The sequence below is a fragment of the Ruegeria sp. AO1 genome (assembly GCF_056535985.1).
Genome location: NZ_JBQFJC010000001.1, coordinates 1,013,121 through 1,243,806, shown reverse-complemented (window position 1 = coordinate 1,243,806; position 230,686 = coordinate 1,013,121). Strand labels below are relative to the sequence as shown.

The 230,686-nt window shown below is 57.2% G+C and carries 214 protein-coding genes, 1 tRNA gene and 9 pseudogenes (1 of these 224 running past the window's edge); 91 read left to right on the top strand and 133 right to left on the bottom strand.

Annotated elements, in window-relative coordinates; translation table 11 throughout:
- The 12 genes from ACR3FB_RS06115 to ACR3FB_RS06060 form a co-directional block, all read right to left on the bottom strand.
- Positions 1-1,030: the 5' portion of a GMC oxidoreductase gene (locus ACR3FB_RS06115; protein ID WP_480565067.1), read on the bottom strand. Its footprint begins 461 nt before the window's first position; the window shows 1,030 of its 1,491 coding nt (coding positions 1-1,030); the start codon lies at positions 1,028-1,030; its stop codon lies beyond the left edge, outside the window.
- Entirely contained in the window at positions 1,027-2,139 is a 1,113-nt protein-coding gene (locus tag ACR3FB_RS06110; protein ID WP_425083414.1) for an ABC transporter ATP-binding protein, read from the bottom strand. The genes ACR3FB_RS06115 and ACR3FB_RS06110 overlap by 4 nt, the downstream gene beginning before the upstream one ends.
- Positions 2,140-2,145: 6 nt before the next feature.
- Positions 2,146-3,027, bottom strand: coding sequence for a carbohydrate ABC transporter permease (locus tag ACR3FB_RS06105; RefSeq protein ID WP_068340098.1), 882 nt, complete (start codon positions 3,025-3,027; stop codon positions 2,146-2,148).
- A complete protein-coding gene (locus tag ACR3FB_RS06100; protein ID WP_170376146.1) occupies positions 3,027-3,920 on the bottom strand; it encodes a carbohydrate ABC transporter permease in 894 nt (297 codons plus the stop codon). Before ACR3FB_RS06100 ends, ACR3FB_RS06105 begins: the two co-directional genes overlap by 1 nt.
- Positions 3,921-4,021: 101 nt before the next feature.
- Positions 4,022-5,260 (bottom strand): ABC transporter substrate-binding protein, encoded by a 1,239-nt coding sequence (locus ACR3FB_RS06095; RefSeq protein ID WP_480565938.1) that lies wholly within the window; start codon positions 5,258-5,260, stop codon positions 4,022-4,024.
- Positions 5,261-5,328: 68 nt separating this feature from the next.
- Positions 5,329-6,852: an aldehyde dehydrogenase family protein gene (locus ACR3FB_RS06090; RefSeq protein ID WP_480565064.1), complete on the bottom strand. Its 1,524-nt coding sequence runs from the start codon at positions 6,850-6,852 to the stop codon at positions 5,329-5,331.
- 4 nt (positions 6,853-6,856) lie between these two features.
- Positions 6,857-7,624 (bottom strand): enoyl-CoA hydratase/isomerase family protein, encoded by a 768-nt coding sequence (locus tag ACR3FB_RS06085; protein ID WP_480565061.1) that lies wholly within the window; start codon positions 7,622-7,624, stop codon positions 6,857-6,859.
- A complete protein-coding gene (locus ACR3FB_RS06080; RefSeq protein ID WP_480565058.1) occupies positions 7,621-9,192 on the bottom strand; it encodes an acyl CoA:acetate/3-ketoacid CoA transferase in 1,572 nt (523 codons plus the stop codon). Before ACR3FB_RS06080 ends, ACR3FB_RS06085 begins: the two co-directional genes overlap by 4 nt.
- Positions 9,192-10,193, bottom strand: coding sequence for a Gfo/Idh/MocA family protein (locus ACR3FB_RS06075; protein WP_480565056.1), 1,002 nt, complete (start codon positions 10,191-10,193; stop codon positions 9,192-9,194). Before ACR3FB_RS06075 ends, ACR3FB_RS06080 begins: the two co-directional genes overlap by 1 nt.
- Positions 10,194-10,405: 212 nt before the next feature.
- A complete protein-coding gene (locus ACR3FB_RS06070) occupies positions 10,406-11,230 on the bottom strand; it encodes a TauD/TfdA dioxygenase family protein (protein ID WP_480565053.1) in 825 nt (274 codons plus the stop codon).
- A 43-nt stretch (positions 11,231-11,273) separates the two neighbouring features.
- Positions 11,274-11,681 (bottom strand): SMU1112c/YaeR family gloxylase I-like metalloprotein, encoded by a 408-nt coding sequence (gene gloA2, locus ACR3FB_RS06065; RefSeq protein WP_480565050.1) that lies wholly within the window; start codon positions 11,679-11,681, stop codon positions 11,274-11,276.
- Positions 11,682-12,295: 614 nt separating this feature from the next.
- The gene (locus ACR3FB_RS06060; RefSeq protein ID WP_480566479.1) at positions 12,296-13,273 is read right to left on the bottom strand and encodes a serine hydrolase domain-containing protein; all 978 of its coding nucleotides are present in this window, start codon (positions 13,271-13,273) and stop codon (positions 12,296-12,298) included.
- A 205-nt stretch (positions 13,274-13,478) separates the two neighbouring features.
- On the opposite strand from ACR3FB_RS06060, the gene ACR3FB_RS06055 reads away from it, so the two are divergent.
- The gene (locus ACR3FB_RS06055; RefSeq protein WP_480565047.1) at positions 13,479-14,459 is read left to right on the top strand and encodes a hypothetical protein; all 981 of its coding nucleotides are present in this window, start codon (positions 13,479-13,481) and stop codon (positions 14,457-14,459) included.
- 207 nt (positions 14,460-14,666) lie between these two features.
- Here the strand turns inward: ACR3FB_RS06055 and ACR3FB_RS06050 are convergent, their stop codons facing one another.
- Positions 14,667-15,371: a helix-turn-helix transcriptional regulator gene (locus tag ACR3FB_RS06050; RefSeq protein ID WP_480565044.1), complete on the bottom strand. Its 705-nt coding sequence runs from the start codon at positions 15,369-15,371 to the stop codon at positions 14,667-14,669.
- 106 nt (positions 15,372-15,477) lie between these two features.
- Between ACR3FB_RS06050 and ACR3FB_RS06045 the strand changes: the two genes are divergently transcribed.
- On the top strand, positions 15,478-15,915 hold the full coding sequence (locus tag ACR3FB_RS06045; RefSeq protein WP_170689768.1) for a VOC family protein: 438 nt from the start codon (positions 15,478-15,480) through the stop codon (positions 15,913-15,915).
- 41 nt (positions 15,916-15,956) lie between these two features.
- Complete coding sequence (locus tag ACR3FB_RS06040; protein WP_170376129.1) at positions 15,957-16,313, top strand: VOC family protein; 357 nt, start codon at positions 15,957-15,959, stop codon at positions 16,311-16,313.
- A gap of 878 nt (positions 16,314-17,191) precedes the next feature.
- Here ACR3FB_RS06040 and ACR3FB_RS06035 read toward each other — a convergent pair.
- From ACR3FB_RS06035 to ACR3FB_RS06025, 3 genes are read right to left on the bottom strand one after another with little or no spacing between them, the layout of a single operon-like run.
- Entirely contained in the window at positions 17,192-17,356 is a 165-nt protein-coding gene (locus ACR3FB_RS06035; protein WP_425083423.1) for a hypothetical protein, read from the bottom strand.
- 47 nt (positions 17,357-17,403) lie between these two features.
- Positions 17,404-17,754: a hypothetical protein gene (locus tag ACR3FB_RS06030; RefSeq protein WP_425083424.1), complete on the bottom strand. Its 351-nt coding sequence runs from the start codon at positions 17,752-17,754 to the stop codon at positions 17,404-17,406.
- A gap of 1 nt (position 17,755) precedes the next feature.
- Complete coding sequence (locus ACR3FB_RS06025) at positions 17,756-18,376, bottom strand: hypothetical protein (RefSeq protein WP_480565041.1); 621 nt, start codon at positions 18,374-18,376, stop codon at positions 17,756-17,758.
- Between the two features lie 612 nt (positions 18,377-18,988).
- On the opposite strand from ACR3FB_RS06025, the gene ACR3FB_RS06020 reads away from it, so the two are divergent.
- Together ACR3FB_RS06020 and ACR3FB_RS06015 are read left to right on the top strand one after the other, a co-directional pair.
- Complete coding sequence (locus ACR3FB_RS06020) at positions 18,989-22,588, top strand: adenylate/guanylate cyclase domain-containing protein (RefSeq protein WP_480565038.1); 3,600 nt, start codon at positions 18,989-18,991, stop codon at positions 22,586-22,588.
- Between the two features lie 27 nt (positions 22,589-22,615).
- Entirely contained in the window at positions 22,616-22,873 is a 258-nt protein-coding gene (locus ACR3FB_RS06015) for a DUF4242 domain-containing protein (RefSeq protein WP_170376838.1), read from the top strand.
- Between the two features lie 162 nt (positions 22,874-23,035).
- Here ACR3FB_RS06015 and ACR3FB_RS06010 read toward each other — a convergent pair.
- Positions 23,036-23,210: pseudogene (locus tag ACR3FB_RS06010) on the bottom strand (IS6 family transposase); the annotation flags it as partial.
- Positions 23,211-23,421: 211 nt separating this feature from the next.
- Between ACR3FB_RS06010 and ACR3FB_RS06005 the strand changes: the two are divergent.
- The gene (locus ACR3FB_RS06005) at positions 23,422-26,802 is read left to right on the top strand and encodes a S8 family serine peptidase (protein ID WP_480565035.1); all 3,381 of its coding nucleotides are present in this window, start codon (positions 23,422-23,424) and stop codon (positions 26,800-26,802) included.
- A gap of 20 nt (positions 26,803-26,822) precedes the next feature.
- Here the strand turns inward: ACR3FB_RS06005 and ACR3FB_RS06000 are convergent, their stop codons facing one another.
- The 3 genes and pseudogenes from ACR3FB_RS06000 to ACR3FB_RS05990 all read right to left on the bottom strand — a co-directional run bounded on the left by ACR3FB_RS06000 (position 26,823) and on the right by ACR3FB_RS05990 (position 28,407).
- On the bottom strand, positions 26,823-27,185 hold the full coding sequence (locus ACR3FB_RS06000; protein WP_480565032.1) for a hypothetical protein: 363 nt from the start codon (positions 27,183-27,185) through the stop codon (positions 26,823-26,825).
- A gap of 79 nt (positions 27,186-27,264) precedes the next feature.
- The gene (locus ACR3FB_RS05995; RefSeq protein ID WP_425083516.1) at positions 27,265-27,702 is read right to left on the bottom strand and encodes a hypothetical protein; all 438 of its coding nucleotides are present in this window, start codon (positions 27,700-27,702) and stop codon (positions 27,265-27,267) included.
- A 63-nt stretch (positions 27,703-27,765) separates the two neighbouring features.
- Positions 27,766-28,407, bottom strand: a pseudogene (locus ACR3FB_RS05990) (IS6 family transposase).
- Between the two features lie 185 nt (positions 28,408-28,592).
- Here ACR3FB_RS05990 and ACR3FB_RS05985 point away from each other — a divergent pair.
- Positions 28,593-29,291 (top strand): GntR family transcriptional regulator, encoded by a 699-nt coding sequence (locus ACR3FB_RS05985; protein WP_480565029.1) that lies wholly within the window; start codon positions 28,593-28,595, stop codon positions 29,289-29,291.
- A 194-nt stretch (positions 29,292-29,485) separates the two neighbouring features.
- On the opposite strand, the gene ACR3FB_RS05980 is transcribed toward ACR3FB_RS05985, so the two are convergent.
- Both ACR3FB_RS05980 and ACR3FB_RS05975 read right to left on the bottom strand, forming a co-directional pair.
- Positions 29,486-30,307 carry a phytanoyl-CoA dioxygenase family protein gene (locus ACR3FB_RS05980; RefSeq protein ID WP_480565027.1) on the bottom strand — a complete coding sequence of 274 codons (822 nt, stop codon included), beginning with the start codon at positions 30,305-30,307 and terminating at the stop codon, positions 29,486-29,488.
- A complete protein-coding gene (locus ACR3FB_RS05975; RefSeq protein ID WP_480565025.1) occupies positions 30,300-31,358 on the bottom strand; it encodes an L-idonate 5-dehydrogenase in 1,059 nt (352 codons plus the stop codon). The genes ACR3FB_RS05980 and ACR3FB_RS05975 overlap by 8 nt, the downstream gene beginning before the upstream one ends.
- Positions 31,359-31,427: 69 nt before the next feature.
- Here ACR3FB_RS05975 and ACR3FB_RS05970 point away from each other — a divergent pair, with 69 nt between their 5' ends.
- Complete coding sequence (locus ACR3FB_RS05970) at positions 31,428-32,195, top strand: SDR family oxidoreductase (protein WP_480565023.1); 768 nt, start codon at positions 31,428-31,430, stop codon at positions 32,193-32,195.
- Positions 32,196-32,242: 47 nt separating this feature from the next.
- Here ACR3FB_RS05970 and ACR3FB_RS05965 read toward each other — a convergent pair whose 3' ends face one another.
- From ACR3FB_RS05965 to ACR3FB_RS05945, 5 genes are read right to left on the bottom strand one after another with little or no spacing between them, the layout of a single operon-like run.
- Positions 32,243-32,833 (bottom strand): LysE family translocator, encoded by a 591-nt coding sequence (locus ACR3FB_RS05965; RefSeq protein ID WP_480565021.1) that lies wholly within the window; start codon positions 32,831-32,833, stop codon positions 32,243-32,245.
- A gap of 16 nt (positions 32,834-32,849) precedes the next feature.
- The gene (locus ACR3FB_RS05960; RefSeq protein WP_480565019.1) at positions 32,850-33,773 is read right to left on the bottom strand and encodes a 2-hydroxyacid dehydrogenase; all 924 of its coding nucleotides are present in this window, start codon (positions 33,771-33,773) and stop codon (positions 32,850-32,852) included.
- Positions 33,766-34,614 (bottom strand): fumarylacetoacetate hydrolase family protein, encoded by an 849-nt coding sequence (locus ACR3FB_RS05955; RefSeq protein ID WP_480565017.1) that lies wholly within the window; start codon positions 34,612-34,614, stop codon positions 33,766-33,768. Before ACR3FB_RS05955 ends, ACR3FB_RS05960 begins: the two co-directional genes overlap by 8 nt.
- An 11-nt stretch (positions 34,615-34,625) precedes the next feature.
- Positions 34,626-36,422 carry an IlvD/Edd family dehydratase gene (locus ACR3FB_RS05950; RefSeq protein WP_480565015.1) on the bottom strand — a complete coding sequence of 599 codons (1,797 nt, stop codon included), beginning with the start codon at positions 36,420-36,422 and terminating at the stop codon, positions 34,626-34,628.
- Positions 36,419-37,102 (bottom strand): SDR family oxidoreductase, encoded by a 684-nt coding sequence (locus ACR3FB_RS05945; RefSeq protein WP_480565012.1) that lies wholly within the window; start codon positions 37,100-37,102, stop codon positions 36,419-36,421. Before ACR3FB_RS05945 ends, ACR3FB_RS05950 begins: the two co-directional genes overlap by 4 nt.
- A 153-nt stretch (positions 37,103-37,255) precedes the next feature.
- Here ACR3FB_RS05945 and ACR3FB_RS05940 point away from each other — a divergent pair, with 153 nt between their 5' ends.
- Both ACR3FB_RS05940 and denD read left to right on the top strand, forming a co-directional pair.
- Entirely contained in the window at positions 37,256-38,140 is an 885-nt protein-coding gene (locus ACR3FB_RS05940) for an NAD(P)-dependent oxidoreductase (protein WP_480565009.1), read from the top strand.
- Complete coding sequence (gene denD / locus ACR3FB_RS05935) at positions 38,137-39,105, top strand: D-erythronate dehydrogenase (RefSeq protein WP_480565006.1); 969 nt, start codon at positions 38,137-38,139, stop codon at positions 39,103-39,105. Before ACR3FB_RS05940 ends, denD begins: the two co-directional genes overlap by 4 nt.
- Here denD and ACR3FB_RS05930 read toward each other — a convergent pair.
- Positions 39,102-39,752: a GntR family transcriptional regulator gene (locus tag ACR3FB_RS05930; protein ID WP_480565003.1), complete on the bottom strand. Its 651-nt coding sequence runs from the start codon at positions 39,750-39,752 to the stop codon at positions 39,102-39,104. The genes denD and ACR3FB_RS05930 overlap by 4 nt on opposite strands.
- A 198-nt stretch (positions 39,753-39,950) precedes the next feature.
- On the opposite strand from ACR3FB_RS05930, the gene ACR3FB_RS05925 reads away from it, so the two are divergent.
- The 10 genes and pseudogenes from ACR3FB_RS05925 (at position 39,951) to ACR3FB_RS05880 (ending at position 50,956) form a co-directional block, all read left to right on the top strand.
- On the top strand, positions 39,951-40,964 hold the full coding sequence (locus ACR3FB_RS05925; RefSeq protein ID WP_170376099.1) for a TRAP transporter substrate-binding protein: 1,014 nt from the start codon (positions 39,951-39,953) through the stop codon (positions 40,962-40,964).
- A 79-nt stretch (positions 40,965-41,043) separates the two neighbouring features.
- The gene (locus tag ACR3FB_RS05920) at positions 41,044-42,213 is read left to right on the top strand and encodes a mandelate racemase/muconate lactonizing enzyme family protein (RefSeq protein ID WP_480565000.1); all 1,170 of its coding nucleotides are present in this window, start codon (positions 41,044-41,046) and stop codon (positions 42,211-42,213) included.
- A 16-nt stretch (positions 42,214-42,229) separates the two neighbouring features.
- Entirely contained in the window at positions 42,230-43,072 is an 843-nt protein-coding gene (locus ACR3FB_RS05915) for a TRAP transporter small permease subunit (RefSeq protein WP_425083442.1), read from the top strand.
- A complete protein-coding gene (locus ACR3FB_RS05910; protein WP_170383340.1) occupies positions 43,072-44,694 on the top strand; it encodes a TRAP transporter large permease in 1,623 nt (540 codons plus the stop codon). Before ACR3FB_RS05915 ends, ACR3FB_RS05910 begins: the two co-directional genes overlap by 1 nt.
- A gap of 10 nt (positions 44,695-44,704) precedes the next feature.
- Positions 44,705-45,655 (top strand): phytanoyl-CoA dioxygenase family protein, encoded by a 951-nt coding sequence (locus ACR3FB_RS05905; RefSeq protein ID WP_425083443.1) that lies wholly within the window; start codon positions 44,705-44,707, stop codon positions 45,653-45,655.
- A 24-nt stretch (positions 45,656-45,679) separates the two neighbouring features.
- Positions 45,680-47,182: a UxaA family hydrolase gene (locus ACR3FB_RS05900; RefSeq protein WP_480564996.1), complete on the top strand. Its 1,503-nt coding sequence runs from the start codon at positions 45,680-45,682 to the stop codon at positions 47,180-47,182.
- On the top strand, positions 47,179-48,183 hold the full coding sequence (locus ACR3FB_RS05895) for a Gfo/Idh/MocA family protein (RefSeq protein ID WP_480564993.1): 1,005 nt from the start codon (positions 47,179-47,181) through the stop codon (positions 48,181-48,183). The genes ACR3FB_RS05900 and ACR3FB_RS05895 overlap by 4 nt, the downstream gene beginning before the upstream one ends.
- A 107-nt stretch (positions 48,184-48,290) precedes the next feature.
- A pseudogene (locus tag ACR3FB_RS05890) lies at positions 48,291-49,211 on the top strand (NAD(P)-dependent oxidoreductase); the annotation flags it as partial.
- A 3-nt stretch (positions 49,212-49,214) separates the two neighbouring features.
- Positions 49,215-50,096: a DMT family transporter gene (locus tag ACR3FB_RS05885; protein ID WP_480564990.1), complete on the top strand. Its 882-nt coding sequence runs from the start codon at positions 49,215-49,217 to the stop codon at positions 50,094-50,096.
- Positions 50,093-50,956 carry a sugar kinase gene (locus tag ACR3FB_RS05880; RefSeq protein ID WP_480564987.1) on the top strand — a complete coding sequence of 288 codons (864 nt, stop codon included), beginning with the start codon at positions 50,093-50,095 and terminating at the stop codon, positions 50,954-50,956. Before ACR3FB_RS05885 ends, ACR3FB_RS05880 begins: the two co-directional genes overlap by 4 nt.
- On the opposite strand, the gene ACR3FB_RS05875 is transcribed toward ACR3FB_RS05880, so the two are convergent.
- Together ACR3FB_RS05875 and uxaC are read right to left on the bottom strand one after the other, a co-directional pair.
- Complete coding sequence (locus ACR3FB_RS05875) at positions 50,943-52,139, bottom strand: mannitol dehydrogenase family protein (protein ID WP_480564984.1); 1,197 nt, start codon at positions 52,137-52,139, stop codon at positions 50,943-50,945. The genes ACR3FB_RS05880 and ACR3FB_RS05875 overlap by 14 nt on opposite strands.
- The gene (uxaC, locus tag ACR3FB_RS05870) at positions 52,140-53,483 is read right to left on the bottom strand and encodes a glucuronate isomerase (protein WP_480565940.1); all 1,344 of its coding nucleotides are present in this window, start codon (positions 53,481-53,483) and stop codon (positions 52,140-52,142) included.
- A gap of 123 nt (positions 53,484-53,606) precedes the next feature.
- On the opposite strand from uxaC, the gene ACR3FB_RS05865 reads away from it, so the two are divergent.
- From ACR3FB_RS05865 to ACR3FB_RS05835, 7 genes are all read left to right on the top strand, one after another.
- Positions 53,607-54,623 (top strand): Gfo/Idh/MocA family protein, encoded by a 1,017-nt coding sequence (locus ACR3FB_RS05865; protein ID WP_170677386.1) that lies wholly within the window; start codon positions 53,607-53,609, stop codon positions 54,621-54,623.
- Entirely contained in the window at positions 54,620-55,621 is a 1,002-nt protein-coding gene (locus ACR3FB_RS05860) for a Gfo/Idh/MocA family protein (protein ID WP_170677384.1), read from the top strand. Before ACR3FB_RS05865 ends, ACR3FB_RS05860 begins: the two co-directional genes overlap by 4 nt.
- Positions 55,618-56,670 (top strand): Gfo/Idh/MocA family protein, encoded by a 1,053-nt coding sequence (locus ACR3FB_RS05855; protein WP_480564981.1) that lies wholly within the window; start codon positions 55,618-55,620, stop codon positions 56,668-56,670. The genes ACR3FB_RS05860 and ACR3FB_RS05855 overlap by 4 nt, the downstream gene beginning before the upstream one ends.
- On the top strand, positions 56,667-57,848 hold the full coding sequence (gene uxuA / locus ACR3FB_RS05850) for a mannonate dehydratase (RefSeq protein WP_480564978.1): 1,182 nt from the start codon (positions 56,667-56,669) through the stop codon (positions 57,846-57,848). The genes ACR3FB_RS05855 and uxuA overlap by 4 nt, the downstream gene beginning before the upstream one ends.
- A 224-nt stretch (positions 57,849-58,072) precedes the next feature.
- Positions 58,073-58,963 (top strand): NAD(P)-dependent oxidoreductase, encoded by an 891-nt coding sequence (locus tag ACR3FB_RS05845; RefSeq protein ID WP_480564975.1) that lies wholly within the window; start codon positions 58,073-58,075, stop codon positions 58,961-58,963.
- 11 nt (positions 58,964-58,974) lie between these two features.
- Positions 58,975-59,838: a sugar phosphate isomerase/epimerase family protein gene (locus ACR3FB_RS05840; RefSeq protein ID WP_425083453.1), complete on the top strand. Its 864-nt coding sequence runs from the start codon at positions 58,975-58,977 to the stop codon at positions 59,836-59,838.
- A 112-nt stretch (positions 59,839-59,950) separates the two neighbouring features.
- A complete protein-coding gene (locus ACR3FB_RS05835; protein ID WP_170677376.1) occupies positions 59,951-60,370 on the top strand; it encodes a secondary thiamine-phosphate synthase enzyme YjbQ in 420 nt (139 codons plus the stop codon).
- 30 nt (positions 60,371-60,400) lie between these two features.
- Here ACR3FB_RS05835 and ACR3FB_RS05830 read toward each other — a convergent pair whose 3' ends face one another.
- Genes ACR3FB_RS05830 through ACR3FB_RS05800 form a run of 7 tightly spaced genes read right to left on the bottom strand, consistent with a single transcriptional unit; the run spans position 60,401 to position 65,599 of the window.
- Positions 60,401-61,171, bottom strand: a complete 771-nt coding sequence (locus tag ACR3FB_RS05830) for an SDR family oxidoreductase (RefSeq protein ID WP_480564972.1) — start codon at positions 61,169-61,171, stop codon at positions 60,401-60,403.
- Positions 61,168-62,208 (bottom strand): zinc-dependent alcohol dehydrogenase, encoded by a 1,041-nt coding sequence (locus tag ACR3FB_RS05825; protein WP_480564969.1) that lies wholly within the window; start codon positions 62,206-62,208, stop codon positions 61,168-61,170. The genes ACR3FB_RS05830 and ACR3FB_RS05825 overlap by 4 nt, the downstream gene beginning before the upstream one ends.
- Positions 62,205-62,567 (bottom strand): enolase C-terminal domain-like protein, encoded by a 363-nt coding sequence (locus ACR3FB_RS05820; protein ID WP_480564967.1) that lies wholly within the window; start codon positions 62,565-62,567, stop codon positions 62,205-62,207. Before ACR3FB_RS05820 ends, ACR3FB_RS05825 begins: the two co-directional genes overlap by 4 nt.
- Positions 62,560-63,303: a mandelate racemase/muconate lactonizing enzyme family protein gene (locus ACR3FB_RS05815; RefSeq protein ID WP_480564964.1), complete on the bottom strand. Its 744-nt coding sequence runs from the start codon at positions 63,301-63,303 to the stop codon at positions 62,560-62,562. Before ACR3FB_RS05815 ends, ACR3FB_RS05820 begins: the two co-directional genes overlap by 8 nt.
- On the bottom strand, positions 63,300-64,298 hold the full coding sequence (locus ACR3FB_RS05810; RefSeq protein WP_480564961.1) for an ABC transporter permease: 999 nt from the start codon (positions 64,296-64,298) through the stop codon (positions 63,300-63,302). Before ACR3FB_RS05810 ends, ACR3FB_RS05815 begins: the two co-directional genes overlap by 4 nt.
- A gap of 3 nt (positions 64,299-64,301) precedes the next feature.
- Complete coding sequence (locus ACR3FB_RS05805; RefSeq protein ID WP_480564958.1) at positions 64,302-65,279, bottom strand: ABC transporter permease; 978 nt, start codon at positions 65,277-65,279, stop codon at positions 64,302-64,304.
- Complete coding sequence (locus tag ACR3FB_RS05800) at positions 65,264-65,599, bottom strand: ATP-binding cassette domain-containing protein (protein WP_480566477.1); 336 nt, start codon at positions 65,597-65,599, stop codon at positions 65,264-65,266. The genes ACR3FB_RS05805 and ACR3FB_RS05800 overlap by 16 nt, the downstream gene beginning before the upstream one ends.
- Positions 65,600-65,612: 13 nt before the next feature.
- Here ACR3FB_RS05800 and ACR3FB_RS05795 point away from each other — a divergent pair.
- Positions 65,613-65,795 (top strand): annotated as a pseudogene (locus tag ACR3FB_RS05795) (integrase core domain-containing protein); the annotation flags it as partial.
- Between the two features lie 678 nt (positions 65,796-66,473).
- On the opposite strand, the pseudogene ACR3FB_RS05790 reads toward ACR3FB_RS05795, so the two are convergent.
- Positions 66,474-67,160: pseudogene (locus tag ACR3FB_RS05790) on the bottom strand (IS6 family transposase).
- 99 nt (positions 67,161-67,259) lie between these two features.
- Complete coding sequence (locus ACR3FB_RS05785; protein ID WP_480564955.1) at positions 67,260-68,630, bottom strand: FAD-binding oxidoreductase; 1,371 nt, start codon at positions 68,628-68,630, stop codon at positions 67,260-67,262.
- Positions 68,631-68,995: 365 nt separating this feature from the next.
- Here ACR3FB_RS05785 and ACR3FB_RS05780 point away from each other — a divergent pair, with 365 nt between their 5' ends.
- A complete protein-coding gene (locus tag ACR3FB_RS05780; RefSeq protein WP_480564951.1) occupies positions 68,996-69,889 on the top strand; it encodes a YegS/Rv2252/BmrU family lipid kinase in 894 nt (297 codons plus the stop codon).
- 121 nt (positions 69,890-70,010) lie between these two features.
- Here ACR3FB_RS05780 and ACR3FB_RS05775 read toward each other — a convergent pair whose 3' ends face one another.
- Both ACR3FB_RS05775 and ACR3FB_RS05770 read right to left on the bottom strand, forming a co-directional pair.
- Positions 70,011-71,105: an AI-2E family transporter gene (locus tag ACR3FB_RS05775; protein ID WP_170641642.1), complete on the bottom strand. Its 1,095-nt coding sequence runs from the start codon at positions 71,103-71,105 to the stop codon at positions 70,011-70,013.
- Between the two features lie 257 nt (positions 71,106-71,362).
- Positions 71,363-72,010 (bottom strand): annotated as a pseudogene (locus ACR3FB_RS05770) (IS6 family transposase).
- Here ACR3FB_RS05770 and ACR3FB_RS05765 point away from each other — a divergent pair.
- The gene (locus ACR3FB_RS05765; RefSeq protein ID WP_480566505.1) at positions 71,930-72,187 is read left to right on the top strand and encodes a hypothetical protein; all 258 of its coding nucleotides are present in this window, start codon (positions 71,930-71,932) and stop codon (positions 72,185-72,187) included. The pseudogene ACR3FB_RS05770 and the gene ACR3FB_RS05765 overlap by 81 nt on opposite strands.
- On the opposite strand, the gene ACR3FB_RS05760 is transcribed toward ACR3FB_RS05765, so the two are convergent.
- The 9 genes from ACR3FB_RS05760 to ACR3FB_RS05720 all read right to left on the bottom strand — a co-directional run bounded on the left by ACR3FB_RS05760 (position 72,171) and on the right by ACR3FB_RS05720 (position 81,456).
- Positions 72,171-72,911, bottom strand: a complete 741-nt coding sequence (locus ACR3FB_RS05760) for a metallophosphoesterase family protein (RefSeq protein WP_480564948.1) — start codon at positions 72,909-72,911, stop codon at positions 72,171-72,173. The genes ACR3FB_RS05765 and ACR3FB_RS05760 overlap by 17 nt on opposite strands.
- Positions 72,912-72,922: 11 nt before the next feature.
- Complete coding sequence (locus ACR3FB_RS05755) at positions 72,923-73,978, bottom strand: aldolase/citrate lyase family protein (protein ID WP_480564945.1); 1,056 nt, start codon at positions 73,976-73,978, stop codon at positions 72,923-72,925.
- Between the two features lie 14 nt (positions 73,979-73,992).
- Complete coding sequence (gene hpaH, locus ACR3FB_RS05750) at positions 73,993-74,793, bottom strand: 2-oxo-hept-4-ene-1,7-dioate hydratase (protein ID WP_425083466.1); 801 nt, start codon at positions 74,791-74,793, stop codon at positions 73,993-73,995.
- On the bottom strand, positions 74,790-75,644 hold the full coding sequence (locus ACR3FB_RS05745) for a fumarylacetoacetate hydrolase family protein (RefSeq protein WP_480564942.1): 855 nt from the start codon (positions 75,642-75,644) through the stop codon (positions 74,790-74,792). The genes hpaH and ACR3FB_RS05745 overlap by 4 nt, the downstream gene beginning before the upstream one ends.
- Positions 75,641-77,038, bottom strand: coding sequence for a pyridoxal phosphate-dependent decarboxylase family protein (locus ACR3FB_RS05740; protein WP_480564939.1), 1,398 nt, complete (start codon positions 77,036-77,038; stop codon positions 75,641-75,643). The genes ACR3FB_RS05745 and ACR3FB_RS05740 overlap by 4 nt, the downstream gene beginning before the upstream one ends.
- Positions 77,039-77,041: 3 nt before the next feature.
- The gene (locus ACR3FB_RS05735) at positions 77,042-78,523 is read right to left on the bottom strand and encodes an NAD-dependent succinate-semialdehyde dehydrogenase (protein WP_480564936.1); all 1,482 of its coding nucleotides are present in this window, start codon (positions 78,521-78,523) and stop codon (positions 77,042-77,044) included.
- 24 nt (positions 78,524-78,547) lie between these two features.
- On the bottom strand, positions 78,548-79,390 hold the full coding sequence (hpaD, locus tag ACR3FB_RS05730; protein WP_170380896.1) for a 3,4-dihydroxyphenylacetate 2,3-dioxygenase: 843 nt from the start codon (positions 79,388-79,390) through the stop codon (positions 78,548-78,550).
- A gap of 155 nt (positions 79,391-79,545) precedes the next feature.
- Positions 79,546-81,054, bottom strand: a complete 1,509-nt coding sequence (hpaE, locus tag ACR3FB_RS05725) for a 5-carboxymethyl-2-hydroxymuconate semialdehyde dehydrogenase (protein WP_480564933.1) — start codon at positions 81,052-81,054, stop codon at positions 79,546-79,548.
- A 3-nt stretch (positions 81,055-81,057) separates the two neighbouring features.
- On the bottom strand, positions 81,058-81,456 hold the full coding sequence (locus ACR3FB_RS05720; RefSeq protein ID WP_480564931.1) for a 5-carboxymethyl-2-hydroxymuconate Delta-isomerase: 399 nt from the start codon (positions 81,454-81,456) through the stop codon (positions 81,058-81,060).
- A 105-nt stretch (positions 81,457-81,561) separates the two neighbouring features.
- On the opposite strand from ACR3FB_RS05720, the gene hpaR reads away from it, so the two are divergent.
- A complete protein-coding gene (gene hpaR, locus ACR3FB_RS05715) occupies positions 81,562-82,002 on the top strand; it encodes a homoprotocatechuate degradation operon regulator HpaR (RefSeq protein WP_170689690.1) in 441 nt (146 codons plus the stop codon).
- A 36-nt stretch (positions 82,003-82,038) separates the two neighbouring features.
- Here the strand turns inward: hpaR and ACR3FB_RS05710 are convergent, their stop codons facing one another.
- Both ACR3FB_RS05710 and ACR3FB_RS05705 read right to left on the bottom strand, forming a co-directional pair.
- Complete coding sequence (locus ACR3FB_RS05710) at positions 82,039-83,391, bottom strand: aminotransferase class III-fold pyridoxal phosphate-dependent enzyme (RefSeq protein WP_480564929.1); 1,353 nt, start codon at positions 83,389-83,391, stop codon at positions 82,039-82,041.
- Between the two features lie 32 nt (positions 83,392-83,423).
- Positions 83,424-84,203 (bottom strand): IclR family transcriptional regulator, encoded by a 780-nt coding sequence (locus ACR3FB_RS05705; RefSeq protein ID WP_475220783.1) that lies wholly within the window; start codon positions 84,201-84,203, stop codon positions 83,424-83,426.
- Positions 84,204-84,311: 108 nt separating this feature from the next.
- Between ACR3FB_RS05705 and ACR3FB_RS05700 the strand changes: the two genes are divergently transcribed.
- From ACR3FB_RS05700 to ACR3FB_RS05670, 7 genes are all read left to right on the top strand, one after another.
- On the top strand, positions 84,312-85,241 hold the full coding sequence (locus ACR3FB_RS05700) for a tripartite tricarboxylate transporter substrate binding protein (RefSeq protein WP_475220784.1): 930 nt from the start codon (positions 84,312-84,314) through the stop codon (positions 85,239-85,241).
- 63 nt (positions 85,242-85,304) lie between these two features.
- A complete protein-coding gene (locus ACR3FB_RS05695) occupies positions 85,305-85,841 on the top strand; it encodes a tripartite tricarboxylate transporter TctB family protein (RefSeq protein WP_480564926.1) in 537 nt (178 codons plus the stop codon).
- A gap of 9 nt (positions 85,842-85,850) precedes the next feature.
- Entirely contained in the window at positions 85,851-87,383 is a 1,533-nt protein-coding gene (locus ACR3FB_RS05690) for a tripartite tricarboxylate transporter permease (protein ID WP_480564923.1), read from the top strand.
- A 7-nt stretch (positions 87,384-87,390) separates the two neighbouring features.
- The gene (locus tag ACR3FB_RS05685; RefSeq protein ID WP_480564920.1) at positions 87,391-88,875 is read left to right on the top strand and encodes an aldehyde dehydrogenase; all 1,485 of its coding nucleotides are present in this window, start codon (positions 87,391-87,393) and stop codon (positions 88,873-88,875) included.
- A 15-nt stretch (positions 88,876-88,890) separates the two neighbouring features.
- A complete protein-coding gene (locus ACR3FB_RS05680) occupies positions 88,891-90,186 on the top strand; it encodes an aspartate aminotransferase family protein (protein WP_480564917.1) in 1,296 nt (431 codons plus the stop codon).
- Entirely contained in the window at positions 90,183-91,115 is a 933-nt protein-coding gene (locus ACR3FB_RS05675) for a phosphotransferase enzyme family protein (protein ID WP_480564914.1), read from the top strand. Before ACR3FB_RS05680 ends, ACR3FB_RS05675 begins: the two co-directional genes overlap by 4 nt.
- 22 nt (positions 91,116-91,137) lie before the next feature.
- Complete coding sequence (locus tag ACR3FB_RS05670) at positions 91,138-92,373, top strand: Tm-1-like ATP-binding domain-containing protein (RefSeq protein ID WP_480564911.1); 1,236 nt, start codon at positions 91,138-91,140, stop codon at positions 92,371-92,373.
- Positions 92,374-92,505: 132 nt separating this feature from the next.
- On the opposite strand, the pseudogene ACR3FB_RS05665 reads toward ACR3FB_RS05670, so the two are convergent.
- Positions 92,506-93,213 (bottom strand): annotated as a pseudogene (locus ACR3FB_RS05665) (IS6 family transposase).
- Between the two features lie 254 nt (positions 93,214-93,467).
- Here ACR3FB_RS05665 and ACR3FB_RS05660 point away from each other — a divergent pair.
- From ACR3FB_RS05660 to ACR3FB_RS05650, 3 genes are read left to right on the top strand one after another with little or no spacing between them, the layout of a single operon-like run.
- Positions 93,468-95,045 (top strand): sensor histidine kinase, encoded by a 1,578-nt coding sequence (locus tag ACR3FB_RS05660; RefSeq protein WP_480564908.1) that lies wholly within the window; start codon positions 93,468-93,470, stop codon positions 95,043-95,045.
- A gap of 2 nt (positions 95,046-95,047) precedes the next feature.
- Complete coding sequence (locus tag ACR3FB_RS05655) at positions 95,048-95,419, top strand: response regulator (protein ID WP_480564905.1); 372 nt, start codon at positions 95,048-95,050, stop codon at positions 95,417-95,419.
- Between the two features lie 8 nt (positions 95,420-95,427).
- Positions 95,428-96,516, top strand: a complete 1,089-nt coding sequence (locus ACR3FB_RS05650) for an adenylate/guanylate cyclase domain-containing protein (protein ID WP_480564902.1) — start codon at positions 95,428-95,430, stop codon at positions 96,514-96,516.
- Positions 96,517-97,093: 577 nt separating this feature from the next.
- On the opposite strand, the gene ACR3FB_RS05645 is transcribed toward ACR3FB_RS05650, so the two are convergent.
- The 3 genes and pseudogenes from ACR3FB_RS05645 to ACR3FB_RS05635 all read right to left on the bottom strand — a co-directional run bounded on the left by ACR3FB_RS05645 (position 97,094) and on the right by ACR3FB_RS05635 (position 100,318).
- A complete protein-coding gene (locus ACR3FB_RS05645; RefSeq protein WP_480564899.1) occupies positions 97,094-97,987 on the bottom strand; it encodes an NAD(P)-dependent oxidoreductase in 894 nt (297 codons plus the stop codon).
- Positions 97,988-98,186: 199 nt separating this feature from the next.
- Positions 98,187-98,894, bottom strand: a pseudogene (locus ACR3FB_RS05640) (IS6 family transposase).
- Between the two features lie 536 nt (positions 98,895-99,430).
- A complete protein-coding gene (locus ACR3FB_RS05635; RefSeq protein WP_480564896.1) occupies positions 99,431-100,318 on the bottom strand; it encodes a LysR family transcriptional regulator in 888 nt (295 codons plus the stop codon).
- A 144-nt stretch (positions 100,319-100,462) separates the two neighbouring features.
- Between ACR3FB_RS05635 and ACR3FB_RS05630 the strand changes: the two genes are divergently transcribed.
- The 6 genes from ACR3FB_RS05630 to ACR3FB_RS05605 all read left to right on the top strand — a co-directional run bounded on the left by ACR3FB_RS05630 (position 100,463) and on the right by ACR3FB_RS05605 (position 104,864).
- Complete coding sequence (locus ACR3FB_RS05630) at positions 100,463-101,311, top strand: TauD/TfdA dioxygenase family protein (RefSeq protein WP_480564893.1); 849 nt, start codon at positions 100,463-100,465, stop codon at positions 101,309-101,311.
- Positions 101,312-101,365: 54 nt separating this feature from the next.
- Positions 101,366-101,785 (top strand): alcohol dehydrogenase catalytic domain-containing protein, encoded by a 420-nt coding sequence (locus tag ACR3FB_RS05625; protein WP_480564890.1) that lies wholly within the window; start codon positions 101,366-101,368, stop codon positions 101,783-101,785.
- A 108-nt stretch (positions 101,786-101,893) separates the two neighbouring features.
- Positions 101,894-102,250, top strand: a complete 357-nt coding sequence (locus ACR3FB_RS05620; protein WP_425083485.1) for a zinc-binding dehydrogenase — start codon at positions 101,894-101,896, stop codon at positions 102,248-102,250.
- A 444-nt stretch (positions 102,251-102,694) separates the two neighbouring features.
- Positions 102,695-103,366 carry a cupin domain-containing protein gene (locus ACR3FB_RS05615; RefSeq protein WP_480564887.1) on the top strand — a complete coding sequence of 224 codons (672 nt, stop codon included), beginning with the start codon at positions 102,695-102,697 and terminating at the stop codon, positions 103,364-103,366.
- A complete protein-coding gene (locus tag ACR3FB_RS05610) occupies positions 103,363-104,358 on the top strand; it encodes a flavin monoamine oxidase family protein (RefSeq protein WP_480564883.1) in 996 nt (331 codons plus the stop codon). Before ACR3FB_RS05615 ends, ACR3FB_RS05610 begins: the two co-directional genes overlap by 4 nt.
- Positions 104,355-104,864 carry a TetR/AcrR family transcriptional regulator gene (locus tag ACR3FB_RS05605; protein ID WP_425083488.1) on the top strand — a complete coding sequence of 170 codons (510 nt, stop codon included), beginning with the start codon at positions 104,355-104,357 and terminating at the stop codon, positions 104,862-104,864. Before ACR3FB_RS05610 ends, ACR3FB_RS05605 begins: the two co-directional genes overlap by 4 nt.
- 136 nt (positions 104,865-105,000) lie before the next feature.
- Here ACR3FB_RS05605 and ACR3FB_RS05600 read toward each other — a convergent pair.
- The 4 genes and pseudogenes from ACR3FB_RS05600 to ACR3FB_RS05585 all read right to left on the bottom strand — a co-directional run.
- Positions 105,001-105,293: pseudogene (locus ACR3FB_RS05600) on the bottom strand (DDE-type integrase/transposase/recombinase); the annotation flags it as partial.
- A gap of 52 nt (positions 105,294-105,345) precedes the next feature.
- Positions 105,346-106,053, bottom strand: coding sequence for an IS6 family transposase (locus tag ACR3FB_RS05595; RefSeq protein ID WP_480564880.1), 708 nt, complete (start codon positions 106,051-106,053; stop codon positions 105,346-105,348).
- Between the two features lie 163 nt (positions 106,054-106,216).
- Positions 106,217-106,507 carry a hypothetical protein gene (locus ACR3FB_RS05590; RefSeq protein WP_480564877.1) on the bottom strand — a complete coding sequence of 97 codons (291 nt, stop codon included), beginning with the start codon at positions 106,505-106,507 and terminating at the stop codon, positions 106,217-106,219.
- A gap of 14 nt (positions 106,508-106,521) precedes the next feature.
- Positions 106,522-107,244 carry a hypothetical protein gene (locus tag ACR3FB_RS05585; protein ID WP_480564874.1) on the bottom strand — a complete coding sequence of 241 codons (723 nt, stop codon included), beginning with the start codon at positions 107,242-107,244 and terminating at the stop codon, positions 106,522-106,524.
- Positions 107,245-107,442: 198 nt separating this feature from the next.
- On the opposite strand from ACR3FB_RS05585, the gene ACR3FB_RS05580 reads away from it, so the two are divergent.
- Positions 107,443-107,901: a toxin-activating lysine-acyltransferase gene (locus ACR3FB_RS05580; protein WP_480564871.1), complete on the top strand. Its 459-nt coding sequence runs from the start codon at positions 107,443-107,445 to the stop codon at positions 107,899-107,901.
- A gap of 41 nt (positions 107,902-107,942) precedes the next feature.
- Entirely contained in the window at positions 107,943-111,137 is a 3,195-nt protein-coding gene (locus ACR3FB_RS05575; RefSeq protein WP_480564868.1) for a calcium-binding protein, read from the top strand.
- A 500-nt stretch (positions 111,138-111,637) separates the two neighbouring features.
- Here the strand turns inward: ACR3FB_RS05575 and ACR3FB_RS05570 are convergent, their stop codons facing one another.
- On the bottom strand, positions 111,638-112,570 hold the full coding sequence (locus ACR3FB_RS05570; protein WP_480564865.1) for a LysR family transcriptional regulator: 933 nt from the start codon (positions 112,568-112,570) through the stop codon (positions 111,638-111,640).
- A gap of 332 nt (positions 112,571-112,902) precedes the next feature.
- On the opposite strand from ACR3FB_RS05570, the gene ACR3FB_RS05565 reads away from it, so the two are divergent.
- Complete coding sequence (locus ACR3FB_RS05565) at positions 112,903-114,582, top strand: BCCT family transporter (RefSeq protein ID WP_170666318.1); 1,680 nt, start codon at positions 112,903-112,905, stop codon at positions 114,580-114,582.
- A 602-nt stretch (positions 114,583-115,184) separates the two neighbouring features.
- Positions 115,185-116,393, top strand: coding sequence for a hypothetical protein (locus ACR3FB_RS05560; RefSeq protein WP_480564862.1), 1,209 nt, complete (start codon positions 115,185-115,187; stop codon positions 116,391-116,393).
- 61 nt (positions 116,394-116,454) lie between these two features.
- On the opposite strand, the gene ACR3FB_RS05555 is transcribed toward ACR3FB_RS05560, so the two are convergent.
- Positions 116,455-117,162 carry an IS6 family transposase gene (locus tag ACR3FB_RS05555; protein WP_170442133.1) on the bottom strand — a complete coding sequence of 236 codons (708 nt, stop codon included), beginning with the start codon at positions 117,160-117,162 and terminating at the stop codon, positions 116,455-116,457.
- Here ACR3FB_RS05555 and ACR3FB_RS05550 point away from each other — a divergent pair.
- Positions 117,155-117,406 (top strand): hypothetical protein, encoded by a 252-nt coding sequence (locus tag ACR3FB_RS05550; RefSeq protein ID WP_480564859.1) that lies wholly within the window; start codon positions 117,155-117,157, stop codon positions 117,404-117,406. The genes ACR3FB_RS05555 and ACR3FB_RS05550 overlap by 8 nt on opposite strands.
- Positions 117,407-117,781: 375 nt before the next feature.
- On the opposite strand, the gene ACR3FB_RS05545 is transcribed toward ACR3FB_RS05550, so the two are convergent.
- Positions 117,782-117,871 (bottom strand) — tRNA-Ser (locus tag ACR3FB_RS05545).
- A gap of 202 nt (positions 117,872-118,073) precedes the next feature.
- On the opposite strand from ACR3FB_RS05545, the gene ACR3FB_RS05540 reads away from it, so the two are divergent.
- From ACR3FB_RS05540 to ACR3FB_RS05505, 8 genes are read left to right on the top strand one after another with little or no spacing between them, the layout of a single operon-like run.
- Positions 118,074-119,390, top strand: coding sequence for an SPOR domain-containing protein (locus tag ACR3FB_RS05540; RefSeq protein WP_480564856.1), 1,317 nt, complete (start codon positions 118,074-118,076; stop codon positions 119,388-119,390).
- Between the two features lie 16 nt (positions 119,391-119,406).
- A complete protein-coding gene (locus ACR3FB_RS05535) occupies positions 119,407-120,573 on the top strand; it encodes a D-alanyl-D-alanine carboxypeptidase family protein (RefSeq protein WP_480564853.1) in 1,167 nt (388 codons plus the stop codon).
- Positions 120,570-121,196: a dTMP kinase gene (tmk, locus tag ACR3FB_RS05530; RefSeq protein WP_480564850.1), complete on the top strand. Its 627-nt coding sequence runs from the start codon at positions 120,570-120,572 to the stop codon at positions 121,194-121,196. The genes ACR3FB_RS05535 and tmk overlap by 4 nt, the downstream gene beginning before the upstream one ends.
- A gap of 3 nt (positions 121,197-121,199) precedes the next feature.
- Entirely contained in the window at positions 121,200-122,321 is a 1,122-nt protein-coding gene (locus ACR3FB_RS05525) for a DNA polymerase III subunit delta' (protein ID WP_480564847.1), read from the top strand.
- Entirely contained in the window at positions 122,318-123,124 is an 807-nt protein-coding gene (locus ACR3FB_RS05520; protein WP_480564844.1) for a TatD family hydrolase, read from the top strand. The genes ACR3FB_RS05525 and ACR3FB_RS05520 overlap by 4 nt, the downstream gene beginning before the upstream one ends.
- Entirely contained in the window at positions 123,121-123,918 is a 798-nt protein-coding gene (locus ACR3FB_RS05515; protein ID WP_480564841.1) for an MBL fold metallo-hydrolase, read from the top strand. Before ACR3FB_RS05520 ends, ACR3FB_RS05515 begins: the two co-directional genes overlap by 4 nt.
- Positions 123,919-123,963: 45 nt before the next feature.
- Positions 123,964-124,896, top strand: coding sequence for an AEC family transporter (locus tag ACR3FB_RS05510; protein WP_480564839.1), 933 nt, complete (start codon positions 123,964-123,966; stop codon positions 124,894-124,896).
- Between the two features lie 59 nt (positions 124,897-124,955).
- Positions 124,956-125,654 (top strand): CbiX/SirB N-terminal domain-containing protein, encoded by a 699-nt coding sequence (locus ACR3FB_RS05505; RefSeq protein WP_480564836.1) that lies wholly within the window; start codon positions 124,956-124,958, stop codon positions 125,652-125,654.
- 2 nt (positions 125,655-125,656) lie between these two features.
- Here the strand turns inward: ACR3FB_RS05505 and ACR3FB_RS05500 are convergent, their stop codons facing one another.
- The 5 genes from ACR3FB_RS05500 to ACR3FB_RS05480 form a co-directional block, all read right to left on the bottom strand.
- Positions 125,657-126,649: a diguanylate cyclase domain-containing protein gene (locus ACR3FB_RS05500; protein WP_480564833.1), complete on the bottom strand. Its 993-nt coding sequence runs from the start codon at positions 126,647-126,649 to the stop codon at positions 125,657-125,659.
- Positions 126,646-127,233, bottom strand: a complete 588-nt coding sequence (locus ACR3FB_RS05495) for a heme NO-binding domain-containing protein (protein WP_480564830.1) — start codon at positions 127,231-127,233, stop codon at positions 126,646-126,648. Before ACR3FB_RS05495 ends, ACR3FB_RS05500 begins: the two co-directional genes overlap by 4 nt.
- Before the next feature lie 106 nt (positions 127,234-127,339).
- Entirely contained in the window at positions 127,340-128,899 is a 1,560-nt protein-coding gene (locus tag ACR3FB_RS05490) for a trimethylamine methyltransferase family protein (protein WP_480564827.1), read from the bottom strand.
- A 122-nt stretch (positions 128,900-129,021) separates the two neighbouring features.
- Positions 129,022-129,714 carry an HAD family hydrolase gene (locus ACR3FB_RS05485; RefSeq protein WP_480564824.1) on the bottom strand — a complete coding sequence of 231 codons (693 nt, stop codon included), beginning with the start codon at positions 129,712-129,714 and terminating at the stop codon, positions 129,022-129,024.
- A gap of 17 nt (positions 129,715-129,731) precedes the next feature.
- Positions 129,732-130,016, bottom strand: coding sequence for a DUF3572 domain-containing protein (locus ACR3FB_RS05480; protein WP_480564821.1), 285 nt, complete (start codon positions 130,014-130,016; stop codon positions 129,732-129,734).
- Between the two features lie 89 nt (positions 130,017-130,105).
- On the opposite strand from ACR3FB_RS05480, the gene ACR3FB_RS05475 reads away from it, so the two are divergent.
- A complete protein-coding gene (locus tag ACR3FB_RS05475) occupies positions 130,106-131,503 on the top strand; it encodes a diguanylate cyclase (RefSeq protein ID WP_480564818.1) in 1,398 nt (465 codons plus the stop codon).
- 5 nt (positions 131,504-131,508) lie between these two features.
- Here the strand turns inward: ACR3FB_RS05475 and ACR3FB_RS05470 are convergent, their stop codons facing one another.
- The 4 genes from ACR3FB_RS05470 to ACR3FB_RS05455 are packed head-to-tail and all read right to left on the bottom strand — an operon-like array spanning position 131,509 to position 133,413.
- Positions 131,509-131,982, bottom strand: a complete 474-nt coding sequence (locus ACR3FB_RS05470; protein ID WP_480564815.1) for a periplasmic heavy metal sensor — start codon at positions 131,980-131,982, stop codon at positions 131,509-131,511.
- A complete protein-coding gene (locus ACR3FB_RS05465; protein ID WP_425085030.1) occupies positions 131,979-132,332 on the bottom strand; it encodes a hypothetical protein in 354 nt (117 codons plus the stop codon). The genes ACR3FB_RS05470 and ACR3FB_RS05465 overlap by 4 nt, the downstream gene beginning before the upstream one ends.
- Positions 132,322-132,939 (bottom strand): RNA polymerase sigma factor, encoded by a 618-nt coding sequence (locus tag ACR3FB_RS05460; protein WP_480564812.1) that lies wholly within the window; start codon positions 132,937-132,939, stop codon positions 132,322-132,324. Before ACR3FB_RS05460 ends, ACR3FB_RS05465 begins: the two co-directional genes overlap by 11 nt.
- A 6-nt stretch (positions 132,940-132,945) precedes the next feature.
- Positions 132,946-133,413: an EF-hand domain-containing protein gene (locus tag ACR3FB_RS05455; RefSeq protein WP_170467857.1), complete on the bottom strand. Its 468-nt coding sequence runs from the start codon at positions 133,411-133,413 to the stop codon at positions 132,946-132,948.
- A gap of 213 nt (positions 133,414-133,626) precedes the next feature.
- On the opposite strand from ACR3FB_RS05455, the gene ACR3FB_RS05450 reads away from it, so the two are divergent.
- Together ACR3FB_RS05450 and ACR3FB_RS05445 are read left to right on the top strand one after the other, a co-directional pair.
- Entirely contained in the window at positions 133,627-134,022 is a 396-nt protein-coding gene (locus tag ACR3FB_RS05450; RefSeq protein WP_170642986.1) for a DUF983 domain-containing protein, read from the top strand.
- On the top strand, positions 134,019-134,720 hold the full coding sequence (locus ACR3FB_RS05445) for an NUDIX hydrolase (RefSeq protein WP_480564808.1): 702 nt from the start codon (positions 134,019-134,021) through the stop codon (positions 134,718-134,720). Before ACR3FB_RS05450 ends, ACR3FB_RS05445 begins: the two co-directional genes overlap by 4 nt.
- Positions 134,721-134,728: 8 nt before the next feature.
- Here ACR3FB_RS05445 and ACR3FB_RS05440 read toward each other — a convergent pair whose 3' ends face one another.
- The 27 genes from ACR3FB_RS05440 to ACR3FB_RS05310 form a co-directional block, all read right to left on the bottom strand.
- A complete protein-coding gene (locus tag ACR3FB_RS05440; RefSeq protein WP_480564805.1) occupies positions 134,729-136,396 on the bottom strand; it encodes a ribonuclease J in 1,668 nt (555 codons plus the stop codon).
- On the bottom strand, positions 136,393-137,172 hold the full coding sequence (locus ACR3FB_RS05435) for a type III pantothenate kinase (protein ID WP_170691965.1): 780 nt from the start codon (positions 137,170-137,172) through the stop codon (positions 136,393-136,395). The genes ACR3FB_RS05440 and ACR3FB_RS05435 overlap by 4 nt, the downstream gene beginning before the upstream one ends.
- An 11-nt stretch (positions 137,173-137,183) precedes the next feature.
- Entirely contained in the window at positions 137,184-137,933 is a 750-nt protein-coding gene (locus tag ACR3FB_RS05430) for a biotin--[acetyl-CoA-carboxylase] ligase (RefSeq protein WP_170691963.1), read from the bottom strand.
- Between the two features lie 54 nt (positions 137,934-137,987).
- Positions 137,988-139,430, bottom strand: a complete 1,443-nt coding sequence (gene nuoN / locus ACR3FB_RS05425) for an NADH-quinone oxidoreductase subunit NuoN (RefSeq protein WP_480564802.1) — start codon at positions 139,428-139,430, stop codon at positions 137,988-137,990.
- A gap of 15 nt (positions 139,431-139,445) precedes the next feature.
- Positions 139,446-140,990, bottom strand: a complete 1,545-nt coding sequence (locus ACR3FB_RS05420) for an NADH-quinone oxidoreductase subunit M (RefSeq protein ID WP_170375153.1) — start codon at positions 140,988-140,990, stop codon at positions 139,446-139,448.
- On the bottom strand, positions 140,990-143,170 hold the full coding sequence (gene nuoL, locus ACR3FB_RS05415; RefSeq protein ID WP_480564799.1) for an NADH-quinone oxidoreductase subunit L: 2,181 nt from the start codon (positions 143,168-143,170) through the stop codon (positions 140,990-140,992). Before nuoL ends, ACR3FB_RS05420 begins: the two co-directional genes overlap by 1 nt.
- A 7-nt stretch (positions 143,171-143,177) precedes the next feature.
- Positions 143,178-143,483, bottom strand: coding sequence for an NADH-quinone oxidoreductase subunit NuoK (gene nuoK, locus ACR3FB_RS05410; RefSeq protein ID WP_005984024.1), 306 nt, complete (start codon positions 143,481-143,483; stop codon positions 143,178-143,180).
- A 4-nt stretch (positions 143,484-143,487) separates the two neighbouring features.
- A complete protein-coding gene (locus ACR3FB_RS05405; RefSeq protein ID WP_170768089.1) occupies positions 143,488-144,090 on the bottom strand; it encodes an NADH-quinone oxidoreductase subunit J in 603 nt (200 codons plus the stop codon).
- The gene (locus ACR3FB_RS05400; protein WP_170375147.1) at positions 144,087-144,497 is read right to left on the bottom strand and encodes a carboxymuconolactone decarboxylase family protein; all 411 of its coding nucleotides are present in this window, start codon (positions 144,495-144,497) and stop codon (positions 144,087-144,089) included. The genes ACR3FB_RS05405 and ACR3FB_RS05400 overlap by 4 nt, the downstream gene beginning before the upstream one ends.
- Positions 144,494-144,988, bottom strand: a complete 495-nt coding sequence (gene nuoI / locus ACR3FB_RS05395; protein ID WP_039524264.1) for an NADH-quinone oxidoreductase subunit NuoI — start codon at positions 144,986-144,988, stop codon at positions 144,494-144,496. The genes ACR3FB_RS05400 and nuoI overlap by 4 nt, the downstream gene beginning before the upstream one ends.
- Position 144,989: 1 nt before the next feature.
- Positions 144,990-146,027, bottom strand: a complete 1,038-nt coding sequence (gene nuoH / locus ACR3FB_RS05390; protein ID WP_480564796.1) for an NADH-quinone oxidoreductase subunit NuoH — start codon at positions 146,025-146,027, stop codon at positions 144,990-144,992.
- A gap of 45 nt (positions 146,028-146,072) precedes the next feature.
- On the bottom strand, positions 146,073-148,088 hold the full coding sequence (gene nuoG / locus ACR3FB_RS05385) for an NADH-quinone oxidoreductase subunit NuoG (RefSeq protein ID WP_480564793.1): 2,016 nt from the start codon (positions 148,086-148,088) through the stop codon (positions 146,073-146,075).
- Positions 148,089-148,090: 2 nt separating this feature from the next.
- Complete coding sequence (locus ACR3FB_RS05380; RefSeq protein WP_480564790.1) at positions 148,091-148,495, bottom strand: DUF5333 domain-containing protein; 405 nt, start codon at positions 148,493-148,495, stop codon at positions 148,091-148,093.
- Between the two features lie 98 nt (positions 148,496-148,593).
- The gene (locus ACR3FB_RS05375) at positions 148,594-148,938 is read right to left on the bottom strand and encodes a hypothetical protein (RefSeq protein WP_425085019.1); all 345 of its coding nucleotides are present in this window, start codon (positions 148,936-148,938) and stop codon (positions 148,594-148,596) included.
- 80 nt (positions 148,939-149,018) lie between these two features.
- Complete coding sequence (locus ACR3FB_RS05370) at positions 149,019-149,525, bottom strand: DUF3291 domain-containing protein (RefSeq protein ID WP_480564787.1); 507 nt, start codon at positions 149,523-149,525, stop codon at positions 149,019-149,021.
- Entirely contained in the window at positions 149,522-150,820 is a 1,299-nt protein-coding gene (gene nuoF, locus ACR3FB_RS05365) for an NADH-quinone oxidoreductase subunit NuoF (RefSeq protein ID WP_170461087.1), read from the bottom strand. The genes ACR3FB_RS05370 and nuoF overlap by 4 nt, the downstream gene beginning before the upstream one ends.
- A gap of 12 nt (positions 150,821-150,832) precedes the next feature.
- A complete protein-coding gene (locus tag ACR3FB_RS05360) occupies positions 150,833-151,054 on the bottom strand; it encodes a DUF5337 domain-containing protein (RefSeq protein WP_170467891.1) in 222 nt (73 codons plus the stop codon).
- A gap of 27 nt (positions 151,055-151,081) precedes the next feature.
- A complete protein-coding gene (gene nuoE, locus ACR3FB_RS05355; protein WP_425085016.1) occupies positions 151,082-152,188 on the bottom strand; it encodes an NADH-quinone oxidoreductase subunit NuoE in 1,107 nt (368 codons plus the stop codon).
- A complete protein-coding gene (locus tag ACR3FB_RS05350) occupies positions 152,188-153,411 on the bottom strand; it encodes an NADH-quinone oxidoreductase subunit D (RefSeq protein ID WP_480564784.1) in 1,224 nt (407 codons plus the stop codon). The genes nuoE and ACR3FB_RS05350 overlap by 1 nt, the downstream gene beginning before the upstream one ends.
- Complete coding sequence (locus ACR3FB_RS05345) at positions 153,411-153,533, bottom strand: hypothetical protein (protein WP_419738290.1); 123 nt, start codon at positions 153,531-153,533, stop codon at positions 153,411-153,413. Before ACR3FB_RS05345 ends, ACR3FB_RS05350 begins: the two co-directional genes overlap by 1 nt.
- A gap of 1 nt (position 153,534) precedes the next feature.
- Entirely contained in the window at positions 153,535-153,708 is a 174-nt protein-coding gene (locus tag ACR3FB_RS05340) for a hypothetical protein (RefSeq protein ID WP_170461080.1), read from the bottom strand.
- A gap of 3 nt (positions 153,709-153,711) precedes the next feature.
- Positions 153,712-154,314: an NADH-quinone oxidoreductase subunit C gene (locus tag ACR3FB_RS05335; RefSeq protein ID WP_170375126.1), complete on the bottom strand. Its 603-nt coding sequence runs from the start codon at positions 154,312-154,314 to the stop codon at positions 153,712-153,714.
- 12 nt (positions 154,315-154,326) lie between these two features.
- Positions 154,327-154,860: a NuoB/complex I 20 kDa subunit family protein gene (locus ACR3FB_RS05330; RefSeq protein ID WP_037307875.1), complete on the bottom strand. Its 534-nt coding sequence runs from the start codon at positions 154,858-154,860 to the stop codon at positions 154,327-154,329.
- A complete protein-coding gene (locus ACR3FB_RS05325; protein WP_170375125.1) occupies positions 154,851-155,216 on the bottom strand; it encodes an NADH-quinone oxidoreductase subunit A in 366 nt (121 codons plus the stop codon). Before ACR3FB_RS05325 ends, ACR3FB_RS05330 begins: the two co-directional genes overlap by 10 nt.
- A gap of 186 nt (positions 155,217-155,402) precedes the next feature.
- Positions 155,403-156,191: a crotonase/enoyl-CoA hydratase family protein gene (locus ACR3FB_RS05320; RefSeq protein WP_480564781.1), complete on the bottom strand. Its 789-nt coding sequence runs from the start codon at positions 156,189-156,191 to the stop codon at positions 155,403-155,405.
- Between the two features lies 1 nt (position 156,192).
- Positions 156,193-157,044 carry a hydroxymethylglutaryl-CoA lyase gene (locus ACR3FB_RS05315; protein WP_480564778.1) on the bottom strand — a complete coding sequence of 284 codons (852 nt, stop codon included), beginning with the start codon at positions 157,042-157,044 and terminating at the stop codon, positions 156,193-156,195.
- A gap of 79 nt (positions 157,045-157,123) precedes the next feature.
- On the bottom strand, positions 157,124-159,052 hold the full coding sequence (locus ACR3FB_RS05310; RefSeq protein WP_480564775.1) for an acetyl/propionyl/methylcrotonyl-CoA carboxylase subunit alpha: 1,929 nt from the start codon (positions 159,050-159,052) through the stop codon (positions 157,124-157,126).
- A 154-nt stretch (positions 159,053-159,206) separates the two neighbouring features.
- Between ACR3FB_RS05310 and ACR3FB_RS05305 the strand changes: the two genes are divergently transcribed.
- Positions 159,207-159,518 carry a hypothetical protein gene (locus ACR3FB_RS05305; RefSeq protein WP_425085011.1) on the top strand — a complete coding sequence of 104 codons (312 nt, stop codon included), beginning with the start codon at positions 159,207-159,209 and terminating at the stop codon, positions 159,516-159,518.
- Here ACR3FB_RS05305 and ACR3FB_RS05300 read toward each other — a convergent pair.
- From ACR3FB_RS05300 to ACR3FB_RS05290, 3 genes are read right to left on the bottom strand one after another with little or no spacing between them, the layout of a single operon-like run.
- Entirely contained in the window at positions 159,508-161,112 is a 1,605-nt protein-coding gene (locus tag ACR3FB_RS05300; protein ID WP_480564772.1) for a carboxyl transferase domain-containing protein, read from the bottom strand. The genes ACR3FB_RS05305 and ACR3FB_RS05300 overlap by 11 nt on opposite strands.
- Positions 161,109-161,585, bottom strand: a complete 477-nt coding sequence (locus ACR3FB_RS05295) for a hypothetical protein (RefSeq protein ID WP_480564769.1) — start codon at positions 161,583-161,585, stop codon at positions 161,109-161,111. The genes ACR3FB_RS05300 and ACR3FB_RS05295 overlap by 4 nt, the downstream gene beginning before the upstream one ends.
- The gene (locus ACR3FB_RS05290; RefSeq protein ID WP_480564766.1) at positions 161,582-163,108 is read right to left on the bottom strand and encodes an AMP-binding protein; all 1,527 of its coding nucleotides are present in this window, start codon (positions 163,106-163,108) and stop codon (positions 161,582-161,584) included. Before ACR3FB_RS05290 ends, ACR3FB_RS05295 begins: the two co-directional genes overlap by 4 nt.
- A 137-nt stretch (positions 163,109-163,245) precedes the next feature.
- On the opposite strand from ACR3FB_RS05290, the gene ACR3FB_RS05285 reads away from it, so the two are divergent.
- Positions 163,246-163,842 (top strand): OmpW/AlkL family protein, encoded by a 597-nt coding sequence (locus ACR3FB_RS05285; RefSeq protein ID WP_425085007.1) that lies wholly within the window; start codon positions 163,246-163,248, stop codon positions 163,840-163,842.
- A gap of 48 nt (positions 163,843-163,890) precedes the next feature.
- Here the strand turns inward: ACR3FB_RS05285 and ACR3FB_RS05280 are convergent, their stop codons facing one another.
- From ACR3FB_RS05280 to ACR3FB_RS05270, 3 genes are all read right to left on the bottom strand, one after another.
- Positions 163,891-165,057: an isovaleryl-CoA dehydrogenase gene (locus tag ACR3FB_RS05280; protein WP_170375107.1), complete on the bottom strand. Its 1,167-nt coding sequence runs from the start codon at positions 165,055-165,057 to the stop codon at positions 163,891-163,893.
- A gap of 169 nt (positions 165,058-165,226) precedes the next feature.
- A complete protein-coding gene (locus tag ACR3FB_RS05275; RefSeq protein ID WP_480564763.1) occupies positions 165,227-166,417 on the bottom strand; it encodes a DegT/DnrJ/EryC1/StrS family aminotransferase in 1,191 nt (396 codons plus the stop codon).
- 39 nt (positions 166,418-166,456) lie between these two features.
- Positions 166,457-167,128: an HAD-IA family hydrolase gene (locus ACR3FB_RS05270; protein WP_170637100.1), complete on the bottom strand. Its 672-nt coding sequence runs from the start codon at positions 167,126-167,128 to the stop codon at positions 166,457-166,459.
- Positions 167,129-167,262: 134 nt separating this feature from the next.
- Here ACR3FB_RS05270 and glmU point away from each other — a divergent pair, with 134 nt between their 5' ends.
- From glmU to ACR3FB_RS05250, 4 genes are read left to right on the top strand one after another with little or no spacing between them, the layout of a single operon-like run.
- Positions 167,263-168,615, top strand: a complete 1,353-nt coding sequence (gene glmU / locus ACR3FB_RS05265; RefSeq protein ID WP_480564760.1) for a bifunctional UDP-N-acetylglucosamine diphosphorylase/glucosamine-1-phosphate N-acetyltransferase GlmU — start codon at positions 167,263-167,265, stop codon at positions 168,613-168,615.
- 4 nt (positions 168,616-168,619) lie between these two features.
- Positions 168,620-170,443 carry a glutamine--fructose-6-phosphate transaminase (isomerizing) gene (gene glmS, locus ACR3FB_RS05260; protein WP_480564757.1) on the top strand — a complete coding sequence of 608 codons (1,824 nt, stop codon included), beginning with the start codon at positions 168,620-168,622 and terminating at the stop codon, positions 170,441-170,443.
- A gap of 3 nt (positions 170,444-170,446) precedes the next feature.
- Positions 170,447-170,989 carry a pyridoxamine 5'-phosphate oxidase family protein gene (locus ACR3FB_RS05255; protein ID WP_480564754.1) on the top strand — a complete coding sequence of 181 codons (543 nt, stop codon included), beginning with the start codon at positions 170,447-170,449 and terminating at the stop codon, positions 170,987-170,989.
- 3 nt (positions 170,990-170,992) lie between these two features.
- Positions 170,993-171,670 carry a DNA alkylation repair protein gene (locus tag ACR3FB_RS05250; RefSeq protein ID WP_480564751.1) on the top strand — a complete coding sequence of 226 codons (678 nt, stop codon included), beginning with the start codon at positions 170,993-170,995 and terminating at the stop codon, positions 171,668-171,670.
- On the opposite strand, the gene ACR3FB_RS05245 is transcribed toward ACR3FB_RS05250, so the two are convergent.
- Positions 171,667-172,101, bottom strand: a complete 435-nt coding sequence (locus ACR3FB_RS05245) for a hypothetical protein (protein ID WP_480564748.1) — start codon at positions 172,099-172,101, stop codon at positions 171,667-171,669. The two genes, ACR3FB_RS05250 and ACR3FB_RS05245, sit on opposite strands and share 4 nt — an antisense overlap.
- A gap of 90 nt (positions 172,102-172,191) precedes the next feature.
- Between ACR3FB_RS05245 and moaA the strand changes: the two genes are divergently transcribed.
- Both moaA and ACR3FB_RS05235 read left to right on the top strand, forming a co-directional pair.
- Positions 172,192-173,199: a GTP 3',8-cyclase MoaA gene (gene moaA / locus ACR3FB_RS05240; RefSeq protein ID WP_480565860.1), complete on the top strand. Its 1,008-nt coding sequence runs from the start codon at positions 172,192-172,194 to the stop codon at positions 173,197-173,199.
- A gap of 1 nt (position 173,200) precedes the next feature.
- Entirely contained in the window at positions 173,201-174,523 is a 1,323-nt protein-coding gene (locus tag ACR3FB_RS05235; RefSeq protein ID WP_480564745.1) for a 3-deoxy-D-manno-octulosonic acid transferase, read from the top strand.
- 42 nt (positions 174,524-174,565) lie between these two features.
- Here the strand turns inward: ACR3FB_RS05235 and ACR3FB_RS05230 are convergent, their stop codons facing one another.
- From ACR3FB_RS05230 to ACR3FB_RS05215, 4 genes are read right to left on the bottom strand one after another with little or no spacing between them, the layout of a single operon-like run.
- Complete coding sequence (locus ACR3FB_RS05230; RefSeq protein WP_480564742.1) at positions 174,566-175,729, bottom strand: M20 aminoacylase family protein; 1,164 nt, start codon at positions 175,727-175,729, stop codon at positions 174,566-174,568.
- Between the two features lie 17 nt (positions 175,730-175,746).
- Positions 175,747-176,913, bottom strand: coding sequence for a M20 aminoacylase family protein (locus ACR3FB_RS05225; protein ID WP_480564739.1), 1,167 nt, complete (start codon positions 176,911-176,913; stop codon positions 175,747-175,749).
- A 17-nt stretch (positions 176,914-176,930) separates the two neighbouring features.
- On the bottom strand, positions 176,931-178,097 hold the full coding sequence (gene argE, locus ACR3FB_RS05220; protein ID WP_480564736.1) for an acetylornithine deacetylase: 1,167 nt from the start codon (positions 178,095-178,097) through the stop codon (positions 176,931-176,933).
- Positions 178,098-178,102: 5 nt separating this feature from the next.
- Entirely contained in the window at positions 178,103-179,923 is a 1,821-nt protein-coding gene (locus ACR3FB_RS05215) for an ABC transporter ATP-binding protein (RefSeq protein ID WP_480564733.1), read from the bottom strand.
- A gap of 286 nt (positions 179,924-180,209) precedes the next feature.
- Between ACR3FB_RS05215 and ACR3FB_RS05210 the strand changes: the two genes are divergently transcribed.
- The 3 genes from ACR3FB_RS05210 (at position 180,210) to ACR3FB_RS05200 (ending at position 183,993) form a co-directional block, all read left to right on the top strand.
- Positions 180,210-181,916 carry a peptide ABC transporter substrate-binding protein gene (locus ACR3FB_RS05210; RefSeq protein ID WP_480564730.1) on the top strand — a complete coding sequence of 569 codons (1,707 nt, stop codon included), beginning with the start codon at positions 180,210-180,212 and terminating at the stop codon, positions 181,914-181,916.
- Positions 181,917-182,012: 96 nt separating this feature from the next.
- Positions 182,013-183,020 (top strand): ABC transporter permease, encoded by a 1,008-nt coding sequence (locus ACR3FB_RS05205; RefSeq protein WP_170375080.1) that lies wholly within the window; start codon positions 182,013-182,015, stop codon positions 183,018-183,020.
- A complete protein-coding gene (locus tag ACR3FB_RS05200; RefSeq protein WP_170375078.1) occupies positions 183,013-183,993 on the top strand; it encodes an ABC transporter permease in 981 nt (326 codons plus the stop codon). Before ACR3FB_RS05205 ends, ACR3FB_RS05200 begins: the two co-directional genes overlap by 8 nt.
- 6 nt (positions 183,994-183,999) lie before the next feature.
- Here the strand turns inward: ACR3FB_RS05200 and ACR3FB_RS05195 are convergent, their stop codons facing one another.
- From ACR3FB_RS05195 to ACR3FB_RS05170, 6 genes are all read right to left on the bottom strand, one after another.
- Positions 184,000-185,136, bottom strand: a complete 1,137-nt coding sequence (locus ACR3FB_RS05195) for an MFS transporter (RefSeq protein WP_480564728.1) — start codon at positions 185,134-185,136, stop codon at positions 184,000-184,002.
- A 72-nt stretch (positions 185,137-185,208) separates the two neighbouring features.
- On the bottom strand, positions 185,209-186,486 hold the full coding sequence (locus tag ACR3FB_RS05190) for a DUF3422 family protein (protein ID WP_480526603.1): 1,278 nt from the start codon (positions 186,484-186,486) through the stop codon (positions 185,209-185,211).
- Between the two features lie 107 nt (positions 186,487-186,593).
- Complete coding sequence (locus ACR3FB_RS05185) at positions 186,594-186,950, bottom strand: VOC family protein (protein ID WP_480538034.1); 357 nt, start codon at positions 186,948-186,950, stop codon at positions 186,594-186,596.
- A 159-nt stretch (positions 186,951-187,109) separates the two neighbouring features.
- The gene (locus tag ACR3FB_RS05180; RefSeq protein WP_170554271.1) at positions 187,110-188,561 is read right to left on the bottom strand and encodes an NAD(P)(+) transhydrogenase (Re/Si-specific) subunit beta; all 1,452 of its coding nucleotides are present in this window, start codon (positions 188,559-188,561) and stop codon (positions 187,110-187,112) included.
- Positions 188,562-188,574: 13 nt separating this feature from the next.
- Positions 188,575-190,146 carry a Re/Si-specific NAD(P)(+) transhydrogenase subunit alpha gene (locus ACR3FB_RS05175; RefSeq protein WP_480564725.1) on the bottom strand — a complete coding sequence of 524 codons (1,572 nt, stop codon included), beginning with the start codon at positions 190,144-190,146 and terminating at the stop codon, positions 188,575-188,577.
- Positions 190,147-190,276: 130 nt separating this feature from the next.
- Positions 190,277-190,726 carry a methyltransferase family protein gene (locus tag ACR3FB_RS05170; protein WP_480564722.1) on the bottom strand — a complete coding sequence of 150 codons (450 nt, stop codon included), beginning with the start codon at positions 190,724-190,726 and terminating at the stop codon, positions 190,277-190,279.
- Positions 190,727-190,920: 194 nt separating this feature from the next.
- Here ACR3FB_RS05170 and kynU point away from each other — a divergent pair, with 194 nt between their 5' ends.
- Positions 190,921-192,114, top strand: coding sequence for a kynureninase (gene kynU, locus ACR3FB_RS05165; protein WP_480564719.1), 1,194 nt, complete (start codon positions 190,921-190,923; stop codon positions 192,112-192,114).
- Here kynU and ACR3FB_RS05160 read toward each other — a convergent pair.
- Positions 192,107-192,685: a TetR/AcrR family transcriptional regulator gene (locus ACR3FB_RS05160; protein ID WP_170467950.1), complete on the bottom strand. Its 579-nt coding sequence runs from the start codon at positions 192,683-192,685 to the stop codon at positions 192,107-192,109. The genes kynU and ACR3FB_RS05160 overlap by 8 nt on opposite strands.
- Before the next feature lie 97 nt (positions 192,686-192,782).
- Between ACR3FB_RS05160 and ACR3FB_RS05155 the strand changes: the two genes are divergently transcribed.
- Positions 192,783-193,247 carry a (2Fe-2S)-binding protein gene (locus ACR3FB_RS05155; RefSeq protein ID WP_170461012.1) on the top strand — a complete coding sequence of 155 codons (465 nt, stop codon included), beginning with the start codon at positions 192,783-192,785 and terminating at the stop codon, positions 193,245-193,247.
- A gap of 3 nt (positions 193,248-193,250) precedes the next feature.
- Positions 193,251-195,491, top strand: coding sequence for a xanthine dehydrogenase family protein molybdopterin-binding subunit (locus ACR3FB_RS05150; protein WP_480564716.1), 2,241 nt, complete (start codon positions 193,251-193,253; stop codon positions 195,489-195,491).
- A gap of 50 nt (positions 195,492-195,541) precedes the next feature.
- Here the strand turns inward: ACR3FB_RS05150 and ACR3FB_RS05145 are convergent, their stop codons facing one another.
- From ACR3FB_RS05145 to ACR3FB_RS05135, 3 genes are all read right to left on the bottom strand, one after another.
- The gene (locus tag ACR3FB_RS05145) at positions 195,542-196,321 is read right to left on the bottom strand and encodes a gamma-glutamyl-gamma-aminobutyrate hydrolase family protein (protein WP_480564713.1); all 780 of its coding nucleotides are present in this window, start codon (positions 196,319-196,321) and stop codon (positions 195,542-195,544) included.
- Positions 196,322-196,551: 230 nt separating this feature from the next.
- The gene (locus ACR3FB_RS05140; protein WP_480564710.1) at positions 196,552-196,977 is read right to left on the bottom strand and encodes a GlcG/HbpS family heme-binding protein; all 426 of its coding nucleotides are present in this window, start codon (positions 196,975-196,977) and stop codon (positions 196,552-196,554) included.
- Between the two features lie 81 nt (positions 196,978-197,058).
- Positions 197,059-199,194: a malate synthase G gene (locus tag ACR3FB_RS05135; RefSeq protein ID WP_480564707.1), complete on the bottom strand. Its 2,136-nt coding sequence runs from the start codon at positions 199,192-199,194 to the stop codon at positions 197,059-197,061.
- A 207-nt stretch (positions 199,195-199,401) separates the two neighbouring features.
- Here ACR3FB_RS05135 and pepN point away from each other — a divergent pair, with 207 nt between their 5' ends.
- The 7 genes from pepN to ACR3FB_RS05100 all read left to right on the top strand — a co-directional run bounded on the left by pepN (position 199,402) and on the right by ACR3FB_RS05100 (position 208,205).
- A complete protein-coding gene (gene pepN, locus ACR3FB_RS05130; protein WP_480564704.1) occupies positions 199,402-201,954 on the top strand; it encodes an aminopeptidase N in 2,553 nt (850 codons plus the stop codon).
- Positions 201,951-202,379: a hypothetical protein gene (locus ACR3FB_RS05125; RefSeq protein ID WP_170664866.1), complete on the top strand. Its 429-nt coding sequence runs from the start codon at positions 201,951-201,953 to the stop codon at positions 202,377-202,379. Before pepN ends, ACR3FB_RS05125 begins: the two co-directional genes overlap by 4 nt.
- Before the next feature lie 125 nt (positions 202,380-202,504).
- Positions 202,505-203,758 carry a hypothetical protein gene (locus ACR3FB_RS05120; protein WP_480564701.1) on the top strand — a complete coding sequence of 418 codons (1,254 nt, stop codon included), beginning with the start codon at positions 202,505-202,507 and terminating at the stop codon, positions 203,756-203,758.
- 69 nt (positions 203,759-203,827) lie between these two features.
- Complete coding sequence (gene gatB, locus ACR3FB_RS05115; RefSeq protein WP_480564699.1) at positions 203,828-205,339, top strand: Asp-tRNA(Asn)/Glu-tRNA(Gln) amidotransferase subunit GatB; 1,512 nt, start codon at positions 203,828-203,830, stop codon at positions 205,337-205,339.
- An 88-nt stretch (positions 205,340-205,427) separates the two neighbouring features.
- On the top strand, positions 205,428-206,672 hold the full coding sequence (gene pepT / locus ACR3FB_RS05110) for a peptidase T (protein WP_480564696.1): 1,245 nt from the start codon (positions 205,428-205,430) through the stop codon (positions 206,670-206,672).
- Positions 206,673-206,752: 80 nt separating this feature from the next.
- On the top strand, positions 206,753-207,163 hold the full coding sequence (locus ACR3FB_RS05105; protein WP_480564693.1) for a DUF4177 domain-containing protein: 411 nt from the start codon (positions 206,753-206,755) through the stop codon (positions 207,161-207,163).
- A 142-nt stretch (positions 207,164-207,305) separates the two neighbouring features.
- Positions 207,306-208,205 (top strand): hypothetical protein, encoded by a 900-nt coding sequence (locus ACR3FB_RS05100; RefSeq protein WP_480564690.1) that lies wholly within the window; start codon positions 207,306-207,308, stop codon positions 208,203-208,205.
- A gap of 6 nt (positions 208,206-208,211) precedes the next feature.
- Here ACR3FB_RS05100 and ACR3FB_RS05095 read toward each other — a convergent pair whose 3' ends face one another.
- Positions 208,212-208,466 carry a BolA family protein gene (locus ACR3FB_RS05095; protein ID WP_170467973.1) on the bottom strand — a complete coding sequence of 85 codons (255 nt, stop codon included), beginning with the start codon at positions 208,464-208,466 and terminating at the stop codon, positions 208,212-208,214.
- A gap of 107 nt (positions 208,467-208,573) precedes the next feature.
- Between ACR3FB_RS05095 and ACR3FB_RS05090 the strand changes: the two genes are divergently transcribed.
- A complete protein-coding gene (locus ACR3FB_RS05090; protein WP_170375034.1) occupies positions 208,574-209,200 on the top strand; it encodes a J domain-containing protein in 627 nt (208 codons plus the stop codon).
- 7 nt (positions 209,201-209,207) lie between these two features.
- Here the strand turns inward: ACR3FB_RS05090 and ACR3FB_RS05085 are convergent, their stop codons facing one another.
- Positions 209,208-210,104, bottom strand: coding sequence for a Hint domain-containing protein (locus ACR3FB_RS05085; protein WP_480564687.1), 897 nt, complete (start codon positions 210,102-210,104; stop codon positions 209,208-209,210).
- Positions 210,105-210,633: 529 nt separating this feature from the next.
- Between ACR3FB_RS05085 and cobS the strand changes: the two genes are divergently transcribed.
- The 4 genes from cobS (at position 210,634) to ACR3FB_RS05065 (ending at position 215,895) form a co-directional block, all read left to right on the top strand.
- On the top strand, positions 210,634-211,620 hold the full coding sequence (gene cobS, locus ACR3FB_RS05080) for a cobaltochelatase subunit CobS (RefSeq protein WP_480564684.1): 987 nt from the start codon (positions 210,634-210,636) through the stop codon (positions 211,618-211,620).
- Positions 211,621-211,740: 120 nt separating this feature from the next.
- Positions 211,741-213,618: a cobaltochelatase subunit CobT gene (gene cobT, locus ACR3FB_RS05075; RefSeq protein WP_480564681.1), complete on the top strand. Its 1,878-nt coding sequence runs from the start codon at positions 211,741-211,743 to the stop codon at positions 213,616-213,618.
- 84 nt (positions 213,619-213,702) lie between these two features.
- Positions 213,703-215,493 carry an aminopeptidase P family protein gene (locus ACR3FB_RS05070; RefSeq protein WP_480564678.1) on the top strand — a complete coding sequence of 597 codons (1,791 nt, stop codon included), beginning with the start codon at positions 213,703-213,705 and terminating at the stop codon, positions 215,491-215,493.
- A gap of 60 nt (positions 215,494-215,553) precedes the next feature.
- A complete protein-coding gene (locus tag ACR3FB_RS05065; RefSeq protein ID WP_170375024.1) occupies positions 215,554-215,895 on the top strand; it encodes a DUF427 domain-containing protein in 342 nt (113 codons plus the stop codon).
- A gap of 26 nt (positions 215,896-215,921) precedes the next feature.
- Here ACR3FB_RS05065 and ACR3FB_RS05060 read toward each other — a convergent pair whose 3' ends face one another.
- Positions 215,922-216,587, bottom strand: coding sequence for an outer membrane protein (locus tag ACR3FB_RS05060; protein ID WP_480564675.1), 666 nt, complete (start codon positions 216,585-216,587; stop codon positions 215,922-215,924).
- A 219-nt stretch (positions 216,588-216,806) separates the two neighbouring features.
- Between ACR3FB_RS05060 and ACR3FB_RS05055 the strand changes: the two genes are divergently transcribed.
- Both ACR3FB_RS05055 and ACR3FB_RS05050 read left to right on the top strand, forming a co-directional pair.
- Positions 216,807-216,962, top strand: coding sequence for a hypothetical protein (locus ACR3FB_RS05055; protein WP_480564672.1), 156 nt, complete (start codon positions 216,807-216,809; stop codon positions 216,960-216,962).
- Between the two features lie 108 nt (positions 216,963-217,070).
- Positions 217,071-218,438, top strand: a complete 1,368-nt coding sequence (locus tag ACR3FB_RS05050) for a DUF3179 domain-containing protein (RefSeq protein WP_480564669.1) — start codon at positions 217,071-217,073, stop codon at positions 218,436-218,438.
- On the opposite strand, the gene ACR3FB_RS05045 is transcribed toward ACR3FB_RS05050, so the two are convergent.
- The 10 genes from ACR3FB_RS05045 to murB form a co-directional block, all read right to left on the bottom strand.
- On the bottom strand, positions 218,435-220,120 hold the full coding sequence (locus tag ACR3FB_RS05045; protein WP_480564666.1) for a chloride channel protein: 1,686 nt from the start codon (positions 220,118-220,120) through the stop codon (positions 218,435-218,437). The genes ACR3FB_RS05050 and ACR3FB_RS05045 overlap by 4 nt on opposite strands.
- Before the next feature lie 100 nt (positions 220,121-220,220).
- On the bottom strand, positions 220,221-221,870 hold the full coding sequence (gene recN / locus ACR3FB_RS05040; protein ID WP_480564663.1) for a DNA repair protein RecN: 1,650 nt from the start codon (positions 221,868-221,870) through the stop codon (positions 220,221-220,223).
- 36 nt (positions 221,871-221,906) lie between these two features.
- Positions 221,907-222,770 (bottom strand): outer membrane protein assembly factor BamD, encoded by an 864-nt coding sequence (locus ACR3FB_RS05035; RefSeq protein ID WP_425084972.1) that lies wholly within the window; start codon positions 222,768-222,770, stop codon positions 221,907-221,909.
- 126 nt (positions 222,771-222,896) lie between these two features.
- Positions 222,897-223,817, bottom strand: coding sequence for a UDP-3-O-acyl-N-acetylglucosamine deacetylase (gene lpxC, locus ACR3FB_RS05030; RefSeq protein WP_425084971.1), 921 nt, complete (start codon positions 223,815-223,817; stop codon positions 222,897-222,899).
- Between the two features lie 213 nt (positions 223,818-224,030).
- Positions 224,031-225,632, bottom strand: a complete 1,602-nt coding sequence (ftsZ, locus tag ACR3FB_RS05025; protein WP_425084970.1) for a cell division protein FtsZ — start codon at positions 225,630-225,632, stop codon at positions 224,031-224,033.
- 349 nt (positions 225,633-225,981) lie between these two features.
- On the bottom strand, positions 225,982-226,398 hold the full coding sequence (locus ACR3FB_RS05020) for a hypothetical protein (protein WP_480564660.1): 417 nt from the start codon (positions 226,396-226,398) through the stop codon (positions 225,982-225,984).
- Positions 226,385-227,719, bottom strand: a complete 1,335-nt coding sequence (ftsA, locus tag ACR3FB_RS05015; RefSeq protein ID WP_480565827.1) for a cell division protein FtsA — start codon at positions 227,717-227,719, stop codon at positions 226,385-226,387. The genes ACR3FB_RS05020 and ftsA overlap by 14 nt, the downstream gene beginning before the upstream one ends.
- Positions 227,720-227,727: 8 nt before the next feature.
- Positions 227,728-228,735 carry a cell division protein FtsQ/DivIB gene (locus ACR3FB_RS05010; RefSeq protein WP_480564656.1) on the bottom strand — a complete coding sequence of 336 codons (1,008 nt, stop codon included), beginning with the start codon at positions 228,733-228,735 and terminating at the stop codon, positions 227,728-227,730.
- Positions 228,723-229,640 carry a D-alanine--D-alanine ligase gene (locus tag ACR3FB_RS05005; protein WP_480564653.1) on the bottom strand — a complete coding sequence of 306 codons (918 nt, stop codon included), beginning with the start codon at positions 229,638-229,640 and terminating at the stop codon, positions 228,723-228,725. The genes ACR3FB_RS05010 and ACR3FB_RS05005 overlap by 13 nt, the downstream gene beginning before the upstream one ends.
- Positions 229,641-229,748: 108 nt before the next feature.
- On the bottom strand, positions 229,749-230,675 hold the full coding sequence (murB, locus tag ACR3FB_RS05000) for a UDP-N-acetylmuramate dehydrogenase (protein WP_480564650.1): 927 nt from the start codon (positions 230,673-230,675) through the stop codon (positions 229,749-229,751).
- Positions 230,676-230,686: the final 11 nt, after the last annotated feature.

Below are 230,686 nucleotides of genomic sequence, written 5' to 3'. Positions count from 1 at the left end.
TCGGTCCAGTGATCTTTCCCAACATCTGAATGTTACCCAAAGGCAAGCCACCCTGTCCGTCGCTGTTGTAATAGTCGTTGAACATCAATGTCTTTTGATAGACCGCCCTGTTTCGACGCAGAGGATGAAGGGCCAGAACCGCCGAGCAATTGTGGTTCATGAAGTTACGCCCGACCTGATCGGACCGATTGGCAAGACCGGTTGGACAATTGTCGTTCGCGGACTGCAGCAACAGGACTGAGGACTGTACCGCACCTGCCGCGAGCACGATGACCGGCGCACTAAGGGCACCGTGGCCATCAACCTCGACGCTTGTGACGCGACCAAAGGCATCAGCCTTCAGTTTTCGGACACGCGCGTTAGTTAAAAGTTCGACATTCTCGTGCTTCAATGCTTCGGTAAGCGCACAGGTTTCGGCATCCATTTTGCCGCCGCATGTATTGGGAAACGCATCCCAAGTTGTTTGCCCAGCCTCTAGCCAGGTCTCAATTTCCACGCCCAAAGGCACTGAGGATGGCGTCAGGCCTACTTGGCTTAGCCGCGTCCTCAGGTCTGCAATATCAACCTCATCCGGCACAGGTGGGTGCGGGTAATCCCCACTGTGCGGTGGCTCGGTGGGATCTTCTTTGGTGGTCCCATGCGCGTCGTAAAGCTGTTCCGCGGCGGTATAATCCGGCTCCAGCACTTCGTAGGGCATGGGCCAGCCGTGAGAGTAGCCACCCATATGCTGACGCGGCTCAAAATCCTCTTTCCGATAACGTATCAAAGCTGCGCCGTAGAACTTGGAATTGCCACCAACGCAGTAGTAGTTTCCGGGATTGAAAGGCTCGCCTGCTCCATCCAGCCATGTTTCGTCGGGGCGGAAGTGCCCATTGGCAAAGATCGCCCTTGGGTCTCGATCCTGAGATGAGGGCTGCAACCACTCTCCTCGTTCAAGGATCAGAATGCGACGACCGGACGGAGCCAACGCGGCAGCCAGCGTTGCCCCCCCTATACCCGACCCAATGATTATGACGTCAGCCCGATTCATGGGAGGATCCGCATCTCGCTTTCGGGATCAAAAGCCACGGCCTTTTCCATGTTAACTGCAAAGTTGAAATCCTGACCCGGTGCCACTTCGGCATCCGAACGCATACGCGCGATCACATCTCGTCCGCCCAATTGCATCGAGACGAAGGTGTCCGATCCAGCGGGCTCCGTCACCACGATACGGTTGGTCATCTGCGCGACGTTCGACGACTTTCGATCCGCGCCATCCATATCGGTGATAGTCTCAGGGCGAATTCCCAACAAAATCTCGCGCCCATCCCATGCGGCCAAGTTGTCTTGGCTGAACGGAAGTTGCGCCATAGATCCGTCGTGAACGGCGACCTCTGCATGGGGGCGGCCATTCAAAACCGTAACCTTGGCCGGTACCACGTTCATCGCGGGCGAGCCCATAAACGTTGCAACGAAGATATTCGCAGGCGTGTCATAGATTTCCTGCGGCGTGCCCAGTTGCTGAACATAGCCGCCGTTCATCACGGCGATGCGGCTTGAAAGCGTCATCGCCTCGATCTGGTCATGCGTCACGTAGACGATGGTGGTGCCGAGGTTCTGATGTAGCTTCTTGATCTCGGTTCGCATGTCGACGCGAAGCTTGGCATCGAGGTTCGAGAGCGGTTCATCGAACAGGAAAACGTCCGGGTTCCGCACCAACGCGCGACCCATTGCAACCCGCTGACGTTGACCGCCGGACAACTGACCGGGCTTGCGATCCAGCAACTGCTCAATCTGCAAGAGCTTGGCAACTTCTTGCATCGCTTTGTCGCGTTCAGGCTTGGGCACACCATGCATCTCAAGACCGAAAGTGATGTTCTGCCCGACCGTCATATTGGGATACAAAGCATAGCTTTGGAACACCATGGCGATGTTGCGGTTGGACGGGTGCACCCCGTTCATCACCTGGTCCTTGATGCGGATTTCACCGCTGGTGATCTCCTCCAGCCCCGCGATCATGTTCAGCAGAGTGGATTTGCCACAGCCCGAGGGACCGACCAGCACCAGGAACTCACCCTCCTGCACCGAGATATCGACCTTGTGCAGAACCTCGACCGCCCCGTAGGATTTGGTCGCGTTGTCTATGTCTAGAAAACCCATGAGGTCTTATCCTTTCACCGAACCCGCCATCAGGCCGCGGACGAAGTATCGACCGGCCACGATGTAGACGAGCAGAGTTGGCATGGCCGCCAGAATGGCGCCTGCGAAATGAACGTTGTATTCCTTCACACCGGTTGACGACTGCACCAGATTGTTCAGTGCCACCGTCATTGGCTGGCTGTTGGCATCGGCAAAGGACGCGCCGAACAGGAAGTCATTCCAGATGTTGGTGAACTGCCAGATGATCGAAACCACGGCGATCGGCCCGGAACTGGGCAGAAGAATACGCCAGAAGATCTGGAAGAACCCGGCACCATCGATCTGCGCTGCCCGGATCAGCTCGGTCGGGAACACCGCGTAATAGTTGCGGAAGTACAGCGTGGTGAAGCCAATCCCGTAGACAACGTGGACAAGCGCAAGACCCCAAGTGGTGCCAGCCAGCCCGATTATGCCCAACATCCGCGCCATTGGGATCAGAACAATCTGGAACGGGATGAAGCAGGCAAACAGCATCAGCCCAAACAGGATGGTGTCGTATTTGAAGCGCCATTTCGTCAGTACGTAGCCGTTCAACGCCCCAAGAATGGTCGAGACGATCACCGCCGGAACCACCATCTTGATCGAGTTCCAAAAGTAAGGCTTCAGCCCTGTCGGATCGACACCGATCTGCGCCGAAGACCACGCCTTGAGCCACGGCTCAATCGTGAACACCTGCGGCAGGTTCATCATGCCGCCGCCGGTGATCTCTTCCAAAGGCTTCACCGAGTTCACCAGCATGACGTAGAGCGGCAGCAGGTAGAACAGACCGAACAGAAGCAGCACCAGATAGATCAGCGTGCGTGTAACGCGGCCCGTTCGAATTGCGGTATCCTGAGTAGCTTGAGACATCAGCGTTTCTCCCGCAATTCGGCGTAGAGATAGGGGATCATGATCGCCGCGATGGTCATCAGCATGATCGTGGCCGACGCCGCACCGATCCCCATCTGGTTCCGTGTGAAGGTGTAGGAATACATGAAGGTCGCAGGCAGTTCGGTTGCGCGACCGGGTCCACCCCCGGTCAGGGCGATGACAAGGTCAAAGGTCTTGATCGCAAGATGGCTGAGGATCACAAAGGCCGACAGGAAGGCTGGTCGCAGTTGCGGGATAATGATCCGGCGATAGAGGTTCCAGTTCGAGGCTCCATCCATTTGCGCAGCCCGCAGGATCTCGTTGTCGATCCCACGCAGGCCAGCCAGAAACATTGCCATTACGAAGCCGCTTGTCTGCCAGACGGCCGCTAGAACCACCGTGTAGATGGCGTAATCACGGTTTTTTATCCAGTCGAACTCGAAGCTGGTCCAACCCCATGTATGCATGACGTTTTCCAGCCCGATGCCAGGGTCAAGGAACCACTTCCAGGCTGTACCGGTGACGATGAAGCTCAGAGCCATCGGATAGAGGTAAATCGGACGCAGCAGCCCTTCCCCCCGGATTTTCTGATCAAGGAAGATCGCCAGACCCAGGCCGATACAGGTGCAGATCACGATATAGAGGCTCGCGAAAATCCCCATATTGATCAACGAGGTTTCCCAATGGCTCAGCCGCCACAGTTTGTCGTAGTTTTCCCATCCGACCCATCCAAAGGACGGCAGGATGCGACTGTCGGTGAATGACAGGTAGACCGAAAACAGAATGAACCCGTAGACAAAAACCAACATCATCGCCAGCGACGGCGAAAGGACCAGCTTGGGTATCCAGTTCTGAAGGCGTGTCTTAAAATCCGCGTCGGCTGAAGCAGCCATGGCGCGCCCTCCTCGTTCGAGTCGTGTTAGATCAGAGCTTTTGCGCCCACTTGGTGACAGGGCGGCCAGACTGCCGCCCCATCGGGAGGATCACTTATGGATCACTTGGCGATCGAAACGGCGTCAACCAGTTCGGTCACAGCATCTTCGCTGCCGTACTCGCCGTTAAAGTGAGCGGTCACAACGTCATAGACGGCGTTCTTGACTGACGCAGGCGCGGCATGTCCGTGCGCCATCGAGCCGAACAGGTTGCCTGACGAAGCCGCAGCAGCCAAGTCTTTCATGCCTTGCTGACCACACGCATCCAGATCGCTGCCGTCCACGTCTGTCCGCGCAGGCACCGAGCCCTTCACCTTGTTAAAGGCAATCTGGAACGATGGTGACAGGATCGCGCTGGCCAGCGCGGCTTGCTCGGCCGATACCGTACCGCCCTGGTCAAACATCATGAATTGGTCAGCGTTGAAGGTGACCTGATCCTGAGTGCCCGGGAAGCGGAAGCACAGGAAGTCCTCACCCGGCACTTTGCCCGCATTCAGGAATTCGCCTTTGGCCCAGTCACCCATCATCTGGAAACCGGCTTCACCGTTTATGACCATTGCTGTCGCCAGGTTCCAGTCACGACCCGAGAAGTTCTCATCCACGTTGTCGCGGATAAAGGCCATACGGTCGAACGCCTCTTTCATCGCGTCGCCACCCAGCGTTTCCTCGTCCAGGTCGATGAAGGCCGCTTTGTAACCGTCAGGCCCCAGCGTCGACATCGCGATAGCATCGAACACGGTCGCGTCCTGCCATGCCTGACCACCATGCGCGATCGGAGTGACGCCAGCAGCTTTCAACGCCTCAACTGCTGCGACGAATTCGTCCCAGTTGGTGGGCTGAGCAATACCGTTAGCGTCCAGCACCGCCTTGTTCGCCCAGACCCAGTTGGTCGAGTGCACGTTTACAGGGGCCGAGACCCATTTGCCGTCATGCTTGGCGAAGGCTTTCAGCGCATCTGGGACGACGTCATTCCAACCTTCCTGGGCTGCCACTTCGTTCAGATCGGCCAGCGCGCCCTGATCGGCCCAGTCCAGAATGTCAAAGCCCAGCGCCTGAACGGCTGTCGGAGCGTTGCCTGCGGTGACGCGTGCGCGCAGAACGGTCATGGCCTGCTCACCACCGCCACCGGCTACAGGCATGTCGGTCCATCCAATGCCCTGTCCGGACAGATCGTCCTTGAGAACGTTCAATGCTGCGGCCTCACCGCCAGACGTCCACCAGTGCAGAACTTCCACGTCTTCAGCGTGCGCAAGGCTGGTCGTGCACAATAGACCTGCTACAAACAGCGATTTTGTCTTCATAAATTTACGCATTCTTGTTTCCTCCCTTAATGCGTTATTCTCACTCGGGACCAATCTGGCGCCCGGTCTTAGTCTTGCGGAACCCATGGCGCCCGGCTGTTGCCGATGCGCATGACCACTGATTTCACTTCGAAGAATTCCTCGAACCCATATCTTCCGATTTCCCGCCCCTGCCCGGATTGTTTGACCCCACCGAAAGCGACCTCGGGGAACCCGTCCATCCAGGTATTGGTCCAGACCGTTCCCGCTTCTGCTCGGCGGGCAAACTCTAGGCAGGTGTGAACGTTTTCGCTCCAGACCCCTGCCGACAGACCGTAAGCGCTATCATTGGTGAGCGCGATGGCTTCGTCCAGTGTTTTGAAAGTCAAAACAGACAGAACGGGCCCGAATACTTCATCGCGGGCAATGGGCATGTCGGGCGAGACGTCGGAAATCACCGTCGGCTGATAGAACTGAGCGCCGAGGCCTTCGACCTCCAGCGGCTCACCACCCAGATCAATAGTCGCACCCGAAGCCTGCGCCTGTTTGACATACGCGTCGATTTTTGAGTTGTGCTCGGACGTTACGATAGCCCCAACCTGCGTCGTCGGGTCCAGAGGATCGCCGAATTTGACTTTGCGCGACAGGGCGACGACACGTTCGCGGAAGTCGTCAGATATATCCTCATGCACGATGATGCGACTGCTTGAATTGCAGCACTGGCCAACATTGAAATAGACACCGAACACAACCGCATCCGCCGCGGCATTCAGATCGGCGTCGGGAAAAATGACCTGAGGGTTCTTGCCCCCAAGCTCAAGCGCAACTTTCTTAAGTGTATCCGATGCTACCGCGCTGATCGTCTTGCCCACAGCCGTCGAGCCCGTAAAGCTGATCATGTCCACGCCGTCGTGGCTGGACATCACGCTTCCGACAGGAACACCGTAACCCAGAACGATATTGCATACACCGGCGGGCAATCCGGCTTCGATCAACAATTCGCCCAGCATCAAGGTTGTCGACGGTGTCATCTCAGACGGCTTCACAACAACGGTGCAACCTGCCGCCAACGCGAAGGGTAGTTTCTGACTGAGTATCCAGAACGGGAAATTCCATGGTGTAATGATGGACACGACACCGATGGGTTCCTTCAACACGACACCCATCATATCTGCGCCAAGAGTATTATGGCTGTCGCCGTGCGTGCTGCGTGCCAATGAGGCCGCATAGCGCCAAAGGTCCGCTGCACCGCCGACCTCACCCTTGGATTGACTAATCGGCTTACCGCTTTCCAGCGTTTCGATCAGCGCGATCCGGTCGACATTCTGCTCAATCAGGTCGGCAACCTTCAGCAATACGGTGGCCCGTTCTTTGCCCGATGCCCGGCTCCAAACACCGCTGTCAAACGCCTTACGCGCCGCCTGGATCGCAGCCTCGGCTTCAGCCTCGCCACCCAAGGCCGAACGGCTGACGATATGCCCGTGCGACGGCGAGCGCCGTTCGAACGTCTCACCCGACGCGCTATCCTGCCACCTGCCATCGATAAGATGCCGACCTTCAAACACCGGCGGCAGCTCGAACGGGATAGCAGGATTGATGGTGATGTCTTTCATATTGTCATAGGCCCGAAAATGTGGGGTTACGTTTTTCCATGAACGCAGCAACGCCTTCTTCGCGGTCAGCCGAGGCCGCAATTGCTGCACTACCAAGGGCTTCGACCACGGCATGAGTGTCTTCACCGACCGCTGCATGGATCATGTTTTTTGAGATTTCGGTGGCGCGAGGCGAAAGGTCGCTCAGTTCTGCGGTGATCTCAAGCGCGCGCGCCAGAACGTCGCTAGCCAGCTCGGTCGCATAGCCCAAGGCCACGGCACGATCAGCACCAATACGGCGCCCGAAGAGTGCCATTTCTTTCACCGCAGCTTCGGGGATCAGACGGGTCAACCGCTGTGTCCCGGACCAACCGGGCACGATCCCAACCCGAGCTTCGGGCAAAGCCAGCGTGGACCGCGGGGTCATCAGGCGCAGATCGCAACAACTGGCCAGCTCTAGCCCGCCGCCGAAGGCGTGACCGTTGATCGCTGCAATTGTCGGCCTGCCGATCCGCGCCAAGCGATCAAAGATACGATGCCCGTCACGGACCCAATGGCGCGCGAATTCAGCGGGGCTCAGACCGCCCCAAGCGCCAATATCGGCCCCACAACAGAAGGCTTTTTCGCCTGCGCCAGTCAGAACAAGCGCACGAATTGACGTGTCACGCTCGACCTCTTTCAGGCCAGCCTCCAGCGCGTGCAGCATATCCACAGTTAGCGCATTGAGCTTGGCCTCGTTGTCCAAAGTCAGGACGGCGGTTGCACCCTCGATGTGAATGCGAAGCTTGCTCACAGTGTCATCCCCATCGGGCCAACTGCGAATAGCGACTTGGGCATCTGAACCGCGTTTTCCGCGACTTTGACGCGACCGCCCGAAGCTTCGATAATATCACGCTGCGCCTCAATGCCAGGCATGATTTCCGTCGCGACCAGTCCCTGATCTGTTAGGCGAATGACGCACCGCTCAGTCACATAGAGAACATCCTGACCGGTTTCACGGGCACGGCGGCCCGAGAATGTGACATGCTCGACCTGATCCACCATCTTAGTGAATTTTCCTGGGGCATTCACTCGGATACCGTCATCCGTCAGATCAATCTTGGCGCCGGCTTCAAACCAGCCCGAGAACACGATCTTTTTGGCCCGCGCGGTAATATCGACAAAGCCGCCGCATCCTGCAGTCAAATAAGGCTTCTTACCGAGTTTGGAGACGTTCACATTGCCTTCTACATCGACCTCGAGGAACGAGAGGAACGACATGTCGAACCCGCCGCCCTGGAAGTAGATAAATTGCTGCGGTGACGGAACAAAGGCATGTGCGTTGGATGCGCATCCAAAGGCAAAGCCGGTCAATGGGACGCCGCCAACGGCCCCCTGCTCAATCGCCCATGTCACCGCCTGAGGATGCCCCTCCTCCAACAAAACACGCGGGACCATTGCGCTGATGCCAAAGCCCAAGTTGGCGCTCATGCCGCTGCGCAGTTCTTGGGCGGCGCGGCGCGCGATGACCTTCTCGACACCATGCCCGGCCAGCGAAAAACTGTCCCAAGGGCGCATAATCTGGCCAGAGATCGCAGGGTCATAGGGCGTCTCTGTCGTTTGCATCTGCTCTGGGTCTTCAACGATCAGGTCGACCAAGTGACCTGGCACGCGCACGTCATGGGGGCGCAAGCTACCCGCGGCAGTCACACGTTGAACCTGTGCGATCACGAGTCCACCGTGGTTGCGTGTGCAAATCGCTTGCTCCAATCCGCCCAGATAGGCACCTTCATGTTCATAGGTCAGGTTGCCAAACTCATCCGCCGTGGTTGCGCGCAAAACGCACACGTTCGGATTGATGTTTGGGAAGTGCAACCAAGTCTGACCGTCGAATTCCTTTCGGTTAACAATTGGAGCCGCCGCACCACGCGCGTTCATCGCGCATCCTTCTCGAACAGGATCCACGAAAGTCTCAAGCCCGACCTGCGTCAGTACACCGGGTCGATGCGCTGCGGCTTCGCGGTGCATATCGAACAGAATTCCCGATGGTACGTTGTATGCGGCCACTCGATCTTCGACGATCATTTTCCAGATTTCCGGCATCTCAAGGCTGGAAGGACCCGACGGGTATGAACCGGCGAGAACGCGGCTTAGCAGTCCATCCTGCGCCAGATAATCCATTCCCCTCACGCCATACATATCCCCGGCAGCGATAGGGTGCAGCGTTGTAATATTGCGCGGATGCCCTTCAGTGCGAAACCGCTCTCCAAGTTCCTTCAGCACGAGGTCTGGGCACCCCAACGCAGAGGACGACGATACGGTGACAACCGCATTGTCTGGGATACGAGAAACGGCCTCGGAAACGGAAACAAGCTTGGTCATCAAAAACCGCCATAATCTATGTTGATACGATCACCCGACGCTGCGGCCTCACGAACGCTCAGCGCGATTGACAGCGATTTCACTCCATCAGGTCCGTCGGCAGCAGGACGGCCTTGTCCCGCCGCTGCGGCGACAAATTCCGAAACGCCTTGAACATAGAGAGAGTGGTCCGAAAACGGGATCTCTTCACTTCCGGCTTCAGTCACCAGCTGTATTGCCCCAACCGGGCGCTGCGTCATGACGCCATCCGCAAAAATCGAACCCTCGGTTCCATGCACCTGCAGGCCAGACCCGGCAAAGGGGTGCGTAAAGCTTTCATGCGTCATGACCATCGCGCCTGAGGGCATCTTCCAGACGGACATGCACGAGTCTTCGACACCCTGCCCCATCCCAGAGCTGGTCATTTGGGCGACAACAGACACCGGGTCTTCATTTAGCAGGAAGCGGGTGACATCCGCGTCATGAACGACGATGTCTGGGATCACGCCACCACCAGCATCGGCCGAATTGATACGCCACCCCTGCAAGTTTTCGGGCAAATGCACTGCGTGATTGATGCGCAGCGAAAGAACCTCGCCGACGCGCCCATCTGCGATCTGGTCGCGAATGGCACGATGACTGCCAGAGCATCTCAGGTGGTGGTTAGTACCAAAAGTCACGCCAGCCGCGTCGGCTGCACGCACCATTTCGACAGCTTCCGCTTGCGTCATCCCGAGCGGCTTTTCACAAAGAACATGCTTACCAGCCGCGATGGCAGCCATCGCCTGACCATGGTGCTTCTCATTTGTGGAAGAAATGTAGACGGCTTTCACGCCATCGTCAGACAGCGCCGCGTTCAGGTCTGTGGTTGCATTGGGAATACCGTGCTCCTTAGCCCAGGTTTGCACCCGGTCAGGCGAATTACTGACGACCCAGGTCACGTCGTTACCTGCCTGCTGACGCACCGCGTCCAACATATATTGCGAAGCTATAGTGCTCGCTCCGACAAATGCCCAGTTCATCTGATTTCCCTGCTATTGGAACGTTCCAAGACTTGTATTGGAACGTTCCAAATTTGACAAGAAAAAACTCTGTGCGCACCATAAATGCAAGAAAACATGGCTAAAAACGCGACGCTTGCAGCCTCATCCAAAATAATCACAGGGGATCGATGAGATTCACGGCGTGCCTACACTCTGACTGAGTCGCAGAAATTCGCCGCGCGCTACCAACATCAACGCGTCAGAGCGACCCCTTCCACGGTCACCCTGTGCATAAGACGTCGAAACCCATGGTAGTCGTTGATCGCTTTGTGCCACGTCGCTCTGTTATCCCAAATGGCAATGTCCCCTTCCTGCCAACGCAGGCGACATTGGAATTCAGGCTGCTTGCAATGATCATAAATCATACCCAGCACTGCGGCAGACTCCTCCGCGCTCAAGCCTTTGATTTCGGTCGTGAACACAGGATTGACGAACAACCCTCGCCTACCGCTAAGAGGATGCGTGATGACAACGGGGTGCAAAGCATCTTGCGTGGCAGCGTCAGCGTTCCCCAAACGGCCGCTTTTCGCGGCTTCTGTGTCCACGATGCTGGCCCCGAAGACATGGCGAGAGGAATGCACCGCCCACAAATCATCTAAGAAACCACGCATTGTGGGCGACAAAGCTTCGTAGGCGGCAGCCATCGACACAAACAACGTGTCGCCACCATGGGGCGGAACCTCAAGGGCGTGCAGGATCGAGCCCATAGCAGGCTCCTGATCATAGGAGTGGTCAGTATGCCACCCCTCTCCCACAGCTTCTTTCTGATCCTTCTCTTTCAACACCGTGGCAATCTCAGGATGGCCGTCCACCGGTTTGAAAAATCGGTTCACATTGATTGGGCCGAACCTTCTCGCAAAGGTCAGATGCTCTTGCGGGCTAACACTTTGACCCCTCAGTGCGATAACGGAATACTCTACGAAGGCTGACTTAATTGCGTCGAATTGATCTTCACGCCGGATGTCCGCCCCGACGATTTCCGCACCCAATCCACCGGTGAGAGGTTTTACTTCCATGCGCCTTCCTCCCTGCTTCGCTCAGCCTAAAAGACGAGAAATATCACTTCATAGCAATCGGCTTCGCTTCATACAGCTCCAATGGAAGATCGTCCGGGTCGGTGAAGAAAGTGAACCGATGGCCGGTATATTCATCGACACGGATATCTTCGACGAGGACACCTTTCTGTTCCAGGCTGTTTTTCTGCGCCTCGATATCATCCACAACAAACGCAAGATGCCGCAGACCTCGTGCTTCTGGACGAGACATGCGTTTGGGCGGGTTGGCAAAGGAAAACAGTTCAATCTGAGAGCCGTCCGGCAACGCCAAATCCAGCTTCCAAGATAGCCGCTCAGCCCTGAAATTCTCCGCAACAATTCTTAAACCTAGCGTCTCTGAGTAAAACGCCTTGGACCGTTCATAGTCCGAACAAATGACTGCAGCATGGTGGATTGATTTCAGACTAGTCACGGGCAGTTATCCCAATTATATCAATAGCTTAAACCAAATTCTTAAGGTAATTTTTCACTACACCTTCGATGCTGATCGAGAAAACCAAGAGCTGTTTGGCCAAACTTGGCAACCGAACCATACAGGAAAACAGAGCAGTATTCATCAAGCGTCTGTGAACTCGCAGCCGACGTTGTAGGCAACTCGTGCCAGCGGCGGCTCGCGGCTCGAAAACAACCTTCAAAAAACATGTTTCGTGATTTCCGATTTGAGAGCCAATGCCGCCACTCTCGGCCGCCTACAAAATCTTTTGAAAGAACTGAGCATTGCTCTCAGACAAATTCGAACCAATCTCAATTGCGCCAGTTGGAACAGTCCTCAATGCCGCGCAAAGATCGCGCCACTCAAGCAAATTCAATCTGAGCAAGTTTTTTTGATGGAACTGTCTCGACCCGCAAAGCGAGACTGTCGGAACATAGTCAAGTAGGCCACTTCCTCTTTCACCTTTCAGAAGAGTAACTTGATCAGCTGTCCAGATGCTCCGTCGCTCCACCGAAGAAGAAAGCTGTTTGATAATCCAACTCAGTTGAGGCCAAACGTGACCAACCCTTAACAGTGTTTTTGAAAAGGTCCCCCTAGGTCGCGTTTAAAATCGGACCATCCAGCAAACTGACCAAATCTCCAAAGTATCCTCCAGAACGGGCTGGACGCGTAGGATCAGAGGTGATTGCGACAGCAAGGTTTCGCTCAGGATGGGCCGCTATGATTTGGCCTCCATACCCACGCGCCAATGCATAGCCCGAAGGGGAAAGAAACCAGCCATAGCCGTAGTCTAGTCCAGAGAAAGGTGAACGGCCGTGCGGCTTGGTCGATTCCAAAACCCAACGCTCAGGAATGATTTGCGTGTTGGCAAAAGCCCCGCGGTCCCGAAGCAACACCGCGATCTTCAACATCGAACTCGGCGTAATCGCCATTTCGTTCCCACCCAAGTAGTAACCCTGTGGATCCTTCGTCCAAGCGGGAATCTCGATACCAAGTGGTGCACCCAGCCTCTCTCGCGTCAGTCTCAATAGGCTTTGTCCGGTCGCCACGGTCAACGCTGCGCCAAGCACATGGGTCGATCCTGTAGAATAGAGCATCTGCTCTCCGGGTTCAGCAACCATCGGTCGTGTCAACGCGTCCGCGATCCAGTTGGGAGAGTTGATCCATTCTCCGTAGTTGCTGCCCGAGGTTCTTTCGAGTCCTGCCCGCAGCGTCACCAGATCCTCCATCGTAATGCTTTCGGAACCGGGTGTCGCATTAGCGGGCAAAAGTCGCGGCGCGACCTCCTGCAAGGTGGCATCTACAGATGGGATTTCCCGCCGGTCGATCGCCGTCCCAAGCAACAAAGCCACAATGCTTTTCGAACACGACTTTATGTTGGCCGGTCTATCTAGGCCTGCACCCTGTTGGGCCTGCGCGAAAATGACCTCGTTTCCGCGTTGAATTTGAAGTGAATGCAACTGGGGAAGACCGCTGATTGCATCATTCAGTGCCACCGCTTGTCCCCGCGCAATATACGGAGCACAAATTGCGGCTGCGGTTACCAACAGGAACTTGCGACGTGTAATCATGGCATTCATTTGGAAGCAAATCTCGGAATGTCCAGACACCTGCGCAACATCCTAGGATTTATTGTCCTAGATGTAAGAAAGCCTCTGCAAACGAAAAGTGGGATTTGAGGCAACAGGAGACTTCGCTTGTAAACTTGGCCAGCATCCTAGCGCGCAAGAACTGTGGTAGACTGAACCCGAGGACATTCTAGCAGGAGATTTCCCGTTGCTACCGAATTCACTCCGTCTCGCACTCTCGGTCATAACAATCGCCATGTCGGTGGGCGCCCTACCGGACCGCGCCAATGCGATAACGCAAGATGTTCCAGCGTGGCTACAAAAGCACGTGGGTACAGGTGAGGGGCAAATCGCGCCGATCGTTCTGGAAAGGGCACGAGCGCTTTACATCAAGAAACTACGCCGAGGCGAAGTCAGGAACCCTTGCTACCTGGCCAAGGACGCAACCCGCCCCAGCACTGCAAGAAACGGCAATCCGGGCAAGCGTTTTTACGTCATCTGCGAGTCACAAAAGTCGTTCCGAGCGGTTTCGTCCGGCTATGGCAATGGCCGAAAACTCCAGCGCGCCAATTTTTCGAATGGCCGACAATGCGCGAAGAACTTCAGCAATGCAGAGGGCTCTAAACTAACCGCCGGAGGCGCCTATGTGACGGCTGAAACCCGCACGTCCTTCAAAGGCTACCACAGTCATTCCGGCAAAACGCAGCCGTTCTACCGCACGTTTCTTTTGTTTGATGGTGAAGGAGAAACGAGCAATGCCCGCGAGCGCGCCATCGGAGGCCATCCGGCTGTCTTCCTGAAGTGGCAATGCAGGTTCAAAAACCCTCAAAGCACGCATGCAGACAACGATGGCTATGTCCCTTACGGAAGGCTTGTGAACTACACTGGTGGTCGTAGCAATGGTTGCACAACCTGGTCACAATCCGCCTCAAAAGAGATTTTGGCGCTTGTAGAAGGGAACCCAACAACCCTGTATATCTACCCAGAATCCAAAGACATAAACGCTGTCGCCAAGGCGGTAAAAAAGGGAAAATCACTTTCTCGAGCTGGAGTTTACTGGAACGCAGCTTGCCTAAAAGCGATTGGTGAACCAAAGTTTTGGCCCAAAAGCAGCCTACAGCCGATCATAAATAGTTGGAGAGCATCTTTGCCCAAACAGCCGCCGTTGGAATTGCCGATCTGCAAGTAAATTGCAAAGCAGAACCTAGGCGCGCTGCCCTTCAAGCCTTTGTGCTGTGGGCTCGATGCTGGCGTTCAGCGAATTTCGCTCAATACCTGCTTTGCGGACGAAGCCAACCTTCGGTCCACTCCAAGAAACTGGCGGTTACGGCCCAAACGAGCCGTTGCTAAAGCAGCGCTGCAGATTTCGCAAAGCGGTCCTGCGGCAAGCCCCGCCCTATGCCCCTTCTTCATAGCGCTTTCGTTCTGCATCACCTGCATCGCGCCATTCGGCGAGGAGTAGGTCCATTCGCCGAGGAATACTGTCTTCGAGGACCTCCGCGTCAATGATCCGCTCTGTCCGAAAGTAACGAAAACCTTCTCGCATCTCGCACCATGCGGCGATGATGCGGCTGGTGTCTCGATAACCCAGCAGTATGGGCCATATCACGCGACGGGTCTTTGGGCCTGAGTTATCTGAATACTTCAAGGCTATCTTTTTGCGACACCGAATGGCCAGACGAATTGCCGCCGCGCCGAGTACTTCATCCGGCTGAGTGACGGGCGCGACGCTGACCGCCGGCTGAAGAAACGACGTCCGGTACTTGTCAGGTGCGACAGCTTCCAGCTTGGTGATCAGCTTCTCAGCCGCTAGCGCAAGCTCGGGTTCGCCTCGGGTCTGGACCCACAGCACACCAAGCGTAACGGCCTCGATCTCATCCGGGGTGAGCATCAGCGGTGGCATATGAAAGCCGGGCTCCAACGCATAGCCGACCCCCGCCTCGCCATTTATTGGCACGCCCTGCCCCATCAGCGCAGCAATATCGCGATACACCGTGCGTTTGGTCACGCCCAGTTCCTCACCAATGGACTGGGCTGAGATCGGGCCTTTGGCGCGCCTCAGAATCTCGATGACTTCAAATAGCCTGTCGCCGCGCCTCATGTGATCTCCTTTCTAAGAAACAGATCATACTGACACCATGCTGACAACACGCTGTCAGCATAGGCGAGGTAAAAGCAGGAAAGGCTTCAACCAAGGAGATTAGAATATGAGACGTTTCATTGCCTTAACCCTCGCCGCTGTTCTGCCAACAACACTCGCAGCGGAGTCTTCCGAGCGGCGGGGAACTGCGACGATCATGGCCATGGGCGCCTATGTGCCGACCGACAACATGGAGGAATCGGAGGCTTTCTACCGCGCCCTGTTCGACAGTGAACCGACAATCGGGCTACCAGAATTCGTGGCGTTCGACGTGGCTGGTGGCTGGTTCGCGATCGTGTCACGGGATAAGTACGCACCGGGGGCCGAGGCAGGTTCGGGCGCGGTTCCCTACCTGCAATCCGCCGATCTGGAAGTCTTGCACGCCCGTGCCATTGCCGCCGGCGTGGCCGCTCCAAAGATCATCGAAGAGCCGGGCATCCACCTGCTCAAGATCACCGATCCGAACGGTCAACTGATCGAGTTCTTCAGACTGACCCATCAGTGACGCTCTCAACACTCCGCGCTATCTTCAAAGGACATCGCACCATGCAAATGAACTACTTCGTCGTCGGTACCAACGACATGGCCGCCGCAACGCACTTTTATGATCAGCTTTTTGGTCAAACGGGTATGGAGCGTGTCTCGCCCACCGACAGAATGACGTACTGGCTCGGACCTGGCATTGCCTTTGCAGTAGCCATCCCGTTCGACGAAAACCCTGCCACCAATGGAAACGGAACCATGGTCGGCTTCAGCGTCGGGTCGGCTGAAGAGGTCGAAAGGCTGTATGCGTTGGCCATCGAGCTAGGTGGCACGAGCGAAGGCGAGCCGAACCAACGGGGACCGCGTTTCTCGGCCTACGTCAGGGATCCGGACAGCAACAAGATTTGCCTCTCCGCCTGAGGGCAGGTCGCAAGTGCAGTTCCTGATCGAAAGGAGAAGGTTTTTTAGCCCGTTCTTTTGGGCGTGAATGGGTGGAGAGGTAAGCTTGTCCTCGATGCTGCGCTCGCAAAGGATTTAGTCGTCACAGCGATCAATCGTTCTGCAGACAAGGCACCCGATCTCAAAAAAGACTGCACGTGGATGTCGGTGAACCCTGTGACTCTATGTTCCTCGCATCAGTGTTTCGCAACCATTACGCCGTCACTTCGAACTTGGACGGTCGGCTGCCTTCGAAAGGCGCGACGTCGGTGTACTACCGATCTGCAGCTACGATCCTCAAAGCTGCGTCTCTGGTTAGCCCTTCGACCCGTAAGGCCAGATTAGGTTCAGAATTAAGATTGCAACGAATAGGGTGACAAACTTAAGCACTGTTGCTTTTCGTTTCGGCATGTTCGCAAAAAGTGTCGTCTGGTCGAGGCCCCAGAGGACAGCAAAGCTGATTGCTACGGTGACAATCATATGTGGAATATCAAGGCTCACAGCGTCCCTTTCAAATAACTGAAATGATGTCTAGTGGCGTCGTTTTATGCGACGGCAAAGCAACGTTAGGATTACAAGATTGAGCGCCGGAGCCAGACTTGCAAGCCACGGACGCCAAGCCTCTGGAAAACAATCTGTCAAAGGAACCCATGGCAATCCTATGGGCAGCAGGAATATACCGGACAAAGGGTCTCGCTGCTGACCAAAAAGCCCGAAGGTGCCGACCAGAAGCAGCGCAAGTGCCATGAGGTAAAAGACCCCTACGGTTCGAACAACCCAACGACAGGTATTTGCGGATCCTGACACTGCTTAATCTCTTCGGTATGTTAAAGTGAAACTCTCCGGATGCCGATGTCAGGTTAGTTGCACGCAAGATAGTTGGCGCGATCCGCTTCCGATACATCAACGGGGCATTCGGTGTTCCGGTTTGCTTCGGAAATATCCGCTTCCGTGGTGAAGGATTGCTCTTCTGCACATCCTGCCAAAACGACGAACAGTGTTGCGGCTGCAAGCGTGTATTTCATGGAGCTTCCTTTCAATCAGACAAAGTGTTCAGCCACGACCTAGAGCATTAGCAATCTGCGGCGGGCAGCATAGTGACATCCGAATAACGGCCATCGGCAGTCGCGATGCGTGCGCAGGCACCCGTGCTGCGGTTAAACCAGAAGGCAGTTAGACCGTCTGTCCGGATCAACTCATAGCCGAGGTTTTGTATGCCCATCTCGGCCTGACCGGCCCGCGCACCTTCAAATGCGGAAAGATCGGTGGAGCTTCCCACGGACGGTTGGTCAGTTGAAGGTGCCGTGGGGCTTGAAGTCTCCACGCAACCCGCCACTGCGCAGAGTGTCGCAAATGCACAAACCAGCATAAACGATTTCTTATTGGATTCTCCAATTTGATGCGGAAACTCTTCCGTATTCATGTCATTCGATGCCAAAGATCACGTTGTAGGACTGTGCACCGTTCGAAGTGTTGTAGACTTCGATCACGTGATCTCCCGACTGCCAGAGCTGCCCACGATACTCTTGCGCCGCGCCCGTTTCATCGAGCAGCACAGACCCGTCCGGATTATAGATCACATAAGTCATTCCGGGTCCGTTCGCGGCGAGACGGAAATAAAGGAACTGACCGTCGCGCGCACCCAGGATATACCGCCGGCTCTCTTGTGGCAGGAGAGAGCCGGTCAGCTCCGCACCGGAAGTGCCACTTGCGAACTGCACGCGCTCCGTGCTTGGCGCGCCTGTGCCAGAAGAGCCCGCCATCGCACCACCGCCGTCATCTGCGGCTTGTGCAACGCTCAATTCGGCAACCTGACCATCGTTTGAGACAAGGCATCGCCAGATTGTTTCGCCTCTATCTTGCAACATAACAAGCGAGTTTGCTTCGGAAAACTCGGTGGAGAGCACCGTGCCACCTTGTCCATCTGGCCCACCGACTTCGCGCAATTGGTCGATACAGCCGTCAATTGCTTCCTGCCCAACATATGCGGCGACCGCGAGCGTTGGCAAAGCACAAATACATACAGTCAAAAACGTCAATCGCATTAGATAAATCTCCCAATGGAACCGCGGAAAAATTATAAATACTAAAGCAATGCAAACTTTCGCACGCAATAATGCAATAATAATGTGAACACCGCTCCTGACTCAAAGCAGACAAACAACTCACAAGTCACTCAGCGAATTTTGCGATTGTTCGTTGGTGTTGTGGGCGTCAAAAAAGATCGTTTTTGGCGCGCTTCCCGAGTGCAAACGTTCTTGCGCAGTGCAGCACCCGGCAAAGTGGGCTCACAACCGACTTCAGAGGCGGCGCAGCATCTGTAGTAGTGTGCCGGGTTGGTTCATCTTGGGCGGTGCAAAGCTGCCCTAAGTAGCTGAGTCTGTATGCCGCGTCTCGGCCAATCAAAGGAGATGTTCACCGCGCCATATGGCCTAGCGCAGTGCGTACTCGCCCATCGCGGACAAAGCTCTCTTCAAAGACAAATCATCAAATACGTGCAGCTAATTGGCAAGTTGCGCAATTCTAGAATGCTGAGGCAAGAACCGACCTAATCGGTTGATCTGAAGGTAAAGGTATTCTGCAGCTGTTCATCAAAGGTCATCCCGTTTTGAATGCGTATTCTTGATTAGTGATGCGTATCCCAGCATGATCCAAAGATGTCGGTCGAAATTGTAAAGTGGTTGAAAGATCTCGAACTGAGTCAGTACGCAGATGTTTTTGCGGCAAATGATATCGATGCGCGTGTTTTGCCACTTCTGTCAGACGACGACTTAAAAGAGCTCGGGGTGAGCCTTGGCCACCGCAAGATCATCCTCGCCGCAGTGCAAGAGCTAAGTGGCCAGCAACGCGCAACTTCATCGCCACAAGCATCCCGTGAACACCCCCCGGAAAACGTAAACGCGCCCATCTCAAACCATTCACAAAGTGACGATCCACTCAAAAGTAAGCATGGTGAGCCGGCCACTGCAGAGAAGCGCCACGTAACTGTTTTGTTTGCCGATCTGGTCGGCTCGACGGAACTCACCAATCGTTTCGACCCCGAAGATATGCGGGACTTGCTACAGAACTACCAAGACGCCGTTGCGGGCGCCGTAAGTCGATATGGTGGCTATGTTGCAAAATACTTGGGCGACGGTCTTCTCGTGTTTTTTGGCTGGCCGAGGGCCTACGAAGATCACGCAATTCGGGCCATCAAAGCCGGTCTTGAGGCCGTTCATCGCGTCAGCGAACTCAAAACCCCGGACGGAGAGCGCTTGTCAGTAAGGCTGGGCATTGCGAGTGGTGATGTCGTTGTCGGCGATAATATCGGTGAAAACACATATGAAGAAGGGGCCATGACGGGCCCAGTTGTCAATCTTGCGGCACGGATTCAAGAATTTGCGGAACCAAACTCGGTCGTGTTGTCGGCAGAAGAAACCGAGACCGCCTTGCATCGGATTTTTGAATACAAATCTCTTGGTAAGAAAGAACTAAAGGGTTTTGCAGAACCTCGTACTCTGCTGAAAGTGGTGTCAGAACGCAGTGCGGAAAGCCGGTTTCGGGCCGCACATCGCGATGATGTCGACAGTGTTATGATCGGCCGGGACTACGAAAAGGGTATTCTGCTGCAATCATGGCAACGTGCCCAGAATGGTCATGGAGAGGTTGTGTTGCTGTCTGGTGAAGCCGGGATTGGGAAATCGCGACTTACAGAGGAATTCCTCGCAGATATCACCGCGAACGACCAGGCAGATATCATAAGGCTGAATTGTTCTCCTTATCTCAGCAGTAGCCCCTTTCATCCGGTTGCCCAACGGATATCCCAGGACGCAGGTGTCGAACCGGACTTCGATGACAATCTGATCCTTGAACATGTAAGGAAGATGCTGGAAGGACGGCGCGGACTGGACTGGGAACAAGTTCTACCTGTCTTCGCAGCTTTGGTTGCACCTCGTAGTGCGCTGGCCCAAAAGGTGCTCGAGATGTCGCCGCAGGAGCAGCGCGACATGACAATCCAAACTTTGATTCACACAGTGCAGGTGCGATCAGACGTGTGCCCGGTTGTTCTGTGTGTAGAAGATGCGCATTGGATCGATCCTTCCACACAAGCCTTGTTGGAGCGCTTTAAGTCGATTTCCAGCGACCTTCCTCTGATGATCCTGATTACCCACAGGCCTGGGTGGGAATTGGCCCGCGACGATGGGGACACGCACGTTCAGTCACTAGTACTGCGCCGGTTCGATTCTGCGCATGTTTCACACCTCGTGGCAAACATCACAGGCAAGAAACCGGACGATACCTTGATTGCTAAAATCATTGAAAAGACTGACGGTGTACCTTTGTTCGTGGAGGAATTGACGCGAACGATTGTGGAGGCTGGTGAGCAAGGGCAAATCCACATACCCTCGTCTTTGAAAGGCGCGTTGATGGCGCGTCTTGATGCGGTTTCGCCTAAGGCAAAACAGGTTGCGCTTACAGGGTCTGTTGTTGGCAGAGAGTTTGAGCCGAGCATATTGAATGCGGCGATGCGTCTTGCAGATTCTGATATCGACAAATGCCTCGAAGAACTTTCGCGAACTGGCATAGTCTTCGAAAGCGGTCACAATCGCGGGCACTTTGTGTTCCGTCATGCCCTTATTCGCGATACCGCCTATCAGTCCATGCTAAGCTCAACTCGAAAACAACAACACGCAGATGTGGCGCGTGCGTTGATACAGACAAGGTCCGCCGAGATCGCGCGTCGTCCCGAACTGGTCGCCCGACACCTTTCAGAAGCTGAGGATTGGAGGGCTGCGTTCGAAAAATGGCGAATTGCGACAGAAATGGCGTTGGCGCGATCTGCCAGCCAGGAGGCGATGACGAACGCCAGAGAAACGTTGCAAGCTGCTGAAAAACTTGGCTCAGACTCCAAAACAGAATTGATCAAAGGCAAGATTCTTGTTGGCCGCAGCCACGACAGCCTGGGTCAATTGCCTGAAGGTATTGCAGTTCTGAAAGACGCCTCCAACGCGGCCCGGGCGGTGCACGATGTGGAATTGGCCGCTGACGCGGCCAACCATTTCGCTGACTCATGCATGATGTCTAGCGAAAGGCACAATGAAGCAATCGATCTCTGCGACAATGCATTAAAAGACTTGCCCGATGCCGATGAAGTCCGTCGGTGCAGATTGATGAGCCAACTCGCGCGCGCGCACATGTTCGTCGGTCAGTTCTCCGAAGGTGCGCGTTTCGGCCAGAAGTCCATGGAACTGGCCGCAAAACTGGGAGACTATAAATCCCAGTTCTCGGTAATGATGATGCATTTTGGGGCCCCATTCGTTGCGCGGAAGGGGAGAGAGGCCCGCCATTGGCGCGAAAATCTGGAGGCCATGCACGGGGTGGCCGAGCATCTTGGAAGTATCGATCAAGGGCGGGACCGAACTCTGAGCTTGTTTGTAGGCGCCGAGATGGCCGACCGTGAATTGATGGACCACTCTCTGGGTTTGCTTACCGAAATTTCGGAAAAGGGCAATCATCTGCAACTCTATTGGGTTCAGAAACACGCACGCGCCATGGTTGCAATTATGGACGGCGATCTTGAGCAAGCCGAGAAACACGCCACAGAGGCGGTGAAGATTGGTCGAAAGACCCACGGCGAACATGTTGAGGGCGTCTTTGGAGTTCAGATGTTCACGATCCGCCGCGAGCAAAATCGACTGCACGAAGTTGCGCCTGTGATCAAGAAATTGATGACAGACAGCCCCGAAGACATTTCGTGGAAGCCCGGCTTTGGGCTTATCGCTGCCGAGCTTGGATACAAGGAACCTGCCGAACGAATACTGAATGAAATGGCTGCCAATGGCTTCGATCTTCCCCCCGACGCCATGTATTCAACGACATTGTCCTATCTGGCTGACATATGTGTCGCCATTGAGCATCAGGAACACGCCAAGACACTCTATGGAATGCTTGCTCCTTATGAAGACCTGACGATCACCGCTGGGGCCACTACAGTATGCACTGGCGCGGCCGCGCGACGCCTCGGTTGTCTGGGCACGGTTCTGAAGGACTGGGATGCCGCTGAGAAGATGTTCGAGAAGGCCATAGAACTTGACACGCGCATGAAATGCCCACCTTGGGTCGCGCACAGCAAGGCGGCATATGCAACTGCATTAAGGCGGCGCGGGCGCCAGAATGATGTGGAACAGGCGTTTCAACTGGAAGGGGAAGCGTTGGCAATTTCACAGAAATTGAGTATGGTTTCCCTCAGATCAAAGCTCGAAGGAGTAGCGAGTTAAGGTTATTAATCAGGTTTGGGGGACTTTATGCCAAGGTACATAATTGAAAGAAATTTCGCCGAGCAGCTTAACGTCACAGACGATGACAAGATTCACATCAAAGAAATCAATGACGAAGTCGGCGTCGAGTGGATTTTTTCGTTTCTCAGTGCAGACAAGCGCAAAACGTATTGCTTGTACGAAGCCCCGGATGAAGAAAGCCTGAGAAAGGCGGCCGAACGCCTGAACATTCCCGCCGATGTCATAACGCCTGTGGATCGGATTGATCCGGCAATTTTCGCCTGATCAGCATCGTATTTTACTTAAATCAGTAAAGCTCATTCGCGAGGCAACGCGACGGAATCATCAACTACCTGAGGCGACACTGCAAGAAGCCTGACCTGACAATAGGGATAGTGCTTTTGGACGCATTCGAACTAGTTTCAGTTTGCCGCAGAAAACGTGAAACTAACCGGAACAAAGCTGACGCCACTCGGCGAGAGTGGCGGTTCGTGTCTAGATTGAAGGTATCTCTGCTGGCCGGCGCTCTTTCCTAGTTGAAGTGGTTGTATACGGAGGAATGGACGGAGGCGAATTTACACAGAATTAGCATGTGCCTGAAACGCTGTATCGCGCGCCCGCGACAAAGGCGTTTTTTGCTCGGGCGCTGAAGCGGCGCCGAACCGGCCCATGACCGCGACGGGTGGCAGGCGACAAGATTGAGAATCGTCGTGACTTGTGATAATCTATTGGAACAGATCGGCGTATTTTAGTCGATCTAATGAACATAATTTTAGGTATATTTTTTAGATATTTATGGCCAAAATGGCCAATTCTTGCAAGGAGTTTTCCCGATGTCAGAAGACAAGCGTGTTCCGGCCTATTTGCGTATTCTAGTTGTAAACGCCAAAGACGAGGTTCAGCCGAATTCCAAGGTTGTGGTGCGCACCGGTGGTCAGGATGGTGAAGAGGTTAGTGTCCCTTTTGACAAGCCCACAGGTCACTATATCGCCCGCAAGCTGAAACCGGGGCCGGTGACGCTGACCGTTACGCAATCAGGGATGGAAAAACAGGTACGTGGCGCCCTTGTCGGCGACGGCGAAAACAACGAGATCTTTATTCTGGGGGAGGAAGGTGCGCGGACTTATTTTCGTGGCAAAGTCCGGGTACCGATCACCGCAGATCCGGACCTGATCGGTGTGGTACTTGATCGCAAGTTTCGCGATCAGGGTGGCGAAGCCGACGATATCGCCGCTGACCTTGGAATGGCCGCGGAGAAGATCCCTGACCTGGCCCGTCGGGCAGGGATGCGGCTGTTTCGGGTCGGGTCAGCAAACCGCGGTGAGGCCCTTGCCCAACTGACCCGCGCCGAGACCATCGAGCATGTCGGTATCGTGGTGCAAACCCGGGAAGGCGGGTTCAGTTTTCTGACCCGTGAAGTTGTGGTCAAGTTCACCGGTCCACGGATCGAAGAGGTTCGCAAGATCGCCCGCGAGTTTGGCTTTCGCGTCCAGCGCGGGCTTGTTTATGCCGATGGTGCCTTTGTATTTGAGTGGGACGGCAGCCCCGATGAGCTGCTGGATGTGATCGAAAAGCTTGCCGCGCGCGAGGATGTGGAATGGGCCGAGCCCAGCGTCGTGGTCTCGCCCGAGCTTGATGCGATCACCCCCGGGGACACCCTTTGGCCAGGGCTTTGGGACCGCCAGCTGATCGGGTTGGAGGATGCATGGCAGAACCTTCAGGACGCAGGGTTGGATACCTTTGGTGACCCAGATATTCTGTTGGCTGTGTGGGATTCCGGCACACAGACGGCAGGAGGAGTGCCCACCAACTCGGACTATGACGGGACCTTGTCGAACGGCCAGCCCAAAGTCCTGACCAGTTTCGATTTTGAACTGATGGTGGCCAACAATGATGCGCCCTGGGACGATCACGGATCCGGTGTTGCGGGCGTGTCGGTCGCGATGGCCAACAATCCGACCCCCTTCGGGGCCAGGGGCGTGGTTGGGTCAGCTCCGAATGTGCAGACCATGCTGGTTGCGGGTCGGTTGCCTTATGTCGATATCGAGGTGGCTGACCAGTATATCTGGATGGCCGGTTTCGATCCGCAAAGTCCGCTGGCAGGGTTTCCGGCCGCACCTCCGGCGAAGGGCGCGGATGTCATCACCTGCAGCCTGACACCAGGGGCCGGGTCAGTGCTTTCGGGCACCGCGCAGGCCGCGCTGGATTTTGTTACAACCTTTGGGCGCGGAGGAAAGGGAACGCTTTGTTTCTTCTCGACCGGCAACCAAAACATGAACATCACCACCTGGCGGCCGTATGGGGCGTATGAAAAGTGCATCGCGATTGCGGCGTCGTCGCTCGATGATGACGGCACTACCGAGATCCGGGGGCCCTATTCCGGCTGGGGTCCAATTGATTTTTGTACCCCCTCGCAGGATGCGCTGGGAACGATTCACAACCCCAATACCGGGTTCATGCCTTGGTCCTCGGCGCATCTGGGCGCGGGGAACCTGCCAAGCCGGATTACGGCAACCACCACGCTGACGGCAGCGGCTAGTGCTGGCGCCACGACAATTTCCGTGGCCAGTACCGCAGGTTTTGCCGTCAATGCGGTTATTCACCTTGGACCGTTTGGTGCGGTGGGAAGCGAACCGGCCCAGGTCACGGCGGTCAACGCAGGCACCAACACCCTGACTATTCAGGGCTGGGTCGGTGGTTTCTCTGGGTGGGGAGGCGGCCTGATGAATGATCACGCCTCAGGTGATGTCGTTGTGACCGGCCCGGCCAATCACAAGAACAACTTTGGCGGCACCTCTTCGGCGACGCCGCTGGCCGCCGGGATCGGCGCCCTTGTTTTGTCTGCAGATCCTAGACTGACCCATATCGAAGCGCGAGAGATCATGCGTGACACCGCGATCAAGCTTGATCCCACAAATACCGACCCTACCGGGCAATGGCTTGATATCAATGGCGACCCGTCGGTGACCTCTGGTCTGGCGCCGGTCAGAAGCGGCTGGTACGGCTATGGACGGCTTGATGCTGCGGCGGCTGTGCAGGGCGCTATCGACAACATGGCCAACCGAGACCTTGTCATCCGCGACAACCTGTCCGACAGCGGATCGGTCGCAACGATCGGCCAGTTCTGGAACAGTCCCGATATCTGGTGCCGGACCTCTGACCCGGACACTGATCCGGCGGCCTTCCCGGCCAGCTATGCCATCGCCGGACCGCATCAGGCGCCGATCCGCGGACAACAGAACTGGATCTGTCTGCGCGTCGCCAACAATGGCACCACAGCCTCGCTTGATGCATGGGTCCGCATTTCAATCGCGCATTTCCCGGGGTTGGAGTTCACCTATCCGACCAGTTGGCAACCTACTAACGGGCCAGGTGATCCCCTGCCCTCGCCAATGGTGCCCGGCACCTATTTCATTGGAGAGGCCAAGGTGACGGGCGTCGCCCCCGGGGCGGACCAAACCGTCGTTGTGCCCTGGCCTGCTGGGCTTGTTCCGCCGGCCACGGTTCCGACGGCGGGCGGCGACGTCAACTGGCACCCATGCCTTCTGGCGGAAATTACACCGCATGATGGGCCGACACCCACTGGCAATCACGTCTGGGACGACAACAACCTGGCGCAGAAAAACATCTCGATCGTCGATGCAGATACCGCACCGGGCGCTGATTTCCGGGCGATTGCCGTTGTCGGCAATATCGAGAACCGGGCCAAGTGCGTCCATGTCGAGATCAACCGGGGCCGTCTGCCCCGACAGGTCCAGCTGTTCCTTGATCTGATGGATCCGGCGCTGACTCGCCAGGTTTTGTGGGGCGAGGATCAGGGCCCCGACACACCGTTCCGGATCGAAAATGACCGGCTGGGCCGTCTCCTGAGGATGTCTGATCTGTTTGAAAACAAAGTGCTGCGCGATCGCATCACCGGTCGTCTTCCGTCAACGATCAACGACACTTTGACCGCCTTTCACCCGTCTGTGCGTCCGCCGTGGCGACGCGGTGTGCATGAGGGGCGCGAGGTCATCCTGTTGTCGCCGCTGCATCGCATCAGGGTACCGATCTGCGCGGGCCCGGGGCGACTGGTGCCGATGATCATCGGGGGCATTCAGACCGGAGAAGCAGAGCCTGGCGAATATGAGATTGTCATGATCCAGCGTCAGGAGGATGGTTCGGTCAGTGGATCAGCAGCAACGCTCCTAAGGATCGATAAGCCAAAGGGCTGACAAGAGCGGGCAAGCGGCGGTCAGGTCGATCGGCGCTTGCGGCGAAGTTGATCAAAGCGAAGGCCACTTGATTTTTCGCCGCGCCCTGTTTGCTTGCGCGCACCAAACCTTGTGAAAACCGCACCACCATACAAGCGGGTCCGCTGGAAGCTTTGACTGACCTCGATCCCAGCGCGCGGGACTTCCTCTTCGTGGATATCGTAGGGATCGCCACTGCCAAGAATGTGACGCAGCAGGTCGCTGCGCGACCTGATGGGCTCCGGCGGGATCGGGTCACCGTCGATCAGGCGGGGCATCGCAGCGCGGCGCAGCTGGATTTCGCGGATGCTGCCCGGCACATGCACCGGGATAAACGGGATCCAGTTCTCGGGCACGCGAGGCATGACGTGGTAGCGCCAAGCGGCGTCGTTTTCCAAAGGATCGGTTGGCTTAGGAAACGGCACACGCTCGTCGAACAGACGTTTAAAGTAACGCCGGGTCTCGCGCCCGCCACAAGGCCAAATCGGCGTTCGCTGTGGGCAAAGGCACACAGGGCTCGATCCCCCAAACCATGTTTGTCATCTCGTCGCCGATCAGCTCCGCCGCCTCCAGCAGGCGCCCTTCGTGGATTTTCGGGGCAGAGGGGATCAACAGGAGGATGGTATCGGCGGTAATGTCGTCGGACCCGTGTGTGGCGAGGTTATACATGGACCAGCGTTGCCAGTCCTGATCATCGCCCTTGCTTGCTGCCTCGATCCAGAGCCGTTCGCCAAAGTCGTTTGTTACGTTTAGTCCACGCAACCTTGCAACAGATCCCGCAAGCATGGTCAGAGGCAACATGAACCAATCGTTGGCGTAGACCAGCGCAAACTCCATCACCAGAAGACTGTTGATCTCGGTCGTGTCGGGAGTTGCTATCAAACAAACTCGAAGCAGACTCAGCTAGGCCAGTATAGCTGCCTTTTTTGCCACACCAAGTTCACGTCACTCGGCGAGAGCGGCGGTGCGCGTCAGCTTGAAAATACCTCTGCTGGCGAGCGATCTTCCCTGATTGAAGTGGTTGTAGACGAAGGATTGGACGGAGGCGAATTTCTGTAGACTTCGCAAACTCCTGAAACGTTGCATGGCTCGTTCTCTTCATCGGAACGGCAAGTGAGAGTTCTCAGCACGGTTGTTGAGCCACCTACCCGTCTGTTGTTTTTCCATTGCACCCATTTCTCTGAACGCAGACTTGTAGGAAGCGAAGCGATCTTTGACGATCTCTTTCTTCGGCGCAACCGTGCCGCTTCATCAACCTCCTAAGGAATTTCAGTTCTGAAGTATTTTTCGACGTTTGGTGACAATAGCTTTTAGCACCTCTCCTTCGTGATCAACGGCCCGCCAAAGTCAATGTCGCTCGCCATTCACCTTCACGAAAACCTAACCCATGTGCCGCTTCCATTTGGCGAACGCGCGCAGTTGCCAAACTGGCCTGCTTCTGATCAAAGCAGCAAACATCGGGCCGAACTTGTTCCACCAATAGCGGATAGTTTCACGGCTCATGTCAATGCCTCGCTCCTGCAGTAGATCTTCGACATTCTGAAACGAGAGCGGGAAACGGATATACAGCACAACAGCTAGGTGGATGAACTGGGGACTAGTTTTGAATTATTTGAAAGAGGTGGGTCTGGTCATAGGGAAAAAGCTCAGCAACCACCCTGTCCCAATCTGACAGAGTTAATCTGACAAGACCGCTCGATAGTCATTGGGCACTGACCCTAACACATTGAATGCCAGTGTTTCGGTTGATACAGTCCTGATAGGGGAAACAAATGGCTCTATTCAACCGCCCAAAATCATTAACCGAGTTAGTGGCTGAAAACCTGAAAGACCGCATTGTAAGCGGCGAGTTCGATCTAGGTGAACAGCTTTCGGAAGCTAAAATTGCCAAAGAACTGAAAGTTAGTCGAACGCCGGTACGTGAAGCGATCAATAGACTTGAAATGGAAGGGCTATTGGTCGTCGAACCTCAACGTGGATCATTCGTATTTGATCTTGAACCTGACGAACTCGACAAACTAATCGATGCGCGCGTTTGCCTTGAAACCGCGGCGTTAAAATTCGCTATGCAAACCAAAAGCAAAAGGCTCCATGTCGAACTGGATAAATCCGTTCAAGAAATGAATCTGGCAAGAGATTCCGGAAATGATGCGGAATATCTTCGTCAGGACACTATCTTCCACCAGTGTATTTTCGATTGCGCGAACAATAGGTTCCTCAATGACGCCTATCAGACAATAGCTTTGAAAGTCTCAGCCGTGGGCAACAGGCTCGGCCGCCACCCTCGGCATATGTCGAGATCTCACAAGCAGCACATTGAACTCGTCAAGGCAGTGAACCAGGGTGATTTCCAAAATGCTTTCAAAGTATTGGAAAATCACATTGACAAAAAGAGTGGTTCATATTGGAGCGAAGTAACTGAAAAGGTCAAAACAAAGGAAGAGGCGCTGAGCGCAACGAGCGCAAATTAAGAATTAAGCAGAATACTTTAAGAGCTTCCAGTGACTATTTTGATTTCGAGCTTGCCGTAGACTTCCTCTACAACTTTTCGCCCAATGGAGGAAAGGCTGAGCTGCGACGAGAACTTTTGAATATCCACTAGTTTTCGCGATTTAGGTCGGCTTCCGGGCCGATGGAACAATGGTTCTGAGCTTGCCAAGGGGCGTCACTTTACTCCTGCGAAGAGTATTTGTTTTTTGCGGTCTGCATCCCTTTGACACACAACGAAATCCTCCTCATGCAAAAAGCCCTGAGGGGAGGACGCAACTGAGAAATGCCCAAAATCATCTCGCCCTGCGACTAGCGCAACCAAGGTTTTCACACCGTTTTTCTGTTTCATTGAGGGTTTTATGAAACGCAACGCCGCACCAATGCGTCTATCGTCTGTGTTATTGGGTCCTGATGCGTGGAAAAGATGCCCGTGATGCATGGACGCCTGCCCCGCACGCAATTCGGCAGCGACTGCATCTCCTTCGTTCACATCGACTGCGATTTCCTGCCCACGTGACAAAAGGTTGTTTTCGCTGAAGGTGTCCACGTGAGGCACGATACGGCTTTTGTGGCTGCCAGGAACAAACTTCATACACCCGCTTTGCTCGGACGCTTCTGAAATCGCAACCCAACAGGTAACCTCTTCAGCATCATCCAGTCCCCAATAGGTCAAGTCCTGGTGCCACGAGACTATTTTCGATGATCGCGCTTCTTTTACGAAAAGTGCACCGCTCCAAACCATGAGGTCCGGCCCTAACACCGTTGAAGCAGCCTCAATCAGCTTCGGATGGCGAAGAAGTGCATCGAATGATTGTATCAGCCTGTCCGGATACGAATATAGAAGCTTGAGTTTCTCTGGGTCGTCTCTGAGAATGCGCTCTGCTTTCTCAAAATCATCGCGCAGCGTTTGGACCTCAGAAGCTGTCAGGATATCCAGCGGAGCTACGAAACCATCTCGTTCATAAGTCTTTGCAATATCACGCGTTCGTCTATCCATTGCCAGTATCCGGAAAAGTTAACTGCACCTTCATTGATTGGCTTCGATCAGACGCGACCTCGAAAGCCGTGACGGCCTCGCCTACCTCGAAGGAATGCGTCACCAACAGGTCGACATTTATTAGTCCGCTTCGCATCATCTCGACCGCGACTGAGAATTCGGAATGGAAACGGAAAGACCCGCGAAGCACTATCTCTTTCGCAGTCAACGCCTGCATCGGCACTGTCATATCTCCGCCCAGACCAAGCTGAACCAATGTTCCACCCGGTCGCAAGCAAGCGACACCAGAAGCCAGAGCCGATTGAGCCCCGGAACACTCCAGTTGGACATCAACTTGGCCCTTGTCCTTTTCAAACTGCTCCAGTTTTTGCGGATCGGCGTAGGTGTTGATGACATCGTCTGCCCCGCATTCACGCGCCAGAGCGAGGGTCTGGTCCGAGATATCCGTCGCCACTATTCTGGCCGCTCCAGAACGACGTGCCGCCAAGATCGTGAGGCAGCCGATCGGACCGCATCCCGTGATGAGTACCGTTTTACCCAGGAGGCTCCCGGCTTGTTTAATCGCGTGCAAACAGACCGCCAGAGGTTCGGCCATGGCGGCCTGCGCAGGGCTCAACCCATCTGCCGGAACGCATTGACTGGCCTTCGCCACGAGCTTGCTTTGAAAAGCGCCTTGGATATGTGGGAACGGCATCGCGCTGCCATAGAACTTCATATCAAGACAGTGGTTTTGCTGCCCGTTCAGACAATAAGTGCAGGCTTGGCAAGGGCGGGATGGAGAAACTGCAACCAGTTGACCTAGGTGTAGCCCCTGCACGCTTGACCCAGCTTTCACGATTTCCCCGGCGACTTCATGTCCTAGCACCATAGGTTGACGCAACTTGATCGCACCGAAACCACCGTGGTTATAATAATGCAGGTCAGAGCCGCAAATCCCACCCGCGCGCATGGCAATCAAGACTTCGTCCGGCCCCACGTCGTGAACGTCCCGGTTTTCCAACCTCAGATCTTTTGCGGCATGGATAACAACAGCAACACTGGCCGAAGACATTGCACGGACTCCCTATACAGATTGCCAAAAGATACGGATAGTCGGTGCTGACAACCAAGGGATTTTTGCATGACGCTTGAAATGTTCAACCTAAAGGGAACACGCGCACTCGTAACAGGCTCTAGCCAAGGCATTGGATTTGCGTTGGCTCGTGGCTTGGCTGCCGCCGGTGCGCAGGTCGTTTTGAACGGGCGCGACACCGCGAAACTAGCGGCAGCCGCATCCGAGTTGAGCGAAACAGGCGCCTCGGTAAATGAACTTTCATTCGATGCGACCGATCATGAAGGTGTCCGATCTGCAGTGGACAACTTTGAAGAGAACGTCGGCCCCATCGACATCTTGATCAACAACGCCGGTATGCAACACAGGACGGAGTTACAGGATTTCCCCGCTGATGCCTTCGAGCGCCTATTGCAGACAAATGTCGCGTCCGTCTTTCACGTCGGTCAGGCTGTGGCACGGCACATGATTGAAAGAAAGTCAGGTAAGGTCATCAACATTGCGTCGGTTCAATCCGCATTGGCACGACCAGGTATTGCGCCCTACACGGCAACAAAAGGTGCCGTAACCAACCTGACAAAAGGAATGGCAACTGATTGGGCTAAGTATGGTCTAAACTGCAATGCCATTGCGCCTGGATATTTCGATACTCCTTTGAACGCTGCATTGGTTGCCGACCCAGAGTTCAGTGCGTGGCTGGAGAAACGTACCCCGGCCGGTCGCTGGGGCAATGTAGAAGAACTTGTCGGTGCCGCCATTTTCCTTGCGTCCCCTGCATCCAGTTTCGTCAATGGACATACGCTCTATGTCGATGGTGGAATAACGGCGTCACTTTGATTTGTGGCGTTCAATCGACTGTTAGGTACGACTGACGTACGCGTCGTCTAAAGCGCCGACGCCAATGCAATCACCACAACAACCATCAACGAAGCTGCCATCGCAAAGTTGATCCTTTGATGCGATCTCTCGCTTAAATCAAGGCTGCCCAGCTTTGCGCCAGCACCCAGCCAAATCATGTGCACTGGCACCCAAATCATATTGAAAACTATGAGTTTTATGACGACCTCCCAAACGGGCGCATCGGGCAAAAAGGCAAACCCTGAAAACAATGCTGTGCCGACCACGTAAGCCTTGGGATTAATGAACTGAAGTGTCAGCCCGTTCGCAAAACCAAGTGGCGAGACCGCAGGGGAAAACCCGACCTTTGAGCCAGCGCTAGCAATACGCCAGGCGAGAAATCCCAAATACCCGACAGAGGCAAATAGCAGGAAAGTTCTAAGCACCGGAATGGCCAAAGCTACCGCAGCGACACCAGAGACAACCAACATCATGTTGATGAACCCGCCGAGCATCAAACCAGCGACGAAGGCGAGTCCGGCTCGAAAACCAAATGCTGATCCAATACCCGCAGTTGTTAAAACACCTGGGCCCGGCGTAATCAGCAGAAAGAAAACCGCAACAGCAAACTCAAACACTTTTCGGATCAGCCTGTTACAGATTTCTGCATTCTGGCACAGCTGTGATCACCGATCCGTCCTTAAGGTGTTGCAGGAGGTTGTCGACGGTTAGGTCACCCATTGCTGCTCGTGTCTCAATAGTCGCGCTACCAGCGTGAGGGAGCAGAGTGACATTGGACAGCTCGCGCAATGCTTTTGGAACACGCGGTTCGTCCTCAAAAACATCAAGCGCCGCCCACCCAAGCTCACCGTTTTGCAATGCATTGATGAGGGCAGTTTCGTCGACGACCGAACCTCGACTAACGTTTATTAAAGTGCCGCCTGCCCCCAACGCGCGCAGCACCTCAGCGTTGACCAGCTTATTGGTCGACGGGCCGCCGGGCGTTATACATATGAGGACGTCCACATGTTCCGCCATTTCAACCAAATTGTCGAAATACCGGTAAGCGACATCCTTTTGACTGCGGGTGTGATAAGAAATTTCGGGGGCCCACGGCTCCAACTTATCAACGATCGCCTGACCAATGCGACCAAGACCAAGAATGCCTATTTTTTGATTGTCCGCAGACCGCGTCAAAGGGGCATTGCCTTCAACTTCCCACCGTCCGGACCGAACGTAGTCATCGTCACGTATGAGTTCTCGGTAACATGACAGCAATAGCAGAACGGCGGTGGTTGCGACTTCTTTGTTCAACACATTGGGTGTGTGCGTCACAACAATCCCACGCTCAGCCGCGGCGTTCGCGTCGACGGCGTCGTAGCCGACCCCATAGACACTGATCATCTTCAGATTACTGAGTGATGTCATCAGGTCATGCGGAACACCATCGTGCCCGTTCGTAACGATATGCGTAACATTTTCCGCGTCGAAATCGTCCAATTGATGGATGTCGAACGCTGCGGACAGGCGCTCTCGCATCCGTTCAGTGATCCCTCCGATTTGCAATAAGTCAGTCATCTTGGCCGACCTCTTGCCGCTGAACACCAAGTCCATCGATGCGAAGCTCCATGACGTCGCCTTTTTTCAGGTAAATGGGTTCCGGTTTGATCCCCATTCCAACACCGGGCGGTGTTCCAGTTGAAATGACGTCACCTGGGTACAGTGTGAAAAGTTGACTTAGATGCTCAATGATCTCGGCAACGGAAAAGATCATCGTAGCAGTATTCCCGGTTTGCATGCGCTGGCCATTTACATCCAGTGACATCCCAAGGCTTTGAGGATCCGGCACCTCATCCCGGGTCACTAGCCACGGACCAGTAGGGCCGAATGTGTCGCAAGACTTGCCTTTGGTCCATTGACCGGTCAGTTGAGTTTGAAAATGTCTTTCTGACACATCGTTTACGATGCAATAGCCCGCAACATGTTCGAGCGCGTCGGCCTTGGAAACGTATTTGGCCGTCTTACCGATGACGACACCCAGTTCACATTCCCAGTCGGTGTGTGTAGATCCTCGCGGCATGACGACATCGTCATATGCCCCAATGACCGCTGAGTTAGCCTTGAAAAAAAGTATTGGATGCTCGGGAATATCTGCGCCGGTTTCTGCAGCATGGTCCGAGTAGTTCAAACCGATGCAGAGAAACTTACCAATGTCACCGACACATGGTGCGATACGAGGATCACCCTCCACAATTGGCAGGTTGTTCGGATCCAATGAACGCAAATTGTCAAGCGTTCCATCATCCAGCACGTCACCCGTGATATCGTTGATATGGGCGGACAGATCCCGCAATTGACCCTCAGAGTCGACCAGGGCCGGCTTTTCCGAGCCCTCGGCTCCGTAACGAACAAGTTTCATTTCTGTTCCTTTTAGTGATTGTCACGGGGCATGAAGCCTCGCGCGATATCGCGGTAGTTTTCTGCCCCCTTGAGCGTCATACCGCGATCCAAACGATCTACTTTTTCGCGGAAAATTTCCTGCCACGGGGATTGGTTGGGCGGCATTGCATACCCACCACTTGCCTCCAGGTCGCGGGCGCGTTCATGCAGCTCTTCGAGCGAAACCAACATATCTGCTGTGCCTTTGCCAAGATCGATGCGCAGTCGGTCGCCATTTCGTACCAAGGCTAACCCACCACCCTCTGCAGCTTCGGGTGAGGCGTTCAGGATAGACGGACTTCCTGATGTACCGGATTGCCGTCCATCACCGATGCAAGGAAGGGCTTCGATGCCTTGCTTTATCAAATATGCGGGCGGACGCATGTTCACGACCTCTGCGGCACCCGGGTATCCTTTTGGCCCTGCTCCGCGCATAATCAGAATACAGTTTGCGTCGATGTTTTCTGCGGGATCATCGATCCGATGGTGAAAGTCCTCAGGCCCATCAAACACAACTGCCCTACCCTCAAATGCACTAGGATCATCCGGGTTCGACAGGTAGGTCTCTCGAAATGCCTTGGAGATCACAGATGTCTTCATAATCGCGCTTTCGAACAGGTTACCCGAGAGATTGATGAACCCCGCCTGTTGCTTAACCGGGCTACCGACAGGCTTGATTACTTCGCTATTCTGAGATCGGCGCGCCGAGCAATTGTTGCCCATCGTCTTGCCGTTCACCGTCATCGCATCGGGATGCGGCAACAATCCAGCATCAAGAAGCTCTCCGACAACGGCGGGTACACCTCCGGCCTGTTGGTAATCTTCGCCCAGATACTCACCCGCAGGCTGCATGTTTACCAACAGAGGAACGTCGTGGCCAAGTTTCTGCCAATCATCGTTGGTCAATGGAACACCAAGATGCCGGGCGATTGCATTCAGGTGGATCGGCGCGTTCGTCGATCCGCCAATCGCAGAGTTGATAACAATCGCATTCTCAAAAGCCTGACGTGTCATCACATCGCTGGGGCGTAGATCCTCCCAGACCATGTCCACAATACGTTTTCCGGTTTCATAGCTTATTTGACCGCGCTCTCTATACGGGGCTGGTATGGCTGCTGATCCTGGCAATTGCATACCCAAGGCTTCAGCAAGCGAATTCATGGTAGTTGCTGTTCCCATCGTATTGCAATAACCCACCGAAGGTGCCGCGGCGGCTGCAATTTCCATGAACTCATCGGTGTCGATTTCGTCAGCCGCAAGGTCTTCGCGCGCTTTCCAGATAACCGTGCCTGATCCGGCGCGCTCGCCTTTCCACCAACCGTTGAGCATTGGACCAACTGACAAGGCAATCGCCGGGATGTTGACAGTCGCAGCGGCCATAAGAAGCGCAGGTGTGGTCTTGTCACAACCAATGTTTAGAACAACGCCATCAATCGGATACCCGAATAGACTCTCAACCAAGGACAGATAAGCCAGATTGCGGTCAAGTGAGGCCGTTGGCCGTTTACCGGTTTCTTGTATCGGGTGGACCGGTATTTCGATGCACGTTCCCCCGGCGGCGATGATTCCGTCGCGAACGCGTTTGGACAACTCGATATGATGCCGATTACAGGGGCTCAAATCACTGCCAGTCTGAGCAATGCCAATGATCGGTTTGCCTGATTGCAGCTCCGCACGGGTCAACCCGTAATTCAGGTATCTTTCCAGATACAATGCAGTCATCTCAAGGTTCTCGGAATTCATAAACCACTTACGAGATCGCAGATCGTCCTTTGATACTTTTGTCATTGGGCTGACCAACCTCCGTCAATTTTACGTGTGTGTCCTGTGGTGAATGCACTCTCATCGCATGCCGGATAGACGACATATGCAGCAATCTCTTCTGCTTTCGCTACACGCCCCGTAGGCCGGCACGCCAAAAATCGAGCAAGGGCTCCGTTTCTCGTGCCCAGTTGCTCGCCCAACGCATCTACGCGATCACGCCTGCTGGGACTGTCGACCATTGCTCGGCGAACGCAATTGCACCGAATTTCTTTCGCGATGAAATCCACGGCCACCGATTTCGTCACCCCAACAACGGCAGCCTTTGTTGCGCGAACTATTGAGCCTAGGTCGAAGTCCATGGCGAAATCCCATTCACTATCAGTTGCAACCAGAATAGTTCCGTGATGCACGAACCCGTCGCCGTTGAACAAAACATCAGGCTTCAATCGCGTGACCCCATGACGAATACTGTAATCGTTCGCCACATACATCTCGAAAATTTCGTGATTTTCGAGATTCTGACTGCGAATCGAATTTAGCTTTTCGGAGTTTATATCCGTCGCATAGACTTTCGCACCCCTTCTTGCCGATGAAATCGTACTTGCAATTCCCATCCCTTGTGAGGTGGCTATGGCTAGGTCGCGCTTCCCCTTAAGCTTTTCTAACATATAAATATTCCAACTCATAAGGTGGCGGTTGAACAAGTGTTGTTTCGTTCGACAGGTCAACCGAGAAGCAAAGAAACCTTGGCGGTTTCGCAACGACTTCTGGAATGTGGGCCCAGAGCCGTTAGCGTATGACAGAGATTTTGGTTTGGCCATAACCGTGCGTGGCGCACCTTGGGAAGGACGTAGATGATGAGCAAACAGTTCAAAGTGGCTCTGTTGGGAACCGGCCTGATGGGAGCTCCCATGGCGAGGAATATTTTGCGCGCCGCATTTCCGCTCACTGTATGGAACCGCAGCTTGGAAAAGGCGAAACCGTTAGCAGCAGAAGGCGCGACATTGGCGGAAACTGCCCCGCTGGCGATTTCGGGTGCAGACGTAATAATAACGATGCTCTCGGACGGATACGCGACCCGCGCGCTACTTTCTGACGAGGCTTTCCTCGAACAACTCAAACCGGGGATGATCTGGATTGATATGTCCAGCGCCAAACCCGAACACACCAGAGAGCAATCCGCACAATTGTCCTCAATGGGGGTGCAGCATCTGGATGCCCCGGTTTCCGGCGGCACCAAGGGTGCCGAAGCTGGCACCCTCGCGATCATGGTCGGTGGCGATCAGGACGTTATGGAGCGCGTGCGACCGGTTCTGACAGCAATGGGGCGCCCTGTGCATGTTGGCCCAAGTGGTTCCGGTCAACTATGCAAATTGGCCAATCAAACAATTGTCGCTGTGACAATATCGGCTGTCGCCGAAGCGACATTGCTGGCTCAACAAGGCGGTGCAGACCCGACCGCGTTGAGGGCCGCACTGAAAGGGGGTTTTGCGGATAGCATTATCTTACAACAACATGGCGAACGCATGTCTGATGGGAATTTTGTCCCCGGAGGATTGTCTAAGTTTCAAATAAAGGATTTGGACAACACGCTAGAAGAAGCGCGCAGCCTTGGCGTCGAACTACCCAGCACCCAATCCGTGCGCGACCGTTTCGAATATCTGATAGACGAAATGGATGGGGCCGAACTGGATCATTCGGCTTTGTATCTGGAACTCAAAAAACGGAACGGAATGCTGTGACGCGAATCCTTGTTTTAGGCGGTGGAGGAATGCTTGGCCAGAAACTGGCCCATCGCATTTCGACCCAAGAAATTTTTGGAGCAGATGCTCAACTCTCACTGTTCGATCTCTCATTCCCGCTCGACAGTGCGCCAGGTAAGCAAATTGAGGGGAACTTGACCACGTCAGGCATCGCCAAGTCTGTTGCAGCTCAGCGCCCGGACGTCATATTCCACCTTGCAGCTATCGTTTCAGGCCAAGCTGAGACGGACTTTGCGTTGGGCTGGGATGTCAATCTTATGGCAACCTGGACACTGCTGAACGCACTCAAGGATGAACACGAGGCATCAGGAGGCGAGTACACACCTCGTCTGGTTTTTGCCTCGTCCATAGCAGTTTTCGGGGCACCGTTCCCCGACAAGATAAGCGATGAGTTCCTCTCGGCACCTTTGACAAGTTACGGAGCGCAGAAAGCGGCCTCTGAATTGATGATCACGGATTTCAGCAGGAAAGGATATATCGACGGTATTTCCTTGCGCTTACCCACTTTGTGTGTGCGCCCTGGCAAAGCCAACGCTGCCGCTTCGTCCTTCTTTTCAGGTATAATCCGAGAGCCATTGAATGGGGTTGAGGCTGTCTTGCCAGTTACCGAAACTGTTCGCCACTGGCACGCCAGCCCCCGCGCCGCTGCGACTTTTTTGACCCATGCTGCAACAATGGACACGCAGCTTTTGAACGACAGACGCGCCTTGAACATGCCGGGCGTAAGTTGCACCGTCGCCGAACAAATCGAGGCGTTGCGCGCCGTGGCCGGTCAAGATGCAGTTGGCCTAATCAAGCGAGAACCCGACGAGGCAATCGAACGAATCGTCAAGAATTGGCCGCGCGACTTTCAAACAGATCGCGCTCTGGAGTTGGGGTTCGAGGCGGAATCAAGCTTCGACGAAATCATTCAGGTGTATTTGGAAGACGATTTTCGGCGCTAGTCGCCCATCGTCTTTCCAGTTAGGTGGCGTTTCAGATGATCGTGAATTTTCTCTCGTGTTAACTGCTCATCCCCTGACAATGCTGCCTCAAGTATATCGGCATGGTGTCTTATGTTCTGAGAAATGAACTCAAAGTTCCGGTCTGCCACCATCAACTGCTGTCTGAATTGCGCGTAAACTCGGCCATGCATTTGTTTTAAGGTTTCCGAGCCACAGGCAGAAATGAGCGTTTGGTGAAACTCCTTCTCCGATGCAAACCATATCTCGATAAGGCCGCTCGGGTCGTCTGTGGCGTGAATGCGTTTTTCGATATGGCTGAGTTTGTGATGCGCGGCCGTCAGTCTTGCTTCCCAATCCACCCCGCCACTACGGATCGACATCGCGGTACCTTCGGCCTCCAACAAAACACGGACATGTGTCAATTCGATAAGCTTCTGCGGCGAACGCATTGGCACGCGGAAACCTTTTTGTTCCTGAAAGTCCACCAACCCTACAGCGGACAATCGAAAAAGGACTTCGCGAACTGCACTCGCAGAACAGCCATACTCTTTACGTAATTCTTCGGCCCGCACCTTGGCTCCATGCTCGAATCCATTCGAGATAAGGCGCAACTTAAGGTCTTGATAAATATCGACTTCTTCTTTCATCCCGGTATGTGCCTTCAAATTTTGTCCAAGTAGGGTCCTAAGCCTATTTTCGAGTTTACGCAAGAATCTCGAAATTTTTAGAAATTTCAAATTCTTCTTGTTGCATTCGATTCGTCGGCTTAACGTTTATCTGCGTGACGGCAAAGGAGGCGGCAAGATCTCCCTCTCCGCGCAACGCTCAACGTCTGGGAGGACAACATGAAAATAGTCAAGACAGCGGCCGTGGCGGCCGTAGCCACGACAATGGCAGCCGGTTTCGCGATGGCTGAAACCACGAAGCTTAGAATTCAAACCCATTTTTCGCCCGAAACTCTGTCTGGCCAGATGGCTGCAAAATTCGTTGAAGACATTCAGGAAATGTCGAACGGCGAAATCGAAGTTGAAATGTTCTATTCCTCTTCGGTGGTCAAATCAGTTGAAACCTTCGACGCCGCAGCTACGGGAATTCTGGATTGCGACATGACGGGCGGCGGCTACCAGACCGGTAAAAATCCGGCCTTCCAGTTTGCGGGCGACCTGCTCGGCGGGTATCAGAACCCCTATCAGCAAATGGCCTGGCTTCTTCATGGCGGCGGAAGAGAAGCTGTAAATGATCTGTACAACGGTTACGACATGGAATTCATCGGATGGTGGATCCCCGGGCCAGAGTCGCTGTCTTCGACCAAGCCGATTGCAAAAGTGGAAGACTTCAAAGATTGGAAGTTCCGCTCGCCTCCAGGCCTTGCAACCAAGGTGTTCGCGGAACTTGGTGCTTCTCCGATCGTGATGGACTTCAACGAAATCTTCACGGCGTTGGAAACCGGCATCATTGATGGTGCGGATGCTGCGAACCTGACGAACAACGTGGGTCTGGGTCTGTACGAGATCGCAGGTCACACAAACTATCCCGGTTTCCACTCCATGCCCGCAGATCACCTGGCATGTCGCAAAGACGTTTGGGAAGCGATGCCTGCGCACCATAAGAAGATCATGGAAGTCGCAATGGATAGCCTGGCATTGCACAATGCGACCATCAACGAAGTGCAGAACGCTCAGACAGCAAAAGACCTGAAAGCAAAAGGTGTTCAGTTGTACGAATGGACGCCTGAAGATCTGGCAGCCTATCGCGCGGCCGTTCAGGTCGGTTGGACTGAGTTCGCAACGACCCCTGAAGCACAGGCGCTGCTGGAAAGCCACATCAACTTCCTGCGTGACCTGGGCGCAATGCAGTAATCAGGCTGCGACCGACTTACGACACACGGAAAGGCCGCGCTTGCGGCCTCTCCGGTTCGGCGCCGGGATCCAGAACTTCATGAAAATCAACAGAATAATAAGTCACGTACTGCAGTACGACATGCCGGAAGTTCTGGGCTACTCGCAACAGTATTACGACAAGCGAACAACCCATCTGGTCGAGATTCAGACAGATGAGGGGGTGACCGGTTGGGGGGAGTGCTTTGGTCCCGGAAACGTAGCCATTGCCAACAAATCCATCGTGGAAAAGGTCATCCAGCCAATGGTCCTTGGCATGGACCCTTTGGACAAAGACGTGATCTGGCACAAGGTGTACAACCTTTTGCGAGACCATGGCCAAAGCGGAATGCCAATGCAGGCTTTGTCCGGGGTGGACATCGCACTTTGGGACATCACCGGAAAAATCTCTGGCCTCCCCCTCCATAAGCTTGTCGGCGGCGCGCATCGCACAAGCGTTCCTTGCTACGGCTACGGCATGATGCTCCGTGATGAACCGATTTCTAATCTGGCCTGCCGTTTTGAGGATGAAGCCGCAAAGATCAAGGAAATGGGTTTTACCGCCACTAAAATGAAAACCGGCCTTGGTCCGAAGCCTGATGTGCAGCTATGCGAAGCAGTTCGACGCGGAGTAGGAGACGACTTTCCTTTTATGGTCGATGCAAACCATGCCTACACGACTTCGGACGCATTTTATGTCGGTCGGGCGCTGGAAGAACTAGACGCATACTGGTTCGAAGAACCCGTCGCGCCAGAAGACATGGACGGATACCGAGAATTGCGCGCTTCGCTTAAAGTCAACATCTCGGGCGGAGAGGTGGTATTCAATCGCTGGGCCTGGCGCAGTCTTCTTGAAAATCGCGGAATAGATATAGCGCAGCCAGAAGTATGCGCTTTGGGCGGTGTTTCAGAGTATCTCAGGGTACTAGCCCTATGCCACGCACATTTCACTCCGGTCGTAAATCACGTCTGGGGTAGCGCCATCGCTGTCGCAACCAATCTGCATTTGCTGGCGGCCATGCCAGCAATTCCAGGCGGCTTGCATCCATGGGAGCCGATGCTGGAGTTCGACACAACGGACAACAAGTTTCGGGACGATCTGCTGACCGTTCCGCTGGAAATTCAAAATCAGGTCAAGGCCAATAACGGCCGTGTCACGATCCCGGCTGACCCTGGACTGGGTGTCGAACCGGATCGAGACTTTATCGATCACTACAGGATCGAAGGATAGGGACGAGGGTTACGCGATGCACAAGAATTCAGGCGGACCAATTGAATGGCTCATACCGTTGGCCTTCGTCGCGACGGCCAGTTGGCTTGTTTGGCATCTCCCTGCATTCCTATTGGATTGGCTGCCTTACACTTCTGAATCCCTCAAAAGTCAGGTAACGGAAATATATCTGCGCAGCGACATCACGCCCGAATTTTCTGGCGTGTTCGGGGGGTATGTCGACATCATCGACGTGGCCGCGCTTGTCCTTCTACCGTTTCTTGCAGTGATTGGTACCAAGACCGTGCGCCCAGCTACGATGGAGTTCGAAGGCACGACGGTTATGGATCGTTTCGCCCTGTTCATAGGCCGAGTGACGATGATGATGATCGCAATCATGACTGTCGTCATGCTCTACGAAGTCTTCATGCGCTACATCTTGGAAAAGCCGACCGAGTGGGCCAATGAAATGACACTCTGGTTCGCCAGCTTTGTGTTTTTGATGTCTGGCTACTACGCCATGCAGCAACGCAGTCACATTCGAATATTCCTGCTATACGACGCGGTTCCACGTTGGCTTCAGCGCGTTTTTGATACGGTCTCGACGATACTGATCGTGCTGTTTGCATTCTTTTTGGTCTACGGCAGCTACAAACAGGTGTTCGTCAACAAGCTCTATAAATGGGAGCTTTATGGCTCTGCCTTCAATCCTCCGATCCCAGCGACGTTGCAGCCGATGGTGCTGATCGTGATTACGCTCGTCGCAATGCAAGCAATTTTGAACCTAATCGCGGATTGGAACAAAGAACCGGAAATCCACACAGATGAACCGGACGAGGACGAAATTGAAATGATCAAACGAGCGGTGGGACAAGACTGATGGATATTGGAACAATCTCACTCATCCTGATGGTCGCCCTGATCGTGCTTCTGGCGATCGGGATGCCCTTGGGTCTGGCCTCGGCTTCCCTTGCGGTTCTGGTTCTTGTCCTGAAGTTCGAACCGACACTGCTTTTGAACCCGTTTTCATTTGGCGACGGGGTTCTGACCGGTCGGCCAGGTACTGGACCGCTCTATATTCTGGCGCAGAAGATATACGGGCTCTTAACGGACTACGTGCTCATATCAGTGCCATTGTTTATCTTTATGGCGTCGCTGTTAGAGCGATCCGGGATCGCGCGTGACATGTATTCGTCGTTGAATGTCTGGCTGTCCAGAACACGCGGCGGCATCGCAATCGTGACCTCGATCATGGCGGTGATCATGGCGGCCATGTCCGGCATCATCGGTGGTGAAGTTGTCCTGCTGGGCCTTATCGCCCTGCCCCAGATGCTGCGCCTCGGCTACGATCAGAACCTCGCGATCGGCGTCATCTGCGCCTCAGGGTCGCTAGGCACTATGATCCCGCCCTCGATCGTTTTGATCATCTATGGGCTGATCACCGAAACCTCGATCAAGTCGCTGTTCACCGCGTCTTTCATTCCCGGCTTCATGCTGGCCTCAATGATCATCCTGTACATCATTATCCGCACGCAGTTGAATCCTCATCACGCTCCGCTGCCGGAGCCGGACCCGAACGACCCCGAACCGGCTGAAAAACGCAAACTGTTTGGGGCCTTCATGAGCATCGTCGTCGCCGGGTTTTCCACAGTTCTGTTTATCCGGGCCGCGTTCTTCGAGCTTTCCGGATCAAACGCTGCCAGCCAGGGCGAGCCCGCGAGGCTGGGAACAGCTGACTACCTGCCCTGGTTTGCCGGCATTACAATCGTTGCCCTTCTGCTGATCTTCTTCGTCTTTGGCAGAGAGCGCGCCAAAATCGGGTGGGAAATGGGCAAAGGCCTCGTTGCGCCGCTGGTCGTCATCGGCGTCGTTCTCGGCTCAATCTACGGCGGGATCACAGGCATCACCGAGGCTGCTGGTATGGGCGCCTTCGCCGTCCTGATCATCGCCATCCTGCGGGGTGAAGGATCGTTCGAGCTGGTTTGGGATAGCTTGATGCGAACCCTAAAATCCACAGGCACCATCATTTGGGTTACGATCGGGGCCGCCGCGCTGGCGGGTGCCTACACAATTGCTGGCGGGCCCCAATACGTGGCAGACCTAATCGTCGGCCAGGAGCTGCCCACCATGCTGGTCATTCTGGTGATGATGCTGATCTTGCTGTTCATGGGCGCATTCATGGATTGGGTCGGCATCGTGCTGCTGATCATTCCGGTCTTTCTGCCGATCGTCCTGCGACTTCCCATCGAAGAAATCGGAATCTTTGGCCAGTTGGAGCCGAGTCATGTCGCTATCTGGTTCGGCGTCGTGTTCTGTATGAACATGCAGGTCAGCTTCCTGTCGCCCCCTTTTGGCCCGGCGGCGTTCTACCTGAAGTCGGTGGCCCCGCCGCATATCAGTCTGACGGATATCTTCCGCGGCTTCCTGCCATTCATCGGGATCCAATTGCTGGCGCTTTCCGTTCTTCTGATCTGGCCGGGCATCATCGCGCTGCTGTTGTGAGGTCGCAACCATGCTGACACAAGATCAGATTGGCAATTTCCAGACGGACGGATACCTCGTGGTCGAGGATGTAATTCCCAGCGATTTGCTGGATCGGGTACAGGCCGAATACTCGGACGTCCTGAACCGGCTCTATGACGGTTGGTACGAAAAAGGGCTGGTCAAGGACGAACCGTCAGGAATGACCTTCTGGGACAAACTTCTGTCCGCCTATCAGGCCGGTTGCGACTATTTTCAACCGCTGGACATCTCGTTACCCGGCGATCGGATCATGGCGGACACACCGTTCCATATTGGACCCGCAGTGTTCGACTTACTGACGGCCCAGCCCATGCTCGACATTGTCGAGCAGTTGATTGGGCCAGAGCTGGTTAGCAATCCGATCCAGCACGTTCGGTTGAAGCCCCCTGCCCTCAAGCTGTCCAAGGACGAGGTTCGCGCGCATATCACCGCGACAGACTGGCATCAGGACCGGGCGGTTGCTTTGGAGGATGCGGACCAGACCGACATGGTCACAGTGTGGATTGCCGTCAACGATGCAACGGTCAAAAACGGCTGCCTGCAAGTGTTGCCAAAGGCACAGGACCAATCCATCCTGCCGCATTGCGCGCGGACGCAGACTGGTATTGCCGACGGGTTCATCGACGAAGGCCGAGCCGTGCCCCTTCCTGTCAAGGCGGGCGGGATCATCCTGTTTCACCCTCTGACGCCGCACGCTTCGCTGGTCAATGAAACGGACCGGTTCCGCTGGTCGTTCGACATCCGCTTCAGTGCGGCGGGCCAACCCACCGGTCGAGACCATTTCCCCAGCTTCATCGCAAGGTCCAGATCGCGCCCAGAAACCGAGCTGCGAGATTGGCGCGTCTGCAAGTCCAATTGGGAAGCGGCGCGAGCAAGGCTGTCTGGACAACCGCATATAGATATTCACCGGTGGACATCGGACTCGCCGTTCTGCGCCTAGCTGCTGCCCCCAGGAAAGCTGACTATGACTTTTGTACGTTTAGATCGAACGGATAGCGTGGTGGTTGCAACTCGGCCCCTGGAGGTCGGCAATATGGTCGAGGATGTCACGACCAATGCGCGCATCCCCTCGGGACACAAGGTTGCCACGCGAAATCTTGCACCCGGCGATCCTATCAGAAAATACGCCCAGATTATCGGTTACGCCACCCAAATGATCGAACCTGGCGACCATGTGCACACCCACAATATCGAGTTCCGCAACACCAGCGTGGACTACGAGTTTGCGACGGATCACAGGCCTACGAAACCCGCCACCTCGGTCGATACGTTCATGGGCTACCACCGGGACAGCGGTCGCGTCGGCACGCGCAACTACATCGCCGTTTTGACCACCGTGAACTGTTCGGCGACTGCGGCCCGCATGATCGCGAACCACTTCACGCCGGACAAGCTGGCCGAGTTTCCGAACGTCGACGGCGTAGTGGCCTTTGTCCACGGAACGGGCTGCGGAATGGCCGATTCCGGCGACGGTTTCGAAGCTCTTCAACGGGTCATGTGGGGGTTTGCGAAACATCCCAATCACGCTGCTGTTCTGATGGTAGGTCTGGGCTGCGAGATGAACCAGATCGACTGGCTACTGGACGCGTATGGGTTGAAGCAGAGTGCAACCTTCCAGACGATGAACATCCAGAACGTCGCGGGATTGCGCCGGACCGTGGAAATGGGCATCAGCAAGATCAACCAGATGCTACCCATTGCCAATGAGGCGCGGCGCAGCGAAACCCCTGCGTCCGAACTGATGGTTGCGCTGCAATGCGGTGGATCGGACGCTTGGTCCGGTGTGACCGCGAACCCTGCGCTCGGACATGCCTGCGACCTGTTGGTTGCCCAAGGCGGCACCGGTGTCCTTGCGGAAACGCCCGAAATCTACGGTGCCGAACACCTTTTGACCCGCCGCGCCCTTGGTCGCGCAACTGGGGAAAAACTGATCGGACTGATCGATTGGTGGCAGGACTATACCGCCCGCAATCACGGTTCGATGGACAACAACCCAAGCCCCGGCAACAAGCAAGGCGGTCTGACGACCATCCTTGAGAAATCGCTGGGGGCAGCGGCGAAGGGCGGAACCACCCCCTTGACCGGTGTATTCAAATACGCCGAACCCATCACCGTCAAAGGCTTCACCTTCATGGACAGCCCCGGATATGACCCGGCCTCGGTGACCGGGCAGATCGCGGCCGGGTGCAACCTTGTGTGCTTTACCACGGGGCGCGGCTCTGCCTTTGGGTCGAAACCGGCGCCTACGCTGAAAATCGCCACCAACTCTGAATTGGCGGCGCGCATGCCCGAAGACATGGACGTGGATGCGGGGGACATTCTGACCAAAGGCGCCAGCGTCGAAGAGAAAGGACAGGAAATATACCGACGGTTGCTCCAAGTCGCCTCGGGCACACGGACCAAGTCCGAGGCGCAGGGCCTGGGTGACTACGAATTCGTTCCCTGGCAAATCGGAGCAGTGATGTGAAACGGATCCTTGTAGCCGGCGGTGGATTGATCGGTATCCGCCACATGCGCGCCGTGATCGAGCACCCCGGCTGCGTGTTGGTCGGGTTGGCCGATCCAGATGGCTCGATCCATATCGACGCGCCGCGTTTTGCCAGTATGGACGAGGTAGAGGGCCCGGTGGATGGCGTCATCATCGCGACGCCGACCCGCCTGCATGCCGAACATGGCATTCTGGCCGCATCCCGCGGTTGGCACATGCTGATCGAAAAGCCGGTTGCTGCATCGGTCGACGATGCCCAGCGCTTGAGGGCGGCCGTTCGCAAGGCCGATGTCCGCAGCCTTGTAGGCCACCATCGGCGGTATCACATAACCTTGCAGCACCTGAAAGAGGTGATCGCGCAAGGTACGATCGGACAAGTCATCAACGTCTCGTTGCTGTGGGCCATGCGTAAACCCGAGAGCTATTTTGAACAGAACTGGCGGACATCTGATGGCAGTCCAGTCATGATCAATCTGGTGCATGATATCGATGTCTTGCGCTTTGTGATCGGAGAAATCTCGGATGTCGTCGCCCTGCCCGGAGCATCAATCCGCGGATCGGATAGGATAGAAAGCGGGGCTGTTGCGATCGCGTTCGAAAACGGCGCGACGGGCACCATTAGTTTTGCCGACACCGCACCTAGCCCTTGGGGGTTTGAGGCCGGAACCGGCGAGAACCCGAACATCGGCACGACCCGTCAGGACATGATGTGGATCACGGGAACCAGCGGCGCTGTCAGTTTTCCCTCCATGACCCTGTGGCGTGGAAAGGATTGGGGCACTCCGGCCCAGAAAGACCAACTTACACGACCGGAACAACAACGCGCACCACTTGAGGCGCAACTGGATCACTTCCTTGACGTAATCGACGGCGCCCCTCCACTGATCGATGTCGAGGATGCAGCCCGGACGCTCGAGGTCACATCATGGATCGAACAGGGGCTGAAGGCACGAACAGCTCGAGCGCGAGCGCCGGCCTGATGGACATGCGGCCCGGCAAGAATACCGGAACACCCAAAGACCAATGATTATCCGTCGGGCAATATGAGCATTCAAACTGCAACGCCGTACGCGCCAGACACAAGAATGAAAACCAGACACATTCACGGAAAGGGAAACCAATGAGCAAACCATCAATCGGGTTTATCGGCTTGGGACTAATGGGCGGAGCCATGGTGAGCCGACTGTTGGACCAAGGATACTCGGTCGCTGTATTGGGAAACCGCGACCGCACATACCTGGACGCCGCGGTTGACCGTGGCGCCAGCGAGATGCAAAACGCCCAAGAGCTGGCTCAGGCCAGCGACATCGTGATGTTGTGCATGGGCACCTCGGAACAGGTCGAAAGCCGTATGCGCGGCGCAGATGGAGTGATCGCGGGATTGAAACCCGAGGCAATCGTCATCGACTTTGGCACCTCGCTTCCAGGCAGCACACGCGCCTTGGCCGAGGAGGTTGCCGCAGCCGGCGGAAGCTATCTGGATGCGCCGCTCGGTCGGACGCCGTCGCACGCGCTAGAAGGCAAACTCAACATCATGACGTCCGGTAACAAAGCTGCCTTTGACAAGGCTGAACCGACACTGAAGGATTTGGGCGAAAACGTTTTCTACCTTGGCCCCGTCGGCTCCGGACACACGATCAAGCTGATCAACAACTTCTTCGGAATGACCGTCGCAAACGCGATGGCCGAAGCCTTCGCCATGGCAGATATCACCGGAGTTGACCGCAAGCAGGTGTATGACGTTATGGCCGCTGGGCCGCTGCATTCCGGAATGATGGATTTCGTCAAAGCCTACGGCGTCGAGAATGATCCAAACCAGCTGGCCTTTGCCATCAAGAACGCGGCAAAAGACCTCGGGTATTATGACCGTATGGCACGCGATGCAGGCGTCACCAGCGTGATGTCGCAGTGCGCGCTTTCGGCGCTGAATGACGCGCGCGACCACGGTCAGGCGGATGACATGGTCAGCCAGATGGTTGACTACTACGTCAAGCGTTTCAACACCTGATCGATGGCCGTCACCGCCAACCCGAATGCGGACCTGCCGCGCCTTGGCATCGTGCTGATGCTGACGGCGTGGCTGTTCTTTTCGCTGGTTGACCTTGGGGCCAAATGGTTGGCGTTGGCGGGCGTGCCGGCATTTCAGTTGGCGTTTATGCGCTATGCGGGGCACTTCGTGATCTCAGTGGGGGTGATCGCCAAGGGCGGGATTGAGGCCAACCGGTTCAAGACCGACCATCCATGGCAGGTCATTAGCCGGGCATTACTGTTGATCTCGGCGACCGTTTTCAATTTTTATGCCCTGCGGTTTTTGCCTCTAACCGTCGTGTCGGCAATCATGTTCTCAAGCCCGGTCATCGTGTGCTTCCTGTCCGTCTTCGTGTTGAAAGAGAGCGTGGGTCCATGGCGTTGGGCGGCTATCATACTGGGCTTTCTGGGGGTGTTGGTTGTCGTGCGGCCGTTTGGTTCGGCCTTTCATCCGACCATGCTGCTGATCGTCTACAATGCCACCGCTTTGGCTTTGTACTCGATCATGACGCGCAGGCTGTCCGGGGTTGTTGCCGTGGACACCATGCAATTCTACCTGGGGCTTACCGGGACGGTGGTCCTGCTGCCCTTCGCCATCTGGTTTTGGGTCCAGCCGGAAAACACGTGGAGTCTGATTGTCCTGATCAGCCTTGGCGTCTTTGGCTGGTGCGGGCATCAACTGCTGACGAACGCGCATCGGTTCGGAACTGCGAACCAGTTGATGCCATTCACCTATTCATTCCTGATCTACGTAGCGATCTGGGGCTATCTGTTCTTTGACACGGTACCGGACGCATTCACGTTGGCAGGGGCTGCGCTGATCATGGTCGCCGGGCTCATCATCTGGAAAAGAGAAAAGAAATGACGCGAATTGCCTGCATCGGTGAAGCAATGATCGAGTTGTCCATGCTAGAGACCGGCGCAAAGGTGGGCGTCGCGGGCGATACGCTGAACACGGCCATCTACATGCACCGCACCGCTCCGGATCTGCAGGTGGAGTATGTGACATGTTTGGGCGACGATCCATTCTCGGAGCGCATCGCCGGCTTTATCGCCAGTCATGGCATCGGGACATCTGGCATCCGCATCATTCCGAACGCCTCGCCGGGATTATACGCGATCACGACATCTGCGGACGGTGAACGCAGCTTTACCTATTGGCGCAGCGAGGCGGCCGCCCGCCAGCTTTTTGCTGATCACGACTTCAGCCTTCTGAACGGTTACGATGTGCTGTACTTGTCAGGGATTTCGGTGGCCATTCTTCCGCAATCTGTGAGGCTTGCGCTTCTGGATTGGCTCGAAGGCTCTTCAGTCAGGTTGGTCTATGACAGCAACTTTCGTCCGCGTCTTTGGGACAGCGTCGAACACGCCCGGCAGATTAACCAAAGGCTTTGGCAGCGTGCGGATATTGCCCTACCGTCCATTGACGACGAGATGGCGCTGTTCGGGGAAAGCGCGGATCAGGTGGCGGCACGATTTACCGATCATCACGGTGTCGGTGCCTTGAAACGCGGAGAGAATGGCCCTCTGTCCATCGGTCAGAACATTGACCAAACCTATGAACCTGCCAAAAATGTGCTGGACACCACAGCGGCGGGCGACAGTTTCAACGGTGGGTACCTCGCGGCCTTACTGACGGGAAAATCGCAGGCCGAGGCCCTGATGGCCGGACACAATCTGGCGTCCACCGTCGTTCAGTTCCGCGGCGCGATCATTCCCGGATAAGTGGCGCGAGATCTTCGGCACCGACAAGACGCAACAGCGGCACTACCGGATCTGGCTGCTTGACAGCCGAGGCGATTTCCAACACGCAAGGATCGCTCAGCGCCCTGCCCTTGGCGGTCTCGGACATGCAATAGGAGATCCAGGCCCGCATCCCCGCAATCACCGCCTGAGAGCCGGTCCCACGGAGTGTGGGAACAAACCGATACGGCAGCTTCTGGCTGCCATCCATTGCGATTTGGTCCAGACGGTGCGCCAGCTCGGGGTTTTCAAAACGGCGCAACAGAGCCTCGGCATAATCCGGAGCTTGTGCTTGTAGTGCTGCTGGTAGCGTTGCGACCGCATCCTTCATCAACTCGGAAACCAGCGGGCGCAAAACCGGGTCTCGAACCGCTTCGTGAACGTAGGTCAGGCCTCGCTCCAACCCGACATAAGCCAACAGGGAATGGGCACCGTTCAGCATGCGCAGCTTTCGCATCTCGTGCGGGGCTACGTCATCGACCAATTGCACGCCCGGCCAATCCGGGTGAGGACCGGCGAAATTGTCTTCGATCACCCACTCCGAGAACGCCTCGGTCGGAACAGCCATAGGATCGCCGCTGATTGCGCGAACGGCGTCCGTGGTGGCCGGGGTGATCCGGTCGACCATCGCGTTGGGGAAGCGAACGGCACCCCAATCCACGTCCAACCCGGCTGCTTCCACAAAATCGGCAACTGCCGTTTCTAACGTTTTGCCGTTTTCCATTCGGTTGTCGCAGCTTAGCACCGTCACAGGCTTGCGCCGTCCCGCAAGGCCGAAAGCTAGAAACCCGATCAGCGTCGAAGGCCCCTGCCCAGCCAGATCGGCGGCAATCGCCGGGTCCTGATGGTTCAGATTGCCCGCGGCGTCCAAATGGTAGCCTTTCTCGGTGACGGTCGCCGAAATGATCTCGGCATTCGCCATCACATCGAAAATCGCTGCGCGATCCTTGGGCGCGACCAGAACGTCCCGCAGAGCTTTGATGCGCCGGACGCCCTGCCCCTGCACGCACAAATCGTACTCGAAACCTTGTCGCGCCAATCCATCCCTAACCGAGGATGAACGCAGGCTGACGCCGACAACGTCCCATCCGCCAGCTTGATCGGTGTAGTCCAGCAAATGCGCCCGGGCGAAGTTTCCAAGGCCGAAGTGAAGAATAGTACCCATCTAGCTTTGCAATCCGTAAACCTGTTTCGCCAGATCGACCGACAGCAGCCGCGCCAAATGCTCGGCACTGTCCCGACCGAAGTAACCGCGCGCAACCTGCTCGGCCAGATGAATCGCAACACCCCGTCGCCACAGGTCGTGCCGTGCTGGAATGGACAGAAAAGCCCGCGTGTCGTCATTGAATCCGGCCAGATTGTAGTATCCGGCCGTTTCAACGACCTGATCGAAATACCGCGCAATCCCGGCTGGGCTGTCGTGGAACCACCAAGGCGGCCCGATCCGAAGGCACGGCCAATGTCCCGCCATAGGGGCCAGTTCACGGGCGTAGGTGCCTTCGTCCAATGTAAAGAGTATAATGCGCAGTTCGGGCGAGTTTCCGACCCGGTTCAGCAGCGCCTCAAGGCCCGTGACCCAATCCATCGCGATTGGAATGTCGGCCCCCTTGTCACGTCCGAAGTCCCGCATTACCGCGTCGTTCGTGTTGCGCTTGCTGCCAGAATGTATCTGCATGGTCAGGCCATCATCGACAGACATCTGCGCCATTTCGATCAGCATATGACCGTAGAACCGGCGAGCATCCTGTTCAGTCCCGTCCTGCCGTCTCAGCCGTTGGTACAGCGCATCCGGGTCGTCCAGCCACTCAGTCTGCACGCGTTCGATACCGTGGTCGGTAGCCGTACAGCCCAGCTGGATGAAATAAGCCCGCCGCATTCGGAGCGCATTGAGGTAGCCATCATAGCTGCCCAGATCGCAGCCTGTCAGCTCGGCCAACTTGTTCAGGTTTTGCACGAACTCCGGGTCCGCCCCATCCAAAACCCCGTCTGGGCGGAACGTCGGAATAACCCGCCCGCCCCAACCGCTTTCACGGACATCCCGATGCTCCGCGAGGCCGTCGAGAGCGGAATCCGTGGTGGCCAGAACCTCAATTCCAAACTTGTCGAACAAAGCCCTCGGACGAAATTCGGGTCGCGCCAGCTTTTCTGAGATTCCATCGTAAATCAGGTCTGCCGTGCGCGAAGAAAACTCCTCAGACACACCCAACGTTTCATGCAACACATAGTTCATCCAGATCCGTGATGGCGTTCCCAGAAACAGATGCCAGTGCTCGGCAAAGGTGCGAAAAACGGCGCGAGGATCCTTCTTTCGCCCCTCTTCCCCAACGCCAAGTTCGGACAAGGGTACGCCCTGCGAATAGAGCATACGGAACACGTAATGGTCGGGAACCACAAGCAGCTCTGCCGGGTTGGGAAACGGCGCATCGGTTGCAAACCACCCCGGATCGCAGTGACCATGCGGAGACACGATCGGGAGGTCCTTGATGCCCAGGTATAGGTCTTCTGCCATCCCATTCAAATTACCAGTCAATTCTGCCTCCGATACTTCTGCCCGCAATTGTTAGCACAGTTTTTAATGGTTGCATCTTTCCCGTTCGAACCCGCAGACTGACCGGGTGATCCGGGGGAACGAATGAATATTGCGCTGATTGGTTTGGGGATGGTTTCGGGCACGCATGTCGCTGCCATTCAGGCATCGGAGCAAGGCCTCAATCTTGCTGGCGTCCTCGGGCGCAATCCTGAAAAAGCAGCTGAGTTCGCGCAGCGAAACGACACTCGCGCGTTCAGCTCGGTCGAGGAAATCGCAAACGACTCAAACGTCGACTTTGCGATCATCGCAACCCCGCCTGATCAGCGTACAGAGTTGGTTCGGGTTCTTTCGACTGCTTCGAAACCGATCCTGATGGAAAAGCCTATCGAAAGAACGCTGGACGCCGCGACAGCCATTGTCGAGCAGTGCGAGGTGTTAGGTGCGCCGCTGGGCATCGTCTTTCAGCACCGCGCCCGCGCCGCCTCGCAGGCACTGAAATCAGCCATTGAACAGGGTGAGTTGGGCACGATCGCCACAGTGGAGATCCGTGTCCCCTGGTGGCGCGATCAGAGCTACTATAACGAGCCGGGTCGAGGCACTTATGCACGCGACGGAGGCGGTGTCATGATCTCGCAGGCGATCCACACGCTTGACCTCACGATGTGGCTGCTGGGGCCGATCTCGGACATTCAGGCTGTAATGAGAAAAACTCCACTACACGATCTCGAGGCCGAGGATTGGGCAGGTGCAGTCTTTGAAATGGATAGCGGCGCGGTGGGAACTTTGATGGCGACTACTGCCGAATACCCTGGGGCCGCTGAAGCTATCACGATCCAGGGCACCCGCGCCAAAGCGCATCTGGAGTCAGGTGTCCTGACCTTGACCGCTTTCAATGGTCAGAAGTCCACGGTTGGCGAAATGTCCGCCACAGGCGGAGGGGCCGATCCCATGGCGTTCACCCATGATTGGCATCAGGCGGTTATCGAGGATTTCGCCGAGGCCATCGCCGGTGGAACGCGGCCCATGGCCACCGGACGCAGTGCCCTTTTGACCCACGCCGTCATCGACGCGATGCAGATCGCCAATCGAACCGGCCAGAAAACACGAGTCATCTCATGAGCCTGACCTGCGTCGCCCTTGGCCTGGACCACCGACATATCTATGGCATGACGGAAAACATGCGTAAAATCGGCGTGGACTGCGTTGGCTACTGGACACAAGGCGATCCGGAAACGCTGCCGGGCTACGTCAAAAGGTTTCCCGATATTCCGCGGCTGGCCCGACTGGAAGACGCCCTAACCAGTGGGGCGGATCTAGCGCTGATTTCCGCAATCCCGGCAGACAGAGCTGCCTTGACGATCCGGGCCATGCAAAACGGCATGGATGTCATGACCGACAAGCCAGGCTGCACGACGTTCGAACAACTCGACCAGATCAAGCGAACAGTCACGGACACCGGCCGCATCTGGTCGGTGAATTTTTCCGAACGGTTTGAAACGCCCGTCAGCACCCGAGCGGCCGAGTTGGTCGAGGCCGGTGCCATCGGGCGCGTGATCCAGACGGTCGGACTTGGCCCCCACCGATTGAACCGGGCAACCCGGCCCGAATGGTTTTTTCAGCGTGAACGCTATGGCGGCATTCTGACCGACATCGCCTCGCATCAGATCGATCAGTTCTTGCACTACACAGGTTCGGAAACCGCTGAAATCACAAACGCTTATGTGGCGAACTACGCAAACCCCAACGATCCCGGATTGCAGGATTTTGGCGAGGTCAATCTACGAAGCGAGAATGGCACCGGTTACATCCGGGTTGACTGGTTTACGCCGGATGCCCTTCCGAACTGGGGGGATGGTCGTCTGACGATCCTAGGAACCGAAGGCTATATCGAGTTGCGAAAATATGTTGATGTGGGTGGGGCCTCAGGGACGGACCATCTGATCCTCGTCAATGGTGAAACCTGCCAAAAGATCGACGCATCTAACGCCGGCCTTCCCTACTTTTCGCGCCTCGCCGATGACATCCGCAACCGGACGGAAACCGCGATGACGCAGACCCACTGCTTTACGGTCATGGAACTGGCACTGCACGCGCAGGAAATGGCGGAACGCGGATGATCAACGTTGCGATCCTTGGCGCAGGTATCGGTGCGCAACATCTGAGCGCACTGGAACGGCTTGACCGCACTTTCCGCGTAACCGCCGTTGTCGACCAGAATACGGACCGGATCGAACAGATTCGACAGAACGCGAATTTTCGAGCACTTACCAACATTCAAGACGCGCTGGATGATCCGGCGATTGATGTCATCGACATCTGCCTGCCGCCCCATCTGCATGTACCGACCACCCTTGCCGCACTGGCCGCAGGAAAACACGTTGTCTGCGAAAAGCCTCTTGCGACCTCGATGCAGGATGTGGATCGGATCACGGCGGCCGCAAGCAGCGCGGGCAAGCATGTGTTTCCAGTTTTTCAATACCGGTGGGGTCCGTCACTGGCCCAATTGCGCCACCTGCAACGCGCAGGCCTGACCGGAGCGGTTCAAACTGCCGCGCTTGAAACCCATTGGTCCCGAGGGGCAGACTATTACGCGGTTCCGTGGCGGGGAACATGGGCCGGTGAACGCGGCGGCGCAGTGCTGGGCCATGCCATCCACAACCATGATCTACTGACTCATATCGCGGGTGATATCGCTTGGGTGTCCGCAATGGCTACAACGCGGGTCAACCCGATCGAGACCGAAGATTGCGTAGCGATCTGCTTTGGCATGACTTCCGGAGCATTGTGCACAAGCAATATCACACTAGGCGCCGCCACGGACGAAACCCGCCTGCGGTTCGTCTTTGAAAAGGTGACCGCCACCTCCGGCTCCGAACCCTATGCCCCGGGTCAAACGCCCTGGACATTCGTCGCGCGGGACCCAGTTGATCAAGCCGCTATCGACGAGGCTCTTGCGGCCGCCGCCGCCGAGCCAATTGGTTTCGAAGGCTTCTTTGCCGAAGTCGGCAAGGCACTGCGGTCCGAGGCAAATTCGGCCGTTACGCTGCAGGACGGCACTGCCTCCATCGGCCTTGTGACAGCGATTTACCACGCGGCGCGCACCGGGCAGCGTGTTGCCCTTCCCATCAGGCCCGATCACCCGCTGCATGAAGGATGGCTGCCATGAAACAATGCTGGCGTTGGTTCGGACCCGATGATCCGATCGCCCTGGCCGATCTCCATCAAGTCGGGGTTCAGGGCATCGTCACCGCACTGCATCACATCCCCCCTGGACAGCCCTGGGACGAACCGAGCATCGCCGATCGGCAGGCCGTTCTGGCCGCTGCCGGGTACAGTTGGGACGTTGTCGAAAGCCTGCCCGTCTCCGAAGCGATCAAGACGCAATCCGTAGACATGGCCGAACATCTGCAGGCGTATAAGTCCAGCCTCAGGGCCCTGTCCGCCCGTGGCATCAAAGTCGTTTGCTACAACTTCATGCCAATCCTTGATTGGACGCGCACCGCCCTTCGCGCCCCGCAGCCGCATGGCGGAACGGCCATGCTGTTCGATCTGACCGATTTTGCTGCTTTCGACATATATATTCTCGAACGTCCGGGCGCGTCTGAAGACTATTCCAGCGATGTCCAGCAAACGGCCAGGGATCGCTTCTTGCGCATGTCGGATGAATCCAAGGCCCAGTTGCAACACAATGTCACTGCGGGGCTGCCCGGCGCCAACGATCAGTGGAGCGTGCAGGACGTGCGCGCTTTGTTGCAAACATATGCGCATATAGACCGTGACCGGCTTCGCGCAAACCTCATAGACTTCTTATCTGAGGTCGCCCCAGTGGCCCAAGAACTGGATCTGCGCTTGTGCTGTCATCCGGATGATCCGCCGTTCTCGTTGCTCGGTCTGCCGCGGATCATGTCCAGCACCGATGACTACGGCACCGTTCTAGATGCGGTTGATTTGCAGGCGAACGGCGCAACCTTGTGTACCGGATCGCTGGGAGTGTCCCCCGAATTCGATGGGCCGGACTTCGTGCGCAGGCATGGCGACCGGATTCACTTTGTTCACTTGCGGAATACCCAACGCATCGCAGGATCAGACAGTCAGAAGCCGGACTTTTTTGAGGCCCCGCATTTGGAGGGCGACACCGACATGGTCGGCACCATTCGCGAGTTGATGAACGAACAGCGCCGCCGCAAATCCCAAGGGCGTGGCGACTGGAAAATTCCAATGCGGCCCGACCACGGACAAGAACTCCTGAGCGATCTGGGCGGACACAGCACTCCCGGCTATCCACTGATCGGACGAATGCGCGGGCTGGCGGAACTACGCGGCATCATGGCGGCGTTCTCGTAACGCGTCTGATCAGACAGTTTCTTTCCGCCCGCAACACTTCTTTGCTTGCCTGAGCGCCGCATTCTTCGTTTACTTACGGTACGTAAACGGGCAGCGGGGTGTCTTCCGGACTCGCCCGACGTCTGTTCAAGACGCGTGAAACTCCCGCGAAAACCGATGCGATTTGGCATCATTTTTCGAAACGTCTGCCATACGGAAATGGCGGAAAAACGGGAGGATTCTAAATGAAAACAGCAGGCGTAATCGGTCTTGGCGACATGGGCAGCGGCCTTGCAAAGAACCTGATCAAGAGTGGCTTTGAAACATCCGGTTTCGACCTGAGCGAGACACGCATGACGGCGTTTACCGACATGGGCGGCCTGACCAAGGACAGCGTGGGACACGTCGGCCGTCATGCAGCCGCTGTGTTTGTCATGGTGATGAACGGAGATCAGGCCCGCGATGTCATTCTGGGTGAAGATGGCCTGATTGCGAACATGGCCAAAGGCGGAACGGTCATCCTGTCGGCCACCATTACTCCGGCTGAAGCAAGCGCTATCGGGCAAGACATGGAGGGTTCGGGCATCCACCTGATCGACACCCCGGTCTCGGGTGGTTTTCCCGGCGCGCAGAACGGCACATTGACGATGATGGCTGCCGGTACTGCGGATGTGCTGGACCGAAATGCCGAAATCATGCAGGCAGTGTCGGCAACCATTCATCGGGTCGGAGAAAACGCAGGCGACGGGCAAACCGTGAAAGCCTGCCTCCAATCCCTTATCGGATCGATCTTTTCCGCCACGTTCGAGGCTGCGGCCCTGGCGGCCAAAGCCGGTGTCAACGGTCAGGCCTTGCTTGATGTGTTCTCGTCCTCCAGCGCTGGGTGCGGAGTCGTGAACACCGCCCTTGAAAACATCATTGATCGCAAGTTCGAGGCCACCGGCAGCCATATCGCAACGATGCACAAGGACCTGACGATCTCTCTGGCACTGGCCGGTGCGTTGGGCGTTCCCATGCACACAGCGTCATCCGCAATGCAGATCTTTCATGCAGGAAAAACCAAATATCCGAATGGCGACAACTGGGTGTGTACTCGCGTCATCGAAGAGATTGTTGGCGCTGAATTGCATCGCTGAGGGGGTCGAACATGAAATTAGGTGTAATTTGCGACGGCATTTCCCGCGATCTGCGGCATGCCGTGGACGTAATGGACGAATTCGGTCTGGACTATGCAGAGCTTCAGTTCGTTGGCGATACGGAGGTCGGAGACCATTCCCCGCAGGAAATTGCCGAGATCGACGCGCTCTTGCGCGACCGGGGCAAGCCTGTGTCGTGTCTATCACGCCATATCTTTGCAGGGATGACAGCTGCCAACAGACCCGGCGACGACCTGCACACTCGGCACATGGACGCTTTGAAACGCGTGATCGACATGGCGCATGTTGTTGGGTCTCCGCTCGTTCGGATCATGACGCAACGAAAGGAGCAGATACTCTGGGGAAAAAACGGCGCTGAAAAGTGGAATGTAGCGCATGGGGTATGGGACTCGATGCCGCCGCTGATCGCACCAGCGGTTGAACTGGCAAGAGCAGAGGGCGTGACGCTTGTGGTGGAAACCGGAAACGGTACGCTGGTCAATTCCAACTATACAGCCCGCAAACTGATCGACGAGTTGGACGCAAAAGACAGTTTGAAAGTGCTGTGGGACCCCGGAAACAACTGCTGGTGCCATGAACTGGCATACCCGGACGGTTACGAAGAACTGCGCGGCGGCTACTTGGGTCACATTCACATCAAGGACGTAAAGGTCGACACGCCGAGGGCGACGCTGGAAGTGCGCCGTATGGGGGAAGGTCAGCTTGCGCCTCTGTTCCAACCCATCGCGGACGCGCTCAGATCGGACGGCTATGATGGCGTGATTTCCTTCGAGAGTGTTTATCACCCCGGCAACGGAAACTTCGAAGATGGTTTTCGTCTGTGTGTGGACAGTTTCAAAAGCCTGTTTGCATGAACGTGCAGTCAATACGCGTTCAAAATCAGAAGCTTGATCCCCAATGCTGAATGCCAAATGGGGTGTAGAAAGCTGAGCGCCTTCGCGTAAAATTAATGAAAGGGCCTGCTGGATGAAGCAAGATTTTTTTGATCTGTCCATTGAAACGCCCGGCAAATCCCTCACCGACATCAGCGGGATCGTTCAGCGAGCGGTGTCCGAACATGAATTTGTGTCGGGCCTGCTGACCCTTTGGTGCGTCCACACGGGGGCTGCGTTGTTGGTGCAGGCCAATGCCGATCCCGAAGTGCTCAGGGATATCGAGACGTTCTTCGAGAAACTCGTACCAAAGTCACCAGGCAAGTATCACCACCGCCCGACCGAGGACGACAACGCTCCATCGCATCTGCGGGCGCTGTTGACGCAAACTCAGATATCCATTCCGGTCGAACAGGGGCAGCTTCCGCTGGGTCGCGTACAAAGCCTGTACCTGTTCGAACATCGAGAGGCGCCAAAAACTCGCCGATTGAAGGCGCACTATATCGGGACTTGATGCTTTGGGTCACATAGAGCGTTGACGTTGCTACCGCCCCATCCAGCCCCCGTCGACGACAAGGATTTCACCGTTGACGAAGTCCGACGCGGCAGAGGCCAGAAAGACCACCGGTCCGGCAAAGTCATCAGGCGTACCCCAACGGCCCTGGGGTGTTCGTTCAAGGATCGACTTAGATCGGACCGGATCATCCCGCAGGGCTTGGGTGTTGTCGGTCGCGATGTAGCCAGGCGCGATCGCATTCACATTCACGCCCTGCCCGGCCCATTCGTTGGCCAAAGCCTTGGTCAGTTGTCCAATCCCACCTTTCGAAGCTGCATATCCCGGCACGGTAATACCGCCCTGAAATGTCAGCAGCGATGCAGTGAAGATGATCTTCCCAGAGCCGCGCGCCAGCATGTCCTTGCCGATCTCGCGAGACAGAACGAATTGCGAGGACAGGTTGACCTCAATCACTTCGTCCCACCAGTCGTCCGGGTGTTCGGCGGCTGGCTTGCGTTTGATCGTGCCGGCATTGTTGACAAGGATATCAGGGGTTTGTCCGTCGGCCCTCAACTGATCAATGAACCCATGCAGCGCGGAGCGGTCCGAGAAGTCGCATTGGTAAGCCCGGAAACTGCGCCCCATCGCCGTGACGGCTTTTTCGACCTCCGAGCCGGACAGCTCGAGCGAGGCGGACACTCCGATGATATCGGCTCCGGCCGATGCCAATGCCTCGGCCATGCCGCGCCCGATGCCGCGTTTGCACCCAGTAACAAGGGCCGTCTTTCCCGTCAGGTCGAAACTTTGCAAAACACTCATGAACGCGGTCCTACTTCGATCAGGCTTTTCATTGCGGTTGGACTGCGATCCAGTGCTTCAAACGCGGCCTGAATGTCTGCCAGAGGGCTGACGCCAGTAATCACAACATCCGCGTCCACTCCGCCCGAGGCGACAACTGCGATGGCTTTCTCGTAATCCTCTGGCTCATAGACCCTAGCACCTATCAGTTGCAGCTCTCGCCAGAAGAACTGGAACAGGTCGATCTGGGGCTTTTGAGCATGGATCGCGACCATCACGATCCGGGCCCGCGTCGCGGCAACGGCGGTCATCGCATCAACACCGGGCTGCGTTCCCGATACCTCGAAAACCACATCCGCCCCTTTGTCGCCCGTGCGCGCGTTGATCGTGGCCACCAGATCGGTTTCGATTGGGTTGATCGTGTCAAAACCAAGCTTTTCGGCAATGGCCAAGCGGTTCGGATTCACTTCGGAAATCACGACGTTTCCGCCTGCGTCCCGCGCAACCATGGCAACCAGGATGCCGATCGGGCCGCCACCGATGACGACAACGTCCTCTCCAGATTGCAGGCTAGATAGCCGCACATCGTGGCAAGCAACGGCGACCGGCTCGATCAGCGCCGCGTGATCCATGCGCAAGTCATCCGGAAGAACGTGCAACGTGTGGGCCGGAACGGTCCAGATCTCTTGCATGGCGCCATCGGTGTCGAGGCCGAGAAACCTGAGGTTCTGGCAGATATGCTGATGCCCCCGTTTACAGGCCGGGCATTCGCCGCAGTGATCAAGCGGTCGGACGACGACCTTTTGGCCGGGTTTTACCGTATCGACGCCCTCGCCCACCGCTTCTACGACACCTGACATCTCGTGCCCAATCACCCGGTTCAGGCCGACACGGGCATCCATGTTGCCGTGGTAGACGTGCATGTCCGTCCCGCAAATTCCACAATAGGCAACGCGAACTGCAACCTCGCTTGGGCTCGGAGCAGTCGCCCGGGCCTGTTCCACGGCAAAGCTTTTGTTGCCCCTGTAGTACGCCGCAGAGATCGTCTGGGTCGTCATGTATGCATCTCCCTGTGTTCCGCATTCAGTTTGTCCCAGTCGAATTCCACTCCGGTTCCCGGAGTATCCGGGGCTACGGCCAGACAGTCTTCCACAACCAGCGGACGGGTCGTGTACTGGTCTATCGGAAATGAGTGTACTTCCAGCCACCCCGCGTTGGGTTGCGCAGAAACAAGGCTGACGTGCAGTTCCTGCATCCCATGACTGCAAACCGGAATGCCGTGTTGTGCGCTTAGCGCGGCCACGCGCAGCCAGCCGGTTACCCCACCGCAGTTTGAGGCATCGGGCTGGATGAAACTCAGCTTCGCGTCATCAAAGGCGTATTCGAATTCGTGTATGGTGTGCAGGTTCTCACCCATAGCGGGGAACGCCCGTCGCTTCGACTATTCGGCCATAACCTTTGTAGTCGTCTGGAACAATCGGTTCCTCGAACCACAAAATATCGCAGTCGGCAAACCCTCTGGCAGCCACGATGGCCTCTTCGGCGCTCATAGAGTAATTCGCATCGACCATGAAGAAACGGTCCGGGCCCAGCATCTCGCGCACTGCCCGGGCACGTGAAAGATCGTCGGCCAGGTCTGGTTGACCGACCTTGATCTTGACTGCGTTGAACCCTCGCGCAAGGTACCCTTCGGTCTGGCGCAGCAGTTTCTCTAACGAGAAATTCAGGTCGATCCCACCGGCGTAGGCCTTGCACCGTTTGGACGCTCCGCCGGCCATCTGCCACAATGGCGCATTTTGTGTTCTGCCCCGAATGTCCCACAATGCAATATCCACGGCCGAGATGGCAAACGAGGCGATCCCGCCCCGCGCGACGTAGTGCACATGCCACTGCATGGCATCGTATAGGCTTTCGATCTGTTCAGCGTCTTGTCCTACAAGGAACGGTGCCAGATCATGCTGGATCATCGCCAGGATGGCATGACCACCCTTGCCCCCCGTATAAGTATATCCGACCCCCTCGACCCCATCCGAGGTTTGAATAGTAACTGTGATCAGTTGAAAAAACGTGTGATCCCCATGTTTGGCATCGACTAGGACTTCGGCGAGCGGAACGTTGAACAGCCGCGCTGATACACTTTCTATGCGATTCATTGACCCAAGACCTTCTGCTGCCTGGCAATAACCCGAGACTGTAAAAGGATGACCGCAAATAGAAAGCCTCCACGAATTACCATCTGCCAATAGGCACTGAAACTGATGGTGCCCTGACCGTTTTCAAAGTTTAGAACGTTGAAGACCAGCCCCAGCAACAGCGCACCGGCCACCGTCGCAGGGATCGAACCCATCCCACCCGTCAACAAAGTGCCGCCCACCACGACGGACGCGATGGCCGATAATTCCCATCCGATGCCCTCAAGGGGTTGTCCGGCTCCAAAACCCGAGGCCAGAAAGACTCCGGCGAGCCCCGCACAGCCGCCCGACAGCAGGTAAACGAAAGCCTTAGCGCGATTGACCTTCAGACCCATGAGGTTTGAGGCATCCTCGCTGCCACCAATCGCCAACACCGTTCGCCCGATGGTTGTTCTTTCCAACACCAGCCAAAGTACCAGCGTCAGTCCGGCCACGATGACGATTGCCCATGGAAACAGGCCGAACGCCTGCCCCATGCCAAGCTTGGTGAAGTTCGACCCCCAATCGACCGAAATTGTTTGGGCGTCCGAAATCACCAATGCCCCGCCTTTGGCGGCCAACATGGTCGCCAGTGTGGCGATGAAGGGCGGGATTCGAAGGATGATTATGCAAAAGGCGTTGATCGCCCCGAAACCAACCCCGGCAAGAACGGCCCCCGGCAACGCAACCTGAATCCCGTATGGGCTGAGATAGGCCGCAACAACCGACGTAAAGGCCGCAACGGATCCTACCGACAGATCAATCCCGCCGGTCATGATCACGAAACACATGCCCAGTGCAATCGCGATGAACATCGCGTTGTAGTTCAAGAAAGACGAGAAATTGTAGGCGCTGCCAAAGTTTTCATAGCGCATCAACCCGAACAGGATCAAAGCCAGCAGTGCGAGCCACACCGTCACCGAAGCCGAATTGCGCCGAAGGTACTTTCGCAGGTCAAAAGCCGTTTCATCCAACATCAATCAAGCCCTCCGGAACTGTTGGACCCAAACGGCCAGGATAATGATGGCGGCTTTGGCGATTAGTGCGACTTCGTCTTCTACCCCGTTAGCCAATAGTGTATATTTGACCAATTGGATGATGACAGCACCCAGTATGGCACCAAAGATCGGCGCCCGCCCGCCTTGCAAAAGAGCTCCGCCAACAACCGCGGCTGCGATGGCATCAAGCTCCATCAGATTGCCGTTGCGCGCGGCGTCCGAGGCCGAGTTGATCGCAACCACAATCAGACCGGCCAGCCCCGCAAGCACCGCGCAGACGACATAGGCCCCGATCTTGACCCTTCGTACGGGACCACCCGACAGATAGGCAGCGCGTTCATTGCCACCAATCGCCAGCAGGTAGCGGCCCCATGTGGTTCTAGTGATCACCCAGTACAGAACACAGGCAATGGCCAGCGCCAGCCAACCCTGGAACGGCAAGCCAAGCACCTTGCCGGTTCCAAGATAACTGAATGACGGGTTTGAAAATGTCTGCAGGTTCCCATTCGTCAAAACCTGGGCAATACCGCGACCAGAGATGAAGAGAATGAGCGTTGCCACAATGGGCTGCACGTTCAATATGGCAACCATTACGCCGTTGAACACTCCGCATAACCCCGCGACGAACAGCGGCAGGACAATGGCCAAAGTGACGCCCAGCATCGGATTAGCGGCACCCAGATCCGACAGAAAGATCAGCGGGGCCAGCGCCCCCGCCAGTGCCATGACCGCACCAACCGACAGATCGATGCCACCCGTGGCGATTACCAGCGTCATGCCCATGGCCACGATGGCGATCGTGGCAACCTGGCTGATATTCACAAACAGGGTCTGCAGTTGCAGGAAATTGGGAGTGAAAAACGCGTTGAACACCAGCAGGGCGACCAACGCGGCGATACCGCCATGAAAGCGGAAGGGCATCGACGCGACCCGTTGCGGCAACTTCATTGCGCGGTCCATGAACCAATTCCTTCTTCATGATGCGCAAGCGCGCCCACCAGTATGTTCTCGGTAATCCCGGGGTTGGTCAGTTCCTTGACCGAGCGCCCCTCGTGCATGACCACGATGCGGTCGGCGCCTTCCACCAATTCTTCGAATTCCGAACTGATGAGGACAACGCCAAACCCCTTCTCGACATAAGACCGAATGAACGATTGGATCTCTCGTTTGGCGCCGACATCCACGCCTCGGGTCGGCTCGTCGAGTATCAGGATGTCGGGCTGTGTCGCCAGCCAACGGGCAAGAAGCACCTTTTGCTGGTTGCCGCCGGAAGATCGGATACAGTTAAAGCTTCATGGCCAGTTCAGGGATGAGTTTATCAACGTTCAAGTATTCTACAGCCTACGCGAAGCGCAATTTCTGATCGAACAATGGAGGCGACACTACAATTCAAAGCGGCCCCATAATGCACTGGGCTATTGGCCGCCAGCACCTGAAAACAAAATCCCAGTGAATTACAGGCCGATGCTGCACTAGCAATCAATTTGTACCAGTCAGATCAGCCTACTTACCAAGTTTGTGTTCAAGTTTCTCTCTTCGTGAAAGTAGGACGCTGACATTTTGCAAAAACCGAAGTTGAATGCTCCTGTCGGGCACATCAGTGTTTCTGATGTCTTCGGTGGCGAAATAGAGATTGGTCGACCTAAAGATCGATGTACGATGTTCTTCGTCTATCGCGGGCGTCATTGTCCCAGATGCAAACGATTTCTCAACAAATTGAACGCTATACTAGCTGATTGGAGCAGCCTCTTGGACGTGGTTGTCGTTTCGGCCGACTCTAAAGAAAAGGCTTTAGCCGACAACGAAGCGTTCGGTTGGACCTATAGCTTGGGCTTTGGATTGACCGAAACGTAGATGCGATCACCTAGTCTGTACATGTCGGATCCTCTTTCAGAGGCTGAGACAACGACATTGTTTGCAGAGCCCGGTGCATTCGGCATTCAGCCAAACGGCAGTTTGATTTTGGTCGATATTTCGAACGGCCCCGCTGCACGCCCGGATCTTGAAGAATTGCTAGACGGAATGAAGTTCAATCTCGAAAACAACAGCCCTACTCGGGGAATAGTTTAATTACTGCAACGATGTTTTCAGACAAATACGAACCAGTCTCAGCTAAGCCAGTATGGCTGCCTTTTGTGCCGCACCAAGTTCACGTCACTCGGCTAGAGCGGCGATGCGCGTCAACTTGAAGGTGTCTCGGCTGTCGAGCAATCTCTCTTGATTGAAGTTGTTGTAGTCAGAGGAATGTACGGAGGCGAATTTCTGCAAACTCTGCATAAGGCTGAAACGCCGCATGGCTCGCTCTCTTCGTCGGAACGACAGGTGAGAGTACTCAACGCGGTTGTTGTGCCAGCTGCCTGTCCTTTGTTTTTCGAGAGTACCCAATTGTCTGAGCGCCGCCCTGTAGGATGCGGAGCGGTCTGTGACTATTTCCTCTGCACAACCGTGGCGCTTCATCAATTTATTGTTTAATTTCAGTGTTTTAGCTTTGTTTCGGCGTTTGGTGACAACGTCTTCCAACACTTCGCCCTCATGATCAAAAGCCCTCCAAGGCTAACGCAGTTTGCCATTAGCCTTCACAAAGACCTCGTCCACGTGCTACTTCCATTTGCTGAACACGCGCAGTTGCTGAACACGCTTCCATCTTATCTCAGCAGCAAACATAGAGCCAACCCTGCTCCACCAATATCGAACAGTTTCGTGGCTCACGTCGATGCCTCGCCCATGCACCTGATCCTCGACACTCCAAAGCGAGAGCGGAATTCGGATGTACAGCATCACCTCAAGGCGGATGATCTCAGGGCTGGTCTTAAAGCACTTGAAAGAGGCCGGTTCGGTCATTGCTAAACGCTGCGCAACCGCGCTGCCCTGCTTAAGCACAGTTAATCTGACGAGACTCCACTTGGCGTTTTAGGCGCGTCGAATCCTACTAAATGCCAGCTACGGCACGATGTTCTGGTTCACGCTAAACAGGTTGCCAGAATCATATTGCCGCTTGATCGAGAGGAGCCGGTCGTAGTTCGTACCATAGTTAGCCTTCACCCGATCTCCGTCATCATCGTCCATGAAGTTGATGTAGCCGCCCTGTTCGGAATGCGGCGCCAAGGCATCAGAATAATCACGTACCCATTTGATGTTCTTTTCGTCATCCGCGGGATCATTCGAAGCAGCCAACATCACCATCGAGAAGTTTGCATCGCGGTGCCCGAAAGCAGTCGCATCGGGTGCAACTCGCTTGCACGCGCCATCAATCGGATAAAGGTGCATCGAGGCGCTGACACCCGGGGCGTTCGGTCCGTGCCTTACATGCTCAGCAATAGCCGCGTCGGTCAATTCTTTGACGTAGTTGCCCTTCCAATATTGGCGAATTCCCTTTGGGAAGAGACCGTCAAATGCCGCGTTAATTGCCGGGAACGGTACCGGGCCAACATGTTCTGCCTTGACTTCTGCAACGTCGTGGAAGGGCTTGAACATCTTCTCACCCTCTGCAGGGTCACCCGCCCAACAGGCTACAAGTGCGACAAACATATCTCCGTGTCGGTCCTCAGGAATAAACGGGAGCGGGGGAGCAACTTGGAACGCCGGAAATCCACCCATCTGTTCCGGCGCGTCTTTGATGTACTCGCGGAAGAACTTCAGGATGTTTTCGGTCTCGGACACTTCATAAAACATTGGTCCCCAATAGACCGTGTCGACCGGGTGCAGCCGATATTCAAACGAGGTGCATACGCCGAAATTGCCGCCGCCGCCTCGGATCGCCCAGAACAGATCGGCATTTTCGTCGTCGCTCGCGATCACCAATTTGCCGTCGGCCGTCACGACATCCACCGAAATCAGATTGTCGGCCGAAAGGCCGAAGCCGCGGGTTAGATAGCCCACACCGCCACCAAGGGTCAGACCGGCTATACCCGTTGTCGAGATAATCCCACCGGGAGTGGCAAGTCCAAACGCGTGTGTAGCGGCATTGATGTCGCCCCAGGTCACGCCCGCCTCAGCCCGTGCCGTGCGTTTCACAGGGTCCACCCTTACTCCACGCATCCAAGAGAAATCGATGACCACACCATCATCTACGGTACCGAAACCCGGCCCGCTATGCCCGCCACCTCTGATGGCTAGCTTTAGATCGTTGTCGCTCGCATATCTTACCGCCATCATAACGTCGCCAGCATTCGCCACACGAACAATCACTGCAGGACGCTTGTCGATCATGCCATTGTGAACGCTGCGGGCGTCTTCATAGCCATCGTCTTCCGGCGTGAAGACGGCGCCATGGACAAGGTCGCGAAGCTCACTTGGTGATTTAGCAGTCATGTCTTCCCCCCCCGTTTATGATACCAGAAGAATACCACAAATGGGCCAAACCAGCTAATTTCCTTTGATGAGGGACATTCGATTGCTGCCCGAGGCATAGCCTTCGCGGTGGGAAAAGTCGCCGTCCAAACCAAGTGTGCATTCTATGCTCGATGCGGCCAGTCTTTGCAGTCTTCATGATTGGCTGCTCGCAGCGCGAAGCAGACCTTCACTACTAAGCTTTGTATACTCTGAGAAGCGGAGAAAGCTGACTATCGTCACTTAGGGGTAGGCTAGTACAAATAAGGTTTCAATTGCTTGAGCGCCTCTGCCATTAGAACTTTTAAAGCAGTTGCTCCAACGTGCGAGAGCTCTATGCTGGAACCATGGCCAAACATACCCTGCTAATTCTCAATAGGAAGTCCGCAGCAAGACCCGATCTGCGTTCTGCTGTCCGCCCATTGGAAAAAGAGCTTGGCATTAGGGTATGTATTCCTTGGTCAGGAAAAGACTTGAGGAAGACCCTTCGAGAAGCCGTAGGCGATGGGGTAACCCGAATAATCGCTGGCGGTGGTGACGGCACTTTGAACTCGGTCGCGAATGCTGTTTTGAAGTTGAAGACAAAGTCGCCTGTCTCGCTAGGTCTTGTTCCCTTGGGAACAGCGAACGATTTCGCTCGGTCGTATGGTGATAAGGGGTTGGACTTGGCAACATCGGTTCGAGTTGCTGCATCGGGAAACGCGCGGCCTATCGATGTAGGATACATAAACGGCAGTCCGTTTGTGAATGTTGCAAGCGGCGGATTTGGAGCGATGATCACTGCAACGACACCCAAGGAAATGAAGAAAAGACTGGGGGGACTCGCGTACACTCTGTTTGGGCTTGCTCGTTTATCTGATGCAAAATCTGTTCCCGCAACAATCTCAATTGATGATGAAGACCCGTACGACGTTTCCATTTCCGCTATCGCGATTGCGAACAGCCGCTATGCAGGTGGCGGTTTTGACGTGGCGCCTGAAGCGGAAGTGTCCGACGGGTTGCTCGATTTAAGCGTGCTTTCCGCAGAGCGTTTAATGCCAGAAAATCTGCCCTTTGGCAGACTGCCGGATATCTCGGATCCCAAGGATGGCTTTGTACAGCGCTCTCGTCTGAGATCTATGGTTTTGAAAACCTCCCAACCGTTTCATATGAATTTGGACGGCGAGCCGTTGATCGATCAACGCTTTGAGGTTTCAATTAAACCAAATGCGCTGAACTTCGTTTTCCCAAGCGGTAAGTAGCTCGGGTTTCTCTTTAAACTCAAACTTCGCACGCTGTTTCGAAATATGTGCGGGGCTGCTTCATACATTCGGTGATATAGTTAGTTAAAAAGCCGCCATCCAGTCGGCGAACGTCTCTCGCTTAGCTGTTTACGGCGTCAGTGTTGTTTATTTTCCCATCACCGGACATCAGTATCGCGATTGGCTGGGTAGATGGGATATTCGATAGTACAATCATTATGCACACGGTGATCGGGACGCTCATCAACGCTCCGGCAATCCCCCAGATCGCAGTCCAAAACGTGAGCGCCAAAATGACCATGAATGGCGACAAATTCAGGCTTTTCCCAAGTAGCATTGGCTCCAGGATATTTCCGACAGAGAATTGAACAGCGCCACAACCAATTAGAACAACAAGAAAGGGCACGACTTCTTCAAACTGTACCAGTGCGACAATTGAAGGAAGCGCGACGCCGACGATAGAGCCGACTGTTGGGATAAAATTCAACAAAAACGCAAGAACCGCCCAGGTTTCAGAGAAGTCTAAGCCGACGGATGCCATCACTGCATAACTGCCCAAGCCAGTCAGTGCACTCACCAGCGTTTTGATACCAACATATCTTTGAATGCTGTCCGACGTGCTCTCAAGAACGCGACGAACTTTTTCAGCGGCTTCCCTGTCTTTGATTGCGAGCTTGATTTTGGCGCGCATTGGAACACGTTCAACCAACATGAATGGCACATAAAGCAGCACCAAGAAAAAAGCGCTTAGGAATGCCCCAGCAGAGCCGATCACTCCTGTCGCGAGCCCAGCCAGGTTGATCTGCTCCAAGGCTTTGATCGCGGCTGCATAGTTGTCTTGCCCAACCAGTGACACCAGCTTTGCGACTATGCTGGAAAACCGTTCCTCATAGCGCGGAAACGCTTCCGAAACCTCGCCGGCTTGACTGGATAGTATCGACAACACAAGCGAGAGGCCGATTAACACAATTGAAATTGCGGCCAAATGCGCAAGCCACTTCGGGACGGTGCTGCCAAATATCTTGACTCTGCCAATTCGATCCGCAGTCGCGGTAAGAAGAACAAACAGGAGAGCCGCAAAAGACAGGGGAACCAGCACAGAGGAGGCGAGGACTAGGGACGCTACGGTCAAGAACACAAGGACGACCAACTGATACCAGAACGTGAGTCCCAAGAAACCTGATGAAGGATCTTGATGATGCATACCCTTTTTCATTTGTAGGCTCCCTACAGGACTGAGCGTTGTCCGACCGCTTTCTGCATTGATAGTGTATTAGCTCGCCTTGATCGTAACTTGGCAAGTGGCTTGGGTACTTCTCTCCAGCGCGAATAGCTGAGGTTTTCAGATGATGGTCCTCACTTCTTTGCCTTGAACTGGCCGTTGATCAGAAACCTTAGGCTGCAAGACTATCAGAAATAGGGTGCTGTCGGACGAATTCGAACCAGTTTCAGTGTGCTACGGAAACCGCGAACTTATCCTAAACAAAGTTTACGCCACTCGCCAAGAGCAGCAGGGCTTGACAGCTTGAAGGAGTCTCGGCTGGTTAGCGATCTTTTCTGATTGAAGTGTTTGTTTACGGAGGAATGGACGGAAGCGAATTTCTGCAAAATTCGTCTACGCCTGAACAGTTGCATAGCGCGTTAGCATCGTCGAAATGGCAAGTACGAATTCTCGACGCGGTTGTTGAGCCACCTGCCTGTCTGTTGTTTTTCGAGCGCGCCCAGCTCTCAGAGCGCAGCTCTGTATGAAGCGAAGCGATCCGTGACGACGTTTTCCGCTGTGCCGTATCGCTTCATCAATTTCTTGAGGAATTTCAGTGCTGCAGATGTGTTTCGGCGTTTGGTGACGACGGCTTCCAGTACCTCGCCTTAGTGATCGACGGCCCGCCAAAGACAATGCCGCTTGCCATTCACCTTCACGAAAACCCCGTCCACGTGCCACTTCCATTTGGAGAACGCGCGCAACTGCTGAACACGCTTCCGTCTGATCTCAGCTGCAAACATCGGGACAAACCGGTTCCACCAATATCGGACAGTTTCTTGACTCACGTCGATGCGTCTCTCGTGCAGCAGATCTTCGACATTCCGAAGCGAGAGCGGGAAACGGGTGTACAGTATCACTGCAAGGCGGATGAACTCGAGACTCGTTTTGAAGTACTTGAAGTACTCGGGTTTGAACATGGGCAAAAGTTACGCAACCGCCCTGCACCGCTCAATCAAAGTTCTTCTGACAAGACCGTTTGGAAGTTTCAGCAACGAAGGATTTCTGGTTTATCAAAACCTATGTGGAGCCCATGACAGTCAGGAGCTTGCGCCCCTCGTCGTGCAACAGCCAACACTTCCATCCTTCGAAAACCGCAGCCGTCAGAGGTTTGCCATATCCCGCGCCGGTATCGATGTTCACACGGTTTCCATTGTGTTCAGGGTTGGCAACGTGGGTATGGCCGTGAACAACCAGCCATGGGTAAGGTTCCGGACAGTCCAGAAACTCTTCTCGGATCCAGATCAGGTCATCGGGATCCTGACGATGCAAGGGGATGCCGGGCCGTATTCCTGCATGGACGAACAGCACGTTGTTGCGCAGGTAGTAGGGCAACAGACCTGCCAGAAAATCGATATGGGCCTGCGGCACGGCGGCTTTGGCTTGGGCATGGACCTGATATATCCGATCCCCTTCGCTGACCTTAACGCCGTAGGAGTTCAACGTTTCAACACCTCCTATCTGGGGATGCAGCCAATGATACCCGACCAGTAGACGCGCGTCGTTTCGCGGGTAGTCCTCAAGGAACATTGCGCACATCTGATCGTGGTTGCCGCGCAGGAATGTCCAGTTTCTGTCTTCGGACTGCCCTTTCACTAATAGATCGAGAACCTGTCGACTGTGGGCGCCGCGATCCGTGTAATCACCGATAAAGACGATTTGCGCATCAGGCCCACCGTCCTTTTCGATGCGGGCCAGCGCGTCCTCTAGCATGTGCAACTGACCATGGATGTCACCAATGGCATAGATAGGTTCTGGCATTTTTAGCGCTCTTATTCAGACCAGTGGATACGGAGCTCTTCCCGAAAGGCAAAACGCACCAAGTGGGCTTCTATCACGCCTTTCCACTGCTCCAAGTCCCCGCGCGGCCCGGTCGCAGCGTTAATCGTCAGCCTGTCGTCATTCGCTTCAAGGGTCACGCTGTCGCCATCCGCAAAGGCCACGTTTCCCTTCTTTTCGTCAAAAAACACCTCGGCCTTGTGCGACCAGTGTTTACACAGCTGCTGCAGATATTTGCTGGCCGCAGCGGTTTCCGCAACGCCTGAGGCGGTCTGATCCGGCAGCAGGCCCAGCCCGACTTCGGCTGCGTTACGCATCGCAGTTGCAAACAGGGTCACGTCGATATTGGTGGCCATGAATGTGGCCCCCAGATCCAGGCATTTGCGCTGCATCGCCGGATCAAGGGTCAGGATACCCGCCGCCTTGCCCGCCGCCACGATGCGGGCCAGCGCGTCCAAAACGGCCGCAACCACAACGGGGTGACCGGCATTTCCGATATGTCCCATATCGGCGGCCAGATCGGATGGGCCGATGAACACCCCATCCACATCGGTTGTCAGAATATCGTCCAGCGCCACCAGACCCTTTTTGTTTTCCACCTGCACCAGCAAGCAAATCTGTTCGTCCGCCGTTTTCAGGTAGTCCGGGATGGCTGAAAACCACGAGGCCCGCGCCAGTGCCGATCCAACGCCCCGCACGCCATGCGGTGGGTATTGTACTGCCCGAACCAGCTCACGCGCGTGATCCCCGCTTTCGACCATGGGCACCAGAAGGTTCTGCACGCCCGCGTCCAAATACTGCTTGATCATCCAGGTTTCGCCTATCGGCAGGCGCGCGACCGGAGTGCTACCTGATCCTTCGATCACCTGCACCTGTTCGAGGATCGAGCGCAGATCATTCGGCGCGTGTTCACCGTCAACCAGCAGCCAGTCGAATTGCGCGGTCGCCGCGATCTCGGCCGTGTAGGCGTTGGCCATCCCGATCCAGCAGCCGATCTGCGGCTGCCCCGCCTTGAGAGCGGCTTTGAACGTATTCTTTGGCGCAGGCATATGCGGCTTTCCTTTCAGGCGAAATTGATATCGACCGAGCCAAATGGCCCGAAATCGGCATGGATTTCAGTCCCAGTCGGGCACTCGACCGGGCGGATAAAGCTTCCGGACAGGATGATTTGACCGGGTTCGATGTATTGTCCGTATTGCGCCATGCGGCGGGCCAGCCAGACAACGCTTTCGACCGGATCGTTCAGAACGCCCGCGCCTAGGCCGGTTTCTTCGATTTCACCATTGCGAAAGGTCAGCGCACCAACCCAGCGGAGATCAAAAGCATCCACGGCGTGCCGGTCCGCGCCCAGCACGATTCCTGCATTGGCGGCATTGTCGCTGATCGTGTCGAATACTGTGCGAGCTTTGCCGGACTCGGGATCCACGCGTTGAATACGCGTGTCGAGAATTTCAATGGAAGGCGCTACATAGTCCGTGGCAGCGATGATGTCCTCGCGGGTGACGTTCTCGCCTCCAACGGCAGACTTCATCACAAAGGCGATCTCGGCTTCGATCCGTGGCTGGATGAAACGGCCCGTCGGAACAGTCCCGCCATTTTCGAACGCCATGTCGTCAAACAGGATGCCACTGTCAGGGATGTCGATGTTCAGCGCATATTGCATCGCTTTCGAGGTCAAACCGATCTTCCAGCCAATCACCTTGCGCCCCTCGGCTAGTTTCTGGCGATAGATGGCGTTCTGCACCTCGTAGGCATCGTCCATGCCCATCTCGGGGTGGCGCAGGGTCAGCAGGCCGATCTGATCTCCATTCCGTTCAGCCATCAGCAGATCAGCAGCTGCGCGGGAATGATCTTCGGGCGTCATCGCATTTCGTCCTCTACAGTGTTGCGCAGCGTACCTATGCCCTCGACGGACACCTCAACCATATCACCCGGTGCCAGATATTTCGGAGGATCAAACCGCGCCCCTGCCCCGGTCGGCGTGCCGGTGACGATGATGTCGCCCGGCTGCAGGGTCATGAAGGTCGAGATGTATTCGATTTCGCGCCGGATCGGGAACATCATGCGGTTCAGGGTATCATCCTGGCGCAGCTCGCCGTTCACGTGGGTCTGAATACGCGCATCGTCCAGTTGCGCGGCGTCGGTGAACGGCACCAGCCACGGGCCGATGGCCCCCGTGTTATCCCAGTTCTTGCCTTGCGTGACGTTGAACTTGGCGTGGCGCACCCAGTCACGGATCGTACCCTCGTTACACAGCGTCAGGGCTGCGATGTGGTCGTAGGCGTCCTCCTGCGAAATCCGACGTCCAGTCTTGCCGATGACAATCGCAACTTCGCCTTCGTAGTCCAATGTGTGGTTTTCCGGCGGACGGATCAGAGGGCGGTCATGGCCGGTGAAGCCGCTTGCGAAACGTGGGAACAGCGACATGTATTTAGGCTGCGCGCTGCCGTCTTTGTACTCAGCGTTGCGGTCCGGGAAGTTAACGCCGACGCACAGGATGCGGCGGACATCGGGCATCACCATCTCGTAGGTGAAATCCGTGTGGGTCACGTCCTTTCCTTCGGCGACTGATGCCAGTTGATCAAACGCACCAGCAGCGACTACCTCATAAAGGCTCGCGTGATCTGGGAAAGCATCGTTCAACGCGATTGCGCCGACATCCGTGATCGCACCAAAGTAAATCTGCCCATCGGCAGAGAAGGTTGCGAATTTCATTTAAGTATCTCCCAAACCTCACGAATAACGTCTGCCGCCATCAGTACATCGTCGCGTGTTGTATCGAATTGTCCGACCTGAAAACGAATGATCTTGCGGCCATCAAACATGCCTTGGGTCAGATAAATCCGGCCGTCGTCATTCAGCGCATCAACCAGACGCTGTTGCATTGCATCATCACCCGGGCAACGGAAAGAGAACAGGCTGAGTATCGGCCCGGTCGTGATCTCGAACCCCTCCATCGCACCAATCTTCTCGGCCACCTCATTGGCCCAAACGACGTGATTTCGGATTCGTTTACGCAGACCGTCCAACCCGTATGAGCGCAACAGGAACCAAATCTTCAGCGCGCGGAACCGACGCCCCAACGGGATCGTCCATTCCGAATAGTTCGTTACCTCGGCACCGGTGGTCTTGAGGTATTCAGGTTCGATCTTCAGCGTGTTGAGCTGCGGTGTGGCGTCATGCAGAAACTGGATGGCACAATCGAACTGTGCGCCCATCCATTTGTGTGGATTGAACACAATGCTGTCATAGCGATCAGCCCCGCCCCACAGGGCCTCTCGGAATTCGGGGCAGATCATTGCAGACCCGGCCCAAGCCGCGTCGAGATGGGTATAAAGGGAGTATTCCCGCGCGATGTCAGCCACAATTTCCAGATCATCACAGGCCCCAACGCCTGTACCGCCTGTGATCGCAATGATCCCGGCTGGCACATGACCGATTTCGATGTCATCTCGGATAGCGGCCTCAAGCGCGACGGCGTCAATCGCGTAGGTCGGTCCCCGTGTCGGCAGCTTGACCAAATTATCTTGGCCGATGCCAGCAACCCAACAAGCACGGTCAATCGAGGAATGTACCTGGTCTGAGCAATAAATCCGCAGCGCCCCTTTGCTGTTCAGCCCCTGGCGATTACCTGTGTACCCAGTAGCGCGTTCGCGCATCGTCAGTACCGCAGACAAAGTCGCCGAAGACGCGCTGTCCTGAATGACACCGGTCATACCATTTGGCAGACCGAGGGCTTGTCGCAACCAGTCCACCATAACGCCTTCGACCTCAGTCGCTGCGGGTGCGGTTTGCCAGAGCATGCATTGCGCAGCGATAGTGGTCACCAGCATCTCAGCCAGCATCGAAGGCGGGGCGGCATTCGCCGGGAAATATGCAAAGAACCGAGGGTGCTGCCAGTGAGTGATCCCGGGCATCACGATACGTTCGAAATCGGCCATGATGGCCTCCATCGGCTCACCAGATTCCGGAGGTGAGACCTCAAGCTGTGCGGCAATTTCCCCCGGCGCGGTCTGCGCCCGAACAGGCCGGTCCGCCAACGTCTTGTGGTAGTCAGAAGCCCAGTTGGAGATTTGCTGCCCCCAGTGAGAAAATTCGTCCCAATTCATACACTAAGCCTCCTCAGAAGGGGAAATTCCGCCCATGCAGATGTACTTCAACTCCATAAAATCATCGAGGCCATATCGAGATCCCTCGCGTCCAAGACCCGACATTTTGACACCGCCGAATGGAGCCTCTGCCGTTGAAATCAGACCGGTATTCACACCGACCATACCGTATTCCAACGCCTCGGATACGCGCCAGACACGCGCCATGTCGCGAGAGTAGAAATACGAGGCCAAGCCGAATTCGGTATCATTGGAAGCGGCGACAACGTCGCTTTCGCTTTCGAATTTGAACAAGGGAGCGACGGGGCCAAAGGTTTCTTCGGTCGCCACCGCCATATCCGAGGTCACATCGGTCAGAATGGTGGGTTCAAAGAAGGTGCCGCCAAGTGTGTGGGGTTTACCCCCAAGTGCGATCTTAGCCCCCTTCGAAGTCGCGTCACCGATATGTTCGACGACCTTTTCCACGGCAGCTTTGTCGATCAGAGGGCCGAAAACGATACCTTCATCAAACCCATTGCCGGTTGGCAGGGCCGCAACTTTTGCAGCTAGCATTTCAGCGAAGGCGTCGTAAACCCTGGCCTGCACATAGATGCGGTTTGCACATACGCAGGTCTGCCCATTGTTGCGAAATTTCGCGATCACGGCGCCTTCGACTGCGGCGTCCAGATCGGCATCGTCGAACACAATGAACGGCGCATTGCCGCCCAATTCCAACCCCAGCTTCTTGATAGTCGGGGCGCATTGCGCATAAAGCATCGCTCCAATCTCAGTCGAACCGGTGAAGGTCAGCTTTTGCACGATCGGGCTCGAGGTCATCTCACCACCAATCTCCCGCGCCGAACCGGTTAAGACCGAGAACAAACCTGCGGGCAGTCCCGCTCGTTCGGCGAGAACGGCTAGTGCGATGGCCGAGAACGGCGTCTGGCTGGCGGGTTTCAACACCATCGAACAGCCCGCCGCAAAGGCCGGTCCAGTCTTCCGGGTGATCATGGCGTTGGGAAAGTTCCACGGCGTTATCGCGGCCACAACGCCGATGGGTTGCTTGACAGTAATGATCCGCTTGTCCGGCGCATGGCCGGGTGTGACATCGCCGTAGGTCCGTCGGGCCTCTTCGGCGAACCACTCGATGAAGCTGGCGCCATAGGCGATCTCGCCCTTCGCTTCGGCCAAAGGCTTACCCTGTTCGGCGGTTAGAATGGCACCCAGATCATCCTGGTTTTCCATCATCAGATCATACCAGCGACGTAAGATTTGGCTGCGCTCTTTCGCGGTACTTTTGGCCCAGTGTTTCTGCGCGCGCTGCGCATCGGCAATCGCCTCGACCGTCTCGGCAGCACCCAGATTGGGCACACGCCCGATCACCTCACCCGTCGCCGGATTTATCACGTCAATCGCGCGCTCACCGTCTGAAGCATCAACCCATCTGGACCCGACTCGCGCCCTTTCGGCAAGCAGGCTTGGATCGTTAAGACGCAGTGCAGTCATTCGAATTTCCCTGTGTTTCCGGCTTTAGACCGAGAAGCTGACATTTGCCTGCCCGGTCCCGGAGCTACCGAAATACGGGGTGTAGATGTCGATCTTGCCCTTGTAGCTGCCCCAACCGAGGGCGCCGAACAGCAAGGCAGTATCGTTCATGGCACACTCACCCGCGCATTTCTTGGCGTAATCGGGCAGAAGTTCGAGGAACTCTTCAAAGCGGCCCTGTTCCCAAAGATCCAGCACGCGCATATCCATCTGGCGATTGAACTCGCCGTTCACCGAGTTCAGTCCATCGACCGAGCGTTCATTGGGTGTAAAATCGTGGCTCAACGACCCCGAGGCCAGGATCGAGACGTTCCGGTCCGAGCGTCGGATGCCTTCGGCAATGGCTTCACCCCAGACCCGATTTTCAGCGATCGACGAGAATTGGTTGACCGCCACGGGCAAAACCCGCGCATTCACGCCTTCGTTGATGAAGTGCATCGGAAGCAGGGTGCCGTACTCCATACCCATATCGGGGTGCGAATGCCCAAGGGCCCGTTCGCCACGTTCGCGCAGAACATCAAGGATGGTTTCCCCAAGCTCGTGATCGCCGCGATAGTCGAACTCCATATCCGCCAGCATGTGCGGCAGTTCATGACTAATGAACCGGCCCTTGTGGTGCTCTTTCGTGTTCAGGTGGAACCCCTGATTGGTGATCCAGTGGGTGTCAAAAATGACAAACGTATCGACCTTGCGGTCGATCGCATCCTGACGAAGGCGCGCATAGCCATCGATGGCAGGTTGGCGGATGCCTTTGTATTTCGGCATCGTGTGGGACATCCAGATGCTTGGCACATGCGTTATCTTCGCGGCCTGTACAATCTTTCCCATGGCAGTTCCTCCTCGCATTTGTAATGCCTGGCAACCAAAGTTGAAGCTACCTGACATCCTTCGGTCCTGCAGTAAGCGGAAAATGCCGGACCAGTTTGTGCGCGTTTACTTCTATCCTAGCTTTGCCCCCGCCCAATGGGGACAGTGCCGCTAATTTACTTCCCCAATTGCATGATCTTGTGTTGACCGGTTGCAAAGCCAATGAGCTTTTGCTCCATATAAAACTCGAACGACCAGTCACCGCCGTCGCGCCCGATGCCGGACGCTTTGACGCCACCAAACGGCGTCGGCAGGTGACGTACGTTTTCCGAGTTCACCCAGATCATTCCGGCCTCAAGCTTGTCGGAAAAGCGCAGCGCCCGCATCAGGTCGTTGGTCCAGACATAGCCGGTCAGACCATAAGGCGTGTCATTGGCCATCTGCAGCGCTTCTTCCTCAGTTGAGAACGGGATTGAGGTCAGGACAGGGCCAAAAATTTCTTCGCGCGCGATGCGCATTTGGTTGGTGGCATTGGTGAAAAGGGTCGGACGGATGAAGTACCCTTCGTCGCCCAGCTTCACACCACCGGCTGCGACGGTCGCGCCGTCCTCTTTAGCGATGTCGAAGTAGCTGGTGACCTTGTTGTAGTGCTCCTTTGTGACCAGCGGACCGATTTCGGTTGCCGGATCCAGAGGGTGGCCAACTTTGATTTTGTTGACGCGCTCGATCAGCTTGGCCTCGAACTCTTCCTTGATGCTGTCCTGCACCAGCAGGCGCGAGGATGAAGTGCAGCGCTCGCCATTGATCGAGTAGATCATGAAGATCACCGCATCCAGCGCACGGTCCAGATCGGCGTCGTCGAACACGATGACCGGGTTCTTGCCGCCCAGCTCCAGATGCATCCGCTTCAGCGTGTCCGCACCCTGTTTGGTGATGATGCTACCTGTGCGGCTTTCACCGACAAAGGCGATGGCCTTAATAAGAGGGTGCTCGGTCAACGCCTTACCCGCGTCGGGGCCAAAGCCGTTCACAGTGTTCAGCACACCTTTGGGCAGACCGGCCCCTTCGGCGATTTCGACCAGCAAGCGGGCTGACAGAGGCGAATCCTCGGCGGGTTTGTGAACCACCGTGCAGCCTGCAGCCAGAGCGGGCGCGATCTTCCAGGTCGACAGCATGAACGGCGTGTTCCAAGGGGTGATCACGCCAACCGGACCAATCGGCACGCGGGTGGTGACATTCATCAGGGTCGGTGATTTCAGATGCTGACCGTCCCGCGCTTGCACTACCTGATCTGCAAAATAACGAAAATTCTCGGCTCCGCGCAGAGCCGCCTTGGACATAAAACGCAGGGTCTGACCCGTGTCCCAGCATTCGCACAGCGCGATTTCCTCGGCACGTGCTTCGATGGCATCCGCCACGTTCAGCAGAATGCGGCGGCGTTCGCTGGCAGGCATATCGCGCCAGTCGGCAAAGGCGGCATGGGCTGCTTTGGCCGCGGCGTCGATGTCATCTGCTGTACCGTGTGCAACATCGCAGATCACAGACTTGTCGACTGGCGAGGTAGACTGAAATACGCCAGCGGAACCAGCAACATCCTCGCCAGCGATACGATTTTTGATACCCGTCTGTTTGAACCGCGCTAGAAAGCCCGCCAGTTTCTCGATGTTTGTGTCCAGTACACTCATGGGTCAGGTCTCCTGCGTGGTGGCGCCAAGGTGATCGCGGATCGTACCAGTCTTGGGCGAAAGCTTCGGGTCGATGTCGCGCATCTCAAGCGAGAGCGCGATCGAATGATGTTCGAAGGCAGGTGCCAGATACGCTTTGACCGCCTCGAAAATGCGCTGCGTGGCATCCTGCTTTACGTCATCGGACCGACCGGCGCGCAGGCGGATCGAGATATCGATAAAGCCATGCGCCGGATCACCGTCTGCAATTGCAAAGTGATTGACCCGCACAGCGCGGACACGAATTCCCGGCATCGGAAAGGTGTCAATCTCAGCAGCCGTTGCTCGGATGCACTCACACAAGCCATCCATGTCGACCTTGTCCTCTAGGTTCCCGGAATACTCGACGTGAAAATGTGGCATGCGCCCTCCTTTATTGGTTAACATGTTTACTTTTTCACGATCTCGCTGTCAAGAACTTGCCTTGTTAATCTTTGCAATTCCGGAAATGGCGATTTAGAAGGCCGCATGACCACGCAAAGCCACACAAAAAGTACCGCCCGATCCCTTCCGATTGCGCTGTTGCGCGCACGGGAAACCGTCATGGCACCGATCCGGGATATGCTTCATGACATTCAGCTCACCGAACAGAAGTGGCGCATCCTGAGGGTTTTGGACGAGCTGGGCGAAGTTGAGCAAAGCGCAATTGCCCACGAGGCCTGCCTGCTGCTGCCCAGCCTCACACGCATTCTGCGCACGATGGAGACCGATGGCCAGATCACCCGTCGCCAGGACAAACAAGACAAGCGCCGCACCATGGTTCGGATCACCGATGCCGGCCGCGCGGTATTGGAAGACAACCTTGCCACATCGCTGGCGATCTCAAACAATATCGAAGCGCAGATGGGCCGCGAGAAGCTGAACCAACTGCTGGACCTGCTTGAAGAGTTGCAGGCGGTTAAAGTCTGACCCCGCACGGGACGGGCGAGGTCAGGTGAGCGGTGATTAAAGAGTCGCCAGACCGGCATCCAGCGCCGATAGGATCTTGGCCACGTCCTCTGATTTTATGATCAGCGGCGGAGACAGGATGATATTGTTGCCGGACACACGCACCATCACACCGTCTTCATAAGCCGCTTTCTGAACCTGCAGCGGCAGGTGTTTCGCGATGGGTGCCTTGGTCGAGCGATCCGAGACCAGTTCCAGCGCACACATCAGCCCCTCGCCGCCGCGCACATCTCCGATCACGTCATATTTCTCGGCCAGTTTTTGCAACCCAGCAAACAGCTCATCCCCGCGCGAGGCGGCGTTTTCCCAGACGCGTAGGCGTTTGATCTCGGACAGCGCGGCCAGCGCTGCTGCTGCCCCAACCGGGTGACCTGAATAAGTATAGCCCTGATCCACCGACGCCATGCCCGTGGTGTCATTTTCAAACACCTCGGCAACAGCACCCGAAATCATCGCCGCCCCAAACGGGAAGTAACCATTGGTAATGGCTTTGGCCGTCGTCATGATGTCGGGCTGCACCCCCCAATGCCGTGCACCGCTTTCACTGCCGGTACGCCCAAAAGCGGTGATGATCTCGTCCGAGATCAGCAGAATGCCATGTTTCGAGCAGACCTCCCGCACCATCGGCATGAAACTCTTATGCGGAGGGATTACGCCCCCTGCCCCAAGGACCGGTTCCATGATGAAAGCCGCAACCGTGTTCGCGCCCTGGAATGCAATCTCGGCCTCAAGCGCTTTGACGCAAAGCTGCGCCAGACGTTCAGGGTCGGTCTCGTCGAACTGGTTGCGATAGGTCCACGGCGCGGGCACATGGAAACAGCCCGGCATCATCGGCTCATAGGCCGCACGGAACTTCTGATTGCCGTTGACCGAAGCGGCGGCGAAATGGGTGCCGTGATAGCCCTGTTTCAGGCTGATGAACTTTGTGCGCGCGCCCTCGCCGCGCACCTTGTGGTACTGCCGCGCCATTTTCAGCGCGATCTCAACCGAATCCGAGCCACCCGAGGTGAAGAAAGCGCGGGTCAGGCCGTCGGGCTCAAAAAACTGCGCCAGTTCATAAGACAGCTCGATTGCCTTGTCGTTGCTGGTGCCACGGAAGGTCGAATAGTAGGGCAGCGCATTCAGCTGATCGGCGATGGCCTGCTTTACCGGCTCGCAGGAATAGCCCAGATTGACGTTCCAAAGCCCCCCGACCGCATCCAGCGCCTTGTGACCATCGACATCGATAATACTGACACCCTCACCGCCATTCAGAATCGTGGGCGGGTTCTTCTGACTGTCGGCGGGATGCGCCATCGGGTGCCAGAAGTAACGCGCGTTGTTTTCTTTGAGAAAGTTCGAGTCTTTCATTTCTCTGGTCTCCGGGTTTTGCGTCCACCCGCTCACGGATGGAATTCGGTTGGAAAAGTGTCGGGAAGCTGACCGCCAAAACTTGCGGTCAGGTCAGTTGAGAGGGCGTGCAGGGCGGTCAGGATTTCCGGCAGCCGGTCGTCTCCTGCGCGACCTTCAGGAACGGCAATCGCAATGGTTCCCAGCGCCACTTGATCAATGCCGAATATGGGAGCCGCATAGCCAAAGACGCCATCTTCATAGCTTCCACTGCTATTCGCCCAACCGGCCTGGCTGATTGCCGCGACCCGCTCTTTGATCTTGGCCGGGTCGGTCAGCGTGGCGTCCGTGTATCGTACTTGTTCTTTCTGACCGATACGGTCCAGCAAGAAGGATGGCCCAAAGCTGAGCATACAAAGACCGGATGCTGTCGCATTGATCGGAAGAAGCTCGCTGGGGTCGAGGCTGACGCGCACGCTGTGGCGGTTCGTTTCGACCACCAGCGCGGTTTGAAGCCACTCCTTTTCAAGCAGGGAAAGATGCAGGCTTTCACCAACGTCCTGCATCGCAATCTGCATTCGCTGGCGGGCACTCTCGATGCCGGGGCGGGCGATCTGGCGCAACGCGGCCAGGCGCAAAGCGGCAGGTCCGACCGCATAGGATTTGGTCATGGGGTTCTGCTCGATCAACCCGTATTCCTCAAGCGCCCGCAGGTGGCGCAGCGCCGTGGCTTTGTTCAATCCAGACAGACGCGCAAACTGACTCAACCCAATTTCTGGTCGAGCGTTTGAAAAATAGTTGAGCATTTTCAGGGCGTTCAGGGCAGTACCCATGCGATTCACATCCTCCTGTTAAGGTAATACTTGACAGAACAAGCTTAACAAAGCAACATTATTATTGTTAACGCGGATCAAATAATGAACCACTGACGGGAGGTGTCAATGAAGAAAGTTCTAACAGCCGCCGCTTTTGTTGCTTCTGCAACCGCCGCACTGGCCGAGTATCCAGAGAAACCGGTTTCCTTTGTCGTTCCATGGCCTCCGGGTGACTTGGAAGACGTTCTCACACGGATGATCGCCGACGAATTTCAGGCCATGTATGGTGTTCCTGCCGCCGTCGTGAACAAGCCCGGTGGCGGCGGTGGTCCGTTCCCCGGAGCGGTGGAAGTTGCGACCGCTCCGGCAGATGGCTACACCGTTGGCTCGTTCGTCATAGGCGTACCGGTCATCGGCCCGGACATTGGCATTCCCGAGCTAAACCCCAACCCGTTCGAACCGATTGGCATTTTTCTGACCTATCCCTTCGTCATTGCCTCCAGCAAGGATGCCCCGTTCGCGACATGGGAAGAACTGGTGGAACACGGCAAAGAAAACGATGTCGCGCTTGGTCACTTCGGCTCGGTTCTGCCGCCCACACAAGTCACCTTTGCGGCCGCAGTCAGCAGTGGGTTTGACTTCGCCAGCGAAGCCGCCTTCGACGCGCTCGACTGCAACACTCTGGCTTCGGGCGACGTGGACGTGATCAACACGACGCTTCAACTTGTTCTTCCCTGTCTGGACCAAGTGAATGTCCTGGCCAGCATCGGTGGCGAACGGATCTCATTGGTCCCGGATACACCCACAGTTACCGAGCTGCACCCCGAACTGCCTTTGGCCCTGTGGAACGGTCTGTTCGTCCACAAGGACACTCCGGCCGAAGCACGCGAAAAGATCACTGCGGCTGCACAGAAAGCGCTGGAATCTGACAAGGCCAAGCAACTTGCTGAAGAAACCGGAGCACTGATCTACTGGCAGGATCCGGATGCCTCGAATGCACAGATAGAACAGGACAAAGCCTCGTTCTCTAAAATCGAAGAGATTCTAGGCGAATAACGCGAAACTGGCCCGGCGTATTGCAATACTGTCGGGCCTTTTTCTATCCAGCAGGAGGCCAAAATGATCGCAAAGACATTGCAAGACATGTTCAAACGATACCGCCGCCCCGGCGATGTTGTTTTTGCTTTGGCCTTCCTGATATTTTCGGTTTTTCTGCTGAGCCAACTGGGAACGCAGACCGAGGTCGTCAAACGCACCAAGTGGTTTGCGCAACCAAGCTTCTGGCCAATGGTCTCGCTCTGGGCAATGGCCGCCTTTGCCTTTCTGCACTGGCTCAGCTCCGCCATGTCAGACCGCATTCCGGGTCGCTGGCCCGAAGTCGCGTTCTGGCTGCGATCCCTAGAATATGTCGCCTATTTTCTAGTTTACGTCGCCGTTGTGCCGCTTCTTGGATACCTGCCTTCGACCGTTCTGTTCGCAGTGTTCCTTGCAATCCGTACCGGGTTTCGAAGCGCTGGGGCAATTGGCCTTGCAGCAGCTTTCGGTGTGGCGGTTACCATTATTTTCCGAGCCTTCCTGCAAGTGAAAATCCCGGCCGGTGCCGCCTATGAATACCTACCCGATTCCGTGCGCGCCTTTGCGCTGACTTATCTCTGAGGTTCGCCAATGGAAACGCTTCTGTCCGGTCTTTCGATCCTGACACAATGGCAGGTGATCGTCGCCCTTCTGATTGGCTCGATCGGTGGGGTCATCATTGGCGCGCTGCCCGGTGTTGGCGCTGCGGTTGCCATCGCCATCCTTCTGCCTGCCACTTTCGCGTTTGAACCCATTGTCGGCCTGACCCTGTTACTGGGTATCTATGGCTCGTCCATGTACGGAGGCGCCATCCCCGCTATTCTGATCAACACGCCTGGTACGGCGGTGAACGCGTTGACTACCTATGACGGCTATCCCATGACCAAACGCGGTCAAGGGCATCGCGCTCTGTCACTGGCCTATTCCGCTTCGTTCTTCGGTGGTGTCTTTGCCATCATATGCCTGATGATCCTGTCGCCTGTTCTGGCGTTGATCGCACCGCATTTCGGCAGCCGAGAGATATTTTTGGCCGCTCTTCTGGGGATCATTCTGGTGATCCTCGCCCACCGTGGCCAGATTTTTGCTGCCGGTATGTTGGCCTCTTTCGGGATTTTCCTGAACACGGTCGGGCTTGAGCCAGTGAAATACACCCGCCGCTTTACCTTTGAACAAAGCTGGCTGGCGTCGGGCGTAGATCTGATCGTGGTTGTTCTGGGCCTGTTTGCCATCAGTCAGGCCCTGCTTTTGCTGCTTGAAAAGAACCACGCACCGGGCGAAACGCATGTCAGCGGCAACATCTTCGCCGGCCTCAAGGAACTGCTGGGCATCAAGCGCGTCGCAACTGTGTCCTCGAGCATCGGGGTCTTCATGGGTATGGTGCCGGGCACGGGTGAGTTCACATCGCAATTCCTGTCTTACACATATGCGCAGAAGACATCGAAGGACCCCGACAAATTTGGCGATGGCTCGCCAGAAGGGTTGGTGGCGTCTGAAGCCGCCAACAATGCAGTGCCCGGCGCGGCCATGATCCCACTTTTGGCGCTGGGTATCCCGGGCGAAGCGCTGACCGCAATGATGCTGTCGGTGTTCTACGTGCACAATGTCATCCCCGGCCCACAGCTGTTTGAGAACCAGATGGATTTTGTGATGGCGCTCTATATGGCGCTGATACTGCTGAACGTCATCGTTCTGGTTTTCCTGCTCTTCTCGACCAACCTGCTGCTGAAGATCATCCAGATCCCAACGCGGTTTCTGGGCATTATGATCCTGATCCTAGCCTTCGTCGGCGTCTACAGTTTGCGTAACTCGATTACCGACTGCGCCATTGCCGCTGGTTTTGGTGTGTTCGGCCTGATCCTCAAACGGCTGGACCTGCCGATTGTGCCGATCATTCTGGGCATGGTTCTGGGCGGGATCATGGAGGTCAAGCTGCGCAGTGCCATGGCGCGGGTCAAATCACCGCTCGATTTCGTCGACCGCCCGATTGCGGCGATCCTGACGGCGCTGATCGTACTGATCCTGCTGCTGCATTTCCGCACGCTATACTACGAGTTCCGCAACAAGCTGAAACCCGAGCCGACCGCGCAACCGGTCGACTCCGATCACCCCAATCAGCAAGGGTAACTCTGCCATGAACCAGTCCGATATTGATGCCCTTCGCTCTAAGATTCTGTCCCCTCGACCTCACTTCATCGACGGGCGTTGGGTCGCCGCTTCGGAAGGTGGGCAACGGGAGGTGCTATCGCCCATCGATGGCGCTTTACTGACCCAGATTGCCGAAGGCACCCCGGCGGATATGGAGGCCGCGACTAGCGCTGCGCGGGCTGCGTTCGAGGATGGCCGCTGGTCGCGCCGCTCCCCTGCCGAGCGCAAGAAGGTCCTGCTGAAGCTGGCCGACCTGATCGAAAAACACGCTCTTGAGTTGGCTGTTCTGGGGGTGCGCGACAATGGCACCGAAATCACCATGGCCATGAAGGCCGAGCCGATGTCGGCAGCTGGCACATTCCGCTACTACGCCGAGGCGATTGACAAGGTCTACGGTCAGATCGCCCCCACGGCAGAAAACGTACTGGGCTTGATCCATCACGCACCGGTTGGCGTCGTCGGAGCGATTGTGCCGTGGAACATGCCGCTGATGATCGGCAGCTGGAAACTGGCCCCTGCGCTGGCTACCGGCAACTCGGTCGTGTTGAAACCGGCTGAAAGCGCATCCTTGTCGCTGCTGAAACTGGCCGAACTGGCCGCCGAGGCCGGAGTGCCCGACGGCGTGCTGAACGTCGTCACCGGGTCAGGCCGGGTTGTGGGCGAAACGCTGGCGCTGTCGATGGATGTGGACATCATGGTGTTCACAGGCTCGGGGGCTACAGGCCGACGACTGTTGGAGTATTCGGCGCGTTCGAACATGAAACGCTGTTATCTGGAACTGGGCGGCAAATCTCCCAACATTGTCTTCAACGACGCCCCGGACCTGAGCGAGGCCGCCAAAGTGTCCGCAGGTGGTATCTTCCGCAACGCAGGCCAGATCTGCATTGCAGGATCACGCTTGTTGGTCCAAGAGGACATCCACGACGATTTTGTCGCCGAACTGGTCAAACATGCCGAAGCGATGCGGGTCGGCAATCCGCTCGATCTGGACACACAAATCGGCGCAGTTCATTCGCTACCCGAGCTGGAATCCAATCTGGACTTCGTTAACAAAGCCGAGGCTGAAGGCGCCGAGCGTCGCACTGGTGGCAAGCGCATCCTTGAGGAAACCGGTGGCTACTATATGGCCCCGACCGTAATGACCGGGGTCAAATCCACGGACAATCTGTTCCAGAACGAGGTTTTCGGCCCGGTTCTGGCCGTGACCCCCTTTAAGGACGAAGACGACGCGATCAGGCTGGCCAATGACTCGGTCTATGGTCTATCCGCGGGCGTGTGGACATCGAACCTAAGCCGCGCGCATCGCATGATCGCTGGCATCCGCGCTGGCGTCATGCATGTAAACACCTATGGTGGCTCTGACTTGACCGTACCACTGGGTGGTGTGCGCCAGTCGGGCAACGGGCACGACAAATCCCTGCATGCGTTCGAGAAATATCTCGACCTGAAAACCGCCTGGATAAAACTCTGACCAAAGGTCTGCTGAATGACACTTCCTGCGAAATCCGCCGAGCTTGTTGAACGCCGGACCAAGCTGCTGGGCCCGAATGTCTCGACCTTTTATGACGAGCCGCTTCATATCGTGAAGGGCGAAGGGGTCTGGCTTTGGGATGCGGATGGGCGCAAATACTTGGATTGCTACAACAACGTCCCCCATGTCGGCCATTGCAACCCCCGCGTGGTCGAGGCGATCTGTCTGCAGGCGTCAACGCTCAACACCCATACTCGTTATTTGCATGACGGCATTCTCGACTATGTCGAGAAGCTGACGGGCACGATGGATGCCTCGCTAGACACCGCCATTCTGACCTGCACCGGGTCCGAGGCGAACGACATCGCCCTTCGAATGGCCGAAGGCATGACTGGCAATCGCGGTATCATTGCTACGGATGCAACCTATCACGGCAACACTTCTCTGGTCAGTCAGTTGAGCAAATCGAACGTGCCGACCGTTGGCTTTGGTCTGGATCGGTATTTCCGGTTTGTGGAGGCACCCGACAGCTATCGCAACCCGGACCCGGACGGCAGCAAGTTTGCTGATGCTGTTTCCGAACAGATTGCCGAGCATGAAAAGTCCGGCATCGGCTTCACCGCCTTGGTCCTCTGCCCCTATTTCCTGAACGAAGGCTTCCCCGACCATCCCGACGGCTGGCTGAAACCCGTGGCCGAAGTGGTGCGCAAGGCCGGTGGCCTACTGATATGTGATGAGGTGCAATCGGGCTTTGGCCGCACCGGCACCCATATGTGGGCGCATCAGAAGATGGGCGTGGTACCGGACATCATGACCATGGGCAAACCCATGGCCAACGGTCATCCGGTGGGCGGTGTCGTAACGCGCAACGAAATCCTTGCCACGTTCCGCAAGGGCTATCGGTACTTCAACACGTTCGGTGGCAACCCGGTGTCCTGCGCCGCGGCCATGGCGGTATTGGAAGAGATTGAGGACAAAAACCTTGTCACCAACGCCAAATCCGTGGGCGATCACGCCCGCGTGCGCATGACATCTTTGCAGCAGAAATACGAGTTCATCGGCGATGTGCGCGGCTCGGGCCTGATTTTCGGGGCCGAGATGGTGCTGGATCGTCAAACCAAGGAACCGGCCAGCGAATTCACCGATCGGGTCATCAACGCGATGCGACACCGGGGCATCATCCATTCGAAACTCGGCCGTCACAAGAACACGCTCAAGATCCGGCCACCGATGCCGTTCTCAAAAAAGAATGCCGATCTGCTGTTTGACACATTGGACGAGGTTTTGGCCGAAACCACGCTGACCCTATGACCCCGATTGTCGAGCAAGCTCTAGCCCTTTGGGGCATGGACGGTGCTGAATGGTCGCTGGTCGCGGCCCGCGAAAATCATGTCTACCGGGTTCAGATCGGCGCGAAAAGCTTCGCCCTGCGCCTGCACCGCAAAGGCTTGCATTCGGATGCTGCCTTGAGGTCCGAGCTGCAGTGGATCGCCGAGCTGGGCGCAAAGAGCGTCGGTGTACCCACACCGGTACCGGCCACGGATGGCCGCTATCTGCAACTGCTGGACGGGATCCAGGTCGATATGCTTGACTGGTTGCCCGGCCGCCCGCTGGGATCGACAGAAACCGGGATCGACCATAGTGATCGTACCGGGCTGTTTCGGGCCCTCGGGCATGAGATGGCAAAGCTGCACGAAGTCAGCGATGCCTGGACGCGTCCCGATGACTTTGAGCGCTGGTCCTGGGATCGTGCTGGACTGTTGGGCGATGCCCCATTGTGGGATCGGTTCTGGGAAAACCCCACGCCTTCTGGCGAGGATCGTGCCCTGTTCACTGCGTTCCGTGAGAAAGCTAACAATCACTTACTGCAGATCGAAAACCAACTGGACTACGGCCTGATCCACGCCGATCTGGTACGTGAAAACGTGATGGTCCGAGGCGACAAGCTCTGGCTGATTGATTTCGACGATGCCGGGTTCGGGTTCCGTCTGTTCGATATCGCCACGACACTGCTGAAAAACCTATGCGAGCCGGACTACGACGCCCTGCAAGCGGCCCTGCTTGAAGGATACCGGTCGGAACGTGCGCTAGACACCGAGCATCTTGATCTGTTTATGGCCCTACGCGCGGTGACTTATGTCGGCTGGATTTCGTCCCGCTTGGGCGAAGATGGATCAGAGGCACGAAATATGCGGTTTAAAGATACCGCCCGAGAGTTACTGACGCACTACCTCGGATAAACCGCACGCACGGGAGGAAACCATGACCAATAAAACGATCCTGCTGATCGGGACATACGACACTAAAGACCCCGAGATGCGGTTCATCGAAGAAACCGTAAAGGCGCAGGGAGCAGATGTGCTGACAATGGACGTCTCCGTTCTTGGCGACCCTGAAACACCGACCGACATCTCAAAACATGACGTCGCAGCTGCCGAAGGCAGAACCATCGACGAGGTGATTGCGTTGGGGGATGAGAATAAGGCCTTCCGCGTCATGTCCGCTGGGGCTGCCAAGGTCGTGGCAAAAGCCTATGCCGAAGGCCGGTTTGATGGGATGCTGGCCACTGGTGGAACCATGGGTACCGACCTTGCGCTGGATTGTGCACAGGCCCTGCCCATGGGGGTTCCGAAATACATCGTTTCAACCGTCAGTTTCTCACCGCTAATCCCCCCACATCGGTTGGCCCCGGACATACAGATGATCCTGTGGGCCGGTGGGTTGTACGGTATGAACTCGATCTGCAGGTCTTCGTTGGCACAGGCTGCAGGGGCCGTGGTCGGTGCTGCCAAAGCCGCCATCGCGCCGGATCGTGGCAAACCCCTGATTGGCATGACCAGCCTTGGGTCCTCCTGCCTGCGTTACATGAAAACTCTGAAACCTGCGCTGGAAGAGCGCGGCTTTGAGGTTGCTGTATTCCACTCGACAGGCATGGGTGGCATGGCCTTTGAAAAACTGGCCGCCGAAAAGGCCTTTGTCTGCGTGATGGATTTCTGCATGCAGGAATTTGGCAATCTGCTGGCCGGTTCCGTTGTTTCAAGCGGAGAGGATCGCGTTACCAATGCTGGGCGCGTTGGCACGCCGCAGATGGTTGCACCGGGCGCTCTAGACCTGCTGGATTTCGCGGGCTGGCAAGAGATCCCGGACCAATATGCAGATCGCCCGTTTCACGAACATAACCGCCTGATCAAAAGCTCGGTCTTCAATGGCGACGAACGCCGCGCCTGGATTCGGGAACTGGCAACCCGGCTAGAGGCTGCTACTGGACCCGTTCAGTTGTTCTTACCGGTTCAAGGTGTTGAAGCGTGGGACAAAGAAGGTGAAGAGGCCCATGATCCAACAGCCCTTTCGGACATGGTCGACGAAGCCCGCAAGGTCATGCCTGGTCGGGTGTCGATGACCGAACTAGACGCCCACATCAATGACGCCGCATTTTGCCATGCCGTTCTGGCCAAATTTGACGAGTGGGTCGAAAATGGGGTCGTCAGCCGTGGTTAGCTGGCTTCCTATTGCGTGCCTGAGTTTTCGTGAAGCTAGTCGCACGTAGCTACGAGGGTAGTCAAGTTGCACCACAGCGGGTGCTGTCAGACGAATTCGAACCAGTCTCAGTTTGCTGCGGAAACCACGAACCTATCCGGAACAAAGTTGACGCCACTCGGCGAGAGCGGCGGCGCGTGTCAGCTTGAAGGTGTCCCGGCTGGTGAGCGATCTTTCCTGGTTGAAGTGGTTGTGGACCGAGGAATGGACGGAGGCGAATTTCTGCAAACTTCGCATGCGCCTGAATCGTTGCATCGCGCGTTCGCGTCGTCGAAACGGCAGGTGCGAATTCTCGACGCGGTTGTTGAGCCACCTGCCCGTCCTTTGTTTTTCAAGCGCGCCCATTTCTCTGAGCGCAGCCTTGTAGGAAGCGAAGCGATCTGTGACGATCTCTTCGGCGCAACCGTGTCGCTTCATCAATTTCTTAAGGAATTTCAGTGCTGCAGCTTTGTTTCGGCGTTTGGTGACAACGGCTTCCAGCACCTCACCTTCGTGATCAACAGCCCGCCAAAGATAATGCCGCTTGCCATTCACCTTCACGAAAACCTCATCCACGTGCCACTTCCATTTGGAGAACGCGCGCAGGTGCTGGACACGCTTTCTTCGGATCTCAGCAGCAAACATAGGGCCAAACCTGTTCCACCAATATCGGACAGTTTCGTGGCTCACATCGATGCCTCGCTCGTGAATCAGATCTTCGACATTCCGAAGCGAAGGCGGGAAACGGATTTACTACATCACTGCAAGGTGGATGATCTTGGGACTGGTTTTGAAGTACTTGAAAGAGGCAGGTTTGATCAACCTTAAACGCCACGCAACCGCCCTACCCGCCTAATGACAAGTTCTTCTGACAAGACCGTATCTGCCAACAGCGGGATTTCAAAATGGTAGAAGCAAGTGCCGGCAACGAGCCGGAAGGTCCATTCAAAAGACGCAATTCCCCAAAAGCATAACTATTCAAATTCCCTGAGTTTCTTCAATGATTTTGTGATCTGGCATTTCTGATGCATAATTAGTCAAGTGCATATCCGATCAATACTGTCGGGAGCGATTGCATGACTGCCGAAGCTTCTGATTTCGTGAAAGCCGAAGATAGCCCAAAAATAACCTCTACCAATTCGCACAGCGGGTTTCACATCAAGATAAGAACCAAGTTGCTGGTCGCGCTACTTGGTATTGTTGGGTTAATGCTAATACTAGCGTTCACCGGGCTTTCTGAGTTGCGCAAAGCGAACCTCCGAACTGCTGAGTTGCTTCAAGATCAGGTACGGCTATCAAATCTAAAGGTGTTTGAAAGCAGTCTGCAAGAAATCTGGTTGAATGGAACAGCAATTTTTGCCGAGACTGGAGGTAACACCATGCTTGGCGACAGTGCAGGGTTCTTTGAAGCTAAGCTGCATGTTATTCAGTCGCTTGGTCATCTCATTGAGACAAGAGATCAACCGGATCTCAGCCTTTTTTCCAACGATGAAATCGCGGATGTGTCGCGAAAGACTCAAGAAATAAAACGAATAGGACTTGATATCGTTGAGCGATATGAAGCTGGGCAGATTGTAGCTGCCAAATCAATGTTTGAGTTACAGCTGGTCCCAATAATTAAGTCTTTGGATAATCTGATTGAGAAACGATACCTGCTTTTGCGCGATGGTATGCGTTCGAAAGCTTTGATTAACCAAAACGCGTTTGATCAATCGTTGCGAATGGTGCTTGCTTCAGCTGGGATTGCAGTCGTTATTGCGATTTTGCTTGGCTTCCTGCTCAGCAAATCTTTGATCCGTACGATTGAGCAAATCCGGGTAACACTAAGAAAAGTTGCTCAAGGCGACTTTACAGCTCGAGCCAATATCAAGAGCACCGACGAGCTCGGAGATCTCGCCCGCAGCGCCAATCGTATGACAGAGCGTTTGGGCACGTTGTACGATGAGCTTGAGACTGCAAACCTGCACAAGTCGCAATTTCTCGCCAATATGAGCCATGAATTGCGAACTCCGATGAATTCGATCCTCGGATACACCGAAATGATCCGGGATGGAATTTATGGTCCGGTGCCCCAAAAAATCGACGATCCGCTGCATCGGGTTCAAGTGAATGGTAAAATACTACTGTCATTGATCAATGATGTTCTGGATCTTTCAAAGATTGAAGCCGGAGCACTCGAACTGGCACTGGACACATATTCGATGTCTGAGATCCTCACAGACGTTGTTTCCACGATTGAGCCTATAGCAGCGAGCAAGGGACTGGAAATCCGCACCAAAGTAGAAGGCGGACTCCCCACTGGGCATGGCGACGCGGGTCGAATTAGACAGGTCTTACTTAACATCGTCGGAAATGCGGTAAAGTTCACCGACAAGGGCTACGTCGAAATAAACTTGGCGCGTCGTGATCAACGGTTTGTAGTAACCGTAACTGATACAGGAGTTGGAATCTCCGCAGAGCAAATTGATGAGGTTTTCCTGGAATTCAAACAGGCTGACGCCTCGTCTACGCGTGCCGCCGGGGGTACTGGCCTCGGTCTGTCTATCTCTCAAAAGATCGTAGAAATGCACGGTGGGCGAATTGAAGTCGCCAGCAGCCTTGGCAACGGTTCGACTTTCACTGTTGTACTCCCCGTCCAGGCCACGAGGAGCTGAGCATGTCGAAAAGAATACTTGTCATAGAAGACCAGGCTGACAACAGACGCATACTCCGAGACCTTCTAGGCAGTCACGGCTTCGAAGTGCTGGAGGCCGAAAACGGAGCGCAAGGAGTAGACCGAGCGATTGCTGAAAAGCCCGATCTAATCTTGATGGATATCCAGATGCCAGAATTAGACGGTTACGATGCCACCCGCCAGATAAAGCAGCATCCAATATGCGCGAACCTTCCAATCATCGCGGTAACATCCTTTGCTTTGTCTGGCGACGAAACAAAAGCACGGGAAGCCGGATGTGATGACTATGTTACCAAGCCATACAGTCCGCGTGCTCTGTTGGCCAAAGTCATCACGTTTGTTGGACAGGTCTGAATGAAAATATGAAAGACCCACCACTCATTTTGATTGTCGATGACCAGCAGGACAATCGCAACCTGCTGACAATGCGACTTAGCGCGCATGGTTATAGTACTGCCGAGGCCGTGGATGGCCAAGACGCTATAGAAAAAGCTACAGATTTGTCGCCCGACTTGATCTTGCTAGACGTAATGATGCCTAAGCTGGACGGTTTCGAAGTCTGTCGAAGATTGAGAATGGATCCCATACTCCCCTTTATTCCGGTGGTTCTGGTAACAGCTCGTTCGAACACTGAAGATATGGTGCAAGGGCTTGAGGCTGGTGCAAATGACTATCTCACCAAACCGGTTGACACAGTCGCACTCCTTGCTCGTGTACGTTCAATGCTCCGAACAAAAGCTTTGCATGACGAAGTGCAGAGCTGGAACAAGGAACTCGAAAAACGAGTAAATCAACAGATTGGTCAGATTGAGCGGTTCAATCGTTTGCGCCGTTTTCTACCAAGGCAAGTGGCAGAAGAAATTATTTCGGTTGGTGATGACAGCGCTATTCTTAAGAACCGAAGAGCGGACATCGTCGTTTTGTTTGCGGATCTAAGGGGATTCTCGGCCTTTACGGAAGCTTCTGATCCTCAAGTAGTGCTGGAAGCCCTCAACGTATTTCACAATTGCGCTGGACCACTGATTGAACGACACCAGGGCACACTTGAACGTTTCTTGGGCGACGGCATCGTTGTTCTGTTTAATGCACCGCTGCGGGCACGCGATCCTACAGGCCAGGCTGTCACCTTTGCGAGCGAGCTGCATGTTGCGGTCGCAAACGCGCTTGGACCCTTTCAAAAGGAGGGATCGAGCTTGGGTCTCGGGATCGGTATCGCCAAGGGTGAAACCACTATTGGCTGTATCGGATTTGAAGGCCGGATTGACTATGCGGCCATTGGAGAAGTGCCAAATCTTGCAGCTCGCCTATGTGAACACGCGCGAGCTGCCGAAACACTAGTCGATGCGTCGGTTGTCGAAGCGTTAGGAACATCCAAGAAAACACGATTTTTACGGGATCAAGAATTTAAAGGACTGACCGGAAAGGTTCCTGTGTTTCAGCTTCTGAGTTAAGGTGCTGTCGATCAATTCGAACCAGTCTTAGCGAGGCTGGCAATGCTGCCCTCTATTCCAAACGTCGAGAAACACCCGACGGTGCTTGAGGACAGCTATTCTGTGTCCAAGTGGAGAATTGGGCTACTGCAAAAAGTTTCCAACGAAGAAGCGGGTTCGACATCCGTGGCTTGCGGATCAACAACGAGATTGAGCCGCATGAACGCTAACTGAACTTGCCAGCCTGTATACATGATGCCTCTCTACGCCGCAGGATTATTTTTGCATGTATTGACGCGCGCTATCTTGGCCAAATGGTTGACAGCTGCCAGACGGTCGATGGGTTGGGTTATCAGGTTTTCAACGTATCAAACGACAACCACTCTGTGAGTTTAACAACATCAGAGTTGGTCGTGCCGATTTATTAAATAATTGAATTTAATAAGAAAATTAAGCTGGATCAAACCTTCCATTCAAAACGCCAAGGCAAAGAAACTTCTCGGTTTTAATCCTCAGCATGATTGCGGGAACTACCTGAAATCCAAGTTCCTGCATCTTAAAGATTTCGCTCTTACCTGCGCGCATAACGCGACCAAAATTACGCCTTGGATACGCCGTTTCTCGCAGCCACGAAATCGACAAGGTGAGGAACATAGTCGTTCGGCCCGTCACCTCCAGCGGCAAGCGCCATGGCAAAACTGTTTTTTGCGGCGTTTCCGATTGGATTGGACAGTCCCACTTCATCTGCCATAGATTCGAGGTAGCGCAAGTCTTTTAGAGCATTGGATAGAGTGAATTTGTGGGACTCTCGATTGCCTTCAACCGCGTACCCCATGAAGGTTTGATAAAACCCGCAATCCATCCTGCTGCCACGAATGACCGAGTCGAATTCCTTGGTGGAAATTCCGACTTTTTCGGACAGTGCCAACGCTTCCGAATAGAGCGCCGCATATCCCAGTGAAAGGAAGTTATTCAGTAGCTTCATTTTGTGCCCTGCAGCACATGGACCAATGTGAACGATGGTCTTTGCCCAAGCTGCGATAACAGGCTCCAAGCGCTCAAAAACAACAGGGTCCGCGCCGACCATGGTCGCCAGCTCTCCATTCTGTGCTTGCACGGGCGTCCCGCCCAACGGCGCGTCCGCCATATGGTGCCCGGCCTGCGCCAACTTGTTGGCGAGTGCCATGGTGGAATTCGGGTCTGACGTGGAGCAGTCTACAATAACGCTACCGGCCTGCATGGACGGCGTCATGGCTGCCACGATTGCCTCGACTTGAGGAGAACCGGGCGCACAAATATGGATAACTGATGACACTGCTGCAAGCTCCGCGAGGTTTTCCGCCTCCGTCGCACCCTGAGCGACCAACTCATCGACAGGTCCACGGTTTCGATGAGCAATCACATTAACTGTGAAGCCGGCTTTTAGCAGATTTGAGGCCATACCTTGACCCATCAAGCCAACACCTACAAATCCGATCGTTTCTTTGCTCATCGGGGTCTCCTTTTACCATTCACGGAGAGTCAGTGTGGACTAACACAGAATGAAAAAGCAATGGCGGCTTAACTTTGCTTTGTGAACCATGGCGCAGGACGCAGCGAATGAACGTTTCTAGTCCTTTTCGACAGATGCTGCGCTTGGGTGCTGTCAGACGAATTCGAACCAGTGTCAGTGTGCTGCGGAAACCGCGAACCTATCCTAAACAAAGCTTACGCCACTCGCTAAGAGCAACAGCGCGTGTCAGCTTGAAGGAGTCTCGGCTGGCTAGCGATCTTGCCTGGTTGAAGTGGTTGTAGACGGAGGAACGGACGGAGGCGAATTTCTGTAAATTTCGCGTGCGTCTGAAACGCTGCATGGCGCGTTCGCGTCGTCGGAAAGGAAGGTGCGAGTTCTCGACGCGGTAGTTGAGCCACCTTCCTGTCTGCTGTTTTTCGAGCGCGCCCATTTCAGTAAGCGCAGCCTTATGGGAAGCGAATCGATCCATCACGATCTTTTCTACAAAGCCATGGTGCTTCATCAATTTCTGGAGAAATTTCAATGCAGCCTGCTTATTTCAACGTTTGGTGACAACAGTTTCCAGCACTTCGCCTTCGTGATCCGCAGCCCGACAAAGATAGTGCCGCTTGCCATTCACCTTCACGAAAACATTGTCCAGGTGCCACTTCCATTCAGAGGACGAGCGCAGCTGCTGCACACGCTTTCGTCTAAACTCAGCAGCAAACTTCGGGCCAAACCTGTTCTACCAACAGCGGACAGTTTCGCGGCTTATGTCGATGCCTCGCTCGTGCAGCAGATTTTCAACATGCCGAAGCGAGAGAGGGAACCGAACATAAAGCATCTCCGCCAGGCGGATGACTTGGGGGCTGGTTTTGAAGTATTTGAAGGAGGCAGGCTTGGTCATCCTTAAACGCTACGCAACCGTCCTGCGCCGCTCAAGCAAAGTTCCTCTGACAAAACCCCCTCAAGCGGCGTCTGAAACCTCGCGAGGCCGAGGTGTGGATAGTCTAGCGCACGCGAGGCCCCACTCAGACAGCGTTTAAAGCCGTGCAGACTAGGCTGGCTCAACGTCACTCACTACCGATGAACCAGCAACGTGGGTACCTTACTCTTGGACCGCAAGTGACCGAAAATCAAAATGTTAGATCACAAAGGCAGTCTGCTTTTCGCAAGGATAACAGCGAACTAGACTGCAAATTAAGAGCGTCAATGCTGTTCTTCCGGCCGCACGTTGCCTCTACATCTCTGAATTTTGCTTTGACTAATGGCAGAGATACTTTGCAGAACAGCACAACGACATAGGATGAGTGCTCTCTATAGGCTCGAAGCTGTTTTTCTCCAAATTGCATGCTAGTGACTAGCCCAAGCCCAATTTTGACTTCCAGTTTTCTTAGTTCAAGTAGTCGAAAACATCTTGTGGATACCAAATGGAGTGCCAACTCACGAAGAAACCCGTTGGCTATCTGCTGCTTCCAATAGCGCCACCGTAACTGCGTCGACCATTTTAGTGTGAGGCGATGGGGTCATACTTGCCAAACCAACAATGCGCCTAGGTCCGTTCTGTTCAAGGGGGATCCTTTTAAGACGCAAGTGGTCATATGCAGCTAAGCGGCTGTCTGGTATGATTGAAACGCCAAGTTCAGCGGCCACCATACTTGAGATTGCTTCAAGGCTCTCTAGTTCCATGGCGTCTTTGACTTCAATGCCCTTTCTTTGCAGCCAAGTCTCGATTTGCTTTCCTACAACCGCATCACGCGTAAAACGAATAAACGGTGACGCACCAAGCAGTTCTTTCGGAGGTAAATCTGGGGTGTTTTCCGAGACAAGTAGGACCAGTTTTTCGGATACAATTTCAGAGAATTCCAACGTGTTTGGCAGAACATCTGGTCGGGAAATGATCGCCGCTTGAATCTGCCCGCGGTCTAACTGTAGCAAAAGCTGATTAGTCAAACCTGGAACAATCCGTACATGGATATCCGGATGCACGGATTTTAGTCTCGCTAGCGCAATCGGCACTAGTCCAGTCAGGGTCGTTGGAACGGCACCCAAAGTTATTTCACCAAAGAGTTCGTTGTTCGACTTCACCCTTTCCGCCAAACCATCATATGCGGCCACCACCGCAACAGCCTCTCCCACGAACGTTAGCCCGGTATGAGTAAGTTTGGGCGATTTGGATGATCGGTCAAATAATTCTAGCCCCAACGTGACCTCCAGATTCCGCATCTGGTGACTGACCGCCGAGGGGGTTAGATGCTCAGCCTCTGACGCGGCACGGAAGCTACCATGTCGATGAACTGCTATTAGAGTTCGCAGTGACCGAATGCTCATTCCGATAACCTCTCTACCGCCTAATCCGTGATCGATATGTGAAAGTTTTTCACCAATTAGTCAAAGAAATTTCGTTTTTGTTCATTTTTGTTGGTGTGTACCTTGCGCATAGCATGCCCAAAGAAATCAAACCCAGAGGTGCTTATGGTTGCTCCCAAATCCAACGCCTATACTTCCATCGTTGCCAAACCCTTCGCTCCAAACCTTGGCGTCGAGATCTACGGAGTCGATTTGAGCCAGCCTGTACCTGACGATCAGTTTGCGGAGATCTGCGACGCCTTTCACACCTACCAGGTGCTGTTCTTTAAAGAGCAGAAGGAAATACCGCCTTCGCAGCACATCGAATTTGGTAAACGCTTTGGACCGCTTCATGCGCACCCCGCAGCCCCAACGATGGACGGGTATCCGGAGATTTTCGAAATACATGCAACGAAGAATTCCAAAGTAGCCAACGGTGAGTTCTGGCACTCTGACGTCTCTTGCGATGAAACGCCGCCCCTTGGAACTATGCTACAAATCCATATCGCCCCCCCCTGTGGCGGGGACACTATGTTCAGTGATATGTATGCGGCCTACGACGATCTATCTGAACCGATAAAAGATATGATCAACGGGTTATCTGCACTTCATAGTTCAGAGCATATCTATAAAGGCCGCTATAGCGACCGGGGCCAAAAAGACAGCGATATTGATTGTCCCGAAGCAGTTCATCCGATTGTTAGAACTCATCCGGAAACGGGCCGGAAATCGCTGTTTGTGAACCGAACATTTACTACAAAGATTGTGGGCTTGTCGGATAAGGAAAGCGATGCGATCCTCAACATGCTTTTCGAGCATGCGGAACATATCAACTATCAAATCCGGTTCAGGTGGTCGATTAACGACATGGCCTTTTGGGACAACCGGTGCTGTATGCATCGTGCTATCTGGGACTATTGGCCCGAAGAGCGTAAAGGGCGACGTGTGACCGTGAAAGGCGATAGACCTGTTTAGTCTCGACCGAACCGAATTGCTCGATCAAAGAAACTATATCTTTAGGAACGCAAAGTGCGAGCTGCAGTCGTAAGAGAGTTTTACGAAGACCTTTCGATTGAGACGGTCCCGGATCCAACCTGCCCAGACAATGGAGTGGTCCTAGAGGTCGCTGCCTGTGGCGTATGCCGCTCGGACTACCATAGATGGTCTGGTGTACACCCCAAAGTTCAAAATGGCCCTATCTTAGGGCACGAATACTGTGGAACTGTGGTAGAGGCAGGGCCTCAAGCGAAGCACAGTGTTGGAGACCGCCTCATAGCGCCGTTCATCTTGGGATGCGGCAGCTGCAACGCTTTTCAAACAGGCATATCAAATACTTGTGCTAACCAAATCGTTCCTGGATTTGGGCCGCCCAGTGCCTACGCAGAATACGTTGCAGTGCCTTTTGACCACAACTTGGTTCACTTGCCAGAAACGCTGTCCCCTGCCTAGGCGGCAGGGCTCGGGTGTCTTGTAACCACTGCTTGGCATGCTTTGACAGACCGTGCAGATGTCGCAGCTGGTGAATGGGTAGCTGTCCATGGAACAGGAGGTATTGGTTTGTCCGTTCTTCTATTGGCAAAAATGCTCGGATGCCAAGTTGTTGTGGTGGAGGTCGCAGATGAGAAACTTGAGCATGCAAAGCTTCACGGCGCGGACGCTACAGTAAATGCAAGCAAACAAGACGCTGCGGCAGCGATCCGAGATATCACGGATGGAGGAGCACAGGTTTCCGTAGTAGCACTGGGCATCGAAACAACGACGAACGCATCCTTAGAGTGTCTCGCCACCCTTGGTCGACACGTGCAAATTGGTATGCCGTCGAGAGACGGCCAGATGCAGGTGAACATGCGGGCAATCTATTCCAAACAACTTTCGTTTTTCGGTACTCGTGTTATGACTACTAGGAATGATTGAACGTGGTAAAGTCAACATCCAACCGATGGTGGCTAGAGAGGTCCGCTTGGAGGAGGCGAGTACTTAACTTCGCGAAATGTGCGGACCAACGTCCCCAGGAACTGGCGTAGTCCCAAGGTTTCAGCCGTAATCGGTGCGAATACCCGATAGGATTCTGTGAGTACCGCCCTCTTAGCCAGCGCGCTCCTTCCTAGCGGACGATATTTGTGCAAAAGGCAGCTCGTGGCGACGCAATGCGATAGCACATTCGCCTCGAAACAGTCGTTCGCCCAAATCCGTTGAACGTCTACTTTGCGGACAGACTCACCATGCGCGGCGTTTCAAACAATGCTTCACGAACGCGTGATCACTGTTGCGATAGTGAGGTCGAGAAACAACCTACCTATCAGTAGGTAAGTTGAATCATTTTGCACAGACACAGTGAAACTGGAAGGAGACCAAACCATGCGCGTGAATGCCGACTTCAATGAACGTACACTTGTACATTTTGAAGAGAACGATTGGGTTGCATCCCCGATGCCTGGAGTTGAGCGCAAGATGCTTGACCGAATTGGAGAGGAAGTAGCTCGCGCCACCACCATCGTCCGTTTTGCGCCTGGCAGCGCCTTCTCTGCTCACACGCATGACGGTGGCGAAGAATACCTTGTGCTCGACGGTATTTTTCAGGACGAGGACGGTGATTTTCCGACTGGTTCCTATGTGCGGAACCCGCCGACATCGTCTCATACACCTGCAGCACAGGACGGCGCGACAATTCTAGTAAAGCTCCACCAATTCGATGCTAGCGACCGCAATCAGGTACAGATCGACAGCGGCAAGGCAAGCTGGATTGAAGCAGCAGATGGTGTTTCCAGGTTGCCCCTTCACACAGATGTACGTGAAACTGTAGCGATGGAACACTGGGATGCAGGTACAGTGCGCTCTCTAGATGCCTCAGGCGGGCTTGAGGTCTTTGTGATTGATGGGAGCTTGAACGAAGGTGGCGATACCCTGTCCCGCTGGGATTGGCTACGCCTACCCGTCGGGGCGAGTTTCGAGGCGACCGCTGGCGCTGACGGGGCGCAAGTCTGGATCAAGACCGGCCACCTTAGTCACATCGCAGAGAGCGCGACATGAAGCCAAACGCAGAGATTGTCATCGTCGGCGCAGGGTTGTCCGGCCTCGCTTTGGCGCATGCGCTGAAGCTTGAAGGGCGCTACGTGCTTTTGCTGGAGGCCCGCGACCGCGTAGGCGGTCGCATTCTCTCACAGAGCGGCTATGATCTCGGCCCTGCTTGGATTTGGCCGCACAACCACCGCATGCTGGCCCTCGTAGACAAGCTTGGGCTGCGAACATTTCCACAATACAGCGATGGACGATTGGCGTTCGAGGATGCTCAGGGCAATGTGCGTCGTGACTTCGATTTCGCCCCCATGGGTGACGCGCTTCGCGTTTCAGGCGGACTCACTCAGATAACCGACGCACTCGCCCAAAAGGTTGTTGATACGCTGTGCCTTGGCCACGAAGTTCGGCGTGTGATCGAAGAAGACAAATTCGTGACCTTGAGCGGAAACGGGTTTTCATTGCGCGCCGACTTCGTTGTTTTGGCGTTGCCCCCGCGCCTCGCTGCACAGATGGGTGTGGTCGTTCCGGATGTTCCAACATGGATGGCCGGGCACGCCAAACTCGTTGCTCTTTACGACACCCCGTTCTGGCGCGACGCGGGCCTGAATGGCGACGCAATCTCTCATCAAGGTCCGCTGGCTGAAATCCATGACGCGTCACCCATGGACGGCACCGAGGGTGCTCTGTTCGGCTTTGCCATACCCGGCACGGCCCAGCAGTCCGGGTTCGAAGCTCTCGCTGTGGCGCAACTGGTCCGCCTGTTTGGTCCCAAAGCAGCCGAGCCGCGCGGTGTAATCGTAAAGGATTGGAGTGCCGACATGGCAACCGCCACGTCTGCCGACCTCGAGCCGCTTAAATCACATCCTATATATAGTACACTAACTCCTACTCCGAGGGTGATCTTTGCAGGAACTGAAACCGCACTGTCGCATGGTGGTTTCCTCGAAGGCGCTCTTGAAGCCATGGATGCTGCGCGGAAGGAATTGTCGCGGGTGATGGTATGACATCAGAAGAGAAAATCCTTGCCGCCGCTGAGGCGCGGGTCCGCACTGGCGGCTACAACGGCTTTTCGTTCCGAGACATTGCGCGCGACGCAGGGCTGACCAGCGCAGGCGTACATCATTACTTCCCGACCAAGTCTGATTTGGTCGCTCGACTGGCCAGAAATTACACGTCCCGTTTCTTAGCCGCATTGGATGATTGCCCGTCTGACGCGCGTGTCGAACGCCTACGCGAGCTTTTCGTGGAAAGCTTGCGCCAGGACGGAAAGATGTGCCTTTGTGGACTTCTCGCAGCTGAAAGCGGAGGTCTGCCTGAACCGGTCGCGGAGGCGGCAAAAATGTTCTTTGCAGCATTGGTCGATCGACTTGTGAGCTCATTTCCGAACAGCGACAATCCGCTTTCTGACGCACTAGCGGTGCTCGCGACGCTGGAAGGCGCTGCACTACTTGCGACTGTAAAGGGTGATCCTGACATCTTCGAGAAAGCAACGTTGGCTTTGGGCTCTTAGCTGACGCTCGCCAAATCTGATTGAATAGCTGCAAACCTATTTTGGTCAAAAATATTTGTGTTTGAAAAACGGATGTATTTCGGGGTTCTGTCAGACGAATTCGAACTAGTCTCAGTTTGCCGCGGAAACCGCGAACCTATCCGGAACAAAGTTGACGCCACTTGCTAAGAGCGGCGGCGCGGGTTAGCTTGAAGGTGTCTCGACTGGCTAGCGATCTTTCCTGGTTGAAGTGGTTGTAGACAGAGGAATGGACGGAGGCGAATTTCTGTAGACTCGCATGCGTCTGAAACGCTGCATCGCGCGTCCGCGTCGTCGGAAAAGAAGGTGCGAGTTCTCGACGCGGTTGTTGAACCACCTGCCCGTCTGCTGTTTTTCGGTAGCGCCTAGTTCTCTGAGAGCAGCCCGACACGACGCGAAGCGATCCGTTAGGTGCTGTCAGACTAATTCGAACCAGTCTCAGTTTGCTGCAGAAACCGCGAACCTATCCTGAACAAAGTTGACGCCACTCGGCGAGAGCGGCGGCGCGGGTCAGCTTGAAGATGTCTCGGCTGGCTAGCGATCGTTCCTGGTTGAAGTGGTTGTAAACGGGAGAGTGGACGGCGGCAAACTTCTGCAAACTTCGCATGCGCCTGAAACGTTGCATGGCGCGTTCGCGTCGTCGAAACGGCAGGTGCGAGTTCTCAACCCGGTTATTGAGCCACCTGCCCGTCTGCTGTTTTTCGGTAGCGCCGAGCTCTCTGAGCGCGGCTATGTAGGAGGCGAAGCGATCCGTCACGAAGTTTTCCGCTTTACCGTGCCGCTTCATCAATTTCTTGAGAAATTTCAGTGCTGCAGCCTTGTTTCGGCGCTTGGTGACAACTGCTTCCAGCACTTCACCTTCGTGATCAACAGCCCGCCACAGATAATGTCGCTTGCCATTCACCTTTACGAAAACCTCGTCCACGTGCCACTTCCATCTGGAGAACGCACGCAGTTGCTGACAACGCTTTCGTCGGATCTCAGCTGCAAACATTGGACCAAACCTGTTCCACCAATATCGGACTGTTTCGTGGCTCACGTCGATGCCTCGCTCGTGCAACAGATCTTCGACATTCCGAAGCGAGAGCGCGAAACGGATGTACAGCATCACCGCAAGGCGGATTATCTCGGGGCTGGTTTTAAAGTACTTAAAAGAGGCAGGTCTGGTCATGGGCAAAAGCTACGCAACCGCCCTGCCCCGCTCAAGCAATGTTCTTCTGACAAGACCATTGACGCGACCTATTAGATAGATCACGGGAGTGAGGCCAGTGAGTATCTGGAAAAATAGGAGTATTCGACAGCTGCGCTATACTTCCGAATGTATGTCGAAGCAGCTAGTTGGTCTTCCCGGCTTTCAAAATCCGTTCAATTAATTCCAGTGTTGCTTCAGGGTCTGCCCTATAAGCATCCCGAAGCAACTGCATTTCATCCAATGCCCTGACACTTCTAGTGCCGCAAACATTTGAGTAGCGCTGATTTTCCGCGACGTTCGCGATATTCTCCGCTTCTTCGATCAGGAGACACGCCTCCATACTGCTGCCCAGCCCAAAAATACCGGCCTCTTGCGCCAGGGCTGGTTGCTGGAGAATGAACACGGCCACTAAAGCGTGAAAAAGGGATTTCATGGCTTGCCTCCAATCTAAATTACGGCTGAGTGGCTGATTTCGGAAAGGTAACTGCCAACGGCATCCACAAGAACATCATCGGCCTCGATAAGTTTTCTGTTTGAGCCTGACAAAGGGTCGGAATCTTCCTCAATCAACAGACCCGCCCTTACCAGCAGGTCAAGTGTTTTAACAGCACTGTCACGGCTCATGTGATCAAAGAGCAATGCCGCTATTTCTGTCTTAGCAAGAACCACCTTGCCTTTTTCCTTGACTGTTTTCACGCAGACATATTGCTGTGCATCTTTAAAGACCGACTTCTGCAGTTCTTTGCGCGTTCTGAAGCTGAAGTCTTCGGCATCAAGCAAGCGTTTGACCTTCAGATTGTGAGCTTCGATCAATGCTTCAATTGCCGCTGGGCTCGAACAATCCAGTGCCTTCAGAAGGAAAAAGAAGCGTGCAATGTGAACGACGTTTTCGTGGTTCATCTCACGTTGAATGACTTCGACGTCTTCCTTGACAATACACATCTCGGCCGTTCTTGCCCGCAAGCAAGACAGGAATCTCGACTCTGCCAGCAATACCATCTGGAGCGTATTCACTAACTGCGATGATTGCAGTTCTTGGGTCTTTTTTGCCTCTTCAGACAAATAGTTTCTCCTGACAATTCTCAACCGTGTACTTGCGCGCTGGGTCCGTTGGCAGGTTAGCGGCGCCGAGTTGGATATTGCAAGCGTTGGGAAAAGCTTCTCAGCCATGGCCCAAAGTAAATCCTATCTGTCGTTCTGACGAATTTACCGCAATTGACCTGTTTGTGGCGGGGCAATCTTTATTTCAGATTACCCCGCCTGACGAGCAGACCACTCCAGTCACATCGCCGCTTCTGATGCACGCTAAGGTTATGGAGGTGTCTTCTCCAATCAATTTTGTCCGGCAGTTAGATGAAAGGTTTGCTTATGAAATTCTCTGCGCCCGAATTCACCATACTTGGCGAAGCGCTGGCATTGATGAGCCAATGCGAACTCTATTGCGATCGCGACCTTTCTGAGTTCGGCCAACTGATAATGCCGCCATTGGCACTGGGTCAGCTGCGGATCTGGCGCTCAGGCGAAATTCCTGTTGGGTTGGCTACATGGGCCTATCTCGATGCGGGCACCGAAGCCACCGTTTTGAACGAAGGGCGATGCCTGACACCCGAGGAATGGAATTCTGGGCTCTGTCCTGTGGTCATGGATTTCGTCGCGCCGTTCGGCAACGGATTCAAGATGGCACGCGATTTGACGCGCACCGTTTTCCCCGGTGTTGCGTTCCGAGCTGCCCGTCGCAGTGCCGACGGGCAACTAAAAAGGATTGTTCAATTTCCGGGTCACGACGCACACGGCAATTGGACCTCCAGCGCGGCAGTCGCTGCATAACTTCATCTTTTTCTTAATCTCTGAATGAAAGGAATTTTCTCATGGGTAGTTCAAAAAAATCACCGCATCAGACTTACAAGCTGTACGGCATCAGCGTATCCAAGGACGCCGGCAGCGGCAATGACAAGATGTATAGTTATGCGGCCAAGAGCTACCTCAAGGGTGGCTCGGGCAATGACTTGGTCTATGGCTATGGCGGCTATAACAAGCTTTATGGAGGGTCGGGCAACGATATCGTCAAAGGTTGGGGTGCCAAGAACTACCTCTATGGTGATTCAGGGCATGACAAGCTCTACGGCTATGGCGCCTATAATCGTCTCGACGGTGGCTCGGGCAATGACAAAGTCTACGGCCTCGGAATCAAGAACTACGTCTATGGCGGGTCCGGCCATGATTATTTGGAAGGCAAAGGCGCTTACAATTATATGAGCGGCGGCACCAGCAACGATACGATCAAGGGCTACGGTGCCAAGAACGACATGCATGGCGGCGACCACTACGACAAGCTCTACGGCTATGGCGCAGTCAACAACATGTATGGCGGCAACCACAACGACACGCTCAAGGGTTACGGTGGTTACAACAAGATGGATGGCGGCGCCCACAATGATGCGCTCTATGGCTACGGCGCCAAAAACTACATGACCGGAGGATCCGGCAACGACCACTTGGAAGGCCGTGGCTTGTGGAACAAGATGAACGGCGGGTCGGGCGATGACGTGCTGAAAGGCATCGGCGCTTATAACGAGATGTATGGTGACAGCGGTGATGACAAGATCGAAGCCATCGGTGCTGTCAACAAAGTTCGCGGGGGCACCGGCAATGATGAGATCACCGGCATTGGCGGTGTCAACGTGCTACATGGAGATGACGGCAACGACACGATGAAGGCCGTTGGCGGCGCTAACACCGTATTTGGCGATGCGGGCAACGACACCATGATCAGCGCAGGCGGGGTCAATGTCATGTTCGGCGGCGCGGGCGACGACAAGATGGTAGCAAGTGCCATCGTGGCGACCACCCAAAGCGGCCAGGACGGGGCTGACACGATGGTTGCAGTAAGCAACGCCAACTGGCAGTCCGGCGGCAATGGCGACGACGCTATGGTCGGGGTTGGAAACCTCAACCTGCAATTTGGCGATGCTGGCAACGACATGCTTCTGGCGGCGGGCAATACAAACATCCAGGTCGGGGGTATCGGTGATGACAAGCTGTTCGCCATCGGCAGTACGAACGTTCAGTTCGGCGGCGACGGTAAGGACCTAGCGGTCGGCTCAGGTGGATCCAACATCCAGTATGGCGGCAATGACAACGACGTTTTGATCGGTGGTGGCGCAGCCAATATACAGATCGGTGGCACCGGTGTTGATTGGCTCGTTGGTGCTGGAAAAGGTAACCTCCAGTTTGGTGGTGAGATATGGTCGACTATTCCAAAGGACGTGGACCTAGGCGCTTTCGATCTGGACAAGGCGGCGGATAAGCTGGCCGAATACGCCAACTCAATCGGAACAGATGGCCTCAACGTCATGCTGGCCGGCGGCGAAGCAAATATCCAGATCGGCGGGTCGGAGACCGACATCACAATTGGCGCAGGTAAAGGCAACCTACAGGTCGGTGGCGACGGCGCCGACCTTATGGTCGGTGGCGGCACAGCCACCGCACAGTTCGGCGGCGAAGGTACTGACCTGATGGTGGGCATCGGGCGGCTCAACGTCCAGGAAGGCGGCGAAGACACCGATGTAATGTTTGCGATGGAACGCGGTAAGGATGCTGGTATCCAGTTGCAAATGGGTGGCAGCGGCAGCGACTTCATGATTAGCCGCGGCGGTGATGGCGAAGCTGACCCATTCGGCGTGCTTGCCGATCACATCAAGGAAAAAATCGAGAATGCACAGAAAGACGATGCTGAAGTGTCGACATCGGACGACGACAGCACAACAGAGGATGGGATGTCTAGTCCGGACACGGATACCGACAAGCAGTCTCTGAAGGAAAAGCTCATGGAAAATGCGCCGTCGCTCAACCTTCAGTTCGGAGGAGCGGGTGAAGACGTCTTTTCGACTGGCGGTGATCTAGGCTTCCAAATGGGCGGCCAGGACAATGACATTTTTCTTGGCGGCGGTGCCTACAATTTCTCCTTCGGCGGCACCGGCGATGACCTGATGCTCATGACCGGTGACAAGGCGAACTTCTCGTTCGGCCAGGACGGAGTGGACTGGATGATGGACAGCGGTACGTTCACCGATCTCGTTTGGAACATGCTGAAACCCGACAAAGACGGTGAGAGTACACCGGTAGATAACCCCTTTGATACCGTCTTCGGTAGCGCGCTGAGCAGCGTGACTGGCAAAGTCGATGATCTGAAGGCAACACTCGACGCACTTAACCCGCTGAGTAAGCTCACTGATGCAGTTGGCGATCTTGTCCATGATGCAAAAGACACCGTCGCCAACATCCATACAACAATCAGCTCTCTGATGGACTATGATAGTACGCAGTTCTTTGGCGGTGCTGGCAACGACTTCCTCTCCGTTTCCGACGCGGGAGGCGATGTAGTCGGCGGTCAGGGCAATGACACTTACCTTTACACATTCGGATCGACGGGCTCTATGGATGTGGACGAGGCTGGGCTGGATGCGGCCCGTGAACTCGGTGATTTCCTGAAACTTGCCAGTGATAAGCTCGACACGATCTCCGGAGGCGGAGGCGGTGAAAACGACGTTCTTGAGCTGCGCGATGCCGGCGCGCTTGATGGCAGCGACCTGCGTTTCTTTGTTGAAGGCGGCAAGGATCTGGTGATTGAAGGTGAAAACGGCGAGGTGCGCATTAAGAACATGCACGAGGACGACACCCGCATCGAAACCCTGCGCATCGTCGGCGAAGACGGTGTACAAGAGATTGATCTTGGCGAGGCCTTCGAAGATGGTCTTTTTACAGCCACTTGGGCTGATCGTACTGGTCAAACCGGCATTGACGCGGTCGACAGCTTCGAGTTCAATACCATCGATCAGACTTTAGGCCAGGTTGACTTCGATGCGTATCTCGGGAGTGCAACCGACACAAGCGCCACTGATGTCGCCTTTGCCGACGCCTTCGAAGATTGGATGCTGAATCTGGCCGAAGCGGGTTCGAGTCTGCCCATTGTCGGCGGTATCGTCGACGGGGCCGCTGAGATTGCGACAAACATCTTTGATCTGGAGACCCCGTCGATACCCGAAACCATAGATTTTATCTAATCATTACTTGGGTTGGGACCTGTAAATAGGCCCCAGCCCCAACGACAGCTTCCTACCAACAGCTAACAATAGAGATAAACCAGGCTACGACCGAGTTGCGGGCAAAGATTGCTTCGTCCGAGACTCGGACATCGGTGCCCAAAAAAATCGCTGCGCTGGTAACGAACGTCTGCTTTTCTTGCTGCAGAGCGGCTTAGGGCTTCGGCCCTTTTCATTTTGCAATTGCGAACTTTAGCAACAGAGCACTTCCGGTATGGGCTCGGAGCGGCCATTGGACGGATTTAGGTTAAACGTTGCTTCGCGGGACAAACCTGACTTTAGCCCATCGGCGGCCTACGCCTGCTCGCAGCCCGTAACCGACATTGGCGACCAGACCTTGCAATACCGCAAAGCGTGAAGAAAGTAAGCTTTCAATACCCCCACAAGTTGTTATTGTATTGCCGTAGTCTTCGAAATGATCTGACTTTGTGGCAAGGCTGGCTGAACAACTCAAAGACATCCTATTTCGAAGATGTTGCGAGAACTTGGTCCGCGATCCAGTCGAACACAAGCCTGGGTCCTCGGCCCGAGTTGGTATGGCTCCGTGACATCACATAACCGGCATCGCTGAAAACGAGATCGTCCGTAACAGTCACAAGAGAACCCTTGTTGAGCAGATCATCAATCAATCCAATCCAGCCCAATGCAACGCCTTCACCTGACAAAGCGGCCTGGGTGACCATGTCGTAGTTGTTGAAGCTAATGTAGTTTTTCTTTCTTTCGCCCGTTACGCCTAAGCTATCAAACCATCCTTGCCAGGTTTGCCACGCCGCGGTTGCGGGTTTTGACAGACTCAAGAGTTGAACATTGAGCAAGTCTGAAGGATTTTGGATTGGCCCGATCTTCTCTAACAGCTGAGGAGTGCAAACAGCAGCTACAACCTCTTCCAAGACCATTATTTCATCAGGTTTGATCTGGTCTTTGGGCGCAACATGAATACGAATGTCGCAATCAGTATCATCCAAACTGGGCGGCACATTCGAAGCCAGAATCTGAAACTCAATTTCGTCCCCGATTTCCTCCCGGAGATAACCAAGACGAGGCAGCAACCAGAATGTTGAGAAAGCAAAATCGGCTGAGATTCGAACACTGGGTTTAGTTTTGCGTTCCAGCAAAGAGTTTACCGCATAGTTCATCTGAGTCATTGCTGGTCTGACCACATTCAAAAGCCTCAAACCCTCGTATGTCAGTGAGACGCCCCGGTGCTCCCTCTTGAAGAGGACGACACCCAGATCCACCTCCAAACCCTTTATCCGTTGTGAGATAGAGGACTGGGTCAACCCGAGAGCGTCTCCCGCACTCGTAAAGTTTCCATGCTTTGCGACCATTTCGAACGCATAGAGCGCCACGAGGTTCCGGCTTAGATTGGTATTAACTCGATTAATGTCATCCATAACTACTCAGCTACTGCAAAAGAAAGAAGAATTATACCAAAAACTATGCCAATGGGCGCGAGTGCAGCCCTGTGAAAGCAACACGGGAGCCAACGATAACAAAACAAAGCCACGGCCATAGGCTCGGACAGCCAGCCGACTAACGAAGCTTACATGCGTACGCAGGCTCAAAGAATCTAATAATTTTAGAACGTTGCAACTCTTCAGACCCGTTGAGGTTGACGACGCGTTCTTGTGCATCGTTGGGTTCACTGGTTTCTAGGCAATTTGGCTGTCGGACCAAGTCTAGCAGACAGCCCCACTACAACAACCAAAACAGGGAGAAGTTGACTATGGCGATAAAGCCACCTCTTTCAGAGCTTCCGATTAAGACCGCTGATAACGGGTTTTATCGGGGGTTCAGTGTAAACGTCACGGTTATCAGTAAGATCATCATCAGTTTGTTGGTCGTCTGGTGTATCGTTTGGCCAACCCAGGCTGGCAGAATACTAGGCGATTGGAACGCGGCTATTCTGGCGCAGTTTGCGGCTTGGTACATCTGGGTCGTAACCGGATTTGTTATCGTCTGTATTGGTTTGGCCATCTGGCCAGCTGCGGGACGTTTGAACCTTGGTGTCGAAGGTGAAAAGCCGGAGTTCTCGAATTTCTCCTGGTTTTCGATGATGTTCGGCGCAGGGATCGGGGTCGGGATGTTAACCTGGGCGGTTGCAGAACCCGTAGCTCACTTCAAGAACAACCCTTCGGTTATTCAGGGTGTCACTACAGCTCTAGATGCAGACAATGTGCGCACCGCCTACGTGTGGTCCTACCTACATTGGGGACTAGGCGCCTGGGCGTGCTATGCGATTGCTGGTCTGGCACTGGCATTCTTCAGTTATCGCCGCGGGCTTCCGCTGACGATCCGCTCATCCTTGACACCGCTTTTTGGCAAAGCACTGTCGGGCAACCTTGGACACCTGATTGATATCGTTGCCGTTGTTGCGACAATCCTCGGCGTGGCACAAACCTTGGGATTTGGTGTCGAGCAATTCGTGGCAGGTCTGACCCGTATCGGCATTGGTGGATTGGCTAATGCAGACGGTTCAGCCACAACACTGGGTATCATCGTCGCCTTGCTGGTCATTATGGGTGCCTCAACGCTGTCGGCTCTGTCCGGTGTGGGTAAAGGTATTAAGTGGCTGTCAAACATCAACATGGCTTTGTCGATCTTCCTTCTGGGATTCTTCATCCTGTTCGGAGCGACATTCTTTGGCGCCAAGGCCTTCTTTGTCGGTATCTGGGATTACTTGATCGCTTTGCCTTGGCTCAGCTTCAATGTTTACGCATCAGATGGCGTTGAGGGCTCCGAGGCTTTCCTATTAGCACAGTGGCAAGGCTGGTGGCCGGTGTTCTACTGGGCTTGGTGGATCGCGTTCGCACCCTTCGTCGGGTTGTTCTTGGCGCGCATCTCGCGCGGTCGGTCCATCCGTGAATTTGTGCTGGGCGCAATGATCGTGCCCTCGCTTATGTGCTTTGTCTGGTTTGCGTGGGCCGGTGGTACGGCCATCGACCTGGAACTGAATGGCGGTGCGAATGGCGTGATTCTGGACGCAGCCAATGGTGACAAGATCTTTGCCATGACGACGTACATGCTCGCACCAATAGCGGAGTTCCTTGCCTGGGCAATGGCAGTGGTAATCGTGATCCTCTTGATGACGTTTCTAGTAACTTCCGCTGACTCGGCAGTGCTGATCGTGAACACAATCAACGCTGCCGGTGACGAAGGGCCCAAGGCCCGTCCGCACATCATGTTCTGGGGTGCGGCGCTGGCATTGGTCGTTGGCGGTTTGCTAATCTCTGGTGGAACGGGAGCAATCCAGACAGCTATGGTAATCGGTGCATTACCTTTCTCCATCGTCATGGCGCTGATGTGCATTGCGTTGATCAAAGCGATCTGGAACGACGGGCGCCGCGAAGCTGCCGGCATCGCATCAACGATTGATCCAGAAACATCAACGATGCCAGCCGAATAGTACTCGCGTATCCAACTGTGACCCCGGGTTGGAAAAACCGGGGTCACAAATATGATGGCAGCCGCAACAAAAATCTATCAAGAGCGCGGGTCTTAGCACTGTATTCTGACCACCTAATAGTATCCAAAAACGCGTATTTGGATGAACTTTGCAAAGTCTGCTTTCTGCGCATTGCAGTCGTTGGGGCATCGCGCAGAAAATTGCACTTTGGGCTCGAAGCAGTCATTCGCTGCGCAGTACGTCAGTGACCGGAGTGCGGACAAAACCGAACTTGAGCACAATGGGCGCAAATTCCGCGTTCAGATCAAGCTTGATCTACTTCGTTCTTGCTTGTCGGGACTTAGCGGATGCAGCAACGCATTTAGCCGATGCATCTGCTGCTTAAGAAATATGGAAAGTAGCCTCTTATTGTGGCCGCTGCGATTTTTCACCCCTTCGTCAATGATCAACGGACTTTTGAGCCCTCAGTAGAGATTATTTATGAAGAACTAGGGAGCCGCTCGCAAAGTCACATTCACCTTTCATCATTATGAGAAAGCTGTTGAGATTAAATGACACGCGTGACTGAATGAAATGGGCGGCAGACATGAAAGGATCAAAGGTTGAAAGACAAAGAAAAGACAGCGTTTGGCGCGAAAACCAAGGGTGGTGCGACTAATTTCATTCTGACCAACCACAAGGTTTTGAAAGACAGCTTTCATCTCGTAGCATTTGGCGACGATGAGAAAGTTTCGGTACCAGGAAAAAAAATAACTCGCGGAAAGATCGTGACAAAAGGTAAAACGGTGACCCTTTGCGCAGAGGACCCAAACAAAATTAAAGGGAAGGTTCTCGACAAGTTAAACAAACAACTTAGCGGAATTTGCACTCTAAAGGTGGCTAATATTGACATGGCAGCTTCGTTGTCTGACGACCAAGATGCAGCCTCTGTTGTACCCCCGGTTCGCCAACCGACCCAAAAATTACCTAGCGCCGGTGCTTCAGGTACATCCACCGCTGACTATGGTAACGCCATATTAGCAGACGACGAAGACAACGATGACGACCGACAAAAACTTGTGCGATTGGTCATGGGTAAACTTGCACCGCTGGTTCGCGACCTCGGACCAAAAGGGCGTGCGCAAGCCGAGCCAGAGTTGGACGAAGTCGCCAAAGCAATAGATAAAGAAAACTTCGATGCCGATATCGCGAAGCGTTTAATCAAGTCGCTTACGGCCAAGCTTGCAAACGGAACGTTTTCAAAACTGGACCCGCCGGCCCGGAAAAAGCCAACCCAACCACTACCATCGGCGAGTGCGGCGGCGGGTGCAGATGGAGTTGACTATAATACTTCGCCTGGCTCTGTTGAGGATGGTTCGGACGGTGTCGACTACAATACCTCGTCTGGCTCTGTCGGGGGTGGGTCGGACGGTGTCGACTATAATACCTCGTCTAGCTCTGTCGGGGGTGGGTCGGACGGTGTCGACTACAATACCTCGTCTGGCTCTGTTGGGGGTGGGGCGGACGGCGTCGACTACAATACCTCGTCTGGCTCTGTTAAGGGTGGTTCGGATGGTGTCGACTATAATACCTCGTCTGGTGGTCAAGGTGCGGATCAAATGCGCTTAAGGCTGCGGTCGTTGGTGTTTAAGAAATTGGCGCCAGAGATCAGAGGTCTCGGCCCCAAAGGAAAAGCCGCAGCGGCCGCAGAACTGGAAGCAGCTGTGAAATTTTTGGATCTGAAATCATACGATGAACAAGCTGCCAGGCGCCTGCTAAGCGTAATTAAAAACAAACTCGAAACAGGCATTTATGAAGCGATGGAAGACTAACCGCCGATGGTGCTGTCAGACGAATTCGAACCAGTCTCAGTTTACCGCGAAAACCGCGAACCTATCCGGAACAAAGTTGACGCCACTCGCTAAGAGCGGCGGTGCGTGTCTGCTTGAAGGAGTCTCGGCTGGCTAGCGATCTTTCCTGGTTGAAGTGGTTGTACACGGAGGAATGGACGGAGGCGAATTTCTGTAGACTTCGCATACGCCTGAAACGCTGCATCGCGCGTTCGCGTCGTCGAAACGGCAGGTGCGAATTCTCGACGCGGTTGTTTAGCCACCTGCCCGTCTGTTGTTTTTTGAGAGCACCCAAATCTCTAAGGGCAGCCTTGTAGGAAGCGAAGCGATCTGTGACGATCTCTTCGGCGCAGCCGTGCCGCTTCATCAATTTCTTGAGAAATTTCAGTGCTGCAGCTTTGTTACGGCGCTTCGTTACAACTGCTTCCAGCACCTCGCCTTCGTCATCCACAGCGCGCCAAAGATAATGCCGTTTGCCATTCACTTTCACAAAGACCTCGTCCACGTGCCACTTCCGTTTTGAAAAGGTTCGGAGTTGCTGCACACGCTTCCGTCTGATCTCAGCGGCGAACATCGGGCCGAACCTATTCCACCAATAGCGGACTGTCTCATGGCTTACATCAATCCCACGTTCATGCAGGAGATCTTCGACATTCCGAAGCGAGAGTGGAAATCGGATGTACAGCATCACCGCCAGGCGGATGATTTCGGGGCTGGTTTTGAAGTATTTGAAGGAGGCAGGTTTGGTCATTCCTAAATGCTATGCAACCGCCCTGCCCCGTTCAAGCAAAGTTCTTCTGACAAGACCGATTGCACGCCGTGAAAGCGTCCCCGGCGCCTTCATCCGCACCCGCGCCCAGCTCGCCTTTCTCTCCCCGAAGATTCAGGCTGCGATTCTCGACGGCACACAGCCGCCCGAACTCACACTCAAGCGTCTGGTCAGCGTGACTCACCCTCTAGACTGGTCCGAACAGGAGCGCCTGTTCGGCTTCTGACATCTCCAAGTCCTGCGTCCCTGATACAAGGCTCGCGCTACCTGATCCGTCGGCACAATTCCCTGTTCCTGCGAGAAAATTCCCTGTTCCACTGTTTAGGGAATTTGCAACCTAAGCTATTGGAAAATATAGAGTTGTGACATCTGAAATCCCGGGTTCCAGACTTGTTTTGCAGAAATTCCCTGTAAATTGCCGGGTATCAGGGAAATCCAGCCCAAAGCGACCCCGCCAAAATGCGGCACTGAGACTTGGGCCTGAATTGCGCTCTGAGTGTACGGTCTGCTTCGTCTCTGATTGAAAGCGCATGCGCCAACTCGCGGGAATTGCGGCACAATTCCGGGTCAGAAAACACAACTGAAGTGAGACAGGTATGAGTGGCGGGGAGACAGGGATTCGAACCCTGGGGACGCTCTCACGCCCAACGGTTTTCAAGACCGCCGCATTCGACCACTCTGCCACCTCCCCGTCGAAAGCAGGGTCTAAGGCCAACTGAAATCAGAGGCAAGTCGAAATCGGGAAATCTTGCCGAAGCCCAACCAGCGGACTTTCCATAGTACCACACCCACGTTATGATCCGCATGAAAGACCGCAGCAGACTGGCGCAAAGAACCGGCTGGCTGACGGTGGGGCTCGGGGAACGAGGCCCCTTCAGGCAAGGGATGACAAGATGAAGCGAGCGACTGAGATCCGCCCAGGGCCAAAACGGCTGGCGTGCTTGGCTGTAGCCTTGGTGGTGTTGTCGGGTTGCGAGGAAACGCTGGCAACCGCAGAAAAACCCGACGAAAATACCAGCAAGAACGAACTTTTCCCTCAATCCTCCGGCGACACACAGCGCGATGTCGAAGCACCGGACGTGTTCCAATTGACCGAGGCTGGATTGTGGGACGGCCGCCCCTCGCTGGGCGGGATCTGGGTGGCCCACCCGGATGTGACTCAGCCCGAACGGGTGATCATCAAGAATGCCTCAAACAACAAATCCGTGACCGGCGCTTTGTTCCGGCGTGAACGCAATCTGCCAGGCCCCGCGTTGCAGGTTTCATCTGCAGCGGCGGAGCAGCTAGGTATCCTAGCTGGCGCGCCAACCAAGATCAACGTGGTGGCCTTGCGGCGAGAAACCGTTGAGGCGCCGCCCGAGCCCGAGATCGCTGAGGCCGAGACCGCGCCCGAAGCAAGCACCGAGACCGCCGCCGCCAGTGACGTGGCCGAGGTCAATGCATCCGAGGCCACCTCTGAGACGGAAAAACCGGCTAAGCGCAAATGGTGGCAGAAAAAAGCCCCTGCCGCAGCGGCGACTGCAGGCGTTGTGGGCGCAGCCGCTGTTGCCGCGAACGCAGCCGAGGATGGGGCCGAGGCCGCCGTTGCTACTGACGTAGCCGAGGTTGACGCATCCGACGCCACTTCTGAGACGGAAAAACCGGCCAAGCGAAAATGGTGGCAGAAAAAAGACCCCGCCACAGCGGCGACCGCAGGCTCTGTGGGCGCAACCGCTGTTGCCTCGGACGCAGCCGTGGATGGGGCCGAGGCCGCCGTCGAGGCCACCGCAGAGACATCGGCGGCCAGCACGGCTCCGGCTTTGACAGATGCGCCGGTGGTTGCGCCTGAGGAAAAACCGGCCAAGCGAAAGTGGTGGCAGAAAAAAGATCCCAACGCGATCACCGAAACCACGCTTGACCCGATCGAAGGTGCCGCAGCAGCTATCGACGCCGCAGAGCCGACGCCTGTCGCCGCGACGGCCGCCACGACATCCTCGCTTTCGAAACCATTTGTTCAGGTCGGCACGTTTGGCGTTCAGTCCAATGCCGACAGCGCCGCGGCCAAGATCCGCAGAAATGGCATGTCGGCCGAGGTGCGAGAGTTGAAGACCGAAGACAACACCGTCTGGCGCGTGCTGGTCGGACCTGCCGCCACCCGCGCCGAGCGCAAGGCCATCCAGAACGACGTGAAAGATCTGGGCTTTGGCGACGCGTTCACCGTGGCCAACTGAGAACAGGAGGCACCTCATGCTATCCGCATTGCGAACATCCGTTTTCACCCTCGGGATGGCTGTTCTGGCCCTGCCCGCCTACGCGTTCGACACCTCGGCACGCGCGGCATATGTAATGGACCAAACCACAGGTACCGTGCTTCTTTCCAAAGACGCTGATCAGCCGCTTCCGCCCGCATCCATGTCCAAGCTCATGACGCTTTATGTCGCGTTCGAAGCCCTACGTGATGGGCGTTTGACGCTGCAGGAGACATTGCCTGTCTCGGAACATGCCATGAGCTATGGCGGCTCAACCATGTTCCTGAACACGCAGGACCGTGTGTCTGTCGAGGATCTGATACGGGGCATTATCGTACTGTCTGGCAATGACGCTTGCGTGGTGATCGCCGAGGCGCTCAGCCCCGATGGGACCGAGGCCGGATTTGCCCGCCATATGACCCAGCGCGCGCAGCAGATGGGGATGAACAACTCAAACTTTGCCAACTCCAACGGCTGGCCCGCTGCCGGGCATATGATGTCCGTGCATGATTTGGCCGTTCTCGCAGATAGGCTGATCACGGATTTCCCCGAATATTACCCTCTGTTCGCTGAAGAAGAATTCGAGTTTGACGGGCGCGCGCCTTCGAACAAGCGCAACCGCAACCCGCTGCTACGGCTGAACATTGGGGCCGACGGCCTGAAAACCGGCCACACGCAAGAGGCCGGCTACGGCCTTGTCGGATCGGCCAAACAAGGCGACCGCCGGGTGATCTTCGTTCTCACTGGCCTAGACAGTACCGCTCAGCGGGCAGAGGAGGCTGAGTCCGTGGTTAACTGGTCGTTTCGAAATTTTGTCGAGAGGACAGTTGCCACCGAAGAAGCGCCGATAGCCGAAGCCAAGCTGTGGATGGGTGAGAAAAAGACCGTGGGTCTGGTGCCCGACGGCGACCTGAATGTTTTGTTCCCGGTTCTGGGCACCCAGAATATCGAAGCCGAAGTTGTCTATGACGGCCCCATCAACGCACCTGTTGCCAAAGGTCAGCAACTGGCCGAGCTCGTTATAAAGCCAGAAGGTCTGCCCGAAATCCGCCGTCCTCTGTTCGCGGCCGAGGATGTCCTTCTGGGCGGCTTCATGGTGCGCATGATGACGGTCGGTGGCATTGTTCTGAAAGACGTTATTAATAACCCGCTGGAGTCGATGTGACGCAACGCGGGTTATTCCTGACCTTTGAAGGCATAGACGGATCAGGCAAATCAACTCAGGCCCGGATGCTGGCCGAGTCCCTTCGCAATGCGGGCCATCAGGTCGTTCTGACGCGTGAACCCGGCGGGTCGCCGGGGGCAGAAGAAATCCGCCGCCTCGTACTGGAAGGCGACCCTGACCGGTGGTCGGCGGAAACCGAACTATTGCTGTTCACCGCCGCCCGCCGCGATCATTTGGAACGGACAATCGAACCGGCCCTTGCCGCGGGCCAGGTCGTGATCTGCGATCGTTTTGCCGACAGCACAAGGATGTATCAGGGCCTGTCCCGGGGGAATCTGCGGGCGGTTGTCGACCAACTCCATGACTTGATGATCGGGCGCGAACCGGACATGACCCTGCTGATCGACATGGACCCGGACACTGGCCTGTCCCGCGCCAAAGGGCGACAGGGCACCGAGGAGCGGTTCGAAGATTTCGGCCCTGCCCTGCAAAAACAGATGCGCGCCGGATTTCTGGCGCTGGCCGATGAGTTTTGCGACCGGTTTCGCGTCATCGATGGCAATCGCGACATGGACACAGTCGCGCATGATGTGAGAGATATCGTCGAGGCAGCCTTGCGATAGACGATGAGCCACGACATCCCAACCCCAGATCAGGCGCCCGGAGCGCCGCATCCGTGTGAGACCGCACAACTGTTCGGGCAGGACACGGCCGAGCAAGCATTTCTGAACGCCTACAACTCGGACCGGTTACACCATGGTTGGCTTCTGACCGGCCCGCGCGGGGTCGGTAAGGCCACGCTGGCATGGCGGATCGCGCGGTTTCTGCTCGCCACCCCTCCGGCGGATGAAGGAGGGCTGTTTGGCGCGCCTCCTCCCCCGCAAACGCTAGAGATCGACCCGGACCATCCGGTGTCGCATCGCATATCTGCTGGCGCTGAACCGGGGCTGGCGGCGATCACCCGGTCGTTGAACGATCAGGGGCGTCTCCGGAATGAGATCGTGGTGGATGACATCCGCAAGCTGGGCAAGTTCTTCGGCCTATCCTCGGCAGATGGCGGGCGGCGTGTGGTCATTGTGGACGCGGCTGATGAGATGAATGTCAGTGCTGCGAATGCCCTTCTGAAAATGCTGGAGGAGCCACCGGAACGCACCACGTTGCTGCTGATTTCGCACCAACCCTCACGCCTGTTGCCAACGATCCGGTCACGTTGCCGCACCTTGCGTCTCTCACCGCTGGGTCCTGAGGATATGCAGGCCGCTTTGGCGCAGACCGGGGCAGAGGTTCCCAGCCAGACCGATCACCTTGCCGCTCTGGCCGCTGGGTCGGTGGGCGATGCGGTCCGTCTCATCAATCTGGGCGGGCTTGAGATCTACGCCGAGTTGATCTCCATTCTTGGCACCCTGCCCCGCATGGACCGTCAGCGCGCCCTTAAGCTGGCCGAAGCCGCCGCCCAGCGCGGCGCAGCTGAACGTTTCGAACTGTTGCTGACCCTGATCGACGTGGCGCTATCCCGTCTGGCGATGACCGGCGCGACAGGCATAGCCCCCTTACCGGAAGCCGCCCCCAACGAGGCGGAAACTCTGACCCGGCTTTCGGCCTCACCTCATCAGGCCCGCAACTGGGCCGAGGTGGCGGCAACGATCACCGCCCGAGCACGTCATGGTCAGGCGGTGAACCTTGACCCTGCCGCGTTGGTCCTAGATACGATGTTCAAGATACAAGAAACCTCCGGTCAGAGCAGATGAGCAACATCCCCCAGATCACCGATAGCCATTGCCATCTGGATTTCCCCGATTTCGAAGGGCAACTGGACCAGATCATCACCAATGCAGCGGAGGCCGGTGTGACCCGCATGGTCACTATCTGCACCCGCCTGCGCAATGAACCCAGCGTGCGCGCCATCGCCGAGGCTCATGCACCGATCTTCTATGCCGCCGGCACCCACCCGATGAGCGCGGCGGACGAGCCGATGGCCATGGTCGATGAACTGGTCGCATTGGCGCAGCACCCCAAATTCGTGGGCATCGGCGAGACCGGGTTGGACTATCACTACACCGCCGACAGCGCCGAGGTGCAAAAGCAATCCCTACGCATTCATATTGAGGCGGCCCAACGCACCGGCCTGCCTCTGATCATCCACGCCCGCGCAGCCGATGACGATATGGCGCGCATTCTCACTGAGGAATACCGCAACGCGCCCTATTCCTGCGTGATGCACTGTTTCTCATCATCGGCCGAGCTGGCAAAGGCTGCCTTGGACCTTGGGTTTTACCTGTCGATGTCCGGGATCGCTGCATTCCCCAAAAGTCAGGAGCTGCGCGATGTCTTCGCGACCGCTCCGGTAGATCGCATTCTGGTCGAAACCGACGCCCCCTATCTTGCGCCGCCCCCATACAGGGGCAAACGCAATGAACCCGCCTATACCGCTCACACTGCCCGCAAAGGGGCCGAGGTATTCTGCATGGACTACGCAGATTTCGCCGCCCAGACACAGGTAAACTTTGACCGCCTGTTCTCAAAAGCGGCACAGTATAAGGCCGCCGCATGACACAGCTGCGCTGCACCATTCTGGGCTGCGGGTCCTCGGGCGGCGTACCGCGCCTTGGTGGGCATTGGGGCGAATGCGACCCCGAAAACCCAAGAAATATCCGCCGTCGCTGCTCGATGTTGGTCGAAAGAGATGGGCCGGAGGGCACGACCTCGGTCTTGATCGACACCTCGCCGGATATGCGCAGCCAGCTTCTGGATACCGGAACCGGGCGACTCGATGGGGTGGTCTATACTCATTCTCACGCCGATCATGTGCACGGCCTTGATGATCTGAGAATGATCGTCTTCAACATGAAGACCCGTGTGCCGGTCTGGGCGGATGGCGACACCCAGAATGCCCTGCTCGGACGGTTCGGATATGCGTTCATCCAGCCCGAGGGCTCTCCGTACCCACCGATTCTGGAGCTGAAATCTATTGACGGCCCTTTCGAGATCGACGGTCCCGGAGGTCCGATCCCCCTGCGCCCGTTCCGCGTGAACCATGGGTCAATCGACTCGCTGGGGTTTCGGATGGGCAATCTCGCCTATCTGCCAGACGTCGCCGAAATCTATGACGATGCATGGACCGAGATGGAAGGGCTGGATTGTCTGGTCATCGACGCCCTGCGCCGCGCGCCGCATCCTACCCATGCGCATCTGGAAAAAACCCTGGGGTGGATTGAGAAACTGCAGCCCAAACGCGCCGTCCTGACCAATATGCATATCGACCTGGACTATGCGACGGTCGAGGCCGAAACCGCCGATCACATCACCCCCGCCTATGACGGGATGGTGATCGAGCAAGCGCTGTAAGGCCCTGCCGTTTGCGGCACACATATCGCCAGAACCGGGGGCGATATGCTTCAAAGCCTGATTGACGTTATCCTGCCGGTCTTTCTGGTGATTGGCGCAGGCTATGCTGCGACCCGTTCGGGCTATTTCAAAGAGGTGCATGTCGACGGGTTGATGCGCTTCACGCAGGGCTTTGCTATTCCCTGCCTTCTGTTTCTTGCCATCGCCCATCTGGATCTCAGTGCCAGTTTCGACCCTCGGCTTCTGGTCAGTTTCTATTCAGCAGCCGCACTTTGTTTTACTGCGGGACTGTTCGGGGCACGGCTGATCTTTGGCCGTGATTGGGAAGACTGCGTCGCCATCGGCTTTTGCTGCCTGTTTTCGAACTCGGTCCTTCTGGGCCTTCCCATTACCGAACGCGCTTATGGCCCAGAAAGCCTGACCGGCAACTACGCGATCATCGCCTTCCACTCGCCCTTCTGTTACGGCGTCGGGATCACGGTGATGGAGATCGTGCGCAATCGTGGCCATGGCGGCACAAAAATGGTGCGCTCGGTTCTGTCTGCGATGTTCAAGAATGCTCTGATCCTGGGCATCGCGCTGGGCTTTGTCGTCAATTTATCCGGGTTGGTCATTCCACAAGTGGTGGATGAGGCGCTGGAACTCGTAACCCGCGCCGCCCTGCCCGGCGCGTTGTTCGCGCTGGGCGGCGTGCTCGTGAAATACAAACCCGAAGGAGATCTTCGCGCGATCGCCTATGTTTGCGGGATTTCTCTGATGTTGCACCCAAGCCTCGTGTGGCTGTTCGGAACAACCACAGGGCTGCCGCAGGACTTGTTCCGCTCTGGAGTGTTGAACGCAGCGATGGCACCAGGTTTCAACGCCTATATTTTCGCCAACATGTACGGGCGCGCCAAACGAGTAGCGGCCTCGTCGGTCCTGATCGGAACCGCAAGCTCGATCCTAACCGTCTGGCTTTGGCTGACACTTTTGGGCTAACACCCGCCTTGACATAGAGAACCGGCGACACACTTACCGCTCAGGAACAGGAGCCCGGAATGCCGCACGCCATCATCGTTGCCCATGGTCAGCCCTCAGATCCGGAACCAGCTGAGGCATCGCTGGCCCAGTTCGCCGCTGAGGTGAATACCCTCGCGGCCGATGTGTCGGTCCATTCTGCAACGCTGGCAAATCCCGGCGTGCTCGAAGAAGTGATGGACAGCCTGCCCCACGACACCGTGATTTACCCCTTGTTCATGGCGAAAGGCTGGTTTGTGACCAGCGCCTTGCCCAAACGCATCGGGGATCGCAACTTGCGAATTCTGGACCCGTTGGGCACCGACCCAATGCTTCCCGATCTTGTCAGCGACGCGTTGAAATCGGCCCTGAGGGCAAAAGACTGGAACGCCGCTGCTTCCGATCTGATCATCGCCGCGCACGGCTCAGGCCGCAGTAGAAACCCATCGGCCGTCGTGAATGACTTTGCCGAGCAGTTGTCGCAGAGAATGACACTCCGATCGATCCGCGTCGGATTTGTCGAAGAACCTCCGTCGATTTCCGATGCTGCCAATGGAGTGTCAGAACAGTCGCTTTGCCTGCCGTTCTTCGCCTGTCGCGGAGGTCACGTGCTTGAAGATGTGCCAGAAGAGCTGGACAAAGCGCATTTCCGAGGCACGGTTCTGCCAGTGATCGGCGAATTGCCCCCGATACAGCGCAAAATCGTCGACACTCTGCAAGCGGCTTTTTCCACAGCCTGATCTCAGGACTGCGCCTTGAGCAGCGTGGAATAGAGCCGGTGACAGGATCGACCCTCTCGCTTGGCTTGGTACAGCGCGAGGTCCGAGGCCTGCAGAACATCTTCGGCCCTCGGATTTTCAAAATTCGTGGACAAGGCGGTGCCGATACTTGCGGAGATACGGCAATCCTTGTCCTGAAAGCTCATCGGTTGGTTCAGTCTTTCGATCAACCGGTCTGCAATCGCAGAAAGCCGGGCCGTGTTGGACAAGCCTTGGAAGATGATGACGAACTCATCCCCGCCGATTCGCGCCACCGTGTCGTCGTCTCGGGTCTCTTCGAGCATGATCCGCGCGGCCTGCTGCAAGACGAAATCGCCGGCAGCATGTCCCAGACGGTCATTCACGGATTTGAAGTAGTCCAAATCAATATGCATCACCGCAAATGGCGCGTTCGACGTGATCATCTGTCCTAGAAGGCTATCCATCGCGCGCCGGTTTTTCACTCCGGTCAGAGTATCGGTATAGGCCTGCTCCTCAGCCGCGAGCATTGCACCCTGCAGCCTGAGGTTCAGCGACCGAGACGCATCCATAGCGGCCGATTTCGCTTCAACTAGATAGAGCAGCTCGATCGCCAGATCAGTGCCGGAAAAATCAGCGCTGGTCAGGGCGTAGTCGCGTACCGCGTCGAGGATCGAGATACCGAAGGACAGGTTGATAACCGCCCCTTCCCCGCCCGGCAGCGGGGCGACCAGCCCCTTGAGGGCTGTGCGCGGCTCATCATGAAACCTGAGGTGCAGATTCGCCCCGGCCATGGCCATAAATGCCGGTATGGTTGTCACCGTGCGGGGGCGAACCATTTCGAAAACATCCAGGAAACTATGCCCCTCCATCACGCAGTCCGGGCGTAACTTCTGCAATGTCGGACCGACGCGCAGGATGCGACCCTCTTGGTCAACCAGAAGAAACATCGGACACAGGGTTTTCAGCAGTTCTGCCAGATCATCCATCCGCGTCATGCGCCCCGCGCCCCCAAATCGAATTGCCGCCCCTCAGCAAATGCGCTTTCGACAAGCAGGATCGAAATCACCTCGGCCTCGCCCTGCTGACCTTCATGCGACAACATCACCAAAGCGCCGTAATCATCTGCCATCGCACGCAAAACACCGACCATTGCGCTGGCATATCCGGGCAGTCCGGGCCCGCAGGTAAGCTGGAATTCAGTCTGCGAAAGCTCTTGTAATTCAAGGGCTGGAAGAGACAGGTCGGACACGGCCAGTCGGACCCGATCCGCCAGATCATCAAGGGAATGGAGGAATTCGACATAGGTCACACCGCCAAACCGCAATAGGCGACGCAGTGCTTCGGTATTGGGATGCGAGACCAGATAGGTTCCCACGTCTTCCAGAATCTCGGTTCGCGGCCGGGCGAGCCCCGTACTCAGCGCATCCAGCAGAGAGGCCGTGATCGCGTCATCGTAGGTCAACATGGCCTCAAACTCGGAAAACCCCAATCCGGCCGAATCTGTTACGCGCTGCCAGCACGGCCGCCCGTAGGTTGCGCATACAAACGACTGTATCGCCCGATTGATCAGACCATGCATCAGATGCCTCAGATTGGTTGTATCCGTACTGTGGCCTGACAATCCTTAACAAATAGCCAAGAACCGCTGCTGATCAGCGGAAAGACCTCTTAGTATCATAGCGATATCAAAAATCCGTCGGTGCCCCACCTTCGGCTTTGCGGCGGGTGACGAACTCCGCCAGCTCCTCGCGAATACCCTCATCCAGAGGGGGTGCTTCGAAACTTCCGATGATCTCTTTGAACATATGATGCGCGCGCTCAGCGGTCCAAATACCTCCTGCGATCTCCCAGCCTTCGTAGTTCTTCCAGTCGCTCAGAAACGGTTGATAGAAGGCGGTCGTGTAGCGGTCCTGAGTGTGCTGAATGCCAAAGAAATGCCCGTCATTCCCGACCGCACGGATAGCGTCCAGGGCGATTGCATCCGGGCCGGTCGCGGTGAGATCAGGATTCATATACCTCTGAATTTGCTGAAGGATTTCGCAATCCATGATGAACTTCTCAGGACTTGCGATCAACCCGCCCTCAAGCCATCCCGCCGCGTGATAGACCATGTTGGTCCCCGACTGCACCGACGCCCAGAGCGAGTTTGACGTCTCCCACACCGACTGCCCATCCGGCACATTCGCCGCACAGACGCCTGACGATCGCATCGGCAGACCATAGAAGCGCGCCATCTGGCCGGTCATCTGAGTGGCCCGCATATACTCTGGCGTCCCAAAAGCCGGTGCCCCGGATTTCATATCCACGTTCGAGGTAAAGGTTCCAATCACGCAAGGAATCCCCGGACGTACATATTGGAACAGAGCGATAGCACAGAGAGCCTCGGCCAGAGACTGCGCCACCGCGCCAGCGATGGTGACGGGGGCCATCGCTCCGGCCAAGGTAAATGGCGTGACCACAATCGCCTGACCACGCCGCGCCAGACGCAGGCAGCCGTCAATCATCGGGTGGTCGTGCTTCAGCGGCGAGGTCGAATTGATGTTGGTATACATCCGCGGCGTGGCCTCGAACTCTTCATGGCTCAACCCGCCCGCGATACGGACCATCTCCATCACGTCTTCGACCCGCTCTTTACCCAGCGAATAGGCGTGCATCGCTTTATCGGTCAGGGTCAGCTTGTCATAGAGCACATCAAGGTGGCGGATGCTGGCGTGAATATCGACCGGCTCAACCGGGTAGCCACCAGCAAAATGGATGCAGTTGAAATACTGTGTCAGCTTCAACAGGTTTCGGCACATCTCACGATTACCGGGAACTTTGGTTCCGATCTCCATATCCCAGTAGTTCGGAGGGGAGGAGACGTTGCCGAACAAGATGTTCCGCCCACCAATCTCGATCGTCCGGTCGGGATTGCGCGGCGTGATCGTGAAACGGCTCGGGGCTTTTGCCACCATCTCCATCACGAAATCGCGGCCCATCCGCACGTTGTCACCGTCTATCTTACAGCCCGCCTCACGCAGGATGCCGATGGCTTCTTCGTTGTAGAACTCGACCCCGATCTCTTCGAGAATTCGCATGGCACCGTCGTGGATTGCCTCGATCCCGCCCTGATCCAGAGGCTCGGTCGGTGCATCTATATTGACCGGTGGGTTCCACGGCATCTGATCAATGGCCGCACTTCCCCTGCGCTCGGCAGCGCCAGCGCGCCCTCCGCTACGACGTCTGCGCGATTTGGTTCCGGCCATGTTCGACTCCCTGCCAGTTGCCTGCTCTCAAGCAAGCCCGGGAAAGCGGGAACAGGCCGTTCCATCTGCGACAGATTTTGTCGTTTACAAGCTTTGAACCGCCGGAAACGGGTACTTCAAATCTAGTTATCCGCCAACCAAGCCGGGATATGACCAATATCGGGCAAGACCGCATCCGCCATCGGCGCAAGAACGTCGGCGTTGGCGAGACCGGTGAGGACTCCGATCGTGGTCATCCCAGCCGCCCGCCCGGCCTGCAGGTCGTGCAGGCTATCGCCGACCATGGCGATGCGATCCGGCTTTACGCCGATATGCGCGGCGAAGGCCAGCAATTGGCCGGGGCCGGGTTTGAACCCATGACCACTGTCATATCCGGCAATAAAGTCGAAATGGTCTTTGACGCCCACCGACTCCAGATGCTGAAGCGCCGGGTGCTCGCTGTCATTTGTGGCGACTCCAAGCTTGAGGCCGGCCTGTTTCAACGCATCCAGGAACGGCCCCAAAGGCACCGCCTGAGCTTGCGGCGCGGCTGCGGCCTCGGCATTCATCAACTCGATCAAGGCGTTACGCGACAAGCCATCGACATGCGGCAACAGGGCTTCTGCGATTTCCTCAACGGTTCCCGCAATCACGACGCTATCCGGAGAATAGGTTTCACTCTTGAGGTTGAAGCCGATGATCCGACCCAGTTCCGCTGCACGTTCCGAGTCATTCTCGGCCAGACGCAACAACATAGTCCGTCCGAACGTGCCCCAAGTGTTGGCGAAGTCAAACAGCGTGCCGTCCTTGTCGAACACGATCGCATCTATTGGCATGAAAAGCTCCTGCTGAGTCAGGTCCAGTGAACGTCGGAACCACGCGACAACACCGCTTGCGCCTGAGCGGGGTGGTCATACGGCACGGACGCCGCGTCACAAAATGCCATGATCCACGAATCGTCAAGCATCAGGAAATCCAGAACCGAGGCCAGAAAGTCGGGCTCAACCGCCCTGTCGCGCAGATCATTCGCCGCGGCACCGGTCGAGCCCAGAAAAATGGGCAAAAGCTCCTCATTCCCGACCAACCATCCGAGGGCATTCAGAGCAAGAGTTTGGGCGGAATCTTCGGAAATCGACATAAACTGGCCTCGTTCCCCTGTCTTGGAAAGGGTTTGTTAACCAGACTCATAAACACTTTGTTCACGCATGCAATCAATGGTGAGCAACTATGTCCGTGCAGGGAACCATCCTTGTTTTAGATGGCGTATCTACAAACCGCATCATGCTGAAGGTTCAGCTGACGGCGGCGTGGTACCACGTGGTGCAAGGTGAGAAATTGGAAGGCCTCGCCGCGCTCTTGCGGCGTGTGCGGCCTGATCTCGTGCTGACTGCGCAAACGCTGCCCGACGGCACGGCAGCTGATGTCAAAAGCCTGATTGCGAAAAATCCGGCCTTGGGCGACGTGCCCGTCGTGGCGCTGACTGGTCAGAATGACAAACAGGCGAGGCTGCGCGCTTTGGCGGATGGTCTGGATGATGTTTTGACCCACCCATTCAAGGATACACTGCTGCTCGCCCGTATCCGTAGCCTATTGCGCGCACGAGCTGACACGCAGGACCTGCAATTCCGCGAGAGCCCCCAGTCTCTCGGCCTGGCCGAGCCGGAGACCCCGCACGTTGCAGCCCCCAAACGGGCCCGCGTTGCGGTTCTTGCACAAAAGCCGCGCAACGGCGCGCTTTGGCAAAAAGCCCTTTCCGTGCAGTCCCGCTACGCTTTGAACTCGCACCACCAATCAGACCTTCAGGCCTTGCTCTCAGGCCCGATCCCGGATGCAATCGTGGTCGAGCTGGATGCAGACCGGTCCGTGCTGAACATCCTGGCCGACCTCAGATCACGCGGAGCTACACGTCATACGGTTCTGATCGGGGTGCTGATCGACAACAACGCCACCCGCGCGTCCGAAGCGCTGGACCGGGGGGCAGATGCCGTCTGTCTCGGCGGGTTCTGCGCTGACGAGATCGTCTTGCGGTTGGACAACCAGATTGCCCGCAAAAGCCGGATGGACCAGATGCGAGACTCGCTGAAGAAGGGGATCGCCGAGTCGTGGATCGACCCTCTGACCGGGTTGCAGAACCGCCGCTATGCCATGCGCGCCATCCAACAGATTGCGCAGCAATCGGCACAGACTGGGAGGGGTTTTGCCCTGATGCTGGCCGATCTGGATCATTTCAAGGCGATCAATGACGAATACGGTCACGCCAGTGGTGATTGCGTGCTGACTCAAGCGGCGGCACGGATGCAACAGGTCGTCGGTAAGGCAGGATTCGTCGCGCGCATCGGCGGAGAGGAATTCATGATCGCCGTTCCCAATATCTCGCGCGCCAAGGCGCTGACGATGGCAAGCACCCTGTGCGAGGCGATCTGTGCAGTACCTTTTCGCCTGCCCGATCAACGCACACCGATTTCCGTAACCATAAGTGTGGGCCTGAAAATGTCTGCGCCGACCTACCTTTCACAAGAAGAGGCCGAACCCGTTGAGCAGTTGATCAAATCCGCAGACAAAGCGCTCTACGCGGCCAAACAGGCCGGACGCAACCAAGTGCAGATCAGGCAAAGCGCTGCCTGATCGCTTCAGTGCTTTTTCTTGTGACCGCGCGGACCGCGTTTGACGACTTCTTCCAGACGGGTCGCATAGGTCTGACGCTCCTCGTCGTTCATCTGCGTAACCAGAACCAACCATTTTTCTTGCAGCGCGGCCTGCAAGTCCGCGGTCGCTTGCGCCTGCTGCTGCAGCAATAGCGTGACAGTTTCGGGATCAAATGGAACAGCCCGCAACGCCTCGGTCACAACCATGAAGTCCTCCGAGCGCCCCTTGGCCCCTTTGCCGTGCAGGCCGGATAGCTCTCCCCTCAGGGATTTGCGGTCCTCTTTCGGCAAGGCCCGGTACAATGCGGGCCCAAAGCCCGGTGGTGCCTTGGCGTGATCGCTATTCTTCAGCCGCAATACGCTGCCGACCGCGACCCCTATGACCAACAGGTTGATCGCCAGAGAGAGGGTCAGAACGATCGGCATCCAACGGCGTTTCGGTTTTGGATCAGTGTTCATTCCGTACTCTCCAGAAAACTGGTGTCAAATCCAAGGTCGGCCGCCAGAACGCTGCCATCCGTCGCGCCGAACAGGCCGACCGTATCCGGCAAAACGGCAGGCGCGAAAAACCCTATGAAAATCCCGGTGACGCTGGCAGCGGCCAAGCCGCTAAAGCCCTGCCATCCACCGATATTGTCCAGAAGGCGTAGCCACAGAGACCGTTCAGAGCGTGTGTGTTTCGTCACCCGCCCTAGCCGAATTGTTTCGGCATCTGTCTGGATACGCACGGCAAGATCATCCGGCAGGCCAGGTCGGTCCTTGCGCGCCTGAGCAAACAGGTTTTCCAGTTCCATGTCGTCATCTGCCATCGTCATACCCCAGTTCTTCCCGCCGTCCGGCCAATATGGCCGACAAAGCCCGCTTTCCACGCGCGGTCAAGCTTTCGACCGCTTCTACCGATAGGCCCATGACCCCGGCAATCTCGGGGTTGGACAGTTCCTCAATATGCCTCAACACGACGGCTTGTCGCTGTCGGTCGGGCAATTGCGCAAGCGCGACCTGCAATGCGTCATGGCGCGCCGTATCCTGCATTTTCTCAACCACGCTGGCGGCGTTGTCGGGCGGCTCAGCCTCTTCGGGCAGCTGCTCAGGCGTCTTTTTGCGCTTACGGTCCAGACACAGGTTCAGCGTGACCCGATAGAGCCAGGTCGACACTTTGGCCGTGCCCGGCACCCATTTGGGGGCCATCTGCCACAGCCGCATCATGGCATCCTGCGTCACATCCTCGGCCTCTGCCTGATTGCCCAGCATGCGCAGAGAAACCGAATAGCAACGCGGGCCCAGCCGGTCCGTCAGGATCCGCGCGGCCCCAGCGTCGCCATCGGCAAACATCCTCAGCAACCTATCGTCACTAAGGTCGTCCGCGGTGCACGCAGCACCGCGGACGTCTTGAGGGTGGGAGGTCAGATCCTCCATCCTGCATCAGCTATCGTCAGCGTCCGATTTCTGGCGCTTCTTGTGATGCTTGCCCATCTTGTCTTTTGCATCGGCAAATTCCTGTTCCGAGATACCGCCGCTGCTATCCGCGTCGATCCGATCAAACATCTTGTCAGCCCGGCGCGGTTTGGGCAACTCATCGGTGCTGAGAACCCCATCGCCATTCGCGTCATGTTTCTCGAACATCTTGGTCACGCGATCATTGGCCTTCTGCTGGGCCGCAGCCTGCATCTCCTCGACGCTCAACTGTCCATCGCCGTTAGTATCAGCCTTTGTGAAGCGCTGTGCGCGATGAGCCTGCATCTCTTCTTTCGTGATCTGACCATCCGCATTGGCGTCCAGTTCCTGAAACGAGACAGGCTCACGATCCTTTGGGCCTGCTGCCAGGGCCGACGTACCTGTGATCGCCACTGCCGACAGAACGATTGCCGGGATGAATTTCGAGTTCTTCATATCGGTTTCCCCATATTGGCGCGACCTGATTGCCGCTGCTCATATCCATTCAAACGCGGCACCAGCGGGTTTCCGTCGAAAAAAGTTTAGCGAAGGATCAGCAGGTCACGAACGCTTGCCCTACCCAAGCGATGCAAAGCGACGCACCCCCCTTTTCTATTGCGGCAAACAGGCCCATTATCCGCCAAAGATAGATGCGCGAGTTACATTATCATGGATCAAACGATCACCCCCGCAGTGGAAGAAGAGCGCGAAACATGGCCAGCTTTGGTCAAAGGCTTTCGTTGCAAATGCCCGAGATGTGGCGAAGGCAAGCTGTTGCACAGCTACCTCAAGGTTAACGACAGCTGCTCAAATTGCGGTCAAGAGCTGTTTCACCACCGCGCAGATGACGGCCCCGCCTATCTGACGATTCTGCTGGTCGGGCACTTGCTGGCGCCTGCTTTGCATGTGTCATACGTGCATTGGCGTCCGGATCCGTGGACCATGGCCATCGGATTTTCCATCGGCTGCATAGCGCTGTCGCTGTTCCTGCTGCCCCGCCTGAAAGGGGCTGTCGTGGCTTATCAATGGGCTCGGCGCATGCATGGGTTCGAGAAAGCCGCGTGACCGTCGACAAGACCGCCATCCGCAACGCAGCAACCGTCATCGTATTGCGGGACCGTTTTACCGCGCCCTCGATCCTGATGGGGCAACGTGGGGCCAAAGCGGCGTTCATGCCGAACAAATTCGTGTTTCCCGGCGGCGCGGTCGACCCCGAGGATGCGAGCATCCCACTGGCCGCCCCGCTGCCCCAACTCTGCTATGATCGCTTGGCCGAGCAGGCCGAGGCTGACCTGCAGCAGGCGCTTGCCGTCGCAGCGATTCGAGAATTGTGGGAGGAAACCGGGATGGTCCTTGGCCAACCCGGTGAATGGGAGGGCGATGCTCCGACCGATTGGACCAGCTTTGCGGCTTTGGGCTTCAAACCCTCGGCCGAGGCGCTGCAGTTCGTGTTCCGCGCGGTTACCCCTCCGGGTCGGCCCAGACGGTTTGATGCGCGGTTCTTTCTGGTCGATGCACAGGCGATTCACGGCGATCTGGACGATTTCAGCCGCGCCTCGGATGAGCTGTCGCACCTGCAATGGGTCAGGCTGGACGAGGTTCGAAACTTCGATCTGCCCTTCATCACCGAGGTCGTGCTGGCCGAGATCACGGCGCGGGTCACCGACCCGACACCGCCATCCTCTGTCCCGTTCTTTCTAAACAATGATGAGGCCAGCCTGTTCCAAAGGCTCAGGGGGTACCCCATGCCCGAGGTCGACTGACCCCAACCTTACTTCATGCGGCTGATCACAACCGTGACTTCAGGCTTTTTGCCGATCTCAGCTTTGGCCGTCTGACGCACGATCCGGCGCATGGCCTCTTCCAGTTTGTCATCGTCGCGCAGGGTATTGGCCTCAGCCCGCATCAGGAACTGGTTCAGGTCTTCCTCAAGCACCTCAACAAGCGCCGCGCGAGAGGTTCCGATCTCCGGCAGACCCATCGTATCGCACCACGGCTCACCCAGAGGCTCGTCCTCTTCATCCAGAATGACGGTCACAGTCACGTGGCCGTTCAGCGCCATGCGGATACGGTCGCGCACAACCCCGTCCAGCGCCCCGACCTTGACCGTGCCATCCAGATAGGTCCGCCCAGTTTCGACATAGTCGACAACCTTCGGCGCATTGCCGGTCAGATCCAGCATGGTGCCGTTGACGGCCAGAATACCCGTGCGTCCACCAGCCTCGGCCAGTTTGGCATGTTCGCGCAGGTGGCGGTGTTCGCCATGCATCGGGATCACCATCTGCGGGTCGATCAACCCATGGACTTTCTCAAGATCAGGCCGGTTGGCATGGCCCGATACGTGATAAAGGCCAGAGCTGTCATCCACCACATCCACACCCTTTTCGCTGAGCTGGTTGATGATGAAAATCACGCCGCGCTCGTTGCCGGGAATGGTTTTCGAAGAGAACAGGAACAGGTCGCCTTCTTTCAACTCGATGCCGCGGTATTTACCACGAGCCAGCTGCGCGCTAGCGGCGCGGCGTTCGCCCTGACTGCCGGTTACAATCAGCATCAGGTTCTGACGCGGAAGCTCTACAGCCTCTTCGGCGCTGATCACTTTAGGGAAATCCGACAGGATGCCGGTTTCCGTTGCAGCCTCGATCATCCGGCGCATGGCCCGGCCCAACAGCACGACCGAGCGCCCGGCCCTTTGACCAGCCTCAGCCAAGGTCTTCACCCGAGCGACGTTCGAGGCGAAGGTGGTCGCCACAACCATACCTTCGGCGCTTTCGACCAGCTTGGTGATCTCAGGGCCGACCTCGGATTCCGAGCGTCCGGGGTGGCTTGAGAACACATTGGTGCTGTCACAGACCAGAGCCTTCACGCCGGACTTGGCGACATGGGCCCAGAGATCGGGATCAAACGGTTCGCCCACCACCGGGTTTGTGTCCAGCTTGAAGTCCCCCGAATGCACGATCCGCCCTTCAGGCGTGTCGATCACCAGCGCGGCGCTTTCGGGGATCGAGTGCGATACCGGCAGGAAGCCAACAGTGAATGGTCCGGCTGAGACCTGCTCAGGCCAAGCCGAGGCAGTGAGCACAGCATCTTCAGGGTGGCCTCGTTCTTCCATCTTCCGACGGGCGATATTTGCGGTGAAGGCGCGCGCATAGATCGGAGCCCCCAGCGCCTCATAACAATGCGCCACGGCGCCCACGTGATCCTCGTGCGCGTGGGTGACAAAAACCGCTTCTAGCCGGTCGGCGCGTTCCTGTAGCCATGAGATATCGGCATGGATCAGGTCCACACCCGGCGTGGTGTCCATGTCAGGGAAGGTCACACCCAGATCAACGAGGATCAGACGTTCCTTGCCCGGCGCGCCGTAGCCATACACATAGGCATTCATGCCGATTTCACCGGCCCCGCCCAGCGGCAGGTAGATCAGTCTTTCGCTGCTCATGTTGAGCCATTTTCCTTGTTATAGCGATGGATCACGGTCAGCCCGTGCATCGTCAGATCATCTTCGATTGCGTCGAACCCCACGTCGGCCTGATCGAACAAGGGTGCGAGCCCTCCGGTTCCAACGACTTTCATCGGCATTCCGTATTCGGTCTTGATGCGGGCGATCAGCCCCTCAATCAGACCGGAATAGCCCCAATACACGCCCGATTGGATACAGCCAACCGTATTCGTACCAATCACCTTGTCCGGGCGGGTTATGTCGATATGTGGCAGAGCAGCGGCCCCTTGGTGCAGGGCCTCAAGGCTCAGGTTTACGCCCGGCGCGATGATGCCTCCGACATAGGCCCCATCTGAGGCGACGACGTCAAAGTTTGTCGCGGTCCCGAAATCGACAACCACAACGTCTCCGCCATGTCGGTCAAATGCCCCCACTGCATTGGCGAGGCGATCAGGCCCCGGCACCGTGCCTTCGTCAATGCGTGGGGCGACAGGCAAAAGGCAATCCGGTTTACCCACAACTAGCGGACGGCAACCAAAGAACCGATCCGCAAAGATGCGCAGATTGAAAACCACGCGCGGCACGGTCGAGGCGATGACAACATCGGTAATGTCAGCCTCGATCCCGTAGTGTTTCACCAGTGTGGAATACCAGGTGAAATAGGCATCCGCCGTGCGCGAATGATGGGTCGAGGTGCGCAGGGTACACAGAAACGTCTCGCCGTCCCAGATCGAGAAAACGGTATTGGTATTGCCGCAGTCGATGGCCAGAAGCATCTGAGCCCCCTTCAGAAAAACACGTCCGCCGCAGGAATGCTCACACGGCCTTTGGCGGTGTTTAGGACAAGGTTGCCCCCCGCGTCTACCGTTTCGAAGGTACCAACCGTTTCCGACGTGGCGGTACGGGCGGTAATGACCTCACCCAGCCGCGCTGCGCGGGCCAACCATGCCGTGCGGATCGGTTCAAAGCCGTAAGTGACGAATTGGGTTTCATAGCCGGCATAGGCGATGGCGAGTTCGGTCAAAAAATCCTCAGGCGTGACATGCGCACCGGTTTCCGACAGCAGAGAAACCGGGCGAACGGCACCCGGCTCAACCGCGTCTGCGCCAGGGGCTTCGGTCAGATTGACGCCGATCCCAATCGACAGATGTGAAACTCCGCGCCCCTGCCCCGTGCTTTCCAGCAATATCCCAGCAAGCTTGCCGCCGTTCAGCAAAACATCATTGGGCCATTTTAGCGACAAACCTGACGCTCTGCCGGTCACAGCGACACAGGCATCGAACAAGGCCAAAGCCGCTACGAAGCTGCGCAGAGCCGCACTCTCCGGATCGCCCTGAGGGCGCATCAGAAGGGTCGAGGCCAAATTGCCCTTGGGATTGGCCCAAGCCCGCCCTCGCCTGCCGCGCGCTGCTGTCTGATGATGCGCCATGATCCACACGGGGCCTTGCGCCGTGGGTGCAAGACGCGCGGCTTCGTTCAACGTGCTGTCCACCTCTTGCAAGATGTGCAAGCCGTACCCGTCGGGCCAGCTACTCATGTCAGCAAGGCCCGCTTGCGCGGTTGCGCAGCTGCATTGTGTTGGCGGCTTTCATCAGTTGACAAGCGTGGCTGCAGCAGCGGCCGCAGCGCCCTCGACACCAAACTGGTAGAACACGCCGATCAACATCAAAGCCGCCGATCCCATCAAGGCCACCCACAATACAGGGTTTGAACGCGTTTCGATGGGTTCTTCGTTCTCAGCACCGAAATACATATAGAAGACGATCCGCAGATAGTAGAACGCACCGATGACCGAGGCGATGGCCGACACGATCACCAACCCGGTCAGACCCGCGCTGACACCCGCCTGCCAAACGCCGAACTTGGCAAAGAACCCAAGCATGGGCGGTACACCTGCCAAGCTAAACATCAGGATCAGAACGGCCAGAGCCTTTCCCGGATCGCGCTTGGAATACTGCCGCAAGGCGTCGATGTCGGTGACCGGTTTGCCGTCGCGCTCCATCATCAGGATGAAGGCGAAGGTGCCGATATTCATCGTCACGTAGATCGCCAGATACATCAGCATGGCTTTCACGCCCAGCTCGGTTCCCGCAGCCAGACCGATCAGCGCATAGCCCATATGGGCAATCGAGGAAAACGCCATCAGACGTTTGATGTCACGCTGGCCAATGGCGGCAACCGCGCCCAACAGCATGGACAGAACCGACAGCAACACGATCACCTGCTGCCAATCCTTCACGATGCCTCCAAACGCGTCATGCAGCAGGCGCGCAAACAGCGCCATGGCAGCCACTTTTGGAGCGGTCGCAAAGAAGGCTGTGATCGGGGTCGGAGACCCTTCGTACACATCCGGCGTCCACATGTGGAACGGCACGGCCGAAACCTTGAAAGCCAGACCCGAGATCAGCAAGATCAGACCGAAGAGCAGACCGATCGAGACGTCTCCGGCCTGAACGGTGGCGATGACGCCCGAGAACAGCGTGGTGCCGGTGAACCCGTAAACCAACGACGCGCCATAGAGCAGCAGGCCCGAGCTAAGCGCACCCAGAACGAAATACTTCAGACCGGCCTCAGTAGATTTCGCGCTGTCCCGCCGCAGCGCTGCCACGACATAGAGGGCCAGCGATTGAAGCTCCAACCCCATGTAAAGCGACATCAGATCGCCCGCGCTGACCATCATCATCATCCCGACCGCAGCCAAAGCGACCAGCACAGGGTATTCAAACCGCAGCAGGTTGCGGCGGGCCATGTAGTCCTGGCTCATGACAAGAACGGCAGCGGCGGAAAGTAAGATGGCAACCTTGGAAAACCGCGCAAAGCCGTCATCCACGAACATTCCATTGAACGCCACGTTGGTCCCGTCACCGTTGCTTGAGATCCAAATCGCCAGAAGCGCCATTAGACCTGCCGTGGACCAGACCAATGCCGGAGCCAGTTCGTCCTTCTTTGTGTAAACAGCCACGATCAGAGCAGCCATCGCATATACGGCCAGAACGATCTCTGGCAGGATTATCGTCAGATCAGCCTGGATCATGTCTCCAAAGCTCCCTTAATGCGAAGCGGCCGTCTGGGTCGCAGCTTCAGCCGCGGCCAGAGCCGTGTCATAGTTCGAAATCAGTGCAGCGGTCGAGTTGCCGATCACATCGGTCACCAGCGACGGATAGACGCCCAGCAGAATGGTCATCACGATGAGCGGCGCAAAGATCAGCCGCTCACGCGAGCTCATGTCGGTCATCGCCTTGAGGCTTTCCTTGATCAGATCGCCGAACACGACCCGACGGTAGAGCCAAAGCGCATAGCCTGCCGAGAATATCACGCCGGTCGCGGCCACTGCGGTTACCCAGGTGTTGACCTGGAATGCGCCCATCAGGGTCAGAAACTCGCCGATGAAGCCCGAGGTACCCGGCAGGCCGACATTCGCCATGGTGAACAGCATGAAGACCAGCGCATAGGCGGGCATCCGGATCACCAGACCTCCGTACGCGTCGATATCGCGGGTGTGCATCCGGTCGTAGATCACGCCGACGCACAGGAACAAAGCCGCTGAGATAAACCCATGGCTGAGCATCTGGAAGATCGCGCCATCAATACCCTGCTGGTTCGCCGCGAAAATCCCCATGGTCACAAAGCCCATATGCGCGACCGAGGAGTATGCGATCAGCTTTTTCATGTCCTCCTGCACCAGCGCCACGAGAGAGGTGTAGACAACGGCGATGGCTGACATCCACAGAACCAGATCGGTCATCACCGCCGAGCCAACCGGGAACATCGGCAGGCTGAACCGCAGGAAGCCATATCCGCCCATTTTCAACAGGATCGCCGCCAGCACGACCGAGCCCGCCGTCGGGGCCTGCACGTGTGCATCCGGAAGCCAAGTATGCACCGGCCACATCGGCATTTTCACCGCGAAGGATGCAAAGAAGGCCAAGAACATTAGCGTCTGCATCCCGCCGACGACGTAGATGCCCAACACGCTAAAGCTTTCGGACGAGAACTGATGGGTCATCAGCGCCTCGATGTCTGTAGTGCCAGCATCCGCGTACATCGCAACCATCGCCACCAACATCAGCACCGAGCCGAGGAAGGTATAGAGGAAGAACTTGAAGCTCGCGTAGATGCGATCCTTGCCGCCCCAAATGCCGATGATGAGGAACATTGGGATCAGACCTGCCTCGAAAAACAGGTAGAACAGCACCAGATCCAGCGCCATGAACACGCCCAGCATCAGCGTTTCCAGCAGAAGGAAGGCGATCATGTATTCCTTGACCCGTTCGGTCACGTTCCAGCTGGCCAGAATGGTCAGGGGCATGATGAAGGTGGTCAGCAATACGAACAGAACGCTGATGCCGTCTACGCCCATCTTGTATTTCAAACCCATCAGCCACTCGCCCTCTTCCACCATCTGGAAGCCGGTGTTCGAAGGATCAAAGCCCGTGTAGATGCCAATCGACACAAGGAAGGTCACAGTGGTCGCCAACAGCGCCACCCATTTGGCATTCCGCTGCGCCGCCGCATCATTTCCGTGCAGGAACAGCGCCAAGATGCCCGCGGCAATGGCCGGGATGAAGGTGACGATCGAGAGGATATTGTCCATTACTGCGCCCCTCCGCCGATCGACATCCAGGTCACAAGGGCCGCAATGCCCAGTACCATCCAGAAGGCGTAGGTAAAGATGTACCCGGTCTGCGCCTTGCCTGCGAGGCGTGTGAAGAAGGGAACAACGCCCATTGCTACTCCGTTCAGGAAGCCATCAATTGTGTTGCCATCGCCGCGCCTCCACAGGAGGCGGCCAAGCGCCAGAGTGGGTTTGACGAAGACCGCGTCATAGATCTCGTCAAAGTACCATTTGTTCAGCAGGAACAGGTACAGTGGACGCTGGTTTGCGGCCAGACGCGCGGGCAGCGACGTGTTCACGATGTAGAACCAGTAGGCCACGACAAACCCAAGCAACATCGCCACGAAAGGCGAGACCTTGACCCATTTCGGGACGGCATGCGCGTCATCCAGCACCGTATTGTCCGGTGCGATATACAAAGCGCCCTCACCCGGTTCGCCCGCGAAGACGTAGTGATGATCTCCGTGGGCGTCTTTCTTGCCATGTGCCTCATCAGCATGGTCATCCCCGTGCACCTCATCCGAATTGGCATCGGCATGATCATCACCGTGATGCTCTTCGGCGGTGCCATCGGCGACATGCTCGGCATGGGTCGCCTCGTCATGACCTTCAGCATACGCCGAGGCCTCGGCCACCGGAATGCCATAGAACTTGCCCACCTTGTCGGTGTGACCAAAGAAGTTGCCGTACCAGATCATCCCTGCAAAAACCGCGCCCAGTGACAGAACACCCAGAGGGATCAGCATCACCTTCGGGCTTTCATGGGCGTGATCATGCGTATGCTTGTCACCGCGCGGTGTGCCGTAGAAGGTCAGGAAAATCAGACGCCAGCTATAGAACGAGGTGAAAACAGCCGCGATCACCAGCATCCAGAAGGCATAACCTGTACCACCGGCAAAGGCGCTTTCAATGATCGCATCCTTTGACAGGAACCCGGCAAAGCCGAAGGTGGTCAGCGGGATACCAACACCCGTGATGGCCAGCGTTCCGATCATCATTGCCCAGAACGTATAGGGGATCTTCTTCCGCAGGCCGCCATATTCGGTCATTTCCTGCTCGTGGTGCATCGCATGGATCACCGAACCGGCCCCGAGGAACAGAAGCGCCTTGAAGAACGCGTGGGTCAGCAGGTGGAACATCGCCGCCGAGTACATGCCGACGCCTGCGGCCACGAACATGTAGCCTAGCTGCGAACAGGTCGAATAAGCGATGACGCGCTTGATGTCGGTCTGAACCAAACCCACGGTCGCGGCAAAAAACGCAGTCGAGGCCCCAAGGAAGGTGATGAACCCGGTCGCACCCGGCGCGAACTCCATCAGCGGCGACATGCGGCAGACAAGGAACACACCCGCCGTTACCATCGTCGCAGCATGGATCAGCGCCGATACAGGTGTCGGGCCTTCCATTGCGTCAGGCAACCAAGTGTGCAGGATCAACTGCGCCGATTTACCCATAGCGCCGATGAACAGAAGGACACAGATCACCTCAACCGCGTTCCACTCACCCCAGAGGAAGCTGAGTTGCATTTCCGACAGGTCAGGGGCCGAGGCAAAGATATCCGAGAAGTTGATGCTGTCAGTCAGGAAGAAGATCGCGAAAATCCCCAGCGCAAAACCGAAATCACCAACCCGGTTGACGATAAACGCCTTCATCGCCGCGGCATTGGCACTGGACTTGCGGTAGTAAAAGCCGATCAGCAAGTACGAGGCAACGCCCACGCCCTCCCAGCCGAAGAACATCTGTACCAGATTGTCAGCTGTCACCAGCATCAGCATCGCGAAGGTGAAGAAGGAGAGATAGGCAAAGAAGCGCGGCTTATAGCTTTCGCCCTCGCGCCATTGCGGGTCGTGATCCATGTAGCCGAAGGAATAGAGGTGCACGAGCGCCGAGACCGTCGTCACCACGATCAGCATGATCGCGGTCAGGCGGTCCAGACGGATTGCCCAGCTTGTCGAGAGAGAGCCGCTCTCGATCCAGCGCAAGATTTCGATCTGTTGGGTCTGACCATCGAAAGCCAGAAACACGATCCACGACAGAAGGCAGGCCAGAAACAACAGGCCCGTTGCGGTCCACATGGCGGCTTTTTCACCGATGAACCGCCAGCCGAACCCGCAGATCAGAGCGCCCACGAGCGGGGCAAAGAGGATGGTGGTTTCCATAGTTCTCTTAGCCCTTCATCATATTGACGTCTTCAACCGCGATGGTGCCGCGGTTGCGGAAGAAGCAGACCAGAATGGCCAGACCAATCGCTGCCTCCGCCGCCGCAACGGTCAGCACGAACAGCGTAAACACCTGCCCGACCAGATCGCCGAGGAAGCTGGAAAACGCCACAAGGTTGATATTCACCGCCAACAGCATCAACTCGATGCTCATCAGCAGGATGATGACATTCTTGCGGTTCAGGAAGAGACCGAAGATGCCGATGACGAACAGCGTCGCCGCGACCGTAAGATAGTGTTCAAGTCCGATCATCTTCTTAAAGTCCCTGCCCCGGTTTCACGTCCTTCAACTCCATCGCCTTGGCCGGGTCGCGCATCATCTGGCCGACGATATCCTGACGCTTGATGTCCTGACGGTGGCGCAGGGTCAGTACGATTGCACCGATCATGGCCACCAGCAGGATCAGGCCCGCAAGCTGGAACAGAAGGAAATATTGATCGTAAAGGATGACACCCAGCGCTTCGGTGTTGTGGCGGTCGCTCGGAACCGGTTGCGCCAGATTGGCCTCAACACCCTGCGCGCTGTCCCATGCTCCGAACGCCATGATGAACTGCATCAGGATCACCAGACCAATCAGCAGGGCCAACGGCATATAGCGCGCCATCTCGGCCTTCAACTCGGCAAAGTCCACGTCCAGCATCATCACCACGAACAGGAACAGCACCGCGACCGCGCCCACGTAGACGATGATCAACAGCATCGCCACGAATTCGGCCCCCAGCAGTACGAACAGCCCCGCCGACGACAGGAAAGACAGGATCAGCCACAGCACCGAATGCACCGGCTGGCGGCTGATCACCGTGAATAGCCCACCGGTGATAGTGCTGATGGCAAACAGGTAGAAGGCAAAGACGGTCATTGATCCTCATCCTCGTTATCGCCCATGACCTCTTGCGCCAGATCCAGCGCGCGGGTCATGGCCGGGATGCCAGCAAAGACCGACATCTGACCGATCGTTTCAACGATCTCTTGTTTCTTTGCGCCCGCCTCCAGCGCATGGCGCACGGTCTGCCGTACGGCCGAGTCTGCCTGAGCGCCCTGACAGGTCAGCCCGGCCAGCGTCAGCAGCAGACGGGTCTTGGCATCCAGCCCGTCCTTGTTGACGGTGTTGCCGAACATCATTTCCATGACCTCTTTGGGCATGGTCGGCCATAGGTTCTCGAACCCTTTGGGCGAGAAATTCTCCATCGCCGGGTTCATCGCCTTGGCCATGTCCTGCGCCTGCTTCATCATCAGCTCAAATGGATTTGTCGGCGTGTCACTCATCTGTACGGCGCATCCATTTCCAGATTGCGGGCGATTTCGGCTTCCCAGCGTTCACCGTTGTCGAGCAGTTTTTCTTTGTCGTAAAACAGCTCTTCGCGGGTTTCCGTGGCGAATTCGAAGTTCGGGCCTTCGACGATGGCATCGACCGGACAGGCCTCTTGGCAGAAACCACAATAGATGCATTTGGTCATGTCGATGTCGTAGCGCGTGGTGCGTCGGCTACCGTCTTCGCGCGGTTCGGCGTCGATGGTGATGGCTTGCGCCGGACAAATCGCCTCGCAGAGTTTGCAAGCGATGCAGCGCTCCTCGCCGTTTGGATACCGGCGCAAGGCGTGCTCGCCGCGGAACCGAGGCGACAGAGGGCCCTTTTCATGCGGATAATTCACGGTGGCCTTGGGCGCGAAGAAGTATTTTAGCCCAAGCTTCATGCCGACCCAGAAGTCTTGCAACAGGAAGTACTTGGCAGCGCGGGTGTAGTCGATTTGAGTCATATCAGCCTCCTACGCTCCAACGCGCGAATGCGCCCCAGAACCATTCGAATTTTGCAGCAAAGGCCACGAAAACCACCCATGCCAATGAGAATGGCAGAAATACTTTCCATCCCAGACGCATTAGCTGGTCATAGCGGTAGCGGGGCGTGATTGCCTTGACCATCGCGAAGAGGAAGAAGAAGAACGCCATCTTGGCGACCATCCATAGCACACCATCGGGCAGGCCCGGGATCGGCGACAGCCAGCCGCCGAAGAACAGCAGCGTTGTCAGGGCGCACATCAGGAAGATGGCGATGTATTCGCCTGCCATGAACAGCAGGAATGGCGTGGCCGAGTATTCGACCTGATAGCCTGCGACCAATTCCGACTCCGCCTCAGGCAGGTCGAACGGCGGACGGTTGGTTTCGGCAAGCGCCGAGATGAAGAACAGGAAGACCATCGGGAAATGCGGCAGCCAGTACCAGCTGAAGAAGCCAAACGAGCCATCCTGTGCGCGGACGATATCTCCGAAGTTCATCGACCCGGTCGAGATGATCACGCCGATGATGATCAGACCGATGGACACTTCATAAGAGATCATCTGTGCCGCAGAGCGCAAAGAGCCGAGGAACGGGTACTTTGAGTTCGACGCCCAACCGCCCATAATCACGCCATAAACCTCCAAAGAGGATACGGCGAAGACATAGAGGATCGCCACGTTCAGATCTGACAGCACCCATCCGTCGTTGAACGGGATCACGGCCCAAGCGATCATTGCCAGTACGAAAGAGGTCAGCGGAGCAAGGATGAAAACGGTGCGGTCCGCGCCTGCTGGGATGACGACCTCTTTGACCACATATTTCAGCGCGTCGGCCACCGTTTGCAACAAACCGAAAGCGCCCACCACATTGGGCCCCCGGCGCATCTGAACAGCCGCCCAGATCTTGCGGTCACCATAGACAAGGAACAACAGCGAGATCATCACAAAGGCCACAACGGCAAGCACCTGCGCCAGGACGATCAGGGCGATGCCGCCCGGTGTGTTAAAGAAATCAGCCATTGGTCCTCACACCGTGGGTCGTCGGGGTTATCTCTGCGGGACGGATCATTCAGCGGCCATCCTGTCTGTGTTTTTCGCCTGCGCCGACAGCTCGGCCATCAGTTGTGAGGCGCGTGCGATCGGGTTGGTCAGGTAGAAATCCTTGACCGCATTGCGGAAACTCGCCTTGCCCAGTGTACCAGCCTCAAGCGGTTGCACCTCGTTCGCGATCACTTCGTCGATATGCGCCAGATGCGGTACCGCCTCGATCAACGCGGTCCGCAATTGCGCCAAGGAATCGAAGGGCAACGTCGCACCCAAATCGGCCGAGAGCGCACGCAAGATGGCCCAGTTTTCTTTGGCCTCTCCCGGCGCAAAGCCCGCACGCATGGCCAGCTGAGGGCGGCCTTCGGTGTTCACGAACAACCCGTTTTCCTCGGTATAGGCGGCGGCGGGCAGGATCACATCAGCGCGGTGCGCGCCACGGTCCCCATGGCTGCCCTGATAGATGACGAATGCGCCGTCTCCGATTTCGACCTCATCCGCGCCGAGGTTATAGATCACATCAGCCACGCTGATCGCGTCCATACCGCCCGCGTTGGTGGCATCCACATCCATCGCGCCCACGCGCGCGGCGGCGGTATGCAAGATGATCAGCCCACTTTCGGTATTGCTTGCAATGGCTTGCGCGGCGGCCAAAACAGCGGCGCCATCGGCCTCTTGCAGCGCGCCCTGACCGACAATGACCAAAGAGCGTTTTGCTTTGATCTCATCATCGCCGCCCATGTCGACGACCTTTTGCAAGGCGGCGCGGTCATCACCCATGTGGTGGTATTCAAAGGTCAGATCGGCCGCCGGACCGACCAGAGCAACCTCGGCCCCATGCGCCCAGGCCTTGCGGATCCGGGCGTTCAGAACCGGAGCCTCATCGCGCGGGTTGGTCCCGATCAGCAGAATGCGTTCCGCCGTGTCGATATCTTCAATCGCAGCGGTCCCGGCATAGGCACCCCGGTTGCCCGCAGGCAGCTTGGCGCCATCGGTGCGGCATTCGACAACACCGCCCTGCCCTTCGATCATCTGTTTCAGCGCAAAGATCGCCTCAACCGGGGCCAGATCACCGACGAGACCCACCGGTTTTTCGGCCCCTTTCAGCGCTTCGGCAGCTTTGGTCAGCGCCTCAGGCCACGAGGCCGGACGCAGCTTGCCGTTTTCGCGCACATACGGACGGTCCAGACGCTGACGGCGCAACCCGTCCCAGACGAACCGGGTTTTGTCGCTGATCCATTCCTCATTCACGCCGTCATGGTTGCGCGGAAGGAACCGCATCACTTCACGCCCTTTGGTATCCACGCGGGTGTTTGAGCCCAAAGCATCCATTACGTCAATGCTCTCGGTCTTGGTCAGCTCCCACGGACGCGCGGTGAAGGCATAGGGTTTCGAGGTCAGCGCCCCCACGGGGCACAAATCAATGATGTTCCCCTGCAGGTTCGAATGCAGCGTCTGGTTCAAGTATGAGGTGATTTCAGCGTCCTCGCCTCGCCCCGTCTGACCCATCTGAGTGATGCCGGCGACCTCGGTCGTGAAGCGCACACAGCGGGTGCAACTGATGCAACGGGTCATCGCGGTGCCGACCAACGGCCCAAGATCCAGATCATCAACGGCGCGCTTGGCTTCCTTGAAGCGCGAACCCGAAACACCATAGGCCATCGCCTGATCCTGCAGGTCGCACTCCCCCCCCTGATCACAGATCGGGCAATCCAGAGGGTGGTTGATCAGCAAAAACTCCATCACCCCTTCGCGGGCCTTTTTGACCATGGGTGAGTTCGTCTTGACCTGAGGTGGCTGCCCTTCCGGCCCCGGACGCAGATCACGCACCTGCATCGCGCAAGAGGCCGCAGGTTTCGGAGGGCCGCCCACGACCTCAACCAGACACATCCGGCAGTTCCCCGCAATCGAAAGACGTTCGTGATAACAGAAGCGCGGCACCTCGACCCCGGCCTCTTCACAGGCCTGGATCAGGGTCATGGCACCATCGACTTCGATTTCCTGCCCGTCGATATTGATCTTGCGGAGGTCAGACATCGTCAGTTCGCCCTCAAATAAACGCCGATGGCGCTGTTTCTGTCGATTTCTTTCCGCCCTAATGTGCAGAAGGAATTCGGGTTTTCGTAGGTCACGCCGTTGGCGGCAAGATAAGCCTCGCCCTTGGCGCGCATCCGGTCTTTTTCAGCGTCGGATTCGACATAGGCCCGGATCTCTTGGTCCGAGTAGCCAAGGCTGTTCGCCTCGGACCGCAGCCCCCACATCACGTTGATCGCTTTCAGCTTCCGCCCGCTGATCGAGGGGCAATAGTCCGAAATCTCTTTCGCGACCGCAATGTAATACAGCTCATTGTCGATCTGTTTCACTTCACGCAGAGGCGGCTTGGCCTCGGCGACCGCAGGGATCATCAGCGCAAGACCAATGGCAAGTTTTTTCGCATAAGACATCACAGGTCCTTTCATCTTGGATCGACCAAGATGGGTGTCGCCCTGTCTGCTATGCAATAACAGACCGCTGGCCCTGCCGTGATATGCAGAAAATAGCCTCATGGTCTTTGGCAGGTTCCCGCAAAAGTCAGTTTGTCGTCGCTGATGCGCAGGTTCTGCGGTTCTGTATCCGGACCAACCTTCCAAACAATGCGCGACGAGCCGAAGTTCTGGATGCAGAATTTGGTGCCTTCGAACCGGCCCGCCTCACGCGCGCCGTCAAGCGAGGCTGACACATTGTTCACGACTACAGTGAACTCCGTCGGGGTGTTGCGTTTGTCTACCGACTTGGCCTTGGCGCGGAAAAACTGCCCGTCAAACAGCACACGGTCCTTGGACGAGGTGCCGGTACAGGCCGAGATCAACGCAAGTCCCGCAAGGCCAGCCAAGGTTGAGAATTTCATTTTCTTCACTTTGTATATTCCTGTCAGACCGCTGGCATCTGGGCGGCTGCGAGCGCGATCAGAATGGTGTGTCATCCCGCTCACTCCGCTGCGACCTGAGCGCAACGATTGTCGCGCCACTTGCTTGCTTGTTTCAAATCCGCCCATCCAAAGGCGTGTTCACTTGGACCTTCCTGGCGCAGACGCTCCAGCCGCGCCATGGCTTCATCCAGATCCGGCTGGTGCCCCGCGGGCACCCACCACATAACGAAATGCTGATCCCCCAGCAGTTCAAACCACTCCTGACGGCGGTCGTAAAACTGTTTGTGTATGGTGCCCCAGACAAATGTCTCAAGGCTCGCGACATCTTCCCAGACCGTCAGGTTGGCAACAAATTGAGGATCGCCCCCAATCGCGTTTTCCGTATTCCCGGTTCCCGGCTCACCCGAGCCTTCCATCATCCACACAAAGCCCGGCATCCGCTTGCCCAGGCCGTTGACCTTGTCGAGATTGGCCATGAACTCAGCCACCCGAGGGGCATCCGTCGGGGCCAGCAGGCGGCCAATATTCAGTTCGGCCAGATGATATCCGTCAGGCTGCCTGATCATTCCGCTGCCATCGCCCCCATGCGGCCTGATTTCTGCGCCTTGATGCGGTCCTCGATCTCTTCGCGGAAATTGCGGATCAGGCCCTGGATCGGCCAGGCCGCAGCATCGCCCAACGCGCAAATGGTGTGGCCTTCAACCTGCTTGGTCACGTCAAACAGCATGTCGATCTCTTCCAACTCGGCCTCACCACGCACAAGGCGGTCCATCACGCGCATCATCCAGCCCGTGCCTTCGCGGCAGGGCGTACACTGGCCGCAGCTTTCGTGTTTATAGAATTTCGACAGCCGCCAGATCGCCTTGATGATGTCGGTGGACTTGTCCATCACGATCACTGCCGCCGTCCCAAGGCCCGAGCCCAACTCACCGCGCAGATAGTCAAAATCCATGATCGCATCGCGCATATTCTCGCCGCGCACGCATGGCACAGATGAGCCACCCGGAATGACGGCCAGCAGATTGTCCCAGCCGCCGCGAATACCGCCGCAATGGGTTTCGATCAGTTGCTCGAATGGAATCGACATCGCTTCTTCGACGACGCAGGGGTTGTTCACGTGGCCCGAGATCGCAAACAGCTTGGTGCCCGCGTTATTCTGACGACCAAAGCCCGCAAACCAGTCCGCGCCACGGCGCAGGATGGTCGGCACAACGGCGATGGACTCCACGTTGTTCACCGTGGTCGGGCAGCCATAGAGGCCCGCGCCAGCCGGGAATGGCGGCTTCATGCGCGGCATACCCTTTTTGCCCTCAAGGCTTTCGATCAGCGCAGTTTCTTCGCCACAGATATAGGCACCCGCGCCGTGATGCAGGAAGATGTCGAAATCCCATCCCGAGCCGGCCGCGTTCTTGCCCAACAGCCCGGCGTCATAGGCCTCATCAATTGCGGCCTGTAGCGCCTCGCGTTCGCGGATGTATTCGCCGCGCAGGTAGATATAGCAGGTGTGCGCATTCATCGCGAAAGAGGCAATCAGGCAGCCTTCGATCAGCGTATGCGGATCGTGGCGCATAATCTCACGGTCTTTGCAGGTGCCCGGTTCGGATTCATCCGCATTCACCACCAGATAAGACGGGCGGCCATCGCTTTCCTTGGGCATGAACGACCATTTCAGACCGGTTGGGAAGCCCGCGCCACCGCGCCCACGCAGGCCCGAGTCTTTCATCGTCTGGATGATCCAATCCCGGCCCTTTTCGATCAGACCAGCGGTGCCATCCCAATGCCCTCGGGCCTGCGCGCCGCGCAGAGTACGCTCGTGCATCCCGTAGATGTTGGTAAAGATCCGGTCCTGATCCTTCAGCATCGCGTGTTACCCTCAGCTGTCCTGACGCATGCGCCAGAGTTGAAATATGTTGACGCCTGCATAGATGAAGCCGGCCAAAGCAGCGAAATCAAATAGCAGCGCATAGCGCCCTGGCATTCCAATCGCGGGGCCGATGAACAAAGTCATGCCAAGCCAAACCACCATCGTCACGGCGATGACGATGCCTATATGTCGGCCCTTGCGGGCTATGGCTTGCTCTTTGTCCTTATCCATCTCGTCCTTGAGCCCTTGCAGGGGCGTTTAGTCTTCGTAAGTGCCGTCTTCCTTGGCACGTTTGGCGAATTCGGTCTGATCCCCAACAGCCAGCTTGGCCGCTTGTTCAATCCAGCCATCGCGTTCGATCCGGCCCTTGAACTTCAGGCGCGCATCCACCCAGGCCACGTGCTCGGGCGTCCAGGCTGCGATCTGATCATAGTGGAAAAAGCCCAGCTCGTTCAGCGTCTCTTCCAGTTTCGGCCCCACGCCTTTGAGCATCTTGAGATCGTCCGGCAGGCCCCCACGCGCCTCGGTCAGCGTTCGGGGTTTATCTTCCTCGACTTCTTTCGCCTTGGCCTCAGCGGCCTGTTTCACGGCTGGTTTCGGTGGCTCAGGCGCTTTCGGCGGTTTCGCCGCCGCCGAGGCTCCGGCCTGCTTGCCGTCTTTGCCCAGCCAAGGTGTGAGGATCGGAACCTCGGTCCCGTCGATCCGCTTGACCGTATCGCCAAGCTCTGCCGCTAAGGCCACGCTGGCATTGTGTTCCGGCTTTCCAGCCTCATGTTCGGTCAGGCTGCTGAGTCCTTTCAAAGGCTCTGCCGCATATCGCCCGTTTTGAGGGCCGGGCGTAGGCACCTTCCCCGCCGCCAGATTGTCTATGATCTTGCCAAAACTCTCGGCGGTCAGGTCTTCGTAGTAATCCTTGCCGATCTGCGCCATCGGAGCATTCGTACAGGACCCAAGGCATTCCACCTCTTCCCAGCTCAGCTTGCCATCGGCGGATAGCTCATGTGGCTTGGCGGCGATCTTTTCCTTGCAGACCGCAATCAGATCCTCGGCCCCGCAAATCATGCACGAAGTCGTTCCACACACCTGAATATGCGCCACCGAGCCGACCGGCTGCAGTTGGAACATGAAGTAGAACGAGGCGACCTCGAGCACGCGAATATAGGCCATGCCCAGCATGTCGGCGACGGATTCAATTGCCGGGCGGGACAGCCAGCCCTCCTGCTCTTGTGCGCGCCACAGCAGCGGGATCACCGCACTGGCTTGGCGACCCTCGGGGTATTTCGTGATCTGCGCTTCGGCCCATTGCTGGTTGGCGGCGGTGAACGCAAAGCTTTCGGGTTGTTCGGGATGAAGACGGCGGAGCATTAGCGGTCAATCTCTCCAAATACGACGTCCATGGTGCCGATGATGGCGGCGACGTCAGCCAGTTGGTGGCCTTTGGCGACGTGATCCATGGCTTGCAGATGCAGGAAACCCGGTGCGCGGAGTTTGGCACGGTAGGGTTTGTTGGTGCCGTCGGCAACGAGATAGACGCCGAACTCGCCCTTGGGGGCTTCTACTGCGGCGTAGACTTCGCCTGCGGGGACGTGGAAGCCTTCGGTATACAGTTTGAAATGATGGATCAGGCTCTCCATCGAGGTCTTCATGTCCGAGCGTTTCGGCGGGGTGATCTTGCCGCGGGCCAGAACGTCGCCTGGGCATTCGCGAATCTTGGCGATGGCCTGTCGGATGATCAGCAGGGATTGGCGCATCTCTTCCATGCGGCAGAGATAGCGGTCGTAGCAGTCGCCATTCTTACCGACGGGGATCTGGAAATCGAACTCGTCGTAGCATTCGTACGGCTGCGCGCGGCGCAGGTCCCATGCAAGACCCGAGCCACGGACCATCACGCCCGAGAAGCCGTATTTCTGAATGTCATCCTCGGTCACGACGCCGATATCGGCGTTGCGCTGCTTGAAGATGCGGTTTTCGGTCAGCAGCCCGTCAATGTCATCGAGAACAGCGGGGAATTCGTGGCTCCACGCCTCGATATCGTCCAGCAGTTCCGGCGGCAGGTCCTGATGGACACCCCCGGGGCGGAAATAGGCGGCGTGCAGGCGGGCACCACAGGCACGCTCATAGAACACCATCAGCTTTTCGCGTTCTTCAAAACCCCACAGCGGCGGGGTCAGAGCGCCCACATCCATCGCCTGCGTGGTCACGTTAAGCAGGTGGTTCAGGATGCGACCGATCTCGGAATACAGCACCCGGATCAGCGAGCCACGGCGTGGCACCTCGACCCCGGTCAGCTTTTCGATGGCGAGACACCAGGCATGTTCCTGGTTCATCGGCGCCACGTAATCCAGACGGTCGAAATACGGCAGGTTCTGCAGATACGTCCGGCTTTCCATCAGCTTTTCGGTGCCACGGTGTAGCAAGCCGATATGCGGATCGCAGCGCTCTACGATCTCTCCGTCCAGCTCAAGCACCAAACGCAAAACCCCATGCGCAGCAGGGTGTTGTGGGCCAAAGTTAATGTTGAAATTGCGGATTTTCTGCTCGCCGCTCAGCGCGTCCGTGCTGCCGTCATCATATCTTGAGCCGTCCATCACCGCCCCCGCTTTTTCTTCGCGTCCGCGCGCACCCGGACCTTCTCGGCCTCAGCCGCCTTGGCTGCGGCGCCGGCAAGCAGCACCCCAAGGGCGCCCAAAATGATCAGTTCCCCCAGCATCTCAGCGACGTTCCATCTCTTGCAGCTTCATGGCCATGATCCACAAAAGGATCAGCGTTCCAATCGGGATGACACAGGCAAACGCCCAGAACTTCTCGATCCCGAAATGCGGCAGCAGTTTCAGCATCGGGATGATCGTGGCGATCGTGAATGCGATCCAGATCAGGAACTCCATGGCTTACGACTCCTGTTTTTCATCCCCCGGAAGAATGTAGTTGGCACCTTCCCATGGGGACATAAAATCAAACTGACGGTATTCCTGCACGAGGCTGACGGGTTCATAAACCACCCGTTTCTGCGCCTCGTCATAGCGAACCTCGGTGTAGCCGGTGGTCGGGAAATCCTTGCGCAACGGATAGCCGCGGAACCCGTAATCGGTCAGGATGCGCCGCAGGTCCGGATGGCCCGAGAACAAGATGCCGAACATGTCGAAAACCTCACGCTCGAACCAGTTGGCCGAGGGATGCGTATCGACGATCGAGGGCACCATGTCTTCTTCGCGGATGGAGACGCGCAGACGAATGCGCTGGTTCTGGTACATCGAGAGGAAATGATAGACCACGTCGAACCGCTTGGCCCGTTCGGGGTAGTCCACGCCTGTAATATCGACCAGCGTCGAGAACTGGCAGGAGCGGTCGCTTTTGAGGAATTCGATGAACTCCACAAGGTTTGACGGCGCCACATCCACGTTCAACTCGCCATGGGTGACATCCCAGGACAACACACAGTCGGACCGTTTCAGCTCCAGATGCGTACCGAGTTCTTTGAGTGCTTCGCTCATCCGCCCTCTCCTTTAGCGCACGATCGTGCCGGTACGGCGGATTTTGCGTTGCAGCTGCATCAGACCGTATAGCAGCGCCTCAGCCGTCGGAGGACAACCGGGGACATAAATGTCTACCGGAACGATACGGTCACAGCCACGTACGACGGAATAGGAGTAGTGGTAGTAGCCACCGCCATTCGCGCAGGACCCCATCGAGATCACATAGCGCGGCTCGGGCATCTGGTCATAGACCTTGCGCAGCGCCGGAGCCATCTTATTGGTCAGTGTACCAGCCACAATCATCACATCGGACTGGCGCGGCGAGGCACGCGGCGCGATGCCAAACCGTTCCGCGTCATAGCGCGGCATCGAAGTGTGCATCATCTCAACTGCGCAGCAGGCCAGACCAAAGGTCATCCAATGCAAAGACCCGGTCCGCGCCCAATTGATAATGTCTTCGGTCGAGGTCAGCAGGAAGCCTTTGTCCTGCAGCTCGGCATTGAGGGCCTGGGTGGCGACTTCTTTGTCGACGCCAGCGGTATTTGCACCCGTCATCACTCCCATTCCAAGGCCCCCTTCTTCCATTCATAGGCAAAGCCGATGGTCAAAACGCCCAAGAAGACCATCATCGACCAGAACCCTACATCGCTGATGTCCTTAAAGCCCACGGCCCATGGGAACAGGAACGCAATCTCGAGGTCGAAAATGATGAAAAGGATCGAAACCAGATAGAAGCGCACATCGAACTTCATCCGAGCGTCATCAAACGCGTTGAAGCCGCATTCATAGGCGCTGACTTTTTCGGGATCGGGGTTGCGAACTGCCAGAACGACAGCTGCCAGAATCAGGACAATTCCCAGGCCGATGGCTACGGCCAGAAACACCAGAATAGGGAGATACTCCCGCAGCAGGTCTTCCACGTCTAGCTCCTTTCCTGCGCGTCCCCTTTCGGAGGGCGCCGTCAATTGGCGTGTTGACTCGACTTTCTCTAGCCCCACGCGGTCAGAGGGTCAACCGAACACAAGCGCGCACCACGTCATTCATCCCCTTGACAGACCTTCGGGAATCACCCCGATTTCGCCTCAGCGGACAATAGACGCCCCAAGTTAATCTTTGTTGTTCCACTTGGGGTTACGTTTTTCAAAGAATGCTTCGATGCCCTCGCGTGCTTCCGGCGTTTCCCATCGGGCGACCAACGCCTGGATGGTATGGTCAATCACACTGTCGTCAAGACGCGGGCCGAGGTTTTGAACCAAGGCCTTAGCCGACGCCACAGCCCCCGGCGCACAGGACAGGTAGGGGGTGATTTCATCCTCGACAGCGCGCATCAGTTGATCGGCTGGCACCGCTTTTGCCAACAGGCCAAGATCCACCGCCTCAGCCGCGTCAAACAAACGCGCCGACATGAAAACACGCCGCGCGCGGGCCTCACCCATCCGCGCGATTACGTAAGGCCCAATCGTCGCTGGGATCAGGCCCAGCCGGGTCTCGGTCAGGCCCATTTTAAGGGTGTCAACGCCAACCGCAACGTCGCAGACCGAGGTCAGCCCGACGCCGCCGCCAAACGCGTTGCCCTGCAAGGCACCAATCAGAGGTTTGGGCATCTCGTTCAGCGCCTTCAGCATTTCCGCCAGCTTGCGCGCCTCGGTAAATCGGGTCTCGGCATCCGCAGCCATCTGATCACGCATCCACCCCAGATCGCCCCCGGCACAGAAGCTCTTGCCAGACCCGGTCAACACAACAACGCGCACCGCCTCGTCGCGCCCGAGCTGCGCCGCGGCCTGAGTCAATTCGCTGATCATCAGCGCCGACATGGCATTGTGCTTTTCGGCGCGCGACAGAGTCAGTGTCGCAACACCCCGGTCATCTGTGACGACCGCAATCGTTTCAAACATGTCAGCCTCTCATTGCCTGCGCCATCTGCCCGGCTTCGTCCAAAACTGCTGCGTCCAGACCGGTCTCATATCCCAGCCGCTCCAGATGGGCGGCAACTGCTTCGGTCGCGACATTGCCAGCCGCGCCGGGTGCATAGGGGCATCCCCCCAAACCACCGACCGCAGCGTCAAACACCCGCACGCCCAGCGCCAGCGAGGCATCAATATTGTCCATCGCCCGCCCGTTGGTGTTGTGGAAATGGCCCGCAAGCCGGGTAACGGGCACCCTGTCGCGCACCGCCAGCAGCATATGCGCAATCTTGTCCGGAGTTCCCTGCCCGATCGTGTCGCCAAGCGAAATCTCATAACACCCATGCGCGAACAGAGCGTCCGCGACCTCAGCCACTTTTTCGGGTGGGGTCGGACCATCATATGGGCAATCGGTCACGCATGAGACATAACCCCGGACGGGCAGGTCAATATGGCGCGCGGCCTCAAGGATCGGCACGAACCGTTCAATGGATTCCGCGATGGTCGCGTTGATGTTGGCTTTCGAGAACCCCTCGGAGGCTGATGCAAACACTGCGATCTCATCCGCTTTGGCCGCTAACGCGTCTTCATAGCCGCGCATGTTCGGCGTCAACGCCGCATAACGCACGCCCTCGGCCCGTTTGATCCCAGCCAGAACCGCGCCGCTTCCCGCCATCTGCGGCACCCATTTGGGCGACACGAAACTGGCCACCTCAATCCGGTTGAACCCGGCGCGGCTCAGGCAATCGACCAGCGCCACTTTCTCGGCCACCGGAATCTCGCGCTTTTCGTTCTGAAGCCCATCCCTTGGCCCGACCTCGAATATCTCGACGCGTTCTTTCATCAGCGCATCCCTCCCCGGCTTCTTCTCGTTTTAAATACGGATGGCCCGACTGTGCCACGCAATGCACGGACCGAACAGATCAATCCTCAGCCAAACGGACCAGGGCCGCCCCAGCCTCAACCTGTGCACCTGCGTCGGCCAACACCTCGGCCACCACACCGTCGCGCGCCGCAAGCAGGGAATGCTCCATCTTCATGGCTTCCAGAATCGCCAGCCGGTCACCCTCTTTCACCGCCTGCCCTGCCAAGGCGAAGACGGCCTTGACCAAACCCGGCATGGGCGCCTCGATCACGTTGGTATCTCCTGCAGCGCTGGCATCGCGATCCAAGGGGTCGACGATTTCGAACACCTGACCATAGTCATCAAACACCGTGATCTGAGGCCCAGCGACGGCGACATGGGGCATGCGCTGTCCATCAATGACCCAACCCCCATTGTGCTGCGCGATCACCTGCGCGCCATTCACCGTCCAGAGCTGCCGGTGCGGGCTTTCGACCTGAACATCCAGATCAAGGACCTCACCGTCGCGCATCAGCTGCACGGCCCGGTGCAACGGCCCCCAAAGAGTGAAACCTGTCTCTGACGTTGTCTCCGTCAGGCCCAATGCTGTCATCGCCGCGGCCACCACGGAGGCATTGACCGCGTCCGCCGTCTGGACCAAATCCTCAAGGTCACGCCCGATCAGACCCGTATCCAAGTCGCCCGAGGCAAAACCCCCATGGCGAGTCAGAGCGCCAAGGAAGGCCAGATTGGTCACCGTCCCGGCAACTTCGGTCTGGCGCAGAGCACGATGCAAGCTCTCAAGTGCGACCGCGCGGGTCGGACCATGCACGACGACCTTGGCGATCATCGGATCATACCAGGGGCTGATCGTATCCCCCGCCCGCACGCCACTATCCGCGCGGCACTCAGACGGAAACTGCAGATGGGTCAGAGTGCCCGTCGCGGGCAAAAAGCCCTTGGGCACATCCTCGGCGTACAGCCGTGCCTCAAACGCGTGACCATTGATCGACAGGTCATTCTGCTGCCTCGGCAAGCTTTCACCCGCTGCAACGCGCAACTGCCATTCGACCAGATCAACGCCCGTAATCGCCTCGGTCACAGGATGTTCAACCTGCAGGCGCGTGTTCATCTCCATGAACCAGAAGCGATCCGGCCGCAGCCCTTCGGACGCGTCGACAATGAACTCAACTGTCCCGGCCCCTTTGTAGCCAATCGCCTCTGCCGCACGAACACCGGCCTGCCCCATCGCCTCGCGCATCTCAGCCGTCATACCGGGGGCCGGCGCCTCTTCAATCACCTTCTGATGTCGCCGTTGCAGCGAGCAGTCCCGTTCAAACAGATGCACCGCATGGGTGCCGTCGCCGAAAACTTGAACCTCGATATGCCGAGGTTTGGCGACAAATTTCTCGACCAGAACCGCGTCATTGCCAAAGGCGGTCTTTGCCTCACCGCGCGCGCTGTCCAGAGCGTCCGAGAACGCCTCGGGAGTCTCAACCAACCGCATACCTTTGCCGCCGCCGCCTGCAACCGCCTTGATCAGCACGGGATAGCCAATGGCTGCGGCTGCCTCGGCCAGATGAGCGGGGTCCTGATTTTCACCGTGATATCCGGGCACAACGGGAACGCCCGCGTCCTCCATCAAAGCCTTGGCCGCATCCTTGAGACCCATCTTACGGATCGCATCCGCCGACGGTCCGATAAAGGTTAGCCCTGCGGCGTCAACTGCACCCACAAAATCGGGGTTCTCGGACAGAAACCCATAGCCAGGATGGATCGCCTGCGCCCCGGTCTCGAGTGCCGCCTGGATGATCACATCTCCCTTTAGATAGCTTTCAGCCGGAGCGGCCCCGCCGATATTCACCGCCTCATCTGCCATCTGCACATGCTTCGCCGTGGCATCCGCATCCGAATAGACAGCAACACAGGACACACCCATTTTCTGAGCGGTTTCGATAACGCGACAGGCAATCTCGCCTCGGTTTGCGATTAGGATTTTACTGAGCATGACAAACCGCCTCTTCGAAGATAGAACCAGACGAGCATTCGGTGCTTAGGCTCCAAGAGGACGCAGTGCATTCGAAAGCTTCATCGCGGAAATAGAACAGAAAGTTTCTCGCAGGGTCAGACCTAGCCGACACTATAGTCCAAGGTGTCTCGTCTTGACCTTCCCTAAAATCGCCCTCCACCGCGTAAAACTCTCCCCAAGCTGGCGCCACTTTACTGAAGCGGCACTGCCCACCGAACCACCCGTGATCATTGATCGAAGTGAAACGAAGTCGTTGGCAATCAACAAACCGGATAAACAGATGCCCTCGCGCCAGATGCGACGGGTTCAACCACTCATTTGGGCAAAACCGCAACCAGAGATCGCCACCTGCTCTTGCAGCTACCGGCATCGGCGCATTCGGATCAGCGTTCCAATCCTCGTTCAATTTCGTGAAATGTGTGTCCATTGGGAAATCACATCCTGAACACGCCGAAACGTGTTTCCTCGATCGGGGCGTTCAAGGCGGCACTCAGAGACAGGGATAGTACATCGCGCGATTTGCGTGGGTCGATGATGCCGTCATCCCACAACCGAGCCGAGGCATAGAGCGGATGAGACTGCTCCTCGAACATATCCAAAGTCGGGCGTTTGAATTCGGCCTCCTCCTCGGCCGACCAGGTCCCGCCCTGCCGTTCGATCCCGTCGCGTTTGACAGTGGCCAGAACGCCTGCCGCCTGCTCTCCGCCCATCACCGAAATCCGTGAGTTCGGCCAGGTCCATAGGAACCGCGGCTGATATGCCCGACCGGCCATGCCATAGTTTCCGGCTCCGAAAGACCCTCCGACAAGCATCGTGATCTTCGGCACCGAGGTTGTCGCCACCGCCGTCACCATCTTGGCCCCATGCCGCGCGATGCCTTCGTTCTCGTATTTGCGACCGACCATAAAGCCGGTGATATTCTGCAGGAACACCAGCGGGATGCGACGTTGAGAACACAGCTCAACAAAATGCGCCCCCTTCTGTGCAGCTTCGGAAAACAACACACCATTATTGGCCATGATGCCCACCGGGCAGCCTTTGACATGGGCAAAGCCAGTCACCAGTGTCTCGCCAAAGCGTGGCTTGAATTCATCGAACCGAGAGCCATCGACCAGACGCGCGATCACTTCTCGGATGTCATAGGGCATGCGCAGATCAGCCGGAACAACGCCGAGGATCTCCTCGGGGTCATAAGCTGGGTCTTCCGGGGTGGCCCAATCTACCGTCTGCGGTTTACGCAGGTTCAACGAGCCGACAGCCCGACGTGCCAAAGCCAGCGCGTGGGCGTCATCCTCGGCCAGATAGTCCGCCACGCCGGACAGGCGGGTATGGACATCGCCGCCGCCCAGATCTTCGGAACTCACAACCTCGCCGGTCGCCGCTTTCACCAGAGGCGGCCCGGCCAGAAAGATCGTACCTTGTTCTTTCACAATGATGGTCACGTCCGACATTGCGGGCACATAGGCCCCACCCGCCGTACAAGAGCCCATCACCACAGCGATCTGAGCAACCCCCTTCGCGCTCATCCGCGCTTGGTTATAGAAGATACGGCCAAAGTGGTCGCGGTCAGGGAAAACCTCATCCTGATTGGGCAGGTTCGCGCCGCCGCTATCGACCAGATAAATGCAGGGTAGATGGTTTTCCTCGGCAATCTCCTGCGCGCGGAGATGTTTTTTGACGGTCATCGGATAGTATGTGCCGCCCTTCACGGTGGCGTCGTTGCACACCACCATGACCTCGCGCCCCTGTACTCGGCCAATGCCCGCGATCACCCCGGCACAAGGCGCGGCATCGCCATACATTCCATGCGCCGCCGTCGCGCCGATCTCTAGAAACGGAGACCCTGGATCGAGCAGGTTCGCCACCCTACGTCGAGGCAGCATCTTGCCCCGAGAGACGTGCCGCGCGCGAGATTTCTCTCCGCCTCCCATACGGGCTGCTTCGGCAGCTGAGGAAATCTGCGCCAGCGCGTCGAGATGGGCTACGCGATTTGCTTTGAAGCCCTCAGAGGCGGGCATGGCTTTGGACGTTAGTTTCATTTGGCTACCTCATCGGCTAGTCTTTGCAGGTGCCGCCACTCCACCCAACCTCCTGCATTCAAATACATCTTGCACCACGTATCCGAGGGAATTTCTTCTCTAGGAGATGCATCGCAAACATCGAACTCCTCTTGGACTAACCGGAGGTACTTACGTTCATAGTTTCGAGCTACCCAGCCGGACCCTCCAATGCTTTCCGGCAAATTGGATTCTATCTCTTTCCAGATTCCACCGACATGTTCAGAAAGCTCTACCAAACATTGAACTCGATCTTCTTCAACGCGTCCGATTGTGCAGTATTCGACTGCAGTGCTCACACAATTGGTGTCCATCGTCATACCGTTCTCGGGTTGACTTAAAAGTGCACACCCGTTGAACCATTTCAAAACACTAATCGGTTTGTCCGTACTTTCTGCATGCGCAGTGCAAACGCTAGACAAAACTAAGGAAAGTGCGCAGGCTAAGTTTTTCATAGTGGGACCTCCCCAGCAGCCCGCGCCTTCAATTCCTTGCGGATCACCTTCCCCGTCACCGTCATCGGCAACTCGTCCAGAAACGCCACCTCGCGCGGATAGGAATACTGCGCCAGACGGTCCTTGACCCAGTCCTGCAACTCCGGCCCTGAGGCCTCGACCCCCGGTTTCAACACCACATAGGCCTTCACGATCTCTGTCCGCAGCGGGTCGGGCTTGCCGACCACGCCGACCGTTGCCACCGCCGGGTGGGTCAGCAAGCAATCCTCAATCTCGGCCGGGCCGATGCGATATCCGGCTGAGGTGATCACGTCATCATCGCGGCCGACGAAGCGCAGGTAGTCGCCATCCCACACGCCGCGGTCCCCGGTGATCAGCCAGTCGCCCCGAAATTTCTCAGCCCTCGCCTCGGGCCGGTTCCAGTATTCCAGCAGCATCGAGGCCGAGCCGCTTCGGATGGCCACATCACCCTCGTCCGTCGTGGGTGTACCGTCCTCATCGATCACCGCGATCTCATGGCCTGGTACCGGTTTGCCGATACAGCCGGGCCGTACCGGGAAATCCTCGGCACAGGACGAGACGACCATGTTGCATTCGGTTTGGCCGTAGAACTCGTTGATCGTCAGTCCAAAAGCCTGTTGCCCCCACGCCAGCATCTCTGCCCCCAGAGGCTCGCCCCCTGACGCGACCGAACGCAGGCCGGGGATGCTCTGATCCGCCGCTTTCAGCATCCGCAGCGCTGTCGGAGGAAAGAACACATTGCGCACGCCGCCGCGCGCGATCACATCGGCGCAGGCCTCGGGAGTGAATTTGTCCAGCCGGGTGGCCACCACGGGGATGCCCAGCGCGAGGCCCGGCATCAGGACATCGAACAGCCCTCCGATCCAGGCCCAATCCGCCGGGGTCCAAAGGCGATCCCCCGCGCGCAGGTGATTATGGCTGATCGAAACGCCGGGCAGATGGCCGGTCAGCACGCGGTGCCCGTGCAGAGCACCCTTAGGGCTGCCGGTTGTGCCCGAAGTATAGATCAGCACGGCGGGGTCTTCGGGGCCGGTATTCGCAAAGGGCAACTCTGGGCCGCGTTGGACAAACTCGGCGGCGACTATCGGCTCGGCCAGATCACCCAGCAGCACCGCGCCCTCGGCATCTGTCAGAACGATCCCTGCCCCGGCATCCGCTACGCGGGAGCGCAGCGCGTCTTGTTTGAAAAGCTTGAACAGAGGCACCGAGATCGCACCGATCTTCCAGATCGCCAGATGCGCCGCCGCACACCACGGCGACTGGCTAAGCAAAACACCAACCCGGTCACCGGTCTGGACCTTGGGCAAGAGCGCCCGCGCAAGCCCATCGGCCATCTCGTGCAGTTGACCGTAAGTTACCGGCCGCTCATCGCCCTCTGTCAGATCGACCAAGGCGACCTGTTCGGGCGGATGGTTCAGGCACTGGTGCGCCATGTTCAGCCTATCGGGGACATCCCAGCCACCAGCCGAGCGCAAACCCGGTATGCGCAGATCGCCTGACATCAAAATTTTCCTTTATTTTCATGGCTTTCAGCTACGTCAAACTTGGCGGGTGCGCTCTCGCGAATTTGACTCAGATCAGAGAGCGCAGGCAGCGCCCGTGCAAAACAGCGCTCATCAACTGAACCAAAGGCAGAACAATGACCAATAAACTCGCCGCTTTGACACTCTCCACCGCGCTGGTCGCGCTGGCTGGCCCCGCACTCGCCCAATCGCAAGGTGACTGGACCGTTGGTTTCGGTGTCGGCTACCTGGACCCTAAATCTGACAACGGAACGCTGGCTGGCGCGGACGCAACCATTGACGCCGACACCCGCCCGATATTCACCGCCGAGTATTTCGTCCGTGACAATCTGGGTATCGAACTGCTGGCCGCGACGCCGTTCAAGCACAACATCTCGCTGAATGGCGTCGAGACATCCTCGGTCAAGCACCTTCCGCCCACCTTGTCGCTTAACTACCACTTCCCGACCAACAGCGCGTGGAAGCCCTATGTTGGTGCAGGTCTGAACTACACCATCTTCTTTGACGAAAGTCTGGACGGTCTTGAAATCGACAATTCGTTCGGTGTTTCGCTGCAGGCCGGTCTGGACTATATGGTCTCCGACGCTGGCGCTGTCCGTTTGAACGTGCGTTGGTTCGATATCGACTCGGACGTCAAACTGAACGGTGCCGATATCGGTACCGCGGATATCGATCCTTGGCTGGTCGGCGTATCCTACGTCCATCGCTTCTGATCCTTTGATCGAAACGCCCCGCAGTTCCCTCGGCTGCGGGGCGATTTCTTACCCCAGCATTTCGCCCATCAATTCGCGACCGATTAGCATGCGGCGGATTTCGCTGGTCCCGGCCCCGATCTCCATCAGCTTGGCATCCCGGAAGATCCGGCTGACCGGAGCGTCCGACAAGAACCCCGCCCCACCCATCGCCTGAACGGCCTGATGCGCCTGCGTCATCGCCGCCTCAGAGGCATAGAGACAGCACGCAGCCGCGTCTTGACGAGTCACATCCCCACGGTCACACGCCTTGGCGACCTCATACACGTAAGCACGGGCCGAGTTCATCGCAGTGTACATATCTGCGATCTTGCCCTGCATCAGTTGGAACATGCCGATGGGTTTGCCGAACTGCTTGCGTTCAGCCAGATAGGGCATGATTTCATCCAGACAGGCGGCCATGATGCCGGTTCCGATCCCGGCCAGCACGACACGTTCGTAGTCGAGCCCGGACATCAGAACGGCAACACCCTTGCCCTCTTCGCCCAGAACATTCTCAAACGGTACTTCTACGTCTTCAAAGATCAGTTCTGCGGTGTTGGACCCACGCATCCCAAGCTTGTCGAAATGGGGTGAGGTCGAGAATCCCGTCATCTCTTTCTCGATCAGAAACGCGGTGATCCCTTTCGATCCCGCATCCGGGTCGGTCTTGGCATAGACGACCAGAGTATCCGCATCCGGCCCATTGGTGATCCAATACTTGTTCCCGTTCAGGCGGTAATGATCATTGCGCTTCTCGGCGCGCAGCTTCATCGAAACCACATCCGATCCAGCCGAGGGTTCGGACATCGCAAGCGCGCCCACATGTTCGCCCGAGATCAGGCGCGGCAGGTATTTCTGCTTTTGCTCTTCCGTGCCGTTCAGCTTGATCTGGTTCACGCAGAGGTTGGAATGCGCACCATAGGATAGCGAGACCGAGGCCGAGGCCCGCGCGATCTCCTCAATCGCGATGGTATGGGCCAGATAAGACATGCCAGCGCCACCATATTCCTCGGGCACGGTCACGCCCAACAGGCCTAGCGCGCCCATCTCGGTCCAAAGCTCATTGGGGAACGCGTTCGACGCATCGACCTCGGCCGCCATCGGCTTGACCCGCTCCTGCGCCCAACGATGCACCATCTCGCGCAGCGCATTCACGTCCTCGCCCAGATCGAATTGCATACTCGCCATGAACATTGACGCTCTCCTCTCAGCATTAATGAACAAGTGTTCAATAACTGGATACCAGCGAATCTGCGGCGGGTCAATCATTCCGGGCACGCCGAATCCAACACGCAAAACGCCGCCCGAACCGGGGCGGCGTTTCCCAAAAATCAAGCGTGCGCTGCAGGCGCACTCAATTAGATTAAGATTGGTAGACGGCTCCGACTTCGGCCCGGATGATGCGGGCGATCAGCTGGCAGTCTTCAAGCGAAAAGGTCAGAGGTACCCGCATATCCATGATCCCTGCCAGAACCCGGTCCGAAGCAGGCATCCGCTCGCTCTCGGCATAGCGCCAACTGTCATAGCGTGAAGTAAACCCGGTGGGCTCAGCACCGCCGAACCATTTCAGCTCTACCCCGCGGCTGGCGCAGCGGCTGATCACCTCAGCAATCCGCTCCGGCAGCCAGTCGAGCAGTAGGAACTGGATTGACGACCCCACGTAAGTCTCTGCCTCGGGACGCTCGACCATCGTCAGGCCGGGCGTTCCCCGCAGACCGTCTTCAATGGCCTGATAGCGTTCGTTCCAGCGGCCAACCTGCCGATCCAGATCCCGTAGCTGAGGGCGCAAAATCGCCGCACGCAAGTTGTCCATTCGGCCCGACACGTTCGGCGTGGTGTATTTGATCCGCTCAAACACCTCTGGCCCCGGTGCAGCCAGATGCCGCTCGTAGAGCATGTAGGACCCCGACAGCATCGTGGCTTTAGCCGCAAGTTCCTCATCATCGGTAACCAGCAGACCACCCTCGCCCGAGTTCACATGTTTATAAGTCTGGCACGAATAACAGCCAATGGCCCCTTGCCGACCCGAAAGCTGCCCGCGCCACGCGGCCCCCATCGTATGAGCGCAATCCTCGATCACGACAACGCCTGCCGTATCGCAGAGCTGCATCAACCGGTCCATGTCGCACAGATGACCACGCATATGACTGAGCATCAGAACCCGCGCCTGATCCAGCTTGGCCTCCAGATCCTCCAGATCAATGGTCAGGTGTTCGGTCACGCCGACAAAAATCGGCTTGGCCCCGACTGAGGCAATCGCCCCCGGTACAGGAGCCAGAGTAAACGCGTTGGTTAGCACCGCCTCGCCGGGCTGCACACCCACAGCCCGCAAGGCGGTCGCCAAAGCGTAGCCACCCGACGAAACCGCAAGGCAATATTTCGCCCCCATCTGGGCCGCGAATTCCTGCTCCAGCAGCGCGGTCTCGCCCAATTCGCCAGGCACGACGTTGTAGCGATGAAGACGCCCGTGCCGCAGAACGGCCAGAGCGGCCTCGACCGCCTCGTCCGGGATGGGTTCTTGCTGGGTGAAGCTGCCAGTGAATGTCTCAGTCATGGCCTAGTTCTGGGGCTCCATCCGGTCTGGGTCAAGGGATCAAGCCGCCGCACCGATCAAGTCGGCCACAAGATCGGGCAGATCGTCGAAATGATGCAGCAAGGCTTCAGGTTCCAAAGCGGCCATATCGTCGCCTGAGGGGCCGAACGTGACCAGAACCGAAGGCACTCCGGCCGCTTTCGCAGTGTTGCGGTCGGTATCAGAATCCCCGATCAGAACGCACAGTTCCGGATGCCCACCTGCACGCCGCGCAGCCTCGCGCAGCGGCTCGGGGTCGGGTTTGCGCACCGCTAGAGTGTCCGCGCCGACCAAGGAGGCGAAGTGATCCAGCACACCCATCTGACTTAGCAATTGATGCGCCAGACGTTCAGGCTTGTTAGTGCAGATCCCAACTCCATAGCCTGCGGTTTTCAGGGCCTCGACCGCCTCCAAAGCGCCGGGGTAGAACTGCGTGTGGGTGTCGATGTCCTGCGCATAGGCTTCAAGCAAAACCGGATAATATGCGTCAACCGTGCCTTCATCATAGGCCCCGACGCGCTTCAATCCGTGCGTCAGCATCATACGCCCGCCACGTAAGGCGACGCCCGCATCTTGCCCGTGAACCAGAACATCCCCATGCCCCATCTCGCGAAAACAATGGTTTGCAGCGGCCAGCAAATCGCCCGATGTATCCGCCAAAGTGCCGTCCAGATCGAAGATGACCGTGCGCATTGCGCCTCCTTGATCGGCAGGTTTCCGCCATGTCCTGTTGCAATCGGCAATCTTGTTTGATGGCCGAACGGCTTGCGCCTTTGCCCTCAGCGGATAAAACGGACGGCAACAAAACACAAAGAGAAAACGATTTCATGACCACTGCCCTTGTCATCCTTGCCGCCGGGAAAGGCACCAGGATGAATTCGGATATCCCCAAAGTCCTGCACCCGATCGCTCAGGTTCCCATGCTGGTTCACGCCATGCACGCCGGTTCGGTGCTGTCGCCTGAGCGCACCGTGATCGTTACAGGCCACGGGGCCGAGGCCGTCGCCAAAGTCGCACAGGCCGAGGACGAGACCGCGCAGATCGCCGTGCAGGAAGAGCAACTGGGCACCGCCCATGCCGTCGCACAGGCCCGCGATGCGCTGGAGGGGTTCGAGGGCGATGTCGTGGTCCTATACGGCGACACGCCCTTCCTTCAACCCGATACACTCGAGCGGATGATCGAAGCACGCGCGCAGAATGATCTGGTGATTCTGGGCTTTGAAGCCGCCGATCCAGCCCGTTATGGCCGCCTGGTGATGAACGGCGATACGTTAGAGCGGATCGTCGAGTTCAAGGACGCCTTGGACGATGAACGCGCGATCACCTTCTGCAATTCGGGCCTGCTGGCCTGCAACGCGGTCACCCTGATGTCATTGATCGACGCGGTCGGCAACGACAACGCCTCGGGCGAATACTACCTAACGGATGTGGTCGAAATCGCCCGCTCCCGCGATCTGAGCGTGACAGCGGTCGCCTGCGATGAGGTGCAGACGCTGGGCGTGAACTCTCGCGCAGATCTGGCCGCGGCGGATGCGGTGTTTCAGACCCAAGCACGGGCAGAGTTGCTGGATTTGGGGGTCACGCTGATGGCCCCGGAAACCGTCTACCTTGCTGCCGATACGGTGATCGGGCGCGATACTGTGATCGAACCAAATGTGGTCTTCGGTCCCGGCGTGACTGTCGAAAGCGGCGCAACAATCCGGGCGTTTTCACATCTGGAGGGCTGCCATGTCAGCCGAGGAGCCATCATTGGCCCCTATGCCCGCTTGCGCCCCGGCGCGGAACTGGCGGAAAACGCGCGCATCGGCAATTTCGTCGAGATCAAGAATGCCGAGATCGCCGAGGGCGCAAAGGTCAATCACCTCAGCTATATCGGGGATGCCTCGGTCGGGGCGGGTTCGAATATCGGGGCAGGCACGATCACCTGCAACTATGACGGTGTAATGAAGCACAAGACCACGATTGGCGAGGGTGTCTTTATTGGCTCCAACACCATGCTGGTGGCCCCGGTGACCGTGGGCGATGGCGCAATGACGGCAACCGGTACAGTCGTGACGAAAAACGTGGAAGCCGAGGCGCTGGCCGTTGCGCGCGCCAAGCAGGAAAACAAGCCCGGCTATGCGCGCAAATTGTTTGATATGTTGAAGGCGAAGAAGGCTCGCCGCGATAAAGAGGCCTGAGTTTATGTGCGGAATTGTAGGTGTATTGGGACAGCATGAGGCTGCCCCCATTTTGGTCGAAGCCCTGAAACGGCTGGAATATCGCGGCTATGACAGCGCCGGGATTGCGACCGTCAACGATGGCGCTTTGGGGCGCCGACGTGCTGTCGGCAAGTTGGTGAACCTGAGCGACCTTCTGGTCCACGATCCCCTGCCCGGCAAATCTGGGATTGGGCACACCCGCTGGGCGACGCATGGCGCGCCCTCGGTCACCAACGCGCATCCACACAAAGCTGGGCCCGTCGCCGTCGTCCACAACGGCATCGTCGAAAACTACCGCGAGCTGCGCGCCGAACTGGCCGAACACGGTGTGGATTTCGTGACCGAGACCGACACCGAAACCGTGGCCCTGATGGCCGCGCATCACCTGAATACCGGTCTGTCCCCAGTCGAAGCGGCCTTCAAGACCATCGACCAGCTAGAGGGCGCATTTGCGCTGGCCTTCCTGTTCGACGGTCAGGACGACCTGATCGTGGCCGCGCGCAAGGGTTCTCCGCTGGCGATCGGCCATGGAGAAGGAGAGATGTATGTGGGGTCGGACGCGATTGCTCTGGCTCCGCTGACCAACAAGATCACCTATCTTGAGGAAGGCGACCGCGCTGTCCTGACCCGCACCTCGATGGAAATTCGCACCGAAGCCGGTGAACTGGCCAATCGCGAAATGCGTAAGATCAAGCTGGATACGGCCCGCGCCGACAAGGGCGAACACAAGCACTTCATGGCCAAGGAAATCGCCGAGCAACCGGTGGTCGTGGCCGAGGCGATCCGCTCGTACCTGCCCACCGGCGGTGACCGCGTGGTTCTACCCGAGACCGATCTGGATTTCACCAAGCTGGACCGCCTGACCATGGTCGCCTGCGGTACGGCCTTCTATGCCTGCCTGACAGCAAAATACTGGTTCGAGCAGCTGGCGAAAATGCCGGTCGAGGTCGATATCGCCAGCGAATTCCGCTATCGCGAACCTCCGATCACCGACCGCACGCTCGCCTTGTTCGTCAGCCAGTCGGGCGAAACCGCCGACACGCTGGCCGCGCTTCGTTATTGCGAAGGTAAAGCGGACAAGATCGTCTCAGTGGTCAATGTTCCCGAAAGCTCGATTGCGCGGGAAAGCGATATCGCTCTGCCCATCCACGCGGGGGTTGAGATCGGCGTCGCCTCGACCAAGGCATTCACCTGCCAGCTGAGCGTATTGCTGATGCTTGCGCTCAAGGCCGCCGCTGACCGGGGCACGCTGAGCGATGAGGAACTGGCCGATCACGCCGCCGCCCTGCGCGGCTTGCCCTCGGTCCTGAACGCCGCTTTGGATCAGAACCGCGCCATCCGCAAATCTGCCCAGCGCCTGTCCGAGGCGCGCGACGTGCTGTTCCTGGGCCGTGGCCTGATGTATCCGCTGGCGATGGAAGGCGCGCTGAAACTGAAGGAAATCAGCTATATCCATGCCGAAGGTTACGCGTCGGGCGAATTGAAACACGGCCCCATCGCGTTGATCGACAAGCATATGCCCGTGGTGGTCATGGCCCCGCGCGATGCCGTTTTCGACAAGACTGTCTCGAACATGCAAGAGGTGATGGCACGCAAGGGCAAGGTCATCCTAGTGTCGGACGATGACGGCATCGTTGAGGCAGGCGATGATGTCTGGAGCACAATCCGCATGCCCCACATCCACACGAACCTGACCCCGATCCTCTACTCGGTTCCCGCGCAGTTGTTGGCCTATCATACGGCTGTCGCCAAGGGGACAGATGTGGATCAGCCACGCAACCTCGCGAAATCTGTGACTGTGGAGTAAGGCATGGCCAAGCAATTCCCCCATCTGGACGAGGCTCATCAGAAATTCATCACCGACCAGCACATGTTTTTCGTGGGCAGCGCCGGGGTTGAGGGGCGGGTCAATATCTCACCCAAGGGCATGGATTCACTGCGTGTTCTGGGGCCAAACCGGATTGCTTGGATGAACCTGACCGGCAGCGGCAATGAAACCGCCGGGCATGTGCTTGAGGTCAACCGCATGACCCTGATGTGGTGTTCCTTCACCACGCGCCCGCTGATCCTGCGCACCTATGGCACCGCACGCACCCTGCATGCGGGGGATGACGGTTGGGACGAACTGGCAGGTCAATTCCCCAACCACCGCAGCGAGCGGCAGATCTATGACCTCAGTATTGATCTGGTGCAGACCTCCTGCGGCTATGCGGTTCCGTTCATGGAGTTCCAGTCGGATCGCGACACGATGCAAAAATGGGTCGACGGCAAATCAGACGACGATATCCGCGCCTATTGGGTCGCGAAGAACCAGCAGACGATTGACGGCAAGCCCACCGGCGTTCCGGTCTAGACCATGCTTGCCCCCTATCTGGATCAGATCAAGGCACATGCCGATGCCGAGCGCGCGGAACAGGTCGCGGTCTATCACAAGGCCGAGCGTCCCTATCTGGGCGTCGCGGTTCCTGTTCTCAACGATCTGACCAAAGCCTGGCGCAAGGAATTGTCCATTGCTGAGCGCGTCACCCTCGCGGATGCGCTCTGGCAGACCAACATTCACGAGGCGCGCGTTGCGGCCTCCAAACTGCTGACCCAGGCGCGCATTCGCCCAGATGAGGATGTGTGGGCCTTGTTGCAAAGCTGGGTGTCCGATTTCGACGCATGGGCCATCGCCGACCACGCTTGCACCGCCATCCAGAAACGCCTGAGCGCCGATCCCACACGGCTGGATCAGGTTAAAACATGGACGGGATCAGACCACATGTGGACCCGCCGCGCTGCTCTGGTCTCAACGCTTCCTTGGACCAAGCAAAACCACCCCAAACCAGAAGATCTGGCGCGCCGAGATCGAATCCTCGGGTGGGCCGCGGGCTATGTGCCCGATCGGAACTGGTTCATTCAGAAATCCATTGCGTGGTGGCTACGGGAACTCTCCAAACATGATCCCAACCGGGTCGTGGCTTTTCTGGAAACGCATGGAGACGCGATGAAACCCTTTGCCCGGCGCGAGGCCGGAAAATACCTGAAGGGTTAGTTGGCGTAGACCTCGACCTCGACCAACTGATCAAACGGCACCAGCAACGCCCGCATGGCATCTAGTGACAAACGGCTGCCACCTGTCTCGGGCCCCGAGGCCGGAACCAGAGTGATATAAGCCTGCGCGCCGGTTTTCGGCACAACAACCCGCGCGGTCACCTCGGAATCGACCAAGGGTGTCTGCATCCAGCGGCCCGGAGTCGACGGATCGCCCAACCCGGCAATGGTGGTCTTGGCGCCGGTCCAGTTCGCTGTCGCGGTTGCGGGCTGGATATAGGCAGAGCTTTCCGCCTCGGCAGGTGCGGTCTCTACAGCAGCAGGCGTTGGCTCTGCCGCCGCTTCATCGCGCCCCAACAAACGATCCGTTGTCGAACGCACGGTATCGCACCCGACCAGCAAAACGCAGGATATCACAAGCAGTTCTCTCATACCCCGAACCTACAACCCCTCATGCAGCTGCACCAGACCAAAGCACAGTTCGCTCTTGTCGTGGGCCTGTTCCAGCTTTACCTATACCGCATGACTGCTCCGCTGATTGATCCTTTCGCCCGTGCCATCACCTATCTGCGCGTCTCGGTAACCGACCGCTGCGACTTTCGCTGCGTCTATTGTATGTCCGAGAACATGACCTTTCTGCCCAAGAAAGAGCTGCTGACGCTGGAAGAGCTGGACCGCATGTGTTCCACCTTCGTGAATATGGGCGTTGAGAAACTGCGCATCACCGGTGGTGAGCCGCTCGTGCGTCGCAATATCATGTCGTTCTTCAACTCCATGACCCGTCATCTGGAAAGCGGCGCATTGAAAGAGCTGACGCTGACAACCAATGGCTCACAGCTTTCGCGTTTTGCCGATGACCTCTACGCGGCAGGGGTGCGGCGGGTGAATATCTCGCTGGACACGCTGGATGAGGACAAATTCGCAGCCGTTACGCGGTGGGGGCGTCTGAAACAGGTTCTGAACGGGATTGATTCGGCGCAAAAGGCGGGCCTGCGGGTCAAAATTAACGCGGTGGCGCTGAAGGGCTTCAACGAACCCGAATTGCCCGAGATCACCGAATGGTGCGCGGAACGCGACATGGACCTGACCTGGATTGAGGTCATGCCGATGGGCGACATCGGCAACGAAGACCGTCTGGATCAATACTGGTCGCTCAAGGATGTGCGCAAGGAATACGAAAACCACTATAGCGTGACCGATTTGGCCGAACGCTCCGGAGGGCCTGCGCGTTATGTCCGGCTTGAGGAAACTGGCCAGAAGATCGGCTTTATCACCCCGCTGTCCCATAATTTCTGCGAAAGCTGCAACCGCGTGCGCCTTACCTGCACCGGTGAGCTTTACATGTGCCTGGGTCAGGAGGACATGGCCGACCTGCGCGCGCCGTTGCGCGATCACCCGGACACGGAAAAACCCTTGGAAGAGGCGATCCGCGCCGCGATCAACCTCAAGCCCAAAGGCCATGATTTCGACTATTCCCGTCAGGCCGTCGATGGCCAGATGAGCCGCCACATGAGCCACACAGGCGGCTGACATGCCCGGCTCTGACGTTCGTGCGACGCTGCTGTACAAGCTGTACTGCGGTGTCACATCTCTCGCGCAGCCTTTGGCTTGGCGTACCGTGCGCAAAAAGCTGCAGGCGGCCGAGGTCTCGGACCAGCGCCAACAGGAGCGTTTGGGCTATGCCAGCCTCGACCGCCCCACGGGACAATTGATCTGGTTTCACGCCGCGAGCGTCGGCGAAAGCCTTTCGGTGCTTAGCCTGATCCACCGGCTTGGCGAGCGCCTGCCTCAAGCCGAGTTCCTGATCACCTCCGGCACGCCCACCTCTGCCGCACTGATTGCCAAGCGACTGCCCCCTCGCACCCGACATCAGTTTCCGCCCTTGGACAGCGCCGGGCCTGTGCGACGGTTTCTGGACCATTGGGCCCCAGATGCCGCAATTTTCGTCGAAAGCGAGATCTGGCCCCGCCTGATCGTCGAGACAGCAGAACGCGGCACACCTCTATGCCTTCTTAACGCACGCTTGTCCGACAAGTCCGTGGCGGGGTGGCAAAAGCGCCCCGAAACTGCGCGCTTCATCCTGGACCACTTCGCGCTGTTTCTGACGCAGAACGACAAAACGGCCAAGAACCTGATCGCCATCGGAGCGGACCCACAACGCGTCCAACCCGGCACCAACCTCAAAGCGATGTCCGACCCGCTGCCGGTGGATCACACCACGCTGGCGGATGTCCAAAGCCAGATCGGCGATCGACCCGTCTGGATCGCCAGTTCGACCCATGCAGGCGAAGAGGAAACGGTTCTGGCCGCCCATAACGCCTTGCTGAAGCAGTACCCAGACTTGCTGTTGCTGCTGATACCGCGCCACCCGGAACGGCGCGAGGAGGTCGCAACCCTCCTGACCAAAGCCAAACTCACATCGGCCTTCCGAACCAAGACAGACCCGATCACCAATGAGACAAAGGTCTACGTAGCCGATACCCTTGGCGAAACCGGCACATGGTACGCGCTTTGCCCGATTGTCTTTCTCGGCGGGTCTTTGAGAGAGATCGGCGGCCACAACCCGTTCGAACCCGCCCAAGCCGGGGCTGCCGTCATAACCGGTCCGGGCTACTTCAATTTTGCCGAAACTTTCGCACCCCTGATCGAAACCGGCGGGGCGGTTCAGGTTGACACTGCCGAAGATCTGGAGAAGGCCGTAAACAACTGGCTATCCAACGACGCAGCCCTGACCCAAGCCCGCTCTGCCGCCCGCGCCTGCGTCTCAACCCAAAAAGACGCGCTGCAAAACGTGATCGAAACGCTCTGCACCAAACTCAACCTTGAGTCGAAGGATCCTTCTTCATCTGGCTGAAAATATCCCGGGGGTGTGGGGGCAGAGCCCCCACCCTCTCCATCAGGCCGCAGGCATCCGCTGTTCGACAATCTCGGCCCACCAGCTGCACCCGGCAGGAATGGCCTCATCGTTGAAATTGTACTCGGGGTGATGAACCATGGCCGTGTCGCCATTGCCCACCAAGATATAGGCACCCGGACGTTCTTCCAGCATAAAGGCAAAATCCTCGCCGCCCATGACTAGAGGGGCCTCTTCGCACGCGCCAGACACCGATCGAGCGACGTCAGCCGCAAACTCGGTCTGCTCGTCGCTGTTCACCATGACCGGATAGCCGCGGATATAGGTCACGTCTGCCGTGCCGCCAAAGGTCGCCGCTACGCCGTTGCAGATCTCGTTGATCCGCTTCTCGGCCAGGTCACGCATCTCCTTGCTCATGGTGCGCACGGTGCCTTTGATCTGAACCGATTGCGGGATCACGTTGAAGGCCTTCGACGAGGTCTCGAACGAGGTTACCGACACAACCACCTGATCAACCGGGTCCGCATTGCGGGACGCTATCGTTTGCAGCGCCAGCACCGCCTGCGCCGTCATCACGGTGGTATCGACCGTCTCCTGCGGTTTGGCGGCATGACCTCCGTGCCCTTCAAACGTGATGTCAAACTGGTCGGTCGCCGCAAAGAACGACCCTCGACGGATCGAGAAGCTGCCAACCGGTTTGCCCGGCCAGTTGTGCATCCCGTAGACCTCCTGAATGTTCCAGCGGTCCATCATGCCGTCTTCACACATCTCGCGACCACCGCCGCCGCCTTCTTCGGCGGGCTGGAAGATCACTACGACGGTGCCATCGAAATTGCGGGTTTCCGACAGGTACTTTGCCGCCCCAAGCAGCATCGCGGTATGACCGTCATGCCCGCAAGCGTGCATCGCACCCGGCGTTTTCGAGGCATAGTCCAGCCCCGTCGCCTCGAGGATCGGCAGAGCGTCCATATCCGCGCGCAGACCGATCACCTTGCCTTTGCTGTCCGACTTGCCTTTGATCACACCCACAACGCCGGTGCGGCCCATACCGGTGACAACCTCATCGCAGCCGAACTCTGTCAGCTTTTCGGCCACCAAAGCGCTGGTGCGGTGGGTTTCAAACAGGATTTCGGGGTTTTCGTGCAGGTCGCGTCGCCATGTGGTGATCTCGTCCTGCAATTCCGCAAAGCGGTTTTTGACTGGCATATCTTGTCTCTCCTAAATCATTCGGCCGGCATCCGGCGTTCGACCATCTCAGCGAACCAGCTACAACCGGCAGGTATGGCGTCATCATCGAAATTGTATTCCGGGTGGTGACACATCGCGGTGTCCCCGTTCCCTAGAAAGATGTAGGCTCCGGGCCGTTCTTCAAGCATGTAGGCGAAATCTTCCGACGGCATGACCGGGTCGGTACCATCGTTCACCTTTCCAGCCACGGCTGCGGCGGCCTCAGCGGCATAGCTGGTCTCGGCCTCGGAATTCACCGTCACCGGATAGCCTGGGGTCCATTCTACTATAGCGGACGCGTCAAAAGCCGAGGCCGTATCTTCGGCAATCCGGCGAACACGCTGTTCCGCGACCGCGCGGTACTCGGGGTCAAGCGTTCGTACCGTGCCTTTCAGACGGACCGTATGCGCAATGACGTTTGAGGCGACGCTGTCCGTCTCAAACGTGCCCACTGTCAGAACAACCCGTTTGATCGGATCGACGGTGCGGGCCACAACGGATTGCAAAGACACAACAATATGCGAGGCGACAAGCGTTGTATCCACCGCCTCATGCGGGGCTGCCGCGTGGCCACCCTTGCCGGTGACGGTAATTTCGAACTCGTCCGACGAGGCCAGCAGGGCTCCGGGCCGGATCGCAAATTCGCCGACCGGCAGGCCGGGCATGTTGTGCATGCCGTAAACTTCCTGAATGCCCCAGCGCTCCATCAACCCGTCCTGACACATGGCGAGGCCTCCGGCGCCGCCCTCCTCGGCCGGTTGAAAGATCAGCACGGCAGTCCCATCGAAATTCCGCGTCTCGGCCAGGTACTGCGCAGCGCCCAGCAGCATCGAGGTGTGTCCGTCATGCCCACAGGCATGCATCTTACCCGGAACGGTCGAGGCATAGTCCAGACCCGTCGCCTCTTCGATCGGCAGGGCGTCCATATCTGCCCGCAATCCGATCACCCGACCCCTGGTGTCCGAGCGGCCCTTGATCACTGCAACAACGCCTGTCTTGCCGACCCCCTCGGTGATTTCATCGACACCGAAGGCCTTCAGCCGTTCCACAACAAAACCGGCGGTCTCGTGAACGTCATACATCAGCTCGGGATGAGCATGCAGATGGCGGCGCCACTTGGTGATCTCTGCCTGCATTTCGGCAAACCTTTTTTTCACCGGCATTTTGGACCTCCTTGGGTTCAGGTGGACAGTTTCTCAACCAAACGTTGCATGAATGCTTGACCCGCTTCGAACTGCGCGACAGAGATGAACTCGTTCGGTTGATGCGCCTGCGCGATGTCCCCGGGGCCGCAGATGACCGCGGAATAACCTGCTTCCTGAAACTGCCCGGCCTCGGTGCCATAACTGACCACATGGCTTGCGTTGTCACCGGTCAGCGCGCGTACCAGAGCTTCGGCCTCGCCATCCTTTTCGGGGACCAGACCGGGGATCGAGAAATTCTCAGAGATCTCGATCCGCGCTTCGGGGTGAACCGCCTGCATCCGCGCCTCGACCTCGCGCACCTGTTCGAAATAGGCATCGCGCCACGCGGCTTTGCTTTCATCCGGCAACGTGCGGAAATCCAGCATGAAGTGGCAATCCTTGGCGGTGATATTATGCGCGGTGCCGCCTTCGATCATTCCCACATGGACCGTGGTCCAGGGCGGATCGAACACCGCTGCCGTTTCGCTAGGCGTGGCCGCCTTATTGCGGGCGTTCTGTTCGTTCGCCCAATTGATCAGTGGCGCGGCCTCCATGATGGCATTCACACCGGTGTGCATGATCGAGCTGTGGACCTCGAACCCAACCATATGCGTATCATAGCCAAAACCACCCTTGTGGCCGGTGACAGCCTGCATTGTCGAAGGCTCGCCCACGATCACCGCCGAGCCTTTTGGCAGCACTTTGTTCATCGCCTCGATCATTGGCGGAGCGCCAGTGCATCCGACCTCTTCATCGAAGCTCAGCGCCAGTTGCAAGGGGCGCTTGAGGCCTGCATCGCGCGCCTCGACCAGTGCCCAGATCGCGAGCGCGTCAAAACCCTTCATGTCGCAGGTGCCGCGTCCGTAATACTTGCCGTCCTTCTCAGTGACAGTGAAAGGATCCGTGTCCCAGGGCTGTCCGTCCACCGGAACGACATCGGTGTGACCCGAGAGGACGACGCCCCCCTCTTCCCACGGGCCGACATGCGCAAAAATCGCCGCCTTGTGCGGCTGATCCGGGTCCGGCCAGCGATGGGCCTCGATACCGTGTTCGTTCAGGTAACCTTCGACCCAGTCCACCAACGGCAAGTTTGTGTCACGGCTTACAGTCGGGAATGAGATCAGTTTGGTCATGATCTCAAGCGGCGTCAGACGCTGTGGCATATGTGTTAGTACCCGCTATCCGTAGTCAGGATGAAATGGCCCGGCTCAACCTCTTTGTACTTCGACGGTTCTGGCGCGTATCCAATTGGATGAATGGGTGACGGGATCGGCTTGAAATTCAAGTCTTTTTCCGATTTCCGTTTTTTCGGGTCCGCGATTGGAACCGCCTTCATCAGCGCCTGTGTATACGGGTGCTGCGGGTTCTCGAACACCCGCGCGCGTGGACCAAGCTCGACAATCCGGCCCAGATACATCACGCCCACATGGTGGCTGACCCGCTCCACAACGGCCATATCATGACTGATGAACAGGTAAGACAGGCTCAGCTCGGATTGCAGTTCCATCATCAGGTTCAACACCTGCGCCTGCACCGACACGTCCAGCGCCGAGACCGCCTCATCCGCGATGATCAGTTTCGGGTTCAAGGCCAACGCGCGAGCGATGGCGATACGCTGGCGCTGACCGCCGGACATCTCATGCGGGAAGCGGCGCATAAAGCTGCGCGGCAGTTGCACCTTGTCGAACAGCTGCGCCACGCGATCTTGCAGTTCCGACCCCGAGGCCACACCGTAGTTGCGCATGGGTTCGGCCACTTGATCGACCAACTGCATCTGCGGATTGAGCGAGGCAAACGGATCCTGAAAGATCATCTGCATATCCAGCCGCGCCTTGCGCAGACCGGATTGGTCCAGCTTCATGATATCGACGCCGTCCAGATTGACCTCACCCGCCATCGGCTCGACCAGCCGCAGGATCGAGCGACCAGCCGAGGACTTTCCGCATCCCGATTCGCCCACAAGGCTGAGTGTCTGCCCTTTGTTCAGCGTGAACGAGACATCCTCAACCGCGTGAACATTCGAGATCGTCCGACGCAGCAAACCGCCTTTGACGGGGAAACGCGTGGTCAGGTTCTTGACCGTCAGCAGTGTTTCCTCCGTGCCGGGAATCGGAGCGATGTTCTGCCCTTCAACACCCAGAAGTTTCATCGGTTCCGGCGCGGCCTTCCCCTGCATCTCACCCAGTTTCGGCACCGCAGCCAGCAGCGCCTTGGTGTAATCATGCTGCGGGTTCTCGAAAATTTCGGTGACCGAGCCCTCTTCGACCTTGTTGCCACGGAACATGACTACAACGCGGTCGGCCATCTGTGCCACAACGGCCATGTCATGGGTAATGAACATCACCGCGGTGCCCGTTTCCCGTTTCAAGCGGTCCATCAGGGCCAGAATCTCAGCCTGAATCGTCACGTCCAATGCGGTCGTCGGTTCGTCCGCGATCAGCAGACGTGGCTCGCAAGCCATCGCCATTGCAATCACCACGCGTTGGCGCATGCCGCCTGAAAGCTCGTGCGGGTACTGCTTCAACCGGCGCTCGGGTTCGGGGATTCGCACCTGGCGCAGCAGCTCCAAAGCGCGCTCTTCTGCCTGCGTCTTGGACATGTCCTTGTGAATGCGCAGCCCTTCGGTCAGTTGCCGACCAACGGTGAAAACCGGGTTCAGGGCGGTCATCGGCTCCTGAAAGATCATACCGATCTCATTGCCGCGAATCTGTTTCATCAGATCCTGATCGGCATCGGCCAGGTCCATCTCGGCCCCGTCGCGGCGGTCAAACAGCAGCTCGCCACCGGCGATTTCGCCTCCGCCGAACTCGACAAGACGCATCAGAGACAGCGAGGAAACCGATTTGCCCGAGCCCGATTCGCCAACGATACAAACCGTTTCGCCCGGATTTACCTCGAACGAGACGTCCTCAACGCCCACGACCGGGCCGTCTTTCGTCTGAAACTCCACCCTCAGTTTTTTGATCTGGGCAATTGGTTGATCCAGCACGCGCGCGCTCCCTTTTGGGTCGTTTTGTTTTTATGGATGCCGAACGCTAAGGCGGCGAGCCAGGAAAAGTCAAACGCAATGCACGATTTCGTGACGGCAAGGCTTGCAATTTTCCTAAGTTCTGTTTCGATACCCGCGTAACCGACAACCAGCGAAGGCAGAAATCGCGTTGCGCGAAATGCAATTGCTATTTCTAACAATGCCTTAGCCACAAGTCGGCAACGCCAAATCCGCAGGCATTGCGGAGATAATCGAGACACGCAAGTGTCCAATTCGGGAGTGACTTATGAAGATCAAAACCCTTTTGCTTGGTGCGATTGCAAGCACGGCGATGGCCCCTGCGGCCTTTGCCGAGCGTGGATCGGACGGCAATGTCAGCATCATTTATTGGCAGGCTCCGTCAATTATGAACCCGTTTCTGTCGGGTGGCACAAAAGATGTTGAGGCAGCCTCGCTGGTTATCGAACCACTTGCACGCTACGACCAAGACGGGAACATGGTGCCGTATCTGGCCGCTGAAATCCCGACCGTCGAAAATGGCGGCGTCAGCGAAGACCTGACCACCATTACCTGGAAAATTGCGCCTGGTCTCACATGGTCGGACGGTACTCCGTTCACCTCGGCCGACGTGGTCTTTACCGCAAACTACTGCATGGACCCCGAAGGCGGTTGTGCTCAGGTGACCAAGTTTGAAGGCGTCACCGATGTCGAAGCTGTCGATGACCTAACCGTTAAGGTAACGTTCGACGCACCGACCCCATTCCCCTACGGACCGTTTGTGGGTGGTGAAAGCCCGATCATTCAGGCCGCTCAGTTCGCTGACTGCATGGGCGCAAAAGCCCCTGAATGTACAGATCAGAACTTCAACCCGATCGGCACTGGCCCGTTTGTCGTCACCGAGTTCAAACCGAACGACGTGATCACATTTGCCGCCAACGACAACTACCGCGACCCGGCCAAGCCGGCGTTTGCCAGCGTGACCTTCAAAGGTGGCGGCGACGCAACAGCGGCAGGTCGTGCGGTTATGGAAACCGGCGAGTTTGACTACGCGTGGAACCTGCAGCTGGCCCCTGAGGTCATTGCGCAGATGCAGGAAGGTGGCAAAGGTACTCCGGTCGCAGGCTTCGGCCCGCTGGTCGAGCGTATCATGCTGAACCAGACCAACCCGTCGCCCGATCTGCCGGAAGGCGAGCGTTCGACAGCCGCGCATCCGCACCCATTCCTGCAAGATCCTGCCGTCTACAAAGCCATGTCCATGGCCATCGACCGCCCGCTGCTGGTTGAAATCGGCTATGGCCAAGCTGGCAAAGTGACCTGTAACTGGGTTCCGGCTCCGGCTGCGTTTAGCTCTACCTCGATGAGCTGTGACACGCAGGATATCGAAGGCGCGAAGAAACTGCTGGATGACGCAGGCATCGTTGATAACGATGGCGACGGCATTCGTGAAAAAGACGGCGTGCCGCTGAAAATCGTCTACCAGACCTCGACCAACGCTGTGCGTCAGGACTTCCAGGCGCTGATCAAAGAATGGTGGAGCCAGATCGGCATTGAGTCCGAACTGCGCAACATCAACGCATCGGTCTTCTTCGGTGGTGACCCGGGTTCGCCTGACACCTTCCAGAAGTTCTATGCAGACGTTGAGATGTACGCCAACACCTTCAACGGCACCGACCCTCAGTCCTATCTGGGCAACGGTCTGTGCGACAAGGCACCGAAGCCAGAATCGCAGTGGCAGGGTGAGAACATCAGCCGCTTCTGCAACGAAGAGTTTGACGCCTTGCACGCCAAACTGGCTGAAACAGCGGGTCTGGAAGCCCGTGCGGAGATCGCCAAGCAGCTGAACGACATCATGGTTCAAAACGGCGGCATGATCCCGCTGGTGCACCGTGGCCGTCTGTCGGCGCATGCAAACACCCTGGGTGGTGTTGTCCTGAACGTTTGGGACAGCGAGCTGTGGAACATTGCGGACTGGTACCGCAAGACCGGTTCCTAAGCGTTAATCTTGCAATATCGCGCCCCGATCTTTATCGGGGCGCGGTCATTTGCAGACCACTCCAACAAAAAGACGCATCAACAAAGGCGCCTTTGAATGCTCAACTTTACCATCAGACGACTGGTGCTGGCCGTACCCACGCTGCTGTTCATCAGCCTCGTCATCTTCCTGCTGCTCGAGCTTGCCCCAGGCGACCCGATGGCACAGGTTCCCCTTACCGTTCCGCCCGAAGTCAAAGAGAAGATGCGCGAGGCCCTTGGCCTTGGCCAGCCAATGCATATCCGGTTCTGGAAATGGATCGTGCAATTCTTCTGGATCGAACCGCAGGTTCTGATCGACCACATGTTCGGCACCACTTTCTCTGAAGGTGACCTGCGTGTGATTTCGTGGCAGACCCGCTCTCCCGTTATGGACATCGTCGTTCAGCGTATCCCGCAGACCCTGTGGGTTGTTGGCACCGCCTATGTGGTCGCCATCCTGATCGCCCTGCCCATCGGCATCTATTCCGCATACCGCCAGTATTCCTGGTTCGACCAGATGGGTACCTTCGTGTCGATGGTCGGCTTCTCGGTCCCGCCCTTCTTCTCGGGCGTGCTGGTGATCGTGATCTTTTCGGTCCAACTGGGCTGGTTCCCATCGATCTATGACACGACTCACGTGGTGAATAGCTGGGATAGCTTCGTGGTGCAGCTGAAGCAGATGATCATGCCGGTCATGGTACTGGCGCTGCAGATCACGGCGCAGCTGAGCCGGTTCATGCGCGCCTCAATGCTGGATAATCTCAACCAAGACTACGTTCGTACCGCCCGAGCCAAAGGGCTGAGCGAATACACAGTTGTGATGGTCCACGTCCTGCGCAACTCGATGATCCCCGTGGTTACCGTTATTGCGCTAGGTATTCCGGCCATCTTCGGCGGCGCAATCATCACCGAGCAGGTCTTCAAGGTGAACGGTATTGGCCAGTTGCTGATTGGCGCGATTCAAGCCAATGACCTGCCTATGGTACAGACGCTGACCTTCATCTTTGCGGTGCTGATCGTTTTGTTCAACCTGATCGCTGACGTGCTCTACGGCATTCTGGACCCGAGGATTCGCTATGACTGATACAGACAAATCAGACACGCTGGTCCCCGACGAAGGACTGGCCCCTGCCTCAACCGCGCTGCCGACCGCAGGCGTGATGGACGACCTGGCCACCCCACCCCGCAGCCAGTGGCGCGATGTGTGGGATCAGTTCAAAACGCACAAAGGCGCGATGATCGGAGCGATCCTGTTCATCTTCATCGTCGCCGGTGTGTATCTGGGGCCCTACCTCTGGAGCATCGATCCAACCCAGATCGACATCCGGTCGCGCAATCAGGGCCCCAGCTGGGCGCATCCGTTCGGCACCGATCAGCTGGGCCGGGATATTCTGGCGCGGATGATGTCGGGCGGGCAGACCTCGGTCTCGGTTGGCATCACCGCTATGTTGCTGGCGCTGTTTCTGGGATCGTTCATTGGTGTGATCGCAGGCTTCTTCAAACGCCTCGACGGGCCGTTGATGCGACTGACCGACCTGTTCCTCGCACTGCCCCTGCTACCGCTGCTGCTGGTCATGATGCTGCTGTTCCGCGAGCCTCTGTCCGCCGCATTCGGGCTGGAGCGTGGGATTTTCATCCTGATCGTCTGCGCCATCGGCATCACCTCGTGGATGCCCACGGCGCGGATCGTGCGGGGCGACGTGCTGGCCATCAAAGAGCGTGAGTTCGTTCTCGCGGCACGTTCAATCGGCACCAGCAACCGGCAGATCATCACGCGGCACATCCTGCCGAACGTCCTGTCTCCGATCATGGTGTCGGCAACGCTGGGGATTGCGACGGCGATCATCACCGAAAGCGCGCTGTCCTTCCTCGGGCTCGGCTTCCCGCCGGATTTCCCGACCTGGGGCCGCCTGCTTTTTGATGGCGTCGACTATCTTCAGCAATACCCCGAGCGTGTGTTCTGGCCCGGCCTTGCGATCTCGCTGACTGTACTCAGCGTGAACTATCTGGGCGATGGCTTGCGAGACGCGCTGGATCCGCGCATTCGCGGCCGGTGATAAACCTCAGTCGGCGCGCTTCAGCGCGCCGGCACAGACCACGATCAGCACCGCCAGCGGCAGCAAGACGCCAAACGCCATCCGCAGCGACAGCAATTCAGCCAGAAACCCGATCAGCGGCGGTCCGATCAACAGTCCCCCATATCCGAGCGTTGCGACACTGGCGATGGCCTGTCCCGGTGGAGTGTTTGGGTCGTTCGCTGCGCGGCTGAACGCCAAGGGCATGATCACCGCATAACCGACCCCCATAAGCGTGAACCCGACCAACGCCAATGGCGCGGCACCGGCGGACACCACGCAGAACACCCCTATCGCAGCAAAGACACCACCGCCCCTAGCTGCTGCGACCGGGCCGACGCGCGCGATGAGGAAGCCGCCAGCCAAACGACACACCACCATCGCGACCGAAAAAACCGCATAACCCAAGGCTGCGACACTCTCAGCGGCCCCAGTAACGTCGCGCAGGAAAAGGGCGCTCCAATCTGCGACCGCACCTTCCCCCAACGCACCACATAGCGCGGTGAAACCAACGAGGATCAACACCCCGGACGGGAATGCAAACACGGCACCTTGAGACTGTTCCGCGCGGCGCGACGTCCATTGTACCCAGGACATCGCCAAGGCCAGTGCCACCACAACGCCTCCCGCAACCAGAAAATGCTGCAGAACAGTCGCATCCCACTGAACAGCTATAAATCCACTGACCGCCCCAAGGCCGGCACCAAGGCTCCACATCGCATGAAACGAGGACATGAGCGGTTTGTCGAAGGCCTGCTCTACCTCGGCTGCCCAAGCGTTCATCGCCACGTCCATCGAGCCATGAAAGGCACCGAAAAGAAACAGGAACGCCGCAAGCATGGTGAAGCTGTCGGCCAGCGCCAGCAAAACCAGCGAAAAGGTGTACAGCACCGCGATGATCCGCGTGATCGATACGGCCCCAAACCGGTCGGTCAATCGCCCGGTCACCGGGAAGGAGCAGACGGCACCCGCTGCCATGAACAAAAGACCATAGCCAAGCTCTTCATGGCTGAGGTTCAGATGATCGCGCACCGCCGGGATGCGAGAGGCCCAGATACCGAACAGGGCACCATTCAGCGCGAACATCGCGGTGACGGCGCGCCACGCAGCAACGACACTGATCATATTAAAGCTCCGCTTATTTGATGCGCTTCGCCGGTTACTAGTACAACGCTACCAAACAGAGGCAAGCGCCGCTCACTCTAGCCGCCGCCGAATTCTGCGGACGCCCACCCAAACGGCCAGAATGACCGGAACAGTGACCAAAGCCGTCAACATTCCCTTGCTGATCCCCGCCGACGTCAGAGGATACAGCAGATAGCTGACCAGCGAGACGGCGTAGTAGCTGATGGCAACCACCGACAGCCCCTCGACCGTGCGCTGCAGCCGCAGGGCCTGATCAGCGCGGCGGTCCATGCTTTCCAGCAAGGCCTGGTTCTGCGCGCTGCGTTCCACGTCCACACGTGTTCGCAGTAGATCTCCGGCGCGGATGGCCCGGTCTGACAGGGCCTGTAGGCGCAATTCAGTCGACTTAACAGTCCGCATCGCAGGGTCATAGCGGCGCATCATGAAATCGGCAAAGCTCTGCCCCCCCATGAACCGCTCTTCCCGCAAAACCTTGACGCGCTGGTTAACGATGGCCTCGTAGGCGCCCGTGGCCCCAAACCGAAAGGTACAGCGTGCCGAGATCGTCTCCAACTCGGTTGAGGTTTTCAGCAGCTGCGGCAGCATGTCATCGGGATGTTTGCCGCCATCGGTCATCTCGCCCATCAGCGCGGTCAGCTTCTGATCCAACTCGCCAATGCGCGTTGTCAGAGATTTGACCCGCGCAAACCCCAGCATGGACATGGCCTTGTAGGTCTCGATTTCGCACAGGCGCTGGATGATCCGTCCAACCCGGCGCTCTCCAGTTCCATCCGACACGAACAGCGCAAACCGCATGTGCCCTGCGGGGTCGATGCGAAAATCGCTGGCGCAGATCGCGGCATCGTCCAAAACGCGGGACACGGCAAGGCTTTCGGGTTCGAACCAATCCGGTAGCAAGTTCCGGACGACGTCATCCTCTGGGCGCGGAACAACTCGTAGCAAAGCCGACGTGATCCTCTGACCGGGACTGGCCATCATCCAATCTGGGGGGAAGACTTCGAAATCGGCGGGGTTGAACGCCCGCTCACTCACGTTCTGAGAGATCGCAGTAAAGGTTACGAACTCAGTGTGTTGCTCCCACTTGAGCCAATGGCGTCCGATCTGCCCCGCATAGTGGGTCGCGTCGGGTTGAGGGTGCGGCGCGCCGTGACGATCCAGCAGATTTATCAAATGCGCAATGTCGTCCTGCCGGTCCCCACTTTGCGACGTGCCGGGCTTTTTGATCGCCAGAAAGGCAACCGTGCATGGAACCTGCGCCACCGGAAAAGGTCGGGCGTGCAGTTCATTGGCAAGCCGATAGCGTAAAGGGTGGTCATCGATTGGCGTCATGCAGGGCTCCGATTCATCCGACACACTATACGGCACACCCAAAATACATCAATTCCCATTTTATTTCAGATACTTACAAGAATGCGACGGTATACATTCCAGCCAATTCATTGATTTGGCTGCCATAGCTCGATGGGATTGCCTTCGGGATCATGAATACGGGCGAATTTACCCACCTCGCTATCCCAATCCGGATTGGTTTCGACGGTGATCCCTGCGTCCTGTAGCTGGCGTGTCAAAGCGGCCAAATCATCAACCCTGAAATTGATCATCCACTGCTGCTCGCTTCGGCCAAAATACGCGGTATCCTGGGCGAAGGGTGCAAAGACCGTATAGCCTTCGGCCTGCTTCCAAGGGACCGGATCATAGTGATTTACCCCCAGGTGTCTTTCATACCATTCACTCAAGGCCTTGGGGTTCTTGGCGCGAAAAAAGACCCCGCCGATTCCGTTTACTTTCTCCATGACCTTGCTCCCACAAAGTACCCTTCAGACGTAAAATAGCATATCAAGCTTGCTTCATCTGGCTGCAATACTCTGGAGGCGCGAAGGCCAAGCCCGCTTCAAAGTAGAAAAGAAAAGGGCGCCCGCAGGCGCCCTTTGCAATTGAATTGTGCGTTTAGATCACTCGATCATCGGCAGCAGCTTGTCTAGCGACTGCTTGGCGTCGCCATAGAACATGCGCGTGTTCTCTTTGAAGAACAGCGGGTTCTCGATGCCCGAATAGCCAGTGCCCTGACCACGCTTGGACACAAAGACCTGCTTGGCCTTCCAGCACTCCAGAACCGGCATACCGGCGATGGGGCTGTTGGGATCCTCCTGCGCCGCAGGGTTCACGATGTCGTTCGAGCCGATGACGATGGCCACATCCGTGTCCGGGAAATCGTCGTTGATCTCATCCATCTCAAGCACGATGTCATATGGCACTTTCGCCTCGGCCAGCAGAACATTCATGTGGCCCGGCAGACGTCCGGCAACGGGGTGGATCGCAAAGCGCACCTCTTTGCCCTTGGCGCGCAGCTTGCGGACCAACTCGGACACCGACTGCTGTGCCTGAGCAACAGCCATGCCGTAACCCGGGATGATGACAATGCTGTCCGCATCGTTCAGCGCGGCGGCCACGCCGTCCGCCTCAATCGCGATCTGTTCGCCCTCAACGGCCATCTGCTCACCCTGCGGGCCACCGAAGCCACCCAGGATCACGCTGACAAAGTGACGGTTCATCGCCTTGCACATGATGTAAGACAGGATCGCACCCGACGAGCCGACCAGAGCACCAACAACGATCAGCAGGTCGTTGCCAAGGCTAAAGCCAATCGCCGCAGCCGCCCAACCCGAATACGAGTTCAGCATCGACACAACCACGGGCATGTCAGCACCACCGATCCCCATGATCAGGTGATAGCCGATGAACAGCGCCGCCAGTGTCATCAGGACCAATGGCAGCAGACCACCCGAAGCGGTGTACCAGATCAGGCAGATCAGCGAGAGCCCCGCAGCCGCCGCGTTCAGCGCATGACCGCCGGGCAGCTTGGTCGCCGCAGACGTCACCTTGCCCGCCAGTTTGCCATAGGCCACGACCGAACCGGTAAAAGTAATCGCGCCAATGAAGATGCCCAGGAACAGCTCTACATGCAGGATCGCCAGTTCCGCCGGAGTCTTCTTGGCGATCAGCTTTGCGAATGCACCAAGGTCAGACAGGTCCGCCTGACCCGCGCTATCCTTGATCGCCATGACCTGAGCCACGTTTCCGATCTCGAAATGCGCATTGAAGCCGACGAACACGGCCGCAAGACCGACCAGCGAGTGCATCGCAGCGACCAGCTGCGGCATCTCGGTCATCTGGACGCGCTGCGCCACGTATTGACCGATCAGACCACCGCCGATGATCAGCAGGATGGACAGCAGCCACAGGCCCGAACCCGGACCGACCAGCGTGGCGAAAACCGCCAGCGCCATGCCGACGATACCGTACCAGACAGCGCGTTTGGCGCTTTCTTGGTTCGACAGGCCGCCGAGCGACAGGATGAAAAGGACAGCCGCAACAACATAAGCGGCAGAAGTGAAGCCAATCATATGCCCGACCTCCTTAGGATTTCTGGAACATGGCGAGCATGCGCCGGGTTACGAGGAAGCCGCCGAAGATATTGATCCCGGCCATGAACACGGACAGTGCCGCCAGCAGAATAACCAGGAACGACCCGGACCCGATCTGCATCAAAGCCCCGACGATAATGATCGACGAGATCGCGTTGGTGATCGCCATAAGCGGTGTGTGTAAGCTGTGCGCAACGCCCCAGATCACCTGGAAGCCCACAAAAATCGCCAACACAAAGACGATGAAGTGCTGCATGAAGCTGGCCGGAGCGATCAGCCCCACCAACAGCATCAACGCACCACCGACACCCAGCAAGGTGAACTGCTGCTTGGTCTGCGCCTTGAAGGCTGCGATTTCCTGCGCTTTTTTCTCTTCCGGGGTCAGTTCCTTGACCTCGGGTTTCTTCTGCGCGGCAATCGCCTGCACTTTGGGCGGAGGCGGCGGGAAGGTGATCTCACCCTCATGGGTCACGGTTGCACCGCGGATCACGTCATCTTCCATGTCGTGGTTGATCTGACCGTCCTTGTCGGGCGTCAGGTCAGACATCATGTGACGGATGTTGGTCGCGTACAGAGATGACGCCTGCGCTGCCATCCGGCTGGGGAAGTCGGTGTAACCGATGATGGTCACGCCATTGTCGGTCACGATCTTCTCATCTGCGACGGTCAGCTTACAGTTGCCGCCTTTCTCCGCCGCCAAATCGACGATGACCGAGCCCGGCTTCATCGCTTCGACCATATCCTTGGTCCAAAGCTCGGGCGCTTCGCGGTTCGGGATCAGCGCGGTGGTGATCACGATGTCCATCTCGGGCGCCAATTCACGGAACTTGGCCAACTGCGCTTCGCGGAACTCATCCGACTGAACGCTGGCATAGCCACCGGTGGCCGCGCCGTCCTGCTGGTCTTCCTCAAAGTCCAGGTAGACAAACTCGGCACCCATTGACTCGACCTGTTCGGCTACTTCGGGGCGCACGTCGAACGCATAGGTGATTGCACCCAGCGAAGTGGAGGTACCAATCGCCGCCAGACCGGCAACACCGGCACCCACGATCAGCACCTTGGCAGGCGGCACCTTACCGGCCGCCGTCACCTGACCGGTGAAGAAACGGCCAAAGTTGTTGCCCGCCTCAATCACCGCGCGATACCCAGCGATGTTCGCCATTGAGGACAAAGCGTCCATCTTTTGCGCACGGGAAATACGCGGAACCATCTCCATCGCTATGACATTCGCGCCTTTGGACTTGGCAGCCTCCATCCCCTCTTCGTTCCCTGCCGGGTTGAAGAAAGAGATCAGCGTCTTGCCTTTGGTCAGGCGCTTCAGCTCAGTCTCATTCGGCTGGCGCACCTTGGCGACGATATCCGCAGCTTTCCAAAGCGACGCCGCGGTTTTCATAACCTCGACACCGGCCTCTTTGTAAGCCGCATCAGAAAAGCCCGCCGCAGCACCGGCGCCCTTTTCGATCAGGCAGTCATAGCCCAGTTTTTGCAGCTGGCGCGCCGAGTCCGGCGTCATCGCCACCCGGTTCTCACCGTCAAAAACTTCTTTTGGCGTTCCTATCTTCAACGGAGAGCCTCCTTTACTTTCGATATGTTCGCGCGAGTTCTTTGCATCTTTCGTTCAATCCCCACCTACATTGCGAAAGATTATTTCGCAACTGCAGCATTCGTTACGTTGTGTCATTGGCAGCACACCTTCAAATCCAGCGTCGTGTCTTTTGTGCATAACGGGCGAAGTCAGCGCGAAATTTGCGGCGCAAGCGATCCTCTTCCGGCTCGATAAAACGGCGCTCCATGATCCAGACGAAAATTGGCACCAGAACCAGCGACAGGACCGCATCGAAGCGTAGGATCAAACCGGTCAGGATAAGGACGTCCCCCAGATAGATTGGGTTCCGGCTGCGTTTGAAAATTCCGCTTTGCACCATGCTGGATGGGGTCTGGTGTGGCATTACCGTCGTCTGATGGCGGCGGAATTCGACAACCGCCAGAACAGCCAGAACAATACCGCCACCGATGAGCACGCCGCTGGCAAGATCAGTCAACCACCCGTCAAGGGACAGCCCAAAAGACAGGTGTTGCGCTTGCAACCACGCGAGGCAAGCCGCCCCCAGCAACCAGATCGGAGGGATGTCGATTTTCTGCATTCGCGCTGATTACCTGTCGATATCTCTCAAAGAAAGTGTCGTTTTCGACAGTTTGTCTACCGCTTTCCGACCTTAAGATCAAAACATCAAAAGGTCGCGGCGATTTTTTTCGAAGATATACATCGGTGGACAGCGCTTAGCGCATCCGATAGCCAACAGATACAACCAAAAATGAACAACAGGGCCCAACCGGAATGACCGACTTCAAAGCGACCAAAGCGATGTTCGAACTGCCCGAAGGCATTCTCTATCTTGACGGCAACTCTCTGGGTCCGTTGCCAAAGGCGGTTGACGCGCGTCTGCACCAGACGGCGACGCAGGAATGGGGACAGATGCTGATCACCGGTTGGAACAAGGCCGGGTGGATGGGATTACCCACGGGTCTCGGGGACCGGATCGGACGTCTGATCGGGGCCGAAGCAGGCAGCGTGGTGGTAGGTGATACCCTGTCGATCAAGGTTTATCAGGCCGTTGCTTCGGCGTTGGAGCTGAACCCGAGCCGCAAGGTTGTGCTGTCGGACAACGGCAATTTCCCATCCGATCTGTATATGGCGGACGGATTGCTGCGCTCGCTGGGCGCGGAGTACGAATTGCGCGTCGTCGCCCCGGAAGAGGTCGCTGAAAACATCACGGAAGACGTCGCCGTTCTGATGCTGACCGAGGTCGACTATCGCACCGGCCGTATGCACGACATGAAAGCCCTGACCGAATTGGCCCATGCCAACGGTGTGGTGACGGTTTGGGATCTGGCCCATTCCGCCGGTGCAATTCAAGTCGACCTGGCCGGGTGCAACGCCGATTTTGCGGTCGGGTGCACATACAAATACCTCAACGGCGGTCCCGGCGCGCCCGCGTTCATCTACGTCGCTCCGCGCCTGTCCGACCGTGTGCGCCCGGCGCTTTCGGGATGGCTGGGGCACGAAGCTCCGTTTGCCTTCGATCTCGACTATCGTCCCGGTTCAGGGATTGAGAGGATGCGGGTCGGCACCCCTCCGGTTTTGCAAATGGCCGCGCTGTCTGCGGCGATGGATGTCTGGGGCATGGCCGAGATGGCCGATGTCCGGGCGAAATCCATCGAACTGACCGAATTGTTCATCGCAAAGGTCGAGGCCACCTGCCCCGGCCTAACCCTCGCCAGCCCACGCAATCCGGCGCGGCGCGGCAGTCAGGTCTCATTCCACTTTACCGAAGGATACGCCGCCATGCAGGCGCTGATTGCCCGAGGCGTGATCGGAGATTTCCGCGCACCGGACATCATGCGATTTGGCTTCACGCCACTTTATGTTGATGAAAACGACGTGGAACAGGCCGCAGAGATTCTGGCGGATATCATCACCAACAACCTGTGGGACCAGCCAGAATACAAAATCCGCCAGCGAGTTACCTGACCTCGAGCCCGGCGCCCAGCAATTCAGCCAATTGCGAGATTCGTTGCTCGAATTCAGCCGCGTTGGTTGCGGTCATCTTGACGCCCATCAGGGTCGAAGTGATGGTCTTCGCCGTCTCTTCCGGGCCGTTGGGCAGACGGACGCGTCCGGCACTGTCTTCGCGGCGCAACCAGTCGGCATAAAGCGCGGTCATCTCTTCCTCACCCTCGGCCAGAATGTCCGAGGCGGTCGATTTGCTGGTATCCAGCATCTCTCGCCCGTGGGGAGAGGTCAGTATCTCAGCCAACCCCTTGATCTGCCCTTCAATCGCGCGCGCCAAACGCTGGGACACGCTGCCACTGCCCGACAAGGCCTGCGATACGTTTGCGGTCTTTTCGGCGTAATGCGCGCGCGTCAGGCTGCGCACGATCGCCTCTTTATTCTTGTAGTGCAAATAAACGGCCGGGCGCGACATACCCGCCCCTTTGGCGATATCGTCCATCGAGGTTTTGCGAAACCCATAGGCCGCAAATGCCTCAAGCGCCGACGCAAGAATGGCCTGTTGCCGCGGATCGTCCTGTTTTTCTGTCATGAAACCGATCTGACATTTTTCGTATAATTTGTCAATTGACACACTGACACTTTCAGGCAATTATGTCAGAAACCGCCACAGCTACGAGAGGTGTGCCATGGCAACCGCGCTGAAGATCAACGGCAAGCAACATCAAGTTGACCTGCCCGACGACGTCCCCCTGCTTTGGGTTCTCCGGGATGAGGTCGGCCTGACCGGAACCAAATTCGGCTGCGGCGTAGCTGCTTGCGGCGCCTGCACCGTGCATATCGATGGTGAGGCCGTGCGATCGTGCCAAGTGTCGCTGTCCGATGTCTGGGGCGATGTCACTACAATCGAAGGCATCGGCTCGCCCGAGGCGATGGCCGTGATCCAGCAGGCTTGGGTGGATCATCAGGTAGCGCAATGCGGTTACTGCCAGTCTGGTCAGATCATGCAGGCGGCAGCTTTGCTTGCGGAAAACCCGACCCCAACTGACGCCGACATAGACGACGCGATGCAGGGCAACCTGTGCCGCTGTGGCACCTATCCCCGCATCCGCGCCGCAATCCAAGACGCCGCTGGCAAGTTGCAGGAGGCTTAAGAGATGGGCAAAGTTGGAAAAATTCTGCGCCGCACCTTCCTGATCGGCTCGGCCGCGATTGTCGGCGGTGTGGCCTTTGGCGGTTACTACGTCACCCGTCCCGCCCCGAACCCGCTGAAACCCGGCGAGGGTGAGGCCGCGCTGAACCCATTCATTCTGATCGACCAGAATGGCGTGACCCTTTTCGCCCCGCGTGCCGAAATGGGACAGGGCGTAAAGACAACCTGGGCTGCTTTGATCGCCGAGGAGTTGGACGTCGATCTTGACCAGATCAACGTGCTTCATGGCCCTGCTGCGGCGGCGTACTACAATTCCGCGCTGGTAGGCGAAGGCTTGCCGAACAAGGGCTACGATATCTCAAACTTCCAGCACAATCTGGGTGAGGCGCTGGGTGTCCTCGGCAAAGCACTGAGCCTTCAGGTCACCGGTGGCTCGACCTCGATGAAGGACGGGTTCGAGCGGATGCGGCAGGCCGGCGCGTCGGCGCGTGAGACGCTGAAACGGGCCGCTGCCGACCGTCTGGGGGTTGATCCGTCACAACTACAGACGGCCTCTGGGCACGTCATCGCGCCCAATGGCGACAAGATCGCCTATACCGACCTCGCAATGGATGCGGCCGGTCTTGAGCCGGTCGAGGTGCCTCTGCGTGACCCGTCCGAATGGCGGTATCTGGGCCAGACCCAACCGCGTCTGGACATGGTTGGCAAAGCGACAGGCACCGCTGAATTCGGCGTCGATGTCCGCCTGCCCGGTATGAAATTTGCAGCCGTGCGCATGAACCCCAAGCTGGGCGGCGCGATGAACGGCTATGACGACAGCGCCGCAAAAGACATGCCGGGGGTCGAACAGATCGTTGATCTGGGCACCGGCGTTGCGGTCATCGCCAACAACACATGGCTCGCCAATCAAGCGGTTGAGGCGATCGACGTGGATTGGGGGAATGCCCCCTACCCGCCGGAAACCGACGGCATCTTCGCCAAGATCGCCGAAGCATTTGACGATGTCCCGAACTCGACCATGCGCGAGGACGGCGACGTCAGCATCACACCCGAGGGCGCAACCGAAATCACAGCCGAATACCGCCTGCCCTATCTGGCCCACGCCACGATGGAGCCGATGAATGCCACCGCGCTATACACCGGCAACGCGCTGGAACTGTGGTGCGGCAATCAGGCCCCCACTCTGATCCAATTCCGCGTGGCCAATACGGCCGGTCTGGATACGGATGCGGTGCAGATCCACACCACCTATCTGGGCGGTGGGTTTGGTCGCCGTGGGGAACTGGATTTCGGCGAGATCGCGACAAAGGTTGCAATGGCGGTACCCGGCACTCCGGTCCAGACGACATGGAGCCGGGAAGAAGACATGCGCCACGACTACTACCGCCCTGGCGCGATCGCTCGGCTGCGTGGCGCCGTGAAGGATGGCAAAGCGGTGCTGATCGACGGCGCGGTTGCCTCGCAATCCTGCACGCAGCAAGCGGTTGAGCGCTATACCGGAATGCCCGGTGCGGGGCCCGACAAGGTGCTGGTTGAAGGCTTCTTCAACCAACCCTATGCGGTTCCGAACTACCGGATGAGCGGCCATATCGCGAAGCTCGACGTGCCTGTTGGCTTCTGGCGCTCGGTCGGCAACAGCCATAACGGCTTTTTCCACGAAACCTTCATGGATGAGATGGCCCACGCCGCAGGCCGCGACCCGCTGGAATTCCGGCTGGAGTTGATGAAGACCGAACACGCTCCCTCGGCAGGTTGCCTTGAGGCGGTGAAAGAGATGTCGGGCTGGACGGGTCAAACTCCGACTGGCGTCGGTCGAGGTGTCGCCTTTACATACAGCTTTGGCACTCCGGTCGCGCAGGTGATCGAGGTGGTCGACGAAGACGGCACCATCCGCATCATCAAGGCATGGATCGCCTGTGACACGGGTCTCGCGTTGGACCCTGAAAACGTCAAGGCGCAGATGTTTGGCGGGATGATGTACGGCCTGAGTGCCGCTTGCTACGGCGAGATCACCTTTGCCGAGGGAGAAGTTGAGCAGTTCAACTTCCCCGACTATGACGCACTTCGCATGCACACCGCTCCGCAGGTCGAAGTGCGCGTTCTCGAGACCAACCGCCATATGGGCGGCGCAGGTGAGCCCGGTACACCCCCCTCGATGCCGGCCTTAGGTAATGCGCTGTTTGATCTGACCGGAGAACGCGCGCGAACCCTGCCGCTGATCAATCAGTTCGACCTACTGATTTGATCGCGACGCACCGGTCCGGCATCCCCTCCCGGCCGGACCGGTGCCTAAACTTAAGCTGTTTGTTGTAGGAACCGCGTGCTTGATCCTGCAGACCAGGCGTTGACGGCTGCGCCAAACGCTTCGAACAGCGGCCGAGAGACCGGGTCATTTGCAGCATCCCATTCCGGGTGCCATTGGACCGAGAGGGTAAAGCCCGGTGCATCTTTGACATAAATCGCCTCGGGCGTGCCATCCGGTGCATGACCGTCGATCACAATATTCTGGCCTACGGCCTTGATCCCTTGACCGTGTAGCGTATTGGTCATCACTTCGCGTGCACCGAACAGCCGGTGGAACACGCCGCCTTCGTTCAGAGTTACGACATGACGAAGGGCGAACTTTTCCTCAAGCGTTCCATCCGGAGGCATTCGGTGGTTCTGCCGTCCCGGAAGGTCGCGAATCTCGGGATAGAGCGTCCCGCCCATCGCCACGTTAACTTCTTGAAACCCGCGGCAGATGCCGAAGAACGGTTGGCCCCGCTCAACGCATGCGCGTACCAGCGGCAAGGTAATCGCATCGCGCGCCCGGTCGAAATCGCCATGCGCTTCGGTCGGCGGCTCACCGTATTCCTCGGGGTGAACATTGGGGCGACCTCCCGTCAGAAGAAACCCGTCGCACGCGTCCAGCAATTCCTCGACCGACACGTAACGTGGATCAGCCGGGATCAGCAGTGGCAAACACCCTGAAACATTCGCAACGGCATCCGAATTCATCGTGCCACCGGCATGCGTCGGGTAGTTGTCATTCATCAAGTAAGAGTTGCCGATGATACCGACGACGGGTCGAGACATTCTGCTTTCCCAATTTGTTTCCCAAACGTGTGGAAAAGCTATCGGCAGGGACAACAGCGCGCAATAGCACAGGCCCTGTGTGTCAGCGCAAGTACCTGTTCAATGCCGCACATCTATGCTCCGGGTGGGACATTGTCACAATCGGGCTCCCATTGCCCGCTAAACGTGCAATGCAAAAAGTCCAATTTGGGCGAAAGAGCCAGAGCAGGCTCTCACCCTCTCTAAGGAAATCAGCTTTCGCCTACAAGGTTCGCGGCTTCGATCCCTGCCATCGCAGCAAGCACGTCATTGTCCGAGGTGTCGCCTGTCACGCCAACGGCGCCAATCACGGCACCTTTCTTATCGCGCAACAGCACACCGCCCGGCACCGGAACAACCTGCCCGCCGTAGACGCCGTTCACCGCAGCCATGAAATAGGCCTGCGCTTCGGCCCGCTGCATCTGCGCCGTCCCGGCCATACCCAACATGACGGAGCCATAGGCCTTGCCCTGCGCAATTCCAAACCGACCTGGGGCTGCGCCATCTTCGCGCTCGAACGCAATGACATGACCGCCCGCATCCAGCACAACGACCGAAAGCGGCTTGAATTCCAACCGGCGCCCCTCTTCCAAAGCTTTACGAATGATGGTGCGCGCCTTGCGCAAGGAAATTGCCATCTCTGATCCCTTTCATCTGTTCAAAAATACCCCGGGGGAGCCTGAGGGGGCGGAGAGCCCTCTCGTTCCCGCCCTATCCGCTTAACCCAAGCTGGCTTTCAACTCCAAACGGCGGGCATGCAGAACCGGCTCGGTATAGCCCGACGGTTGCACGCGCCCCTTGAATACCAGATCGCAGGCCGCTTGGAAGGCAATGCCATTAAAACCGGGCGCCATCGGATGATAGGAAGCGTCACCTTCGTTCTGACGGTCCACAACGGCGGCCATCTTCTGCATCGCCGCCATCACCTGTTCTTCGCTGACAACACCGTGGTGCAACCAGTTTGCCAGAGCCTGGCTGGAAATCCGACAGGTCGCACGATCTTCCATCAAACCAATGTCGTTCAGGTCCGGCACTTTCGAGCATCCAACACCCTGATCAACCCAACGCACGACGTATCCGAGAATACCCTGCGCGTTGTTCTCGACCTCACGGGTGATCTCGTCATCACTGAGGTTGCGTCCACCCAGCAGCGGAACGGTCAGCAAATCCTCCAACGTGCCGCGCGCGCCACCGGCGGCCAGCTCGTCCTGACGGACCAGAACGTCGACCTTATGGTAGTGCGTGGCATGCAAAGTCGCAGCGGTTGGCGAGGGAACCCATGCGCAAGTGGCACCGGATTGCGGGTGGCCGATCTTGGCCTCCAGCATATCGCCCATTCGGTCGGGCATGGCCCACATGCCTTTGCCGATCTGCGCTTTGCCTTTCAGGCCACAGGCCAGACCGATATCAACGTTGCGGTCCTCGTAGGACGCAATCCACGGTGTGTTTTTGATGTCACCCTTGGGCAGCATCGGGCCTGCCTCCATCGAGGTGTGGATCTCGTCACCGGTCCGGTCAAGGAAGCCGGTGTTGATAAAAGCCACGCGAGATTTCGCGGCCCGTATACATTCCTTGAGGTTGGCCGAGGTGCGGCGTTCCTCATCCATGATACCCAGTTTCACGGTGTTGCGCGGCAAGCCCAGGATGTCTTCGACCATGTCGAAAATCTCGACCGAGAAGGCGACCTCTTCCGGGCCATGCATCTTGGGTTTCACCACATAGACCGACCCGGTGACCGAGTTGCCGCCGTCGCGCGCCAGATCATGCATGGCGATCAACGTGGTGCAGAGAGCGTCCATGAGGCCCTCGCCGATCTCGTTGCCCTCGGCATCCAGCACGGCCGGGTTGGTCATCAGATGGCCCACATTGCGCACCAGCATCAGCGAGCGACCTTTGAGGCGCCCCTCAGCGCCGTTCACGTCCGTGAAGTCCAGATCAGCCGCCAACCGGCGGGTGAATGTCTTGCCGGACTTGCTGACCTCTTCGGTCAGGTCACCCTTCATCAGACCCAGCCAGTTGCCATAGGCAACAACCTTGTCAGCGGCGTCTACGCAGGCCACGGAATCCTCGCAATCCATGATCGTCGACAACGCGGACTCGAGCCGCAGGTCCGAGATGTTAGCCGGATCAGCAGCGCCAATCGCGCTGATCGGGTCGATCATGATCTGAATATGAAGACCGTTGTTTTTCAACAGGATGAACTCGGGCTTTTCAGCGGGGCCGCCATGACCGACAAAGCTTGAAGCATCCGCCAGCGCAGGAACCAAAGATCCAGCCTCGACGCTCAGCTTCGTGACATCCGCCCAGGATCCGCTGGCCAACGGCACAGCATCGTCGAGAAACGCCTTGGCCCATGCAATGACACGCGCACCGCGGGCAGCATCGTACCCTCCACCCGCAGGCAGATCGCCCATCGCATCCGTGCCATAGAGGGCGTCATACAAGCTGCCCCATCGGGCATTAGCGGCGTTCAGAGCAAAGCGCGCATTGGTGATTGGCACAACCAGCTGAGGACCGGGCGTTGCGGCGATCTCGGGGTCGACATTGGCGGTTTCGATTTGGAAATCTTCGCCTTCTGCCACCAGATACCCGATCTCGTGCAGGAACGCGTGATAAGCATCGGCGTCGTGGTCCTGACCTTTGCTATCCAGGTGCCATGCATCCAATTGGTCCTGAATCTCTTTGCGTTTGGCAAGGAAGGCGCGGTTCTTGGGATCCAATTCGGATACCATGCGCGACAGGCCATTCCAAAAGGTCTCGGCGGTGACACCGGTGCCGGGCAAAGCCTGACCTTCGATGAATGCGACCAGAACCGGATCGACCTGAAGTCCGCTGCGTGTCTGTCTGCTGGCCATTATCTTCCTCTCCCACGAATGTACGCCACTGTATGCCGCCAGCATGTAGAGCGAAAGTTTCCGATAGGCAACGTATGCCGCTACGTTCTGGTAAGAAAATCTTACCAAAATGGCTAATCACCGTCACTGATAGCGGATATAGGCGGCTTGCAGCCCTGCCGCGATGCCCCTAACGTCGCCCTCGACCCAAGTTTTGCGAGGCCCCCGATGCGCGACACCGCCCCCACCACAATCTATCTGAAAGACTACACCCCGTTCGGGTATCTGGTGGACAACGTGCATCTGACATTTGATCTCGCAGCAAATGCCACCCGCGTCACATCCCGCATTGCTTTTCGTCCGAATCCAGAGGCCAGCGATCGCACCTTTTTCCTGAATGGAGAGCAACTGAAGCTGATCCGCGCCTCCATCGACGGTGCCGACGTATCCCCCTCCCTCACGCCTGAGGGGCTGACGGTTGCCGCCCCCGACGCCCCCTTTGTCTGGGAGGCGGAGGTTGAGATCGACCCCGGCAATAACAGCGCGCTTGAAGGGCTCTATATGTCGAATGGCATGTATTGCACCCAGTGCGAGGCCGAAGGGTTCCGCAAGATCACCTACTACCCGGACCGCCCCGACGTGATGTCGACCTTCACGGTACGCATAAATGGCGACCTTCCGGCGCTGCTGTCCAACGGCAACCCATCCGGCAAGGGCGAAGGCTGGGCCGAATGGACGGATCCGTGGCCCAAACCCGCCTACCTGTTTGCTCTGGTCGCCGGAGACCTGATCGCGCATCCGGGCCAGTTCACCACCATGTCCGGTCGCGATGTCGAACTGAACCTATGGGTTCGCCCCGGCGATGAAGGCAAATGTGCCTTCGGGATGGAGGCGCTCAAGAAGTCCATGAAATGGGATGAGGACGTCTACGGCCGCGAATACGATCTGGACGTGTTCAACATCGTCGCCGTGGATGATTTCAACATGGGCGCGATGGAGAACAAGGGGCTGAACATCTTCAACTCTTCAGCCGTTTTGGCCAGCCCGGAAACCTCGACCGATGTGAATTTCGAACGGATCGAGGCGATCATCGCGCATGAGTATTTCCACAACTGGACCGGCAACCGCATCACCTGCCGCGACTGGTTTCAGCTGTGCCTCAAAGAGGGCCTGACCGTTTTCCGCGATGCGCAGTTCACCTCGGACATGCGCTCGGCTCCGGTCAAGCGCATCCACGACGCCATCGACCTGCGCGCACGGCAGTTCCCCGAGGACAATGGCCCGCTATCGCACCCTGTTCGGCCCGAGAGTTTTCAGGAAATCAACAACTTCTACACCTCAACCGTCTATGAGAAAGGTGCCGAGGTCATCGGCATGTTGAAACGTCTGGTCGGGGATGAGGCCTATGGTAAGGCACTGGACCTCTATTTTGACCGCCATGACGGGCAGGCCTGTACGATAGAGGATTGGCTGCAAGTCTTCGAGGACACAACAGGCCGCGACCTGAGCCAGTTCAAACGCTGGTACAGCCAGTCCGGCACCCCGCGCGTATCCGTGGCGGAGGAATGGGCGGATGGTACCTACACGCTGACGCTGAGCCAACGCACCGACCCGACTCCGGGACAAGAGGATAAGCAGCCTCAGGTCATTCCCGTCGCTGTCGGCTTGCTGGGCCCGAACGGCGACGAGGTTCACGCAACCCAAGTGCTGGAGCTGACCGAGGCCGAGCAGAGCTTTTCCTTCGCCGGACTGGCGACCAAACCCGTGCCCTCAATCCTACGCGATTTCTCGGCCCCTGTGATCCTTGAACATGACACGTCGAATGCCGAGCGCGCCTTTCTGCTGGCCCATGACACCGATCCGTTCAACCGCTGGCAGGCGGGGCGCTCGCTTGCCGAGGACACTCTGCTGCGCATGATCACCGATGAGGCGACACCGGATTCCGACTATCTGGACGGACTGTTGGCCGTGCTGCGCGATGAAACACTGGACCCGGCCTATCGGGCCTTGATGCTGGGCCTTCCGACCCAATCCGAACTGGCCGCCGCCCTACATGACAAGGGCGTCACACCCGACCCGATGGCCATCTGGACCGCTGTCGAGACTCTCCGTCAAGCCACTGCGCGACACGTACAGGATCTTCTGCCCAAGCTGCACAGCGAAACACTTGTGGACGCCCCCTTCCAACCGGATGCGGCGCAATCCGGCAAACGTGCACTGGGCGGAGCGGCGCTGGCTCTCACCTCGCGGCTGGACAGCGGCAGCAAGGCGGCAGAAGCGTACCAAACTGCCGACAATATGACCCTGCAACTGACCGCCCTGTCCTGCCTACTGCGTGCGGGCAAAGGTGAGGCGGAACTGAGCGCCTTCTATGACCAGTGGAAACATGACCGGCTGGTGGTCGACAAGTGGTTTGGCCTACAGGTTTCGATGGCCGCCCCTCAGACCACGGTCGAGGCCGCACGTAACCTGACAGAGCATCCTGATTTCAATTGGAAAAACCCCAACCGGTTTCGTGCCTTGATGGGATCGCTGGCCAGGAACCATGCGGGCTTCCATCAGGAAGACGGAGCGGGCTATGCCCTGCTTGCCGATTGGCTGATCCGGTTGGATCCGGTGAACCCGCAGACCACAGCGCGCATGTGTTCGGCGTTCCAGACGTGGAAACGATATGACTCCGACCGTCAGGCGATGATGCGCGCGCAGCTGCGCCGGATCGCAGACACGCCCGACCTGTCACGCGACACGACCGAGATGGTCTCGCGCATCCTCGGCGCATGACCTCGTTCAGCTTTACACGGCAAAACCGGAACCCGCGTGTGGTGGTCTTGCTGATCTGCATCTACGCGGTGCTAGTCGGCCTAGTCCTTTTCGTAGAAGCGGCCTGGTGGTTGATGGCGTTGCTGGCGCTGGCAACACTCCCGGCAGTTTGGGATGTTGTGAAAGACACCAGCGCCGGGGTCGAATTGACCGGCGAGAAACTACACTGGTTCACCGGCCAGCGCAGCGGCGAACTGGACCTTTCCGAGGTTGACCGGTTCCGATTTGACACCCGCTGGGATTTCTCGGTTCGCGTTTCAGCGGTGCTGAAATCGGACAAGCGCGTCCGCCTACCAGATGAGTCGCTGCCCCCACACAAAGAGCTTGAAGACGTGTTGCAGCAGGCGGGATTTACCGTTGAACGTCATCATTTTAGGGTTTTTTGAAACAATCCCAAGCCCAAGGGCTAATTGATCACACCCCGGACTTACGCGCGCAACGACTCCTTGAAATAGACACAGTTTTTGGCAAACTGGACTCGTTACACGTTTGTTACAGTTCGAGTTTTGCCATGTTTCGGTCTTTCAGGGCGGCTGCCGCCCGTCTTTTCGGCTCTTCCAGTCCCTCCACAACGCCTTTGCCAGCGTCTGTTGCGGACGCAACGGCATGGCTTGTCGCCTCGGGGCAGTTAAACATCCCTATCGCGGAAACAGATGACACCGCCGGGCATCAGGCGATCGAACGCGGACGCCATCTGGCGCGTCAGGATATGTGGGTCGAACTCTCGCAAGAGATGCGGGCTGCGGATGAGGCACGCGAAACAACACCCTGCGGTCAGCCGGTCGCCGACCTGTTGGGGTTCGGGGCCCGGGCAGATGTTGTGCTGGCTGCGGAACATGCCTTGTCGGATGGCAGAACTCAGTCAGACTATGACTTTCTGGCAGGCATCTCTGAACTGGAGGGTGAAATTCAGAACCACCCCGATGACCCGATGATCGCCCTTGTGGTGGCATTGGCTCATATTGATTTGGCCTGGGCGTGGCGCGGGACATCTGACCCCAAAGACCTGCCTGCCCTGCACCAATCCCGTTGCGCCGCGCATTTCGACCGCGCTGCCGTTTTGCTGAAGGACTGCCGCTCGGAAATGCCAAATAGCCCAGCGATTGCCGCCGCGGATTGCGCCCTTTTGGCAGGCCATATCAGCCCACGCACCCGTGTGGCGGACAAATACGAAGACCTGATCACGCTTGACCCGCATAACCATCGCCACATGCGCGCAATGGGCAGCCATCTGTTACCACGCAGATTCGGGACCTACGATCAGCTGGAAGTTCAGGCCCTACGCAGCGCCGCGCGCACTCAAAAGACATGGGGCGCTGGTGGCTATACTTGGGTCCAGTTCGATGCCATCGCACTGGATGACGAAGCCTGCGCGCGTGTGGATGTCGAGTATTTTCTGGAAGGTCTGCACGACATCGTTGAACGCCGCCCCGACCAGCAGACGATCAACCTGTTGGCGGCCTATTGTTCGGTCACGCTGCAAAACGGGATGGGCCGCAACCCTAAGGCCGACATCGCCCGTAAACAGATTTGCGAGGCTGCAAACTGGTTGATCCGCGATCACCTGACCGAGCTGCACCCCCTGATCTGGGCCCATGCGGCGAACGGGTTCAGCAACAGCCTGCGCGTCAACTCGACCGAGCGCTTCGCCGCACGTGGCCGCCGGGATGCGCTGCGCGCGATCGCCAATCAACTGCGCGAGGAACTGCGCAGTGGTCAAAGCGTGACCTTCACGCCGACAGGGTTACAAGTCTCAGGGAACTAACCCCTTGCCCCTTTGGCGCGCCGGGCCTAATACGCAAGCCTAGACTTCTGCGGAAATTAGAGGCGCGCCATGCTCGACCTGACATACGAAATGCCGAAAATCAAAACCATTGCCGGGGCCAAGCACGATTGGGAACTGGTGATCGGGATGGAGGTGCACGCTCAGGTCTCATCCAATGCCAAGCTATTTTCCGGCGCGTCCACCCAATTCGGGGCCGAGCCGAACTCGAACGTGGCCTTCGTGGACGCGGCGATGCCAGGCATGCTGCCTGTGATCAACGAATACTGCGTGGAACAGGCCGTGCGCACGGGTCTGGGCCTGAAGGCGGATATCAACCTGAAATCGGCTTTTGACCGCAAGAACTACTTCTACCCTGACCTGCCGCAGGGCTACCAGATTTCCCAGCTGTACCACCCCATCGTGGGCGAAGGTGAAGTGCTGGTCGAGATGGGCGACGGTACCGCGCGCATGGTCCGTATCGAACGTATCCACATGGAGCAGGACGCGGGCAAATCGATCCACGACATGGACCCGCATATGTCCTTTGTGGACCTGAACCGGACAGGCGTTTGCCTGATGGAAATCGTCAGCCGCCCCGACATCCGTGGCCCCGAAGAAGCCGCCGCATACATCGCCAAGCTGCGCCAGATCATGCGCTATCTGGGCACCTGTGATGGGAACATGCAGAACGGAAACCTGCGGGCGGACGTAAACGTCTCGATCTGTTTGCCGGGTGCTTATGAGAAGTATCAGGAAACGCAGGACTTCTCGCATCTGGGCACGCGCTGCGAGATCAAGAACATGAACTCGATGCGCTTCATCCAGCAGGCGATTGAGGTCGAGGCCCGCCGTCAGATCGCCATCGTCGAAGCCGGTGGCAAAGTCGATCAGGAAACCCGCCTGTATGACCCGGACAAGGGTGAGACACGATCCATGCGGTCCAAGGAAGAAGCGCATGACTACCGCTATTTCCCCGACCCTGACCTGCTGCCATTGGAGATCGAACAGGCATGGGTCGACGACATCGCCGCCAAGCTGCCTGAGCTGCCCGACGAGAAAAAAGCGCGGTTCATCGAAGCCTTCGGCCTAACCGATTATGACGCCTCAGTCCTGACCGCCGAGGTCGAAAGCGCCGCCTATTTCGAAGAGGTCGCTAAAGGCCGCAACGGCAAGCTGGCCGCGAACTGGGTCATCAACGAGCTGTTTGGCCGGTTGAAGAAAGAAGATCACGACATCACCGACTCGCCTGTATCTCCGGCGCAGCTGGGTGGGATCATCGACCTGATCTCGTCGGACGCCATCTCGGGCAAAATCGCCAAGGATCTGTTCGAGATCGTCTACACCGAAGGCGGTGACCCGGCGCAGATCGTCGAAGAGCGCGGCATGAAGCAGGTCACCGACACGGGTGCCATCGAGGCTGTTTTGGACGAGATCATCGCCGCCAATCCAGCGCAGGTTGAAAAGGCCAAGATAAATCCGAAGCTGGCAGGCTGGTTTGTCGGTCAGGTGATGAAAGCCACCGGCGGCAAAGCCAACCCCAAGGCCGTGAACGAGCTGGTTGCCCAAAAGCTGGGTTCGTAAGCCCGTTTTCACAGTTATGAGACGGAGTCAGGCCACCTGCTTGACTCCGTTTTCTTTTGCGCCCTTTCTTCCGCGCAGGAGAGGTGCCATGACCAGAAAATTCGATCAGGAACTTGAAGACCGTCTGATGCGCTACGCGGCCATCGACAGCCAAAGCGATGAGACATCGCCTTCGACCCCCAGTACGCCCATTCAGTTCGACATGCTGAACCTTTTGCAGCAGGAGCTGACGGAAATCGGCGCGCAGGATGTCGAGATGACCGGCGACAGCGTCGTTGTGGCGACCATTCCTGGCACCGCCGAGGGGCCGACCGTGGGGTTCCTCGCCCATGTCGACACCGCCCCTCAATTCAACGCAACCTGCGTTAAACCGCGCGTGATCAAAGGCTATAATGGCGGTGAGATCACCTTTCCCGATGATCCCGATTTGGTTCTGTCCCCGGAGGAACACCCTTATCTGGCCGAAAAGATAGGCCATGATCTGGTCACCGCTTCCGGCACCACCCTGTTGGGGGCCGATGACAAGGCCGGCGTGTCCATCCTGATGACCATGGCGCGGCATCTGATCGAAAATCCAGACATTCCACACGGCCCCATCCGCATCGCCTTCACCCCAGACGAAGAAATCGGGCGCGGCGTGACCGAGCAACTGCCCAAGGACCTCAAGGCCGATTTCGCCTATACACTCGACGGGCAGGAAGTGGGCGAGATCGAATATGAAAGCTTCTCGGCCGACCGCGCGGTGATCAAGATCACCGGCGTGTCGATCCATCCCGGTTTAGCTAAGGAAAAGATGGTCAATGCCACCCATCTGGCCGCAAAGATCGTACAGACCCTGCCGCAGGCCACACTGACCCCCGAGGTCACCGATGGACGCGAAGGGTTCATCCATGTCACCGACATGAATGGCGGCTCGTCCGAGATGGAAATCAAACTGATCCTGCGGGATTTCGAGATGGAAGGGCTTGAGGCCCAGCGCGATCTTGTGCGAAAGGTCTGCGACGCCGTTCAGGCCTCCGAGCCGCGCGCGACCATCACCTGCGATATCAGCCATCAATACCGCAACATGCGCTATTGGCTCGAGAATGACATGACCCCGGTCGATCTGGCGCGCGAAGCCTGCCAGGAACTGGGGGTCGAGCCGCTCTCGGTTCCGATCCGCGGCGGCACCGATGGCTCTCGCCTGACTGAATTCGGCACGCCTTGCCCCAATCTGTTCACCGGCATGCAGTGCATTCACGGACCATTGGAGTGGATTTCGGTGCAGGACATGGCGCTGGCGACCGAGCTTTGCCTCTCGGTTGTGGCCAAGGCGGCGCAGAAAACCGGCTGATTTGCGCCACTCTTGCAACGTCTCTTTCACCCGGCGACCTGCGTGATAAGTTGTCGGCCAAAGGTACAAGGGAACAGTCGATGCCGCGCTACGAATACAAAGTCATTCCGGCCCCGCAAAAGGGCGCGAAGGCCAAAGGCGTAAAAACGCCCGAAGGCCGCTTTGCCACCTCGGTCGAGCAAGTGCTGAACGAGATGGGCCAACAGGGATGGGAATACCAGCGCGCCGAGTTGCTGCCCAGCGAGGAACGCTCGGGCCTGACCGGATCAACCACGAACTGGCGCAACGTGCTGGTGTTTCGGCGGGTGATTGAGGCCGAAGCTACCGAGGTCGTGGCCCCCGTGGCCACACCATCGCCAACCGAAACGCCCGAGGGCGTACCCTTGGCTCAGCCCGTTCCCGGGCCAGATGCGGTTCAAGCCCCGGAACCAATTTCAGCCGAAGTAGATGAGCCGCCGTTGACTTTGAAGCCGAGCGAAGAGGCCAAGTAAAACGCATCCAGACCGCACGGACCAGAAGGTGTGGTTTAGATAGCACGGATTGAGCCAACGAAACTCAGGCAGTCATCCGTTCCTGAGTTTTGCTCGTATCGTTCCAAGATATCCTTAACTACAGAACAGGGCCCCGGCCGCGATGAAACCTAGCACCGCTTTTCTTTGTTTCCTCTCCGCATTCGCCTGCCAGATCGCGTTGCCTGCCAACGCGCAACAACGGCTGGGATGGGTCAGCCAGATCGACGGGCTCGCCGCATATCAGGGCAGCGCCGATCTGGATCAAGGCGGAGACTTCAGCGCGACGCGATCGTTCCTGCGGGCCACCGGACTTTACCGATTTGATAGCGAAACGTCACTTGGCATTTCAGTCAGCTACGGGCAGCTGGACTATGACTTCAGCGCGGCTGACAACCAGCCTTGGAACGACATTCGTGACATCCGAATATCGGCTCCTCTGCGGTTTCAGGCTGGCCAGCGGGCCAGTGTGTTCGTGTCGCCTCAGGTCAGGTGGGACTATCAGAAAGGCGCCGCATCTTCAGATGGTCGCACCTATGGTGTTTTTGCGGGCATCGCGTGGCAGATCAGCGAAAGCCTGACCATAGGACCGGCTTTTGGAGCCTTCACGCAATTAGAGGATAGCGGTGTCGACTTCTTTCCCGCGCTTTTGGTGGATTGGGACATCAATGATCGCTGGAACCTGAACACCGGCTCCGGAATCGGTGCGACTCGCGGGCCGGGTCTCACCCTCAGCTACGCGTTGAATGACGATTTCAGCCTCTCACTGTCGGCCCGATCCGAAAAAATCCGCTTCCGGCTGGACGACGCTGGGCTGGCTCCGAACGGGATCGGCGAAGACAAGAGCCTCCCCGTGGTTGCGTCGCTCAGCTATGCTCCGAATCCGGGCGTGTCTTTAACCGTCTTTGCTGGGGCCGAATTCGATGGCCGACTGACACTGGAGGACGAAAACGGCAACGAAATCAGCCGCCAGAGCTATGACACAGCACCTTTGGTCGGCCTCGCCTTTCGACTCCGGTTTTGATTTAGCTTAAACACCAATATCCAACGCCAATGCATGGATACGCGGCACAACGTCGCCCAGTGCCTTGTGAACGGCGCGATGTCGCGCTACCCGAGATTGGCCTTCGAATGCGGCGGCGCGGATGCGGACGTTGAAATGGCTCTCGCCACCTTCCTGAAACCCTGCATGACCCCGGTGGCTTTCGCTGTCATCCACCACCTCAAGCTCACGCGGATCAAAGGCGGCCTGCAGTCGGGTTCGGATTTCGTCGGTCACAGTCATTTTTACGCTCAACGGCAAAAAACTTGCCGCTCCCCTCTTCTACTTTCGGCTGCTTAGACTAAACTGCTGCCTCCGAGTCGAGAAGATGCGTTCTTAAGGATCACAGCATGACGAAATCAGACCCTTTCGGATTCGATATGTCCGTCTCCAGCGCCAAGAAAAAGAACCCGCGCGGGCGTCGGGGCATGTCTGGCGCATCTGAGACCTCGGTGCGAATCTGTGATCATCCAGGCTGCGAAGAGGCGGGCAAGTACCGTGCTCCCAAGGCCCCGGACGTTCTGGATGACTTTTATTGGTTCTGCCAGCAGCACGTGCGTGAGTACAATCAGAAGTGGAACTTCTTCGACGGCACGACCGAGGCTGAACTGAACGCACAACGCACGAAAGACAAAGTCTGGGAGCGTGAAACCAAGCCCATGGGCGACCCCGAGGCCCGTGCTTGGGCGCGTCTGGGTATCGAAGACCCACACCAGGTTCTGGGGGCAAACAGCACCCAGAACAAAGGCCGCACTTCGGGTGGCGGTGGCCGTCGCCTGCCCCCCACCGAACGCCGTGCCATCGAGATTCTGGAGGCCAATGACAGCTGGTCCAAGGCCGAGGTTCGCAAGGCCTACAAGAAGCTGATCAAGGTGCTGCATCCGGATATGAACGGCGGCGACCGGTCTCAGGAAGAGCAACTGCAAGAGGTCGTCTGGGCCTGGGATCAGATCAAGGACAGCCGGAACTTCAAGTAGTCCGCTCTTACCCTGGCAACAAATCCCGCAATACTTCTGCTTCGGGTCGCTTTAGACAACGCAAGTTTGTGCGCTGTCGCTGCACCAACGCCTGATTGCTAAGCTCGGGAAACAAGGCGCGCAATTCCTCCACGTCTTCGCGTTGGAATGATTTCAACGCAAGATCACCAAGGAACAAGCTTTCGCTTTGCAAACCATGTGACGAAAGGACCACGTGCCGACTACAGGCAATGTGGAAGTAAGTTACTGGTGCTTCAGGCGGCATCTGACGGATCAAACCATTGTTCACCAAGTGTATTGCGGCACAAAAAACCCGAGGCTCGCCAAAAAGAAGCTCGGCCCGCCAACCTTCCAGCACAATCCGATGCTGGGGGGAAACAAATAAGTCTTGGCTGGGCAGGTCATCGCCCAAAGCGCCGCGCTGAATCCGGACGGGCCTGAACTTTGGATTTTTGCGCAACGCGTTCGCGCTGAGAGTTCTTTTGCCTATCCAGATGATCGGCAAGGTTTGACCGCCTGACACACAAACCCGATCCCCAGCCATCAAAGAGTCTACAGGGCGTGACCCGCTCTCTGTATCAATTAGGGTTCCGGCTACAAAACAAGGCGGGTTGACCGGGTCGAGGTCACTCACGGTGATCTCCCAATTCCCGGTGCTGAGAGACCCGGTCGGATCGACACTATTGAAAGCGTAAATCTGCCCACCTACTTGGATAAAATCCGCGGTTTCACTTGTCCCGCGATAGTTCCCCTGACCGAGATAGGTGTAGGGTACGAAGGTCGTGCCGCCATCTAAAGAAACCGTTTGCCCTGAGATAATCGCAGGTGTCGTTGATCCTTGAACTATGAGGTTGCCCGTGCCGCCGGTCTCGTTCACCGAGTAGAGGGTCGCGTCAAAAGGCATTCACTGCACCTTGCCGGTCGCCAACAGGTAACAATTGAAGCCGCCCTGATTTAACAGAGGATATCGCGAACACCTTAACCCCCTACATATAGCCCATTACACATGCGAACTTTGCTCATTTTACCTTCCAGTTAGGCTCATTCAAAGAAATATTTAATTTCTTGAATTTAAATCCCTGTCCGTCTCGGAGTGAGGTGCCCTCTTAACGATGATTGAATGAACGGGCCCTCAAACTTGTCCTTGAGTAGGAACTCAAGCGCGAGCCCAGACCGCGACTTGCTGTAGTTGCCGCGCGAATAGAGACATCGGGTTTGCCTAAGGTTGACGATTTATTGAAGAACCCAACCAGAGCCGCTTGCTCATCGACACTCTAACGTTACCCCGCCCTTCCCGCAGATAAGGCCAGTTGATAAGAAACATCCTGTCAGCGTTTTTAGCGCGCGGCTTTCCCTTGCCCTTGGTCGGAATATGTTGCACCACACACGGGTTCAAACCCGGCAAGACGGGCCTAAGGATAAGGACAAGACGAATGGCTGACGGATCGATTGATATCAATGCAAAACCCACCGAAGAGATCTCGGTCCGTGACGTGTTCGGCATTGATACCGACATGGCGGTCAAAGGTTTTGCGGAACGTAGCGACCGGGTGCCCGCGATTGACCCGACCTACAAGTTCGACCCGGAGACGACTTTGGCGATCCTGGCAGGGTTTGCACACAACCGCCGAGTGATGATCCAGGGCTATCACGGCACAGGTAAGTCGACCCATATCGAACAGGTTGCCGCCCGTCTGAACTGGCCCGCCGTGCGTGTAAACCTGGACAGCCACATCAGCCGGATCGACTTGATCGGTAAGGATGCGATCAAGCTGCGCGATGGCAAGCAGGTGACCGAGTTCCACGAAGGCATCCTTCCCTGGGCCCTGCGCAACCCTGTCGCCATCGTGTTCGACGAATACGACGCAGGCCGTGCGGACGTGATGTTCGTGATCCAGCGCGTTCTGGAGCATGACGGCAAGCTGACCCTGCTGGACCAGAACGAGATTATCACTCCGAACCCGAATTTCCGCCTGTTCGCCACCGCAAACACTGTGGGTCTGGGCGATACAACCGGCCTCTATCACGGTACGCAGCAGATCAACCAAGCGCAGATGGACCGCTGGTCTCTGGTTTCGACGCTGAACTACCTCAGCCACGATGCCGAGACGATGATCGTGCTGTCCAAAGCGCCGCTCTATAACACCGCCGAGGGCCGCAAGACCGTAAGCCAGATGGTCACCGTTGCCGATCTGACCCGGACCGCTTTCATGAATGGCGACCTGTCAACCGTGATGAGCCCCCGGACCGTGATCAACTGGGCCCAAAACGCCGAGATCTTCCGCGATGTGGGCTATGCGTTCCGCCTGTCCTTCCTGAACAAATGCGATGAGCTTGAGCGCCAGACCGTGGCCGAGTTCTATCAGCGCTGCTTTGACGAAGAACTGCCGGAAAGCGCGGCGAGCGTGAGCTTGGGCTGACGCCGAATTGCGCCCACTTCGGGCGCAATGCCTCCGGCGGAGGTATTTTTAGCCAGATGAAGGCGGATCCCGATTTCTGTTTAGTGGAAATCGGGACGGCAATGTGAAAGGCTTGGGGACATGGCACAAAAGAACGACAACCCTGCTGATCCGTTCAAGAAAGCTCTGGCCGAGGCCACCAAGGTCATGGCCGATGATCCGGAGCTTTCCGTAAGTTATACCGTCGATCCCTCGGGCCTTTCGGGTGAGGCAATGCGGTTGCCTCAGGTATCCCGCCGCATGTCGCGCGAAGAGGTTTTGCTGGCGCGCGGAACTGCCGATGCCTTGGCCTTGCAGCGCCGCTATCACGATGACGCGACCCATATGCGCTATGCCCCGCCCGGAGATATGGCGCGGGACCTCTATGAAGCGATGGAAACCGCCCGGTGCGAGGCGATGGGTGCGCGGGATATGCCCGGTACGGCCTCAAACATTGATGTCAAGATCAGCCATGAAGCCCTACGGCGCGGCTACGACCAATGCAAGCAGCCGGCAGACGCGCCTTTGTCGGTTGCTGCGGGCTATTTGATCCGGCATCTGGCCACCGGTCGTGATCTGCCGCCGGCCGCCAACAATGTCATGAACCTCTGGCGTGGATACATTGAGGAACAGGCAGGCGGCACGCTTGAGAAGCTCGACGAAATCCTCTCGGACCAGGCAGAGTTCGCCAAGTTCACCCGTCAGGTGATCAAAGATCTGGGTTATGGCGACCAGCTGGGTGATGATCCTGATGAGCTGGACGAAGAACAAGAAGATCAGGCCGAGGAAAACGCCGAAGAGCAGCCCGACCCCGACAGTACCGGACAGGATGATCAGGAGGAACAGGATCCTGACGCCACGCCCGAGCAATCGCAGGAAGAGCAACAGGATCAATCTCAGGCCCAAGTCTCGATGGACGAGATGGCCGAGGATGAGATGGGCGATGAGGCCGAGATGCCAGAGGGAGAGGCTCCGCTGGAGCCGCCTGCCCCTCCGCCTGCGTCCGAGGCTGATCCGGAGTACAAGGTCTATCTAAACACCCATGACGAGGAGATCGCTGCCGAGGATTTGGCAGAGCCTGCTGAACTGGAACGGTTGCGGGCCTATCTGGATCAACAACTTGAGCCGTTGAAGGGTGCGGTCAGCCGCTTGGCCAACAAGTTGCAGCGCCGTTTGCAGGCACAGCAGAACCGGTCGTGGGAGTTCGATCGCGAGGAAGGTATTCTGGACGCCGGTCGTTTGGCGCGCGTGGTTGCCAACCCGACTACACCTTTGAGCTTCAAGGTCGAAAAGGACACCGAGTTCCGCGATACCGTGGTGACTCTGCTTCTGGATAACTCTGGCTCGATGCGGGGGCGTCCGATTTCGATTGCGGCCATCTGCGCGGATGTTCTGGCCCGGACGCTGGAACGTTGCAACGTGAAGGTCGAAATTCTGGGCTTTACGACTCGCGCTTGGAAAGGCGGTCAGGCCCGTGAGGCTTGGTTGAATGCAGGCCGCCCGCAGCAGCCGGGACGTCTGAACGATCTGCGTCATATCATTTACAAGGGCGCCGATGCCCCATGGCGACGGGCGCGGCCCAATCTGGGCCTGATGATGAAGGAAGGCCTGCTGAAGGAAAACATAGATGGTGAGGCTCTGGAATGGGCCCATCGCCGGATGCTGGCGCGGCGCGAGGCGCGTAAGATCCTGATGGTAATTTCCGACGGTGCTCCGGTCGATGATTCCACGCTCAGTGTGAACCCGGCGAACTATCTGGAGAAACACCTGCGCGACGTGATCGCCATGGTCGAAAAGCGCAAGATGGTGGAATTGCTGGCCATCGGGATCGGGCATGACGTGACCCGGTACTATGACCGTGCAGTTACGATCACCGATGTGGAACAGCTGGCCGGTGCTATGACCGAACAGTTGGCGGCATTGTTCGACAGCGACCCGCGCGCGCGGGCCCGGGTGATGGGGATGAAAAGGGCCAGCTGAGGCTGGCCTTGCCTCCGCCGGGTACATTTTCAAAAAAGATGAAGAGGTGGCTTGAAACCACACTTTGGCTTGAGGGAGGCAGGTATGTTTCAGTCTTTTGAGGTGACAGCACGGCCCGAACAGGGACCTCCGCGATTGGCTGCTTTGCGGCAGGAACTAGAGCGCGAAGGTTTGAACGGTTTTCTGGTGCCGCGTGCGGATGCGCATCAGGGTGAGTATGTGGCCCCTCGGGACGAACGGCTGGCGTGGCTGACCGGATTCACCGGCTCGGCCGGGTTTTGCGCCGCGCTGCGGGACGTGGCCGGGGTGTTCATCGATGGGCGCTATCGGACGCAGGTCAAAGCGCAAGTGGCCGATGACTACACTCCGGTGCCCTGGCCCGATGTGAGCCTAAGCAGCTGGTTGAAACAGCAGTTGCCGAACGGGGGATCGGTCGGATTTGATCCCTGGCTTCATGCCGCAGGGCAGATCAAAGCAGCGCAGAAGGACCTTGAGGGAAGCGGGATTGAGTTGGTGCGCTGTGCCAATCTGGTGGATCGGATATGGCAGGATCAGCCTGCTCCTCCGATGAACCCTGTCAAGGTACATCCGATTGAGTTTGCAGGGGAAACCGCTGAGAGCAAAATCACCCGACTGGCTGATGGCCTGCGTGACGGCGGGCGAAGCGCGGCGGTGATTACCTTGCCAGACTCGATCATGTGGTTGTTGAACATTCGCGGCTCGGACATTGCTTACAACCCGGTCGCCCATGGCTTTGCCATTCTGCATGCGGACGGGCGTGTTGATCTGTTCATGGCTGCAGCAAAACTAGGCGAAGTGGGAGAACATCTGAGCCCTCAGGTTTCGGTTCACCAGCCTGATGGATTTCTGGACGCCGTTGCTGCCCTAGAAGGTAAGGTTCAGGTCGATCCGGGCACAGTGCCTCAGATTGTGGCGGATGCGCTTGGGGACCGGATGGTTGATGGAGGCGACCCTTGCGCCCTGCCCAAGGCTCGCAAAAACCCGGCCGAGATTGCAGGCAGCGCCGAGGCCCACCTACGCGATGCTGTTGCCGTCGTCGAAACGCTGTTCTGGCTGGATCAGCAAACGCCGGGGCAAATCAGCGAAACGCAGGTCGTGACCCGGTTGGAAGAGGCCCGTCGGCGGGACAATGCGCTACAGGATATCTCATTCGACACCATCGCCGGAACCGGCCCCAACGGGGCGATCATGCATTACCGCGTGACGGAAGAGACCGACAGCGCATTGCAGGACGGTCATCTGTTGGTGCTGGATAGCGGCGGGCAGTATCTGGACGGGACCACCGACATCACGCGCACCATCGCGATTGGTGAGGTTGGTGAGACCGAGAAGGCCTGCTTTACCCGCGTGTTGAAAGGCATGATCGCCATGTCGATGCTGCGCTGGCCGATTGGACTGGCCGGGCGCGATATCGAATGCGTGGCACGCGCGCCGCTGTGGCAGGCGGGGCAGGACTTCAACCACGGGGTCGGTCACGGGGTCGGCGCATATCTGAGCGTGCATGAAGGCCCGCAACGCCTGTCGCGTGTCAGCCATGTACCCTTTGAGCCCGGTATGATCCTGTCGAACGAACCCGGCTACTACCGCGAGGGCGCGTTTGGCATTCGGATTGAGAACCTGATTGTCGTGGAGGAAGCACCGTCGCTTCCTGACGGCGATGTGGAACGGGCCATGTTGCAGTGGCGCACGCTAACCTATGTGCCCATCGACCGTCGCCTGATCCTGGTCGCCATGCTGACCGCACAAGAACGGGATTGGCTGAACAGCTATCACCGCGACGTTGCGGAAAAAATCAGGCCAAGGCTGGGCGAGGACGCTCAACTGTGGTTGGATGCCGCAACTGCGCCAGTCTGACATCAGACTGTCACATAAAATGGGCAAAGGAGAAGCCCTGACAAAAACGAGGGAAAAGACATGGTTGAAATCACGATCACCGAAGCACCCGGCAAATGGAGCGTCCGCTCCGGTGGGGCCATTCTGGGCGAAAGCTCGAACGCGCTTGAGTTGCGCGAAGGTGATCTGGAACCCGTGATCTACTTCCCCCGTTCTGACATCGCGATGGCCTTCCTGGATCGTACGGACAAGGTGATCCACTGCCCGCACAAAGGCGATGCCACGCATTTCTCGATCGTGAACAAGTCCTCGGTCACCGAAAACGCCGCCTGGAGCTTTGAGGCCCCCGGCAAGGAGACGGCTGGCCTCAAAGACTATCTAGCTTTCTACCCGGTGGACTCGATCAAGGTCGAACAGATTTGAGGGCCGGAAGTACTTAGTTACTTCTGTCAGAAACTGTAGCTGTACCCAAGAATGAGCGAGTGCGACGAGTAGCGGCCATCCGTCAGATCTGTTGGGATGAACACTTGGGTCGTGGTGAAATCAAGATCGCCGGTCGTCTTGTAACGGTACCCGATGTCGATGTTTCCGCGTTCCCCTACTTGGAAGCGGCCGCCAAACCCCAATTGCCCTGCAATGGCGGTGTCACTGTCATCGACCAATGTGACGCCAGCACCGGACTGACCGTCGTGGGAAACCCGCGCAAACCCAAGCCCGCCGCCAACATAGGGCTTAAACCTGCCCTGCACCGGAATGTCATACCAGAGGTTTACCATCCCGAATGTCGCATCAAAGCTTCCGTCGTACTGGGTAAACGGGCGGCCGATTTCCTTTGTATCATTCGAGGCGTGTGAAAGTTCGAATTCGGCCCGCAGATTTGGCGCTACCCTCATTCCGACGGCAAGACCGTATGATATTCCAGTGTCGGTTGTGATGGTGCCCTGACCGACCACGACTGAAGGAATCGTTTGGAAGAAATCAAAATCATAGTCGCCCATATCGGTAATACCGAGAAAACCGGTGACATATGGAGCCTCCTGCGCTCGAACTGGGACAGCACCAATCATCGAGATCGCAACCGCCGCTTTCAGCCAAGAAAATCGTTCGTAAGACATGTCCAAACCTCAATCAGAGTGACTTTCATGAGAAGTTCGTCAATTAGGCTAGGAGACACCGCACTTTTAGACAATGTGTTCAATTCAAAGAGAAGCCCATAGTGGCCCGCCCGCCACCAAAACCTCATGAGTGTTCGTCAGCCGCTGTCCCCGCCAGCAAAGAGGTCGCGATCAAAATCGAGCGCATAACTGGGAAGTCCGACCTATTGCACGTAGAAAATGGGCAAAGCGGTCAAGGTCAGGCAACGCACGCAGGCAGGAAAAACACAAAACCCGCCGCCGGCCAGAGCGCGCGGGATGCGGCTGACCACCCAGCATCGCATTGGTGATGGGAAATCTGCTCTGAAAAATACCCTCTCTGTTTTTCAGATCTAGCCCCTCAAATCAACGATCGCGGGTGATCACGCGCCAATCACGCAGCTGTTTCATGCAAGGCCGTGCGTTTGCCCTCATACTAAGCGCGAAAAAGGATCGGAGGGTGCCATGTCTGTTTCTCGTCGCCAATTTGTTGGAATGGTCGGAGCCAGCGCGCTGGCACCCTCAACAAGCTGGGCGCAGGAAGACCCTGTGCTGGACGCGCTGCACAGCACGTTGCGCGGCGGTCGCACGGATTTCGAAGCCAAGATGGCCTTTCTGGTAGAGCGCGGGAACCCGGATGTGGTCCCTGCCCTGATATCCGCGATGCGCTTCACTGATCGGCGGCGGGACGACATCGTCGAGGTGATGGAGACCCTGACCGGCGAGCAACTCGGCACCGACTGGTTCGACTGGATGCTGTGGCAAGAGCAGAACCCTCAGATCGTTCCACACCCCTCATTGATCCCGTTCAAACGAGAGGTCCTGCTGCGGATCGACGATAATTTCGACCTGTTCCTGCGCCCCGAATATCTACAGCGCGAGCGGATGAAGATCCGGCTGGAGGAGATCACCTGGGGCGGCGTGCGCAAGGATGGCATCCCTTCGCTGGACAATCCGACGCTGATCTCGGCCTCGGAAGCCGACTATCTGAAAGATGATGATCTGGTCTTTGGGGTCTCGATCAACGGTGACGTGCGCGCGTACCCGCTGCGGATCATGGGCTGGCACGAGATGTTCAACGAGGTGATCGGCGGCGTGCCGGTGGCGCTGGCCTATTGCACCCTCTGCGGCTCCGGCATCTTGTTTGAGACGCAGGTGCAGGGGCGGCGAAAACCGTTTGTCTTCGGCTCCTCGGGGTTCCTGTATCGATCGAACAAGCTGATGTTTGACCGCGAGACGCATTCGCTGTGGAACCAGTATACCGGCAAACCAGTGGTGGGCCCTCTGGTCGACAGCGGGATCGAGCTGAAGCAGCGCCCCGTGGTGATCACGACCTGGGACAGCTGGAAAACCTCTCACCCGGACACGCGCGTCTTGTCGCTCAGCACCGGGCATCGTCGCAACTATGGCTCGGGCGTGGTGTATCGCGAGTATTTCGCCTCGCCCGAGTTGATGTTCCCAGCTTTGGTGGATCAGTCCGAGCATCGCCAGAAAGACTACATCTTCACCATCCGCCAGTTCGGCGCCGCGCGGGCCTGGCCGCTGGACGCTTTCGACAGAACTCGTGTGATTAACGATGCAATCGCGGATCGACCTTTGGTTCTGATCGGCAACTCAGACCGCCGGACAGTGCGCGCCTACGAGCGTGCGGGCCACCGGTTCAAAGCATCAGGCGGAGGTCTGGTCGATGAGAGCGGTCGCAAATGGACCTTGTCTGAAGAGATGCTGATCGGACCGGATGGCACACAATTGCCGCGCGTGGCCGGGCATATCTCTTATTGGTTCGCGTGGGACAACTACCTGGGCGACGCGGCGAGCGTGTATAACGGCTAGGAGTGTTCCTCGGCCGCTGTCGCAGCCAGCGCCCGGTTATAGGCCTTTAGAACGTCGATGTGATAGAGCGCGCCAACCGGCGTCTCTGTCCCGTTTTCGTCCATGACGATCACCGGGATACAGGGAATATCATCGCGGTCAAAATAAGGCATCGCCGCCTCCAGCGTCGCGCTTGCTTTGACGCAGAGGCCTTTTTCGATCAGCGACCGCGCTTCCTCCTTGGTGATCGAGCGCGCATCGCCGATCGGTCGCATCACCGCCCCAGCGCGCAGCATGGCCAAAAGATAGGCCTGTGGTCCCGCCGCCAGATGCACATTGCGACGCTCAAGCTGTGTCAGGAAGAAAGACCGGTCCACAAGGCGCGAGGCCAAGGCGGTGGACATCGACACCGACACCATCACCGCTAGACCGATCTGCCAGTCTCCGGTCAATTCGAACACAATCAAAGTGGTCGAGATCGGAGCGCCCAGAACCGCAGCAGCCACGGCCCCCATTCCGGCAAAAGCGTAAAGGGTATGGGTTCCCGATACATCCGGAAGCAATCCGGTGGCGATCAGCCCAAAGGCCAGCCCGGTCAGCGCTCCGATCATCAGAGAAGGCGAAAACACGCCTCCGCCCATGCGCCCGCCCATGGTAATTGCAACCGCCACTGTCTTGAGGATCGCAAACAGGATTGCCGTAGTCAGCACCAGATCACCGGCCAGGGCGCGGATCGTCGTTTCATACCCAACGCCAATGATATGCGGGAACCAGATCGCAAGAAGGCCCAGCATCGCGCCCGAAACCGCCGGGCGCAGCCATCCCGGCAAAGATAGTCGGGCTTGAACATGATTGCCGAAATCCTCGGCGAAAAAGATCGAGCGCATCAGAAGCAAGGACACCAACCCGCAGATCAGCCCGAGGATTAGGAAGGCAGGCAGTTCGACGTAGAATTGCAGTGAACCGGGCGTATCCAGCGTGAACTCGGTAACGTCGCCATATTCCAGCCGGTTGATCACCGTCCCCGCGACCGAGGCAATGACGATGGGCGCAAAGGCGTGGACGGCGAAGTGGCGCAAAACGACCTCAAGCGCGAACAGCGCGCCTGCGATAGGGGCGTTAAAGCTGGCCGAGACTGCAGCAGCTACAGCGCAGCCCAGCAGGTCGCGCCCAGTGATTCCGTCCGCATGAATGCGGTCGCTGACCCAGGTCGAGATGACCCCGGCCATATGGACCACCGGCCCTTCCCGCCCTGTGGAGCCACCTGTACTGAGTGTGATCAGCGAGGCGAACAACGAAGCGACGCCAGCCTTGGTCTCAACCCGCCCATCGCTGACCGCCGCCCCTTCGATCACATCCGCGACCGAACGGACACGGCCATCGTCGGTAAAACGCGTGAGGATCAGCCCCACGATCACCCCACCGATGATCGGAATGATCAGCACGATGAACCAAGGCAGCTTCTCAGCATGACTGTGCAACAGCAGGATATCCTCGGTATCGTAGATATAGGCCTGCAAGCCGCGGATCGCCTTGCGGAACCCTAGCGCCATGAACCCCGCCGCAATCCCGATCGCCAGAGCGATAAACCAGAACTGGATTTGGCTTGGTCCTCGGCGACGCATCACCCGCAACGCATCCTTGATCGCGGCCAGAGCCTGATTGAGCTGGTTGCGCAGAACGGTGCGGGTTGATTGGGTCATTGGCTCTCGGGGATCATATCTTAACCCTTAGTAAGCCACGGCGAGGTCTGAGAAAAGTAAGATAGCGACGGTCAGGCCAGCAGATTGCGCCAAAGACGCATTAAGCCTCTAACAAAGCGCGAGCCGCCGCGCGCGCTTCTTCTGAAATCGTATCGCCCGAGACCATGCGGGCAATTTCATCCACGCGATCTATTTCGGCCAGCGGCACTACGGTCGAAAGCGTCTGGCCATCGGTAACCTGCTTCTGCACACGCCAGTGATGGGCTGCGCGCGCGGCGACCTGAGGGGAATGCGTGACGACCAGAACCTGCCCGCCCTGCGCCAGAGACGCCAGCCTGCGACCCACCGCATCGGCCGTCGCGCCGCCCACACCCCGGTCGATCTCATCAAAGATCATGGTCCGGGCGCTGTCATCGCCGGACAGGCAAACCTTCAACGCCAATAGAAAGCGGCTGAGTTCCCCGCCTGAGGCGATCTTGTTCAGCGGTCCCGATGGTGCGCCCGGGTTGGTGGCAACCGTAAAGGCCACGGCGTCGGTGCCCTCGGGTCCAGGATCGGACGTGGTAACTTCTGTCCGAAACACCGCGCGTTCCATTTTCAGCGGTGCCAGCTCGGCCATGACGGCCTGATCCAATTGTCCAGCCGCCGCTGCACGCGCAGCGCTAAGGTCCGCCGCAGCCAAGTCATACGTCGCCTGTGCCGCCTCAACCGCGGCACACTGATCTGCCAGATCGGCATCACCCGCATCCAGCTTACCCAAGCGATCACGCAGCGTATCAGCAAATGCGCCCAATTCATCTGGGGCCACATCATGTTTGCGGGCCAGTGCGCGGATGGCGAACAAACGTTCCTCGGCGGCTTCTAGTTCGGCAGGGTTAAAGTCCAGCGCCTGAAGGCAGGCGTTCACACCATCCTGCGCCTCGCCCAATTCAATCATGGCCCGGCCAAGCGCTGCAATCGGCTCCTCCAACTGGCCACCTGCCGAGTCCGATACGCCCTCAAGCCAGCGTGTCGCATCCGACATCGCGCCTTCGGCCCCGTCACCTCCCAGCAGGTCAAATGCGCGAGCAACGTCGTCGCGGATACGCTCTGCCCCCTGCATCATGCGGCGGCGGGCATCGAGGTCTGCGTCCTCGCCGGGTTGCGGATCGAGCTTGTCCAACTCGGCCACGGAATGGCGCAGGAATTCCTCCTCGGCCCGCATGGCGGCCAAAGCGGCTTCTGTCTCGGCCAGTGCTTTGCGGCTGCGCGACATCTCAGACCACGCCTGACGGACCTTGGCCAATAGTTCCGAGACCTGAGCGTAGTCATCCAGTAGCACACGATGCCCACGAGGATTCAGCAGACCCCGGTCATCATGCTGCCCATGCAATTCGATCAACGTTTCCGACAAAGCGCGGAGGACTTCACCTGAACAGCGGCGATCATTGACCCAAGCGGTTTTTCGGCCCTCTGCCGTGTTAACCCGGCGCAGAATCAGTTCTTCGCCACCTGGCAAACCGGCCTCAGACAGAACAGCATGGGCGGGGTGGCCTTCAGGCAGTTCGAACTCGGCGACAACCTCGCCCTGTGCAGCTCCTTGGCGAACCAGCTCGGCCCGTCCACGCCAGCCTAGAACAAAGCCCAGTGAGTCCAGAAGGATCGACTTGCCCGCGCCAGTTTCACCGGTCAACGCGTTCAAGCCCGGCTGAAAACTCAATTCCAGCCGGTCAATGATCAGCATGTCGCGAATATCGAGGGCGCGCAGCATCGGGTCTTTAACGTCCCAAGCCTGATGACATGGCGATTACAACCACTCACCTTTAATCGTCTGGCGATAGATCGTGCTGAGCCAGTTGTTGCCACGGCTCTTCAGATCCAACCCACGCGAGGTCAGCAGCTTGTACCCGTCATCATACCATTCCGAGGACTGGTAGTTATACCCTAGGATCGCACCGGCTGTCTGAGCCTCATCAAACAGGCCGAGCGACAGGTACGCCTCGATCAGGCGATAAAGCGCTTCGGCGGTGTGAGAGGTGGTCTGGAAGTCCTCGACCACGACGCGGAACCGGTTGATGGCCGCGACGTAGTGATCCTGACGCAGGTAGTAGCGCCCGATCTCCATTTCCTTGCCGGCCAGATGGTCGAAGGCCAGATCGAATTTCAGCACGGCAGAAGTGGTGTATTCGCTGTCCGGGTAAACCTCGATCACGGTGCGCAGCGCTTGCAGGGCCTGAAAGGTCAGGCCCTGATCGCGGCCGACTTCGTCGATCTGGTCATAATAACTGAGCGCCAGAAGATACTGCGCGTAGGCCGCATCCTCGTCGGTTGGGTAGAAGTCGATATACCGCTGAGCCGCAGCACGGCTTTCTTCGTAATTCTTGTCGGTGTGGAACGAAAACGCCTGCATGATCAGCGCGCGTTTAGCCCAATCGGAATAGGGATACAGACGCTCAACTTCGGAGAAATACCACGCCGCGTCGTCCGAGCGATTCTGCGACAGCTCATATTCACCACGCGTATAAATCTGTTCCGGTGTAAACCCTTCAAGGTTCTGATCCCGATCCGCGCCTTTGCTACTGAACAGGCCCCCTGCGCCGCCGCAGGCGCTCAAAACTGCTGCCAGAAGAATCGCACTTGCGAATCTGACTGCCGCTTTGCTGCCAACCATACCGCTCATCCTTAGTCGTCTTACTTACAGGATCCTAACCGGATCGAGCCTTGGTCTAGCACAGAATATTCCGGTGCAAAACGCCTTATCCACCCGCTGGCGGAAATGTCGTCAGAGTTGATCAGATCAGGCGACAGCAGGGATTTCGGCGGCAAGCAGGCCCTGACCGGGCAGACGGTCGGCCTGCTCGGGTGAACAAAGGATCGGACGAACCGCGCCAGGTGTTTCGAACAATGTACGCAACAGCGTGTTGGTCATGGAATGGCCCGACTTGTCGCCGGTGAAGTGACCCAGAATCGGGCCACCAGCCAGATACAAATCACCCAGCGCGTCCAGCATCTTGTGGCGCACAGCTTCATCCGCGTGGCGGAAACCGCCCGGTGTAAGAATCTCGGTGCCTTGAACGACCACCGCGTTTTCCAGCGTCCCGCCCAAAGCCAAGCCGTTCTCACGCATTGTTTCGACGTCGATCCGGCGGCAAAAGGTGCGGCTATCGCTGAGTTCGCGCACGAAGGACCCGTTGCGCATGTCCAGCGTTTTCGTTTGGCTTCCGATGGCCGCGTCTTCGAAATCAATATGGAAGTCGATGATCAGCCCGTCCGCAGGCTTGATCGAGGCGCTGGCCCCTTCACGAGACGCCGTAACGGGTTTCAGCACTTCATAGGCCAGAACCGGGCTGGCCTGACGGCGAACGCCCTTCCCCATAATGCCACGCACAAAGTCGATCGACGATCCGTCCATGATCGGAACTTCGGGACCATCAATTTCGATCAGGGCGTTGTGGACCCCACACCCGGCTAGCGCCGCCATGATATGTTCAATGGTCGAGACGGAAACACCGGCGTCATTCACCAGACGGGTGCAAAGCGGTGTACGCTCGACCATGTCGTAAACTGCAGGGATCAACGCATTGCCCAGCTCAATATCCGTCCGTTTGAACCAGATCCCGTGACCGGCAGCTGCCGGTTTCAGAACCATGATTGCAGGCTGACCGCCATGCAGTCCAACGCCTTTAAACGTAACCGGAGATTTGAGCGTATGTTGCAAAATGGGCCTCAGAGCGTGGTGTCCAGCCTATGCGGGCTGTGTTGGACACTGAGTTAAGGAAGAGGCCTCTCAGGCTCAACTCACTCTTTGCAACTGAATGAAACATGAATGTGACAGATCGGCAAAACCCTGCTCAGGGCTATTTAAGATCCTGTAAATCATGAAGAAAGGGCCGCCTTTTGGCGACCCTTTACGATGATTTTGTTACCGCGATTAGTTCGCTTGACGGCGCAGGAAGGCCGGAATTTCGATACGATCCTGATCCGGATCAGCCTCGTCCTGGACAGGTGCCGTAGCGTCAGCCTGGCGCATTTGCGGCTGATGACGCGGCGGTTGCGCGGGCGTATCTGCCGCGTGACCGGTCATCCGGTCGATCAGACGATTGAACCCGAAGCGGGGGCGCTCTTCGTGTTCTGCCTGCGGCTGAGGGGCCGGTTCCTGTGGCCGAGTGGCCGTCAGGCGCTGCGCCGCTGAGGGGACATTCTGAACGGCGGCCTGAAGGCGCTGCAGCGCCTCGGGCGAGGGGGTGCCAGCAGAATGCTGATGTGGCGCAGCGTAGGTTTCGGGGGTCTCTTCAACCGGTTCCGGCTGCGGCTCGAACTCGGCCACGCGCGGTTGGTAGGCCGGGGGCGGAAGACCATCATCATCCTGCTCAACCTGCGGCTGGAACTGGCTTGGGGCCGGCTCTTCCGCCGCTTCGAACAACGACGGTTCGCGGTTTTCGGTCTGAACCGGCGCGGCCTCGGCTGCGGCGGGTGCCTCTTCTTGGACCGGCTCTTCAGCGGAAACAGTGCGCGTCAAAGGCTCGGACATCGAACGGCGCGCGACCGGAACTTCCGAGGTCTTCTCGCTGGCGTCGATGCCGGTTGCGACGACCGAAACGCGCATGCCGCCTTCCATTGCGGTATCAAGCGTCGACCCGACGATGATGTTTGCCTCGGGGTCCACTTCCTCACGGATGCGGTTGGCGGCTTCGTCCAGTTCGAACAGCGTCAGGTCGTGCGAACCGGTGATGTTGATCAGCACGCCCTTCGCGCCCTTGAGGCTGATTTCGTCCAACAGCGGGTTGGCAATCGCCTTTTCGGCGGCCTGAATGGCGCGATCTTCGCCAGTGGCTTCGCCTGTGCCCATCATCGCCTTGCCCATCTCGTCCATCACGGCGCGCACGTCCGCGAAATCGAGGTTGATCAGGCCCGGACGGACCATCAGATCGGTCACACCTTTAACGCCCTGATACAGAACGTCGTCCGCCATCGAGAACGCCTCGGTGAAGGTGGTCTTCTCGTTGGCCAAACGGAACAGGTTTTGATTGGGGATAATGATCAGCGTGTCGACGACCCTTTGCAGCGACTCAACGCCGTCTTCGGCCTGACGCATGCGCTTGGCCCCTTCAAACTGGAAGGGCTTGGTGACGACACCAACCGTGAGCACGCCCAGCTCACGCGCGGCCTGCGCGATGATCGGAGCAGCACCCGTACCTGTGCCACCGCCCATGCCAGCAGTGATGAAGCACATATGCGCGCCCGCGAGATGGTCGACAATCTGTTCAATGCTTTCTTCTGCGGCAGCGGCGCCAACGGTAGGACGGGCCCCTGCCCCCAGACCTTCGGTGACCTTCACGCCCAGCTGCACCCGCGCTGAGGACTGGCTTTGTTGCAGTGCCTGCGCATCGGTGTTCGCGACGACGAAATCCACGCCGTCCAGCTGCTTTTCAATCATGTTGTTGACCGCGTTACCGCCCGCGCCGCCAACGCCAAATACTGTAATCCGAGGCTTCAGTTCGTCGTGCCCGGGCATCGAAAGATTCAATGTCATGCTCTGTCCGCCTGTGTTTTTGTTCCGCCAAAGCGGTGTTTTTCTTTACCTATCCATCTTCGATTCTAGCGATGTGATGCGTAAAGGTCACGTCAAAAATCACGCGATTCCACAAAATATGGACGAAATAAGGCAGCAACCGGCGGCATTTCGCAGGCTTTGCCAAATATAGCGGAAACAACGCTGATCACTACAAGACACAGAGCATCCGAGCAGTGAACGACCTACGCGTCACGCCCCGGATTCAAATCAAAACTCGTGCGGAAAACTGCTCAATGTCCTGCCGCAAGACCTCTCACGGGTCCTGTGGATATCTTGAGGGATAAATCAGGCCTCCGCAAGGTGTTTTTCAACTGATTGGGGCGCTTGGACAATTCAGGCTGTGACTGGTCATGCTGCGCACCTCCTGGATTTCGCCATTGCCCAGCTCTGCCAGCCGGACCATCAAACGGCCCTGATATTCGAATGGCCACCAGCAAACAGGAATGCCGTCTGTATCATCATCATAGAGAAAACAGACCTGACCATTCGGCGTCGTGATCTGACCGTAGACGCATCCCCCACCCTCGACCCGCCAGACCGAGGTCTTGCGGTTCAGGAACTGCTCGGTTCCCACCAGATCACCGCTACGGATTTCGTGGAACTGCACCGTTTTGCCTAGCACAGCGTCCAGAAACGTCTCAGGCGAAATGACGGACTGCGCCGAAGCGAGGCCGGGCGCAAGCGCCACGCACAAGGCGCGGCGCAGAGTTCTACCAATTGTCACGGAACCACCGAACGGCGCGCTTGAACGGGCGCGCGGCATAGGTGTCGACGGGGATCTCGAAATCCCACCACTCATCCTGCGGATGCGCCGCAAACAGGCTGAGACCAACGGCCGAGGAAAAGCCCGGGCCGGTGGCAGATTGCGGCAGGCCGTGAACGCGCAGCGGGCGGCCCAGACGGACGCGCTGGCCAAGGATACGAGTCGCGAGGCCGTCGAGCCCCATGATCTGACTGCCCCCACCAGTCAACACGATCTGCTGGCTGGGCATATGTTCGAATCCGGCGGCATCGAGGCGGACGCGCACCTCTTCCAGAATCTCTTCGACCCGAGGGCGCATTATCCCGATCAGCTCGGCCCGGCTGACGGTGCGGCGATCATGCTCCCAATCGCCGGTATCGCCGCCAATATCGATCAGGTCGCGATCATCGGCTCCGGTCGCGTGAACACCGCCATTGAAGGTCTTGATCCGTTCGGCCACGGCGGTTGGCACGCCAAGGCCCATCGAGATATCCTGTGTGACGTGATCACCACCCATGCGCACGCAATCGGCGTAGATCATGTGCTTCTTCATAAAGATCGACACGCTGGTGGTGCCACCGCCCAAGTCGATACAGGCCGCGCCCAGCTCCTGCTCATCCTCGACCAATGCCGATATACCCGACACATAGGCTGAATTTGCAATCCCTGCGAGTTCCAGATCGCAACGCTTAATGCAGCGGACGATGTTCTGTATCGCAATCGCGTCTACGGTCAGCATATGCATGTCGACGGCCAGAGATTGCCCCATCTGCCCACGCGGGTCGATCAGGCCCGAGCGGTTGTCCAATGCGAAATTCACCGGTTGAGCATGCAGAACCTCACGCCCTGCCCCGTAATCCGGGACATCGCAGGCGTTCAGAACACGGCCAACCTCGGCCTCGGTCACAAGCTGACCTTCCAGATCGACCTGAGCGTCCAGACCGTAGGAACGCGGGTTCGCACCCGAGAAACAGGCAATGACGTGGTCAACTCGGATATCGGCCATCTTCTGCGCGGCTTGCAGGGCGGTGCGGATCGCACGCTCGGTTTCCTGCATGGCGGTAACTTCGCCAAACTGCACTCCGCGCGAACGCGTGGTCGCAGCGCCAATGACCCGGAACCCGGTCTGCCCGGCCATTGAACCGATGGTGTTATCCTCACTCAGCCGTCCGGTGCCATCAAAGCGCAACACGAGGCACGAGATTTTCGAGCTACCCACATCCAAAATGGCGATAACGCCCCGCTGCATCGCTTGTCTGCGCATTTGCCGCATGGCGCGTTGGGACTGATAAAGATCGGTCATCATGGTCGCTACTGCCCGTTACCCATTGTCACTTTTGTATTCCACCAGTCTTCGCTGGCGGCTTTGGTCATTCTGATTGTTGGCCGCTGTCCGAGGCGCATATCCACCACGGCCACGTCACGCTCCAACAGATCCTGCACTTCGTTCACGGCCAGCACCCGCTCAAGCGCGCGCACTGGGCGGTCCGTCGGCAGCATGATGCGCTGGCCGCGATCCAGCACCAGGTCCCAGCGACGCTCACCAATGCGCACTAGGCCCCGAACGCGGGTGCCAAGACTGCGCGAGGTGCGGAAAATCTCAAGCGCTTCGGCGACATGCTCATCCGCGCCCTTGCCCGCGATCAAAGGCAGATCGATGTGATCCTTGCGCGACGCGATCAGGTCCACATGAACGCCGGTCTCATCCAAAAGCTCGATAGACTCTCGGGTGCGCCACACGATGACAGGCTGACGCTCGACAACGTCCACCTGCAAGATGCCACCGGGCCGAATGCGCACTGTGGCCGATTTCACCGGATTAAGCCCGGTAATCGTGTCGCGCATCTGTTCGACATCCAGATCCCAAGAGCTGATTGGGAAATCCAGAGGCACCACTTCGCGAATGTCGTCAGACAGACCTGGGCCTGCACCATCAATGGCCATCAGATTGACCATGAATTCAGGACGCTCCTGAAGCGAGGTCCGGATGTCTGCGATATAGGTATTGAGCGCCTCGCGCCGCTCCTCGGACGCAAAGTAGAGCCCGACGGCCGCCGCAACAGCGCAGACAGGCACCCCCAGCTTGACGCCCATGCGGATGCCCGGCGTCAACATCCAACGCTGGAACCGGTAGCTGAGGCGCGACGGTGCCGGATCAGACCGACGCGCGGTGCGGTTGAACAGCTTCACCCCGCCCAAACGCAGAACAGGCTGCGTTTCATGGGATTCGGTATCGGCGGATTCGAAATCGGCATCTGGCCCGGCCAGAGGTTTGGCCCGATGGATCACTGGCGCGCGGGAGGCTCTTAGCGGTCGCATGAGGCGTCCTCCACCATCCAGGCACAGAGCTGTCCGAAACTCATCCCGCAGTGTTCTGCCTGTTCCGGCACCAGAGAGGTTGGCGTCATACCGGGCTGCGTGTTGGTTTCCAGCAGGAACAAACCATCCGCGCCCATAGTGTCGTCCCACCGGTAGTCGGTCCTGGTCACGCCGCGACAGCCCAAAGCGTTATGTGCTTTCAAAGCGTAGTCCGTGCAGCGGTCAAAGATATCCTGCGGGATGTCAGCGGGCAGCACATGCCACGAGCCGCCGGGCTTGTATTTGGCATCGTAGTCGTACCAACCACCATCCGTCATGATCTCAGTCACGGTCAGGGCGCGATCACCCATAACGGTCACAGTCAGTTCTCGACCCGCGACGTATTTTTCGACCATGATGTGGTCGGGCATATCCTCCGACAATTGCGGAGGACCATTCGACCCTTCGTGCACGATGTAGATGCCGACGCTCGACCCTTCGTTGTTGGGCTTGGCGACGTAAGGCGGCTCCATCACGTGAACCTCAACCACCTCGACCTTGGGCACGATCACGCTTGGAACAATGGGCAGCCCTTCGGCCTGATAGACCTCTTTGCTGCGCTGCTTGTCCATCGCCAACGCCGAGGCCAAAACGCCTGAATGGGTGTAGGGAATACGCATCCACTCCAGCAGACCCTGCACGCAGCCATCCTCGCCCCAGCGGCCATGCAGCGCGTTGAAAACCACATCCGGCTTGATATCCAAAAGGCGCGCGTAGAGGTCGGGACCTGCGTCCAGCTCAACCACTTCAAAGCCTTCTCCCACAAGGGCGGCTGCGCATTCGCGCCCAGAGCTGAGAGACACCTCGCGTTCCGCCGAGGGGCCACCCATCAATACCGCCACTTTGGGGTTTGTCCTGCTCGACATACCCAACGTGCGCCTCAATGTCCCCGGACCTTATGTGGTGGTCCGTACTGCGTTTATGCCTTTGATCCGTCGCCGTTAATTGCCTGTTATGGTCTGACGGTTGGGGCTTTATTCTTTCAGCGGGTCACCGACCCGCATGATTTCCCACTCTAGCGTGATGCCGCTTGTTTCGTAAACCTTTTTTCGCACCTCTTCACCCAGACCTTCGAGGTCCGCGGCAGTGGCATCACCGGTGTTGATCAGGAAATTCGAGTGCTTGGGGCTCATCTGCGCGCCACCTTTCTTGGCCCCACGCATGCCCGCATCGTCGATGACCTTCCAAGCCTTGAGGTCATGCACATCATCTGCCTTCCCGGTCGAGGAGAACCCTGCCGGATTGCGAAAGGTCGACCCGGCGCTGCGGTCTTTGGTGGGCTGGGTCTCGTCGCGCTTTTGCAACTGCGCCGTCATTCGGGCATGAAGCGCGTCAGGTTCACCTTCCGGGCCTTCGAAACTTGCCGAGATCAGCACCGCGCCATCAGGCAGATCGGATTGACGGTAGCGGAAGTTCAGGTCCTCGGGGCCAAGCTCAATCACTTCACCCCGCCGTGTGACGACAGTGGCCCTTTTCAGAACATCCGCCGTGTAGCTGCCATAACACCCTGCGTTCATGCGCACAGCACCACCGATAGAGCCCGGTATTGTGCGCAAGAAGGTCAGATCCACACCGGCATCCGCCGCTTTGCGCGCCACATGCGCATCCAAAGCCGCCGCGCCAGCGGTTACCCTAGTGCCCTCGATCTCAATCCCATTGAAGCCCCGCCCCAGCCGTATCACCACGGCGCGCAATCCGCCATCGCGCACTATGAGGTTCGAGCCGACGCCCATCGGGAAGATTACGACGTCATCGGGAAGCTCGCGCAAAAAGCCCTGCAGATCTTCTACATCCGCAGGTTGGAACAAATAGTCAGCTGGACCGCCGACACGCAGCCATGTCAGGTCGCTGAGACTTCGGTTTTCGGACAGTTTGCCACGAGGCACAGGAAGAACAGTCATAGCTGCTAACT

Coding starts and splice junctions, on each gene's coding strand:
- ACR3FB_RS06110 (WP_425083414.1), bottom strand. CDS start 2,139: ATGGGTTTTCTAGACATAGACAACGCGACCAAATCCTACGGGGCGGTC.
- ACR3FB_RS06105 (WP_068340098.1), bottom strand. CDS start 3,027: ATGTCTCAAGCTACTCAGGATACCGCAATTCGAACGGGCCGCGTTACA.
- ACR3FB_RS06100 (WP_170376146.1), bottom strand. CDS start 3,920: ATGGCTGCTTCAGCCGACGCGGATTTTAAGACACGCCTTCAGAACTGG.
- ACR3FB_RS06095 (WP_480565938.1), bottom strand. CDS start 5,260: ATGAAGACAAAATCGCTGTTTGTAGCAGGTCTATTGTGCACGACCAGC.
- ACR3FB_RS06090 (WP_480565064.1), bottom strand. CDS start 6,852: ATGAAAGACATCACCATCAATCCTGCTATCCCGTTCGAGCTGCCGCCG.
- ACR3FB_RS06080 (WP_480565058.1), bottom strand. CDS start 9,192: ATGACCAAGCTTGTTTCCGTTTCCGAGGCCGTTTCTCGTATCCCAGAC.
- ACR3FB_RS06075 (WP_480565056.1), bottom strand. CDS start 10,193: ATGAACTGGGCATTTGTCGGAGCGAGCACTATAGCTTCGCAATATATG.
- ACR3FB_RS06070 (WP_480565053.1), bottom strand. CDS start 11,230: ATGGAAGTAAAACCTCTCACCGGTGGATTGGGTGCGGAAATCGTCGGG.
- ACR3FB_RS06060 (WP_480566479.1), bottom strand. CDS start 13,273: ATGATTACACGTCGCAAGTTCCTGTTGGTAACCGCAGCCGCAATTTGT.
- ACR3FB_RS06050 (WP_480565044.1), bottom strand. CDS start 15,371: ATGAGGCGCGGCGACAGGCTATTTGAAGTCATCGAGATTCTGAGGCGC.
- ACR3FB_RS06045 (WP_170689768.1), top strand. CDS start 15,478: ATGAGACGTTTCATTGCCTTAACCCTCGCCGCTGTTCTGCCAACAACA.
- ACR3FB_RS06040 (WP_170376129.1), top strand. CDS start 15,957: ATGCAAATGAACTACTTCGTCGTCGGTACCAACGACATGGCCGCCGCA.
- ACR3FB_RS06035 (WP_425083423.1), bottom strand. CDS start 17,356: ATGAAATACACGCTTGCAGCCGCAACACTGTTCGTCGTTTTGGCAGGA.
- ACR3FB_RS06030 (WP_425083424.1), bottom strand. CDS start 17,754: ATGAATACGGAAGAGTTTCCGCATCAAATTGGAGAATCCAATAAGAAA.
- ACR3FB_RS06025 (WP_480565041.1), bottom strand. CDS start 18,376: ATGCGATTGACGTTTTTGACTGTATGTATTTGTGCTTTGCCAACGCTC.
- ACR3FB_RS06020 (WP_480565038.1), top strand. CDS start 18,989: ATGTCGGTCGAAATTGTAAAGTGGTTGAAAGATCTCGAACTGAGTCAG.
- ACR3FB_RS06015 (WP_170376838.1), top strand. CDS start 22,616: ATGCCAAGGTACATAATTGAAAGAAATTTCGCCGAGCAGCTTAACGTC.
- ACR3FB_RS06005 (WP_480565035.1), top strand. CDS start 23,422: ATGTCAGAAGACAAGCGTGTTCCGGCCTATTTGCGTATTCTAGTTGTA.
- ACR3FB_RS06000 (WP_480565032.1), bottom strand. CDS start 27,185: ATGCCTCGCGTGCCCGAGAACTGGATCCCGTTTATCCCGGTGCATGTG.
- ACR3FB_RS05985 (WP_480565029.1), top strand. CDS start 28,593: ATGGCTCTATTCAACCGCCCAAAATCATTAACCGAGTTAGTGGCTGAA.
- ACR3FB_RS05980 (WP_480565027.1), bottom strand. CDS start 30,307: ATGGATAGACGAACGCGTGATATTGCAAAGACTTATGAACGAGATGGT.
- ACR3FB_RS05975 (WP_480565025.1), bottom strand. CDS start 31,358: ATGTCTTCGGCCAGTGTTGCTGTTGTTATCCATGCCGCAAAAGATCTG.
- ACR3FB_RS05970 (WP_480565023.1), top strand. CDS start 31,428: ATGACGCTTGAAATGTTCAACCTAAAGGGAACACGCGCACTCGTAACA.
- ACR3FB_RS05960 (WP_480565019.1), bottom strand. CDS start 33,773: ATGACTGACTTATTGCAAATCGGAGGGATCACTGAACGGATGCGAGAG.
- ACR3FB_RS05955 (WP_480565017.1), bottom strand. CDS start 34,614: ATGAAACTTGTTCGTTACGGAGCCGAGGGCTCGGAAAAGCCGGCCCTG.
- ACR3FB_RS05950 (WP_480565015.1), bottom strand. CDS start 36,422: ATGACAAAAGTATCAAAGGACGATCTGCGATCTCGTAAGTGGTTTATG.
- ACR3FB_RS05940 (WP_480565009.1), top strand. CDS start 37,256: ATGAGCAAACAGTTCAAAGTGGCTCTGTTGGGAACCGGCCTGATGGGA.
- ACR3FB_RS05930 (WP_480565003.1), bottom strand. CDS start 39,752: ATGAAAGAAGAAGTCGATATTTATCAAGACCTTAAGTTGCGCCTTATC.
- ACR3FB_RS05925 (WP_170376099.1), top strand. CDS start 39,951: ATGAAAATAGTCAAGACAGCGGCCGTGGCGGCCGTAGCCACGACAATG.
- ACR3FB_RS05920 (WP_480565000.1), top strand. CDS start 41,044: ATGAAAATCAACAGAATAATAAGTCACGTACTGCAGTACGACATGCCG.
- ACR3FB_RS05915 (WP_425083442.1), top strand. CDS start 42,230: ATGCACAAGAATTCAGGCGGACCAATTGAATGGCTCATACCGTTGGCC.
- ACR3FB_RS05910 (WP_170383340.1), top strand. CDS start 43,072: ATGGATATTGGAACAATCTCACTCATCCTGATGGTCGCCCTGATCGTG.
- ACR3FB_RS05905 (WP_425083443.1), top strand. CDS start 44,705: ATGCTGACACAAGATCAGATTGGCAATTTCCAGACGGACGGATACCTC.
- ACR3FB_RS05900 (WP_480564996.1), top strand. CDS start 45,680: ATGACTTTTGTACGTTTAGATCGAACGGATAGCGTGGTGGTTGCAACT.
- ACR3FB_RS05885 (WP_480564990.1), top strand. CDS start 49,215: ATGGCCGTCACCGCCAACCCGAATGCGGACCTGCCGCGCCTTGGCATC.
- ACR3FB_RS05880 (WP_480564987.1), top strand. CDS start 50,093: ATGACGCGAATTGCCTGCATCGGTGAAGCAATGATCGAGTTGTCCATG.
- ACR3FB_RS05875 (WP_480564984.1), bottom strand. CDS start 52,139: ATGGGTACTATTCTTCACTTCGGCCTTGGAAACTTCGCCCGGGCGCAT.
- uxaC (WP_480565940.1), bottom strand. CDS start 53,483: ATGGCAGAAGACCTATACCTGGGCATCAAGGACCTCCCGATCGTGTCT.
- ACR3FB_RS05865 (WP_170677386.1), top strand. CDS start 53,607: ATGAATATTGCGCTGATTGGTTTGGGGATGGTTTCGGGCACGCATGTC.
- ACR3FB_RS05860 (WP_170677384.1), top strand. CDS start 54,620: ATGAGCCTGACCTGCGTCGCCCTTGGCCTGGACCACCGACATATCTAT.
- ACR3FB_RS05855 (WP_480564981.1), top strand. CDS start 55,618: ATGATCAACGTTGCGATCCTTGGCGCAGGTATCGGTGCGCAACATCTG.
- uxuA (WP_480564978.1), top strand. CDS start 56,667: ATGAAACAATGCTGGCGTTGGTTCGGACCCGATGATCCGATCGCCCTG.
- ACR3FB_RS05845 (WP_480564975.1), top strand. CDS start 58,073: ATGAAAACAGCAGGCGTAATCGGTCTTGGCGACATGGGCAGCGGCCTT.
- ACR3FB_RS05840 (WP_425083453.1), top strand. CDS start 58,975: ATGAAATTAGGTGTAATTTGCGACGGCATTTCCCGCGATCTGCGGCAT.
- ACR3FB_RS05835 (WP_170677376.1), top strand. CDS start 59,951: ATGAAGCAAGATTTTTTTGATCTGTCCATTGAAACGCCCGGCAAATCC.
- ACR3FB_RS05830 (WP_480564972.1), bottom strand. CDS start 61,171: ATGAGTGTTTTGCAAAGTTTCGACCTGACGGGAAAGACGGCCCTTGTT.
- ACR3FB_RS05825 (WP_480564969.1), bottom strand. CDS start 62,208: ATGACGACCCAGACGATCTCTGCGGCGTACTACAGGGGCAACAAAAGC.
- ACR3FB_RS05820 (WP_480564967.1), bottom strand. CDS start 62,567: ATGGGTGAGAACCTGCACACCATACACGAATTCGAATACGCCTTTGAT.
- ACR3FB_RS05815 (WP_480564964.1), bottom strand. CDS start 63,303: ATGAATCGCATAGAAAGTGTATCAGCGCGGCTGTTCAACGTTCCGCTC.
- ACR3FB_RS05810 (WP_480564961.1), bottom strand. CDS start 64,298: ATGTTGGATGAAACGGCTTTTGACCTGCGAAAGTACCTTCGGCGCAAT.
- ACR3FB_RS05805 (WP_480564958.1), bottom strand. CDS start 65,279: ATGGACCGCGCAATGAAGTTGCCGCAACGGGTCGCGTCGATGCCCTTC.
- ACR3FB_RS05785 (WP_480564955.1), bottom strand. CDS start 68,630: ATGACTGCTAAATCACCAAGTGAGCTTCGCGACCTTGTCCATGGCGCC.
- ACR3FB_RS05780 (WP_480564951.1), top strand. CDS start 68,996: ATGGCCAAACATACCCTGCTAATTCTCAATAGGAAGTCCGCAGCAAGA.
- ACR3FB_RS05775 (WP_170641642.1), bottom strand. CDS start 71,105: ATGAAAAAGGGTATGCATCATCAAGATCCTTCATCAGGTTTCTTGGGA.
- ACR3FB_RS05760 (WP_480564948.1), bottom strand. CDS start 72,911: ATGCCAGAACCTATCTATGCCATTGGTGACATCCATGGTCAGTTGCAC.
- ACR3FB_RS05755 (WP_480564945.1), bottom strand. CDS start 73,978: ATGCCTGCGCCAAAGAATACGTTCAAAGCCGCTCTCAAGGCGGGGCAG.
- hpaH (WP_425083466.1), bottom strand. CDS start 74,793: ATGACGCCCGAAGATCATTCCCGCGCAGCTGCTGATCTGCTGATGGCT.
- ACR3FB_RS05745 (WP_480564942.1), bottom strand. CDS start 75,644: ATGAAATTCGCAACCTTCTCTGCCGATGGGCAGATTTACTTTGGTGCG.
- ACR3FB_RS05740 (WP_480564939.1), bottom strand. CDS start 77,038: ATGAATTGGGACGAATTTTCTCACTGGGGGCAGCAAATCTCCAACTGG.
- ACR3FB_RS05735 (WP_480564936.1), bottom strand. CDS start 78,523: ATGACTGCACTGCGTCTTAACGATCCAAGCCTGCTTGCCGAAAGGGCG.
- hpaD (WP_170380896.1), bottom strand. CDS start 79,390: ATGGGAAAGATTGTACAGGCCGCGAAGATAACGCATGTGCCAAGCATC.
- hpaE (WP_480564933.1), bottom strand. CDS start 81,054: ATGAGTGTACTGGACACAAACATCGAGAAACTGGCGGGCTTTCTAGCG.
- ACR3FB_RS05720 (WP_480564931.1), bottom strand. CDS start 81,456: ATGCCACATTTTCACGTCGAGTATTCCGGGAACCTAGAGGACAAGGTC.
- hpaR (WP_170689690.1), top strand. CDS start 81,562: ATGACCACGCAAAGCCACACAAAAAGTACCGCCCGATCCCTTCCGATT.
- ACR3FB_RS05710 (WP_480564929.1), bottom strand. CDS start 83,391: ATGAAAGACTCGAACTTTCTCAAAGAAAACAACGCGCGTTACTTCTGG.
- ACR3FB_RS05705 (WP_475220783.1), bottom strand. CDS start 84,203: ATGGGTACTGCCCTGAACGCCCTGAAAATGCTCAACTATTTTTCAAAC.
- ACR3FB_RS05700 (WP_475220784.1), top strand. CDS start 84,312: ATGAAGAAAGTTCTAACAGCCGCCGCTTTTGTTGCTTCTGCAACCGCC.
- ACR3FB_RS05695 (WP_480564926.1), top strand. CDS start 85,305: ATGATCGCAAAGACATTGCAAGACATGTTCAAACGATACCGCCGCCCC.
- ACR3FB_RS05690 (WP_480564923.1), top strand. CDS start 85,851: ATGGAAACGCTTCTGTCCGGTCTTTCGATCCTGACACAATGGCAGGTG.
- ACR3FB_RS05685 (WP_480564920.1), top strand. CDS start 87,391: ATGAACCAGTCCGATATTGATGCCCTTCGCTCTAAGATTCTGTCCCCT.
- ACR3FB_RS05680 (WP_480564917.1), top strand. CDS start 88,891: ATGACACTTCCTGCGAAATCCGCCGAGCTTGTTGAACGCCGGACCAAG.
- ACR3FB_RS05675 (WP_480564914.1), top strand. CDS start 90,183: ATGACCCCGATTGTCGAGCAAGCTCTAGCCCTTTGGGGCATGGACGGT.
- ACR3FB_RS05670 (WP_480564911.1), top strand. CDS start 91,138: ATGACCAATAAAACGATCCTGCTGATCGGGACATACGACACTAAAGAC.
- ACR3FB_RS05660 (WP_480564908.1), top strand. CDS start 93,468: ATGACTGCCGAAGCTTCTGATTTCGTGAAAGCCGAAGATAGCCCAAAA.
- ACR3FB_RS05655 (WP_480564905.1), top strand. CDS start 95,048: ATGTCGAAAAGAATACTTGTCATAGAAGACCAGGCTGACAACAGACGC.
- ACR3FB_RS05650 (WP_480564902.1), top strand. CDS start 95,428: ATGAAAGACCCACCACTCATTTTGATTGTCGATGACCAGCAGGACAAT.
- ACR3FB_RS05645 (WP_480564899.1), bottom strand. CDS start 97,987: ATGAGCAAAGAAACGATCGGATTTGTAGGTGTTGGCTTGATGGGTCAA.
- ACR3FB_RS05635 (WP_480564896.1), bottom strand. CDS start 100,318: ATGAGCATTCGGTCACTGCGAACTCTAATAGCAGTTCATCGACATGGT.
- ACR3FB_RS05630 (WP_480564893.1), top strand. CDS start 100,463: ATGGTTGCTCCCAAATCCAACGCCTATACTTCCATCGTTGCCAAACCC.
- ACR3FB_RS05615 (WP_480564887.1), top strand. CDS start 102,695: ATGCGCGTGAATGCCGACTTCAATGAACGTACACTTGTACATTTTGAA.
- ACR3FB_RS05610 (WP_480564883.1), top strand. CDS start 103,363: ATGAAGCCAAACGCAGAGATTGTCATCGTCGGCGCAGGGTTGTCCGGC.
- ACR3FB_RS05605 (WP_425083488.1), top strand. CDS start 104,355: ATGACATCAGAAGAGAAAATCCTTGCCGCCGCTGAGGCGCGGGTCCGC.
- ACR3FB_RS05595 (WP_480564880.1), bottom strand. CDS start 106,053: ATGACCAGACCTGCCTCTTTTAAGTACTTTAAAACCAGCCCCGAGATA.
- ACR3FB_RS05590 (WP_480564877.1), bottom strand. CDS start 106,507: ATGAAATCCCTTTTTCACGCTTTAGTGGCCGTGTTCATTCTCCAGCAA.
- ACR3FB_RS05585 (WP_480564874.1), bottom strand. CDS start 107,244: ATGGCTGAGAAGCTTTTCCCAACGCTTGCAATATCCAACTCGGCGCCG.
- ACR3FB_RS05580 (WP_480564871.1), top strand. CDS start 107,443: ATGAAATTCTCTGCGCCCGAATTCACCATACTTGGCGAAGCGCTGGCA.
- ACR3FB_RS05575 (WP_480564868.1), top strand. CDS start 107,943: ATGGGTAGTTCAAAAAAATCACCGCATCAGACTTACAAGCTGTACGGC.
- ACR3FB_RS05570 (WP_480564865.1), bottom strand. CDS start 112,570: ATGGATGACATTAATCGAGTTAATACCAATCTAAGCCGGAACCTCGTG.
- ACR3FB_RS05565 (WP_170666318.1), top strand. CDS start 112,903: ATGGCGATAAAGCCACCTCTTTCAGAGCTTCCGATTAAGACCGCTGAT.
- ACR3FB_RS05555 (WP_170442133.1), bottom strand. CDS start 117,162: ATGACCAAACCTGCCTCCTTCAAATACTTCAAAACCAGCCCCGAAATC.
- ACR3FB_RS05540 (WP_480564856.1), top strand. CDS start 118,074: ATGAAGCGAGCGACTGAGATCCGCCCAGGGCCAAAACGGCTGGCGTGC.
- ACR3FB_RS05535 (WP_480564853.1), top strand. CDS start 119,407: ATGCTATCCGCATTGCGAACATCCGTTTTCACCCTCGGGATGGCTGTT.
- ACR3FB_RS05525 (WP_480564847.1), top strand. CDS start 121,200: ATGAGCCACGACATCCCAACCCCAGATCAGGCGCCCGGAGCGCCGCAT.
- ACR3FB_RS05520 (WP_480564844.1), top strand. CDS start 122,318: ATGAGCAACATCCCCCAGATCACCGATAGCCATTGCCATCTGGATTTC.
- ACR3FB_RS05515 (WP_480564841.1), top strand. CDS start 123,121: ATGACACAGCTGCGCTGCACCATTCTGGGCTGCGGGTCCTCGGGCGGC.
- ACR3FB_RS05510 (WP_480564839.1), top strand. CDS start 123,964: ATGCTTCAAAGCCTGATTGACGTTATCCTGCCGGTCTTTCTGGTGATT.
- ACR3FB_RS05505 (WP_480564836.1), top strand. CDS start 124,956: ATGCCGCACGCCATCATCGTTGCCCATGGTCAGCCCTCAGATCCGGAA.
- ACR3FB_RS05500 (WP_480564833.1), bottom strand. CDS start 126,649: ATGACGCGGATGGATGATCTGGCAGAACTGCTGAAAACCCTGTGTCCG.
- ACR3FB_RS05495 (WP_480564830.1), bottom strand. CDS start 127,233: ATGCATGGTCTGATCAATCGGGCGATACAGTCGTTTGTATGCGCAACC.
- ACR3FB_RS05490 (WP_480564827.1), bottom strand. CDS start 128,899: ATGGCCGGAACCAAATCGCGCAGACGTCGTAGCGGAGGGCGCGCTGGC.
- ACR3FB_RS05485 (WP_480564824.1), bottom strand. CDS start 129,714: ATGCCAATAGATGCGATCGTGTTCGACAAGGACGGCACGCTGTTTGAC.
- ACR3FB_RS05480 (WP_480564821.1), bottom strand. CDS start 130,016: ATGTCGATTTCCGAAGATTCCGCCCAAACTCTTGCTCTGAATGCCCTC.
- ACR3FB_RS05475 (WP_480564818.1), top strand. CDS start 130,106: ATGTCCGTGCAGGGAACCATCCTTGTTTTAGATGGCGTATCTACAAAC.
- ACR3FB_RS05470 (WP_480564815.1), bottom strand. CDS start 131,982: ATGAACACTGATCCAAAACCGAAACGCCGTTGGATGCCGATCGTTCTG.
- ACR3FB_RS05465 (WP_425085030.1), bottom strand. CDS start 132,332: ATGGCAGATGACGACATGGAACTGGAAAACCTGTTTGCTCAGGCGCGC.
- ACR3FB_RS05460 (WP_480564812.1), bottom strand. CDS start 132,939: ATGGAGGATCTGACCTCCCACCCTCAAGACGTCCGCGGTGCTGCGTGC.
- ACR3FB_RS05455 (WP_170467857.1), bottom strand. CDS start 133,413: ATGAAGAACTCGAAATTCATCCCGGCAATCGTTCTGTCGGCAGTGGCG.
- ACR3FB_RS05450 (WP_170642986.1), top strand. CDS start 133,627: ATGGATCAAACGATCACCCCCGCAGTGGAAGAAGAGCGCGAAACATGG.
- ACR3FB_RS05440 (WP_480564805.1), bottom strand. CDS start 136,396: ATGAGCAGCGAAAGACTGATCTACCTGCCGCTGGGCGGGGCCGGTGAA.
- ACR3FB_RS05435 (WP_170691965.1), bottom strand. CDS start 137,172: ATGCTTCTGGCCATCGACTGCGGCAATACCAATACCGTTTTCTCGATC.
- ACR3FB_RS05430 (WP_170691963.1), bottom strand. CDS start 137,933: ATGAGTAGCTGGCCCGACGGGTACGGCTTGCACATCTTGCAAGAGGTG.
- nuoN (WP_480564802.1), bottom strand. CDS start 139,430: ATGATCCAGGCTGATCTGACGATAATCCTGCCAGAGATCGTTCTGGCC.
- ACR3FB_RS05420 (WP_170375153.1), bottom strand. CDS start 140,990: ATGGACAATATCCTCTCGATCGTCACCTTCATCCCGGCCATTGCCGCG.
- nuoL (WP_480564799.1), bottom strand. CDS start 143,170: ATGGAAACCACCATCCTCTTTGCCCCGCTCGTGGGCGCTCTGATCTGC.
- nuoK (WP_005984024.1), bottom strand. CDS start 143,483: ATGATCGGACTTGAACACTATCTTACGGTCGCGGCGACGCTGTTCGTC.
- ACR3FB_RS05405 (WP_170768089.1), bottom strand. CDS start 144,090: ATGACCGTCTTTGCCTTCTACCTGTTTGCCATCAGCACTATCACCGGT.
- ACR3FB_RS05400 (WP_170375147.1), bottom strand. CDS start 144,497: ATGAGTGACACGCCGACAAATCCATTTGAGCTGATGATGAAGCAGGCG.
- nuoI (WP_039524264.1), bottom strand. CDS start 144,988: ATGACTCAAATCGACTACACCCGCGCTGCCAAGTACTTCCTGTTGCAA.
- nuoH (WP_480564796.1), bottom strand. CDS start 146,027: ATGGCTGATTTCTTTAACACACCGGGCGGCATCGCCCTGATCGTCCTG.
- nuoG (WP_480564793.1), bottom strand. CDS start 148,088: ATGTCTGACCTCCGCAAGATCAATATCGACGGGCAGGAAATCGAAGTC.
- ACR3FB_RS05380 (WP_480564790.1), bottom strand. CDS start 148,495: ATGTCTTATGCGAAAAAACTTGCCATTGGTCTTGCGCTGATGATCCCT.
- ACR3FB_RS05375 (WP_425085019.1), bottom strand. CDS start 148,938: ATGAAATTCTCAACCTTGGCTGGCCTTGCGGGACTTGCGTTGATCTCG.
- ACR3FB_RS05370 (WP_480564787.1), bottom strand. CDS start 149,525: ATGATCAGGCAGCCTGACGGATATCATCTGGCCGAACTGAATATTGGC.
- nuoF (WP_170461087.1), bottom strand. CDS start 150,820: ATGCTGAAGGATCAGGACCGGATCTTTACCAACATCTACGGGATGCAC.
- ACR3FB_RS05360 (WP_170467891.1), bottom strand. CDS start 151,054: ATGGATAAGGACAAAGAGCAAGCCATAGCCCGCAAGGGCCGACATATA.
- nuoE (WP_425085016.1), bottom strand. CDS start 152,188: ATGCTCCGCCGTCTTCATCCCGAACAACCCGAAAGCTTTGCGTTCACC.
- ACR3FB_RS05350 (WP_480564784.1), bottom strand. CDS start 153,411: ATGGACGGCTCAAGATATGATGACGGCAGCACGGACGCGCTGAGCGGC.
- ACR3FB_RS05345 (WP_419738290.1), bottom strand. CDS start 153,533: ATGCTGGGGGAACTGATCATTTTGGGCGCCCTTGGGGTGCTGCTTGCC.
- ACR3FB_RS05340 (WP_170461080.1), bottom strand. CDS start 153,708: ATGGAGTTCCTGATCTGGATCGCATTCACGATCGCCACGATCATCCCG.
- ACR3FB_RS05335 (WP_170375126.1), bottom strand. CDS start 154,314: ATGAGCGAAGCACTCAAAGAACTCGGTACGCATCTGGAGCTGAAACGG.
- ACR3FB_RS05330 (WP_037307875.1), bottom strand. CDS start 154,860: ATGGGAGTGATGACGGGTGCAAATACCGCTGGCGTCGACAAAGAAGTC.
- ACR3FB_RS05320 (WP_480564781.1), bottom strand. CDS start 156,191: ATGTTTGAAACGATTGCGGTCGTCACAGATGACCGGGGTGTTGCGACA.
- ACR3FB_RS05315 (WP_480564778.1), bottom strand. CDS start 157,044: ATGAAAGAACGCGTCGAGATATTCGAGGTCGGGCCAAGGGATGGGCTT.
- ACR3FB_RS05310 (WP_480564775.1), bottom strand. CDS start 159,052: ATGCTCAGTAAAATCCTAATCGCAAACCGAGGCGAGATTGCCTGTCGC.
- ACR3FB_RS05300 (WP_480564772.1), bottom strand. CDS start 161,112: ATGAAACTAACGTCCAAAGCCATGCCCGCCTCTGAGGGCTTCAAAGCA.
- ACR3FB_RS05295 (WP_480564769.1), bottom strand. CDS start 161,585: ATGAAAAACTTAGCCTGCGCACTTTCCTTAGTTTTGTCTAGCGTTTGC.
- ACR3FB_RS05290 (WP_480564766.1), bottom strand. CDS start 163,108: ATGTCAGGCGATCTGCGCATACCGGGTTTGCGCTCGGCTGGTGGCTGG.
- ACR3FB_RS05285 (WP_425085007.1), top strand. CDS start 163,246: ATGACCAATAAACTCGCCGCTTTGACACTCTCCACCGCGCTGGTCGCG.
- ACR3FB_RS05280 (WP_170375107.1), bottom strand. CDS start 165,057: ATGTTCATGGCGAGTATGCAATTCGATCTGGGCGAGGACGTGAATGCG.
- ACR3FB_RS05275 (WP_480564763.1), bottom strand. CDS start 166,417: ATGACTGAGACATTCACTGGCAGCTTCACCCAGCAAGAACCCATCCCG.
- ACR3FB_RS05270 (WP_170637100.1), bottom strand. CDS start 167,128: ATGCGCACGGTCATCTTCGATCTGGACGGCACTTTGGCGGATACATCG.
- glmU (WP_480564760.1), top strand. CDS start 167,263: ATGACCACTGCCCTTGTCATCCTTGCCGCCGGGAAAGGCACCAGGATG.
- glmS (WP_480564757.1), top strand. CDS start 168,620: ATGTGCGGAATTGTAGGTGTATTGGGACAGCATGAGGCTGCCCCCATT.
- ACR3FB_RS05255 (WP_480564754.1), top strand. CDS start 170,447: ATGGCCAAGCAATTCCCCCATCTGGACGAGGCTCATCAGAAATTCATC.
- ACR3FB_RS05250 (WP_480564751.1), top strand. CDS start 170,993: ATGCTTGCCCCCTATCTGGATCAGATCAAGGCACATGCCGATGCCGAG.
- ACR3FB_RS05245 (WP_480564748.1), bottom strand. CDS start 172,101: ATGAGAGAACTGCTTGTGATATCCTGCGTTTTGCTGGTCGGGTGCGAT.
- moaA (WP_480565860.1), top strand. CDS start 172,192: ATGACTGCTCCGCTGATTGATCCTTTCGCCCGTGCCATCACCTATCTG.
- ACR3FB_RS05235 (WP_480564745.1), top strand. CDS start 173,201: ATGCCCGGCTCTGACGTTCGTGCGACGCTGCTGTACAAGCTGTACTGC.
- ACR3FB_RS05230 (WP_480564742.1), bottom strand. CDS start 175,729: ATGCCAGTCAAAAACCGCTTTGCGGAATTGCAGGACGAGATCACCACA.
- ACR3FB_RS05225 (WP_480564739.1), bottom strand. CDS start 176,913: ATGCCGGTGAAAAAAAGGTTTGCCGAAATGCAGGCAGAGATCACCAAG.
- argE (WP_480564736.1), bottom strand. CDS start 178,097: ATGCCACAGCGTCTGACGCCGCTTGAGATCATGACCAAACTGATCTCA.
- ACR3FB_RS05210 (WP_480564730.1), top strand. CDS start 180,210: ATGAAGATCAAAACCCTTTTGCTTGGTGCGATTGCAAGCACGGCGATG.
- ACR3FB_RS05205 (WP_170375080.1), top strand. CDS start 182,013: ATGCTCAACTTTACCATCAGACGACTGGTGCTGGCCGTACCCACGCTG.
- ACR3FB_RS05200 (WP_170375078.1), top strand. CDS start 183,013: ATGACTGATACAGACAAATCAGACACGCTGGTCCCCGACGAAGGACTG.
- ACR3FB_RS05195 (WP_480564728.1), bottom strand. CDS start 185,136: ATGATCAGTGTCGTTGCTGCGTGGCGCGCCGTCACCGCGATGTTCGCG.
- ACR3FB_RS05190 (WP_480526603.1), bottom strand. CDS start 186,486: ATGACGCCAATCGATGACCACCCTTTACGCTATCGGCTTGCCAATGAA.
- ACR3FB_RS05185 (WP_480538034.1), bottom strand. CDS start 186,950: ATGGAGAAAGTAAACGGAATCGGCGGGGTCTTTTTTCGCGCCAAGAAC.
- ACR3FB_RS05180 (WP_170554271.1), bottom strand. CDS start 188,561: ATGATTGGCTTCACTTCTGCCGCTTATGTTGTTGCGGCTGTCCTTTTC.
- ACR3FB_RS05170 (WP_480564722.1), bottom strand. CDS start 190,726: ATGCAGAAAATCGACATCCCTCCGATCTGGTTGCTGGGGGCGGCTTGC.
- kynU (WP_480564719.1), top strand. CDS start 190,921: ATGACCGACTTCAAAGCGACCAAAGCGATGTTCGAACTGCCCGAAGGC.
- ACR3FB_RS05160 (WP_170467950.1), bottom strand. CDS start 192,685: ATGACAGAAAAACAGGACGATCCGCGGCAACAGGCCATTCTTGCGTCG.
- ACR3FB_RS05155 (WP_170461012.1), top strand. CDS start 192,783: ATGGCAACCGCGCTGAAGATCAACGGCAAGCAACATCAAGTTGACCTG.
- ACR3FB_RS05150 (WP_480564716.1), top strand. CDS start 193,251: ATGGGCAAAGTTGGAAAAATTCTGCGCCGCACCTTCCTGATCGGCTCG.
- ACR3FB_RS05145 (WP_480564713.1), bottom strand. CDS start 196,321: ATGTCTCGACCCGTCGTCGGTATCATCGGCAACTCTTACTTGATGAAT.
- ACR3FB_RS05140 (WP_480564710.1), bottom strand. CDS start 196,977: ATGGCAATTTCCTTGCGCAAGGCGCGCACCATCATTCGTAAAGCTTTG.
- ACR3FB_RS05135 (WP_480564707.1), bottom strand. CDS start 199,194: ATGGCCAGCAGACAGACACGCAGCGGACTTCAGGTCGATCCGGTTCTG.
- pepN (WP_480564704.1), top strand. CDS start 199,402: ATGCGCGACACCGCCCCCACCACAATCTATCTGAAAGACTACACCCCG.
- ACR3FB_RS05125 (WP_170664866.1), top strand. CDS start 201,951: ATGACCTCGTTCAGCTTTACACGGCAAAACCGGAACCCGCGTGTGGTG.
- ACR3FB_RS05120 (WP_480564701.1), top strand. CDS start 202,505: ATGTTTCGGTCTTTCAGGGCGGCTGCCGCCCGTCTTTTCGGCTCTTCC.
- gatB (WP_480564699.1), top strand. CDS start 203,828: ATGCTCGACCTGACATACGAAATGCCGAAAATCAAAACCATTGCCGGG.
- pepT (WP_480564696.1), top strand. CDS start 205,428: ATGACCAGAAAATTCGATCAGGAACTTGAAGACCGTCTGATGCGCTAC.
- ACR3FB_RS05105 (WP_480564693.1), top strand. CDS start 206,753: ATGCCGCGCTACGAATACAAAGTCATTCCGGCCCCGCAAAAGGGCGCG.
- ACR3FB_RS05100 (WP_480564690.1), top strand. CDS start 207,306: ATGAAACCTAGCACCGCTTTTCTTTGTTTCCTCTCCGCATTCGCCTGC.
- ACR3FB_RS05095 (WP_170467973.1), bottom strand. CDS start 208,466: ATGACTGTGACCGACGAAATCCGAACCCGACTGCAGGCCGCCTTTGAT.
- ACR3FB_RS05090 (WP_170375034.1), top strand. CDS start 208,574: ATGACGAAATCAGACCCTTTCGGATTCGATATGTCCGTCTCCAGCGCC.
- ACR3FB_RS05085 (WP_480564687.1), bottom strand. CDS start 210,104: ATGCCTTTTGACGCGACCCTCTACTCGGTGAACGAGACCGGCGGCACG.
- cobS (WP_480564684.1), top strand. CDS start 210,634: ATGGCTGACGGATCGATTGATATCAATGCAAAACCCACCGAAGAGATC.
- cobT (WP_480564681.1), top strand. CDS start 211,741: ATGGCACAAAAGAACGACAACCCTGCTGATCCGTTCAAGAAAGCTCTG.
- ACR3FB_RS05070 (WP_480564678.1), top strand. CDS start 213,703: ATGTTTCAGTCTTTTGAGGTGACAGCACGGCCCGAACAGGGACCTCCG.
- ACR3FB_RS05065 (WP_170375024.1), top strand. CDS start 215,554: ATGGTTGAAATCACGATCACCGAAGCACCCGGCAAATGGAGCGTCCGC.
- ACR3FB_RS05060 (WP_480564675.1), bottom strand. CDS start 216,587: ATGTCTTACGAACGATTTTCTTGGCTGAAAGCGGCGGTTGCGATCTCG.
- ACR3FB_RS05055 (WP_480564672.1), top strand. CDS start 216,807: ATGGGCAAAGCGGTCAAGGTCAGGCAACGCACGCAGGCAGGAAAAACA.
- ACR3FB_RS05050 (WP_480564669.1), top strand. CDS start 217,071: ATGTCTGTTTCTCGTCGCCAATTTGTTGGAATGGTCGGAGCCAGCGCG.
- ACR3FB_RS05045 (WP_480564666.1), bottom strand. CDS start 220,120: ATGACCCAATCAACCCGCACCGTTCTGCGCAACCAGCTCAATCAGGCT.
- recN (WP_480564663.1), bottom strand. CDS start 221,870: ATGCTGCGCGCCCTCGATATTCGCGACATGCTGATCATTGACCGGCTG.
- ACR3FB_RS05035 (WP_425084972.1), bottom strand. CDS start 222,770: ATGGTTGGCAGCAAAGCGGCAGTCAGATTCGCAAGTGCGATTCTTCTG.
- ftsZ (WP_425084970.1), bottom strand. CDS start 225,632: ATGACATTGAATCTTTCGATGCCCGGGCACGACGAACTGAAGCCTCGG.
- ftsA (WP_480565827.1), bottom strand. CDS start 227,719: ATGACCGATCTTTATCAGTCCCAACGCGCCATGCGGCAAATGCGCAGA.
- ACR3FB_RS05010 (WP_480564656.1), bottom strand. CDS start 228,735: ATGCGACCGCTAAGAGCCTCCCGCGCGCCAGTGATCCATCGGGCCAAA.
- ACR3FB_RS05005 (WP_480564653.1), bottom strand. CDS start 229,640: ATGTCGAGCAGGACAAACCCCAAAGTGGCGGTATTGATGGGTGGCCCC.
- murB (WP_480564650.1), bottom strand. CDS start 230,675: ATGACTGTTCTTCCTGTGCCTCGTGGCAAACTGTCCGAAAACCGAAGT.